This window comes from Saccharopolyspora gloriosae, assembly GCF_014203325.1.
GTDB classification, from domain to species: domain Bacteria; phylum Actinomycetota; class Actinomycetes; order Mycobacteriales; family Pseudonocardiaceae; genus Saccharopolyspora_C; species Saccharopolyspora_C gloriosae.
Map to the genome: position 1 here is coordinate 4589343 of NZ_JACHIV010000001.1, position 230686 is coordinate 4820028.

Here is a 230686-nt window from a genome sequence, read left to right on the forward strand (position 1 = left end):
CTCGTGCTGGCCGAGGAGATGTCCCGGCGGGGCGTGCCGGACCTGCACTTCGCCACCGACGACAACCGGGCCGACGAGGTCGCGGCGCTGAAGGCCGACAGTCCCGTCGAGTTCGTCTCCCTCGGCCCGGTGGTGCCGGAGATGTCGGCGGTGACCTGGGACGACGAGACCTACGCGGACGTCACCCAGCGCTCCCGGTTCAAGGCGCACCGCGCGGTCATCCGGCACACCTTCTCCCCCGAGGCGCGCATCGACAAGTACCGCGCGCTGGAAGCCGCGGTCGAGGAGATCCGGCCCGCGCTGATGGTCGTGGAGAGCATGTGCTCCTACGGCTACGAACTCGCCATCACCAAGAACATCCCGTTCGTGCTCGGCGTGCCGTTCATGCCGAGCAACGTGCTCACCTCGCACGTGCCGTTCGGCAAGTCCTACACCGGGCCGAACTTCCCCGTCCCGCACTCGGGGCTGCCCTACGAGATGAACTTCCTGCAGCGGCTGACCAACAGACTGTTCAAGTGGCGCACCCTGGGCATGTTCATGACCGCGGAGCTGCGCGAGCGCGCCGCGCGGGACCAGCGGATCCGCGACGACCTCGGCGTGTCGAAGGAAGCGGGCGGGTTCATGTCCCGCATCGACCACGCGGCGATGGTGCTGTGCTACTCGGTGCGCGAGCTCGACTACCCGTTCACCCCGCCGGACACCATGCGCCTGGTGGGCACGATGGTGCCGCCGCTGCCGCAGGCACCGGACGACGACGGGCTGACCGAGTGGCTGTGCACGCGCGATTCCGTGGTGTACATGGGATTCGGCACCATCACCCGGCTCACCGCCGAGCAGGTCGAGGCGTTGCTGGAAGTCACCCGCAGGCTCGGTGAGCGCGGCACCCACGTGCTGTGGAAGCTGCCCGGCGAGCAGCAGCACCTGCTGCCGGACGAACTGCCCGCGAACCTGCGGGTGGAGAAGTGGGTGCCCTCGCAGCTCGACGTGCTCGCCCACCCCAACGTGAAGTTGTTCTTCACCCACGCCGGCGGCAACGCGTTCCACGAGGGCCTGCACTTCGGCAAGCCGCTCGTCGTCCGTCCACTGTGGGTGGACTGCGACGACCAGGCGGTGCGCGGCGCGGACTTCGGCGTCAGCCTCACCCTGGACCGGCCGGAGACGATCGACGTCGAGGACGCGCTGGACAAGCTCGTCCGGGTGCTCGACGACCGGTCGTTCCGCGACAACGCCCAGAAGTTCGGCCAGCTGCTCAACGACGCGGGCGGCCGGGAAGCCGCCGCCGACCTGCTGCAGGCGCTGCCCGCGCTCTCGGCGGAGAAGGCGAGCCTCTGATGCGCTACCCCGTTTCGAAGCCGTGGCTGCACGGGCGCGAGCTGGAGTACACCAGCGAAGCGATCAGCGAGAACTGGATCTCCTCGCAGGGGCCGTTCGTGCGGCGGTTCGAGGAGGAGTTCGCCCGCTACAACGGATCCGCGCACGGAGTGGCCTGCTCGTCCGGGACGACGGCGCTGACGCTGGCGCTGCGGGCGCTCGGCGTCGGCGAGGGCGACGAGGTGATCGTCCCCGAGTTCACCATGATCGCCTCGGCGTGGGCGGTGACCTACACCGGCGCCACTCCGGTGTTCGTGGACTGCGGCGACGACCTCAACATCGACGTCGCGCGGATCGAGGAGAAGATCACCCCGCGCACCAAGGTGATCATGCCGGTGCACATCTACGGCAGGCGCTGCGACATGGATCCGATCATGGAGCTCGCCTACGAGTACAACCTGCGCGTGGTGGAGGACTCCGCGGAGGCGCACGGCGTCGCGCCGGTCGCCGACATCGCGTGCTTCTCGCTGTTCGCCAACAAGATCATCACCGCGGGCGAGGGCGGGATCTGCGTCACCGACGACCCGCGGCTGGCCGAGCAGATGGCGCACCTGCGCGGCATGGCGTTCTCCCGCGACCACAGCTTCCTGCACAAGAAGCTCGCCTACAACTTCCGGATGACCGCGATGCAGGCCGCGGTCGCGCTCGCCCAGACCGAGCAGCTCGACCACATCCTCGCGGTGCGCCGGGACATCGAGAAGCGCTACGACGACGGGCTGCGCGACGTCGACGGCATCACCCTGATGCCGCCGCGCGACGTGTTGTGGATGTACGACCTGCGCGCCCGCGACCGCGAGGGCCTGCGCGCCTTCCTCGCCGAGCACGGCGTGGAGACCCGGCTGTTCTTCAAACCGATGAGCCGCCAGCCCGGCTACCTCGACCCGGACTGGCCGTCGCTCAACGCCACCCGGTTCAGCGAGGACGGGCTCTACCTGCCCACCCACACCGGTCTGACCGCCGACGACCAGGACTACGTCGTCGGCAAGGTGCGCGAGTTCTACGCCGCGAACTGACCGCAGCAGCACCCGACGATGGAGAGCGGATCATGGCCGACGTGGTCGACTTCCCGTTGCGCCGCCCCGGCGCGTCGTTCCCGCCCGCCGAGTACGCGGGCTTCCGGGAACAACCCGGCCTGGTGCGTTCCAGGCTGCCCACCGGCGCCGTCGTGTGGCTGGTGACGCGGCACGAGGACGTGCGCGCCGTGCTCACCGACCGGCGAGTCAGCTCGAACCCGACACACGTTGGATTCCCCAGCCTGCTCGGCAAGACCGGCGGCGTGCCCTCCCCCGACACCATGCCCGGCTGGTTCGTCGCGCTCGACCCGCCGGACCACGACCGGTTCCGCAAGACGCTGATCTCCGAGTTCTCGGTGCGCCGGATCAGGGAGATGCGCCCCGCCATCGAGCAGGTCGTGCACGACCGCATCGACGCGATGCTCGCCGCGGGCGACACCGCGGACCTGGTGGCGGACTTCGCGCTGCCGGTGCCGTCGCTGGTGATCTCCAGCCTGCTCGGCGTGCCGAAGGCGGACCGGGACTTCTTCGAGGCCAAGACCCGGACCCTGGTCAGCACCACCGCCACCGACCAGGAGCGCGAAACGGCCACCAAGGAGCTGCTGCGCTACCTCAACCGGCTCATCTCGCTCAAGCAGAAGCGCCCCGCCGACGACCTCATCAGCCGGCTGCTGGCGGCGGGCACCATGTCCGCCGCGGAGCTGTCCGGGGTGTCCATGCTGCTGCTGATCGCGGGGCACGAGACGACGGCGAACAACATCGCGCTCGGCGTGCTCACGCTGCTGATGCACCCGGAGTGGATCGGCACCGAGGGCATCGTGGAGGAGCTGCTGCGGCTGCACTCCGTCGCCGACATCGTGGCGCTGCGGGTGGCCGTGGAGGACCTGGAGATCAGCGGGCAGACGATCAAGGCAGGCGAGGGGATCGTGCCGCTGGTCGCCGCGGCCAACCACGACGAGGAGGCCTTCGGCTGCCCGCACCGGTTCGATCCGTCCCGCTCGGCGCGGCACCACGTGGCGTTCGGCTACGGCGTGCACCAGTGCCTCGGGCAGAACCTGGTGCGCGGCGAGATGGACCTCGCCTACCAGGTGCTGTTCGACCGCATCCCTAAGCTGGAGTTGGCGAAACCGGTGGACGAGCTGCCGTTCAAGTACGACGGCGTGCTGTTCGGGCTGCACTCGCTGCCGGTTCGCTGGTGACCACGCACCGTTCCCGAAGGAGACCCATCACATGCTCAAGATCATCGCGGACACCGAGCGCTGCGTCGGCGCCGGACAGTGCGTGCTGTCCGCGCCCGACGTGTTCGACCAGGACGACGACGGCGTGGTGACGCTGCTCGACGAGACCCCCGGCGCGGAGCACGCCGACGACGTGCGCCAAGCGGCCCTGATCTGCCCCTCCCAGGCGATCACCGTCCAGGAGGCCTGACCGGCTCGCGCATACCCGACCAGTGCGGGGCGTCCTGACGGGGCGCCCCGCACTCGTGTTTCCGGCGGTGGCACGCCCGCCTGCGGTGCAGGTCACTTTGTTGTGGAGCGGGTGCTCCATTACGGTGACGGCATGCCCAGGCCCCGCGTGCACGATCTCGACCAGGTCCTCGACGTCGCTGAGCGGCTCGCCGTGGAGGTCGGGCCGGAGCGGTTGACGGCGCGGCTGCTGTCGGCGGAGACCGGGGTGCCCAACGGGGCGATCTACCACGCCTTCGGCTCGTTGGCGGCGCTGCGCGGGCGGATGTGGCTGCGGGCCGCGACGGACTTCCTCGACCTGCAGACGACGCTCATCGATCAGGCACTCGGCGACGCTCCCGGATTCGAGGCGGCGGCGAACGCGGTGGTCGCCGCCGCCGACGCGCCCGCGCGGTTCGCGGAGCAGCGCCCGGCCGCCGCCCGGATGCTCCTGACGGTGCGCCGGGAGCAGCTGCTCGGCCCCGACCTGCCCGGCGAGCTCGCGGACGCGCTGCTCGGGCTGGACCGGAGGCTGGTCGCCGAAGTGCTGTGCCGGTTGGCGTCGGCGCTGTGGTCGCGGCGCGACGGGCGCAGCGTCGAGGTGGTCACGACGTGCGTCGTGGACCTGCCGACGGCGCTGCTGCGCCGGGACCTCATCCAGGTCGGCGCGGACGGCGCGCCGCGGATCTCCGACGACGTGCGGGCCCGCCTCGACGCCGCGGTGCGCGCGATCCTCGCGCTGGACCCGCCCGCCCCGGCGAACCGGGGCTCCCACCCCGCGTAGCGGCGAAGCCGCCGAACACCGCCCAAGCTGGTCGCACGACCCGGAAACCCCTGCGAGAGAGGATCACCATGCCCGCGCTGCACGAGGACGACGGCGTTTTCACCCTGGACCTCGGAGACGACGAGAACAGGTTCTCCCCGGACTGGCTGCAGGCCGTGAACACGTCGCTGGACACCGTCGTCGAAGCCTCCGGCGCGCTGGTCACCACCGGCCACGGCAAGTGCTACTCCAACGGCCTCGACCTGGAGTGGATCGTGCGGCACCCCGAGGAGCTGCCGTCCTACCGCACCGAGGTGCAGGAACTGCTGGCCCGCGTGCTCACCCTGCCGGTCCCGACGGTCGCGGCGGTCAACGGCCACGCGTTCGGCGCGGGCGCGATGCTGGCCGTGGCCCACGACTTCCGGGTGATGCGCGCCGACCGCGGCTTCTTCTGCTTCCCCGAAGTGGACATCGACGTTCCGTTCACGCCGGGCATGGCCGCGCTGATCCAGCACAAGCTCACCCCGGCCGCCGCGATCGCGTCGATGACGACGGGACGGCGCTTCGGCGGGACGCAGGCCCGCGAGCTCGGGCTAGTGGACGAGACGGCCGCCGAGGGCGCGGTGGCGAGCAACGCCGCGGAGCTCGTGCGCCCGCTGGCGGGCAAGAACCGCGACACCCTCGGGACGATCAAGACCACCGTGTTCGGCGCGACGGCCGCCCTGCTCCGCGCCGCCGAACCGGCCGCGCAGCCCTGATCCCCACGACGGAAACCGGACTCGGAACGCCCGAGCCGACTTGGAAGGTAGCGATGCCCACCCCCGATTCGACCGCACCGCACTGCCCGCCGGAACTGCTCCAGGGGGCGAAGAAGGTCTCCGTGCGGCCGGGTTTCACCGGTCTGCTGTGGACCGATGTGCGCGCCCGGCTCTCCGAGCCTGCCCGGCAGTACCTGCGCCGCACGTTCCCGGCGGTCGCGGTCCGGACGTTCACCGGTACCGACGAGGCGTACTGGCAGGAGTGGCTGACCGACGAGAAGCTCGATCAGCTCTCCGGACTCGTCATCGCCCTCGACGGCGACGGGGTTCCCGCCGGGTGGGTGGCCGGCAACGACCGGGAGTTCGGCGGGCGCACCTGCTTCTACGCCAATTCCGCTGGAGTGCACCCGGACCACCAGGGCACCGGGATCTCCAGCACCCTCTGGCGCGCGCTGCTGCGCGCGGCGATCGCCAAGGCCGCGCCGCGCAGCCTGCACGCGGTGATGCGCACCGCGAACCCGCTGGTCTACAGCGGGTGGTCGGCCGCCACGGGTCGCGACGACACGACCTGGCCCGCGCCGGGCAGGGAGATCCCGGAGCACGTCCGGCGCATCGCGGCGGACGCCGCGGCCGACCTCGGCCAGGCCGACCGGCTGGACCCGGCCACTTCGGTCATCACCGACGCCTACGAATCCGAGCTGTGGACGGAACGTCCGACCTCGCACCGCGCGGAGCTCGACGAGTGGTTCGCGGAACTGCTCGGCCCGCGCGACGCGGTGCTGCTCGTCGTCGCGTTCCACCCGGTCAGCCTGATGACCCACTTGGTGCTGCACCAGGTCCGCCGCAGCCTCGGCCTGCGCAAGAGCACCTCATCCCGCAGCGCCCGCACCTGACCGGCCAGGACTCGATCCCCAACGGCATATCTCCGCAGAGTGCGATGTCGCCGTGCGAGACACGGACGACAGCGCGAAACCGCCCCGAGGTGAACCGAGCTCCCGATCAGCACCACAGGAACGGCGAAGCCGAATCCCTAGCGGCCGAAGGCCGTGCCTGTATTCGCGAAGCGAATAGCCCACGTCCAAAAGCCGACCACCGGCGGGTTCTCAGTCGGTCTCTCGCGAGGACAGCTTTTTCCCTCGTGGCGGAGCCACTAGGGAAAAAGATCCCGCAGCGAGAGACCGACTGAGGTTCCGCTACCCGACCCCCAAAGCAGAACGAGCCCCCCTCAAAACCACCTCACCAAGTGACAGGGAGTTCTAGGAGGCCTCCGGAGAGCTGGCCGCTTTCCAGCTTCAGGTCCTCCGGAGCGACCGCCACCTGCAGGTCGGGGATCTTCCGGAACAGCGTGCTGAACGCGGTCTGCAGTTCGACCCGCGCGAGCGGGGCGCCGATGCAGTGCCACATGCCGTGCCCGAAGGTCAGGTGCGGGTTGGGCGCGCGGGTCACGTCGAACGTGTCCGGGGCGTCGAAGGCGCGGGTGTCGAAGTTCGACAGGGTGAAGTCGAGCAGCACCAGCTCGCCCGCCTTGATCGTGACGTCGCCGATCTCGACGTCCCCGGCGGCCCAGCGCGGCAGCATGGAGCTGCCCGCCTTGGCCGCGCGCAGCACCTCCTCCACCGCGATGGCCATGGTGCCCGCGTCGCGCATCGCGAGGTCCCGCTTGTCGGGGTTGTTCGCGAGCACCAGCACGCCCACGTCGATGTGGCTGATCACGCTGTCCAGGCCGGCGAACAGCACGCCCGCCGCGAGGGTGCCGATGCGCTCGTCCTCGACGCCCGCCTCGCACAGCCGCGAGATCACGTCGTCGCCGGGCTGCCCGCGCTTGCGGCCCACCAGCGCGGAGATGTACGCGAACAGCTCCTCGGCGCCCTTCTCCGCGGAGACCGGGTCGTGCAGCACCGCCATCCGGCCCATCAGCTGCAGGATCATCATGCGGTCCTCGACGGGGATGCCGATCAGCTCGTAGAGGACCTGCAGGGCGAAGGGCTGCGAGAAGTCGTTGTGCAGGTCCGCGGGCGGTCCCTTGTCCACCAGCGCCTGCACCATGTCCTCGGCCAGCGCCTCGACCTTGTGGCGCAGCCGGGCGAGCCTGCGCGCGGAGAAGCTCGGCGTCAGCAGCGCGCGCATCGACTTGTGCAGCCGGGTCGCCTCGTCGGGGTCCGAGTCGGTGATCAGCAGGTTGAAGAACGGGGTGTCGACGTAGCGCGGCGCGGACGGCGGATCCGGGTGCGACCGGTTGATCCGCTCGTCCTTGAGCAGCTCCTTGACCTCTTCGTGCCGGGTGACCAGCCAGGCTTCGTCGCCCGCCGGGGTGATCACCTTGCAGATGGGCGCCTGCTCCTGGAGATTCCGCAGCATCTCCGGAGGCCGGAGCATGGCGGACGGGCCGGTGCCCAGCTTCGGCAGGTCGAGCGATTGACTCATGGGCGATTCCTCCGCGGTGTGGGTGGATTCCGGTCGGACGAACGGGACCGGGCCGCCGCGCCGGACGCGGCGACCCGGCGAGCGGTCAGGTGCTCGCGGGCACGAGGCTCGCCAGCCAGTCGTGCATGACCTGCGCGGTGAGCTCGGAGTGCTCCTTGGCCAGCGACAGGTGGTCGGCCTCGATGGTGCGCACCGCGTCGGTGTCGATGGCGGGCGGCGCTTTCGTGCCGCGGCTGCCGGGAACGGGGACCGAGCAGCGCACCAGCAGGGTCGGCGCGGTGGTCACCGGGGCGTCGGTGATCGCGGCGACCTTGTTGTACCAGTGCACCATCGCCGACAGCCGGGAGCTGTTGAGGTTCACCGACGGGGAGTCGATGTCGGCGAGGTAGTAGCTCGCGACCTCGTCGTAGTCGATGTCGTCGTTGCCGTCGTAGCGCAGGCTCAGCGTGTCCAGCAGGATCACCGCGTCCGGCCGCACGCCCCAGGTGTCCTCCAGCACGCCCGCCGCGTGGTAGGCGATGGTGCCGCCGGTGGAGTGCCCGACCAGCACGAACGGGTCGCCGTCGCTGCCGTGCAGCGCGCTCTCGGCGACCGAGCGGATGGCGGCCGTGCCGTGCTCGGGCAGGTCCTCCCCCGATTCGAAGCCGACGAGCGGCAGCGCGGACACGTGCCGGGTGCCGCGCAGGTGCGCGGCGATGCGGGCGTACTGGTGCACGCCGCCGGTGGCGCCGGGCGAGCTCACGCAGATCAGCCGGGGGTCGGTGGGGCCGTCGGCCAGCGTCACCGGTTCGGGCAGTTCGGCGAGCTCGGCGGGGGTCTCGAAGGTCGGGCGGGTCGCGGCGACCGCGCCGAGCATCCGCATGGACTCCTTCTGCTTGCCGGAGTGCACGCCGGTGAGGAACAGGTTCACCAGGGTGTCGTGCGGGTTGCCCTGCGACCGGCCGCCGGCGACACCGATGCGGTCGCCCAGTTCGCCGTCGATCCGGTCGGCGAGCGCGGCCGGGGTCTTCGTGTCGAACACGACCGATGCCGCAAGCCGCAGGTCGAGCTCTTCGCCGAGCCGGTTGCGCAGTTCCACCGCGATCAGCGAGTCGAAGCCCAGTTCCAGGAAGTCCCGTTCCGCGTCGACGGCGGACGCGTCGCGGTGGCCGAGCACGGCGGCGGCGTGCTCGATGACGAGTCCGGTGAGCAGCTTGCGGCGGTCGGCCGCGTCGGCGTCGGCGAGCCGGTCGCGCAGCGTTCCGCCGGATCGCGCCGCGGCGGCGGTGCGGCGGGCGGCGGGGATCAACCCGCGCAGCACGGAGGGCACGTGGCCCTGGGCCCGCATCCCGGAGGCCTTCGCGCGGATCGGCACCACCAGCGCCTCGTCGCGGGCGAGGGCGGCGTCGAACAGCGCCAGTCCCTGTTCCAGCGACAGCGGCGGCAACCCGGAGTTCGCCATCCGCTCCAGTTCGGCTTCGGTGAGCTCGCCGGTCATGCCGGTCGTCGGCGCCCACGGACCCCACGCCAGCGACTGCGCGGGCAGACCCGCGCCGCGGCGGTGCTGGGCCAGGGCGTCGAGGAAGGCGTTGGCCGCGGCGTAGTTGCCCTGGCCGGGTCCGCCCATCACACCGGAAACCGAGGAGTACAGCAGGAACGCGGTGAGCCCGAGGTCGCGGGTGGCTTCGTGCAGGCGCCAGGCGGCGTCCACCTTGGGCCGCAGCACGCCGTCCAGGCGTTGCGGGGTGAGCGAGCCGATCGCCCCGTCGTCGAGCGCCCCGGCGGTGTGCACGACGGCCGTGAGCGGGTGCTGCACCGGGATCTCGGCGAGCAGGCCGTCCAGCGCGGCGCCGTCGGCGGCGTCGCAGGCCGCGATCCGCACGTCGGCGCCGTGCGCGGTGAGTTCCGCGCGCAGCTCCACCGCTCCCGGCGCCTGCGGTCCGCGGCGGCTCGCCAGCACCAGGTGCCGGGTGCCGTGCTCGGCGACCAGGTGCCGGGCCAGTTCGGCGCCGAGCCCACCGGTGCCGCCGGTGATGAGCACGGTCCCTTCGGGGTCCCAGCTCGCGGTGTCCACGGCTCCCTCGCCGTCGAGCGGCAGCAGCCGCGCCACGCGGATCTCCCGCTGCCGCACGGCGATCTGCTGCTCGTCGGCGTCGAGCAGTCCGGGCAGCACCGCCGCGGAGGTGAAGGCGTCGTCGAGGTCGACGAGCAGCAACCGGCCGGGGTCCTCGGCCTGCGCGGAGCGCACCAGGCCCCACACGGCCGCCGCGGCCACGTCGGCGGGCGTCTCGCCGTCCACCGCGACCGCGCCTCGGGTCACGAAGACCAGGTGGGATCGGGCGAAGCGCTGGTCGGACTGCCATTCCTGGAGCACGGCCAGCGCCCGGTGGGTGAGGTCGTGCACGGCCTGCGGGCCGGCGGCGGCGTCACCGGTGACGGGGATGAGGAACACGTCGGGCACCGCGCTGCCGCTCGCCGTGCTCGCCAGGGTCTCGCCGTAGCCGACGACGGCTTCGTCGGCGCGGTGCAGCGCGTAGGCGAGGTCGAACTCGTCGCCGCCGATGATCGCCCAGCGCTTGCCGCCGACGGGCTCCGGCGCGGGCCCGGGGACCCAGCGCAGCCCGAACAGGGAGTCCTGGCCGGATTCGCGGGCCACCGGCGCCTGTCCGCTGGTGTCGAGGGTCAGGGATTCCACCACCAGCACGGGGTTTCCGCGGCCGTCGACGGCGACGACCTCGATGCCCGGACCGTCCGCGTGGCGGCTCGCGCGCAGGCTCAGCGCGGTGGCTCCGGTGGCGTGCAGGGACATCCCGTCCCAGCGGACCGCCCGCGCGGAGTCCGAAGTGGACTCGACGTGCGCGGCGGCGCGCACGACCGCGTCCAGCAGCGCCGGGTGCAGGTCGTGGCCGGGGCCGGTGTCGTCCGCGGGCAACGCCACCTCGGCGAAGACCTCCCCGGCGTGGCGCCACACCGCGAACGACGCGTCGTCGGCCAGCTGCTCGGCACCGCCGGGCACTTCGCCGGAGAAGTCGATCTCGACCGGGTCGGCGGTGAGCACGCCGGTGGCGTGCTCGGTCCAGCCATGCTCGGAGTCCGCCGGGCGGGCGTGCACGGTCAGCGCGCGCCGCCCCTCTTCGTCGGCCTCCCCGATCTTGACCTGCACGGCGACCGGTTCACCCGCGGGCAGCACGAGACCGGTGCCGACGGTCAGCGTCTCGACCCGCGCGCACCCGGCCTCGTCCGCGGCCCGCAGCGCGAGCTCGGCGAACACCGACTCCGGCACGGCCCGCCCGGTGGGCAGCCACGGTTGCGCGCTCGCCGACAGGCTCCCGGTCAGCACGACCGCGCCCGTGTCGGCCAGTCCCATCGCCGCGCCGAGCACCGGGTGGTGCACCGAGCGCAGCCCGAGCCCGGTGGCGTCCACGGCACCGGCGGCGGCCTTCGGCCAGAACCGCTCGTGCTGGAACGCGTAGGTGGGCAGGTCGACGCGCCGCGCGCCGGTCCCGGCGAGCAGCTCGGACCAGTCCACCCGCAGGCCGCGGACGTGCAACCGGCCGAGCGCGGTCACCAACGCCGCCTCCTCCGGGCGGTCCTTGCGCAGCGCCGGAGCCGCCACGGCGTTGTCGGGCAGCGATTCCTGGGCCATCGCGCAGAGCGTGCCGTCCGGGCCCAGCTCCAGGAAGGTCTTCGCGCCCTCGGCGGCGAGCGCGCGGACGCCGTCGGCGAACCGCACCGCCTCCCGCACGTGGCGCACCCAGTACTCCGGCGAGCCGAGCTCCTCGGAGCGCGCGCGCTCCCCGGTCAGGTTCGACACGATCGGGATCGCGGCGGGGCCGAAGGACAGCTCCCGCACCACGGCGCGGAACTCGTCGAGCATCGGGTCCATCAGCGGCGAGTGGAACGCGTGGCTGACGCCGAGCGGTTTGGTCTTGCGGCCGTCGGCCGCCAGCCGCTCCGCGACGGCCCGCACGCCCGCCTCGTCACCGGAGACGACGACCGAGCGCGGCCCGTTGATCGCGGCGATGGACGTGGTGCCGTTGAGCAGCGGCACGACCTCGGCCTCGGTGGCCTGGACCGCGGTCATCGCGCCGCCCGCGGGCAACGCGCTCATCAGGCGGGCGCGGGCGGCGACGAGCTTCGCGGCGTCCGCGAGCGACAGCACTCCGGAGACGTGCGCCGCCGCGATCTCGCCGATGGAGTGGCCGCCGAGCAGGTCCGCCGTGACGCCGAGGGATTCGACGAGCCGGTACAGCGCGACCTCGACGGCGAACAGCGCGGGCTGGGTGTTGCCGGTGTCCTCCAGCGCGGCCTCGTCCGCGCCCCAGATCACGTCGCGCAGCGAGCCGTCCCGGTGCCGGTCGAGTTCGGCGAGCGCCGCGTCGAACGCCGCCGCGAACACCGGGAACCGGGCGTGCAGCTCGCGGCCCATGCCGAGCCGCTGCGAACCCTGGCCGGAGAACAGCACCGCGAGCCTGCCCGGTTCGGCGCCGACCGCGCCGCGCGCGACCTCGTCGACACCGGACTCGGTGGCCAACAGCACCGCGCGGTGCTCGAACGTGGACCGGCCGGTCACCAGCGAGTGCGCCACGTCGGCGGCGGCGGTCTCGGGGTGCCCGGCGTGGAAGGCGGTGATCCGGTCCAGCTGCGCGGCCAGCGCCTGCGGGGTCCGGCCGGAAACGGGCCACGGCACCGCGGCCGGGCGAATCCGCTGCTCGGGCTCGGCGGTCTCGGGCTGGGCGGATTCGGGCTGGGCGGGTTCCGGAGCCTGCTCCAAGATCACGTGCGCGTTGGTGCCGCTGATGCCGAAGGAGGAGACACCGGCCCGGCGGGGATGGTTCGCCTCGGGCCACGCCGTGCTCGCGGTCGCCAGCTCGACGGACCCCGTGTCCCAGTCCACGTGCTCGGACGGGCTGCTCACGTGCAGCGTCGGCGGCAGCGCGCCGTGGCGCATCGCCTGCACCACCTTGATCACGCCGGCGGCGCCGGCGGCGGCCTGGGTGTGGCCGAGGTTCGACTTCACCGACCCCAGCAGCAGCGGCCGGTCCCGGTCGCGGCCGTAGGTCGCCAGCAGCGCCTGCGCCTCGATCGGGTCGCCCAGCTTCGTGCCCGTCCCGTGCGCCTCCACCACGTCGACGTCCGAAGTGGACAGTCCGGCACCGGCGAGCGCCTGCCGGATGACGCGCTGCTGCGCCGGGCCGTTCGGCGCGGTCAGGCCGTTCGACGCGCCGTCCTGGTTCACCGCGCTGCCCCGCAGCACCGCCAGCACCTCGTGGCCGTGGCGCTGCGCGTCGGAGAGCTTCTCCACCACGAGCAGCCCGACGCCCTCGGACCACGCGGTGCCGTCGGCGTCGGACGAGAACGCCTTGCAGCGCCCGTCGGGGGCGAGCCCGCCCTGCCTGCTGAACGAGGAGAAGTTCGCCGACGTCGTCATCACCGTGACGCCCCCGGCCAGGGCCATCGAGCACTCGCCGGACCGCAGCGCCTGCGCGGCCAGGTGCAGCGCCACCAACGACGACGAGCACGCGGTGTCCACGGTCAGCGACGGGCCTTCCAGCCCGAGTGCGAACGACAACCTGCCGGAGAGCACGCTCGCCGCCATCCCCGTGGAGGCGTGGCCTTCGAGGTCCTCGCTGGAAGCGAGCATCAGGTGGATGTAGTCCTGGCCGGTGGTGCCGACGAACACGCCGGTCCGGCTGCCGCGCAACGCTTTCGGGTCGATCCCGGCGCGTTCCAGCGCCTCCCAGGACACCTCCAGCGCCTGGCGCTGCTGCGGGTCCATCGCGACGGCCTCGCGCGGGGAGATGTCGAAGAAGCCGGGGTCGAAATCGGCCGCGCCGGGCAGGAATCCGCCTTCGGCGGTGGCGCTGCGCCCGTCGCCGAGCGCGTCGAGGTCCCAGCCGCGGTCGGCCGGGAAGCCGGTGATCGCGTCCTCGCCCGCCGAGAGCAGGTCCCAGAGCCGCTCCGGCGAATCGGCGCCGGGGAACCGGCAGGCCATGCCGACGATCGCCACCGGCTCGTGCTTGCCGGACTCCGCGTCCTGGAGCCGTTGCCGCGTCTCGTGCAGATCCGCGGTGACCCACTTCAGGTAGTCGACGAGTGTGCTTTCGTCAGGCATCGCCGGTCCTTCTTTCGATCGAGTTCCTGTTGTGGGTGGCAGGGCGGGCAGGTGCTCCCCGGAAGGCGGTGCGAGAGGTTTCCGAGCAGTTCCTCGTCAGCGGCGAAGCCGCTGAGCAGCGACCACCCGAGCACAACGACCACCGGCGGGTTCTCAGCGGCTTCCTCCCGAGGACAGCGATTTCGTGGTGTAGGGAGCTACATGAGAAATCGATCCCGCAGCGAGGAAGCCGCTGAGGTTCCGCCACCCGGACACCTGCGCAAACCATTCCGTGAGAGCTCCTAAGCCTGGGTTCGTCTGCCGAGTTCGTTGTCGATGAAGGTGAGCAGGTCATCGGCGGTGGCGTCCTGGATGCGTTCCTCCACGGCGTGCTCGTCGGCGTGGGCGGCTCCGTCGCCGTAGCGCTCCAGCAGGCCGCGCAGCCGGACGGTGAGCTCGTCGCGGACTTCGGCGGCGGTCTCCTCGTCGGCGAGGACGTGCTCGATCCGGTCCAGTTCGGCGAGCGGGGACGCCCCGGGGCCGTCCGTGCCGCCGAAGTCCTCGGCCAGCAGGCGGGCCACCGCCAGCGGCGTCGGGTGGTCGAAGATCAGCGTCGAGGGAAGCCGCACGCCGGTCGCCCCGGTCAGCCGGTTGCGCAGTTCGACCGCGGTCAGCGAGTCGAAGCCGATCTGGCGGAATTCGCGCTCCGCGCCGATCGCCTCGGCCGAGCCGTGGCCGAGCACCGTCGCGGAGGCGTCCCGGACCAGCTGCACCAGGGTCTGCTCGCGTTCCGCGCCGCCCATCGCGGCGAGCTTGTCGGCGAGCCCGGCCTGGTCCGCTCCGGTGCCGCCACCGGCGGCGGTGCGCCGCGCCGAGCGGACCAGGCCGCGCAGCATCGCGGGCACCTCGGCCTGCGCGCGAGCGGCCCCGGAGCCCATGCCCAGCGGCACGACGAGGGGTTCGTCGGCGCCGATCGCGGTGTCGAACAGGGCGAGGCCGCGCTCGATCGGCAGCGGCGGCATCCCGTTGTCGCCGATGCGGCGCAGGTCCCGGTCGTCGAGCCCGGCGGTCATGCCGACGCCCTGCTCCCACGCTCCCCACGCCAGCGACACCGCGGGCAGCCCGCGGGACCGGCGGTGCCGGGCGAGCGCGTCGAGGAACACGTTGCCCGCCGCGTAGTTGGCCTGCCCCGCGCTGCCCAGCACCCCGGAGACCGAGGAGTAGACGGCGAACGCGGCCAGGTCCAGGTTGGCGGTGAGCTCGTGCAGGTTCCAGGCGCCGTCCACCTTGGGCCGCAGCACGGCGTCCAGCCGTTCCGGGGTGAGCGAGCCGACGACGCCGTCGTCGAGGGTGCCCGCGGTGTGCACCACGGCCGTGAGCGGGCGCGGCGCCGAGTCCAGCAGCGCGCGGGCGGCGGCGCGGTCGGCGACGTCGCAGGCCGCGATGGTGACCTCGGCGCCGCGCGCGGTGAGTTCGGCGCGCAGCTCGGCCGCGCCGGGCGCGTCGGCGCCGCGCCTGCTGGCGAGCAGCAGGTGCCGGGCGCGGCCGTCGGCGACCAGGTGGCGGGCCAGTTCGGCGCCGAGCCCGCCGGTGCCGCCGGTGATGAGCACCGTGCCGTCCGGGTCCCACCGCCGGGGCATCGTGAGGACGATCTTGCCGATGTGCCGGGCGAGGCTCATGTGCCGGAACGCCTCGGGCGCCCGCCGCACGTCCCAGGACCGCACCGGCAGCGGGTGCAGCGCACCGGCCGCGAACAGCGCGGTCAGCTCTCCCAGCATCTCCTGGATGCGGTCCGGGTCGACGAGTCCGAGGTCGAAGGAGCGGTAGTCGACGCCCGCCACGTCGTCGCGCACGTCGGTCTTGCCCATCTCGATGAACCGCCCGCCCCGGGGCAGCAGCCGCAGCGAGGCGTCGACGAACTCGCCGGACAGCGCGTTGAGCACCACGTCGATGCCGCCGTCGCCCGCGACCGCCGCGAACTCGCGCTCGAAGTCGGTGGTGCGGGAGGAGGCGATGTGGTCGTCGGCCACGCCGAGCGAGCGCAGGGTGTCCTGCTTGCCCTCGCCGGCGGTGGCGAACACCTCGGCGCCGAGGTGCCGGGCGAGCTGGATCGCGGCCATGCCGACACCACCGGCACCGGCGTGCACCAGCACCTTCTCGCCGGGCCGCACGGCCGCCAGGTCGAGGAGACCGTGGTAGGCGGTGAGGAACACCAGCGGCACCGAGGCCGCCGCGTCCCAGGACCAGCCCTCCGGAACGCGGGTGAGGAACCGCTCGTCGACCGTCCCCTGTGGACCGAATCCGCCGAACAGCATGCCCATCACCCGGTCGCCGGGCCGCAGATCGACCGCCTCGGGTCCGGCCTCGACGACCACCCCGGCGGCTTCCGAGCCGAACGGGCCCGCCTCGCCGGGGTACATGCCGAGCGCGTTGAGCACGTCGCGGAAGTTCACCCCGGCCGCCTCGATCCGCACCCGCACGTCCCGGCCGGTCAGCGGCTCGGCGGCCTGCGGGAACGGGGTCAGCGCGAGGTCGTCCAGGCTGCCCTTGCGCACGCTGTCGAGGTGCCACGGCACGCCCGCGGGCGGCACCAGGGACTCGGCGGTGGCCAGCTGCGCCAGCCGCGCCACGCGCGGCGCGCCGTCGCGCACGAGCGCCTGCGGCTCGTCCTGCTCGAACAGCCCGGGGGCCAGCGCGAGCGCTTCGGCCGGGTCCGAGTCGACGTCGAGCAGCAGGAACCGGCCGGGGTTCTCGGATTGCGCGGACCGCACCAGGCCCCACGCGGAGTGCGCCGCCAGGTCGGTGCCGTCGACCGCGCCGCGCGTGACGAACACCAGCCGCGAGGCCGCGAAGCGGTCCTCGGCGAGCCACCGCTGCACCAGCTCCAGCACCCGCCGGTTCAGCGCGCGCACCGCGCCGGGCACGTCGTCCCCGCCGCCGCTCAGCGGCACGGCCACGAACTCCGGCACCGGCTCGGGCAGCTCGTCGGCGGAGTCCGCGACCGCGCCGACGCCCAGGCCGAACGGGTCCGGGCCCAGCACCGCCCACTGCCGCGCGGCGGGCTCGACCTGGTGGGCGACCCATTCGACGTGGAACAGCGAGTTCAGCTCGTCCGCGCCGGCGGGTGCGGCCGGGGCCGGTCCCGCTTCGGCCAGCACCAACGAGTCGACCGACAGCACCGGGATGCCCTGCGGATCGGCGGCGACGAGCTCGACGGAATCCTTGCCGTTCTTGGTGATCCGCACCCGCAGCGCCGATCCGCCGGAGGCGTGCAGCGAGGCACCGCTCCAGGAGAACGGCAGCAGGCCGCGCCCGTCCCCTTCGGAGACGGCGAACACGGTGGCGTGCAGCACCGAGTCCAGCAGCGCGGGGTGCAGTCCGTAGGACTCGGCGTCGCGCACCTGCTGCGGCAGCCGGACCTCCGCGAAGTACTCGTCGTCGCGGCGCCACACCGCGCGCAGCCCGCGGAACACCGGGCCGTAGGTGAGTCCCGTGGCGGCGTAGTCGTCGTAGAGGCTCTCGATGTCCACTTCGGACGATCCGGCGGGCGGCCAGACGGCGGCGTCGAAGTCCAGGACGCGCTCGGGTTCGGCCAGCGTGCCCGCGGCGTGCTGGGTCCACGGCGCGGCCGGGTCGTCGGCGGGGCCGGGCTGGTCGGGGCGCCCGGGCTGGTCGAGGCGCCCGGGCTGGTCGAGGCGGGAGTACAGGCGCAGCGCGCGGCGCCCGGAGTCGTCGGCGGCGTCGACCCGCAGCTGCACCTGAACTGCACCGTCGGCGGGCAGCACCAGCGGCGCGGCCAGCGTCAGCTCCTCCACCTGGTCGCAGCCGACCTGGTCGGCGGCGCGCACGGCGAGTTCGAGGAACCCGGTGCCGGGGAAGAACACCTGGCCGCTGACCACGTGGTCGGCCAGCCAGGCGTGCGTGGCCACGGACAACCTGCTGGTGAACAGCACCCCGGCGCCGTCGGCGAGTTCCACGGAGGCGCCCAGCAGCGGGTGCTCGGCCCCGGTGAGCCCGAGGCCCGTCGCGTCCCCGGCCTGCTGCGCCGTCTCCGGCCAGAAGCGCTCGTGCTGGAAGGCGTAGGTCGGCAGGTCGATCCGGCGGGCGTCGGTGGCGGCGAAGAACGCGGCCCAGTCGACCTTGATCCCGGCGGTGTGCAGCCGGGTGAGCGCGGTGGTGGCGGCGGTGCGGTCGTCCCGGTCGCGGCGCAGCATCGGGATCACCGGCGTGCCCGGCTCCAGCGAGTCCTGCGCCATCGAGCACAGCGCGCTGTCGGGCCCCAGTTCCAGGAACACCGAGGCGCCGTCGGCGGCGAGCGCGCGCACCCCGTCGGCGAACCGCACCGGTTCCCGCACGTGGCGCACCCAGTACTCCGGCGCGGCCAGCTCCTCGGCGGCGGCCAGGCGCCCGGTCAGGTTCGACACCAGCGGAAGCTGCGGCCTGCCGAACGCGGATTTCCGCACCACCGCGCGGAAATCGTCGAGCATCGGGTCCATCAGCGGCGAGTGGAAGGCGTGGCTCACGGCGAGCCGGGTGGTCTTGCGGCCCTGCTCGGCCAGCCACCGGGAGATCTCGTCGACCTCGTCCTCCGCACCGGAGATCACCAGCGAGCCGGGCGCGTTCACGGCGGCCACCGCGACCCGCTCGGTCAGCAGCGGCGCGACCTCGGCTTCGGTGGCGCGCACCGCGGCCATCGCCCCGCCCGCGGGCAGCGCCTGCATCAGGCGTCCCCTGGCGGCGACGAGCGCGGCGGCGTCCGGCAGCGAGAGCACTCCCGCGACGTGCGCGGCGGTGATCTCGCCGACGGAGTGGCCCGCGACGAATCCGGGGGTGACGCCCCAGGATTCGAGCAGCCGGTACAGCGCGACCTCGACGGCGAACAGCGCGGGCTGGGTGGTGCCGGTCTGGTCCAGCAGGGCCGCGTCGGCGCTGCCGGGTTCGGCGAACAGCAGCTCGCGCAGCGGGCGGTCCAGGTGCGGGTCCAGTTCGGCGAGCACCGCGTCCAGCGCTTCGGCGAACGCCGGGAACGCGGCGGCCAGCTCACGTCCGGCACCGGCGCGCTGCGCGCCCTGGCCGGAGAACAGCACGCCGAGCTTCGCGGGGCGCTCCACCGTGTGGCGCACCAGTCCCGGCGCGTCGCCGTCGGCGACCCACCCGGCCAGCGCGTCGCGCAGCCCGCCCCGGTCCGCGCCGACGGCGGCCAGCCGGTGCTCGAAGGCGGCGCGGGAGGTGGCCAGCGAGAACGCCACGTCGTCCGGGCGGGCGGCGGGGTCGGCGTCGACGTGGGCGAGCAGCCCGACGACCTGGTCCCGCAGGGCCTGCTCGGTGCGGCCGGTGAGGATCCACGGCACCGCACCGGATTCCGGCCCGCGCTCGGCGGTCTCCTCGGCGGGGGCCTGTTCGAGGATGGTGTGCGCGTTGGTGCCGCTCACGCCGAACGAGGACACCGCGGCGCGGCGCGGGCGGCCGGTCTCGGGCCAGGCCTCAGTCTCGGCCAGCAGTGAGACCGCTCCGGAGGACCAGTCCACGTGCGAGGACGGCGGGTCGCAGTACAAGCTGCGGGGCAGCACGCCGTGGCGCATCGCCTGCACCATCTTGATCACGCCCGCGACCCCGGCGGCGGCCTGCGTGTGGCCGAGGTTGGACTTGACGGAGCCGAGCCGCAGCGGCTCCTCCCGGTCCTTGCCGTAGGTCGCCAGCAGGCTGCTCGCCTCGATCGGGTCGCCCAGCGAGGTCCCGGTGCCGTGCGCCTCCACCACGTCGATGTCCGAAGTGGACAGATCAGCGCTGGACAGCGCCTGGCGGATCACCCGCTGCTGCGCGCGCCCGCTGGGCGCGGTGAACCCGTTGGAGGCGCCGTCGGAGTTCACCGCGGAGCCGCGCACCACCGCGAGCACCGGGTGCCCGTTGCGCCGCGCGTCGGAGAGCCGCTCCAGCACGAGCACGCCGACGCCCTCGGACCAGCCGGTGCCGTCGGCGGCGTCGGAGAACGGCTTGCACCGGCCGTCGGTGGCGAGCCCGCCCTGCCTGCTGAACTCCAGCAGCGAACCGGGCGTGCACATCACGTTGACGCCCCCGGCCAGCGCGAGCGAGCACTCCCCCGCGCGAAGCGCGTGCGCCGCCTGGTGCAGCGCCACCAGCGAGGACGAGCACGCCGTGTCCACGGTGACCGCGGGCCCTTCCAGGCCCAGCTCGTAGGACAGCCGCCCGGAGGTGGCGCTGGCGGCGATGCCGGTGCCCACGTTGCCGTCGGCGTCCGACAGCGACCGCACCAGCAGGTAGGCGTAGTCCTGCCCGTTGGTGCCGACGAACACGCCGGTGCGGCTGCCGCGCAGCCCGGTGGCGTCGATCCCGGCGCGTTCGATCGCCTCCCAGGACACCTCCAGCAGCAACCGCTGCTGCGGGTCCATGGACATGGCCTCGCGCGGCGAGATCCCGAAGAACCCGGGGTCGAACTCCGCCAGCCCGTCGAGGAACCCGCCGCGCCGGGACACGGCGTTGCCGCGTTCGTCGACGCCCGCGTCCCGCAGCGCGCCCAGGTCCCAGCCGCGGTCGGTGGGGAACTCGCCGATCGCGTCGCCGCCCGCGGCGACCAGGTCCCACAGGTCCTCCGGCGAGGAGACCCCACCGGGGAACCGGCAGCCCATCGACACGATCGCCACCGGCTCGGAGCGCTGCTCGGTGAGCCGCTGGTTCTGCTTGCGCAGCCGCTCCGTCTCCTTCATCGACGCGCGGAGTGCCTTCTCGACCTGCGCCTGCCGGTCCGCCGGGTCACGCTCCCCAGAGGTCATCATCAACTCCGTCAGTCGGTCTCGACGTCCGGTCTGGTGGCGCCGTCCAGCGCCGCCTGCACCAGGTCGTCCAGGGCCATGTCATCGATCGAGTCGTCGGTGTCGTCGCCGTCCGAGCCCTGCTGCTCGTCGGTGAGGCTCAGCAGCGAATCGAGCACTCCGGAGTCCCGCAGCCGCGACAGCGGGAGTTCCGCCAGCAGCCGCCGGATCCGCGCGTCCTCGTCGCCGGCTTCGGCCGAGTCGTTCCCGTCCACGCCGAGTTCGGCGAGCAGGTGCTCGGCGAGGTCGGCGGGAGTCGGGTGGTCGAACACGAGCGTCGCCGCCAGGCCCAGCCCGCTCGCGGTGCCGAGCCGGTTGCGCAGCTCCACCGCGGCCAGCGAGTCGAACCCGAGGTCGCGGAACGCCCGGTCCGGGCCGACGGCGTCGACCCCGGCGTGGCCGAGGATCTCCGCGCTGTGCTCCCGCACCAGGTCCAGCAGCACGTCCCGGCGCCGGGCCGGGGGCAGTTCGGCGAGCTCGTCGCGCAACGACCCGGCGGCGACCGCGGCCACCGCGGGTGCGGCGGTCTCGGCGTGGCCGGGCAGTTCGCGCAGCAGCGGGCTCGGCCGGGTCGCGGTGAACGTCCGGGCGAACCGGTCGCTCACGGCCGCGACCAGCGGTGCCGGTTCGGCACCGGCGGCCAGTTCGGTGAACGCCCGCAGCGCCAGGTCGGGGCGCATGACGTCCACGCCGCCGCGCTGGGCGCCGCTCTCGGCGTCCTGCCCGGCGGCCATGCCTTCGCCACCCCAGGCGCCCCACGCGATGGAGGTCGCGGGCAGGCCGTGGGCCTGGCGCTGCTCGGCGAGCGCGTCGAGCACCGCGTTGGCCGCCGCGTAGTTGGCCTGCCCGGCGTTGCCCACCGCGGCCGACGCCGAGGAGAACAGCACGAACGCCGCCAGGTCGTGCTCGCGGGTGAGCTCGTCGAGCAGCAGCGCGGCGCGCACCTTGGTGCGCAGCACCGCGTCGAACCGGTCCGGGGTGAGCCCGTCGAGCACGCCGTCGTCGAGCACGCCCGCCGCGTGCACCACGCCGGTCAGCGGGTGGTCGGCGGGGACGTCGGAGAGCACCGCTTCGAGCTGGTCGCGGTCGGCGACGTCGCAGGCCTCGATCGCCGCGGTGGCACCGAGTTCGGCGAGGTCGTCGCGCAGTTCCTTGGCACCGGGGGCGTCGATCCCGCTGCGGCTGAGCAGCACCAGGTGCTGCGCGCCGGTTTCGGCGAGCCGGCGGGCGACCTGCGCGCCGAGCGCGCCGGTGCCACCGGTGATCAGCACCGTGCCGGTCGGTTCCCACGGCCGCTCGGGGCGTTCCGGCGCGGGCAGCAGCCGCCGCCCGAACGCGGCGCCGGAGCGCACCGCCACCTGGTCTTCGCCGTCGTGCCCGGCGAGCACGGCGCCGAACCGGGCGGTGATCGCGTCGTCGAGCTCGGCGGGCAGGTCGACCAGCCCGCCCCAGCGGGCCGGGAGTTCGAGCGCGGCAACGCGGCCGAGGCCCCACACCCCCGCCTGCGCGGGGTTGGCAGGCGCCTCGGAGCGGCCGGTGGCGACGGCACCGCAGGTGACCGTCCACAGTGGTGCGTCGATGCCCGCGTCACCGAGGGCTTGCAGCAGGGTCGCGGTGCGTCCGGGGCCGTCGGGCACGGTGTTGCCGGTGTCGGCGGTCGCGAGCAGCGACACGACGCCGGAGACCCGCAGGCCGCGGAACCGCTCGGCCCAACCGGCCCGGTCCGCGCCCGCGACCTCGACGCGGGTCACGTCACCGAGCGGGTCGAGCAGCGCGTCCGCCCAGGCCCCGGCGCCGCCTTCGGGCAGCACCGCCAGCCACGTGCCGGACGGCCGCCCGGACAGCCCGGTCAGCGGCTTCCAGCCGAACCGGTGCCGCCACGAGTCCACGGTCGCCTGGTCCTGGTGCTGCCGGCGCCAGCCGGACAGCGCGGGCAGCACCTCGGAGAGGGCGTCGCCGGGCACGTCCAGCTTCTCGGCCAGCGAGGCGAAGTCGGCGTCGGCCACGGCGTTCCAGAACTCCTCGTCCCGGCCCGCCGAAGCGCTCGCGACCGCGGGGGCCTCGGGCTCCGGCCAGAACCGGTCGTGCTGGAACGCGTAGGTGGGCAGGTCGATCCGGCGCGCGCCGGTGCCGTCGAAGAACTCCCGCCGCAGCGGCACCGTCCCGCCGACGTGCAGCCGGGCGAGCGCCGCGACGAGCGATTCCTCCTCCGAGCGGTCCTTGCGCTGTGCGGGAACCACCTCGGCCGCACCGTCGAGCGTGCCCGTGACCAGCGCGGACAGCACCGAGTCGGGGCCGATCTCGCAGTAGGTCCGGACGCCGCGGCCTTCGAGCGCGCGCACCCCGTCGGCGAACCGCACGGCCTGGCGCACGTGGTCCACCCAGTAGGCGGGGTCGCACAGCTGCTCGGTGGTGGCGAGCTCGCCGGTCAGGTTGGACACGACGGGGATCGCCGGGGCGTCGTAGTCGACGTCCCTGGCGATGCGGCCGAAGTCCTCCAGCATGGCGTCCATCAGTGGTGAGTGAAACGCATGACTGACCCGCAAACGCCTAGTCTTGCGACCGTCGGCGGTGAAGCGCTCCGCGATCTCCCGCACACCGCCCTCGTCCCCGGCGAGCACCACCGAGTCGGGACCGTTGATCGCGGCGAGCGAGACGCGGTCGGTCAGCAGCGGCGCGACCTCGTCCTCGGTGGCCTGCACCGAGATCATCGCGCCACCCGCGGGCAGCGCCTGCATCAGGCTCGCCCGCGCCGCGACCAGCTTCACCGCGTCCGGCAACGAGAACACGCCCGCCACGTGCGCGGCGGCCAGCTCACCGATGGAGTGGCCGGTGAGGAAGTCCGGCCGCACGCCCCAGGATTCCACGAGGCGGAACAGCGCGACCTCGAACGCGAACAGCGCGGGCTGGGTGCAGCCGGTCTCGTCGAGCAGCGCGGCTTCGGCCGTGCCCGGCTCGGCGAACATGACCTCCCGCAGCGGGCGGTCCAGCACCAGGTCGAAGTGCGCCAGCACCTCGTCGAGCGCGGCGGCGAACACCGGGAACCGGGCGTGCAGCTCGCGGCCCATCCCGGCGCGCTGGCTGCCCTGCCCGGAGAACAGCAGTGCCAGCTTGCCCGGCTTGGCCCCGGTGCCCCGCAGGACGTTCCCGGCGGTGCCGCCGTCGGCGAGCGCGGTGAGCCCGGCCAGCAGTTCGGCGCGGTCCCCCGCGAGCACCGCGGCCCGGTGCTCGAAGTGGGAGCGGGTCGTGGCCAGCGAGAACGCCAGGTCCGGCAGGTCCGCAGCGGTGCCGACGAGGCGTTTCGCCTGCGCCCGCAACGCTTCCGGGGTGCGCCCGGAGAGCACCACGGGCAATGCGGCCGGTGTCGCGGTCGGCTCCGGGTTCCGCTGCTCGACGGCGGGGGCCTGTTCGAGCACCACGTGGGCGTTGGTGCCGCTGGCGCCGAACGACGACACCGCGGCGCGGCGCGGGCGGCCGGTGTCCGGCCACTCGGTGGCCGCGGTGAGCAGCTCGACCGCGCCCGCCGACCAGTCCACGTGCGTGGAGGGCCGGTCCACGTGCAGCGTCTTCGGCAGCACGCCGTGCCGCATCGCCAGCACCGTCTTGATCACTCCGGCGACGCCGGAGGCGGATTGGCTGTGGCCGATGTTGGACTTCACCGATCCCAGCAGCAGCGGGTGTTCCCGCTCCCGCCCGTAGGTCGCCAGCAGGGCCTGCGCCTCGATCGGGTCGCCCAGCGAGGTGCCGGTGCCGTGCGCCTCGACAGCGTCCACATCGGACGTTCCCAGGCCGGAACCGGCGAGCGCCTTGCGGATCACCCGCTGCTGGGACAGCCCGTTCGGCGCGGTGAGCCCGTTGGAGGCGCCGTCGGAGTTGATCGCCGAACCGCGCAGCACCGCGAGCACCTCGTGCCCGTTGCGCTGTGCGTCGGAGAGCCGCTCCACCACGAGCATGCCGACGCCCTCGGACCAGCCGGTGCCGTCGGCGGCCTCGGCGAACGCGCGGCAGCGCCCGTCCGGGGACAGCGCGCCCATCTCGCCGAACTCGACGAAGCCCACCGGGGTGGACATCACCGTCACACCGCCCGCGAGCGCCACCGAGCACTCCCCGGAGCGCAGCGCCTGCACCGCCTGGTGCAGCGCCACCAGCGAGGACGAGCACGCCGTGTCCACGGTGACCGCCGGTCCTTCCAGACCGAGGGTGTAGGCGAGGCGGCCGGAGATGAGGCTCGCGGACTGCGCGGTCTGCGCGTGCCCGACCTGGCCTGCCGGGGGCCGGTAGTCGCCGGTGCCACCGCCGACGAACACGCCGGCGTCGGTGCCGCGCAGCTCGGCCGGATCGATGCCCGCGCGCTCCCACGCCTCCCAGGCCGCTTCGAGCACGATGCGCTGCTGCGGGTCCATCACCATGGCCTCGCGCGGCGAGATGCCGAAGAAGCCGGGGTCGAAGTCGGCGACGTCGTAGAGGAATCCGCCTTCCTTCGTGGCCATCGACGCGAGGTCCCAGCCGCGGTCGGTGGGCGCGGCGCCGATGGCGTCGGTCTCCTCGACGAGCAGCCGCCACAGGTCTTCCGGCGAGCGGACGCCACCCGGGTAGCGGCAGCTCATGCCGACGATCGCGATCGGATCGTCCGCGGCGCCCACCCGCGCCGGTGCGTCGGCCACGGCCTGCTCGCCGGTGAGCTCGGCGAGCAGGTGCGCGGCGAGCGCGGTCGGCGTGGGGTGGTCGAACACGAGCGTCGCGGGCAGCGTCAGCCCGGTCCGGGCGCTGAGCGAGTTGCGCAGGTCCACGGCCGTCAGCGAGTCGAAGCCGAGGTCGCGGAACGCGAGGTCCGCCTCCACCGCGTCGGCGTCGGCGTAGCCGAGCACTTCGGCGGCGGCGGAGCGCACGAGCGCGAGGACGTGCTCGGCGCGGTCCGCCTCCCGCAGCGCGAGCAGCTCGTCGCGCAGCGAGGAGGTGTCGGCGGCACCGCTGGTCTCCAGGGCCCGCGCGGCGGCGGGGATCTCGTCGAACAGCGCGCTGCGCCTGCCGGCGGTGGCCGCGGGGGCGAACTTCTCCCAGAGCACGTCGGCGACGACCAGCGAGCTCTCCGCGCCGCCGAGGGCGTGACCGAGCGCGGTGACGGCCAGGTCCGGGGCGAGCGCGGGCAGCCCGTTGGCGCGGCGGTGCGCCGCACCGGAGTCCTCAGCGGACTCCCAGGCGCTCCACGAGATCACGAGCGCGGGCAGCCCCTGCGTCCGCCACTGCGCGGCGAGCGCTTCGAGCCGGGCTCCGTCGGCGGCGGCGTCCCGCTGGCCGCGCACTCCCCACGTGGTGGCGATCGAGGACATCAGCGCGAACGCGTCCACGTCCCGGTCGGCCAGCAGCGCGGCCAGGCCCTCGGCCTCCTCGACCGGACCGGTGTGGATCACGGCGGTGAGCGGCACCTCGCCGAGCGCCGCGGCCAGCGCGTCGCCGTCGGCGAGGTCGCCGTCCAGGACGGTCGCGGCCGGGTCCTCGGTGGTGCGGATCAGGTGTTCGGCGCCGTTGTCGGTGAGCCAGCGGCAGATCCGGTCGGCGGGTTCGCCTGCACCGGTGACCAACACCGCGCCGTGCGGGCGCCACGGCGCGCCGGTGGCCGGTGCGGGCACCAGCCTGCGCCCGTAGGCGCCGGAGGCGCGGACCGCGACCTGGTCCTCCGGCCCGGCGAGCACTCCCGCCAGCCGGTCGGCGGCGCGCGGATCGACCGCCGCAGGCAGGTCGATCAGCCCGCCCCAGCGCTCGGCTTCCTCCAGCGCGATGACCCGGCCCCGGCCCCACAGCGCGGCGGCCTCGGCGTCGGGGACCTCGGCGCGGCCGACGGCCACGGCGCCCCGGGTGAGGCACCACAGCGGCGCGGTCACGCCCGCGTCGGCGAGCGCGCTCAGCAGCGCCTCCGGGTCGGTGCCGGGCAGCGCCACGGCCGCCGCGTACCGGTCGTCGAGCTCGTGGAGGTCGTCGCCGACCTCCACGACGTCGGCGCCGGGCAGCGCGGCGAGCACGGCGGTGTTCCAGTCGGTGCCGCGCTCCCCCGCCGGGACCAGCACCAGCCACGGGCCGGTGCCCGCGCGGGCGGGTCCGATCGGCTTCCAGGTGATCGCGTGGCGCCACCCGTCCACGACGGACTGCTCGCGCCGGTTGCGGCGCCAGGTCGACAGCGCGGGCACCAGTTCGGAGAGCGCTTCGCCGTCCAGCGCCAAGGTGCCCGACAGCGATTCCAGGTCCTCCCGCTCGACGGCGGCCCAGAACTCGGCGTCCACCGGGTCCTCGGCCGTCCGGCGCGTGGCAGGCTCCGGCCAGAACCGCTCCCGCTGGAACGGGTAGGTCGGCAGCCCGACGCGCCGGGCCTCGGTCCCGGCGAAGAACGCCTCCCAGTCGATCGGCGCGCCGTGGACGTGCAGCCGGGCCAGCGCGGTGGTGAGCGCGACCTCCTCGCCGCGGTCCTTGCGCAGCACGGCCACCACCGGTTCGTCGGTGAGGACCTGCTGCGCCATCGCGGCGAGCACCCCGTCCGGGCCGAGTTCCACGAACCGGTTCACCCCGGCATCGCGCAGGGCGCGCACGCCGTCGGCGAAGCGGACGGGGCGGCGCACGTGGCGCACCCAGTACTCGGGCGAGCAGAGCTCCGCCGCGTCGGCGACGGCGCCCGTCAGGTTCGACACCACGGGGATCGTGGGCGCGGAGTAGGTGATCTCGGCGGCGACCCGGTAGAAGTCGTCGAGCATCGGGTCCATCAGCGGTGAGTGGAACGCGTGGCTCACGGTGAGCTCGCGGACCTTGCGGCCCAGCTCGGCGAAGTGCTCGCCGATGCGGCGGGCGGCGTCGGCGCCACCGGAGACGACGACCGCCTCCGGTCCGTTGATGGCGGCGATCGCCACGTCACCGGTCAGCAGCGGGGCGACCTCGTCCTCGGTGGCCTGCACCGAGACCATCGCGCCGCCTTCCGGCAGCGCCTGCATCAGTCCGGCCCGCGCGGCGACGAGCTTCACGGCGTCCGGCAACGAGAACACGCCCGCCACGTGCGCGGCGGCGAGCTCACCGATGGAGTGGCCCGCGACGTGGTCCGGGGTGAGGCCCCAGGATTCGACGAGGCGGTAGAGCGCCACCTCGATCGCGAACAGCGCCGGCTGGGTGCGGCCGGTCCGGTCCAGCAGGGCCGCGTCGGCGCTGCCGGGTTCGGCGAACAGGACTTCCCGCAGCGGGTGCTCCAGTTCGAGGTCCAGGTGCGCGAGCACCTCGTCGAGCGCGGCGGCGAACACCGGGAACCGGTCGTAGAGCTCGCGGCCCATCGCGGCGCGCTGGCTGCCCTGGCCGGAGAACAGGAACGCGGTGCGCCCGCCGGGGCCCTGGTCGACGCCCCTGGCCACTTCGGCGGCCCCGGCCGGGCCCGCCAGCAGCACGGCGCGGTGGCGCAGCGCGGCGCGGCCGGTGGCCAGCGAGTAGCCGACGTCCACTGTGGACAGATCGGAGTCCAGCGCGGTGAGCCGCCGGACCTGCTCGTCCAGCGCGGTCTTCGACCGGGCGGACACCGGCCACGGCACCACCTGCGGGCGCACCCGCGGCGCCGCGCGCTCGGTGTCGAGCTCCGGGGCCTGTTCGAGGATGACGTGCGCGTTGGTGCCGCTGACGCCGAACGCGGACACCCCGGCCCGGCGCGGACGGCCCGGCTCCGGCCACTGCTGCGCCTCGGCGAGCAGTTCGACTCCGCCGGAGCTCCAGTCCACGTGGGTGGTGGCGGTCTCGGCGTGCAGCGTCTTGGGCAGCAGCCCGTGGCGCATCGCCAGCAGCACCTTGACCACTCCGGCGACGCCCGCGGCGGCCTGGGTGTGGCCCAGGTTCGACTTGATCGCGCCGAGCCGCAGCGGCTCCTGCCGGTCGCGGCCGTAGGTCGCCAGCAGCGCCCCGGCCTCGATCGGGTCGCCGAGGGTGGTGCCGGTGCCGTGCGCTTCGACGGCGTCCACGTCGGCGGCGGTGAGGCCCGCGTCGGCGAGCGCCTGGCGGATCACCCGCTGCTGCGACGGCCCGTTCGGCGCGGTGAGCCCGTTGGAGGCGCCGTCCTGGTTGATCGCGCCGCCGCGCACCACGCCCCACACCTCGTGGCCGTGGCGGACGGCGTCGGAAAGCCGTTCCAGCACGAGGATTCCCACGCCCTCGGCCCAGGCGGTGCCGTCGGCGTCCGCGGAGAACGCCTTGCACCGGCCGTCGGGGGCCAGGCCGCTCTGGGTGCTGAACTCCACGAAGGAGTCCGGCCCGGACATCACCGACACGCCACCGGCCAGCGCCAGCGAGCACTCGCCGGAGCGCAGCGCGCCCGCCGCCCAGTGCAGCGCGACCAGCGAGGACGAGCAGGCGGTGTCCACGGTGACGGCGGGGCCTTCCAGCCCGAGCGTGTAGGAGAGCCTGCCGGACATGACGCTGGCGGTGTTGCCGGTCGCGACGTGGCCGGCCACGTCGGCGGCGGCGTCGCGCAGCAGCTGCGGGTAGTCCTGGCCGTTGGTGCCGACGAACACGCCGGTGTCGCTGCCGCGCAGCCGGTCCGGGTTGATCCCGGCGCGTTCCAGGGATTCCCAGGTGGTCTCCAGCAGCAGCCGCTGCTGCGGGTCCATCGCCAGCGCCTCCCGCGGGGAGATCCCGAAGAACGGGGCGTCGAAATCGGCCACGCCGTCGAGGAACCCGCCTTCGCGGGTGGCCGAGTCACCGGCGGCGAGCGCGTCGAGGTCCCAGCCGCGGTCGGTGGGGAACGACGTGATCGCGTCGGTGCCGTCGGCCAGCAGCGCCCACAGGTCCTCCGGCGAGCGCACACCGCCGGGGAACCGGCAGCCGATGCCGACCACGGCGATCGGGTCGTCGTCGGCCGCGCGGGCGGCCACCGCCGGACCGGCGGCGGGCAACGAGCCCAGCAGCTCCGCGAGCAGGAAGTCCCGCAGCGCCAACGGAGTCGGGTGGTCGTAGACCAGCGTCGAGGGCAGCGCCAGCCCGGTCGCCGCGGTGATCGCGTTGCGTAGTTCCACCGTGGTCAGCGAGTCGAAACCGAGGTCCTGGAACGCGCGGTCGGCGGCCACCTCGGTGGCGTCGGAGTGGCCGAGCACGGCGGCGACCTGCCCGAGCAGCAGGTCGAGCACGACCTGGCCGCGTTCGGCGTCGGGCAGCTCCACGAGCCGCGAGCGCAGCCCCTGCTCATCGGGCGCGGCGGCGGGTTCGGCCTGCGCGAGCGCGCGGACCTGCGGGATCTCGGAGATCAGCGCGCGGGCCGAGGTGAACGCGGCGGCGAACCGCTCCCAGTCGATGTCGGCGACGGCGAGCGTCGTGTCGTCCTGCTCCAGCGCCCGGCGCAGCGCGGTGATCGCCCGCTCCGGCGCCATCGGGTCGAACCCGCCCCGGCGCACCCTGCTCTGCACGGCGGCGTCGGCCATCCCGCCCTCCGCCCACGGGCCCCAGGCGATCGAGGTGGCGGTGCGGCCCGCCGCGCGCCGGGTCTCGGCGAGCGCGTCGAGCGCGGCGTTGGCGGCGGCGTAGTTGCCCTGCCCGGCGGCGCCGAAGGTGCCCGCCGTGGAGGAGAACAGCACGAACGCGTCGAGCTCCGCCTCGGCGGTGAGCTCGTCGAGGTGCCGCGCGGCGACGACCTTCGAGCGCCACACGGCGGTGAACCGCTCGGGGGTCAGCGCGTCGAGCACGCCGTCCTCGACGACCCCGGCGGTGTGGATCACCGCGCGCAGCGGGTGCTCGGCGGGGACGTCGTCGAGCACGGCGACGAGCGCGTCCCGATCGGCGGCGTCGCAGGCCGCGATCGTGACCTCCGCGCCCAGGTCGGCGAGTTCCGCGCGCAGCTCCGCCGCGCCGGGCGCGTCCGGTCCGCGTCGGCTCAGCAGCACCAGGTGCTCGGCACCGGACCGCGCGTAGAGCCGCGCGACCCGCCCGCCGAGACCACCGGTGCCGCCGGTGATGAGCACGGTTCCCCGTGCGGTGAAGGGCTTTTCGTCCTCGGCGGCGATGGGTGCGGGCAGCAGCCTGCGGGCGAACGCGCCCGACGGCCGCACCGCCACCTGGTCCTCGGGGCCGCCGAGGACCGCGGGGAGCCGGTCGAGCGCGTCGAGGTCGACGTCGATGAGGCCGCCCCAGCGGGCGGGCCGTTCGAGCGCGACGACGCGGCCGAAGCCCCACAGCGCGGCCTGCGCCGGGTCGGCGGGAACCTCGGAACGGCCGATGGCGACGGCGCCGCTGGTGAGGGTCCACAGCGGGGCGTCGATCTCGGCGTCGGCAAGCGCCTGCACGGCGGTGGCGGTCAGCAGCAGGCCCGCGGGCACCTCCGGCTCGTGCGGCTCGGTGTCCCACGCCAGCAGCGAGACCACTCCGGCGAATCCCGCCCCGGAGTCCGGGAATCCGGCGTCGACGGCCTCGGTGCGCAGCCGCCAGGCCAGCTCGGCGCGGTCTGCGCGGTGCACCTCGACGCGCACCGCGTCCGCTCCGAGCGCGGCCAGCACCCGGGCGGTCGGTTCCGCGTCGCAGGCCTGCGGGGTCAGCACCAGCCACGGTCCTGCGGGCGCGGCGTGCTCGGCGCGCACGGGGCGCCACGCGGTCCGGTACCGCCAGGAGTCGGCGGTGGCGGACTCGTGGCGCTTGCGCCGCCACGCCGACAGCGCGGGCACCATCGCCTGCACGGTGTCGCCGTCCAGGTCCAGCGTGGAGCTCAGCGCGCCGGTGTCGGCGCGTTCGACGGCGGACCAGAACTCGGCGTCCACCGGGTCGGTCGCGGCCTCGGCGGCGACGGGTTCGGGCCAGAAGCGCTTGTGCTGGAAGGCGTAGGTCGGCAGGTCCACCCGGCGCGCGCCGGTGCCCGCGAAGTACCCGTCCCAGTCGACCCGCACACCCGCGACGTGCAGGCGGGCCAGCGCGGTGGTGACGGCCTCGGTCTCGTCGCGGTCCCGGCGCAGCGCCGGTTGCAGCACCGCGTCCTCGGCGACGCTGCCGCGCGCCATGCCGCAGAGCACGCCGTCGGGCCCGAGTTCGAGGAACGTGCGCACCCCGGCGTCGGCCAGCCACCGGGCGCCGTCGGCGAAGCGCACCGCGCCGCGCACGTGCGCCACCCAGTGCTCGGCGCTGCCCAGCTGCTCGGCGGTGGCGAGCTCACCGGTCAGGGTGGACACGATCGGGATGGCCGGGTGGTGGTAGGTGAGCGATTCGGCGACGCGGCGGAAGTCGTCGAGCATCGGGTCCATCAGCGGCGAGTGGAACGCGTGGCTCACCGTGAGCCGCTTCGCCTTGCGCCCCGACTGCTCGAAGTGCTCCGCGACCGCCACCGCCTCATCGGCGTCGCCGGAGACGACGACGGACTCCGGGCCGTTGATCGCGGCGAGCGAGACCCGTTCGGTCAGCAGTGGTGCGACCTCGTCCTCGGTGGCCTGCACCGAGATCATCGCGCCGCCCTCGGGCAGCGCCTGCATCAGCCTGCCGCGCGCGGCGACCAGCGCGCACGCGTCGGGCAGCGACAGCACCCCGGCGACGTGCGCGGCGGCGAGCTCGCCGATGGAATGCCCGGCCAGGTAGTCCGGACGCCGGCCCCACGACTCGACGAGCCGGAACAGCGCCACTTCCAGCGCGAACAGCGCGGGCTGGGTGCAGGCGGTGGAGTCGAGCAGGGCGGCGTCGGCGCTGTCCGCCGCCGCGAACAGGACGTCGCGCAGCGGGGTGTCGAGCTCGGCGTCCAAGTGCGCCAGCACGTCGTCGAGCGCGTCGGCGAACACGGGGAAGCGGGCGTAGAGCTCGCGGCCCATGCCGGGGCGCTGGCTGCCCTGGCCGGTGAACAGGAAGGCGACCCGCAGGTCCCCGGATGCCTTGCCGCGCACCAGGTTCCCGGCCGGGGTGCCGTCGCGCAGGGCCGCGAGCCCGCGCCGCAGCTCCGCCGGGTCCTCGGCGATCACCGCGGCCCGGTGCTCGAACCGCCCGCGCCCGTCGGCCAACGAGAACGCGAGGTCGGTCAGCGCGAGCTCGGAACCGTCCACGTGGGACAGCAGCCGCTCGGCCTGGGCGCGCAGCGCGGCTTCGCTGCGGCCGGAGAGCACGGCGGGCACGATGCCCGCCTCCGGAGTCGGCTCCGGTTCCTCCACCGGCGGCGCCTGCTCCAGGATGGTGTGCGCGTTGGTGCCGCTGAGCCCGAACGAGGACACCGCGGCCCGGCGCGGGCGGCCCGCCTCCGGCCACGGCACCTGCTCGCCCAGCAGCTCGATCGCGCCGGAACCCCAGTCCACGTGCGAGGACGGCTCGTCGACGTGCAGCGTCTTCGGGACGGTGCCGTGCCGCAGCGCCTGCACCATCTTGATCACGCTGGCGACGCCGGAGGCCATCTGCGCGTGCCCGATGTTGGACTTGATCGACCCCAGCAGCAGCGGGTTGTCCCGCTCCTGGCCGTAGGTCGCCAGCAGCGCCTGCGCCTCGATCGGGTCGCCCAGCGCGGTGCCGGTGCCGTGGCCTTCGAGCACGTCGACCTCGGCGGGCGCGATGCCCGCGTTGGCGAGCGCCGCGCGGATGACGCGCTGCTGCGACGGCCCGTTCGGCGCGGTCAGCCCGTTGGAGGCGCCGTCCTGGTTGATCGCCGACCCGCGCACCACCGCCAGCACCGGGTGCCCGTTGCGGCGCGCGTCGGACAGGCGCTCCACCAGCACCAGGCCGATGCCCTCGGCGAGGCTCATGCCGTCGGCGGCCTCGGAGTACGCCTTGCACCGGCCGTCGACGGCCATCGCGCGCTGGCGGCTGAAGCCGATGAACGCGCTCGGCGTGGACATCACCGACACGCCGCCGGCCAGCGCCAGCGAACTCTCCCCGTTGCGCAGCGACTGGCACGCCAGGTGCAGCGCCACCAGCGAGGACGAGCACGCGGTGTCCAGCGTGACCGCCGGTCCCTCCAGGCCGAACAGGTACGACACCCGCCCGGACAGGATGCTGGAGAGCGCCCCGGTGATCATGTGGCCTTCGGAGCCGTCCGAGGCGTGGGCGTTGTAGTCCTGGTAGCTCGCGCCGATGAACGCCCCGGTGAGGCTGCCGCGCAGCGATGCCGGGTCGATGCCGGCGCGCTCGAAGGACTCCCACGCGGTTTCCAGCAGCAACCGCTGCTGCGGGTCCATCGCGAGCGCTTCGCGCGGGGAGATGCCGAAGAACTCCGCGTCGAAGTCGGCCACGTCGTGCAGGAACCCGCCCTGCGTGGAGTACGTCTTGCCCTGCCGGTCCGGGTCGGGGTCGTAGATCCCCTCGGCGTCCCAGCCGCGGTCGGCGGGGAACCCGGAGATCACGTCCGCGCCGCGCAGCACCAGGTCCCACAGCCGCTCCGGCGAGTCGACCCCGCCCGGGTAGCGGCAGCTCATGCCGACGATGGCGATGGGCTCGTCGTCGACGGGCCGCACCGCGGTCGTCGTGGCGGTGACGGTGGCACCGGCGATCTCGGCCCGCAGGAACTCCACCAGCGCCAGCGGGTTCGGGTGGTCGAAGACCATCGTGCTCGGCAGCGTGAGCCCGGTAGCGGCGGCGATCCGGTTGCGCAGGTCGACGGCGGTAACCGAGTCGAACCCGACGTCGCGGAACGCGCGCTGCTCGCCGAGCGCGTCGGAGGAGGTGTGCCCGAGCGCGGTCGCCGCCTCGGAGCGCACCAGGTCCAGCAGCATCCTGCTCTGCTCGGTGGCGGGCAGCGCGCGGATCCGGGCGGCGAACTCGCCGCCCGCGACGGTGCCGGTCTGCTCGGCCTGCTGCTGCTCGATGCGGCGGACCTCGGGGATCTCGCCGAACAGCGCGGTGGGCCGGGCCGCGGCGAACACCGGGTAGTAGCGCTCCCAGTCCACGTCGGCGACCGCGAGCGCGGTGTCGTCGTGGTCGAGGGCGCCGCGCAACCCGGCGAGCGCGAGCTCCGGGTTCATGAACACGAGGCCGCTGCGGCGGATAGCGTCCGGGTCGACGCGGCCGAGCTTCTGGTCGTCGGCCCAGATGCCCCACGACACGGAGGTGGCGGGCAGGCCGCGCGCCCGGCGGTTCTCGGCGAGCGCGGCCAGGTAGGCGTTGCCCGCGACGTAGGCGGCGTGCTGCCCGCTGCCCCACATCCCGGCGGTGGAGGAGAACAGCACGAACGCGTCGAGCTCAGCGGGGAGCAGTTCGTCGAGGTGCTGCGCGCCGACGACCTTCGCCCGGAGGACGTCGGCGAAGGACTCCGGGGTTACCTCGTCGATGGCCTGCAGGCCGATGAACGCCGCGGTGTGCAGCACGGTGCGCACGGTGCGACCGTCGGATTCCAGCCGTGCCAGCAGGTTCCGCACCGATCCCCGGTCGCCGAGGTCGCAGGGCAGCATCTCCGCGGAGGCGCCCAGTTCGGCGAGCTCGTCGAGCAGCTCGGTCGCGCCGGGCGCGTCGGCGCCGCGGCGGCTGGTGAGCACCAGGTGCTCGGCGCCCTGCTCCGCCAGCCAGCGCGCCAGGTGCGGGGCGAGGGTGCCGGTGCCGCCGGTGATCAGGGTGGTGCCGCGCGGGCTCCAGTCCTTCGCGGGCGCGCGGTCCCCGATGGGGGCGCGCACGACGCGGCGCGCGAACACGCCGGAGGCGCGCAGGGCGAGCTGGTCCTCGGTCGAGGAGGCCAGTGCGGACGCGAGCCGCTGCCCGGCGCGCTCGTCGAGCTCGGCGGGCAGGTCCAGCACGCCGCCCCAGCGCTGCGGGTGCTCCAGCGCGGCGGTCCAGCCGAGGCCGTGCACCTGCGCCTGGACGGGGTTGGTGACCTGCTCGGAGCGGGTGGTGGCGACGGCGCCGCGGGTGAGCGCCCACAGCGGGGCGTCGATCCCGTCGAGCGCTTGGACCAGGCTCACGCTCAACGCGAGGCCGAGCGCGAGTTCGGGGTGCGCGGTGCTGGGCCGCTCGGCGAGCGCGAGCAGCGACACCACCCCGGCCGGTTCCTCGTCGTCGCCGGTGAGGCGCTCGGCGAGAACGGCCCGGTCGAGGCAGGACTCGTCGAGTTCGACGCGGCGCACCGCCGCGCCGTTCGCGGTGAGCGCCGCGACGACGTCGGTGTCGTCCACGCCGTCGGCGGTGACCACGAGCCAGGTCCCGGCGATCGAACCGTTTCCGTTGCCGCTCAACGGCTTCCAGGTGACCCGGTACCGCCACGAGTCCACGGTGGAGGACTCGGTGCGGCTGCGGCGCCAGGACGACAGCGCGGGCAGCACCGCGGCCAGCGAGTCCTCGTCCACGTCGAGACGGTCGGTCAGCGAACCGAGGTCCTGCTGCTCGACCGCCTCCCAGAACTCGGCCTCCGCGGCGTCGGCGGTCGCGGCGAGCTGCGGGGCGGCGGGCAGCGCCCACAGGTGCTCGTGCTGGAAGGCGTAGGTCGGCAGGTCCACCCGCCGCGCGCCGGTGCCGTCGAGCACCGGCGACCAGTCCACCGCGACTCCGTGCGCGAACAGCTCACCGGCGGAGAGCAGGAACCGGTCCAGGCCGCCCTGGTCGCGGCGCAGCGTGGCACCGGTGATGGCGGGCGCCCCCGCCTGCTCCACCGTCTCCTGCACGCTGAAGCTCAGCACCGGGTGCGAGCTGACCTCGACGAACACGCCGTGCTGCTGCTCGGCCAGCGCCCGCACGGCCGGTTCGAACTCGACGGTGCGGCGCAGGTTGCGGTACCAGTAGGCGGCGTCCATGCCGGAGGTGTCGAGCCAGTCCCCGGTGACGGTGGAGAAGAACGGCACCGCGGATTCGACGGGTTGCACCGGCGCGAGCACGTCGAGCAGTTCCGCTTCGATGGCTTCGACGTGCGCGGAGTGCGAGGCGTAGTCCACCGCGACCCGGCGGGCCCGGACCTCCTCGGCGGTGAGCTGCTCGTGCAGGACGTCCAGGGCCGCCGGGTCGCCGGAGACGACGACGGAGCGCGGCCCGTTGATCGCCGCGATCGAGACGCCCGCGCCGAGGCGGTCCTCGACCTCGGCGGCGGGCAGCGCGATCGACATCATGCCGCCCGCTCCGGCGAGGCCGCGGGCGATGGCCTGGCTGCGCAGCGCCACGACCCGCGCGGCGTCCGGCAGCGACAGCGCGCCGGAGACGCAGGCCGCGGCGATCTCGCCCTGGGAGTGGCCGACGACGGCGTCCGGGCGCACGCCGTGGTGCTCCCACAGCGCGGCCAGCGACACCATCACGGCGAACGAGGCGGGCTGCACCACGTCGACGCGTTCCAGCGAGGGAGCGCCGTCGGCTTCGCGCAGCACGTCGAGCAGCGACCAGTCGACGAACTCGGCCAGCGCGGCGGCGCACTCGGCGAGCCGCGCGGCGAACACCGGCGACTCGTCGAGCAGCCGGGCGCCCATGCCCGCCCACTGCGAGCCCTGGCCGGGGAACACGAAGACGGTGCGCCCGCTCTCGGCGGCGGTCGCCTGCGCGACGCCGGTGGCCGGGCGGCCCGCGGCGAACTCGGCGAGGCCGTCGCGCAGCACGGCGTCGTCGCCGACGAACACGGCGCGGTGCTCGAACAGCGCGCGCGAGGTGAGCAGCGAGTGCGCGACGTCCACCGCGCGAAGACCGTCCACTTCGGACGCGAGTCGGGCGGCTTGGGCACGCAGCGCGGGTTCGGTGCGCGCGGACAGCACCCACGGCACCGGACCGGCCGCGGCGGAGTCGACCACCGGCGCCTGGACGGGTTCGGGTTCCGGCGCCTGTTCCAGCACGGTGTGCACGTTGGTGCCGCTGATGCCGAACGAGGACACCCCGGCCCGGCGCGGTCCGCCGGTCTCCGGCCACGCGGTGTTCTCGTGCAGCAGCGAGACGGTGCCCGCGGACCAGTCGATGTGCGAGGACGGCGTCTCGGCGTGCAGCGTGCGCGGCAGCACGCCGTGGCGCATCGCCAGCACCATCTTGATCACGCTGACCACGCCGGAGGCGGACTGGGTGTGGCCCAGGTTGGACTTCACCGAGCCCAGCAGCAGCGGAGTCGCCGGGTCGCGGTCGCGGCCGTAGGTGTTCTGCAGCGCCTGCGCCTCGATCGGGTCGCCGAGCGAGGTGCCGGTGCCGTGCGCCTCCACCACCTGGACGTCCGATGTGGACAGATCGGCGTTCGCCAGCGCCTGCTGGATGACGCGCTGCTGCGACGGGCCGTTCGGCGCGCTCAGGCCGTTCGAGGCGCCGTCCTGGTTCACCGCGCTGCCGCGCACCACGGCGAGCACCTCGTGGCCGTGGCGACGGGCGTCGGAGAGCCGTTCCACCAGCAGCAGGCCCACGCCTTCGGACAGCGTCATGCCGTCGGCCTCGTCGGAGAACGCCTTGCAGCGCCCGTCCTGGGCCAGCGCGCGCTGACTGCTGAACGCGATGAACGCCGCCGGGTCCGCCATCACGGTCGCGCCACCGGCCAGCGCGAGGTCGCTCTCGCCGTTGCGCAGCGACTGGCACGCCAGGTGCAGCGCCACCAGCGAGGACGAGCAGGCGGTGTCCACGGTGACCGCCGGGCCTTCCAGCCCGAACAGGTAGGAGAGCCGACCGGACAGCACGCTCGGGCTGGTCCCGGTGACCATGTGGCCCTCGGAGCCCTCGGCGGAACCGCTGCCGTAGTCCTGGAAGCTCGATCCGATGTAGGTGCCGGTGCGGCTGCCGTGCAGCGTGCCGGGGTCGATGCCGGCGCGCTCGAAGGACTCCCACGCCGTCTCCAGCAGCAGCCGCTGCTGCGGGTCCATGGACAGCGCTTCGCGCGGGGAGATGCCGAAGAACGCCGGGTCGAATTCGCCCGCGTCGTGCAAGAATCCGCCCTGCGTGGAGTAGGTGGTGCCGGGCCGGTCCGGGTCCGGGTCGTAGAGCCGGTCGCCGTCCCAGCCGCGGTCCACGGGGAAGTCGGAGATCGCGTCGACGCCCTCGGAGATCAGCTCCCAGAACCGCTCCGGGGTGTCCGCGCCGCCGGGGAAGCGGCAGGCCATGCCGACGATCGCGATGGCCTCTCCGCTGTCGGCGGACGCGGCCGACACGCGCGCGGCGCCGCCGGAGGCGCCGAGCAGTTCGGTGCGCAGGTGCGCGGCGAGCGCCTGCGCGCTCGGGTAGTCGAAGGCCATCGTGCTGGGCAGCGCGAGGCCGGTGGCGCCCGCGATGCGCTTGCGCAGTTCGACGGCGGTGAGCGAGTCGAAGCCGATGTCGCGGAACGCGCGGCGTTCCGGCACCGCGTCGGCACCGGAGTGCCCGAGCACGGCGGCGGCCTCCGCCCGCACCAGGTCCAGCAGCAGCCGCAGCTGCCCGTCCTCGTCGAGCCCGCGCAGCCGGGCGGCGAACTCGCCGTCCGCTTCGGCGGCGGGCTGCTCCAGCGCGCGCACCTCGGTGAGCTCGGACAGCAGCGCGCTGGGGCGGCCCGCGGTGAAGATCGGGTGGTACCGCGCCCAGTCCACGTCGGCGACGGTCACGGCGACGTCGCGGTGCGCGATGGCGCGGCGGAGTTCGGCGAGCGCGGCACCGGGAGCCAGCATGCCGAGCCCGGTGCGGCGCAGGTTCTCCGCCATGGCCTCGTCGGTGGCCATGCCGGCTTCGGCCCACGGGCCCCAGGCGAGGGCGGTGGCGGCGAGGCCGCGCGCCCTGCGGTGCTCGGCGAGCGCGTCGAGCTGCGCGTTCGCCGCCGCGTAGGCGCTCTGCCCGCCGCTGCCCCAGCTCCCGGCGACCGAGGACAGCAGCACGAAGAAGTCGAGCGCGCGGTCCCCGAGCAGCGCGTCCAGGTTCGCCGCGCCCGCGACCTTCGCGGACACCACGGTCGCGAACTCGTCGAGATCGGTGGTGTGCAAGGGATTCGCCTGGCCGATGCCCGCCGCGTGCACCACGCCGGTCAGCGGGTGCGCGTCGGGAATCTCGGCCAGCAGCGCCGCGAGCGCGTCGCGGTCGGCGACGTCGCAGGCGGCCAGGTGCACGTCGGTGCCGAGTTCGCGGAGTTCTTCGGCGAGTTCCGCGGCGCCCGGGGCGTCCGGGCCGCGGCGGCTGGTCAGCACCAGCCGGTCCGCCCCGGCCGCCGCGAACGAGCGCGCGATCTCGGCGCCGAGCGCGCCGGTGCCGCCGGTGATGAGCACGGTGCCGGACGGCGCGAACTCGCCCGCCGACTCCGCGATCGGGTGGTGCAGCAGCCTGCGCCCGGACACCCCGGAGGCCCGCACGGCGATCTGGTCCTCGTCGCCGATGCCGGCGAGCGCGCAGGCCAGCCGGGCGGCGGACTGCCGGTCCAGCTCCGCGGGCAGGTCGACGAGACCGCCCCACGCGCGGGGCCGCTCCAGCGCGACCACGCGCCCGAGACCCCAGGTCGCGGCCTGCGCCGGGTTCGCGAGCGGGTCGTCCGACCCGGTCGACACCGCCCCCCTAGTGATCATCCACAGTGGAGCGTTCAGGTCGAGATCGCCCAACGCCTGCGCCAGCACGGCGTTGTGCGCCAGTCCGGTGGTGAGCGCCAGTCCGGTGGTGAGCGCAGCGCCGTGCGGTCGCTCGTCGGCGGCCAGCAGCGACACCACGCCCGCGACGTCCTCGACGCCGCCGAGCCGCGCCGCCAGCACCTCCCGGTCCGCGCAGTCGTCGTCGAGCACCAGCTCGCGGACCTGCGCGCCGTGCGCCTGCACCGCGTCGGCCACGTCGTCGGAGGCGACCTCGGCGGTGCTCACCAGCAACCACGTGCCGGTCAGCACGGCGGGTGCGGGCGTGCTCAGCGGACGCCAGTCCACGCGGTAGCGCCACGAGTCCAGCAGCGCCTTCTCGTGCCTGCCTTGGCGCCACGAGGCCAGCGCGGGCAGCAGCGCGTACAGCGAGGCGTGCTGGGAGTCCTCCAGGCCGAGCAGGTCGGCGAGCTCGTCGGCGGCCCCGCGGTCCACGGCCGCCCACAGCCGGTCGTCGGCCGGGTCGCTCGCGGGTGCTGCGGACGCGTGCTCCGGCCAGTACCGCTCGCGCTGGAACGCGTAGGTGGGCAGGTCGACGCGACGCGCGTCCGGGTGCAGCGCGGCCCAGTCCACCGGGACGCCGCGCACGTGCAGCCGGGCCAGCGCCGTGGTCGCGGCGAGCTCCTCGGCGCGGTCGGCGCGCAGCGCGGGCACGAACTCGGCCTCGTCGCCCAGGACGTCCTGGGCCATCGCGCTGAGCACGCCGTCCGGGCCCAGCTCCAGGAAGGTGCGGGCGCCCGCGTCGGCCATGGCGCGCACGCCGTCGGCGAAGCGGACGGTGGCGCGGACGTGCTCGACCCAGTACTCCGGCGTGCGCACCTCGTCTCCCGCGAAGGCGCCGGTCACGTTGGACACCAGCGGGATCGCCGGGGCGTGGTAGGTGAGCCCGGCCGCGACCTCGCGGAACTCGTCGAGCATCCCGTCCATCAGCGGGGAGTGGAACGCGTGGCTCACGGTGAGCCGCTTGGTCTTGCGGTCGGCGAACCGGGCGGCGAGCGCGGTGACCTCGTCGTCGGCGCCGGAGAGCACGACCGAGCTCGGGCCGTTGACCGCCGCGATCGAGACCTGCTCGGTCAGCAGCGGCGCGACCTCGTCCTCGGTGGCCTGCACGGCGATCATCGCGCCCCCGGCGGGCAGCGCCTGCATCAGCCGGGCGCGGGCGGCGACCAGGGCGCACGCGTCGGGCAGCGACAGCACGCCCGCCACGTGGGCGGCGGCGAGCTCGCCGATGGAGTGCCCGGCGAGCTGCGCGGGCACCGCGCCGTGCGATTCGACGAGCCGGTACAGCGCCACTTCCAGGGCGAACAGCGCGGGCTGGGCGTAGCCGGTCTCGTCCAGCAGCGCGGCCTCGGCGGTGTCCGGTTCGGCGAACAGCACCTCCCGCACCGGGCGCTCGAACTCGGCGTCGAAGTGCGCGAGCACCGCGTCCAGCGCGGCGGCGAACACCGGGTACCGGGCGTGCAGCTCGCGGCCCATCCCGGCGCGCTGGCTGCCCTGGCCGGTGAACAGCACCACCAGGCGGCCCGCGTCACCGGTCTCCCCCGCCACCACGGCGGGGTCCGGCCGGTCGGCGGCCAGCGACCGCAGCGAGGCCAGCAGGTCCGCCCGGTCCGAGCCGAGCACGGCGGCCCGCTGCTCGAACGCGGGGCGGGTGGTGGCCAGCGAGAACCCGACGTCCACCGGCGAGCGCTCGGGGTCGGCCTCCAGCGCGGAGACCAGGCGCGCGGCCTGCGAGCGCAGGGCGGCGCGGGTCTTGCCGGACAGCGGCCACGCGACCACGGAGTCCGGCGCGGTGCGCGGCTCGGGCTGCTCCACGGGTCCCGGCTGTTCGAGGATCAGGTGCGCGTTGGTGCCGCTGATGCCGAACGACGACACGCCCGCGCGGCGCGGGTGGTCGGACTCCGGCCAGGAGGTCTCGGCGGTGAGCAGTTCCACCGCTCCCGAGTCCCAGTCCACGTGCCCGGACGGGGTGTCGGCGTGCAGGGTGCGGGGCAGCACGCCGTGCCGCATCGCCTGCACCATCTTGATCACGCCGGCGACGCCCGCGGCGGCCTGGGTGTGGCCGATGTTGGACTTGATCGCGCCCAGCAGCAGCGGGTTCTCCCGCTCCTGCCCGTAGGTCGCCAGCAGCGCCTGGGCTTCGATCGGATCGCCGAGCGAAGTGCCGGTGCCGTGCGCCTCCACCACGTCGACGTCCGAAGCAGCCAGATCGGCGGCGGCGAGCGCCTGCCGGATGACGCGCTGCTGCGACGGGCCGTTCGGCGCCGTCAGGCCGTTGGAGGCGCCGTCCTGGTTGACCGCGCTGCCGCGCACCACCGCGAGGACTTCGTGCCCGTTGCGACGCGCGTCGGAAAGCCGCTCCAGCAGCAGCATCCCGACGCCCTCGGCCCAGCCGACGCCGTCGGCGTCGTCCGAGAACGCCTTGCAGCGCCCGTCGGTGGACAGGCCGCGCTGCCGGGAGAACTCGATCAGCGACGCGGGGGTGGACATGACGGTGACACCACCGGCGAGCGCCAGCGAGCACTCCCCGGCCCGCAGCGCCTGCATCGCCCAGTGCATCGCCACCAGCGAGGACGAGCACGCGGTGTCCACGGTGACCGCCGGGCCTTCCAGCCCCAGCGTGTAGGACACCCGCCCGGAGGCGATGCTCGGCGAGGTGCCGCTGCCCTGGTGGCCTTCGAAGTCACCGCCCGCCAGGACCGCGCTGTAGTCGTTGTACATCACCCCGGCGAACACGCCGGTCCGGCTGCCGCGCAACGAGTTCGGGTCGATCCCGGCGCGCTCCACGGCCTCCCAGGACGACTCCAGCAGCAACCGCTGCTGCGGGTCCGTGGACAGCGCCTCGCGGGGGCTCATGCCGAAGAACGCCGGGTCGAACTCCGCCGCGTCGTGCAGGAAACCGCCGGAACGGGTGTAGGAGGTGCCGGGCGCGTCCGGGTCCGCGTCGTAGAGCGCGTCCAGGTCCCAGCCCCGGTTCACGGGGAACCCGGTGATCGCGTCGGTGCCCTCGGACACCAGCCGCCACAGGTCTTCCGGCGAGGACACCCCGCCCGGATACCGGCAGGCCATGCCCACGATCACGATCGGATCGCCGGACACCGCCACCCCGGCGGTGTCGTCGGTTTCGGACTCCGCGCCGAGCAGTTCGTCGCGCACGTGCGCGGCCAGCGCCCGCGCCGTCGGGTAGTCGAACACCACGGTCGCCGAGGTGCGCAGGCCGGTGGCCGTGGCCAGCCGGTTGCGCAGCTCCACCGCCGTCAGCGAGTCGAAACCGAGGTCCTGGAACGCGCGCTCCGGGTCGATGTCGGCGGCGCCACCGTGCCCGAGCACCGCGGCGACCTGGCTGCGCACCAGTTCCAGCACCGCCTCGGCGCGTTCCGCCGCGCCCAGGCCGCTGAGCCGCTGCACCAGTCCCGCCGCCTTGCCGGAGGCGGTGCGCGCCGCGCGCCGCCCCGGGGTGCGGATCAGGCCGCGCAGGAACGCGGGGGTGGCGCCGCGCGAACGCAGCACCGGCAGGTCCAGCCGCACCGGCAGCAGCACCGCGTCGCCGGTGCGCAGCGCCGCGTCGAACAGGGCGATGCCCTGCTCCGGGTCCAGCGGCGGGGTGCCCGCGGTGGTGAGGCGGCGCAGGTCGGTCTCGCTGAGCGCGCCCGTCATGCCACCGGTCGAGGCCCACGGCCCCCAGGCCAGCGACACGGCCGGGAGTCCCTGCGCACGCCGGTGCTCGGCGAGCGCGTCGAGGAACGCGTTGGCCGCGGAGTAGTTCGCCTGCCCGGCGGCGCCGACGGCACCGGCCAGCGAGGAGAACGTGATGAACGCGGCGAGGTCGTGCTCGCGGGTGAGTTCGTGCAGGTGCCAGGCGGCATCGACCTTCGGGCGCAGCACCGCGTCGAGCCGTTGCGCCGTCAGCGATCCCAGCACCCCGTCGTCGAGCACCCCGGCGGTGTGGATCACCGCGGTGAGCGGGTGTTCGGCGGGCACGTCGGCCAGCAACGCGGCCAGCGCATCCCGGTCGGCGGCGTCGCAGGCGGCGACCCGCACGTCGGCGCCGTGCTCGGCGAGCTCGGCCACGAGCGCGTCGATGCCGTCGGAGGCGGGGCCGCGGCGGCTGCTCAGCACCAGGTGCCGCACGCCCCGCTCGGTGACCAGGTGGCGGGCGAACAGCGCGCCGAGCCCGCTGGTGCCACCGGTGATGAGCACCGTCCCGGCCGGGTCCCACGACGCGGTATCGGTGTCGGGCGCCGCGGCGCGGGCGACGCGCGCGGCGAGCAGCCGACCGTCCTGAACGGACAGCTGCGGTTCGTCGGCGAAGCCGAGCGCCTGCTCCAGCTGCGCCTCGGCCTCGGTGCCGGCGAGGTCGACCAGGCCGAAGCGGCCGGGAGTCTCGGCCTGCGCCGTGCGGATCAGGCCCCACACCGCCGCCGCGGCCAGGTCGGTTCCCGCGCGAGCGCCGCGCGTGACGAAGACCAGCCGCGCGTCGTGCTCCTGGTCGAGCCAGGTCTGGGCGAGTTCCAGCGCCCGCGCCGACAGCGCGTGCACCGCCTCCGGCGTCGAGTCGTCCGGGGAACCGAGGTGCGCCACGACGACCTCGGTGTCCTCCGGAACCGAAGCGAGGTCCGCGACCGGAACCCCGAGCGCACCGGCGTCCGCGGCCGAGCCCAGCACGGCGATCGAGCCGGGCGCCGCGGCGCGCGTCGAGATCGGCGTCCAGTCCAGCCGGAACAGCGCGTCCCGCTCCGGGGCGTCCAGGCGCTGATCGGCGACGGGCCGCAGCACCAGCGACTCCACCGAGGCGACGGGCGCCCCGGACGGGTCGGCGACCGCCAGCGACACCGCGTCGTCCGCGGCGCGAGCCAGCCGCACCCGCACGGTGGACGCACCGGTGGCGTGCAGCGTCACGCCCTCCCAGGAGAACGGCAGCCCGCCCCGGTTCTGCTCGCCGAGCCCGGTGAACGCGGCGGCGTGCAGCGTCGCGTCGAGCAGCGCCGGGTGCACCCCGAACGCGCCCGCCTCGGAACGCGCCGAGTCCGGCAGCTCCACCTCGGCGAACACCTCGTCGCCGCGCCGCCAGGCGGCGCGCAGGCCCTGGAACACCGGCCCGTAGCCGAATCCGTCGGCGGCGAGCCGTTCGTAGTGCCCGTCGAGCTCCACCCGCTGCGCACCGGCGGGCGGCCACTCCGGGCCGAAGTCGGCGGGCTCGTCCTGCTCGGCGGCGGTGAGCACACCGGTGGCGTGCCGCGTCCACGGCTGCTCGTCCGCGCCGTCCGGGCGCGAGTAGAGGCTCAGCTCGCGGCGCCCGGTCTCGTCGGGGCCGCCGAGCCACACCTGCACCTGCACCGCGCCCTGCTCGGGCAGGACCAGCGGCGCGGCCAGCGTCAGCTCCTCGACGCGGTCGCAGCCGGTCTCGTCCCCGGCGCGCAGCGCGAGCTCCACGAAAGCGGTGCCCGGCAGCAGGATCGTGCCGCCGACGGCGTGCTCGGCCAGCCACGGGTGCGACCGCACCGAGAGCCTGCCGGTGAGCAGCACCCCGTCCGAGTTCGCCAGCGCCACCGCCGCCGCCAGCAGCGGGTGGTGCGCGGCGCCGAGCCCGGCGGAGCGGACGTCGCCGTCCGCGCGCGGGCCCTTCGGCCAGAAGCGGCGGCGCTGGAACGCGTAGGTGGGCAGCTGCACCCGGCTCGCGCCGGTGGCGGCGAAGAACTCCGCCCAGTCCGGTGCCGTGCCGGTGACGTGCAGCTCCGCGAGCGCGCGCGTGACGGCCGCGACCTCCGGCCGGTCGCCGCGCAGCAGCGGGCTGATCACCGCGTCCGGCCGCGCGTCGAGGTTGCCCGGCACCATGGCGCTGAGCACCCCGTCCGGGCCCAGTTCCAGGAACGAGCGCACGCCGTGCTCGTCGAGCCAGCGCACGGCGTCGCCGAACCGCACGGCGCGGCGCGCGTGCGCCACCCAGTGGTCGGGGTCGGCCAGTTCCTGCACGGTGGCGGGCTCGCCGGTGAGCGTGGACACCAGCGGCAGCAGCGGTTCCTGCGGTGCCAGCCCGGCCACGACGGCGCGGAACTCGTCGAGCATCGGGTCCATCAGCGGCGAGTGGAACGCGTGGCTCACCGTGAGCCGCTTCGCCTTGCGCCCCGACTGCTCGAAGTGCTCCGCGACCGCCACCGCCTCATCGGCGTCGCCCGAGATCACGACGGCACGCGGACCGTTGACCGCCGCCAGCGAGACCTGATCGGTCAGCAGCGGCGCGACCTCGTCCTCGGTCGCCTCCAGCGCGATCATCGCGCCGCCGCGCGGCAACGCCTGCATCAGGCGTCCGCGCGCGGCGACCAGCGCGGACGCGTCCGCGAGCGAGAACACCCCGGCCACGTGCGCGGCGGTGATCTCACCGATGGAGTGCCCCGCCACGTGGTCCGGGCGCAGGCCCCACGACTCGGCGAGGCGGAACAGCGCCACCTCGATCGCGAACAGCGCGGGCTGCGCGTAGCCGGTCTCGTCCAGCAGCGCGGCCTCGGCGGTGCCCGGTTCGGCGAACAGGACCTCCCGCAGCGGGCGGTCCAGGTGGGCGTCGAGCTCGGCGAGCGCCGCGTCCAGCGCCTCGGCGAAAACCGGGAACCGGGCGTGCAGCTCGCGGCCCATGCCGAGGCGTTGCGCGCCCTGCCCGGTGAACAGGAACGCCAGCTTGCCCGCGGATCGCGCCGAACCCCGGACCACTCCGGCCGGTTCGGCGTCCTCGGTGAGCGCGCGCAGTCCCGCGCGCAGCTCCGCGCGGTCGGCGGCGGTGACGACGGCGCGGTGCTCCAGCCCGGCGCGGGTGGCCGCCGACAGCGCCACGTCCAGCGGCTCGGGCTCGGCGGAGTCCACGAAGGACAGCAGCCGCCGGGCCTGCTCGCGCAGCGCCTCGCCGGACTTCGCCGACAGCGCGACCGGAACGGCACCCGCGGGCACCACGGGTGCCGCCTCGACCGGTTCCGGCTCGGGCGCCTGCTCGATGATGGTGTGCGCGTTGGTACCGCTGATGCCGAACGAGGAGATTCCCGCGCGGCGCGGGCGGTCCGACTCCGGCCACGACGTGTGCTCGGTGAGCAGCCGCACCGCCCCCGAGTTCCAGTCCACGTGCGAGGAGGGTTCGTCGACGTGCAGCGTCTTCGGCAGCAGCCCGTGGCGCATCGCCAGCACCATCTTGATGACGCCGGCGACACCGGCGGCGGCCTGGGTGTGGCTGATGTTGGACTTCACCGATCCCAGCCACAGCGGCCGGTCCGCCTCGCGGTCCTTGCCGTAGGTGGCCAGCAGCGCCTGCGCCTCCACCGGGTCGCCGAGCACCGTCCCGGTGCCGTGCGCCTCGACGACGTCCACTTCGGACGCCGACAGCCGCGCGTTCACCAGCGCCTGCTGGATGACGCGCTGCTGCGACGGGCCGTTCGGCGCCGTCAGGCCGTTGGACGCGCCGTCCTGGTTCACCGCGCTGCCGCGCACCACCGCGAGGACTTCGTGCCCGTTGCGACGCGCGTCGGAGAGCCGCTCCAGCACCAGCACACCGGCGCCCTCGGCCCAGCCGGTCCCGGCGGCCGAGTCGGCGAAGGAGCGGCAGCGGCCGTCGACGGACAACCCGCCCTGCCGGGAGAACTCCAGGAAAGTCGCCGGGCTGGACATGACGGTGACGCCGCCCGCCAGCGCCAGCGAGCACTCCCCCGAGCGCAGCGAGTGCGCGGCCAAGTGCAGCGCCACCAGCGAGGACGAGCACGCGGTGTCGACGGTGACCGCCGGGCCGACGGCGCCGAAGGTGTAGGAGAGCCTGCCGGACAGGACGCTGCCGCTGTTGCCGGTGAGCTGGAAGCCGTCCACGTCGTCGGCCGGGCCGACGCGGTAGTCCTGCGCCATCGCGCCCATGAACACGCCGGTGCGGCTGCCCCGGATCGACGCCGGGTCGACGCCCGCGCGCTCGAAGGCCTCCCAGGTGGCCTCCAGCAGCACCCGCTGCTGCGGGTCCATCGCCAGCGCCTCGCGCGGGGAGATGCCGAAGAAGTCCGCGTCGAATTCGCTCGCGCCGTGCAGGAATCCGCCGGAGCGGGTGGAGGTGTCGAGCTCGTCGAGGTCCCAGCCGCGGTCGGCCGGGAAACCGGAGATGCCGTCGCGCCCCTCGGCGACCATCCGCCACAGGTCCTCCGGGCCGGCGACGTCACCGGGGTACCGGCAGCTCATCCCGACGATGGCGATGGGTTCGCGGGCGGCGTCCTCCAGCTCCTGCACGCGCGCGCGGGACCGCTTCAGGTCCGCGCTGGCCCGCTTCAGGTAGTCCCGGAGCTTCTGTTCGTTGTCCATGTCCACCCAACCCATCTCAGGCGGCCCCCTCAGGGGCTCCCACGGCCGAATCCGGCCGGCCCATTGCCCGGCACATCTGCGGAGTTCCAGGAACCGTGCGCTCGCCCGGTGCCGCGCCACGGCACCGGGCGTCCCGCTCAACCCGGCCGCGCACCACCGGACGCGCCCGCGGTCCGCCGCACGGCGACCGGACGCGCGCACACTTCCGCCCACCAAGACATGCGCCCAGTCTCACCACTGCCAGGCAGGAAAATCCTTAGGAGTGCTCTCCTCGTGACCTGCGTAGGGGGCGGGTGGCGGAACCTCAGCGTTCTTCTCGCTGCGGGATCTTTTTCCCAAGTGGCTCCGCCACGAGGGAAAAAGCCGTCCTCGCGAAAAGAACGCTGAGAACCCGCGGGTCGTCCGGTTGCTCAAGCTGGTCACTGCTCAGCGGCTTCGCCGCTGACAGGACAAAGACCACAAGATCCGCGCGGGCTCCTGAGTCTCGGGCCCGGGCAACGCTTTCATCGCCTCGCAGGGCAGGAACGCAGACCGGCCCCCGGTCGCGTCGGGACGCGAGTTCGGGGGCCGGTTGTCGGCGGTGGTGCGGGGGAAGTTCTTCCGGTGGTGGGGCCGGGCGGTCACCAGCTCGCGGCGGAAAGGACTTCGGCGTAGTCGCGTTCGCGGGAGGCCTGGCGGATGTCGGACTCGACCATCATCGTCATCAGCTCGGTGAAGTCCACCTTCGGTTCCCAGCCGAGTTCGCGGCGGGCGTGGGAGGAATCTGCGCACAGCGTCTCCACCTCCGCCGGGCGCACCAGCGTCGGATCGATCGCGACGTAGTCCTCCCAGTTCAGGTCGGCCGCCTCGAACGCGATCCGCACCGCGTCGCGCACCGAGTGCATCCGCCCGGTGCCCACCACGTAGTCCGCGGGCTGCTCCTGCTGCAGCATCAGGTGCATCGCGCGCACGTAGTCGCCGGCGAAACCCCAGTCCCGGACCGCGTCCAGGTTGCCCAGGTACAGCTTGTCCTGCAGCCCCAGCTTGATCTGCGCCACGGCCAGCGAGATCTTGCGGGTGACGAATTCCGCGCCACGGCGCGGGGATTCGTGGTTGAACAGGATGCCGGACACGCCCCACACGCCGTAGGACTCCCGGTAGTTCTGGGTGATGTAGTGCCCGTAGGTCTTCGCCACGCCGTACGGGCTGCGCGGGTGGAACGTGGTGGTCTCGCTCTGCGGCGTCTCGGCGACCTTGCCGAACATCTCCGAGGACGACGCCTGGTAGAAGCGGATGCCGTCCGACCCGGCGGCGCTGGAACCGTGCAGGCCGCTGACGATGCGGATCGCCTCCAGCATGCGCAGCACGCCCATGCCGTTGACCTCGGTGACCAGCTCGGCCTGCTGCCAGGACATCGGCACGAACGAGATGGCGCCCAGGTTGTAGACCTCGTGCGGCTGGACCAGGTCCACCGCCGAGACCAGGCTGCCCTGGTCCATCAGGTCACCGTCCACGAAGGACAGATCGGACGCCAGCCTGCTGACGCGGGACTTGCGGGGGTTCGCCTGACCTCGGTTCAGGCCCCACACCTGGTATCCCTGGGCGAGCAGGTGCTCGGCCAGATAGGAGCCGTCCTGCCCGGTGATCCCGGTGATCAGCGCTCGCCTGGACATGTGCTTCCCCTTCCACCACCTGACAACGAACCACCCGTGCCGACCGCGTGGACGGCCGCGGGAAGGCGCGCGGCGGCGCGCCGGGTACCAGCACAGGTCGAAAGGCAACCGCCGGGAACGCCCGGCTCGGCCCGGTCCTGACGCTGGCAGCCGATCACGCGAAGTGTCAAAGAAATCAAGCACACCCTAGGGATTCGCTCAGTACTTCGTTTCCGGTTCTCTAGGGTGGCCTGCGCAGCGGGTCGGGTAGCGGAACCTCAGCACTTCGTTTCTCGACGTCGGCGAGGGAGGTCTTTGATCACCGTCTTGTCAGCGGCGAAGCCGCTGAGCAGTGACCGGCTTGAGCACGACGACCACCGGCGGGTTCTCAGCGGTCTTCTCGCGAGGACAGCGATTTCGCTGTGTACGGCATACCTGAGAAATCGCGGCCACACCAGGAAAGCGGGCAGCGAGAAGGCCGCTGAGGTTCCGCTACCCGACCCGCTGATCAAGCCGCCAGAAGGTGGCCGTTGCGCGGACTAGGAATTCTCTTGGTCGTGGATTGGTGTACTGGGGTGTGGCAGGAGGTGTGCGATGACTTCGTCCGTCACGGAACCAGCCGGGCTCGACCAGGCTCCGGCCGATCCGCGCGACCCGGTCCACCGGATGTCGCGGCTGCTCGACGAGGGCAGCCTGGAGGTGACCTGGCGCGAGGGCGGCGTGGCGGTCGTCGTCGGGCAGGGCCGGATCGGCGGCGCCGAGGTCGTCGTCTACTGCACCGACGCCACCCGCAAGGGCGGTGCGATCGGCGTCGACGAGTGCCCGCCGATCGTCGAGGCCATCGACAGCGCGGTGCGGCGTCGCCTCCCGGTGATCGGGATTTGGCACTCCGGCGGCGCGAAGCTCGCCGAGGGCGTCGCCGCGATGGACGGCATCGGGCTGATGTTCGCCGCGATGGTGCGGGCCTCCGGCGTGGTTCCGCAGCTGTCGGTGGTGCTCGGACCGGCCGCGGGCGGTGCCGCCTACGGGCCTGCGCTGACCGACCTCGTGATCATGTCCGAGGGCGGCCGGGTGTTCGTGACCGGACCCGACGTGGTGCGGTCGGTGACCGGCGAGCAGATCGACATGGCCGGGCTCGGCGGCCCGGAGGCGCACGGGGCGAAGTCCGGCGTCGCGCACCTCACCACCGCCTCCGACGAGGAGGCGTTCCGGCAGGCCCGCCGGGTCACCGCCTTGCTGAGCTCCCCCGGCTCGTTCGACCTGGACGCGCTCGGCGAGCGGCAGGACCTGCGGGCGCTGCTGCCGGAATCGCCCAAGCGCGCCTACGACGTGCGCCCGCTGGTGCGCGCGATCCTCGACGACGGCCCGGAGGGATTCGCGGAGCTGCAACCGAAGTGGGCGCCGAACATGGTCACCGGCCTCGGCAGGCTCGGCGGCCGGACCATCGGCGTGCTCGCGAACAACCCGCTGCGCAAGGGCGGCTGCCTGGACTCGCTGTCGGCGGAGAAGGCGTCGAGGTTCGTGCGGTTCTGCGACTCGTTCGGCGTCCCGCTGGTCGTGCTGGTCGACGTGCCCGGCTACCTGCCGGGCGTCGGGCAGGAATGGGGCGGCGTGGTGCGCCGGGGCGCGAAGCTGCTGCACGCCTTCGCCGAGGCGGTGGTGCCGCGGGTGACGCTGGTGACCCGCAAGTCCTACGGCGGCGCGTACATCGCGATGAACTCCCGTTCGCTGGGCGCTTCCGCCGTGTTCGCCTGGCCGGACGCGGAGGTCGCGGTGATGAGCGCGAAGGCCGCCGTCGGCGTGCTGCACCGCAAGCGGCTCGCCGCCGCCACCGACGACGACCGCCCGGCGCTGGAGCAGGCGCTGATCGCCGAGCACGAACGCGTCGCGGGCGGCGTCGGGCGCGCGATGAGCATCGGCGTCGTCGACGAGCTCATCGACCCCGCCGACACCCGCCACCGCCTCGCCGACGCCCTCGCCACCACCCCGCCCGGACGCGGCGCGCACGGCAACATCCCGCTGTGACCAGGCCGATCCGAGCCGCCGCAGCAGACCCCTTCGCAGAGGAGACCCCGTGACCGATCTGGATCCCGGCAAGTGGTTGCGCCGCTACCACCCGGCACCCGGCGCCGAGGTGCGCCTGGTGTGCTTCCCGCACGCGGGCGGCTCGGCGAGCTTCTACCGACCGGTCGCGACCGCGCACTCCCCCGCCGCCGACGTCGTGGTGCTGCAGTACCCGGGCAGGCAGGACCGGCACCGGGAGCCGCTTATCACGAACATCGACGAGTACGCCGAGGCGATCACGGCGGTGCTGGCCGCCGAACCGGAGCTGCCGACGGTGTTCTTCGGCCACAGCATGGGCGCGCTGCTCGGCTTCGAGGTGGCGCACCGGCTGGAGCACGGCGCCGGCGCACCGCCGCGCGCGCTGGTCGCGTCCGGCCGCCGCGCGCCGGGCACCGCCCGCGACGAGCGGGTGCACCTGCTCGACGACGACGGGCTGCTAGCCGACGTGCGCACCCTCAACGGCGCCGCGGCGGCGCTGGAGGACGAGGAGATCGTGCGCATGTCGCTGCCCGCGATCCGCAACGACTACCGCGCGGTGGAGACCTACCCGCCGCGCCGGGACCGGGTGGTGGACTGCCCGATCGCCGTGCTCATCGGCGACGAGGACCCGAAGTCCACAGTGGACGAATCGCTGCGCTGGAAGGAGCACACCACCGGCGCGTTCCGCCTGCGCACCTTCCGCGGCGGCCACTTCTACCTGGTCCAGCAGGCCGCAGCCGTCAACGCCGAACTCACCGAGGAGCTCAGCACCCTGCACCGAACACCCTCGGCACACTGACCCGCGACCCGGCAGCCGGCCGCACGACCGTGATCAAACCGATGGGTCGCCCGGCCGAAACGATCCTTAGAACCGCCACTAGAAGGATCTTTTGATCTTGTCAGTGGCGGAGCCGCTGAGCAGTGACCAGCTTGAGCAAGTCGACCACCGGCGGGTTCTCAGCGGTTTCCTCGCGAGGACGGCTTTTTTCCTCGTGGCGGAGCCACTTGGAAAAAAGATCCCGCAGCGAGGAAACCGCTGAGGTTCCGCTGAACGACCACTTACGCAGGTCACTCCGAAAGGACCGTTCACCCCGCGTCAAGAGAGTCCGCGAGGTCGGCGAGGCCGGCTCGGCCTGCTACGCCGAGCTTGCGGTAGACCTTGGTGAGGTGCTTCTCGACCGCGCGGGAGCTGACGCCGAGTTCGGTGGCGATCTGCTGGTTGCCCAGGCCACCGGCCACCAGCTTCGCGATGCGCAGTTCCGCGCGGGTCAGCTCGGCCTGCGTGCCGGGGCCGTCGCCCGCGATCTCGTCCACCGAGCGCAACCTCGGCACCCCGCAGGACGCGGCCAGCTCGTCGCCCTCGTTGAGGTGCGCGGCGGCATCGAGGCGGTCCGAGCCGAGCAGCCTGCGCCCCAGCATCAGGTGCGCCTTGGCCAGTTCCAACGTGCACGCCGGTCCGCCGCCGCCCAGCACCTCGACGGCCCGCCGGAACAGCTCCGATCCCGCGTCGCCCTCGGTGACCGCGCCCCACACGCGCAACGCGCGCCCGACGCCGCTGGGGGCGCCCCAGGCCACCGCCCGCCGGTACTCCTCGGAGATCAGTTCGACGGCCGGTTCGGTGCGCTGCAAGCGGTGGTAGAGCAGCGCGGCCCAGCTCCGCCACGGCAGCAGGCACGGGTTGGTCCAGCCGAGCCGTTCCCGTTCGCGCCCGCACTCCAGCAGGTGCTCCAGCGCCGAACCGAAGTCCTGCAGGCTCACCGCCAGCGCGGCGTCGCGCAGTTCCCGCACCCACACCTGCACGGCCTGGTCCCAGTCCCGGTGCCGGGCCAGGACCCGAGCCGCCGCGCCGGTGTCCACCGCGTCGAGGACGACAGTCGCCAGCGTCTCGAAGCACCGCGACACCACCGAGACCAGCGCCGGGTCGCAGCGGCGCAGCGTGCTCTCCGCCAGCGCCACCGCCTCCGCGTACCGGCACGCCCGCACCAGCGCGGCGGCCCGCTCGGCGTCGATGATGAGGCGTTCGGCGGCGCGCTCGCCGCGGTCGCCCAGCGCGGCGGTCACCTCCGCCATCCACGCGTCGGCCTCGCCGACCTCGTCGGCCAGCGACAGTGCCCGCGCCGCGAGCGTCACCGTGCCGAACGCCTGGCGCGGTTCGGTTCCGCTCGCCAGCGCCCGGCGCGCCCACGGCAGCACCGCCTTCACGTCGGAACCGGTGAGGGTGGCCGCGTAGAGCAGCACCGCGGCGCGCTCCGGATCCACCTGGTCGTCGGGGTTCAAGGCGTCGAACCGTTCGCGGGTGTCGGCGCACCAGCTGGGGTCGCCGAACCGGGCCGCGCGCATCCGGGTGTCGATGGCCAGCGCCACCGCGGGTTCCAGCTCCTCGTGCGCGCGATACTCCTCGAAGGCCGCGTGCATCGACAGCGGCGCCACCGCCAGCAGCATCGGCGGCACCTCCGCCAGCGCCGCCGCGCGCTGCCCGGTGGAGGCGAACCGGGGCAGCGCCTGGGACAGGTGGCGCATCGCGGCGACCGGCGCGCTGGAGCGCTCCGCCTCCGCCAAGTCCGCCAGCAGCACCGAGCGCTCCGCGCCCGCCGTGGGGCAGGCCAGCAGCGCGCGCCGCAGGCAGCGGATCGCCGCGGGCACGTCGCCCCGGTCCAGCGCGCGCCGCCCGGCGGCGTGCAGCACGCCGGTGGCCCACTCGCCCTGCGAGGCGTCCGAGGCCAACAGGTGCTCGGCCACGACCTCCACCGGCCGCTGGTCGGTCTGCAGCAGCCGGGCCGCCCTGCGGTGCCACTCGCTGAGTTCCGCGGGCGTCAACCCGCCCTCCGCCACGTCGCTGATCACCGGGTGCGCGAAGCGGGGGCGCTGCGGGTCCGTGAGCACGCCCAGCGCGACGAGCGCGTCGATGGCGGCAGCGCACGCCTCCGGGGCGAGCTCGGCCAGTTCCGCGAGGCGTTCCGGTTCCGCGGCGTCGAGCAGCGCCACCGCGCGCGCGGTGGCCAGCACCGGTTCGGGCTGCGCGCGCAGCGCCGCCCTGGCCCGCTCCGCCACCACCGACGGCCGCAACGACCACACCGCGTCCACATCGGACTCGTCGGAGCGCTTGCCGCTGTCGCGCAGACCGCACGCGATGGCCTGCAGCAGCAGCGGCCTGCCGTGCGACATCCGGTGACAGGCGGCGACGAACCGGGCGTCGCCGGGCACGCCGAACACGTCCCGCACGACGGCGCCGGCCCCTTCGGCGCTCAGCGGGGCCAGCGCGCGGCGGTGCGCGGCGCGGTCGAGCACGCGGGCGAACACCGCCGGGTCGGTGGCGGCCTGCCCGTCGCGGTGCGCCACGACCACCAGCACGCGCGAGTCCGCCACCGCACGGCACAACCGGTCGATCCAGCGCAGCGATTCCACGTCCGCGCACTGCAGGTCGTCCACGAGCAGCAGCACGGGTTCGCTCGAGGTGAGCAACCCGTTGCGCATCGTGGTGAAGTCCGGTCCCACCTCGGATTCGGTGGTGCAGCAGGAGAACTGCGTCAGCACGCCGAACGGGATGTCGCGCTCCGGGGTGGTGGCCACGGCCCGCAGCACCCGCACGCCCTGCTCCCGCGCGGTCGACGCGGCCTCGGCCAGCAGCGCCGAGCGACCGATGCCGAACGGGCCGGAGAACGCCAGCAGACCACCGTCGCCGTGGCGCGCCCGCTCCAAGGACGCGCGCAGCAACGTGGTCTCGTTCTCCCGTTCCCGCAGCACTTCGCCGCTCCCTTCCCGTCAACGCCGAAGACCCGCGGTCCGGATCACCGGAACCGCGGGCCCTGGGCACGCGATCACTGCTCGATGGTCACCTTGATCGCCGCGCCGGTGCTGACGGTGTGGATCGCGTCCAGCACGCCGTCCAGCGGCAGCCGGTGGGTGATGAGGTCGTGCACCGGGACCTCGCCGGAAGCGATCAACCGCAACGCCCGCCGGTTGTGCTCCGGGGTGGACCCGTTGGCTCCGACGATCGTGAGCTCACGGTAGTGCACGGCGTTGGAATCGCAGTCGATGATCGGTGAATCCTTGGGCAAACCACCGAAAAAACTGATGCGGCCGCGTCGCGCCGCCATCTGCAGCGCCTGTTCCTGGGCCTCGCCGGAGGCCGCCGCGGTGATGACCACGTCGGCGCCGATGCCGTCGGTCAACCGCAGCACCTCGGCGACCGGGTCGGTCTCCGCGGCGTGGATCGTCGCGTCCGGGCGGACCAGTCCGGCCGCCTGCTCCAGGCGTTGCGCGTTGAGCTCCACGAGGTAGACCGCCGCGGCGCCGCGGGCCCGCGCCAGCCGGGTGTGCAGGCAGCCGATCGGGCCGGAGCCGACGACGACCACCACGTCGCCCGGCCCCACCCCGGCGAGCTCCTGCCCGTTGAGGACGCAGGCGAGGGGTTCGGCCACCGAGGCGTCGGCGAAGTCGAGCCCGTCGGGCAGCACGTTCACCCCGTCCACTCGCAGCACCTGCTCCGGAACCGTGAGGTATTCGGCGAAACCGCCGTCGTAGTGGTAGCCCATCGAGCGCTGGTTCGGGCACACCGTCTGCCTGCCGCGCTTGCAGTACCCGCACTCGCCGCACGGGATCGCCGCGATCACCTGCACCCGGTCGCCCGGCGCGAAGCCCTGCGCGCCCTCGCCCACCGCGACCACCTCACCGGCGATCTCGTGGCCGATCACCCGCGGCGGATCGATGTGGTGGTGCCCGTGGCGCATGATCTTCAGGTCGGTGCCGCAAGTGGAGCAGTTGCGCACCCGCAGCTTCAGCTCACCCGGCCCGGCCTCCGGTTCCGGCGCCTGCTCGATCCGGATGTCGCCGGGGGCGTAGAAACGTGCGACCTTCACCTGTCCTCCTCAGTGGACCGCAACAGCCGATCGACCGTCGCCTCGTCCGGCGCCTCGCGCAGTTCGCGCGCCCGCACCGGATCCATCAGGACCGTCGCGAGCGCCGCCAGCACGCCCAGGTGCTGCGCGCCCGCCGGATCAGGGGACCCGTCGGCCGGCGACGCACCCGCCGCGATGGCCACGCACAGCCGGACCGTCGCCCCGTCGCTCCAGCGCACGCCGCCGGGGAACTGGACCACGACCAGCGCGGTGCGCCGCACGAAGCGGCGGGACTCGGTGGTGCCGTGCGGGATCGCCACGCCTTCGCCGAGGTGGGTGGTCATGGAGCGTTCCCGCTCGTGCATCGCCGCGACGTACGGCCCGTCCACCGCGCCCGTCTCGACCAGCAGCCTGCCGCACTGGTCGATGGCGTCGGCGCAGCCCGCGGCGGTCCGGCCCAGCCGTACCGCGAGCGGGCGGGGCGGACGGGCCTCAACGACCACGGTTGCCGCCCTCCCCGAGGGGTCCGCCTTCGCGCACGGCCTGCTCGACCTCGTCGAAGACCGGGTCGCCGAGGAAGCTGCGGAAACCGAGGATGACCGCGGAACCGGTGTCCTCCCGCCGCGCCCGCTCCAGCAGCGTCTCCTGGCAGAGGATCAGGTCGGCGTCGGCCGGGATGTCACCGACGGAGGCGTGCGAGACCTTCACGTCGTAGGGCTTGAGCCTGCCCGCGAGCTGCGCGGCGACCATGGCGCTGCTGCCCATCCCCGCGTCGCAGGCGATGACCACCTTGTGCACCGCAGAACCTTCGATCGTGCCCATCGAGCGCTCCTCTCCTTCCCGCCGGGCGTCTTCGACCTCGCTCGGCGGCACGGGCTCCTCCCGCAGCTCGTCGTGCGATCCGCGAACCCGGCGCTGGGCGAAGCCGATCGCGCGCAACCAGCGCGACGCCGCCGACCCGGCGCTCATCGGACCGCTCCACCGGTCGAGACGCCGTCCTCGCGCCTGCCGAGCTTCAGCACGACCGAGGCCACCAGGAACGACACCACCGCCGAGACCGCGATCCCGGCGATCACGCCCAGATAGCCGCCCTTCGGCGTCACCGCCAGCAGCGCCACCACGCTGCCCGGTGAGGGCGTGGCGACCAGACCGGCTCCGGTCACGCTGAACACGAACAGCCCGGCCGCGCTGCCGGAAATGGTCGCCAGCAGCAACTTCGGCGCGGCCAGCACGTAGGGGAAGTAGATCTCGTGGATGCCGCCCAGGAACTGGATGACCAGCGCCCCCGGCGCGGTCGCGCGCATCGCGGCCGGCCCGAACACGGTGATCGCCAGCAGCACGCCGAAGCCCGGCCCCGGGTTGGGCTCGACGAGGAACTCGATGGCCTTGCCGTGCGCCAGCGACTCCGAGACGCCCAGCGGGCCGAGCACGCCGTGGTTGACGGCGTTGTTGAGGAACAGCACCTTCGCCGGTTCCACGATGATCGCCACCAGCGGCAGCAGGTGCATGTGCAGCAACGCCTGCACGCCGTGGCCGAGCGCCACGGTGACGCTCTCGATCAGCGGCCCGATGGCCAGCAACCCCAGCACCGCGAAGATGCCGCCGATGATCCCGGAGGCGAAGTTGTCCACCAGCATCTTGAACGCCGGTGCCACCCGCTTGCCGACGGTGCCGTCGAACCGGCGCAGCACCCAGCCCGCCAGCGGCCCGACGATCATCGCGCCCAGGAACATCGGGATCTCGGCGCCGATCGCGATGCCGATAGTGGCGACCGCGCCGACCACCGCGCCGCGCTGCCCGTGCACCTGGCGGCCACCGGTGTAACCGATCAGCACCGGCAGCAGCAGCGTGATCATCGGCTCTTTGAGCTGCGCCAGGTGGGCGTTCGGCCACCAGCCGGACGGGATGAACAGCGCGCTGATCAGCCCCCAGGCGATGAACGCGCCGATGTTGGGCATGACCATGCCGGCCAGCTGCCCGCCGAAACGCTGCACTACGACGCGAGCCCGCTGCGCCTGCGCCTTCGATCTCGAATCTTCGGTGACCGTCCCTGACATGGTTGTCACTTCCCGTACCTCGCCGACGCCGTTGTCCTCTGCCTCGCCGACCGCCTCCCCGCGCTCAGGGGTCCCGGTGCAGCCGACGGTCCCAGGGCACCCGGGACGCGACGCGCACCAGGTCCGGGCGCAGGTCGTGCGGTTGCGGCATGGCGCTACCCGGCAGCGAGGCCGCTGCCGCGCCCCAGGCCACCGCGGTGACCAGCGCGGGCAGACCACCGCAGCCTTCGGAAAGATATCCGGCGAGTAAAGCGTCCCCGGCGCCGACGGTGTTCTGCGCGGTCACGGGCGCTTCGGCGTAGCAGTTCCCGTCGTGGCCGCGCAGCAGGGCTCCATCGGCTCCCAGGCTGGCCAGGACGGTGCCCGCACCGAGCTCCAACAGCTCATCGGCGGCGTCGGCCACGTCACCGATCGTTGTAATGGGGTGACCTACGGTCTCCTCCAGCTCCCGCAGGTTGGGCTTCACCAGGGCCGGTCCCGCCTGCACCGCTTCGCGCAGCGCGGGCCCGCTGGTGTCGACGACCACCGGCACCCCGAGCGAGCCGACCATCCGGATCAGCCCGGCGTAGTAGGCGCTGTCCACTCCGGGCGGCAGGCTGCCCGCGATGACGACCCAGTGCGCGCCTTCGGCCCCGCTCAGCACCGCTTCGGCCAAGGCGCGGGCGTCACCGTCGTCCAGCAGCGCACCGGGCTCGTTGAACTTGGTGACGGTGGCGTCCGGTTCGACGACGCTCATGTTGATGCGGACGGGTCCGACGGCGGGCACCCGCACGACGTCGATGCTGATGCCCGCGAGCAGCGCGACGAGCTGTTCGCCCTCGATGCCGCCGGCCGCGACGACCGCCCGCACGTCGACGCCGTGCAGGGCCAGCGCGCGAGCGACGTTGATGCCCTTGCCACCGGGGTCGACCCGGATGGACGAGGCCCGGTTCAGGCCGCCTCGGACGAGTTTGCGCACCTGCACGGTGCGGTCGAGGCTGGGGTTCGCCGTGACGGTGACGATCACGCGCACAGCCCTCCCCTGGTTCGACTAGCACCCGGTGCGGCTGCTCAGCGCGGAGCGCGAGCGGCCGGCACCGGAAAGTTGACCTTGCAGCTCGATCACCCCGCGGGCAACCGATGCACAGCGGATCTCAGGTTTTCCCGAAAGATCTCCGGCCGGACCGGGTCCGTCCGATCGCGCCGTATCCGGCGCGGGCGAGCCCCCGACGGGGCCGCCGATCACTTCACGTACTCCGGGAGCACGCGCGGCGGCCACTGGCCGACCCCGAGGATGCCCATCGAGTAGCCCTTCGAGACCAGGGCGGGACGGTTGGTGACCTTGAGCTTCCGCAGCAGCGTCGTCACGTGGTACTCGACGCCGCCCCGGCTCAGGTAGAGCTTCGCGGCCAGCTGCACCGTGGACTCGCCCGCCGCGACCCCTTCCAGGATCCGGGCGTCGACCTCGCTGAGCAGCTTCTCCTTGCCACCGACCATGGCGGAGCGCTGGGCCTCGTCGGGCTGCAGCAGGACCATCACGCCCTCGACGCGACCGGACTTGCCGGGCACCGCGATGCCGGTGAGCTCGCCGCCGAACAGCGCGTCCTTCGCCCCGATGGCGACCGCGTGCTCGACGAACCGCGGGTTGCGCCCCTCGGTGAGCCGGCCGAACTGGTACTGGAACTTGCCGCGCACGCTGGGGTGCAGGAAGTCGTAGAAGCTGCGCCCGCGCACGTCGGCGGCGCCGCGGCCGAACTGCTTGAAGAAGTACCGGTTCGCCTCCAGCACCCGCATGCCCGAGTCGAGGTTGGCCATGCACATCCCGGATTGCTCGAACAACGACCGGAAGATGTCCCGGTAATCGTCACCGGAATCGTCTGTCGCTCCGGCAGGCGTGGCTCGCGCTCGCATGGTGCCGCTGGATGTCATAGGAAATCGACCATTCCTCTCTGGCTGGCGAGAAACGCAGATCCATCATTTATTCGAATTCATTACCAGAATTCAACGACATCATCAGACTATGGATCTAAAACCAAGCAAGTCAACAGCGCGCCTCCGCCGTCCTTAAGCCTGCGGTCAAGTCCGGTCCTGGTTCGGTTCGGTGCGGCCCCCTTCGGTTCGGTGGCCGATGAGCAGGCATTTCGCAACTCCGGTACCGAACCGTACCGCACCTCGGAGGGGGGTTCGGGTACGGTGCGGAGCCATGTGGGCCGCCACAGGGGCGGACACGAACCAACATCACGTGACCGCTCCGCTACATTTCCCGGCCGACGCTCCCACTTCTCGCGACCACCTGTGATCACCATGATCACCCAGCGCGCACGGCGTTGCCGCCGCCGCGGACGCGAACCGGGCTCAACCGTCCCGGTGATCCGCGCTCAACGCATTCGCCAAATCCGCGCGGCCATCGATGCCCAATTTTCGGTACGCGGCGGTGAGGTGCTTTTCCACCGCGCGCCTGCTCACCCGGAGTTCGTCCGCGATCTCCTGGTTCGTGCGGCCCAGCGCGGCCGATTTCGCCACCGCCTCCTCACCTCGGGTCAGCACGCCGGAGAGCTCCACGGGGCCGGTCGCGCGATCGGAATGCGCGGCGGGCGGAATCCCCGGCTGCCACGGCGCCCCGCAACGCGCCGCGAGCTGACCGCCCTCGGCCAGCAGCAGCTCGGACTCCACCGGGTCCCGTTCCTGCAGCGCCTCGCCGAGGGCGACCAGCGCGCTCGCCAGCTCCAGCCGGTCCGCGGCGGGCCGCAGCACCTGCACGGCCTCCCGCAGCATCTCCACGCCGCGCCCGCCGCCGGTCACCACCGCCCGCACCCGCAACGCCCGGCCCAGCGGGGCCGCCGCGCCCCAGTCCCGAGCGCGCGCGTGCTCCTCCTCCGCGAGCTCCACCGCGGCACGGATGTCACCGAGCCGGTGGCGCAGCAGCGCCGCCGTCGGCCGCCACGAGTACGGCGCCGGGCCGTACCACCCGGCCTGCTCCAAGCGCCTGCCGCAGTCCAGCAGGTGCGTCAACGCCGAATGCGGATCTCCGTCCTCCAGGGCCATGCCGCTCTGCACCAGCCGCCGGGTCGCCATCGCCCGCAGATCGTCCGGTGAGTGCGGCAACCGCAGCACCCGCTCGGAGAGCTCGCGGTCCCGCAGCCTGCGCGCCACGCCGCCCATCACGAACACCGGCGCCGCCATCGACTCGGGCAGGTCCGGTTCGGCGAGGTCCAGCGCCGTCATCGCGCTGCGCCGCGCCTGCGCGACCTGCCCCGCGTCCAGCAGCACCAGGCTGCGCTGCGCCGCCACCAGCGCCTCCATGCCGGTGGCCCGCTGGCGGCGGGCGTGGTCGGCGGCCAGCGCCAGCCACGACTCCAGCCCCTCCGGCGCCCCCGCCGACAGCAGGATGGCCGGCAGGTAGCGCAGCACCGAATGCGTCTCCGCGCTGGAGTTCGCCGGTTCCTGCGCCAGCAGTTCCCGCGCCATCGCCGCCACTTCGGCCGCCCGCGGCGAGCCGGTCAGCGCCATCGACGACAGCAGCACCACCCGCAGTTCCCGCTCCGCCGCTCCGGGGGCGCGCTGCCGGGCGTCCAGTTCGGCCATCCGAGCGGCCACCCCGGCGTGCGACGCGGGATCGTCGAGCACCGTGTAGCGGGCCCGCGCCTCCAGCCGCAGCGCCAGTTCCCGGTCCGGGCCCTCCAGCTGCTCCGCCGGGCCGTGCTCGGCCGCGACGGTGCGGATCATCTCCGCCACCTGCGGCACCGCGCCCGCCACCGTCAGCGGGAGCCGCCCCAGCACCCCGGCCCGATCGCGGGTGTCCCGCAGCTGCGGCACCGACTGCGTGATGTGCCGGATCGCGGCGGGCAGGTCGAAGCCCAGCTCGACGGAGCCGAGCTCCGCCAGCAGCCGCGCCCGGCCCATCCCGCCGGAGTCGAGGTCCAGCAGTGCCCGCCGCAGGTAGCGGGCGGCGGCCTCCGGTGAGCGGGGCAGCACGGTGTAGGCGGCCTCCCGCAACCGCTGCACCCCCCAGCTCGACAACGTGGAGTTCACCAGCAGCAGCTGGTCCCCCACCGGTTCCGGCGGGTAGCCGTGCCCATGCAGCAGCGCCGCCGCGCGCAGGTGCAGCCGGGTGTTGTCGTTCTCGGCCATCGACTCGTCGACGGCGGCGATCACGTCGTCGACCAGCATCTCCGCCGCGAGCCCGCCGCGGTCGTCGGGCACCGCGACCTCGATCCGGTCCGGGCGCACCCGGAACCACGGTTCCAGCGCGCGCAGGGCCTGCTCGTAGCCGCCCGGCGTGAGCCCGGACAGGCGCTGCACCAACGTGGGGTCGGCGTGCTCGCCGAGCACCACGACGGCGCGGGCCACGTCGGCGGCGAGCTCCGTCGTGGACAGCGCCCGCACCAACCGGCGCCTGCGGTCGCCTTCGGCGAGCGCGCGCAGCAGCGGCAACGATCCCGGTCCGGCCCGCAGGCCTCGCGCGGCGGCCTGGTCGAGCAGGCTCACCAGGTCGCGCGGGTGGCCGCCGGTGAGTTCGTGGCACACGGCGGCGAACCCGTCGGCGTCCGCGGCGGGTTCGGCGGCCAGCCGGTCCCGCACGAGGGTGCCGGTCGCCGCCACCGACAGCGGTCCCGGCCGCACCCGGTGATCGGCCGCCGCGATGATCTCGCGGGTCAGCGCGGCCCGATCGCGCCCGGTGTCGGGGTCGAGCACCACCGCGATCAGCACCCGCATGCCGCGCAGCCGTGCGATGAGGTACGCCAGGCAGCGCAGCGACGCGTCGTCGGCCCAGTGCAGGTCGTCGACCGCCAGCACCACCGCGTGCCGCGAGCTGGTGCTGACCAGCAACGCGTGCAGGGCGTGCAGCACCGAGACGGGAACGGTGGCCGGGTCGGCGCCGGGATCTTCGTCCGCGGGCGGCAGCGCCGCGTCCGGCGCCGGAGCGGAGTGCGCCGGGTGCTCGTCGGTTCCGGGCTCCCTGGCGAATTCGGACAGGCCGTGCAGCAACCGCCGCGCGAGCCCGAACCGGAACGAGCGCTCGCTGGCGGCACCGCTGGCGCCGAGCACGTGCGCGCCTTCGGCGGCGGCAAGTTCCCGCAGCCGGTGCAGCAGGACCGATCGGCCGCTGCCCGCGTCGCCGCTGATGAGCACGAGCGAGCCGGCACCGCGCCGGACGGTCCGCACGGCGGAGTCCAGGACCGCGAGTTCCGCCTCGCGTTCGACGAGCATCCGCGCCGACCTCACTCGCCCAGGTCGGCGGGCAGTTGCGACCGGCCGTCGATGCCGAGCTTGCGGTAGGACTTCGTCAGCCTCAGCTCCACGGTCCGCACCGTCACGCCCAGCTCCTCGGCGATGTCCTTGTTGGACAGTCCGCGGGCGGCGAGGCTCGCGGCGCGGCGCTCCGGCACCGACAGGGCCGCGGGCAGTGCCGCTCCCATCGCGGGAACACCGGCCGCCCCGGGACCGGACGAGCCGGACCCGGCCACGGCCAGCGCGGACAACGCGGTGCGGTGCACCGGTTCCAGCAGGCCCGGCATGCCCCAGCGCTCGGCGAGTTCGAGCTCCTCGCCGACGAGCCGGGTCGCGGCGCGCGCTTCGCCGAGGCGGCCTTGCGCGATGGCGGCGGGCATCCGCCAGGACAGCACCGCCGGGTTCAGCCACTCCTTGGCGCGCATGATGCGGCCGCACTCCTGGAAGTAGCCCAGCGCGGTCGCCGGATCACCGGTGGCCAGCTTCAGCTCACCGCGGGCGTGCAGCAGGTAGGCGAACGCCATGCCGCGTTCGGCGCCCAGCGGCAGCTCGATCTCGGCGACCCGCTCGGCGTCCGCGACCTGCTCCCGCCGCAGCAGCGCGGCGATCTTGGTGGCCAGGTGCTGCGGCAGCATCGCCGGATGCAGGCAGTGCAGCGGGAGTTCCCGCTCCGCCGCGGCCAGGTCGGCCGCGGCAGCGGGACAGCGGCCGTCCTTGACGCCGAGCATCGCGCGCTGCACCAGCGCGTGCGCCGCCGCGGCGCGCGCACCGCGACGGCCCGCGTCGAAGATGACCGCGGTGAGCCCGGCGGCGGCCTCTTCCAGGTCGTCGCGGGAGGCCAGCGCGCGGCACGCGGCGATCCGCGGTCCCAGCGGGGAATCGTTGCCCCTGCCGGACAACGCTTCCCGCGCCAGCGTGCGCACGAGGTCCGGGCGGCGGCCGAGCCGGGCGTAGCGCCAGGCCAGCACTCCGGCCTGCGCGGCGTCGGCGGGTTCGTCAGGCAGCGGCGGCAGCGGGGTGGCGAGCAGTTCCTGCTCCGGCCCGCACTCCTCGTCGGCCAGCCAGCCCAGCGCGTCCAGCGCCGGGTGCCGGGTGCGGGCGCAGACCGCGGCGAGTTCGCGCCGCGCGGTCTCCGCGTCGCCGCGGCTGACCAGCAGGTCCGCCGCGCGCACCAGCAGTCCGGTGTCCCCGGTTCCCGCGGCGTCGGCCAGCACTTGGCGCAGCCTGCCGTCGCTGGCGACGGGCGCCTGCGCGACCTCGATCGCGGCGAGCTGCGCCAGCAACCGCTGCCTGCTCGCGGTCGGCACGGGTTCGCGCAGGGCGCGCCGCAGCAGTTCGGTGGCGCGTTCGTAGCGCCCTTCCCTGCGGTGCTGCTCGCTGGCCTCGACGAGCGTGTCCACCACCCACCGCTTGCGCATCTGCGGGGCGCTGAGCAGGAGTTCGGCCAGCGCCGCGGGTTCGATGGCGGCCCGGTGCCCGATTTCCGCGGCCCGCGCGTGCAGTTCTTCGCGCTCGGCGGGGTCCATCTCGGCGAACACGCCCGCTGCCACCGCCGCGGTGGACACCCGCGGGCCGTCGGCCCCCTCTTCGCACAGCAGGCCCAGGTGCCACAGCGCGGTGCGGGCCTCCTGCGCCGCGTGCCCGTGCAGACCGGCGAGCGCGCAGGCGAGGTCGAAGTCGAATTCGCCGCCGCAGAAGGTGATCGCGCGCAGCAGCGCGACGTGGTCGGCGGGCAGCCCGCGCAGGGTCCGCCCGACCAGTCCGGCGACGGCGTCGGCGGCGTGCACCCGCAGCCGCGGCACGTGCCGGGCCTCGAACCCCAGCCCGGCCTGCTCGAACTCGGTGAGCACCGTCCGCAGCACGGCCGGGTTCCCCGCGGTGGCGGCCGTCGCGGCGGTGCTGAACTCCTCGTCGACGGGGCCGTGCCGGGACAGCAGCTCCGCGACGTCCGAAGTGGACAGAGCGGAGAGCCGGACCCGGCTCGGGGTCAGCGGCACGGCCTCGTCCCAGCGCGCGCCGCCCGGCGTCTCGGGCGCGGTGTCGCGCACCGTGCGGACCATCAGGATGGGCGCCTGGTCCAGGTGGCGGACCATGGCGTGGCACCAGGCCAGCGACCACGGGTCGATCCACTGGTGGTCGTCGACGGCGAACAGCAGCGGGCGGTCCCGCGCCAGGCCGAGGAAGTGCTTGCGCAGGTAGGGGATCGGCGCGTTGTTGGCGGCGCCCTCGGCCCACGCGGAGCTGATCCGGGTGAGCTGGTCGGGCGGGCAGAGCAGCGCGATCAGCTGGGCCACCGTGCTGTAGGGCACGTCGGTCTCCAGCGGCGAGGTCTGCGCGGCGGCGGTGTTGAGCCCGGCCGCGCGGGCGTCGGCGAGCATCGACTCCAGCAGCGCGCTGCGCCCGGTTCCGGGGGCACCGCTGATGGTGAGCAATCCTGATCGACCGCGGCGCAGGTCGTCGACGAGTTCCCCCACCACGTGGAGTTCGGCGTCGCGCCCCACCAAGTGGTGGCCGCCGGGGAACGCGGAACGGGCTTCAGGGGCGTCGTGGACGGCGACCATCAGCACGCTCCGACCGGCTCGGCGTGGGTCCCGGATCGCGATCCGGTTCCGTTTCGGACAACGAACGACCGAACATGAAAGACATTCGGAAACAACCCCAAGTGAAATCCGGGAAGGACCTCATCACGGTGCGTGATAACAACATCAGGAATGCTGTCACCAGGGATTCGTAAACCGATACAACGCTCAATCCGATTCGCGGCGAGCTGCGGGAGATCGACCACACCAACCTCCCGTAGCTCGAAAAGATGCAGCCAGGGCCGAATCGGCACTGAGCGTATCACCCGTTGGAGTGACAACCTGGCTTTCTCGTGCACGAACCAAAGTGATTCCCACATGAGAGGACAGCACTGCGATGGTCGTGTGTTTCGCGACCGATTCAGCGAAACGCACACCTCGGGGATTCCCCTCGGCGGCACCGGCCGCGAGCGGATCGCTCAAGGAACCGAAACCGCCGAATCATCCTCCAACGCCCCCGCGAGCTCCGCCCGGCCCCGCACGCCGAGCTTGCGATAGGCACTGGTCAAATGCAGTTCCACCGTCCGCACGGTGAGGAACAGCGACTCCGCGATCTCCCGGTTCGTCGCCCCCTCCGCGGCCCGCGCCGCGACCCGGCGCTCGCTGCCGCTGAGCGCGTGCACCGGTGAATCCGTGCCCTGCCGCAGCCGTCCGCCCGCCGCCAGCAGCGCCGCCGACGACGCCGCGACCTGCGCGTGATCACGGCGCAGCACCGACAGGTCCAGCGCCGAGCGCAGGTGCTCCCGCGCGCCCTCCGGCTCCCCCACCCGCAGCAGCGCGCGACCGAGCAGGTGCTCGGCCTTCGCGTGCTCCAGCTTCCCCGGCGAGTCGGCGAGCACCCGCACCGCTTCCGAGAGCAACGGCACCGCCGCCCGGCCCTCGGTCACCGCGCCGCGCGCCGCCAGCGCCATGCCCTGCGCGCGCCGGGTTCCCCACTGCTGCGCCAGAACGGCGCCGTGCTCCGCGGCCTGCATGCCCTCGTCGAGCCTGCCCAGGTCACCGAGGATGCGCGCCGCGTCGAACCACCACGGTGCGAAGACCGGGTTCGCGATGCCCGCTTCCCGCAGGCTCTGCGCGCACCGGAACAACCGCTCCAGCGCGCCCTCCGCGTCGCCCGCGCCTTCCCGCGCGCGAGCGCTCGCCATCAGGAACTGGTGGTACTCCATCGAGAAGTCCTCGAAGCGGCTGCGCGTGATCCCGTTGAGCAGCTCCTCCGCGCGGGCCGGCTCGCCCTGCGCGGTCAACGCCCCGGCCAGCGCGATCTGCGGCATCGTCATCGCCTCGGCCCAGGACTCCTGCACCAGCACCTCGTGGCAGGTCTGCGCGTCGGCCAGCGCCTCGGTGAGGTCGCCCGTCCAGTGGTGCACCATCGCGCGGGTGCTGATGGCCAGGCAGTACGTCCACGCTTGGCCGGAGCGCTGGGCGTGCTCGACGAGCTTGCCGAGCGCCGCCAGCGCGGACTCGTTGTCGTCGGCGAGGTACAGCGGCAGCGCCGCGCCCATGAACGCCCAGCCGCCGCCCTCCATGTCGTCGATCCTGAGCACCTGCCGCGCCTGCTCGGCGACCTCCGCCGCCGGCCGGTTGAACAAGGTGCCCAGCGCGGCCAGCATGCTCAGCAGCTGGCGTTCCGCCGACGTGTCCCCCGGCGGCGGGACCACGTTGCGGAACCGCGTCTCGATGCGCGACAGCGTGGACTTCTCGTCCATCCCGGAGATCAGCAGCACCGACTCGGCCAGCGTGCGCAGCGTCCGGTCCACGTCGCCCGGGTCCGTGCCGAGCACCGCGTCGAGCTCGTCCAGCGCCGCCGAGACGACCTCGAACGCGCGCACCGAGTTCTGCGCCGTCAACGAGGACACCGCGTACTGCACCGCGATCGGCACCCGCGCCCGCGGATCGTCGATCAGCTCCAGCGCCCGCTCCAGGTAGCGCAGCCCCGTCACCGGCTCCGACACCCGCGCGGCCTGGGTCAGCACCGCGACGTCCGACCCGTGCACCAGCAGCACCCGTTCCAGGCAGCGCGCCGCCACGCCGGGAGCTCCGCGCTGCTCGGCTCGCGTCGCGGCGTCGCGCAGCACCCCCGCCATCCACGGGCTCGGTTCGCCGGGCAGCGCCAGCAGCAGCACCGCCACTTCCTCCGCCGGGCGCCCGACGTCGTTGAGCAGCATCGCGGCCCGTTCCCGCAGCCGGTCCAGCTCGGCGGGCGGGGTGCGCTCCAGCACCTCCTGGCGGACGAAGTCGTGCACGAACCCGGCGCCGCTCGCCGACACGGCCAGGTCGTGCTCGCGCATCTCGCGCAGCGCCGTCGCCGTCATCCGCCGGTGGATGCCCGCCAGCGAGGCGATCAGCTCCAGTTGCTCGCCCGGCAGGATCGCGACCGCGCGGGCCACCGCCATGGCGCGGTCGGACAACCGGTCCAGCAGCGAGCGCAGCACCACGGTGCGGCCCAGCTCGTCGAGCCGTTCCACGTCGGTGCGCGCGCCCGCGGGGTCCTCCCGCAACCGCCGCAGCACCCTGTTGATCAGGAACGGGTTGCCGCCGGTCACCTGCGCGCAGCGCGCGGCGAAGTCCGCGCCGGGCGGCTCGCGCAGCGCGCCGGTGAGCAGTTCCGCGACCGCGTCCGGTTCCAGCGCGGGCAGGTCCGCGGTGTCGCACAACGGCATCGCGGCGATCTCGCCGAGCGCGTCGGCCTGCGCGACCCCGTCGACGCGCTGCGTCAGCAGCACCAGCAGCGGCAGGTTCTCCGCGCGGCGCAGCAGGAAGGCGAGGAAGCGCAGGGAGTTCTCGTCGCACCACTGCACGTCGTCGACGGCCAGCACCAGCAGTCCTTCGGCGGTGAGGTCGGCCGCCAGCCAGTGCAGGCCGTGCAGCACCGCGTAGGTGCCGGAGGCGGTGTCGCCCGCGGCCTGCTCCGCGGCCAGCGCGGGCAGCGCGAGCCGGGCGCTGCCCTCGAACTCGGTGCCCTGCAACGAGGCGAACAGGGCGCGGACGGTGCCGTAGGCACCGGAGCCCGTCTCCGGGCAGTGCGCGGTGAGCGTCCGGGTGGCGCTGTCGCCGAGCCGTTCCAGCGCGCTCAGCAGCACGCCGGTCTTGCCGATGCCCGCGGGTCCGCGCAGCAGCACGGCCCGTCCTCGCCCGGTGGCCGCGAGCCGCGCGGCCTCGGCGATCCGGTCGAGCTCGTCGTCCCTGCCGACGAGGTCGCCCGGCGGGCCTGCCTGCACGAGCTGATCAGCCACCATGCGGGGCTCCTTCCGATCTGCCCCCAGGCGGACGGACTGCTTCGACTTCGTGGCACGCGCACCGGGCCGTCCCGGTGCCGCGCGGTTCAGACCGTTTCGACACGCGGCCCGGCCCGGCGGATCTCGTCGGCGACCTGCTCGTCGAGGCCGTCGTCGGTGATGAGCGTGTCGACGTCGGCCAGCTCGCCGAACCGCGCGAAGTGGTCGTTGCCGACCTTGGTGTGATCCGCCAGCACGATGGTGCGCCGGGCAGCCGAGATCGCCGCCCGCTTGACCATCGATTCCGCCGAATCCGGCGTGGTGAGCCCGCGTTCCAGGGACAGCCCGTTGGTGGCCATGAACGCGACGTCCACGTAGATGTCGCCGAGCGCGTGCAGCGCCCAGCCGTCGACCGCCGCGAGCGTGCGCCCGCGCAGCCTGCCGCCGACGAGCATCAGCGTGATGTTGCCGCGGCCGGACAGCGTCAGCGCCGTCGTCGGCGAGTGCGTGACCACGGTCAGCTCCCGGTCCGTCGGCAGGATGTTCGCCATCCGGGCCACCGTGGTGCCCGCGTCGAGCAGGATGGCGCCTTCCTCCGGCACGAGTTCCAGCGCCGCCTTGGCGATGCGGTTCTTCTCCGCGGTCATCACCGAGTCCCTGGCGGGCACGTTCGGCTCGAAACCCAAGCGCTCCACCGGGATCGCGCCACCGTGCACCCGGCGCAGCACGCCGCGGCGTTCGAGCACGGTGAGGTCGCGGCGCACGGTTTCGGTGGTCATGTCGAAGCGGGTCGCGAGCGCTGCGACGTCGACCCGGCCTTCCTTGCGGGCCAGCTCCAGAATCGCCCAATGCCGTTCTTCGGCGTACATGACCGCTTCGCTCTCCCGCCGTGAGATCCCCCGGTCCGGCGGAGATTACCGGCGCCGAGCACGCGGGCACAATGCTCGGATGTGGTTTCTTGTTGCTTTGCTTGGCGTTCGCCGGGGCGCTGCGGGGTTGCGAAGCGCGGGAGATCCGATCCGGTGATCTTTTTACTCTCCGAATTCGGATGATCACATTCAGTATAGGGTGGCCCGGTGCCAACTGAGGACATCCCGTCGGCGGTCTGGCGGTGCGCCGAGGTCCGCGACGCCCTCGCAGTGCGCGACATCGGCACCGTCTACCGCGCGTTGCGCGCGCACGGCGTCTCGCAGAGCCGCATCGCCCAGCTCACCGGGCAGGCGCAGAGCGAGGTCAGCGATGTGCTCAACGGGCGCGCGGTGCGCAGCTACGAACTGCTGTCCCGGATCGCCACCGGGCTCGGCATCCCGCGCGGCTGGATGGGACTCGCCGGCGAGCAGCGGCCCGCGACCACCGAGCGCGGCGCCTCCGACGTCGCACCGGACGAGGAGGACGAGCAGACCAAGCGCCGCAAGTTCTTGTCCTACGCCGGTTCCCTCGTGCTCGGCTCCCACTCGGAACCGGCCGAATCCGCGCTCCGGCTGCCCGCCGAGCTGCGGTACCCCGACCTCCTGCGCACCCCGCCCGGCCGGGTCGGCGCGTCGGACGTGGCGGCGCTGGACGAGCTGATCGGCTCGCTGCGCAGGATCGACCAGCGCTACGGCGGGGTCGGGCAGTACGGCACCGTCGCCGCCGCGACCCGGCACGCGGAGCTGATGCTGGAGTCCTCGATGTGCGAGGACGTCCGCTCCGAGCTGCTGGCGACCTTGTGCAAGCTGCACGCCACCGCGGGCTGGACCGCCGTGGAGAACGGGCTGCTGGCCAGCGGGCACGAGCACTTCGGGCGGGCGCTGGACTTCGGCCGCGACGGCGCCGACCCGCTGGCGATCGCCCGGACGCTCTACGCCGCGGGCCGCGCCGAGCTGCACTTCGGAGATGCGAACTCGGCGTTGAAGCTGTTCCAGCTCGGGTCGATCCGCGCCGAATCCTCGACGCTGGTGAGTTCGGTGCTGCAGCTCAACTCCGCGTGGGCCGCCGCGCAAGGAGAACGCGGCGACTCGGTGCGCCGCCTGCTCGACCACGGCCGCGGGCTGCACGCGGCGGCGAAGATCGACGCGGACTACCCGCTGTTCCGCTGGTTCGGCGAGGCGGACCTGCTGGGCATGACCGGGTCGATACAGCTCGCGATGGGCGAGTTCGAATCCGCCGCGCTGCACCTGTCCCGCGCCGTGGCCGCGCGCGCACCGGGCGAGGTGCGCTCGGCGGTGTTCGAGCTGGCGAGCCTCGCCGAGGCGAAGTTCGCCCTCGGCGACCACGGTGCCGCGATCCGCCACGGCCGCCGTTCGGTGCTGCTCGCGGGCGGCGTGCGCAGCGCGCGGCTGCACGGCCGCCTCGCCGGGCTGCGGGCCAGGTGCGCGGAGATCGCGAACTCCCGGCACCCCTGGCACGACTGCGCGGAGGAACTCGCGCAGGGCATAGATTCGGTGATCGCGCCCCGCGCCGTGCGCCGGTGACGTCAGTCCGTCGCGGTGATCCGGTCCGGTGCCGGTGGGACGACGCCGGGGTGGGCGGCGAAGTAGCCGAGCAGGGCGTCGAGGTCCACGGGACCACCGGTGACGTCGGTGCCGTCGGCGAAACCGGTGAAGCCGTCGCCGCCCGCCGCCAGGAAGTTGTTCACCGCTACCCGGTACGGGGCGTCGGGAGCGACCGGTTCGCCGTGCAGCGTCAGCCCGGACACCTTCGAGCCGATGGGGGCGGACTCGGAGTACTCGTAGTGCACTCCTGCCGAGACCTGCAGGATCGTGGCGCCCTCCGGTGTCCACTGCTGTTCCAGCACGTTCTTGAGCTGCGCGCCGGTGAGCGTGATCGTCTGCATGATGTTGCCGAACGGCTGCACCGCGAACGCCTCGCCGTAGGTGACCACGCCGTCGCCCTCGCCCGCCGGGGAGGAGGCGTGCGGCAGGTCGGCGCGGACGCCGCCGGGGTTGGTGAGGGCCAGCTGCGCGCCACTCGCTGCGGTCGACTCCAGCTGGGCGTCCGCGATCACGCTGCCGAGCGCGGATTCCCCGGACGGCGCGGCGGCTTTGAGCAGGTCACCGGTGATCGTCCCGACGGCGCGGTTCGCGATCGGCGCGGCCTTCTCCCGCGCTTCCTCCACCAGCGCGACGGTCTCCGCGTCGGGTGCGATGTCGCGGGTGACGATCTCGTTGCGCGCCGAGCTCCGCTCCCGCACCACGTCGCGGGTGGCGCGGTCGATGCTCAGGTCGAGCACCGAGAGCAACCGGCCGAACGAGGCTCCTTGCACGACGGGGCGCGGCGCCCCGGCCGGGTCGGTGGCGGTGCAGTTGTACTGCTGGTGGCTGTGCGCGCTGAACACGGCGTCGACCTTCGGCGAGGCTTCGGTGGCGATGCGCGTCGCCGGGCCGCCCGGTTCGAGCTCGCAGGAGTCCGGTCCGCCGCCGGTGGCCTCGTCGCCCTGGTGCAGCAGCACGACCTGCGCCTTGATGCCGAAGCGGTCGAGCGCGTCGGCGGTGCGGTCGATGGCGGCGACCTCCTCGCCGAACCGCAGTCCTTCGACGGCCTCCGGGCTCACCACGCTCGGCAGGTCCTCCAAGGTGGCCCCGATGACGCCGATCGGCACGCCGCCGGAGACCTGCACGGTGAACGGCAGCAGCGCCGGGGAACCGTCCTCGAAGGACACGTTCGCGCCGAGGTACGGGAAGTGCGCGCCCTCGAAGGAATCCCGGAACCGGCAGCCGTCCTCCGGGTGGCAGCCACCGCTCTGCAACCGCTGCAGTTCCGCGTAGCCCTCGTCGAACTCGTGGTTGCCGACGACGTGCGCGCGCACGTCCTGCGAGTTGAGGAATTCGACGGTGGGTTCGTCGTGGAACAGCGCGGAGTTCACCGGGGAGGCGCCGACGCTGTCGCCCGCCGAGAGCACCAGCGAGTTCGGCGCCTGCGCGCGCAGCCGGTCGAGGTGCGCGGCGAGGTAGGCCGCTCCCCCGGCTTCGACGACGGAGCCGTCGGGCAGCTCGACCTCGCCGGAGGAGCCGGTGGGCGGTTCGAGGTTGCCGTGCAGGTCGTTGAAGGTGATCAGCCGCACGTCGGTGGTGTCCGGTCGCGGCGGCGCCTGCCCGGCGGCGGCGCCGGGGACCATCGCGGCGGTGGCCAGGGCGGTGGCGACGACGGCGAGTCCGCGTCGCACGCGGGAGGCGCGCATGATCGGAGTTCCTTCCGGACCGGTGATCTCGGAACAGGAGTCTGCCCGAACGACGGCCGCGACCACCAGCGAATCCGCATCACACACCGCTTCGGACTTGGTCCCGCACGAACCTCGCGTTCCCCGTCCGGGTGATGCGTGCGACATCAACAAGTCTTCCGCCACGCCGACGATGATGGGGTCCGGATCAGCGCCGAACGCTAGATGTAGTGTGGCGCCCGCTGATGGTTCACCGGGATCGCCCGGTGTGACAACAGGGAACCCGGTGCGAGTCCGGGACTGCCCCGCAGCGGTGAACGGGAACGACCGCCGTCACCACCTCCAGAGGTGGTGCAGCACTGAGCGCGATGCTCGGGAAGCGACGGCCAGTAGGTCCGGCGTCGAGGACGCCGGGTGCCCGTGAGTCCGAAGACCTGCCATCGGTGCGCGCACGAGGGGTGCGCGCCGTCCGGGACCTCGCGGGAGGGTCGCGGGACGAGCGGTGCCGTGCGCGCCGCGGTCCTCGCACGCTCCGAGCCGTCCCGGGCAGGTGTCCGAGCTTGCGAGGGAGAGAGCCAGTGACCGAGTCCACGACCCGGCCGTCAGCAGCCACCGCGGTACCCGCGGGAGTGCGGGTGCTGCGGCGCGACGGGACCGTTTCCGGTTGGGACGAAACGAAGATCTCCGTGGCGCTGACCAAGGCGTTCCTGGCGGCCGAGGGGGATTCGGCCGCCTCGTCGTCGAGGCTGCACCAGGTCGTCGCGGAGTTGTCGGAGCAGGCCGCGCGCGGAGTGCTGCGCCACGCCGGCCCCGAGGGCCTGGTGCACATCGAGCAGATCCAGGACGCGGTGGAGCTCGCGCTGATGCGCGGCGGCCACCACGGCGTCGCCCGCGCCTACGTGCTCTACCGGGAGCAGCACGCCCAGGCCCGCGAGACCCCGGAGCAGGCCGCGGACACCGCGCCGGAGCTGGCGATGACGCGCCCGGACGGCATCCGCGTGCCGCTGGACTGGGCCCGGGTGTCGACCGTCGTCGAGCAGGCCTGCTCCGGGTTGTCCGATGTGGACGCGGATCGGGTGCTGCGGGAGGTCCGGCGCAACGTCTACGACGGCATCGGCTCCGCCGAGCTCGCCGAGTCGCTGACGATGGCCGCCCGCACCTTCGTCGAGGGCGAACCGAACTACTCGCTGGTCACGGCGCGGCTGCTGCTGGACAAGCTGCGCCGGGAGGCGTTGAGCTTCGTCGCGGACGAGCCCGCCGAGGCCGACCAGGTGCAGATGCGGGACCGCTACGCCGGTTACTTCGCCGACTACGTGCGCCGCGGCATCGAGCTGGAGCAGCTGGACCCGGAGCTGGCGCGGTTCGACCTGGCCCGGCTGGGCGCCGCGCTGGACGCGGACCGCGACATCGCGTTCGGCTTCCTCGGCCTGCAGACCCTCTACGACCGCTACCTGCTGCACGAGCAGGGCGTGCGGTTCGAGCTGCCGCAGGCGTTCCTGATGCGGGTCGCGATGGGCCTGTCGCTGCGCGAGGACGACCGCGAGGCGCGCGCCGTCGAGTTCTACGACCTGCTGTCGTCGTTCGACTTCATGTGCTCGACGCCGACCTTGTTCAACTCGGGCACGACGCGCCCGCAGCTGTCGTCCTGCTTCCTGACCACGGTGGACGACGACCTGCACGGGATCTTCCACGGCATCAGCAACAACGCGCTGCTGTCGAAGTACGCGGGCGGTCTCGGCAACGACTGGACCCCGGTCCGGGGCACCGGCGCGCACATCAAGGGCACCAACGGTTCCTCGCAGGGCGTGGTGCCGTTCCTGAAGATCGCCAACGACACGGCGGTCGCGGTGAACCAGGGCGGCAAGCGCAAGGGCGCGGTGTGCGCGTACCTGGAGACCTGGCACGTGGACATCGAGGAGTTCCTCGACCTGCGCAAGAACACCGGCGACGACCGGCGGCGCACCCACGACATGAACACGGCGAACTGGGTCCCGGACGAGTTCCTGCGCCGCGTGGAGGCCGACGAGCAGTGGACGTTGTTCTCCCCGGACGAGGTCCCCGACCTGCACGACCTCTACGGCACCGCGTTCGCCGAGCGCTACCGCGAGTACGAGGCCGCCGCCGAGCGCGGTGAGCTGGCGGTGTTCCGCCAGGTCCGCGCGGTGGACCTGTGGCGGCGGATGCTCACGATGCTGTTCGAGACCGGTCACCCGTGGATCACCTTCAAGGACCCGTGCAACCTGCGTTCGCCGCAGCAGCACACCGGCGTGGTGCACTCCTCGAACCTGTGCACCGAGATCACGCTGAACACCGGTGGCGACGAGGTCGCGGTGTGCAACCTCGGTTCGATCAACCTGGCCCGGCACGTCACGCCCGACGGCCTGGACGTGGAGCGCCTGCGCCGCACGACCCGCACGGCGGTGCGGATGCTGGACAACGTGATCGACGTGAACTTCTACACGATCCCGGAGGCGCGGACCTCGAACATGCGCCACCGCCCCGTGGGCCTGGGCCTGATGGGCTTCTCGGACGCGTTGTTCGCGCAGCGCATCCCGATGTCCTCGCAGGCCGCGGTGGAGTTCGCGGACCTGAGCATGGAGCACATCAGCTTCCACGCCATCGGCGCGTCCTCGGACCTGGCGGCCGAGCGCGGCCGGTACGAGTCCTTCGAGGGTTCGCTGTGGAGCCGGGGCGTGCTGCCGATCGATTCGCTGCGGCTGCTGGAGCAGGCCCGCGAAACCGGCGTCGACCTGGACCACTCGTCCACTTTGGACTGGGACGGACTGCGGGAGCGGGTGCGCGCCAACGGGATGCGCAACTCGAACGTGCTGGCCATCGCGCCGACGGCGACGATCTCGAACATCTGCGGCGTCGGCCAGTCCATCGAGCCGCTGTACCGGAACCTGTACGTGAAGTCGAACATGTCCGGCGACTTCACCGTCCTCAACGCCGACCTGGTGCGCGATCTCAAGGCCGCCGGGGTGTGGGACGAGGCGATGGTGCAGGACCTGAAGTACTTCGACGGCGACCTGGCCCCGATCGACCGGGTGCCCGGCGAGCTGAAGTCGTTGTACGCCACCGCGTTCGAGATCGAGCCGCGGTGGCTGGTGGAGGCCGCGTCGCGCCGCCAGAAGTGGATCGACCAGGCGCAGTCGCTGAACCTGTACATGGCCGCGCCCAGCGGCCGCAAGCTCGACGAGCTGTACCGGCTCGCGTGGCGCAAGGGCCTCAAGACCACCTACTACCTGCGGTCGAGCAGCGCGACGCACGTGGAGAAGTCCACGTTGCGCGGCACCGACGGCAAGCTCAACGCCGTCTCCCCCGTCGCGCCCGCCGCGTCCCCGCAGGCCTGCGCCATCGACGACCCCGAGTGCGAAGCCTGCCAGTGACCACCACGACTCCTGGAGTGCCGATGACCTCCCTGCACACCCCCGACGCCACCGGCCTCGGCGAGATCGACCGCGGCGCCGGCCGGATCAACGTCGACGACAAGGCGATGATCAACGCGCAGGCCGACGTGAACCAGCTGCTGCCGCTGAAGTACGGCTGGGCCTGGGAGAAGTACCTCGCGGGCTGCAACAACCACTGGATGCCCACCGAGGTCTCCATGCACGCCGACATCGCCCTGTGGCGCTCCCGCGACGGGCTCACCGACGACGAGCGGCTGATGCTCAAGCGCAACCTGGGCTTCTTCGCGACCGCGGAGTCCTTGGTGGCCAACAACATCGTGCTCGCCGTGTACCGGCACATCACCAACCCCGAGTGCCGCCAGTACCTGCTGCGCCAGGCCTTCGAGGAGGCGGTGCACACCCACACGTTCCAGTACATCTGCGAGAGCCTGGGCCTCGACGAGGGCGAGCTGTTCAACGCCTACCGCGAGATCCCCTCCATCTCGGAGAAGGACGAGTGGGCGCTGCGCCACACCCAGAACCTGGAGAACCCCGAGTTCGCCACCGGCGGCCCGGACCGCGACCAGGCGTTCCTGCGCGACCTGATCGCCTTCTACGTGATCTTCGAAGGCATGTGGTTCTACACCGGTTTCGCGCAGATCCTGTCGCTGGGCAGGCGGAACAAGATGGTCGGCATCGCCGAGCAGTACCAGTACATCCTGCGCGACGAGTCGATCCACCTGAACTTCGGCATCGACTGCATCAACCAGATCAAGCTGGAGAACCCGCACCTGTGGAGCGAGGAGTTCCAGCAGGAGGTGCGCGGCATGCTCACCGACGCGTGCCGCCTGGAGGTCGCCTACGGCCGCGACACGATGCCGCGCGGCATCCTCGGCATCAACGCCGAGCTGTGCGAGCAGTACATGCACTTCATCACCAACCGCCGCTGCGCCCAACTCGGCCTGGCGCCGGTGTTCGCCGAGGTCGACAACCCGTTCCCGTGGATGTCGGAGGCGATGGACTTGAAGAAGGAGAAGAACTTCTTCGAAACCCGAGTGACGGAGTACCAGTCCGGCTCATCCCTCACCTGGGACTGAGCGAAACCGACGGGCCGCCCATCCAACCGGTGGGCGGCCCGTCGGCTTCCAGGTCGGACCGAACATCGCGGTGCGGATGCGGGTCAGTCGCGTTCGGCGCCTTCCGGCCACACGACGGTCACCGGCAGGCCGCGTTCCCGTGCCGCGTCCACGACGTCGGCGGTGCCACCTTGGCCGGGGGCCGGTCGTCCGTCCCACACTGCGAAGACCGCGTCGGCGGAGTCGAGGATGTGCTCGCTGGCGGCCATGTAGGCAGCGCTGTTCGACTCGGCGAACGGCATGGTGCGCACGGTGCTCGCCTCGGCGATGAGCTCGTCGAAGGTGGCGAGGTTGTCCGGCTGCACCTTCCGTTCGCGGTAGTCGGCCGCGGGCAGCGCGACCTCCAGCGTCCCGCCGCCGTCGAGCACGACGCGGGCGAAGATCTGATCGGCGCCGCGCGCGAGGCAGCTCATGCCGACCACATCGGCACGTCCGGCGAGCTCGGCTTCGAGCGCCTTGCGCACCAGACGACTCGTCTCCGCGGTCAGATTCGTGTGCCCGGTGATCCCGATGCGCACCTGTTCCCCTTCCGTTCCATCGTGCTCAAGTGATGACCACATCGCGCACGGCGTCGCGTGTGGCACGCACCCGGGGCGATCGACCGAACCGTTGTGATTCCTGGTAAAAGTCCCGCAGCTTCGCCCCGACGCGGCCGGATGCCCAGTCGGCCGCGATGGGAAGAGCCGTCTCGATCAGTTCGCACGCATAGTCGGGTTCCGCAGTGACGAGGTGCGTGCGAGCGAGGCCGATCAAGTCGAACGCGCGGTTCCGCACGCTGGCGGGATCTCGAAGCGCAAGCGCTCGGCCGATGTAGTCCTGTGCGTGACGCGCCTGCTTCGCTTGTTCACTGGATACCGCGAGATCTCTCCAGCGGGCGCCAAGCACGCCGAAAAGCTCGGCTTGGTCGAGTCCCCCTATCGGCTCGTCCGTGCCGTTCGGCTCCTCTGCGAAGTGGTCTTCGGCGAGTCCGGCAGCCCGGCGGAACGGTTGGACTTCGCCTGTTTGCGCGTACGACCATGCTTCGCGCGTCGCCAAGAGGGAGCGAAGTCTCGGCCCGGCGGATTTGCGCGCCCCGTACTGCGCCAGCTGTACGAGTTCAAGACCGTCGTCCGGTTGCCGGACGTCGAAGCACTGGCGGGCGAACGACGCGAGGGTGAGTGCGGCGAAGGTGTCATCACCGGCGACTTTCGCGAACTTGACCGACAGCGAGTAGTACCGCTGAGCGGCGCGGTGAAGTCCGGCATCCCAGGACATTGACGCGGCGATCTCCGCGAGGTCCGCCCCCACGAGGTACGCGGGCCGCGTGGTCGGAGCCTCCGACACGTCCTTGAGCCGATCGCTGAGCTCATTGAGCTGCGCGAGCACAGCTTTGCGGGCGAGTCCACCCGTCGGAGTCTTGTTCCAGTCGTGGAACTGGCGGGCGATCTGCTGCCAGCCGACGAGCTCAGTTCCACTGATCGCCGATGCGCCCGGAAAACGGCCATGTGCAGGCGCAAGCCAGCGCTGGAGCGGTTCGGTGATGGCCGCTCCCGCGGTGGCCGATGCAGCACCGAGCGCTTGACGCCGAGACAGTGCCACATCCTCCCCCGTCATCTCCTCAGCAGTAGCCAGGACCTCCGCAGGATGCCATCCCGATGGGACTTCACCAACGCCGTTGAGAACCGTCCGCCCGACTGCTCGCTTACGGGGAGTGAAACCGAGCTCGTCATCGGTTTTCGCACCGAGCACTGCCCGCAGACCGGCACGATAGGCCGCGCCCGGCCAACGAACTTCACCGCGCTCGTACCGGGCAATTTGGTGTCGATCGAGCTCATAGCGCTTGTGCGTGGTCGAGAACAGGTACCGGTTGACCTCATCCGCGAGCTCGGACCGCGCCATGCACTCACCCGGAACACGCCGTGACTCGACCGCCTCACGAGCGTTTCGCAGCAACGAATTCGGCGCAGCCACGGCAACTCCCTCCGGTTGAACACCGAGTGTAACCACACCTGTCCTGCGGGTCAGATAGCAATCTGACCCGCGATGACCCGCGATCCGTATCGGTCGGAGTCCGCTACGCGCAGACAGTGGAGCCATGACTCGGCAAGAGCGCGACAGCCGCTTCAGCACCTCGAAGCGGCGCGCGCGACGTGTCCGACCTGCACCGCAGGCCGCACGCAACTCGGTTCCGACCCGGGAGCCGGCCGAAGAACACCGAGCACTGCCCGAAAAACCAAGAGTGAGGTATTTCGATGTCGATCACCGAGGGCACGCCGCAGCACCAGGGATCGCGACCGCATCCGTTGGACGCGTTCGTGACCGATCCGACCGGGATGCGGCCGTTGTGCGACGAGCGGACGTTCTCCGAGATCATGGCGGGCATCGTGGCCGATTCGGTGCCGCGCGTGTTCGCCGTCGTGCAGGAGTACGGCGAACGGGTCGACGGGTGCATCGCGGCCTGGGGCCTCGCGCTCGACGACCACGTGCAGGTCGTCTCCGTGCAGGAACGGGCGCACAGCACCGCCGCAACCGCCGAGGCATGCCTGCGCGAATACCGGTTCGGCACGCACATCCGGCCGCACATCGTCTGGTACGACCCCGACAAGGCCACCCCCACCGAAGCGGATGAGGACGACTGAAGGGGCGACCGCGCGGCGGTGCTGATGGACACCGGGGTTCAGGCCGGGATCGGCACCGCTGCGCGGAGTTTTTCCAGGTCGAAGGTGGCGGTGCCGTCCGGGGCTCGCACTAGGGTGTCGGACTGCGGGAGGAAGCGGACTCCCGCCTGCTCCAGCAGGGCCCGGTTCGTGGCGTACGCGGGATGGCGGCGCAGAACCGACTTCACGCACGGGGCGGCGACGATCGGCACTCCGAGGCAGAGCAGTTCGTTGAGCACGCCCAGCGCCGCCGTGTCGTTCACGCCCATCGCCCACTGGTTGAGGGTGTTGAACGTCAGCGGCGCCACCAGGACCGCGTCCGCCGCGGGGAACGGGTCGGGTTCGCCGAGGCGGCGCGCGGCGATCCGGGCCGGGATGCGGGCCGCGCGTTCCAGCGCGGGCACGTCGATCCAGGAAGCGGCCGTCTCCGACAGCACCGGGCACACCGTCCACCCGGCGGAGCCCAGCATGCGCACCAGTTCCGGCAGTTGCCGGACCGGTGGAGCCGCCGTACCGACCAGGTGCAGCACCTGCCCGCTCACCACCGCACTCCCGCGTCCGGGCCGGACATCGCCGACCTCCGCTCCTCGTCCAGCAACCCGATCGGCGTCTCCAGCACGATCACGTTGTACCCCAACACCTCCGGCGCGGTCTGCCGCTCATCCGGCGAAACCGCACCTCCCACCGGGCGAGGACGGGCACAGCGCTGGTGCGGATGCACCAGCCGCGGCGTCCGTTCGGCGTCATCCGACAGGGGTGTGCTCCTCCAGCTGCTCGGCGAGCTTGGTCATGATGTCCGCGTAGCTCGCGTAGCTGAACGGGGCGACGGCGTCCCACTCGACGAAGCGGTCCCGCGCCACCGATTCCTGCGCGGCGAAGACGGGGTTCTGCTTCATCCGCTCCGGCGGCAGCGAGGCCTCGCGGGTGTCCCACATCAGGACGTCCCCGGTGTAGGCGCCGGCGTTCTCCCAGGCGAGCCGCTCGAAGTAACCACCGCCCGCCGTGTCGGGATGCGCCGGGGTCTGGATCGGCAGCCCCAGTTCCCGCACGTAGTAGTCCAGGTCCGGGTTGCGGGCGGGGACGACGACGAAGAACTCCTGCTTCGTGCCGCCGACCGCGAGGATGCTGCGCCCCTGCGCGCGCATCCGCTCGCCGATGCCGCGCAACCGCTCCGCCGCCGCGTCGAACCGGGCCTGGTCCGCGCGGATCCGCTCGGAGTCCACATCGGACCCGAGCGAGCGGGCGAGCTCCTTGTAGGCGGTGATGGTCTCCGGCAGCGAGCGGCCGGACTGCTCGACACCGGCCGTCGGCACGAACTCCCGCACCCGGTCCTCCTGCTCGACGGTGAGGTGCCAGAGGCCGTCGAACTCGGCGTACTTGCCGCTGACCAGCAGGTCCGGGCGCAGGGCCGCCGCGCGCTCCAGGTTCAGCTCGCCGTAGCCGGGGCCGGTCACGTCGGCGACCGCCGCCGGGTCGATGCTGCCCGCCTCCGGCTCGGTGGTGCCGTCGTCGCGCACCAGCGGGCCGAACGTGGCGGTGACCGGCACGCCGAAGTCGTGCAGCGCACCCGCGGCCGAGACCTGCGCGATGATCCGGTGCGGCACCTCGTCGCTGCGCACCTCGACGCCGCGGTCGTCGACGTAGGTCCAGCCACCCGCCGAATCCTGCGGCGCGGGCGCGGAACAGCCCGCCAGCGCGGCCACCGCCAACGCCAATCCGGCCACGCGTGTTGTCCTCACCATCATCCACCCTCCTCGCGGTGAGGTTAGGCTAGCCTACGAACCGGCGGAGTCGATGCGGCGAAGAGGTGTGACGATGGTCCAGCGGCCCGAGGTGCTGCGCCCCGAGTACGTGATGTTCCAGGCGCGGGTGGCGCGCACCGAGCGCCTCGGCCCCAGCTTCGTGCGGATCACGTTCACCGGCGACGAGCTGCACCGCTTCGGCATCGGCGGCGGCGACCAGCGCGTGAAGCTGATCCTGCCGCTGCCCGGCCGCACCCTCGTGGACATGCCCGGCGGCGACGGCTGGTACACCCGCTGGCAGGCCATGCCCGACGAGACCCGCCCCACGCTGCGCACCTACACGGTCCGCGCGTACCGGGAACGGCCCGCCGAGCTCGACATCGACTTCGTGCTGCACGGCGTGGACTCCGGGCACGGCGGCCCCGCCTCCACCTGGGCCGCGACGGCCGAACCGGGCGACGAGGTGGCGCTGCTCGGACCGGATCGGCCGGGCACCGGCCGGATGTGGGGCTGCGAGTGGTCGCCCCCGCGCACCGCGCGACGCCTCGTGCTGGCCGGGGACGAGACCGCGGTCCCGGCGATGGCGGCGATCGTGGAATCGCTGCCCGCCGACTCGCGCGGCGTCGTGTGCGCCGAAGTGCCGACGGCCGAGGACGTGCAGGACTGGCGCGCACCGCGCGGCGTGGAGGTCCGCTGGCTGGTGCGGCAACGGCCGAACGGCTCGCTGCCGCACGGGGCGCTGCTGGAGGAGTCGGTGACCGGAGCGCTCGGCGAGCTCGGACCGCGCCGCGCCGAACCCGCGGGCTTGGACGACGTGGACGTCGACGCGGTCACCCTGTGGGAGGTCCCGGAGGCCGGTTCCACCGACGGCGAGCTCTACGGCTGGCTGGCGGGCGAGGCCGCGGTGATCAAACGGCTGCGGCGGCTCCTGGTCCAGGAGCACAGCGTGCCGCGCGCCTCGGTGGCGTTCATGGGCTACTGGCGCGAAGGCCGCAGCTGATCATCCACAAAGGACTGATCGACCTTTCGGAATGATCTTTTGATCGGTGCCTCGTCAGCGGCGGAGCCACTGAGCAGCGACCGGCTTGAGCAAGGTGACCACCGGCGGGTTCTCAGCGGCTTCCTCGCGAGGACAGCGATTTCGTGGCGTAGGGAGCTGATCCCGCAGCGAGGAAGCCGCTGAGGTTCCGCCGAGCGACCAGCTGCGCAGGTCGCCCTGAAAGGACTCCTTGTCAACGGCCGCGGGCGACCCTTGGCAGCCACCCCCTCCCCGTGTCACGATCTCCGAGTTAAGTAAGGCTTACCTAACTGTCGGAGGTTCGAGTGTCCTCGCCAGCGCAGCAACCGGTACGCAGCGACTTCGCCGCCCGCCTCAGGTCCGACACCCGCGCCGACCACGCCCACGTCCAATCCCTGCCGTTCCTGCGGACCCTGCTCGCCGGCGAGCTCGAAGCCGACGCCTATGCCGTGATGCTCGGGCAGCACTACTTCGTCTACGAAGTGCTCGAACAGGCCGCGGAGGCGATGCGCAGCGACGTCGTCGCGGGCCCGTTCATCAGCGACCGGCTGCTCAGGTCGGCACACCTGGCGACCGACCTGCACCACTACCTAGGCCCCGACTGGCGCGAGGTGATCAAGCCGAGCGCGGCCACCGAGCGCTACCGCGAGCGGCTGCAGGAGGCGTGCTTCACCTGGCCCGGCGGGTTCGTCGCGCACCACTACACGCGCTGCCTGGCCGACCTCTCCGGCGGCCAGCTGATCCGCTCCGCGATGCGGCGCAGCCTGAACCCGCCCGACGACCGGGGATTCGCCTTCCTCACCTTCGACGACGTCCCCAGCAGCGCGGGCGTGCGCAACGCCTACCGGTTGCTGCTGGACACCGCGGGCTGGGACGAGCCCGAACAGCGGCGCATCATCGCCGAGGTGCGGCTCGCGTACCGCCTCAACGAGGCGGTCTTCGCCGACCTCGGCGAGCGGCTGCCCCCGCGAATTCCGCGCCAGCGCCGCTGAGCGCGGTTTCGGGGCGCGGAAAGGACTCGGACGCACCAATGCAACGTTTCCACTGAATTCCGCACTGATGCGGAATTCAGTGGAAACACTTGCACTACGCTGGATCGCATTGTCCGGACCGATTCAGCGCGGAGCCGCGGCCGGGGACATACCGGCGACAGCCGCCCGCGGCGACCCGGACGGGGCGGCGGAAACGAGATCCGTTTTAGGCCTCCGGACACCTTTCGTCCTCAATCACGCGCATCGGGTGGCGGCTCGATCGAAACCGCACGATCAACGCGCGACATGCCGATATCCCAGCACACAGCCGTTTTCACGAAGATCGCGAGATGCGCCGCGCGGCGCGCCGGACGTCCCGGATCGGGTCGAGTTCGCAATTCGAACGCCACGCGAAGATCAGGACCAGAAGGAAATCAGAATGCCAGAATCCGAGACCTCACGGCAATGACTCCTTCGGATGATCGCCGATGTCGCGGACAATGGATTAGCATTCAGCGACATGACCGCAACTCCACCACGACCGCGGGCCTATGTGCTCGGCGCCGAGCTGCGCGACGCGCGCCGCAAGAAAGGGCTCACGTTGCGGGGCCTCGCCTCGATCCTGGACGTCTCGCACTCCGTTCTGGTGCGCTGGGAGCACGGCGATCGGGTGCCGTCCGCCGAATCCGTGTCCGCCGTGTGCGTGGTGCTCGGTGTCAGCAGCACCGCGCAGGCCCGCATGCACAAGCTCGCGCGCGAGGCCGCCGCCGAACCGGCACCGGCGCTGAGCGTGGGCGCCACCGGCGGCTCGGACCAGCTCGCGACGCTGCTGGAATTCGAACGCACCGCCACGAAGATCACCGACGTCGCGCCGCTGCTCATCCCCGGCCTGCTGCAGGCCGCCGAGTACACCCGCGCGATCATGGAAACCGGCATCCCCGAGCGGGAGGCGAACAAGCGGGTCGCGATGCGGCAGGGACGCCGCGACATCATCACCCGCAAGCGCGCACCGGCGAAGTACACCGCGCTCATCCTCGAATCCGTGCTGCACCAGCCCATCGGCGTGCCCGGCGCCCGGCACGACCAACTGCGGTTCCTCGACGAAGTCGCCGAACGCGACAACGTCGAACTCCGGATCATCCCCGCCACCGCCGGCTGGACGCCCGCGCACGCCGGCCCCTTCGTGCTGCTGGAATTCGCGAAAGCGGACCCGGTCGTGCACCTCGAACACCACCGCTCCTCGGCGTTCCTGCAGGACGAGGACGCCGTCGACGCGTTCCGCTCCGCCCGCGACGAACTGGAACGGGTCGCGCTGAGCAGGGAGGACTCCCGCAAGCTCATCGCCGAGATCGCCGCGCGCGAACAGGTCCCGGCATGAACGTCGCGCCGCGGGGCTGGCGCAAGTCCTCGCACAGCAGCCAGGAGACCAACTGCGTCGAAGTCGGCGGCCTGCCCGGCGGCGGTGCCGCGGTGCGCGACACCAAGAACCGCGCCGCCGGGCACCTGAGCACCACACCGGCGCAGTGGTCCCGCTTCCTGCGCACCGTCCGCTGCCTCTGACGGAGGCCGGGCGGACGGCGCGACCACCGGTGCATCGCGATCAAGACGCACAACGATCGAGAGAGTCCGCCGCGAAAACCCTGCTCACGCGGTCCAGAGAGGAGGATCCGCGGCGGAACTCGCAACGGTTAGGTGATGCCGATCTTCGAGCCCGATGCCGTTGCGAGGTTGCCATGCCGATACCGTCCGACCCCTCGGATGCCATCGACACGAGCAGGCCGAGCTTGGCGCGGGTCTACGACTGCGCGCTCGGCGGCAAGGACAACTTCGAAGTCCACCGCGAACTCAGCAGGCGCATCAACGAAGCGGTCCCGGAAGCGCGGACCATCGCCCTGACCAGCCGCGCGTTCCTCATCCGCGCCGTGCGGTTCCTCGCCCGCGAAGCCGGCGTCGACCAGTACCTGGACTGCGGCTCCGGACTGCCGACCGCCGAGAACACCCACCAGATCGCCCAGCGCGTGAACCCGGAAGCCCAAGTGGTGTACGTGGACAACGATCCGACGGTCGCCGCGCACAGCAGAGCGCTATTGGCCGACAACGATCGCAGCCACTTCCTCGACGCCGACATCTTCGAGCCCAGCCGGGTCCTCGACGACCCGCTGGTGCGCGACAAGCTCGACTTCACGCGCCCTCTCGCGCTGCTGCACGTCGGCACGCTGCACCACTACGACGAAGCGGCACGCGGCAGGCCCGCCGCCGACATCGTGCGGGAATACGTGGCGGCGCTGCCGTCCGGTTCGTTCGTGGCGTTCAACCACTTCCTCGACCCCGAGGACGAGCACAGCGAACACGCGCACCGGGTGCAGAAGCTGCTCGCCACCGGACTCGGATCCGGATTCTTCCGCACCCGCGCCGAAATCGAAGCGATGCTGGCGAGCCTGGACCTGCTCGACCCCGGCCTCGTCGTCACCGACGACTGGTGGCCGGACGGGCCTCGGCTCACACCGCTGCCCGCGGCGGCGCACTGCGTAGCCGCGGCCATCGGCCGGAAGCCTTGAGTGTTGACGGCTTGTCTTGCTCGGGTGTCCGGGTGGCGGAACCTCAGTGCCTTCCTCGCTGCGGGATCTTTTTCCCGAGTGGCTCCGCCACGAGGGAAAAAGCTGTCCTCGCGAGGAAGCAGCTGAGAACCCGCGGGTGAGGACTTTTCGACGTGGGCTATGTGCTTCGCACATACAGGCACGGCCTTCGGCCGCCAGGCACGGCCTTCGGCCGCTGGCAGGGCAAACACCCACGAATTCGCCGGGGCGACTGCGGGCTCAGGACTCCGCTCACCTTGGGGAGATCCAGGTGCGGTTGGTGTCGTTCCTGGGTAGCCGGGGGCATGGGGTCGGATGTCGTGGAGGTGTTCCCGTTCCGGTTCGGGCGGGCGCACCGGGTGCTGGGGTTGCCGTTCGGCGTCGCGCCGCCGACCACGTGGGTGCGGGTCAGCGGCAGCGAGTTCACCGTGCGGTTCGGGCCGTGGTGCCTGCGCACCGGGCGGTCGAACATCATCGGCACCGCCATCACCGGCCCGTACTGCCTGCTGACCACGGCCGGGCCCGCGCGCATGTCGGCGACCGACGGCGGGCTGACCTGCGCCACCAACGGAGAACGCGGCCTGTGCGTCCGGTTCGCCGACCCGATGCCCGGCATCGAACCGCTGGGCCTGCTGCGGCATCCGGCCGTGACCGTCACGGTGGCGGAGTGCGACCGCCTCGCCGAGCTACTGGCTCCGTCAACTCGGCCATCCGGCGGCACGCGCTCCGGATGAACCGCAGCTGGGTGCTCCGGCCGAACAGCGCGAAACCCAAGCGCACCACCGGATTCGGGATCGAGGCCGCTCGGGAGAACGCGTGCACGCGGAACTCCACGTCGCCGCTGACGAGATCCTTGCGCACCAGGAAGTCCATCTGCCCCTGCTCCAGATGCCCCCGCAGCGTGCGGTAGTTCCACCCCCACACCCGCTCCCCGTCGCGCGTCGTGTCGGTGACCGACCCGACCCGGCACGGCAGCATGAACACGAGCCCGTGGAAATCGGTCTCCAACAGCAGTTCCGAGCCCACCAGGTCGTCCGAGGAACGGCAGGCGCGGCGCACCACGGTCGGATCGGCGAACTTGTAGTCCCGCGCCAGGGCGCACGCCCGCTCCCAAGGCCCGCCCGACAACGGCGGCCCCGGCGGCTCCCCCGGCAACGGCTGCCGGAAGTCGTCCACCTTCCACTTCGGACCGGGCTGCTCCGGATCGACGGCGTGCACGTCGAAGTTGACCGGCAACGTCCGCAGCCGTTCGAGTTCCCGGCTCAAGTGCGGGTCGTCGTCGCACCGCAGACCGGTCACGCTCACCTCCGCTCCCCGGCCGGCTCGCCCCGGCCGGTGTAGATCTCCACTCCGTTGCGCAACCGGCCACCGGACGCGGCGCAGACCCGGGTGCAGCACCGCACCCACATGTACGCCTGGATCTGCCGCGACAACCGCAGCCGGTCGTAGAGCAGGTCCGCGACCCAACCGCTGCTGCGCGCCCAGGACTCGATCTCGAACAGCAGCCGCATCCCGTGATCGGTGGCGCGGAACTCGATCTGCCCGGCCTCCAGGTGACCGCGCCGGGTCGCCAGCCGGAACGACGTCGGCGTCACCTCCAGCACCCGGACCGGTCCGTTCCACGGGCCGGGCATCCGCACCACCAGGTCGTCGCCCGCACGCAGGTCCACGTGATCGGCCTCCGGGGCGAAGACCGCCACCTCGCCCGGCACCATCCGGTCCGGGGCGGCGACGAACAGCGCCATCACCTCCTCAGCACCGCGCAGGTGCAGGTCGATGTCGGCGGAGTAGCGGCGGTGGAACAGCGGGCCGCAACCGTCCTCCGGCAGCTGCAGGTCCGCCGCCGGGCTCGGCGGATCCGGCGGGCGAACCTCCTCCTCGCACTCCACGAGGTGCACCGGGACGTCGCTGGTGAACTCGCGCAGCACCGCCAGCAGCAGTCCCGGCGGCCAGCGCCACAGCCACGGGAGGATCACACGTACCCGCCTTCGGTGCGGCGGCGGGCCCGGGCCCGCTCCACCGCGCGGCGCCGAGCCTGGTCGCGCATGACGAGCTGGGTCTGCTCCGGAGTCGGATGCCCCTCACCCATGGCGATCTCCGCGTCCCGGTACTGCTGCTCCTCGGACTCCACGGGCTGGCGCTCGTCGTCGAGCTGCTCCTCCGGGTCCGGGCGGCGGGTGCGCATCGGATGCTCCCGCCGGTACGGGTTGTCCGGCGGCAACCCGCCCGACAACCGCCCGTACAGGCCGGTGCACAGCAAGATCAGCCCGACCACGAGGCTGAACAGCACGTTCGGCATCCGGAACGCCAGCAGGTTCAGCGGCGAGTTCAGGATCGCCAAGTGCACCAGCCCGGACAGCAGGAACAACGCCCCCACGAACGTGGTCACCGTGGACGCCTGCCTGCCGCCCCACGCCGCGCACCCGATCAGCACCGCGCCGGCCACCAGGGAGATCACCGACAGCAGCCCGTTGCTGGACAACCCCAGCACCACGTGCCCCCGGGTGGAGAAGAACTCCAGCCCGCGAGCCAGCCCGAGGATGCCGAACACCCACAACCCCAGTCCCAGCAGCACCGCGCCGATCCGGTGAACCGTGTGCACCGGATGCGGTTGAACCGTTCTCCCGCGTCTCATCACCCACCCCCGGAACCCGTGATTATGCTCTGCGGCTACCCGGTATCCGAACCGGTTACACCGGGCTCCGCGCATCGCCCGGACGCCGGGTACCGCAGCGATGATCACCCGCCATACAGTGGTCGGCGCCGTGACAGCGACCGATGCGGAGTGGCCGGACGATGAGCCGCGACAACAAGATCTTGCTGGCCGCGCTCGCCGCCGGTTCCGCGCTGGTGCCCGCCGTGCTCGTCCTGGCGCTGCGCTGGCCGCTGTGGGCCTGGCTGCTGATCGCCGCCGGGCTGCTCGCCTGCGTCGGCGCCTACGCGCGGCGGCTGGTCCAGCTGCACCGGCAGCAGGAGCTGCGGGAGGCGCTGGTCGTGCAGCAGCAACGGCCCGCCGCACCCGCGGAGCCCGAGCCGGAACCGCCCCGGCAGCGGCTCGTGCGGGACGTCGCGCTGCCCAGCTCCGAGGACGACTACCGGTTCGTGTTCGGCGCGACGGTGTGGTGGCGGCGCCCGGTCGACGCGGTCGGCGTGGCGCACGAGAACCCGGCCGGGCTGGCCGTCGACACCCTGCTGACCCGCGCCCGCGAGATCACCTCCGTCGAACATCCCGGCGGGGCCGACGTGGTGGCGCACAAGCTGGCGGGCGCGCTCGGCGCGGTGCAGCGCGACCAGCACGGGCACGTGGAGACCTGGGCCGCGGAGGTGACGCTGACGCTGCCCGAGGACGACACCGACCGGCTGCGGCGGCTCGCCGAGGTCCGCAAGGACGAGCAGCTGTGGCACCGGGAACGCGACCACGAGCGCAGCAAGCGCGCCTACCTCGGTGACGAAGTGCTGCGCGACACCGGCAGCGCCATCGTGTGGTGGCTGGCGCGCAACGAGAACGACGTGGAACGCGCCGCCGAGCTCATCGGCACCCTCGCCCAGTTGTCGGCGGCGGCCAACGGCACCGAGATCGCCGAGCAGTTCCGGCACCTGGTGCCCTCGTCCCGGCAGGCCCCGTTCCGCGACGGGCTGCCGTTCCAGCGCGACTCGTTGTCGTTCAGCGGCACCTTGGACTCCGGCCAGTTCTTCTCCTACGGGCAGCTCTCCGCCGGTTCCGCCGCAGGCCTGCCCGAGGACGCCGAGCACAGCGCCATCGACCACGTGCACGGACTGATCGACAAGCTCAGCCCGGAATCCGAGGACACCGACCGCACCCAGCTCGCCACCCGCCTGGCGGCCCTGTTCGACGGCGCGGGCCAGCAGGACTTCGCCGACGCCATCCGACGCCGCTACGGCAGGTTCGGCCACCCCGACGACGCCACGATCTCGCCCTGAGGACCCCTCAGCCGAGGCGTTCGTCCCGGTAGCACCAGGCCCAGGACTCGCCCGGTTCGAACGAGCGGATCACCGGGTGGCCGGAGCCGTGGAAGTGGGCCGTCGCGTGCTGCCGCGGACTGGAGTCGCAGCAGCCGACGTGCCCGCATTCGGTGCACAGCCGCAGATGCGCCCACACGTCCAGCCCCAGCCGCGCGCAGTCCTCGCACGCCGTCCGGGAACCCGGTTCGGGATCGCGTCCCGCCGCCCGCTCCAAGTGCTCGCACCCGGCCACCGGCCACCTCCCGCGCTCGTCGCCGGAACTCCTGCGGGAATTGTCCCGTCCCGACGCGCCCCCTGGCGAGCCCGGCGACCGCGCGGCCCGCTATGACCGGGAACACGCCCGCGGAGCCTTGAGCATGCCGCGACGGCCAGGTGTTTCGTCGACTTCGACAGACCACCCGACCCGCCGAGGTGCCACGCCCCCGGCCGGGCAGACCGATCGGAGCACCGCATGACCACGCAGCTGGGCGCCCCGCCGAGGCGCATCGAGGCCGAGGAGTTCTTCGCGGACCCCTCGTTCGCCGGGGCGTCGATCTCGCCGGACGGCACGCGGCTCGCCTACCTGGCGCCGGCGCACGGGCGGATCAACGTGTGGATCCGGGGCATCGACGAGCAGCACGAGGACGCGGTCTGCGTCACGCACGACACCCGGCGCGGCATCCACGCCTACCACTGGACCGACGACCCGCGCTGGCTGCTCTACGAGCAGGACACCGACGGCAACGAGGACTGGCACCTCTACCGCGTGGACCTCGACGCGCCCGGCGAACCCGCGGTCGACCTGACCCCGTTGCCGCCGGGATCGCGGATGCTCGGCGTGGAGCCGATGAAGTCCGCCCCCGGCAGCGTGCTCGTCTCGATGAACCGGCGGCCGTTGTACTTCGACCTGTTCCGGATCGACGTCGCCACCGGCGAGACGACGACGCTGGTGGAGCAGTCCGATCCGCGGGGCGGCTACCTCGTCGACCGCGACGCGCGGCCCGCCTTCTACTCGACGGTGGCCGACGACGGGACCCACGAGTTCCACGCCGTCGACCCCGCCACCGGCGACCTGCGCTTCCTGCGCCGCCTGGGCGGCCCGGAGCACCCGGTGGGCGTGCACCCGCAGCTGGTGACGCCCGACGGGCAGGGCCTGCTCGTGGGCGTCTACCAGGACTCCGACGACCTCCGGCTCGTCCGCATCGACCGGACGACCGGCGAGGAGACCGTGGTCGCGGCCGTGGACGGCCACAGCCTGTGCACCTTGGGGCCGATCAGCGCCGGGCTACCGCCGACCGTGTTCACCAGCAAGCGGACCGGGGAGGTCATCGCGGCCCGCTTCGTCGGCGACCGGCCGATCGTCGAAGTCCTGGACCCGCACTTCGCGGAGGTGCACGCCGCGCTGTCCGAGCTCTCCGACGGCGTGCTGAGCTCGGTGTCCTCGGACGAGTCGGAGCAGCGCTGGGTCGTCTCCTTCATCCACGACCGCGAACCCGGGGCGACCTGGTTCTACGACCACGGCACCGGGCAGAGCAGGCTGCTGTTCCGCCCGTACCCGGAGCTCGACCCGGCCGAGCTGGCCCCGATGACGGCGGTGCGCTTCCCGGCCCGCGACGGGCTGCCGCTGCACGGGTTCCTGACGCTGCCGGTCGGCGTCGCACCCGAGCGGCTGCCGCTGGTGCTGCTCGTGCACGGCGGGCCGTGGGCCCACGACACGTGGAGCTACGACCCGTCGGTGCAGTTCCTGGCCAACCGCGGCTACGCGGTGCTGCAGGTCAACTTCCGCGGCTCCACCGGTTACGGCAAGCGCCACCTCACCAGCGCGATCGGCGAGCTCGGCGGCAAGATGCACGACGACCTGATCGACGCCGCCGACTGGGCGGTGGAGCAGGGCTACGCCGACCGCGACCGCATCGGCGTCTACGGCGGTTCCTACGGCGGCTACGCGGCGCTCGTCGGCGTCACCGTCACCCCCGATCGCTTCGCCGCCGCCGTGGACTACGTGGGCATCTCGGACCTGGCGAACTTCATGCGCACCTTGCCGCCGTTCGTCCGGCCGCACATGGCCAACAACTGGTACCGCTACGTCGGCGACCCTGCGGACCCCGCGCAGGAAGCCGACATGCTGGCCCGCTCCCCCATCACGATGGTCGACCGGATCCGCACGCCGCTGCTGGTCGCCCAGGGCGCCAACGACGTCCGCGTGGTCCAGGAGGAGTCCGACAACATCGTCGAGTCGCTGCGGGCCCGCGGGGTCCCCGTCGAATACCTCGTCGCCGAGGACGAGGGCCACGGCTTCGCCAATCCGGAGAACCAGATCCGCCTGTACCGCGCGATCGAACGGCACTTCGCCGAGCACCTCTGACGAGCGCGGGCACGTCCCGTCGCCGACCCGCCGCGCGGGTGTTCGCGGCGCGGCGGGGTCGGCGAGGCGCAGCGGCGCCGCGGCGTCCCTAGACTTCCGGCGGAACCCAGCCGCCGGGAGGACGGAGACGCATGCACCTGTTCCCGGATCTGATGGTGCTGCTGGCGGTGGCGCTGGCGATCACCGCCCTCGCCCGCCGGTGGGGGCTGTCCGAGCCGCTGGTGCTGGTGCTCGCCGGGCTCGCGCTGTCGTTCGTGCCGGGCGTGCCGGACTACTCGATCAATCCAGAGCTGATCCTCGTCCTGGTGCTGCCGCCGCTGCTGTACTCGGCGGCGCTGACCAGCTCCACGCTCGGGTTCCGCGCCAACGCCCGCCCCATCGGCTCGCTGGCGCTGGGCGCCGTGCTCGTCACGACGCTGGTCACCGGGCTGGTGGCGTGGTGGCTGGTGCCCGCGATGCCGCTGGGCGCGGCGCTCGTGCTGGGCGCGGTGGTGGCGCCGCCGGACGCCGTCGCGGCGACGTCCATCGGCCGCAGGCTCGGGTTGCCGCGCAAGGTGATGACGGTGCTCAGCGGCGAGAGCCTCGTCAACGACGCGACGGCGCTCACCGCCTACCGGGTCGCCGTGGCCACCGTGATCGGCACCGGGTATTCGCTGCCGGCGGGCGTGGGCGTGTTCCTGCTGGCCGCGGTCGGCGGGCTCGTCGTGGGTTTCGCGGTGGGCTGGGTGGTGCACCGGGTTCGGCAGGCGCTCTCGGACGGGGTGCTGGAGAGCGCGGCGGGCCTGCTGGTGCCGTTCGCGGCGTACCTGCTGGCGGAGGAGATCGGGGCGTCCGGGGTGCTCGCCGTGGTCGTCGCCGGTCTCTACCTGGGGCAGCGCTCGCCGACGGGCAGCGCCTCGGTGCGGTTGCAGGACCGGGCGGTGTGGCTGGCGGCCGACACGCTGCTGGAGGCGCTGGTGTTCGCGCTGATCGGGTTGCAGCTGCGCGGCGTCACCGAGGGCGTGGCGGGGCAGCTGGGCCCGCTGGTGCTGGTCGGGCTCGCGCTGACCGCGACGGTCGTGCTGGTGCGCGCGCTGTGGGTGTTCACCACGATGCAGCTGCCGGAACTGCTGCTGCGCCGCGGCAGCGCCCCGCCGTGGCGCTACGGCGCCGTCGTGTCCTGGGCCGGGATGCGCGGCGTGGTGTCGCTGGCCGCGGCGGCGGCGATCCCGCAGTTCACCTCGTCCGGCGCGATGTTCCCGCAGCGGCCCCAAGTGCTGTTCCTGGCGTTCTTCGTGACGCTGGGGACGCTGCTGCTGCACGGGGCCACGCTGCCCTGGGTGATCCGGACGCTCGGGGTCCGCGGCCAGGAGAACTACACGGACGCGCTCGCCGAAGCGGAGGCCGCGCACAACGCGGCCCTCGCGGCGCGGCGCAGGCTGGAGGAGCTGTCCGAGGACGAGGAGCCGCCGGAGGAGGTGACCGAACACCTGCGCCGCGCCGCGGAACGCCGCAGCAACCGGGCCTGGGAACGGCTCGGCCGCTCCGACGCGGAGGTCGGCGAGAGCCCCAGCGCCGCCTACCGCAGGCTGCGCGCGGAGATGCTCGCCGCGGAACGCGACGTGTTCGTGCGCTTCCGCGACGAAGGCCGCATCGACGACGAGGTGCTGCGCCGAGTCCTCCACGAACTCGACCTCGAAGACATGATGTTGCAACGCGAGTGACGACGGCTCGCGGGACTGATCGACGCTCCCGCCGGATGCTGCGAGCTCAGCGGGTGAACGACCGGATGTGGTCGAGGGCGGTGTCGAGCGCGATCTGCATGCTGCTCGCGTCCCGCCGCGCCTGGGCCAGCAGGTAGCCGCCCTGGAGCGCGGCGAGCAGGCCGGTGGCCAGGGCCGCCGGATCCGCCTCCTGCGCCAGTTCGCCGGTCTGCCGCATGTGCCGCAGGCCGGCGTGCAGTTCGCCCTCCCAGCGGTCGAATCCCCGCGCGATCGCCAGCCGGGCGGTCTCGGAGGAGTCGGACAGCGCGCTGGACAGCGAGCCGATGGGGCACCCGTGGGACCCCTTGCGGCTGCGGGTGGCGGTGACGATGGCGTCGCGCCACCGGTCCAGGCCGCTCATGGAGGTCGCGTTGCGCAGCAGGTGCTCCTGCGCGCCGAGCACCTGCCCGATCTGGAACTCCACGACGGCGTCGACGATCTCGGACTTGTCCGCGAAGTAGTGGTAGAGCTGCGACCTGCCGGTTCCGCTGACCGCGATGACGTCGTCGAGGCTCGTGCTCTCGACGCCCTGCTCGTGCATCAGCTCCGCGGCGGAGCGGACGATGCGCTCGCGGGTCGCGGCGCCCTTCGCGGTGAGGCGCTTCGGCTTGGCCGATGCGCGTGCTTCGTCGACCACGCGATCCTCTCTTTGTACCGAACGGTCCACTTGAGTCTACCTCATCGCCACTGGGAAACACTTTCCCTTGTAAAAATGTATCGCTTGGTACATTCTTGGCTCATTCGAACCGGACGAGGGGAAGCGTCGTGGCAGACATCGCCGCAGTCATGCGCCAGTTCCACGCGAACGACGAGGCCGCCTTCGGGGCGAACACCCTCGGCCTGCTGCTCCAGCTCAAGGAGGCGTGAACCATGATCGAATCACAGACCGCCCGGCCGGGACGCTTCACCGGCGCGGCGGAATTCGCGGTGACGGCCGGGGAAGCGGTCGCGAGGTACGGCCTCGTGCTCGTGGTGGGCTGGATCGGGGCGCTGAAGTTCACCGCCTACGAGGCGGAGGCGATCGTCCCGCTCGTCGCGCACCACCCGCTCATGGCCTGGCTCTACGAGATCGTCGGCGTCCGAACGTTCGCCGGGGCGCTGGGAGTGGTGGAAGTGGGAACGGCGCTGCTCATAGCGACCCGGCCGCTGTGGCCCAGGGCGTCCGCGGCGGGCAGCGCCCTGGCCGCACTGCTCTTCCTGGGAACGCTGAGCTTCCTGCTCACCACACCCGCTTCGGCAACCGGCGGATTCCCGTTCCTGTCAGCCGACGTCGGCCAGTTCCTGCTCAAGGACGTAGTACTACTAGGCGCATCACTGTGGACCTTCGGCGAAGCCACCCGAGCAACCCACCACTGACCCCACCGAGCACCAAGCCCGCTTTGCGGCCGAAGGCCGTGCCTGTATGTGCGAAGCACATAGCCCACGTCCAAAAGCCGACCACCCGCGGGTTCTCAGGCGGTCTGTCGCGAGGACGGCTTTTTCCCTCGTGGCGGAGCCACTTGGGAAAAAGATCCCGCAGCGACAGACCGCCTGAGGTTCCGCCACCCGACCACACGAGCAAAACGAGCCGTATAAAGCTCATTCCTCCAGGAAGCCGAGTTGGCCTGATAGTTCCTTGGCCGCGACCTTCATGGCTCCGACGACTTCGCGCATGCGCTTGCGGGAGAAGCGGTACGAGGGGCCGGAGGCGCTGAGGGCGGCGACCACTTCGCCGTCGTGGCGGTGCACGGCGACCGCTGCCGCGTTCAGGCCCAGTTCCAGTTCTTCGTAGCTGGTGGCGTAGCCGTCGCGCACGATGAGCTGGAATCCGCCGCGCAGCTCGGCCGCGTCGGTGACGGTGCGCGGGGTGTACTGCGCGAGGTCGCCGTCGAGCAGCACGTCCTGGTCGTCGACGGGCGCGTGCGCCAGCAGCACTTTGCCGCTGGAGGTCGCGTGCAGCGGGGTGCGCTGGCCGACCCAGTTGTGCGCGGTCACGGAGGCGGTGCCGCGGGCCTGGCTGATGTTGATGGCCACGTCGTCGTCGCGGACCGCGATGTTCACCGTCTCGCCGAGGTCGCCCGCGAGCGACTCGCAGAACGGGCGGCCGAGCCGGGAGAGGTCCATCCGGTCGGTGGCGGCACCGGCGAGCCGGACCACGCCGAAGCCGATGACGTACTTGCCGCGCTCCCCGAGCTGCTCGACGAGGCCGCGCGAGACGAGCACGCTGACCAAGCGGGAGGCGGTGGACTTGTGCACGCCGAGCTCGCCGGCGATTTCGGTGATTCCTGCTTCGCCGTGGCGTGCCAGCAGTTCCAGCACGCTCACCGCCCGGTCCACCGACTGCACTAGTGCGCCGGACCGTTCACCGTTGGGAGATCGTCCTGCGTTGACCACGGGTTCAACCGTATCCGTTGCGGGGAATTTTCCTCTCGAACCCTACACCGAGTTGCTGATTGCGCAACAATCGGACGGGTGTCGGCGCACGCCTTCCACCTGCGAAAATCCCGCACGGCCGACCGCCGCAACGCGCGGGTTCACCCGCGCGAACATCCCGGTGCGCTGGGATTTCAACCCGATTCCCGACGCCGGAAATCAGCGTCGCCGCGAATTCTCGCGAAGTCGCATTCCATTTCGATCGCGCGGCCGGTACTCGGAAGCACCTGCGCAGTACCGGCCCTCCGCGCCACCGCGGCGGGGGCGGACTCCGGCAGGCGGGAGATCAGCTCGGGAGCGCGTCGATCAGGAGGTCCGCCAGGTATCCGGCGAAGGAGCCGCGCACCAGCAGGCGGTAGCCGGGTTCCGGGGTGAGCTGCCAGAGCACGGCCTGGGTGCGGCCGACGAGCGTCTGCGCGCAGCCGCCCGCCGCGAACGCGCGCGGGTGCAGGTCCAGCGAGCACACCTGCTCCAGCACGTCCCGCGCGCGGGGCCCGGCGAGCCGCACGGTGGTGCGGTTCGCCGACACGTCCACCGCCGAACCGGCTCCGGCGGCCACGAGGCCGTCGATGACGCCGCCTGCCGCGCCGTCCGGGGCGATGATCAGCCATTCGTCCGGACCGAGCCCGAGCGCGGCCCGTTCCGGGGTGCCGCGCACCTCGTTCACGCCGCGCGGCAGGGGAATTCCGACGGCCCCGCCGAGCCGGTCCAGCGCGTCCGGCGCGGCGCGCAGGTTCACCTGGGTCAGGAACGGCTCCTCCGCGAGCAGCACGCCGCTGCGGGCGCTGTGCTCCGCGAGCTCGGCGGCGCGGGCCGCCAACGGGCTGCGGCGCAGGTCCGCGGTGGCCGCCCCGGTGGTTCCCGGTTCAGCGGGGCTGGTGACCGTCACGGCGGGCTCCTTCCGGGTCGTAGAAGACGGGATCGGTGACCTCGGCGGCGAGGTCGGCGCCGCCGATGGGCGCGTGCAGCACCTCGCCGACGCGGCGCCTGCCGTCGCGGACCAGCGCCAGCGCGAACGTGCGGCCCAGCGCCGCGCTGCGGTAGCTGGAGGTCACGTGCCCCAGCATCGGCACCGGCGGGGTCCGCGTCGCGTCGGGCTCGACGAGCTGCGCGCCCTCCGGCAGCAGCGCGTCCCGGTCCACCGGCAGCAGCCCGACCAGCTGCTTGCGATCCGAACGGGCGGTGTCGGGGCGGGCGAAGGAGCGGTCGCCGATGAAGCTCTTGCGCTTCGAGACCACCCAGTCCATGCCCAGGTCCAGCGGCGTCACCGTGCCGTCGGTGTCCTGCCCGACGATCACGAAGCCCTTCTCCGCGCGCAGCACGTGCATCGCCTCGGTGCCGTAGGGCGTGATGCCGAGGTCGGCGCCGTCGGCGAACACCGCGTCCCACGCCGCCTGCCCGTACCAGGACGCCACGTTGATCTCGAAGGCGAGCTCCCCGGAGAACGAGATGCGGCTGATCCGCGCGGGAATCCCGTTGCGCAGCACCGCGTCGCGGAACTCCATGAAGCCGAACCCGGCCGCCGAGACGTCCAGCTCCGGCGCCACCCGCGCCAGGACAGTGCGGGAATCCGGCCCGGCGACGGCGATCGTGGCCCACTGCTCGGTCACCGAGGTGCAGTGCACCGACAGCTGCGGCCACTCCGTCTGCAGCCACTCCTCCAGCCGGTCCAGCACGGCCGCCGCGTTGCCGGTGGTGGTGCTCATCAGGTAGTGCTCGGGCGCCAGCCGCATGGTGACGCCGTCGTCGAAGACCATGCCGTCGGCGGTGCACATCATGCCGTAGCGGGCCTTGCCGACGGTGAGCTTCGCGAATCCGTTGGTGTAGACGCGGTTGAGGAACTCCCCCGCGTCCGGCCCGATCACGTCGATCTTGCCGAGGGTGGTCGCGTCCATCATGGCCACTCCGGTGCGGGCGGCGGTGCACTCCCGCAGCACCGCGGCCGCCATGTCCTCGCCCGGCCGCAGGTAGTGGCGGGCGCGCTTCCACTGCCCGACGTCCTCGAACACCGCGCCCGCCCGCACGTGCCAGTCGTGCATCGGGGTGGTGCGCACCGGGTCGTGCAGCGCACCGCGATCCCGCCCGGCCAGCAGCTCGAAGCGCATCGGCCGGACCGGCGGGCGGGACGCCGTGGTGCCCAGGTCGCCCGGCTCGATGCCGAGCAGGGTGGCGAGCACGCCCAGGCCGAGCACGTTCGAGGTGGCGCCCTGGTCGCTGCCGGTTCCGAGGGTCGTGTAGCGCTTGACGTGCTCCGGTGAGCGCAGCCCCGCGTCGACGGCGCGGCGGACGTCGGCGACGGTCACATCCCTTTGCAGGTCGACGAAACTCGACTCCTCATCGCCCTGAATCATCCACAGTGGACGAACGCGGGCCGGCGCCGGATCGGCGTCGACCGGCGGGATCGGGGGCGCCACGACGGGGAAACCGGTCGCGGCGGCCGCGGCGGCACCGGCCGCGAACCCCTGCGCCAGGCAGTCCCGCAGCCCGAAGGAACCGCGCGCCGCGCCCACCGCCGCATCCCCGTCCGGCGCGAACGCGGCGATCTCGGCGTCCCAGACCAGCGGATCGCGACTCAGCTCCACCGCCGGATTCCACCCGCCGCCGACCGCGACCAGATCGCACTCCGGCACGTCCACCGGCCCCACCGGCCGCCCCCGGTCGTCGAGGGCGGACACCCGCGCCGCGGAGACCCACCGCTCGCCGGAGGTGCCGATCACCGCCGCACCCGTCCGCACCGGAACTCCCGCGTCCCGAGCCCGGGCCAGCAGCGCCGCGGGCGGCTCGGGGCGGGCGTCGACCAGCAGCGGGACCGACGCGCCCGCCGCCACCAGGTCCAGCGCCGTCGCGTAAGCGCTGTCCCCGGTCGTGCCCACCACGGCGCGCTCGCCCGGCAGCACCGCGAACCGCCGCAGGTAGCGGCGCACCGCCCCGGCGAGCAGGACGCCGGGGCGATCGTTGCCGGGGAACGCGACGGGCCGCTCACGGGCGCCGGTGGCCAGCACCACCCGCCGGGCGCGCAGGTGCCACAACCGCTGCCACGGCGGCCGCTGCTCCGGCGCGGAGTGCTCTGCGACAAGCAGGTATCCGTGGTCGTAGTGCCCGGTTACCGTCGCGCGGGTCAGCACCCGGGTCTCCGGTCGCGCGGCGAGCTCGCAGGCCGCGCGCGCGACCCACTTCGCGCCCGGCACCCCGTCGATCCGCTCGTCGCCGTCCAGCAGCGCGCCGCCGAGCTCGCGGTGTCGTTCCACCAGGTACACCCGGGCGCCGCTCCGCCCGGCGGCCAGCGCCGCCGCGATCCCGGCGGGCCCCGCCCCGATCACCACCACGTCCGCGTGCCGGTAGCGCTTCTCGCAGCGCGCCGCACCGCCCGGATCGGCGCGGCCCACGCCGGAGAGGCTCAGCGCGGCCAGCCCGTCGCGCAGTTCGACCTCGGTCGCGGGGACCATCGGCTCCGGGTCGTCGAGCACCTGCACCAGCGCGTTCGGCTCACCCGGATCCGCCGTGAGGACACCGCGCGGGCGGCCCAGGTACACCGACGGCGCCACCTCCAGGCGCCCGGCGGCCAGCAAGGCCGAGGCCAGCGTGTCGCCCGGATGTCCGCGCAACGGCACGCCGTCCACCTCGCACTCGACGGTCCGGCCGCGGTCGATGCGCCCGCCGGAGGGCAGCCGGGTCACGGCGCGAACTCGTTCGTGGCGGTGTCGCGGACGACGTCGAACCAGCGGCGGCAGCCGTCCGCGTGCACCCACCGCTCCGCGTAGCTGCCGCAGTGGTTGTCCCGCACGAACAGGTAATCCGCCCAGGCCGCGTCGTCCAGCGAGGTCGGGTCCACCGGGTACGGGACCTGTGCCTGCCCGCCGTAGCGGAACTCGACCTCGTCCCGGTTCCCGCACCAGGGACAGGGGATCAGCAACATCACACCCTCCGATCAGTGCGCGACGGCGGCGGCGCCGTGCTCGTCGATGAGCGCGCCGGTGCGGAACCGCTCCCACCCGTAGGGCTCGGCGAGCGGGTGCGGCGAGCCGGTCGCCACGGTGTGCGCGAACACCCGGCCCGCGGCCGGCGTGGCCTTGAACCCCCCGGTGCCCCAGCCGCAGTTGACGTACAGCCCCTCGAACGGCGTCGGTCCGATGATCGGCGAGGCGTCCGGGGTGACGTCGACGACGCCCGCCCAGGTCCGGATCACGTGCGCCCGCGCGAAGATCGGGAACAGCTCCAGCGCCGCCGCCAGCTGCCGCTCGATCACCTGCACCGAGCCGCGCTGCCCGTAACCGTTGTAGGAGTCGATGCCCGCGCCGAGCACCAGCTCCCCCTTGTGCGCCTGGCTGCAGTAGACGTGCACGTGGTTCGACATCACCACGCACGGGTGCACCGGCTCCAGCAGTTCGGAGACCAGCGCCTGCAACGGGTGGCTCTGCAACGGGATCCGCCAGCCGAGGATGTCGGTGAGCTCGCTGGTGCGGCCCGCGGCGGCCAGCCCGACCCGGCCCGCTGCGATGTCCCCGCGCGAGGTCCGCACCCCGGTGACCCGCTCGCCGTCGGTGACGAACCCGGTGACCTCGCACTGCTCGATCAGGTCCACGCCGAGCTCGCTCGCCCGCGTCGCCAGCGCCCACGCCACGTGGTCGTGCTTCGCGATGCCCGCACGCGCCTGCCACGTCGCGCCCAGCACCGGGTAACGCCGGTCCGGGGACACGTCGAGGATCGGGCACAGCGCGGCGACCTCGTCGGGACCGACGAACTCCGCGTCGATTCCGTTGAGGCCGTTGGCGAACGCGCGGCGCCGCGCGTCGCGCACCTCCTGTTCGGTGTGCACGAGGTTGAGCACTCCGCGCTGGCTTAGCAGGAAGTCGTAGTCCAGTTCGGCGGGCCACCGCTCCCACAGGTCCAGGGCGTGCCCGTAGAGCGCGGCGCTCTCGTCGAGCAGGTAGTTGGAGCGGATGATCGTCGTGTTGCGGGCCATGTTCCCGCCCGCGAGCCAGCCGCGTTCCAGCACCGCCACGTCCCGGATCCCGTGCTCTGCGGCGAGGTAGTACGCGGTCGCCAGCCCGTGCCCGCCGGCACCGACGATCACCACGTCGTAGGAGCGCCCCGGTTCCGCCGAGCGCCACAGCCGGGCGGGCGGATCAGGCAACCGCTCGGCGCGCGGCGCGGTGCCGTCAGGAGTGCGGGAATGGCGGGATCGCATCTGATCACCCACTGGGCGAGGAACGCCTGAAGTCCTGGTGCAGCCGAGGCTAACCACGCACGGTCACGCCGACAACCGGGATCGGCCGCGTCGGCTCGGATCGAGAAAAGCCGATCATTCCAACGAAATTCGCCCTCTCGTGTGCTTGACGCATCCCGGCGCGCAAGCGCACTGTTGCGTTTAACGCAGCCAGTTGTGACTAGCGCAACAACCCTCCAAGGGGCCGCCGCGGGGACTCCGGCCGGGCGCGCGAGGACGACATGCGTGTGATCGAGCCGAATTCTCCGGGGAGCAGCGGACCCGGCAGCAGCGTCGTGAGCCAGGGGGCGGCACATGGACGGCAGGGCACGAATCCTGATCGTGGGAGCGGGCATCGTCGGCTGCTCCACGGCGTACCACCTCGCGCGCGCCGGGATCACCGACGTGCTCGTCGTGGACCAGGGCCCGCTGTTCGCGACCGGCGGCTCCTCCTCGCACGCACCGGGATTGGTCTTCCAGACCAACAATTCCGAGCTGCTGACCCGGTTGGCCTCCTACACGGTGCAGCGGTTCACCACCGACACCCTCGACGGCGCACCGTGCTTCCACCAGGTCGGCGGCATCGAGGTCGCCACCACCGCGCGGCGCTGGGAGGACCTCGAGCGCAAGCGCGGCCTCGCCGCCGCGTGGGGCGTGCCCGCCGAGCTGATCGGCCCGCGCGAGGTCGCCGACCGCATCCCGCAGGTGGAGCACTCCCGCGTCTTCGGCGGCCTGCACGTCGCGAGCGACGGCATCGCCAAACCCGTCCGGGCCGCGGAGGCGATGGCACGGGAGGCGGCCCGGCTCGGCGTGCGGTTCGAAGGGCGCACCGAGGTGACCGGCTTCGACGTCTCCGGGGGCCGGGTCCGCGCGGTCCGCACCAGCGCCGGCACCGTGGAAGTGGAAGAAGTGCTGTGCTGCGCGGGCATCTGGGGGCCGAAGATCGGCGCGCTCGCCGGGGTGTCCATCCCGGTCCAGCCGCTCGCGCACCAGTACGCGGTGACCGGCCCGATCCCCGGACTCGGCGCGGCGAAGGAGCACGGCGGGGACGAGGTGGCGCAGCCGCTGCTGCGGCACCAGGACGCCTCGATGTACTTCCGGCAGATCCACGACCGCTACGGCATCGGCTCCTACCAGCACCGGGTGATCCCGGTGCGCGCCGAGGAGCTGGCCCCGACCGCCGCGGGCGACGGCGCGGAGGCGCCGCCCGGCGGCGGCCGCTGGGCGGGCATGGCCTCGGTGCACCCGTTCACCCCGCACGACTTCAAGCAGCCGTGGGACGACGCGTGCGAACTGCTGCCCGCGCTGGAGCGGGCCGAGATCGCCGAGGGCATGAACGGGCTGTTCCTGTTCACCTCCGACGGGATGCCGGTGCTGGGACCGTCGCGGGAGGTCGCCGGGTTCTGGGTCGCGGAGGCCGTGTGGATCACCCACTCGGCCGGGGTGGGCCGGGCGATGGCCGAGTGGATGGCCGACGGCTCCCCCGGCATCGACCTGCGCGCCGCCGACCTGCGCCGCTTCGAGGACTTCGCGCACAGCCCCGCCTACGTGGCCGAGCGCAGCGCGCAGAGCTTCCGCGAGGTCTACGACGTGGTGCACCCGCAGCAGCCCCCGCTGCACCCGCGACCGCTGCGCACCTCGCCGTTCCACGAGCGGGAGCAACGTCTCGGCGCGCTGTTCCTGGAGGCCAACGGCTGGGAACGGCCGCACTGGTACGAGTCCAACGAATACCTCGTCACCGGGCGGGAAATCGTCGTCCCCGGCGAGTGGGCCGGGCGCTACTTCTCCCCGATCGCCGCCGCCGAGCACCAGGCCGCCCGCGAGGGCGTGGCGATGTTCGACATGACCTCGCTGGCCCGCTGCGAGGTGAGCGGGCGCGGCGCGCTGGGGCTCCTGGACCGGCTCACCACCGGCAAGCTGGACCGGGCGCCGGGCTACGTCACCTACACGCTGATGCTGGAGCACACCGGCGGCATCCGCGGCGACATCACCGTGGCCCGGCTGTCGGAGACCGAGTTCCAGGTCGGGTGCAACGGCCCGCGCGACGTCGCCTGGCTGCGGGCGCACGCCGACGACACCACCTTCGTCCGCGACATCACCGGCGGCACCTGCTGCATCGGCCTGTGGGGGCCGGACGCCCGCGCGGTGCTCGCCCCGCTGGCCGACGTCGACGTGTCGCACGAGGCGTTCCGGTTCTTCCGCGCGAAGCGCCTGTTCGTCGGCGAAGTGCCGGTCGTCGCGCTGCGGCTGTCCTACGTGGGCGAGCTGGGCTGGGAGCTCTACACCTCCGCCGAGTTCGGCGGGCGGCTCTGGGACCTGCTGGCCGCGCAGGGCGCCGAGCAGGGGATCTTTCCCGCCGGCCGCGCGGCGTTCAACGGGATGCGGCTGGAGAAGGGCTACCGCGCGTGGGGCGCGGACATGTGGAGCGAGCACGACCCCGACGAGGCGGGGCTCGCGTTCGCCGTCAAACCCGGCAAGGGAGATTTCGTCGGCCGCGACGCCCTGCTGCGGCGCCGCGAACGACCGGTGCGGCGGCGGTTGTGCTGCCTGCACGTCACCGACGGCACGGTGCTGATGGGCGCCGAGCCGGTGTTCCCCGAGACCGGCCGCGACGCGGTCGGTTTCACCACCAGCGCGGGATACGGCCACAGCGCGGACATGAGCCTCGCCTACGCGTGGCTGCCCGCCGAACTGGCCGAGCCGGGCACTCCGCTGCGGGTGTCCTACTTCGACCGCCGACATCCCGCCGCGGTCGTCGCCGACCCGGTGTTCGACCCCGACATGGCTCGCATGCGGCGCTGAGCGCCCCCGCTCACCCGCATCGCGGTACCCGAAGTCCACACGTCGCCCGGCTCACCGCCGAGGTGCGCCGCCGCGCACCCCGACCGGGCCGGACAGATCGCTCACCGCAAAGGAGAACCCCTGATGGCAGTGAATCCGAACCCCGGAATTCTGCAGTACTCCCGGCTGCGCAAGTCGCCGTTCTTCCACGCCTCCCGGCAGCACGGCGTGAGCCTCTACAGCGTCTACAACCACACCTACCACCCGCGCCACTACGGCGACCCGGTGGCGGAGTACTGGGCGCTGCTGGAGGGGGTGACGCTCTGGGATGTCGGCGTGGAGCGGCAGGTGGAGATCACCGGGCCGGACGCGTTCGAGTTCACCAACATGCTGGTGCCGCGCGACCTCACCAAGTGCAAGGTCGGGCAGTGCAAGTACGTGTTCGTCACCGCCGAGGACGGCGGCATCATCAACGATCCCGTGCTGCTTCGCTTGGGGGAGAACCACTTCTGGCTCTCGCTCGCCGACAGCGACGTGCTGCTGTGGGCGAAGGGACTGGCCCACGGCCTGGGCATGGACGTGCACATCCGCGAACCCGACGTGGGACCGGTGCAGGTGCAGGGGCCGAAGTCGCGGGACGTGATGGTCGACCTGTTCGGCGAGTCCATCTTGGACGTTCCCTACTACTACGCGGTGGACCGCGAGCTCAACGGCATGCAGGTCGTCGTCTCGCGCACCGGCTACACCGCCGAGCTGGGCTACGAGATCTACCTGCACAACGCCACCCGCGACGGCGTGAAGCTGTGGGAGACGATCTGGGAGGCGGGCCGGCCGCACGGCATGCAGGTCATCGGGCCGTGCCACATCCGCCGCATCGAAGCGGGAATCCTGTCGTGGGGCTGCGACATCACCTACGAGACGAACCCGTTCGAAGCGGGCTACGGCTTCGAGAAGACGTGGATGGTGGATCTGGACCAGGACGCCGACTTCCTCGGCAAGGAGGCGCTGACCCGGATCAAGGCCGAAGGGGTGGCGCGCAAGCTCGTCGGCGTGCGCATGGGCGGACCGGGCGTCGGTTCGTTCAACGACGGCAGCATGATCGAACCGTTCGACGTGCACGACCCGCACGGCCTGCGCATCGGCGAGGTCACCTCCGCCTGCCACTCCCCCCGGCTGGACAGCAACATCGGCTTCGCCATGGTGCCGGTCGCCTACCAGGAACCGGGCACCGAGCTGGTGGTGCACACCCAGCACGGCCCGCAGGAGGCGATCGTCGTGGAGAAGCCCTTCCACGACCCCAACAAGGACATCCCCAAGCACCTCGAACGCACGGCCACGGCGTGAGCGAGCGGGGGTCGAGCTGATGGACACCAGCACTCAGCGGCTGCAGGAGATGTTGTGCCGCAGCAGGTTCGAGGTGCTGCCGGTGCGCGGAGCGGCGGAGCGGGCGGCGGTGCTGCCCGCGGGCAGCACCGTCACCGTCACCGCCTCCGCCGCGAAGGGCCTCGACGCGACGATGGACGTCGCGGCCCGGCTGGCGGCGGCCGGGTTCCACGTGGTGCCGCACCTGGCGGCGCGTTCCGTCCCGGACCGGGCGCGGCTGGCCGAACTGCTGGACCGCGCGGCGGCGCTGGGCAGCGACGAGGTCTTCGTCATCGCGGGCGATTCCCCGGTGCCCGCCGGGGAATTCCCGGACGCGCTCGCGCTGCTGCGGGCCATGGCGGAGCTGGACCGCAAGCCGGGCAAGGTCGGCATCACCGGCTACCCGGAGCGGCACGCGTTCCTGTCCGACGAGGTCACGATCCGGGCCATGGCGGACAAGGCGCGCCACGCGGACTACGTGGTCTCGCAGATCTGCTACGACCCGCGCCGCATCGCCGAATGGCTCGGCGAGGTCCGCGCGCGCGGCGTGCTGCTGCCCGTGCACGTCGGCCTGCCCGGCGCGGTGGACGTGACGAAGCTGCTGCGGGTGTCGATGAAGATCGGCCTCGGCGAATCGCTGCGGTTCCTGCGCAAGCAGCACGGCCTGGTCACGAAGCTGCTCGCGCCGTACACGCCGGACGCGCTGCTCGACGGGCTCTGGCCGCACCTGGACGAGCCCGCCCCGGGCATCGCCGGGTGGCACCTGTTCACGTTCAACGAACTCGACCGGACCGTCCAGTGGCGCGACGACGCCCTCGCCCGGATCCAGGAGGTTCCCGCATGACCATCCCGTCCGACCTGGACATCTCCCGAGCCGCGGCGCTCCGCCCGATCGACGAGATCGCCGCGCAGCTCGACATCGGCCCGCACCTGCTGGAACCGTACGGCAGGCAGGTGGCGAAGGTGTCCCTCGACGCGATCGAGGAGCTCGCCGACCGCCCGGCGGCCAAGTACGTCCTCGTCTCCGCCGTGACGCCCACCCCGCTGGGCGAGGGGAAGACGACCACCACCGTCGGGCTCGGGCAGGCGCTGCGGCTGCTGGGGCACCGCTCGGCGGTGGCGATCCGGCAGCCGTCGATGGGCCCGACGTTCGGCATCAAGGGCGGTGCCGCCGGCGGCGGCTACAGCCAGGTGGTGCCGATGGAGGCGCTGAACCTGCACCTGACCGGGGACATGCACGCGGTGACCGCGGCGCACAACCTGCTCTCCGCGATGCTGGACAACCACCTGCACAAGGGCAACGAGCTCGACATCGACCCGCAGCGGATCACGTGGCGGCGGGTGCTCGACGTCAACGACCGGGACCTGCGCTCCATCGTGACCGGCCTGGGCGGGCCCGCCGACGGAGCGCCGCGCCAGACCGGGTTCGACATCACCGCCGCCAGCGAGGTGATGGCGGTGCTGGCGCTGTCGAACTCGCTGCACGACATGCGGCGCAGGCTGGGGCGCATCGTCGTCGGCTACGCCCGCGACGGCTCCCCGGTCAGCGCGGAGCAGCTGCGGGCGGCCGGTGCGATGACGGTGCTGCTGCGGGAGGCGATCAAGCCGAACCTGATGCAGACCACGGAGAACACTCCGGTGTTCGTGCACGCCGGGCCGTTCGGCAACATCGCGCACGGCAACTCCTCGGTGGTGGCCGACCGCATCGCCGGGCGCTGCTCGGACTACGTGGTGACCGAGGCCGGGTTCGGCGCGGACATGGGCGCGGAGCGGTTCTTCAACATCAAGTGCCGCACCTCGGGCCTGCGCCCGGACGCGGCGGTGCTGGTGGCGACGGTGCGCGCGTTGAAGGCGCACTCCGGCAACCACCGGATCGTGGCGGGCCGCCCGCTGCCGCCGGAGCTGCTGGCGGAGAACCCCGACGACGTGCTGGCCGGCGCGGACAACCTGCGCAAGCAGATCGAGAACATCCGGCTGCACGGGGTGTCGCCGGTGGTGGCGGTCAACGCGTTCCCCACCGACCACCCGTCCGAGCACGCGGCGATCCGCGAGGTCGCCGAGGCCGCTGGCGCGCGCGTCGCGGTGAGCAGCCACTTCCTCGACGGCGGCAAGGGCGCGAAGGAACTGGCGGAGGCCGTGGTGGAGGCCGCCTCCGAACCGAGCCGCTTCCAGCTGCTGTACCCGGATTCCGCGGACCTGCGCACGAAGATCGACACGGTGGCCCGGCAGGTGTACGGCGCCGACGGCGTGTCCTACACCCCGGCCGCGGCCCGCTCGCTGCGGGACTACGAGGCGAACGGGTTCGGCACGTTGCCGGTGTGCATCGCGAAGACGCACCTGTCGTTGAGCTCGGATCCGGGGCTGCTGGGCGCTCCGACCGGCTGGACGTTGCCGGTGCGGGAGGTGCGGGCCTCGGTCGGAGCGGGGTTCGTGTACCCGATCTGCGGTGACATGCGCACCATGCCCGGCCTCGGGTCGCATCCGGCGGCGGAGCGCATCGACATCGACGAGCACGGTCAGGTCGTGGGGCTGAGTTGACCGATCTCGGCGTGAGCGTGCGGGACTTCCTGGACGAGGTGGCCGCGCCGACGCCGTCCGCCACCGGCGGTGTCGTCGGCGCGGTCACCGCCGCAGCGGCGGCCGGGCTGCTCGCGATGACGGCCCGGCTGCGCCGGGACCCCACGCGGGCGGCGCAGGCGGAAGCGTTGCGGCAGCGGGCGACGGAGCTGGCGGGCGCGGATTCCGACGCCTACCGAGAGGTGCTCGCGGCGCAGCGCCGCGACCGGGACGATCCCGGCCGGAGCGCGGCGCTGGCGGCGGCGCTGGTCGGGGCGGCGGGACCGCCTGCCGCGCTGGCCGCACTGGCGGAGCAGGTCGCCGCGCTCGCCGCCGAAGTGGCGGCCGAGGCGACGCCCGCGCTGCGGGGCGACGCGCACACCGCCGCCGCGCTGGCGGCGGCCTGCGCTCGCGGCGCGGCGATCCTGGCCCGGATCAACCTCACCGCCGCGGGCGCGGACCCGGGCGCGGCCGACGAGGCCGACGCCCACGCCGCCGCGGCGGCCCGCCACTCCCCTTGATCACCGCCAGGTGACCGGGAGTTCGTGCACCCCGTAGACGATCATGTCGGTGCGCAGCGGCACGTCGCCCGCGGGCACGTCCAGGCTCAACCCGGGCAGGCGGTCGAGCAGTTCGGCGTAACCGATGCGCATCTCGACGCGCGCCAGCTGCTGGCCGAGGCACTGGTGCACGCCGTGGCCGAAGGCCAGGTGCGGGCTGCGCGGCCGGGCCACGTCGAGCCGGTCGGGCTCGGGCCAGTGCTCCGGATCGCGGTCGGCTTCGGGGATGGACAGCAGGACGGTGTCCCCGGCGGCGATGTCGACACCGCCGAGCGTGAGGTCCTCGGTGGCGACCCGGGTGGTGCCGAGGTGCAGCACCGAGAGGTAGCGCAGCAGCTCCTCGACGGCGCCGTCCACCAGCGCGGGGTCGGCGCGCAGCGCGGCCAGCTGCTCGGGGTGTTCGAGCAGCGCGAAGGTGCCGAGGGCGAGCATGTTCGCCGTCGTCTCGTGCCCGGCGGTGAGCAGCGTGGTGGCGATGTCGACCAGTTCCAGATCGGTCAGCGCCGGGTCCGCGTCGCCGTGCACGAGCCCGGACAGCAGGTCGTCGCCCGGTGCTGCGCGCTTGCTCGCGACCAGCTCGCGCATGAACTCCCGCAGCTCCGCCCCGGCCCGCAGCCGCTCCTGCTCCGGGAGCCGGAAGTTCAAGCTGACCGCCGCGGAGCGCTGGAACCGGGCGCGGTCGGCGTAGTCCACGCCGAGCAGCTCGCAGATGACCAGGGACGGCAGCGGCAGGGCGAAGTCCGCGACCAGGTCGGCCCGGTTCCCGGCGGCCCGCATGTCCTCGATGAGCTCGACCGCCAGCTCCGTCACCCGCGATTCCAGCGCCCGCATCCGGCGGACGGTGAACTCGCCGATGAGCAGCCTGCGCAGCCGGGTGTGCTCGGGCGGGTCCATGAAGATGAACAGGCCGTGCCCGCTCGGCGTGGCGCTTTCCGGGGCGTGCGGGCAGGTTCCGGCGGCCACTTCCTCCGGGGTCAGCTGCAGCGCGTCGCGGTGGCGGAACTTGTCGGAGCTGAACCGGGGGTCGCCGAACGCCTCGCGGGCCTCCCGGTAGCCGGTCACCATCCAGGCGCGGGCCCCGTTGAGCAAGGTGATCGGCGCGACGGGCCCTTCGCCGCGCAGCCTGCCCAGCTCGGCGGGCGGGTCGAACGGGCACTCGCCCCGCTCGATCAGTTCCGGGGGCAGCGGCCGCCGCATCGCCGGTCGTGCCGGGACGGCGTTCGGGTCGGTGGTCTCGTCGGCAGTGGTCATGCGCAGTCCGGTTCCCGGGCGGCGTGCGCCGCCCGTGACGAGGGAGGTTCAGGTGGGTGCCGCGGGTCAGCGGGTGGGTGCGAGCAGCAGGCCGGTGAGGCTGTCGGTCAAGGCGACGCCGACCAGGTCCCAGTCCGCGGGTGCGCCGGTCTCGGCGGCGGCGCGCTCCTGCTCGGCGCAGGTGTGCAGGACCGCGAGCCGGGCCGTTTCCCGGCGGATCGCGGCGATCTTCGGCGGCAGCTCGGGCTTGTGCGCGGCCAGCGCCTCGTCGACCGTGCGCAGCAGCGGTTCCATCTCGGGCGCCCGCATCGGGTTGTCGCGCAGCACCGGGTCGGTGGCCAGTTGCGCGGTGAACCGCGCGCACCAGCTCGGATTGCCCAGGCCCGCCAGGTGCTCGACGTAGGGCAGCACCAGGCAGGCCACGTGATCGCGCGGGTCGTCGGAGCCGCTCGCCGCCTCGATCAGTTCCCCGGTGCGCCGGGTGATCGGTTCGCTGTGGGTGTCGCTGAGGGCGCGCAGCAGGTCCTCGCGGGTGCCGACGTGGTAGGCCAGCGCGGAGTTGTTGGCCTGCCCGGCGGCTTCGACGATCTGCCGGTTGGACACCTCGGAGAGCCCGCGCTCGGCGAACAGCCGTTCTGCGGTGCGCAGCAGCAGCTCCCGCGTGGCGTCGGCCTGCTCGCGCCGGACGCCGGCTGCTCGACCGGGCCTGTTCCGCACCGTTTCCGCGTCCACGACGGTCATCGTCTCACCACCGCGGCGGGCTTCCGCCGAGCCCACCGGCGCGCGGCGGCGCGGGTGTCCTCGTCCGTCATCGATCTCCTCCATTAAGAAACCCATCTGACTTAAATGCTAGCGTAGCTTTAAGTCGGCTGCCTGCACAACGCGGCGGTGGACGTGAGCGGACCCAGCACCGGAGGAGGAGCCGTGCGGATCGAGATCGACGAGGACAGGTGCATCGGAGCGGGCCAGTGCGTGCTGGCCGCCGGGGACGTGTTCGACCAGCGCGACGAGGACGGCGTCGTGGTGCTGCTCGACGACTCCCCCGCCCCGGAGCGGCACGAGGGAGCCCGCCAAGCCGCGGCGCTGTGCCCGGCGGCGGCCATCGCGATCCAAGAGGACTGAAGGAATCCACTGAGGACGGAAATCAGTCCTCAGTGGATTCGAGTCGCGCCGCCGGGATCACCCGACGGCGCGGCGCCGAACTAGCCCGAGGTCTCCTCGTCGAGCCAGGACAGGTACGCGGGGTTCCCGCCGACGATCGGGGTGGCGATGACCTCGGGGACCTCGTAGGTGTGGTGCGCCCCGATGTGCGCGATCAGCGCGTCGAGCCGGGACGCCGGGGTCTTGACCTGCAACTGCCACTCGGGGTCGTCCTGCACCGCCCCGTCCCAGCGGTAGAAGCTGCGGATCGGCACCACCTGCACGCAGGCCCCGGCCCGCGCCTCGACGATGCCGCGGGCCAGTTCCGCCGCCGCCGCTTCGGAATCCGTGGTCGTCACGACCTGCACGTAGTCAGCCATGCCCCGAGGCTATCGCCGACGCCCGACCGTTCCGGCGCGAGCGCGACGGCTCAACCCGACAGGCCCAGCCGCAGGTGCTCGATGTGGTAGACGGCTTCGTCGAGCAGCTGGGCGACGTGGTCGTCGTAGAGGCTGTAGACGACGCTGCGGCCGGTGCGACTGCCGCTGACCAGGCCCAGCGAGCGCAGCAACCGCAGCTGGTGGGACACCGCCGACGCCTCCATGCCGACGGCCGCGGCGAGCTCGCCGACGGGCCGCGCGCCTTGGCGCAGTTCGCTGAGGATCAGCAGCCGGGACGGCGTGGCCAGCGCTTGCAGGGTCTCGGCCACCGAAGACGCCGAGACCGCGTCCAGCTTGGCGGCGGGCGCGACGCCCTCGACTCCATGACCCATGCGCGCAGTGTAGCCACGACCCCACCTGAACACCTGCACATCTGAACAGTCATTCATGTATCTTGTGTGGCGCCGCACCCCCGTTCCCGAGGAACCGCGATGACCACGCTCACCGACCGCCCCGCACCCGCCGGACGGGCCGCACCGCGCCGCCGAGGCCTGCTCGCCCTGCCCGAGAGCCGGTGGGCCGGGGCCGCGCTGCTGGCGTTCCTGCTCGGACTCGCGGTCGACCTCGGCGGCGGACCTGCCTGGACCTCCTGGGCGCTCTACCTGCTCTGCTACGCCACCGGCGGCTGGGAACCGGCCTGGGCGGGGCTGCGGGCGCTGCGCGAACGCACGCTGGACGTGGACCTGCTGATGATCGTCGCGGCGATCGGGGCCGCGAGCATCGGCCAGGTGCGCGACGGCGGGCTGCTCATCGTCATCTTCGCGACCTCCGGGGCGCTGGAGGCCTACGCCACCGCGCGCACCGAGGACTCCGTGCGCGGCCTGCTGGACCTCGCCCCGGAGACCGCGGTGCGGGTGCGCGACGGCGCGGAGCGGACCGTGCCCGCCGCCGACCTGGTCGTCGGCGACGAGATCCTGGTGCGCCCCGGCGAACGCGTCGGCGCCGACGGCGAAGTGCTCGACGGCCGCACCGAGATCGACGAGGCCACGATCACCGGTGAGCCGATACCCGCCGCGAAGGCCCCCGGCGACGAGGTGTTCGCCGGAACCCTCAACGGCTCCGGCGCGCTGCGGGTGCGCGTCGCGCGGGACGCCTCGGAATCGGTGATCGCGCGCATCGTGGCGCTGGTGGCGGAGGCGAGCGAGGCGAAGGCCCCGACCCAGCTGTTCATCGAGAAGGTCGAGCAGCGCTACTCGATGGGCATCGTGCTCGCGACGCTCGCCGTGTTCGGCGTCCCGCTGCTGTTCGGGGCGGCCGTGGCGGACGCGCTGCTGCGCGCCATGACGTTCATGATCGTCGCTTCGCCGTGCGCGGTGGTGCTGGCGACGATGCCGCCGCTGCTGTCGGCGATCGCGAACGCGGGCAGGCGCGGAGTGCTGGTGAAGTCGGCGGTGGTGCTGGAACGGCTCGCCGACGTCGAGCGGGTGGCGCTGGACAAGACGGGCACCCTCACCGAGGGGGTGCCGGTCGTCGCCGAGATCCACCCCGAATCCGGGCACGGCGCCGACGAGGTGCTGGCACTGGCCGCCGGAGCGGAACACCGCAGCGAGCACCCGCTGGGCCGGGCCGTGGTCACCGCCGCCCGCGAACGCGGCCTGCCGATCCCGGACGCCGCGGACTTCCGCGCCGAACCGGGGCGGGGCGTGACCGCGCTCGTCGCGGGACGGCGGATCGAGGTGCGCGGCCCCGAGCAGCGCTCGGAGCGCGTGGCCGCCGTGGAGTCCGCCGGGCGCACCGCCGTGGTGGTGCTCGCCGACGGCGTCGTCGCGGGCGTGCTCGGCCTGACCGATCGGATCCGGCCGGACGCCGCCGCGGCCGTGCGGTCGCTGCGGGAGCTGACCGGCGCGGAGCCCGTGCTGCTCACCGGCGACCACGAACTCGCCGCCCGGCGCATCGCGGACGAGGCGGGGATCCGGGAAGTGCGAGCGGGACTGCTGCCGGAGCAGAAGGTCGCCGCCGTGCGGGAGCTCGGCGACCGCACCCTGATGCTCGGCGACGGGATCAACGACGCCCCCGCGCTGGCCGCCGCGCACACCGGTGCGGCGATGGGCCGGGCCGGCGCCGACCTCACCTTGGAGACCGCCGACGTGGTGATCGTGCGCGACGAGCTCGCCGCCGTCGCCAAGCTCGTCGACCTGTCCCGGCGGGCACGGCGCCTGGTCCGGCAGAACCTGGTCATCGCGGCCTCGTTCATCGCGGTCCTCGTGGTGTGGGACCTCGTCGGCGACCTGCCGCTGCCGCTGGGCGTCGCCGGGCACGAGGGGTCGACGGTGCTGGTCGGGCTCAACGGCCTGCGCCTGCTGCGCTCCCGGGCGTGGCGCTGATCCACCCGCGCACGCGCCGGGCTCATCGCGGATGATGTTTGCCGTCATCCCGAGTGGATACTCCAGAGCCGATGTACGAACACGGAGCACAGGAGGAACACCGCGACATGAGCGCCGAGGACGACGGCGGGACCAAGCGTTCCGGCGAGCAGGACGCGCCGAACCCCGCCGAGCAGGTCACGCTCGGCCTGATCACCGACCCGGACCTGCCGGAGCGGGTCGCCCGGCACCTCGCCGACGAACTGCCCGAACACCTCGGCGACGAGCGGGAGTGGACGGTCGAAGTGGACGTCGACCCGGTCACGGCGGGCCTGCACGGAACCCGGGACATCCTGCGCGCGACCCGGGACCGGTTGCAGCAGCGCAACTGGGACTACGCGATCACTTTCACCGACCTGCCGGTGCGGGCCAACGGCAGGCCGGTGGTGGCGGACGCGAACGTCGACGAGCACGTCGCGGTGGTGTCGTTGCCGACGCTCGGCGGCACCCAGCCCTACCGGCGCTCCCGGCAGGTCGTGCTGCAGCTGGCCGACGAGCTCACCGGCCGGGAAGGCGGCGCCGACCACCGGTACGGGCTGGACAGCGGGCTCACCGAGGTGGTCGCGCCGATCCGCCGGGAGGGCGAGCACGACGACGACGGCGAGGTGGACATCCGCTACACCGCCACCCGCACCCGGGGGCGGTTGCGACTGCTCAGCGGGATGGTGCGCACCAACCAGCCGTGGCGGCTGGTGTTCGGGCTGCGCAACGCCCTCGCGGCGGCGGTGGCCACGAGCGCGTTCGGCCTGTCCTCCAGCACCATCTGGCAGATCGGCGACCAGCTCGGCCCGATGCGCCAGATCATCGCCGCGGTGGGCTCGGTGGCCGTCCTGGTGGGCTGGCTGATCGCCGCGCACGGCCTGTGGGAGAAGCGCCGTTCGGACAGCCCGCAGGACCGCGAGCAGGTGCTGCTCTACAACACGTCGACGGTGCTCACGCTGCTCATCGGCGTCGGGGTTATGTACGCGGGGCTGTTCGTGGTCAACGTGCTGATCGCGCTGCTGCTGGTCCCGCCGAACCTGCTGTCGAGCACGCTGGGGCATCCGGCGGACTTCACCCGGTACCTGACGCTGGCGTGGGGGTTCACGACGATGGGCGTGGTCGCCGGCGCGCTGGGCTCCAGCTTGGAATCGGACGCGGCGGTCCGGCAGGCCGCGTACGGCTACCGCGAGGAGCAGCGCCGCCGCGAACGGGAAACCGAATGAGCCGCGTCCGCCGAATTCGCCGGACGGCGGTTCTCCCTCCGTCGAACATCAGGTGACCGCGCGCTTTTCCGCGCTCGACGAGCAGCGCACCCCGAATTGACCTTCGGCTGAACGGGTGACACCGAGCCGGGCCGCGGCGCACCGATCGGAGCAGCACCGAAACCGCCCCTCACCTGCGCATCCGATCGGCCGCCGCTGCCCGCCGGGTGAGCACACTAGGCTGTTCGCCCGAAATGGGCGAAGAGCGAATGAGTCACACATAGTTGTGTGGCGCAACCTTCCAGTTAGCCTCGCAAAGGAACTCGAAGCGGACTGAAAGGTGCTCAGGTGACCAGCACGCACGAGCAATGGGACATCGTTTCCGGAGTCGGGATCACCGCCCTCGCCGTGGCGGAAGGCCGCGCCGCCGAATCGGCCCGCGAGGACCGGCTGATCAACGACCCGTACGCCCGCGCCCTGGTGGACGCCGCCGACGCGCCCCAGCTCGCCAGCGCCGAAGCGCAAGAGCTGATGCGCGGCATGGTGTCGGACTACATGGGCGTGCGGACCCGGTTCTTCGACGAGTTCTTCCTGCGCGCCGCCGCGGGCGGTTGCGGCCAGGCCGTGATCCTCGCGTCCGGCCTGGACACCCGCGCGTTCCGGCTGGCCTGGCCGAGCGGCGTGCGGGTCTTCGAAATCGACCAGCCGAAAGTGCTGGAGTTCAAGGACCGGACCCTCGACGACATCGGCGCGAAGCCCGCCGCCGAACGGCACGCCGTCGCCGTCGACCTGCGGGACGACTGGGCGAGCGCGCTCCAAGACGCCGGGTTCGACACCTCGGTGCCCACGGCCTGGCTCGCCGAAGGCCTGCTGCCCTACCTCCCCGTGGACGCCGAAGCGCAGCTGCTCGACACCATCCACCGGTTCTCCGCGCCGGGCAGCCGCCTGTCCATCGAGCACGTCGCCGGTGACCGCGACCAGATGCTCGGCGACGAGATCCGGAAGGTCTCCGACCAGTGGGGCATCGACCTGCCGTCGCTGTTCAGCGTCGAAGACCGCCCCGACCCCGGCGACGTGCTCACCGGCAAGGGCTGGACCGTGCGCCGCGACCCCAGCACGGAGATCGCCGCCGGCTACGGCCGAACGTTCTCCGGCGTCCAGGAGATGTTCCACGAGCAGAGCCAAATGCTCACCGCCCGCCTGGAAGGCTGATCCCCCTGCCAACACGACATCGCCCGCCGGCCCCTTGAGGACCGGCGGGCGATGTGCATCGCACTACTGGCAAACCCTCACCTGCAGCAATGAAACCGTGCAACTGACAGTTGAAACTCACGCAGCGCTGACAAAGCCAGCCTGCGTCACCGACAACAGCCCCGTCTGTACGCGTAAGTGCTCAAGCGTCATCTGAGGCGAGGTAATCAATGTGTGCAAGGATCACGCCGCGTAGCCGGCATCCACGAGTTTTTGACTATTAAGAAGCCTCGGCACGCAGAGAGCGCTCGCAGGTCGCCCCGGCGGGCGAGGCAGATGCACGCGTTTTGAGGCAGGAACCCACAGGGATCGGCTCCAGACCGTACGTCGCGTTCTGGTCTGCTATCACCGAAGAAACGGTCGATGGCAGACTGGCGAATCAAGATCGACCGAGGTGCGCAGAGCTGCTACTTGAATCGTGGGGAGGCACTCGTCGTGACAGAGAGCGCCAGTGACGCAGGGCCATCAACAGTCGGGCCCTGGAACGCTGGGCGGAATCAGCTGGACGGACGAGTTGGAACGGCGGTGCAGGCAGGAAACGTCGGGGGTGACATTACGCTGAACATCGGCGCCCCGACCTCGCTAACGAGCACTGGGGTCGTGCCGACCCCTCCGAACCGCGTGGTGCCCCGTCCGGAGCTGTCCGACCGCCTGGTGGATAAGTTGCTATCCGACGAAGATGACGACGTGGTCGCGCTGGTCGGTGTCGCCGGAGCAGGAGGTTTCGGGAAGACCACCTTGGCTGCCGCTGTTTGCCGGCAAGAACGTGTCCTGCGGCAGTTCCCGGACGGCGTCCTGTGGGTGACCCTCGGCGAGCAGGTACAAGAAGCTGACCTGGCTGGGAAGATCAACGATCTGACCGTACGAGTCTCAGGACATCGCCCTCTGCTGACAGACCCCGAACAAGCTGGTCAACACCTCGGCGCGATCCTTGACAATGCAGAGTGCCTACTGGTCGTGGACGACGTCTGGCGGGCATCTCAGTTGGCACCGTTCCTACATGGCGGACGATCATGCCGTCGTCTCGTTACCACCCGGATGCGCGACGTGCTACCAACGGGCACGGCTCAAGTAGCGGTCGATGCTATGACACCTCAGCAGGCACGCACCGTACTCAGCGAAGGATTGCCCGCCAGCTCTGACAAGGCTTGGGAGCCACTACTTGCCCGCACTGGAGGGTGGCCGGTTCTCATGACACTGGCCAACCGGGCGGTCAGGAAGTACCTCCAGCGGGGTTTGCCAGTCCCCGAAGCAACAAAAAGGGTCGGAGATCGACTGGCGGCGAAGGGGCCAACTGCCCTGGATATCACCAATGCGAACCAACGCAGCCTTGCGGTAGCCGCCACCGTAGAGGTAAGCCTGTCGTTACTCGCCGAGGAAAACCATCACCTGCTGGAACGTTTCCTGGAATTGGCAGTGTTCCCCGAGGACGCGGTGATACCCCAACGCACGTTGGAAGTATTTTGGGGCCACACCGCCGGGCTCGACGACGACGATGTCGAGCAGCTCTGCATGCAGCTGGATGATCTTTCGCTAGTACAGGGCTACAGCCTTAACGCAACCCCCAGACTGCAGTTGCACGATGTTATTGGAGATTACCTTCGGCACCGAGCCGGCCTCCGCCTCACGTATTACCATCGATCACTCCTCGATGCCCATCGCGCAGAATTGACACGTACGAATGGGACGACGGCATGGTGGGAACTTCCGAGGAGCGAACCTTACCTATGGCGAACCCTCTCTCACCACTTACATCACGCGGATCGAAACGAGGAGCTCGACACCACCGTTTGCAATATTCGCTGGCTCCTCGCCGTCCTACACCGTGACGGCCCCGCCGCCGTGGAAAATGATTTAGCACATGTCAACGCCCCCCTCGGGGCGGCCCTGCGACGCGTCATCACCCAGAACGCACATTTGCTGGCACCAGTGGAACCTGACAATGCGCTCGCAGCCACTTTGCTGTCCCGTTTACATGGATACTCGGATCTAACTGACTACGTTGCCGCAGCGATCACGGCAGTACCTGGCCCCTATTTGTCGTCCGTCTGGCCTTTGCCGGACACACCGCATCCCGCCCTGCAACGAGTTCTCACCGGCCACCCTGAGCCGGTCATCACCACCGCGATCAGTCCCGATGGCACTTGGTTGGCCACTGGAAGCGAGGATGGCACAGTGCGCCTTTGGTCAGCCGAGGGAGCCTCAATCGCCACCCTGCACGGCCACAGCCACTCGGTCATGGCAGTAGTGATCAGCCCCGACGGCACCTGGCTTGCCAGCGCCAGTAGTGATCGCACCATTCGCCTTTGGGAGGGCGATGGGACCCCTATCGGCGCTCTAACTGGTCACACTCGTGGGGTTATGGCGGTGGCAATCAGCCCCGACAGCACCTGGTTGGCCACGGGGAGCGAAGACCGCACAGTGCGCCTCTGGTCGGCCGAGGGAGCCCCAATCGCCACCCTGCACGGCCACAGCCATGCGGTGACAGCTGTGTCGATCAGCCCAGATGGCACCTGGCTCGCCGCCGGAAGTCATTACGGCGCAGTTCGCACTTGGTCTTCTGACGGCAGCCACCTCGCCACCCTTACCGGACACACCGGCAGGGTCACGGCTGTGTCGATCAGCCCGGATGGCACCTGGCTGGCAACAAGCAGCTACGACGGCTCTGTTCGGCGCTGGTCTTCTGACGGCAGCCACCTCGCCACCCTTACCGGACACACCGACTGGGTCACGGCTGTGTCGATCAGCCCGGATGGCACCTGGCTGGCAACAAGCAGCTACGACGGCTCTGTTCGGCGCTGGTCTTCTGACGGCACCCATCTCGCCACCCTTACCGGACACACCGGGAAAGTCACGGCCGTCTCGATCAGCTTCGACGGCACCTGGCTGGTCACCGGAAGCGAGGACTGCACCGTCCGACGATGGACCGTGGGAGGAACAGAAACCGCCACCCTCACAAGTCACACGAGCACGATCACAACTATGGCGATCAGCCCAGACGGCAACTGGCTCGCCACCGGAAGCGACGAAGGAACCGTTTACCGGTGGGCGAATAATGGCAGCCTTGTCGCCACCCTTACCGGACACACCGGGAAAGTCACGGCCGTCTCGATCAGCCTCGACGGCACCTGGCTGGTCACCGGAAGCGAGGACTGCACCGTCCGACGATGGACCGTGGGAGGAACAGAAACCGCCACCCTCACAAGTCACACGAGCACGATCACAACTATGGCGATCAGCCCAGACGGCAACTGGCTCGCCACCGGAAGCGAGGACCGCACCGTACGCCTCTGGTCCTCCGATGGGGCGCCCATCGCCGCTTTGACCGATCACACCGATGCTGTAACGGCAGTGGCGATCAGCCCCGACGGCACCTGGCTGGCCACTGCCAGTCGTGACCGCACCGTGCGCCTCTGGGAATCCGATGGGACCCCTATCGCCATTCTGACTGGTCACTTCAATGGGGTTACATCGGTGGCGATCAGCCCGGACGGCACCTGGCTGGCGAGCGGAAGCAACGATCGATCCGCGCGATTGTGGCACCGAGAAGGAAATCACATCGCCACGCTAACTGGGCACACTAAGAGGGTCACGACTGTGAAAATTAGTCCTGATAGCCGCTGGCTCGCCACAGGAAGCGACGATGGAACTGTGCGACGCTGGGCTTCTGATGGCACACCTATCTCAACAGTGGCCGATCATTCGAGCAGAGTCACAGCTCTGGAAATCAGCCCCGACGACTCCTGGCTAGCCAGCACCGGCCACGACCGCATTGTGCGCCTGTGGAGCCAAAAAAAGGACATGTGCGTGTCTGCACTAAGGGTGGACGCCGATCCAGTGGGAGCCGGATGGCTTCCTGGAAGTTCGGAGTGCGCCGTGGCGGGCACTGCCGGTCCATACGTATTTCGAATCATTACGTAATTTCTCGACACAACAGGTTTTCGAACTATCCTTTTGCGATAATGCGACCTACCCGAAAGCGGAGCCTCAGCAAGACAACCGCTAAGGCTCCGCTAACCCCTAGTCCACCCCACACACCACGTAAAACCGAACCAACCCGGTCAGCGCACGACGAGGACGGGGCAGCGGGCGTGGTGGACGAGTTTGAGGGCTACGGAGCCGACCATCATGCCGGTGAAGGCGCCGTGGCCCTTGTTGCCGACGACCATCATGTCCGCCTGCGGGGAGAGCCCCACCAGTTCGTCGATGACGTGGCCGCGCACGAGGCGGGGGCGGATGTCGACCTTCGGGAACTCGGCCTTGATGGCTTCGGTCGTGTCGTCGAGCAGCTTGCGGGCGCGCTGTTCGAGCTCGGCGTCCGGAGTGGGCAGCCGGTAGCCGAACTGGACGGGCTGGTGCCACACGGTGATGGCGTGCACGAGTCCGCCCACCTTCGTGACGTACTCGGCGGCCCAGCGCAGCGCCCGCTTGGACTCCTCGGACCCGTCGATACCTGCTACCACGGTCTGCGGCATGATCGCGTTCCCCTCCGTCGCGGCCGGAAACCTTGATCGTATGGCACCGGAACGGGCCGTGCCACCGTCCTCGGACTCCTTATTGCTGGTCCACGGCCTGGACCCGGATCACGGCGGCGCCCTCTTCGTCGGAGGCGGCGAGGTCGACCTCGGCGCTGATGCCCCAGTCGTGGTCCCCGGCGGGGTCGGCGAAGATCTGCCGCACCAGCCAGCGCCGCGACTCCTCGGTGATCATCAGCATGGCGGGGCCGCGCGCGTCGGCGTCGGTGCCGATCTCGTCGTATTCGGCGAAGTAGCCGTCCAGGGCTTCCTCCCACGCTTCGGCGCCGAACTCGGGGTCGAGTTCGCCCAGCGGCGTGGTCCAGCGGCGGGCGGCGAGCTCGACGCGGCGGAACAGCGCGTTGCGCACCTGCACCCGGAACGCCCGCTTGTTCTGCGTGACGCGGGCCGGGCCCTCGTCGACCGGGGCGGCGTCGGCTGTGGGTTCGGCGCCGGGGTTGCGCAGCCGTTCCCACTCGTCGAGCAGGCTGGAGTCGACCTGGCGCACGAGTTCGCCGAGCCATTCGATGAGGTCGGTGAGCTCTTCGGTCTTCGCGTCGGCGGGCACCGTGTGGCGCAGCGCCTTGTAGACGTCGGCGAGGTAGCGCAGCACGAGGCCTTCGGAGCGGGCCAGGCCGTAGTGGTTGACGAACTCGACGAAGTTCATCGCCCGCTCGAACATGTCGCGCGCCACGGACTTCGGCGACAGCTCGTGCTCGGCGACCCACGGGTGGCCCTTGCGGTACATCTCGTAGGCCGCTTCGAGGATGTCCTGCAGCGGCTTGGGGTAGGTGACGTCCTCGAGCAGTTCCATCCGCTCGTCGTACTCGATGCCGTCGGCCTTCATCTGCGCCACGGCCTCGCCGCGCGCCTTGAACTGCTGCGCGGACAGCACCTGCCTCGGATTGTCCAATGTGGACTCGATGACGGAGAGCACGTCCAGCGGGTAGCCGGGCGAGTCCACGTCGAGCAGTTCGATCGCGGCCAGCGCGAACGGCGACAGCGGCTGGTTGAGCGCGAAGTCGAACTGCAGGTCCACGGTCAGCCGCACCCGGCGGCCCTGCTCGTCGGGCTCGTCGAGCTGCTCCACCACGTCCGCGGCCAGCAGGGCGCGGTAGATCGCGATGGCGCGCAGGATGTGCCTGCGCTGCGCCGGGCGGTCCTCGTGGTTCTCGGTGAGCAGGTGCTTCATCGCCGCGAACGCGTCGCCGGGCCGGTTGATGACGTTGAGCAGCATGGAGTGACTGACCTGGAAGCTGGAGACCAGCGGTTCCGGTTCGGCCTCGACGAGCTTGTCGAAGGTCTTCTCGCTCCACGACACGAAGCCCTCGGGCGCCTGCTTGCGCACCACCTTGCGCCGCTTCTTCGGGTCCTCCCCCGCCTTGGCCAGCGCCTTCTCGTTCTCGATCACGTGTTCCGGGGCCTGCACGACCACGTAGCCCGCGGTGTCGTAGCCCGCGCGACCGGCGCGACCGGCGATCTGGTGGAACTCGCGCGCCTTCAGGTGCCGGGTGCGCACCCCGTCGTACTTGGTCAGCCCGGTCAGCAGCACGGTGCGGATCGGCACGTTGATGCCGACGCCGAGCGTGTCCGTCCCACAGATGATCTTCAGCAGGCCCGCCTGGGCGAGCTGCTCCACGAGCCGCCGGTACTTCGGCAGCATCCCCGCGTGGTGCACGCCGATGCCGTGGCGCACCAGCCGCGACAAGGTCTTGCCGAACCCGGCGGTGAACCGGAAGTCCCCGATCGCCTCGGCGATCTTGTTCCGCTGCTCGCGGGAGGCGACGTTCACGCTCATCAGGCCCTGCGCCTGCTCCATCGCGGACGCCTGGTTGAAGTACACGACGTAGACGGGAGCCTGGTTGCCGCCCAGGAGCTCCTCGATCGTCTCGTGCAGCGGGGTGAGCGCGTAGCGGAACGTCAGCGGGATGGGCCGTTCCGCGGAGCTCACCACGGCCGTCGACCGGCCGGTGCGCGCCACCAGGTCCTTCTCGAACCGGGCGACGTCGCCCAGCGTCGCCGACATCAGCACGAACTGGGCCTGCGGCAGTTCCAGCAGCGGCACCTGCCACGCCCAGCCGCGCTCCGGCTCGGCGTAGAAGTGGAACTCGTCCATCACGACCTGGCCCACGTCGGCCTGCTCGCCGTCGCGCAGCGCCAGGTTCGCCAGGATCTCGGCGGTGCAGCAGATGATCGGCGCGTCGGCGTTCACGCTGCTGTCGCCGGTCATCATGCCCACGTTCTCGGCACCGAAGACGTCGACCAGCGCGAAGAACTTCTCCGAGACCAGCGCCTTGATCGGCGCGGTGTAGTAGCTGCGCTTGCCGTCGGCCAGCGCGGTGAAGTGCGCGCCGGTGGCGACGAGGCTCTTGCCGGAGCCGGTGGGGGTGCTGAGGATGACGTTCGCCCCGGTCACCACCTCCATCAGCGCTTCTTCCTGCGCCGGGTAGAGCTCGATGCCCTGCCCCGTCGTCCAGGTCGTGAAGGCGTCGAGCAGGACGTCGGGGTCAGGTGCGCTGGGGAGGTGGTCCGTGAGCTTCATGGCCCTCGAATCGTCCCTGGCGCGCTCGTGCGCACCTCAGCCGGGGTCCGGTGCGGGCCGGGGGCCGACGAGCTGGACCGTCCGAGCCACCGGAACTCACTCCATCGAGTGAAAGGCGTCGGGCCGGGGCTGGATCGGCCCGGCGGGGATCATCGACACTGTGCGCATGCCGGAACGACAGGTGCGGTTCGTCGGCGGACCGCTGGACGGGCGCGAACAGGGACTGCGCGATTCCGAGGCGGTGCACGGCCGTCTGCTCCGCCACGTCCACCTGCACGACGGCCCCAAGATCGAAACCTGCTACCGCCTCCACTACGCCCCCGACTCGGGCTGGGAATACCACTTCAACGGCCACTGAGCCGCAAACCCAACCCCTCCCCCGCCTGCTTTGCCGCCGAATGCAGTGCCTTGCGGCGAAGCCGTGCAGTTGGGCTGCGAAGCAAGCCTGCCTGGCGACCGAAGGTCGTGCCTGTATGTGCGAAGCACATAGCCCACGTCGAAAAGCCCTCACCCGCGGGTTCTCAGTGAGCCTCTCGCGAGGACAGCTTTTTCCCTCGTGGCGGAGCCACTCGGGAAAAAGATCCCGCAGCGAGAGGCTCACTGAGGTTCCGCTACCCGGACACCCAAGCCACACGAGCCGCCGAATCCAGTTGGGACGTGAGTCACAAGGAACCCGTCGTTTCGGGGGTGGGCGGGGTCCTACCATCGGTTCCCATGGCGCCCTCCGACAGGCTCTCGACGACGAGCAGCCCCCGGCCCAGCCTCAGCCTGGGCGGCGAATTCCCCGAGCCCACGCACCGGCAGTGGCTCGATCAGGTGGAGAAGGTCCTGCGCAGGACCGGCCGCATCGCGGAAGGTGATGCTGCCCCCGACGATCCGTCGGAGCTGCTCGCGACGCGGACCTACGACGGGGTCGCGGTGCGCCCGCTGTACTCCGCCGAGGACCGCGCCGGCGCGGACGCGTCCGGTTCGGGGCTGCCGGGCTTCGCCCCGTTCGTGCGGGGCAGCCGGCCGCAGGGCTCGGTCGCGGAGGGCTGGGACGTGCGCCAGTCGCACGGGAACCCGGATGCGTCGGTGTCGAACCGGGAGGTCTTGGCCGATCTCCACGGCGGTGTCACGTCGCTGGTGCTGCGGCTCGGCGAGGGCGGGATCGCGGTGGACGCGCTGCCGGACGTGCTCAACGGCGTGCACTTGGACATGATCGGCGTGGTGCTGGACGCGGGTGAGCAGGCCGCGAGCGCCGCCGACGCCTTCCTGGAGGTCGCCGCCGAGCAGGGCGTGGCGCCGAGCGCGCTGCGCGGCAACCTCGGTGCCGATCCGCTGGGCGTGCAGGCGCGCACGGGACGTGAGGTCGGCTCGGAGCAGGCGGTGGAGCTGGCGAAGCGCTGCGCCGCCGAGCACCCGGGTCTGCGGGCGGTCGTGGTGGACGCGCTGCCGTTCCACGACGCGGGCGGTTCGGACGGCGAGGAGCTCGGTGCTTCGCTGGCCGCGGGCGTCACCTACCTGCGCTGGCTGACCGAGGCGGGGTTGGACGTGGACACCGCGTGCGGCCTGCTGGAGTTCCGCTACGCGGCGACCGCCGATCAGTTCTCGACGATCGCGAAGCTGCGCGCCGCGCGGCGCGCGTGGGCTCAGGTGGCGCGCCGGTGCGGTGCGTCGGAATCGGCGCGGGCGCAGCAGCAGCACGCGGTGACGTCCTCGGCGATGCTGACGCGGCGCGACCCGTGGGTGAACATGCTGCGCGCGACGATCGCGACGTTCGCCGCCGGTGTGGGCGGGGCGCAGGCGGTGACGGTGCAGCCGTTCGACGCGGCCATCGGTTCGCCGGACGAGTTCTCCCGCCGGGTCGCGCGCAACACGCAGGCGCTGCTGCTCGACGAGTCGCACTTGGCGCAGGTCATCGACCCGGCCGGGGGTTCCTGGTACGTGGAGGAGCTGACCGACGAGCTGGCGAACGCGGCGTGGGCGTGGTTCCAGGAGATCGAGCGCGCGGGCGGGCTGCCGGAGGCGTTGCGCTCCGGGCTGGTCGCCGACCGGCTCGCGTCGACTTGGCAGAAGCGCAAGGCGGCGGTCGCCGATCGCTCCGACCCGATCACGGGAGTGAGCGAGTTCCCGAACCTCGCCGAGCAGCCGTTGCGGCGCGAACCCGCGCCGGAGCCGCCGTCGGGCGGCTTGCCGAGGGTGCGCTACGCGGAGGAGTTCGAGGCGCTGCGCGACGCCGCCGACGCCCGCCCGGAGCGCCCGGAGGTCTTCCTCGCCACGCTGGGCCCGCTGGCCACCTACACGGCGCGGGCGTCGTTCGCCCGCAACCTGTTCGCCGCCGGTGGCCTGGAGGCTAGCGAGGCCGGGCCGACGGAGTCCACCGCGGACGTCCTCGCCGCCTACGCCGAGCACCCCGCTCCGGTGGTGTGCTTGTGCTCGGCGGACGGGGTCTACGCCGAGCGCGCCGCCGAGACGGCGAGCGCGCTCAAGGAGGCGGGCGCGGAAAGCGTGCTGCTGGCCGGAAAACCCGGCCATGGACTGAACAATGTGGACGGTCACGTGTTCGCCGGGTGCGACGCGATCCAGGTTCTGCGCGCGGCGCACCGCACGTTGGGAGTCGAGTGATGAGCAGCATCCCGAACTTCGCCGACGTTCCGCTGGAGCGGGACGCGGCCGAGGGCGACGCGAACTGGGATTCGGCGGTCTTCTCGGCCACCGGCAAGGAAGCCGACGCCCTGGTGTGGGAAGCACCCGAGGGCATCGGGGTGAAGCCGCTCTACACCGCGGCCGACACCGAGGACTTGGACTTCCTGGGCACCAAGCCGGGCATCGCGCCGTTCCTGCGCGGCCCGTACCCGACGATGTACGTCAACCAGCCGTGGACGGTGCGCCAGTACGCGGGTTTCTCCACGGCCGCCGCGTCGAACGCGTTCTACCGCCGCAACCTCGCCGCCGGGCAGAAGGGCCTGTCGGTGGCGTTCGACCTGGCCACCCACCGCGGCTACGACTCCGACCACCCGCGGGTGTCCGGTGACGTGGGCATGGCCGGGGTGGCGATCGACTCGATCTACGACATGCGCCAGCTGTTCGACGGCATCCCGCTGGACAGGATGAGCGTGTCGATGACCATGAACGGCGCCGTGCTGCCGGTGATGGCGCTCTACATCGTCGCCGCCGAAGAGCAGGGCGTGGCGCCGGAGAAGCTCGCGGGGACCATTCAGAACGACATCCTCAAGGAGTTCATGGTCCGCAACACCTACATCTACCCGCCGCAGCCGTCGATGCGGATCATCTCGGACATCTTCGCCTACACGTCGCAGAAGATGCCGAAGTTCAACTCGATCTCCATCTCCGGCTACCACATCCAGGAGGCCGGGGCGACGGCCGATCTGGAGCTGGCCTACACCCTCGCCGACGGCGTGGAGTACTTGCGCGCGGGCAAGCAGGCCGGGTTGGACATCGACGCGTTCGCGCCCCGGTTGTCGTTCTTCTGGGGCATCGGGATGAACTTCGCGATGGAGGTCGCGAAGCTGCGCGCCGCCCGGTTGCTGTGGGCGAAGCTGGTGAAGGAGTTCGGTCCGCGGAACTCGAAATCGCTGTCGCTGCGCACCCACTCGCAGACCTCCGGCTGGTCGCTGACCGCGCAGGACGTCTACAACAACGTGGCCCGCACCTGCGTGGAGGCGATGGCCGCGACCCAGGGGCACACGCAGTCGCTGCACACCAACGCGCTCGACGAGGCGCTGGCGCTGCCCACGGACTTCTCCGCGCGCATCGCCCGCAACACGCAACTGGTGCTGCAGCAGGAATCGGGCACCACGCGCGTCATCGACCCGTGGGGCGGCAGCCACTACGTCGAGCGGCTCACCCAGGACCTCGCGGAACGCGCGTGGGCGCACATCACCGAGGTCGAGGACGCGGGCGGCATGGCGCAGGCCATCGACGCGGGCATCCCGAAGCTGCGCGTGGAGGAGGCCGCCGCGCGCACCCAGGCGCGCATCGACTCCGGGCGCCAGCCGCTGATCGGCATCAACAAGTACCGCTTCGACGGCGACGAGCAGATCGAGGTCCTCAAGGTCGACAACGCCGAGGTCCGCGCCGAACAGCTGGAGAAGCTGCGGCGGCTGCGGGAGGAGCGCGACGAGGCGGCCTGCCAGGACGCGCTGCGCCGCCTCACCGGTGCCGCCGAGGCGTCGATGTCCGACGAGCGCCCGAACGACCTCGACCACAACCTGCTCACGCTGGCCGTGGACGCGGCGCGGGCGAAGGCGACGGTCGGCGAGATCTCCGACGCGATGGAGAAGGTCTTCGGCCGCCACGCGGGTCAGATCCGTACGATCTCCGGTGTGTACCGGGAGGAATCGGGGCCGTCGGAGTCCTTGGAGCGGGCCCGCGAGGTCGTGGAGCGCTTCGCCGAGGACGAGGGCCGCCGCCCCCGGATCCTGGTCGCGAAGATGGGCCAGGACGGCCACGACCGGGGCCAGAAGGTGATCGCCACGGCGTTCGCCGACCTCGGTTTCGACGTGGACGTGGGCCCGCTGTTCCAGACGCCCGCCGAGGTGGCGCGCCAGGCCGCCGAGTCCGACGTGCACATCGTCGGGGTGTCCTCGCTGGCCGCCGGGCACCTCACCTTGGTGCCCGCGCTGCGCGACGAGCTCGCCGCGGTGGGCCGCGAGGACATCATGGTGGTCGTCGGCGGCGTCATCCCGCCCGCGGACTTCGACGCGCTGCGCGACGCGGGCGCGAGCGCGATCTTCCCGCCCGGCACGGTGATCGCCGAGGCGGCGCTCGGCCTGCTCGACGAGCTCCGGACCCGGCTCGAACTCGACTGATGCGTCCTTTCCGAATGAGCTGCGCAGTGGGTCGGGGGGCGGAACCTCAGTTGCTTCCTCGCTGCGGGATCGATTTCCCGAGTACGAGGGAAATCGCTGTCCCCGCGAGGAAGCAACTGAGAACCCGCCGGTGGCCGCCCTACGCACGTGGTCGCCGCTCAGCGGCTCCGCCGCTGACAGGACAAGCACCCGGCTCACCCCGCAAGGACTCCTGATGCCGCGCGAGATCGACGTCGAGGACTACGCCAAGGGCGTACTGGAGGGTTCCCGCACGAAGCTGGCGCAGGCGATCACGCTGGTCGAGTCGACCAAGCCGGCGCACCGGGCGAAGGCGCAGGAGCTGCTGATCGAGCTGCTCCCGCACAGCGGCGGGGCGCACCGGGTGGGCATCACCGGTGTGCCCGGCGTCGGCAAGTCCACGTTCATCGAGTCGCTGGGCACCTCGCTGACCGCCGCCGGGCACCGGGTGGCGGTGCTGGCGGTGGACCCGTCCTCGACCCGCACCGGCGGCAGCATCCTCGGTGACAAGACGCGGATGGCGACGCTGTCGGCGGATCCGGCCGCGTTCGTGCGCCCGTCCCCGTCGGCGGGCACGCTCGGCGGCGTCGCGCGGGCCACCCGCGAGACGATCGTGCTGATGGAGGCCGCCGGGTTCGACGTGGTGCTGGTGGAGACCGTCGGCGTCGGCCAGTCCGAGGTGACGGTGGCCGGCATGGTCGACTGCTTCCTGCTGCTGACGCTGGCGCGCACCGGGGATCAGCTGCAGGGCATCAAGAAGGGCGTGCTGGAGCTCGCCGACCTGGTCGCGGTCAACAAGGCCGACGGTCCACATGAGACGGACGCGCGCAAGGCGGCCCGCGAGCTGCGCGGGGCGCTGCGGTTGCTCACCCCGGTCAGCGCCTCGTGGACTCCGCCCGTTGTGACGTGCAGCGGGCTCACCGGCGCCGGGCTGGACTCGTTGTGGGAGCAGATCGAGCAGCACCGCGCCACGCTCACCGACACCGGCGAACTCGCCGACAAGCGCAGCCGCCAGCAGGTCGAGTGGACGTGGGCGCTGGTGCGCGACCAGCTGATGGCGGAGCTCGTCGCCCACCCCGAGGTGCGCGGCATCGTCGACGACGTCGAATCCCACGTCCGCGCGGGCGAACTCACCGCGTCCCTGGCGGCGGAGAGGCTGCTGCGCGCCTTCCGCGAGCGGTGACCGCGCGCTGGATCCGCGCGGGCGTCCGAGGATCATGCACCGCATGTCCGCATGGGTCATCGAAGCCGAGCCGGTCGACGACGCGGGGATCGACGCGTTGATCCGGGAGTTCACCGCCGAGGTCGGCCGCCGTCTTCTGGGACGTCCGGCGACCGGCGCGGAGCTGCGCGCGGTGCTCGACCGCGATCCGCACGGCGACCTGGCCCCGCCGCGGGGAACGTTCCTCGTCGCGCGGGACGACGACGGCGATCTCATCGGATGCGTCGGCGCGCGGCTGCTGGACGACCTCCCCGCGACGGCGGAGCTCAAGCGGATGTACGTGCGCCCCGCGCACCGCGGGGCCGGCGTGGGCCGTGCGCTGCTGGTGGCCGCCGAGCAGGCCGCCGCGGCCCTGGGCGCTACCCGGATCGTCCTCGACACCAGGACGGTGCTCGTCGAGGCGCGGACGCTCTACAGCTCCCACGGGTACCGGGAGACGGCGCCGTACAACGACCACGGCGACGCGGAGCACTGGTACGCGAAGACCCTCCGCTGAGCGGGGCGACGGGCCGCGCGCCCACTACTGCCCGCAGGCCGGGCATTCGGGTAGTGCGGCTGCTCCGGATGGCCGTTTTTCCGGACTTTCCGGGAGGTTTCGACCCTGCCGGGGTGCCCGGAGGCGGTACACCGTCCTCGGGCACTCGCTTCGGAGGTCGGGATGGCCGAGGAGATCCGCAACGTCTTCACCGGAACCGCGCGCAACGTCGTGCAGGTGGGCAAGGTCGACGGCGACGTGCACTTCCACCAGCGGACCGCTCCGGAGGTCCCGGTGCCGAAGCAGTTGCCCGCCCGCGTCGCGCACTTCACCGACCGCGAGACCAGCTTGGACGCACTGGATTCCTGGCTGGCCGACCCCGCCGCGCCGACCTGGCTGATCGTCGGTTCCGGGGGCGTCGGGAAGACGTCGCTGGCCGCCTGCTGGGCGCACCGGGTGCGGGACCGGTTCCCCGACGGGGACCTGTACGTGGACCTGCGCGGTCACCACGTCGACCGCAGGCGGGACGCGAGCGAGGCGCTGGACGAGATGCTGCGCGCGCTGGGCGTTCCCAGCGAGCGGTTGCCCGTGGACACCGATGCGAAGTCCTCGATGTACCGGACGCTGCTGACCGGCCGCCATATGCTGATCGTGCTCGACAACGCCGCCACCGCCGAGCAAGTCCGCCCGCTGCTGCCCGGTTCCGCGCCCTGCCGGGTGCTGATCACCAGCCGCAACCGGTTGACGAGCCTGACGGCCAGGGAAGGAGCCACCCGGATGTCGCTGGACGTGCTGTCACCGGACCGCGCGATCGAACTGCTCCGCAGGGCCGCGGGCGCCGACCGGGTCGACGCGGAACCCGACGCCGCCGCCGAACTCGCCCGGTACTGCGGATTCCTGCCGCTGGCGCTGCGCATCGCCGCCGAACGGCTCGTCGCCGGAGCGCACCTGCGGGTCACCGAGCTCGTCGAGGAGCTGGCCGACGAACGCGACCGGCTGGACGCGCTGACCGTCGAGGAGGACGAGTTCACCACGGTGCGGGCGGTCTTCTCCTGGTCCTACCGCTCGCTGCCCGCGGACGCGGCGCGCCTGTTCCGGCTGCTCGGGCTCGCCGAGACCCCCGACGTCGGTTTGGACGCCGCGACGGCGCTGAGCGGGCTCTCGCGCGGCAAGACCCGCCGGTTGCTGGACGTCCTGGTCGGAGCGCACCTGCTCGACGAGCACCGGCCGCAGCGCTACCGCTTCCACGACCTGCTGGGCCTCTACGCCGCCGAATGCGCGCGGCACGACGAGAACGAGGCGGCGCGCGACGCGGCGGCGCGCGGGATGCTGTCCTGGTACCTGCACGCGACGATCGCCGCGTCCTGGCCGGCGGCGCCGAGCTTCACCCGAATCCCGATGGACACGCCCGACTCTCCCGGCTCCATACCGGAATTCGCCGATCGTCCGGCTGCGCTGCACTTCTACGACGAAGAGCGCGAGAACCTGAAGGCCGCGGTCCGGCAGGCCTCGGCGCGCGGGGAGCACGTGTTCGGCTGGCAGCTGCCGGTGGCGATGTTCGCCTTCATGCTGTCGCGGCGGCCGGTGGCCGACTGGCTGGAGACGCACCGCATCGGGCTCGCGTCGGCCCGCGCGCTCGGCGACGAGCTCGCCGAGGCATGGCTGCTGACCAGCGACGCCATCGCGTGGGGAACGGTGCGCGAGCACCAGAAGGCGCTGGTGGAGTTGCAGCGCGCGGTCTCGCTGTGGGAGCGGACCGGCCCGGAGTGGGCGCACGCGTGGGCGCTGCGCGACCTGGGCAGCGTGTACTACGGGCTGGGCCGCGACGCGGAGGCCGACGAGACCTTGGAGCGCGCGTTCGCCATGCACGTCGCGCTGGGCGACGAGTGGGGCGAGGCCACCGCGTTGAGCGCGCTGGCCAAAGCCGAGTGCCGCCTCGGGCAGTTCGACGAGGCGATCCCGCACCTGCAGCGGGCCATCGAGATCCGCCGCTCGCACGGCGACCGCCGCAACGAGGCCAGCTGCTTGAGCGAGATCGGGCTGGTGCTGGGCGCGATGGGCAGCACCGACGAGGCCGCCGAGCACTTGGAGCAGGCGCTGGCGCTGCACCAGGAGACCGAGTACGGCTACGGCGAGGCCATGGATCGCGAGCGGCTCGCCGACCTCTACGAGCGCACCGGACGCCCCGAGCAGGCCGGCGAGCAGCGCCGGGCCGCGGCGCGGCTCTACGACGAACTCGGCGTCCCGCACGAACTCGCCGGGTGAGGCGGCTGCCTCCCGGCGCTCGTCCTGCTCGGGGCGGAGGAACCTCCGTCGCCTGCCACGACGCGTTCGAGGACGTTCGCCGCGGGCCTGGCGGCCTCCGAGCATTCAGTTCGAGCATTGACAGTTAGAGCTCGAACTGTCAGAGTTCTGACCGTGGACGCACCGGACGACATGCTCACCAGCACCCTCGAACTGCTGCGCTGGATCGGATGGGCGCAGCGGAAGGCCGGCGAGGACTGGATCCGGGCCCGCGACATCACCTTCGAACAGGGTTTCGTGCTCCGGCAACTGGTCCGCAATCCCGGCTCGATCCAACGCGACCTCGCGCAGCTGACCCGCACCAGCGCGGCCAGCGTCTCCAGCCTGCTGCAGGGACTGGAGCGCCGGGGCCTCGTCGAGCGGCGCACCGAGCCCGGCAACGAGCGCAGCAAGCGCGTGTACGCGACGGAGGCGGGCGCCGAAGTCGTCTCCGGGTTCGACTCCGCGATGGCCGCCACCGAGGAGTCGGTGCTGGCCCCGCTGGACCAGGCCGAACGAGCGACCCTGCACGACCTGCTCACGAAGGTCACCGCAGAACTCCCGCGCCCGACGCGGCCGTAGCCGCATAACGCCCCGCTACCCGGAACATCCCGCGCCGCGCAGGCCACGCCTGCGCGCGCTAGAACCTGCTCGCACGAAGGAGCCACCCATGCGCACTCCCGTCACGATCATCGGCGCGGGGCTCGGCGGACTCGCACTGGCCCGCGTCCTGCACCTGCGCGGCATCCCGGTGGAAGTCCACGAGGCGGAGCCCTCGCCGACCGCGCGGTCGCAGGGCGGACTGCTCGACATCCACGAGCACGACGGGCAGCTCGCCCTCGAAGCGGCCGGGCTGATCGACGAGTTCCGCGCCCTCGTCCTGGAGGGCCACCAGGCGACGCGGTTCCTCCACCCGGACGGAACCGTCCTGCTCGACCTGCCCGACGACGGCACGGGCGGACGCCCCGAGGTGCACCGCGGCGAGCTGCGGCGGATGCTGCTCGACTCGCTGCCGACAGGCGCCGTCCGGTGGGGCCGCAAGGTCCGCGGCGCCCGCGCGCTCGGCGAGGGGCGCCACGAGGTGACCTTCGCCGACGGCACCACGATCACCACGAGCCTCCTGGTCGGCGCGGACGGCGCCTGGTCCCGGATCCGGCCGCTGCTGTCCGCCGACGTGCCCGAGTACCCCGGCCGGTCGTTCGTCGAGACCTACCTGTTCGACAGCGACGCCCGGCACCCCGCCACCGCGAAGGCCGTCGGTGGCGGATCGATGTTCGCGCTCGCACCGGGCAGCGGGATCCAGACCCACCGGGAGCGCAACGGCACCCTGCACACCTACGTGGCGCTCACCGAACCGCAGGAGTGGTTCGCGGACATCGACTTCACCGACACCGCAGCGGCCACCGCGCGCCTCGCGCGGGAATTCGACGGCTGGGCGCCGGAACTCACCGCGCTGATCACCGACAGCGACACCCCGCCCGTGCTTCGGCCCCTGCACCACCTGCCGGTCGAGCACCGGTGGGAACGGGTGCCGGGCGTGACCCTGCTCGGCGACGCCGCCCACCTCTGCGTCCCGAACGGCGAAGGCGCCAACCTCGCCCTGCACGACGGCGCCGAGCTCGGCAAGGCCATCGCCGCGCACCCCGACGACGTCGAAACCGCGCTCGCCGAGCACGAGCGGGCGATGTTCGCCCGCAGCGCCGAAGCCGCCGCCGACGGCGACCGGCTCCACGAGCTCATGTTCGGCGCGGGCGCGCCCCACGACCTGGTAGCGGAATTCGCCGCCCACGCTCGGACTCCGTGAACGCCCGCCCGGTGCGCGTGACGGACAATGCGGGGATGGATCTCAGCGTGGACCCCGATTCCGGGGTGAGCCCGTTCGAACAGGTGCGGTCCGGGATCGCGGAGCGGATCAACTCCGGTGCGCTGCCGGTGGGCGCGAAGCTGCCGACCGTGCGGGGGCTGGCGGCGGAGGTGGGCATCGCCGCGAACACGGCCGCGAAGGCGTACCGCGAGCTGGAGCAGGCCGGGCTCATCGAGACCCGCGGGCGCGCGGGCACCTTCGTCAGCGCCGCCGGGGACCGCAGCGCCCAGCGCGCCGCCGACGCCGCCGCGGACTACGCCCGCACCACCCACGACCTCGGCATCCCGCCGCAGGAAGCGCTGGCGCTGGCCCGCGCCGCGCTGGGTTTGCCGCAGAGCTGACTCCGCCCCGGCGGGGCCGGACCGGCACCGGCACGAGGTGCCCCGATCGCGGCTCGGGGCGGTCGGCGTGGTGAGGCGGGACTCGTTGCCACCTCCCACCGGGCATGAGACGTTGGAATCGAGCCCGACGACGTGGCTCCCGGACGAGGGGTGCCGTACCCGGTGTGCGACAAGACGGCCCGGAGGAGTCCGTGATGTCGTGGATCGTTCTCGTGCTGTCCGGTGTGCTCGAAGCCGTCTGGGCGACGGCGCTGGGCAAATCCGAAGGCCTCAGCAGGCTCGGCCCGTCGGTGGTCTTCTTCGCCGCGTTGGCCGCGAGCATGGCGGGCCTCGCCTACGCCATGCGCGATCTCCCCGTCGGCACGTCCTACGCGGTGTGGGTGGGCATCGGCGCGGTGCTCACCGTCACCTACGCGATGGCCACCGGGGACGAATCGGTCTCCGCGCTCAAGGTCCTGTTCCTCGCGGCCATCGTCGGCGGCGTCATCGGCCTCAAGCTCCTCCACTGAGCCCCGGCACTGCCGGATGCGGCGCCGGGCAACCCGTCCTGGGAGGACTTCTCAGAGCCGCGCGACGAGGTCGCGCAGCGGGTCGGCGAGGTCGGGGTGGTCGCCCATGTCGACGCGGTGCAGGGCGCGGGACGCGACGTAGCGCAGCGCGGTGCGGCCCTCGCCGGTGTCGAGCACGTCGGCGAACGTCTCGCGCACCTTCGCCGCGACCGGCGGGACGAGCAGGCTGTAGCAGTACAGCGAGGCCGCGTCCGTGCCCGCCGGGCCGCGCCCCCACAGCTCCCAGTCGAGCAGGCCGAAGCGCGGGCGCACCAGGTTCGCCCAGTGCAGGTCGCCGTGCACCGTGTCCCAGTGCTCGATGTCCAGGTCGTGGCCGAGCTTGTCCCGCACGGCCCGCTGGATGTCCGGTTCGTCGTTGCGCAGCCGCAGCGTCGGCACCACCCGGATCGTGTCCAGCGCGGTGCGCAGCTCGGCCCACCAGTCGTCGGAGAGGTCCGGTTCCTCGCGCAGCACGTCGGTGTCCGAGCAGCGCTGCCCCGGTACGAAGGTCATGAGTTCGGCGCGCTGCCGCCGCGTCTCCGCGAGTTCCCACTCCACCAGGCCGAGCACCCGCGGCTTGCGCACGCCGGTGATCGCGTTGGAGTCGGCGTTGCCGGTCCACCAGTCCCCTTCGGCCCACTGGATCTCCTCCGACACGACGCGCAGCCAGCGCGGCCCGTCGGGGCTGAGCACGGCCGCGCCGATGGAGCGCTGCCGCCACCCGAGCACCGGATCGCCGACCACGCGCACCGCGAAGTGCTCGGCCGCCCGGTCCAGGTTCTGCCGCATCCACGCGGCGAACATCTCGTCGGCTTCCTCGTTCGGAATCTCGTTCGGTGCCACCACCCGATCATGTGCCATCGGGTCGCGGCCCGCTCATCTCGGTCCCGGTTTCACCGTCCTCCGGAGTGGCCTTCGCCGGATCCACCCAGACCAGCCGGGGCCGGATGTGCGCACCGAAGCAGAAGTCCACTATGGACTTCTCGGCGGTCGCCGCGCTGCGGCGCACTCCCCGTTCGACCGAGACCACCTCGACCCGATCCGGCAGAGCCATCCCCCACGCGGCCACGCGCCCGTCCACTCGGCACCCGTACTCCTGGACGACGGCGAACAACCGGGGAGCGGAATCGGCCACGACGCCGGCCATGATCTCCACGAACTGCTCCTCGTCGCACAGCGGCGGCATCCCGGTGGGGTCGTTGACGAACTCGTCCAGCGGATGCCCTTCTTCGACCCGGTCGTCGCGTCGTGGATGTGCACCATGCGGTTCGGAGCGCTTGCTGAAATCGCGCTCTCCCAAGGCGACTCCAACGATGCGATCATGAAGGCGCTCAGCAATTACGGGTGATCGCACGAAGGAGCCGACCATGCGGGTGGATCCGTTGGAGAACACCGAGTGGCGGAAGAGCAGCTTTTCCGGCGGTAGCAACGGCGGCGGCGGTCAGTGCGTGGAGGCTGCCGCGCTGGCCGATGGGCGGGTCGCGGTGCGCAACAGCAAGCGTCCCGAGGACGGCGCCGTGCTGTTCACCCGCGCGGAGATGCTCGCGTGGGTGCAGGGGATCAAGGCCGGGGAGTTCGACGACCTCACCTGAGGGAGGCCGGGCCTCAGCCGGCGAGCCCGCGCATCGTGGCGATCTCGTCGGTCTGGGTGACCAGGACGTCCTGGGCCATCTCGTGCAGCCGCTCGTCGCGGCCGGTGGCGAGCACGTCGGTGGCCATCGCGACCGCGCCCTCGTGGTGCGCGGTCATCAGCCGGAGGAAGAGGCGGTCGAACTCCGCTCCCCCGGACGCTTCCAGCGCCGCGAGCTGCTCGGGCGTCGCCATGCCCGGCATCTCGGCTCCGTGACCTGAGTGCCCGTGCCCGGAGTGCCCCTCGTGCCCCGAGCCCTGCGCGTTCTCCGGCAGGTCGTGGGTGGCGAGCCAGCCGCGCATGGCGCCGATCTCGGCCGGTTGCGCGGCGCCGATGCGCGCCGCGAGCGAGCGCACGCTCGGATTCGCGGCCCTGGTCTCGGCCAGGTCCGTCATCAGCACGGCCTGCTCGTGGTGCACGATCATCATCCGCACGTAGTCCGCTTCGGCCTGCACCGGTTCAGCGCTCGCGAGGCGGTCGCGGTCCAGCGACGGCACGACCGACGGCTCGTCACCGGGCTTGCCGGGCAGGACCACGGGAGCACCGGCCGGTTCCTCCGGCGCGGCACCCGGTTCGCCCGTGCACCCAGCCGCCACCAGCAGCGCAGCGACGCAGCAGCCCACCGCGCCCCACCCGGCACGACCTGCCGCGACACGTCCGAACACCGGCATTTCTCCCCCGAACTCTCCTCGACCCGGCACCGAGCAGGGATTTCACATGCTGAAACAACCACTCGGACTATTGGGTCAACCATCCGTGGCCAAGATACTGATCGGAAGCGGTCGGGGTAACCGCTGTTCGACGACGGTCGGTGATCGGCCGGACAAATGGGGTGATGGCGTGGGTATCGGTCAGCGCAGCAGGAGGCGCATCGCGGGAGTGCTCGCCGCGACGGTGCCGTTGGTGCTCGGGGTGGTGTTCGCCGCGCCCTCGTCGGCGACGCCGCCGAACGAGCATCCCGAGGAGACCACCGGTGCCACCGTGCAGGCACGGCCGGCGGACACCGATCACAGCCCGAACATCGAGCACCTGGCGAACCTGCCGAAGCAGGCACCGTTCGACAACCTCGACAGCATCGGCACGGACATCGCGTTCAAGGGCGACCACGCCTACGTCGGCAACTACGACGGCGTCGTCGTCTACGACATCGCGAAGCCGGAGAAGCCGAAGGTCCTCACGCAGATCGTCTGCCCCGGCGGCCAGGGCGACGTGTCGATCTCCGGGAACCTGCTGTTCGTGTCCACGGACTACCCGCGCACGAACGACAGCTGCGACAGCCAGGAGGCCGACTCCGCGGACCCGCAGGCATGGGAGGGCATGAAGGTCTTCGACGTGAGCGACCCGGCGAAGCCGCGCTACGTCTCCGCGATCCGCACCGACTGCGGCTCGCACACGCACACGCTGGTGCCGGACAAGGCCGGCGAGGCCGTGTACCTCTACGTCTCGTCCTACGGACCGTCGGCGGAGTTCCCGAACTGCCAGCCGCCGCACGACAAGATCTCGATCGTCAAGGTGCCGCTGGACAACCCGGCCGCGCCCGAGCTCGTCGACGCCCCGGTGCTGTTCCCGGACGGCGGCAACCCGGGCGTGCCCGACGGCATCCGGGAGACCTCCGGCTGCCACGACATCACCGTGTTCCCGGAGCGCGACCTCGCCGCCGGGGCGTGCATGGGCGACGGCGTGCTGTTCGACATCTCCGACCCGGCGAAGCCGAAGGTGACCGAGCAGGTCCGCGACGACGAGAACTTCGCGTTCTGGCACTCCGCCACGTTCAACAACGACGGCACGAAGGTCGTGTTCACCGACGAGCTCGGCGGTGGCGCCGCCGCCACCTGCAACTCGCGGGTCGGCCCGCACCGGGGAGCCAACGGCGTCTACGACATCACCGGCTCCGGCGCGGACGCGAAGCTGGAGTTCCGCAGCTACTTCAAGCTGCCGCGCGAGCAGGCCGACACCGAGAACTGCGTGGCGCACAACGGGTCCCTGATCCCCGTTCCGGGCCGCGACATCATGGTGCAGGCCTGGTACCAGGGCGGCGTGTCGGTGTGGGACTTCACCGATTCGGCGCAGCCGCAGGAGATCGCGCACTTCGACCGCCCGCCGTTCGATCCGAACGAGCTGCAGCTCGCCGGTTCGTGGTCGGCGTACTACTACAACGGCCACATCTACTCCAGCGGCATCCAGGAAGGCCTCGACGTGCTCGCGTTGAACGACCCGCGCACCGACCCGGCCAAGGACGTCCGCTACGAGGAGTTCAACCCGCAGACCCAGCCCGTCCACGCGGGCTGAGCCGAGCAGCGATTCGGCCCCGCTCGTCCTGACGAGCGGGGCCGAATCGCGTTCACGGCAACGGGATGGGCGAGCTCAGTCGGGCTCGTGGGGTGGTTGGGCGGCGCCGAACTTCCGCAGCAATGCCTGCGCGTCCCACGCGGTCACCGGATCGCCGTACAGCGGGCCCACGGCGAAGTCGCAGCCCGCCTCGGCCCAATGGCGCTGCTGCTTCTCGTCGGCCACGTCCCCGGTGCAGATCTTCACGCCGCTGTCGTGCATCAACGGCAACAGCTGCCGCACCGCGCGCACCGCCGGATCGTTCTGGTCGTCGCAGCCGTGCACCATCTCGACCAGTTCGTCGGCCAAGCGCACGCCTTCCACGGGGATGCGGCGCAGCGCCCGCAGTTCCGGCGCGGAACCGGAGAAGCTGTGCAGCAGCGTGCGCACGCCCAGCGTCCGCAGCACGCGGATGTTCTCCAGCAGCTCCTCGGAGGCATTCATGATCACGCCGGTCGGCATCGCCAGGTGCATCCAGCTCGCGTCGAGGTCGCCGTCGTCGAGGACCGACCGCACCAACGCCACCAGATCCGGGTCGCGGACCTGGTTCTCGCTCAGCTCCACCAGGAAGCACGTCCTGAAACCGGCGCGGTGCCACGTGCCGACCTGCTCCCACGCGACGCGCAACATCCAGTCCCGCAACGACAACGTCACGCCGGAGCGTTCGGCGAGTTCCAGGCATTCGCCGTGCCCGAGCACCCCGTGCCCCGGCGGGCTCCACCGCAGCTGGGCCTCGACGCAGATGAGGTCGCCGGTGTTCAGGCCCACCGTGGGCCGGTAGCAGACCTCGAATTCGCCGAGCTCCAGCGCGCCCGGCATGATCGCCGCCAGCTGCGCCTCGGTCCGCTCGTCCGGGGCCAGGTCCGGGTCGAACAGCTCCCACTGCCGCGCCCCGGCGATCTCCGCCCGGCGCAGCGCCACGTCCGCGGCCCACATCATGTTCGTCGGGTCTCCCTCGGAGACCGGGCGGCGCACCACGCCGATGCTCGCCGAGGTCGCGATGCCGTGCCTGCCGACGTAGATCGGTTCGGACAGCTCCTCGTTGATGAGCGCGGCGAACTCCGGGATGGCGGGCGTGTGCGGGGATTCGCTGATCAGGATGGCGAATTCGGTGCCGCCGAAGCGGGCGACGAGCGCTTCCTCGTTCTCCACCAGCTGTTCCAGCCGGTGCGCGACGGCGCGGATCACCTTGTCCCCGGTTTCGTAACCCAGCCCGTCGTTGATCAGCTCGAAGCCGTCCAGGCCCAGGTGGTAGAGGGTGAGCATGCCGTCCGGCGGGAAGTTGCCCTGCGCGGCCTCCAGCCGGGTCCGGAAGTACTGCCGGTTCGCCAGGCCCGTCATCGCGTCGTGCAGCGCCTGGTACTGGATGCGTTCCTGCAGCAGGTAGAGGTCGCTGATGTCCTCGACCATCGTGACGATGTGCTTCGGTTCCCCCTCCGCACCGCGCAGGAGCGACACCGCCAGGTACGTCCAGGCCTGCTCGCCGTCGGCGCGCAGCAGCCTGCGCCGCTCCCGGAGCCGCTGCCCCGGGCCGCCTTCGGCGAGCTCGGCGTAGGCGGCGTTGAGGTACGCGGCCTCCTCCGGGTGGAACAGGTCGTGGATCGCCATCGTCAGCAGGTCGTCCTCGCGGTGCCGGAGGATCTCGGCCAACGCAGGATTGACCTCCATGAACCGGCCGTCGAGGTCGCAGATGGCGACGCCGATGGGCGTGCTGGTGAAGACTTCGCGGAACCGGGCGTCGCTGGCCTTGAGCTCGCGGTCCGCGCGCATCAGCGCCTGCGTGGTGGTGCGTTCGGCGCGTTCCCGGTCGGCGGCCGAGTAGGCCGCGGCGATCGAGGTGAGCAGTTGCAGCAGGTGCCCGACCGCGCCCACTCCGGACTCGCCGACGACGCAGTCCCGGATGAGTTCCAGCGTGCACGGCAGGCTGCGATCACCGGTGGCGTGCAGCTCGACCAGCCGCTCCCCCACGATGCGGCCGGATTCCTCCGCCCGTTCGGGGTCCTGCAGCGCCTCGGCGAGCTCGTCGACGAGCTTCGCCAGCTCGTGCTCCAGTTCCGCGTCCGACAAGCGGATCTCCGGGGAACACTCGGTGAGGCGCTGCGCCCACCGCAGGACCAGCGTCGCGCGCCACCCGGTTCGTTCCGGCAGCGGCCCGGCCCCGTTCCCCGCGTCGAGGGGGTCACCCATGCTCAGTTCACCTGTCCGTCGACCACACCGGCGGACCTAGCGCCGGCCCAGGTGAGATGACCGGCCACCAGGAGGCGGACGTCGCGCCCGGAGGCTGCCCGGCCTCCGGGTTCGTCGCACCACGTTGGTCCCCGAACGTCTCCCCGTATTCGCAAGACTACTGGGTGATGTCCAGTACGCGGAGCACCGTCCACTCGTCTCATCCGACCACCACCCGTGCCACGTTCGTGATCATCATCCCTCGGACGATGGCTTTTCGATCACTGGGCTTGCTCCAACGCCGTGCCCTCCGGGACGAGGTCGTCGAGTTCGGCCACGTCCGTGTCCGTCAACTCCACCCGATCGGCCGAAGAGTTCACTTCCAGGTGCTCGATCGACGAGGTTCCGGGGATCAGCAGCAGGTTCGGCGACCGGTGCAGCAGCCAGGCCAGTGACACCTGAGCGGGCGTGGCGCCGCGACGCTGCGCGATCGTGCGCACGACCTGGTCGCCGCGCACCCTGCTGTCGGCGACGAACGCCGAACCGAGCGGGAAGAACGGCACGAACGGCACGCCCAGCTCCGCGGTCCGGTCCAGCAGCGCCGCCGCGGTTCGGTCGAAGACGTTGTAGGCGTTCTGCACCGACGCGATCGGCGTGACCGCCTGGGCCTGCTCGAACTGCTCCGGCGTCACGTTCGACAGGCCGATGCCGCGCAGCAGGCCTTCCTCGCGCAGCTCGACGAGGGCGCCGAGCTGGTCCTGCAAGGTGATCCCCGGCCGGTCGACGGTGTGGCGCAGGTACACCACGTCGAGGGTTTCCAGGTGCAGGCGGCGCAGGTTGTCGTGCACCTGGGACTTCAGGGCGTCCGGGTGCCCCAGCGGCGGGAAACCGCCGTGCTGATCGCGGTAGGCGCCGACCTTGGTGGCCAGGACGAGGCCGTCCGGATAGGGCCGCAGGGCCTTCGCGATGAGCTCGTTGACCACCCACGGGCCGTAGAAGTCGGAGGTGTCGATGTGGTCGATGCCCAGCTCCACCGCGCGGCGCAGCACCGCCTCGGCGCGCGCCGGGTCGGCGGGCGGACCGAGGACGCCGGGGCCGGCCAGCTGCATGGCGCCGAATCCGATGCGGTGCACCGGGCGGACACCGGGGAGGTCGAGAACGTTCGTCGTCGTCACCCGGTGATGCTGCGTCACGGGACCGGTTCAGGGCAAGGCTCTCCCGGGGAGGCCACTGTGGACTTCCGGGCGGCATCACTGCTCGTCACAGGTCTGGTCCACTGGTGCGGCATCTGCCCGCCCGGTCCCGGCCGCGAGCGGATCCGCTGGTCAGAGCTGCGGGATGAGCAGCAACCAGCGGCCCCCCACGACGAGCGCGGCGCCGCCGATCAGGAACCAGATGCCGAGCCAGGCCGCCGCCGGGACGCGGACGAGCCGGGCCAGCTGGTCGGCGTCGGAGCTCGGCGCGCGGCCCCTGGTGCGCTTGCCGCGCAGCTCGGCGATCGGGCGCAGGCCGCCGAACAGCAGGAACCAGCTGAACAGCACGCAGCACGCGGCCTGCCACTGCGGGCTGGCGAACCAGGACACGGCGAACAGCAGACCGCCGGTCACGACGATCGAGAGCACGCCGTAGGCGTTGCGGATGGCCAGCAGCATCAGCGCCAGCAGCGCGATCGCCGCCCACAGCGCGGGCCGCGCCTGGTCGAACGAGACCAGCGCCGCCCCGCCCAGCCCCAGCAGCGACACCGCCGGATACCCGGCGAACAGGGTGAACACCATGCCCGGCCCGGTGGGGCGGCCGGTGGAGAGGGTGAGCCCGGAGGTGTCCGAGTGCAGCCGGATGCCGTTGAGCTTGCGACCGCTGAGCAGCGCGACGACGGCGTGCCCGCCTTCGTGCGCGATGGTCACCACGTTGCGCAGCAGCCGCCACGTGCCGCGGTTGACCACGAGGCCGAGCGCGACGAGTCCGAGCAGCAGCGTGAGCGCGGAACCGGAGTCGAGCAGCTGCGCGCTCCACGACCTGACTAATTCGTCCACAGTAGACACACCAGGGGTTTCGGGGTTCTTCCATCGAACGGGTGCCGATCGTACGCAGCGCCCCGCCCCGGACGGGCAGGACCGCCGCGGCCGCCCCACCGGCGCCCGGGGGCGAACCGGCGGAGGGCTCGGCGTCAGTCGAAGAAGCGGGGCACGTCCAGCGGGCCGCCCGCCGCCTCGAACTCCGCGTGCACGGCGTCGCGGAGCCGCTCGTCCGCCAGGTAGTCGACCGCCGTCAGGGCGAGTCCCGCCGCGCCGTCGAGCACCGCGCGGTCGCCCGCCTCCGATCCGGCCGCCGTCGCGAACCCGGCCGTGTGCAAGGACAAACCGGAGTCGCCCAAGCCGATCATCGGGTGCATCGCGGGCATCCGGAAGCTGAGGTTGCCGAGGTCGGTGGAACCGGTGAGGTACTCCGGCACCACCCCGCGCGGCAGCGAGGTGCGGCCCCGGCGGGACTGGTGCTGCGCCCAGCGCGCGGCGAGCGCGTCGTTGTGCCGGATCGGCAGGTACGGGTACTGCCCGTCCCAGACCAGCTCCACACCGCACCCGGTCATCTCGGCGGCACCGCGTGCGATCCGCTCGATGCGCTCCGCCAGGTCCCGCAACGAATCCGGGTCCGCCGAACGCACGTAGAACTGGGCGGCGGCGCGCTCCGGCACCACGTTCGGGCGCTGACCGCCGTCGGTGATGATGCCGTGCACCCGATCGCCCGAGGGCATGTGCTGGCGCAGCGCGGACACGCCCTGGTACGTCGCCACCACCGCGTCCAGCGCGTTGCGGCCCATGAACGGCTGCGCCGACGCGTGCGCCGCGATGCCGTGGAAGACCACGTCCACCTGGCGGCGCCCCAGGAACGGGTGCGTGGCGACGTCGTGCGAGAACGGGTGCAGCATCACCACGGCGTCCACGTCGTCGAACACGCCCGCGCGCGCCAGGATCTCCTTGCCCCCACCGCCTTCTTCCGCCGGCGTGCCGATGAGGCTCAGCCTGCCGCCGACCTCGCCCAGCGCGGCGGCGGCACCGAGGAAACCGCCGGTGCCCGCCGAGCAGATGATGTTGTGCCCGCAGGCGTGCCCCACGCCGGGCAGCGCGTCGTACTCGGCGAGCACCGCCACGTGCGGGCCGCCCGAACCCGCGGTCGCCAGCAGCGCGGTGGGCAGCTCGCCGACCCCGACCTGCGCCTCGAACCCCTGGCCGCGCACCAAGTCCGCGACCGCCGCCACCGAGCGGTTCTCCGCGAAACCCTCCTCCGGGTGCGCGTGCAGGTCGTGGCTGAGCCCGAGCAGCGCGTCCGCCTGCTCGTCGAGCCGGGACTCCACGCGGGCGCGCACCGCCTCGGAGGCACCGTCGAACTCGGAGCGGATCGGTTCGGCGGTGGCCACGGCTCGTTCGGTCGCCGCCGCGACCGCCTTCAGGTACGAGTCATCAGGCGAGGAGGGAACAGTCATTCCCGCACTGTAGGCCCCCGGAATGATCTGCGTAGCTGGTCGCTCGGCGGAACCTCAGCGGCCTTCTCGCTGCGGGATCGATTTCCCAAGTGGCTCCGCCACGAGGGAAATCGCTGTCCTCGCGAGAAGGCCGCTGAGAACCCGCCGGTGGTCGTTTTGCTCGGGTGGTCGCTGCTCAGCGGCTTCGCCGCTGACAGGACGACGATGAACGACCGCTCCGCGGGGTCTTACTGGTCGTCGACGGTGGCGTCCGGGTCGTCGAGGTAGCGGTGGGCGAGGAGGGTGCCGCCGACGACGGCGGCCGGGATCACCACGAGCTGTGCGACCGGGATGAGGCACAGCAGGTAGGCGGGGAGGCTGAAGCCGAGGGTGCGGGCCTTGTTCGCCGTCAACGAACGCTGCCGGTCGCGCATGGTCAGGCCGCGCCGCTGGAACACCAGCCCCACCATCTCCAGCGCCACCACCCAGGCGCCGAACACGGCGGCCAGCACCGGGATCACCGTCTGCCCGATGACCGGGATGAAACCGAGGAAGAACAGCACCACCGCTCCGACCAGCGCCACCAGCACCAGCTTGAGCGCGTCGCGGACGCCCCGGCCGAGCTGCCGGGCCGTCCCGGCGCCGTCGTCGCGGGTGTCGAGCCCGAGCCGCTGCTCGGCCTGCTCGGCGATGTGCTCGTAGAACGGTCCGCCGATCAGCAGCGTCACGGCGATGAACGACACCGAGGCCAGCAGCGCCGCCGCACCGACCAGCGCCGCGCCGAGCACCACCCGGAACGCCTGGCGCAGCCACTCCGTCCAGCCGTCGGCGAACGGCGTCAGCCACGACACCAGGTCACCGCTGAAGTACAGCAACGTCCCCAAGGCTCCCAGCAGCAGGAACATGCTGATCAGCGCGGGAATCGCCCCGATCAGCAGCAGGCGCGGGGACCGCAGGATCAGGCCGAGCCCGGTGCCCAGCGTGCGGACACCGGCGACGAAGTTCTTCATGCTGCTCCAAGAACGGCGGATCTTCCCCAGCAAGGTATACGGCCCGATTTGACCGCCCGTGACCGGATCACTCCGCCAGCAGGCCGATTTTCGTGACATACCGCACTTCGGCGTAACACGGGACGCGGCGCGGAACTCAGAGTGGCCGCGACCGGCGTCGGTGACGACGCAGGGCCGGAGGGGAGAACCGTGTTGACAACGCAGCGAACGTTCGCCGAGCGGCTGTGGCACGCGCAGCCGCGGAATCGGCAGCTGCGCGGCCTGTGGCGGCTCACGAAGAAGACGATCCTCGCCAGCTCCCGGCACCGGCTGACCGGCTTGGCGGGCGAGGCGGCGTTCTTCACCCTCATCTCGATGCCCCCGGTGCTGCTGGGCCTGGTCGGCACCCTCGGCTACCTGGCCGACGTGCTCGGCGGCGGCACCATCGCGGCCGTCCGCGAAGCGCTGGTGACCGGGGCCTCGACGGTGCTGTCCCAGCAGGCGATCGACGAACTGCTGCAGCCGGTGCTGGACGAGGTGCTGAGCTCCGGGCGGGCCGGGGTGATCTCGATCGGTTTCGTGCTGGCGCTGTGGTCCGGTTCGGCGGCGCTGAACGTCTTCATCGACACGATCTCCGTCGTCTACGGCATGGGCGGGCAGCGCAACGTGGTGCGGCAGCGGCTGATGTCGGTGGGTCTCTACACCGCGGCCCTGTTCGGCGGGATCATCCTGCTGCCGATGCTGGCCGTCGGCCCCTCGGTGATCGCCGACTGGTTCCCGCAGGTCGCGGTGATCGTGTACTCGCTGTACTGGCCGGTGATCGTGATCGGGTCGATCGCGTCGCTGTGCACCTTGTACTCGTTGTCGCTGCCGCTGCGCGCGCCGTGGCTGGAGCACCTGCCGGGTGCCGCGCTGGCACTGCTGGTGTGGGTGGGCGGCAGCTTGGCGCTGCGCGTCTACCTGGACGTGACGATCGAGCACTCCCCCGTTTACGGTGCCCTGGCGGCGCCGATGGGCGTGCTGCTGTGGCTCTACGTCACCGCGTTCGCGGTGCTGCTGGGCGCGACGGTGAACGCGGAGCTCGACAGCGTGCAGCCGTCGCGGCGCACCGCGCTGGCCCGCCGGGAGCTCGTCGAGGAGTGATCGGTGCAGCCGCGCAACTCACACCACAACGACGCGCGTGTTTGTTAGGTTAGCCTTCGCTTGATTGCACCGGATGAAGGATGCGCGATGACCACTGCTGACCGAACGCACCCGCAGGACGAAGCCTCCCGAGGCGGAACCCGCCTGGGTAGGCGCGGCTTCCTGGCCGGAGCGACCGGTCTGCTCGCCGCCGGGCTGGCCGGTTGCGCGGGAGGCTCGCCCACCCCCTCCGGTCAGCCCGCGGGCCCCGGATTCCCCGTGCGGATCCCGAACAAGTTCGGCACCGCCGAGATCCCCGCCGCCCCCGGCAAGGTCGTGTCGCTGGGCATCACCGACCACGACGTGCTGCTGCCGCTGGGCGTCGTGCCCGCCGGCCTCACCCCGTGGGGGCCGTGGGAGTCCGGAGTGGGCCCGTGGGTGGAGCCGATGCTGGGCCAGGCGCACCCGAAGCAGCTCGGCACGGACGTCGACGTCGAAGCCGTGATCACGCTGATGCCGGACCTGATCCTCGGCGTGCAGAGCGCGTTGACGCAGGACCAGTACAACCGGCTCGCCGCGTTCAAACCGGTCGTGGCGCAGCCGCCGAAGGCCATCGACTACGGCGTGAACTGGCGGGTGCAGGCCGAGACCATCGGGCAGGCCCTGGGCAAGGGGGCCGAGGTGGACGAGCTGATCGCCGCCACCCAGGCCCGCATCGACCAGACCCGCCAGGCCAACCCGCTGTTCGAGGGCCGCACGCACGTCACGGTGCGCACCGACTCGGCGGGCACCTACGCCGCCTACACCAAGCAGGACGCCCGCACGGCGCTGCTGGAGCAGCTGGGGTTGACGCTGGCGCCGTCGATCGACGGGATGGACAGCGGCGGCAAGTTCAACGTGAAGGTCAGCAAGGAGCAGGTGTCGCTGCTCGACGCGGACGTCGTCATCGTCACCACCGCGAAGCCCACCGATGTGGCGGCGGTGAAAGCGGATCCGCTGCTGAACAACTTGCCTGCGGCCAAGCGCGGTTCGCTGCTGCTGCTCGACGACTACGACCTGACGATGGCGCTGGGCTCGGCGACGGTGTCCAGCATCCCGTTCGCGCTGGACAAGTTGACGCCGCTGCTCAACGGGGCGCTGCAGAAGCTCTGAGACGGAACCGCCCGGCTCACGCGCCGATCACCGGGGCGAGGGCAGCCGGGCCGGGTCCACTTCGAGCAGCGAGCGGTCCCAGTCGCCGTGCTGCGCGGCGGCGGCGTAGCTGGAACGCAGGAATTCCAGCAGCGCGGCGTCCGGATCGTCCGCCGTGCGCACCGCCTCGTAGGGCAGCACGAACTCCCCGAGGTCCGGGAAGTACGCGGCGTCGGCGGGCCGCACCGGGTGCTCGGCGAACCCGGCGGGTTCCGGGTAGGCGTAGGAGTAGAACAGCCCTTCGCCCTCGCCTCCCGGCCAGAACCCGCAGCTGCTGAGCTCGTGCGAGTAGCCCTCCACCATCACGTCGTCCGGGCAGTTCGGCGCGCCGCCGGGGTGCGGTGGCGCGGGCCTGCCGGAGAACCGGGTCACCGCCAGGTCCATCGCGCCCCAGAAGTAGTGCACGGGACTGGCCTTGCCGAGGAATTCCGCGCGGAACTCCCCGAAAACGCGGTTCGCGGCCACCAGCTGCCGCCACCACAGGTGCGCGCTCGCCGCGTCGTAGGAGGCGTGCTCGGTGTCCTCGTCAAACGGGATCGCCCGCACGACCTCGTTCGGCGCGGCGTGGATCGCGGTGGTGAGGTCCAGTTCGTCGAGCGCGGCCATCGTCTCGCGGTAGAACAGCGCCACCGATTTCGGCTCCAGCACCACTTCGCGCTGCTCGCCGTCGGCGGAGCGGATGCGCAGCACGTGGTCGCAGAAGTCGAATTCGGCGTCGAAGCTCCGCTGCCCGTACGGCACCGCCGAGGTCGTCAGGCCACGCGGAGACACGTACAGCGCCGTCTGCCACCAGTGGTTCATCATCGGCGCCAGCGCCAGCCGCACCTTGCCGACGATCTGCGTCCACAGCTGCAAGGTGTCGCGCGTGTCGGCCCACTCGTCGACCCGCAGCCTCGGCCAGCCCACGGCTTCCTGAACCCGTCCTGTCATCACGCCCTCCCCGGTCGCGTCCGGACCCCATGTTGAGCGCCGCCACCGGTGAACGCAGCCGCCGCACGTCCCGAAAACCGCAGGTCACATCGGGGCCGAAGGACTCTTCCAGCGGCGTCCCCGCGCGATCCGGTGAGAGGACCGCGCGGGGACGCCGGCCGGGCGGCGCGGGGCACGGCGCCACCCGGGACCACCGGCGGCCACGCGGGAGAGGACGCGGGCGCCGGTGGAGGCCCCGCCGGGCGCTCGTGGTCGGGGAGGCGCGAGCGGCCCGGCGGGGCGCGGCCCGCCACCGGGGAAGGCACGGCGGCGAACCGGGTTCGGAAAGGTCACGGGGCGAGCAGGGCGACGCAGGACGCGCACTCCCGCCGGTCTTCGTCACCGCGGCGCGGCCGGTCCAGCAACCGGTGGACGCGTCCGGAGATCGGATGCCCGCAGGCACCGACGAGCACCGGGCCCGCGGCGGCGCGGTCCACCACGTGCCAGGTGGAGCACCACTCCGAACTGACCCACGCGGTCATCCCGCTTCGAGCTCCGGCGCGATCGCCTCGCACGCCGTAACCCTGGACCGCAGCGCCATGACCCGAGTGCACGCCATGCACGGCATGCCGAGCAGATCGGAGATCACCTCGGCGTCGGCGGCGGTGAGGCGTTCCTCGCACAACGCCAGGTAATCGCCGTCCCGCAACGGCATCGCCACGTGCACGACCCGCTTCGTCTCCCCCACCGCCCCGGCCCGATACCGCACCCGCACGGGGAAAGCGGCGACGATGGGCCCGCCTGACCGTTCCTGCTCCACGTCAAACCCCCTTGATCAGCTCCACCAGCGAAGCAATGTTCCACATAGTCATCAGTGCTGCATGCATCAAATATCGCTGCACATCACGTGTCGCACAAGATCCACCTTCGGGTGATGACCTTGGGCGCCCTACGTGACCACCTAAGATGTCGCGCATGGCGAGCAATGCAGACACACCACGAGCTCGCGCACTCGGTGCGGAGCTTCGGCAAGCCCGGAGCCACAAGGGCATCAGCACGCGGAAGCTCGCCGAGCTGATCGGGCGCAGCGGCTCACACATCTCCCGATGGGAAACAGGCAAACTCGCGCCCACGGAAGCCGACACCGCGACAGTGCTCGCAGTCCTCGGAGTTCGCGGCTCCCATCGGGAACGCTTGCTGGAACTGGCACGCGACGCATCAGATCCGAACTGGGTCGCACCCGGCGCCGACAAGCAGCTGGCCATGCTGATGGAGTACGAGCGCACCGCGAGCACGATCACCAACGTGGAACCGCTGATGGTTCCCGGTTTGTTGCAGACCTACCAGTACGCGCGCCACATCCTCTCGGCTTTCGGCGCACCCCGTGGCCAGGCCGAAACGAACGCGCACATGCGCATCGGCAGGCAACACGTGCTCACGGACGCCCCGCCGAAGAAGCTGATCGCCTTCATCGGCGAGTCGGCATTACGGTTCCCGCCATGCTCGCACGGCGTGATGATCGAACAACTTCAACGGCTTTCGCAGTCCGCACAGCGGGACACCGTGACGTTGCACGTCCTACCGCACGGCCTCGCGCTCGCGCCACTGCTGTGCGGCTCGTGGCTGCTGATCGAGTTTCCTCAAGCAAAGCCGGTGGTCCATCTGGAGCACTTCGGTTCGTCGACCACCTTGACCGACGGCAAAGCGGTGAACCAGTATCGGGATTCCGTTGCGCTGCTTCAAAAACACGCCATGAGCCCTGCCGAATCAGCGGACTTCATCAGCAAGTTGAGCAAGCAGAAGGAGAAGTCATGAATGCCAGCACGGGGCACAACCACTGGCGGAAGTCGAGCTACAGCGGCGGACAGACCAACTGCGTCGAGGTCGGGCGGGCGCGCAGCGGTGCCGCTGTGCGGGACACGAAAGACCGTGCCGCCGGGTACTTCACGGCCACGCCCGACCAGTGGACCTCGTTCCTCGACGCGATCAAGTCCGGCCGCTACGACGGCTGAGCGCGCTCGCCCGAGTGTTGATCGCGACTGATAACAGCCGCATGCCACCGAGTTCCGCTCCGGCCCGATCAATCCAGGTCGACGTGGACGTGGACCTTGCCGCCTTCGTCGCGGACCGCGCGGGCCTGGCCGGTGCGCCGCTCGCCGCCGACTTCGAGGGCGATCGGGCCGGATTCCAGGAAGTTGCGCCACCAGCGCTTCTGGTCGGGCAGTTCCACCTTGATCGTGGCACCGCTCTCGGTGCGGCGGATGGCGACGACCAGTGAGAACTCCCGGCCGGAGCGACGGCCCTGGTAGGTCACGATCGCCATGCTCGTACCGCCGGCGTCCGGCCATTTCCCGAACCGCGCGACGAGCGGCGCGACGGCCTTGTTGACCCAGCGCCCTACGACGGACACGACTCCCACGGCGACCACCCGATTCCGTTGACGACACCCGTGATCGACTCTACGCCGCCGAATCGTCAGGCGGCTTCCTCCGCGATCGAGCGCAGAACTCCGTCCAGCGCGGTGGAAAAGCGGTCGAACGTGTCCGCGCGCAGCGACACGAAGCAGCGGGTCCCTTCGAAGCGGCAGCGCACCACGCCCGCTTCCCGCAGCACCTTCATGTGGTGGCTGAGCGTCGACGGCCCCACCTCCACGGCGAAGTCGTCCCGCTGGTGCTCGCCGCGGTCCGCGAGGACCGCCAGGATGCGCAGCCGAGCCGGATCGCCCAAGGCCGCGAACACCCGCGCGAGCCGGACGTCCTGCAGGTCGGGGTGCTCCGGAGTGCGTGCCATGACCACATTCTAACCATGTTCGAAGTTCGACGAACTTCGATGTACTGTCGCGGTCCCGGCTGCCGAACCAGCGGCCCGAGTTGAAGGAGCGACCGTGGAATTCCTCGTCCGAGTCGACGTGTCCCACGTCTTCGAGCTGCCCGCCGCCGAACGCGACGACGTCATCCGGCGCGAGCAGGAGCGCGGACGCGACCTGCTCGCCCGCGGAGTGATCAAGCACTTCTGGACCCTGGTGGGCAAGCGGGCCAACGTCGGCGTCTGGGTCGCGGCCGACGCCGAGGAGCTGCACGACGTGCTCTCCGACCTGCCGATCTGGCCCTGGGCCGACATCGAGGTGACCCCGCTGATCACGCACTTCCTGGTCACCGAGGCGAAGTAGCACCGCTCAGCCTGCGGATCAAGGAAGTTCACCGCACCCGATCTTGCGGATTCTTTCACTCGGCCACGCCTCCCGTAGCGCCATTCCGTTCGGCACCCTGGAATTCGATGCACTTCCCAGCGCAGGAGGCGAACGATGGGCAGACGGGACGCCGACCGGGACGGGCAGGGCACCCCGCAACCGGAGAAGTGGGAGACCTGGGGCAGCGAGGACGACGGCAACAAGCACGAAGGCGACGAGGGCAAGGAGTAGGCCGTCGTGACCGCGTGGCGTGCCCGGCTCCCCGTGCCCAGGGAGGCGTTCGTTCCGCCGGTGATCTGGGACGACGACCCGGAATCGGACGGATTCGCTCCGGTCTCCCGCGAGAGCGAGCCCGCGCGGTGGCGTGCCTTGGTCGACGCCGACGAACCGGTCGTGACTCAAGTCGAAGACGGGCGGGACCACGACATCGCGCGAGCACCGACCAGCTCGTGCAGCAGGCCGTCGCTCGTCGCCGACATGCTCGACGCGCTGGAAGTGCGGCCAGGCCAACGGATTCTCGAAATCGGCAGCGGCACCGGGTGGAACGCGGCGCTGCTGCGCGACCGAGTCGGCTCGGCGGGTCACGTCACCACGGTCGAGATCGACGCGGACGTGGCCGAGCAGGCCCGGCGCGCACTCGCCACGACCGGCCACGAAGCCGTGGTCGTCACCGCCGACGGCAGCGGCGGTCACCCGGCGGGAGCGCCGTACGACCGGGTGATCGCCACCGCCTCGGTGCGAGCCGTGCCGCAGGCGTGGATCGACCAGACCCGCAGCGGCGGACTGATCCTGACTCCGTGGGGCACCGACTACGGCGAAGATGCCTTGACACGGCTGGAAGTTCGCCCGGACGGCTCCGCGAGCGGGCGGTGCGGCACCCGCTTGGCGTTCATGCGGATGCGCGGGCAACGCCGCCACCACCTCGATCCCACCGACGCGGAACTGGCCGCCGCCGACCGGACCATCACCTCGCGGCGCGGTCCGGAACTGTTCGACATGGTGGAGTTCTCCCGAGCCGCCTTCACCATCGGCCTGCGCGTACCGCACTGCTACCTCACCGTCGACGATCGCGACGACGAGCACCGCGACGTCGAACTGCACGACCTCCGCTCTCGGTCCTGGGCGAAAGTCGCCATGGTGCGCGGCGAGCACCCGTGGACCGTGCACCAGCTCGGCCCCCGTCACCTGTGGGACGAGGCCGACGCCGCGTACTCGTGGTGGCTGAGCAACGGCGAACCGGCCGCGGACCGCTACGGGCTGACCGTCGCACCCGACGGCTCGCACGCGGTGCGGCTGGACGAACCGGACGGCGAACACCGCTGGACGCTCGACACCTGAAGCGCCGCAAGCGGAAACCTCCGGCGGCCTGAGCACCCGACCGTTCCATGCCGACCGCCCGGCGACGATCCTCTCTCCCTCGCCGAACTCCGGATCCGATCTTGCCGAACCCGGCGCGGAGCGGTCCCCGTCCTCGGTAGCCTCCGCGCCACCGCGGAAAGGAGGCGTCGCAATGCCGGAAGAGCCGGAGCTGGTCGTTGTCGCCGAACGCGCACGCCGGTCCGAGGCCGGATCGCGTGCCGTGTTCAAAGCGCTCGCCCGGTCCTACCTCTACGCCCGCACCAGCGAGGACGCACCGCTGCTGCACGTCGCCGACCTCGGCGAACGTGGCCGGTGGGCGTCGGTGTTCAGCACCCGCGAACGACTGGCCGCCACCATCGGCGAGTGCGACGCGATCGGGATGCCCGGCATGGACTTCCTCGAATTCGTGCCCACCGGAGTCGGCCTCGTCCTCGACCCCCGCGACCCGCACGCCCTGCCCTGCCGCCGCACCTGCTCGACCAGGCGGCCGCAGCCCTCGGCGTGACCAGATCGGCATGAGCGACCACGGCGAAGTCGAAGTCATCCTGACCGCACTGATCAACGCCGCGACGGGCATCGACCAGGTCGTCGAGGACATGAGCACCGTCGGCGCCGAAGACATCTCCGACCTCGGCGACGGCACCGACTACGGCCACGAACCGCTGACACCGGCCGTCCGCGAATTCGCCGACGCCTGGGGATACGGCCTGGACAGGCTGATGCGGGACGCCACCGGGCTGAGCGAATCCCTGCACGACTCCGCGCAGACCTACGCCGAGGCGGAGAACGTCAACATCGACCGGTTCGTGCAGGGACGGTGAGCGTGGCCGAGCTCGGAGATACCACCGACCCGCGCGCGCTCATCCCCGGCGATCCGGGAACGGGTTCGCGGCGAGATCGCGCTGTGCAATCGCTACGCAGCCGGACTCGGCCGCGCCGGGGAGGCACTGCGAACCCTCGACACCGCGGATTGGCGAGGTGAAGCCGCCGACGCGTTCCACGAAGCGTTCGACGGACACCCCGTCGACTGGCTCAAGGCGTCCGACGCGTTCCGCGACGCCGCCGACTCCCTCACCGGATACGTCGAAGTCCTCGAATGGGCGCAGCGCCAAGCCGTGGAGGCCGTCGCCCTGTGGCAGGAAGCCGACGCCGCGACGCAGCAGGCCCGAGCCGACCACGACACCGCGGTCGCCCGCGAGCAGAAGCGGTCCGCCGACGCTGGAACACCCGCCGCGCCGATCCCCTTCGCTGACCCCGGCGCCGAAAAGCGGGCCGCCGCTCAAGACCTGCTGCACCGCACTCGTGCACAACTCGCCGAGACCGGTGACCGCACCCGCACGACGATCCTCGACCTCACCGCCGCAGCACCCGCCCGGCCGGGGTTCTGGGGTCAGGCGGGCCAGCTCGGTGCCGACTTCGCCGCCGGACTCGGCGACTGGGTCAGCGACCTCGGCGACATCCTCGGCAACATCCCCGCCACGCTCTCGGCGGCGGCCACCGATCCCACCGCGTTCGCGAAGCAACTGGTCTCCTGGGACCAGTTCCACACCAACCCCGCACGCTGGGCAGGACACGTCCTCCCGGACGCGGCGCTCACCCTCGTCGGCGGAGCCGGAGCGGCCAAGAAGGGCGGCAGCCTGCTCAAAGGCGTCACCGCGACGGGCCGCGCCAACCGCATCCTCGACAAGGCCAAGCACAACGGCAAAGGCATCACCGACCACGTCGCGAACAAGGGCGCGGACATCGGGCGCAAGCCGGACCGCAACAAGAAGATGCCCATCCGCCTCGTCGACAACGTCGACGACCTCAACACCATTTGGAAAGACCTGTCCCGCGGCGGCCGCCCAACGGAATTGCCGAACTACAACGGGACGAGCGTAGAGATGCCGGACGGCAGCGTGATCTCCTACCGGGAGAAACCAGGACGCGGCCCCACTGGGAACACCATCGACTTGGTGTCCCCCGAAGGCCGTAGCCTCAAGATTCACATCGACACACCCAAAGGGAACTGATGAACCTATCAGCCGATTTCATCGAGGGCGTCCGTGAGGCGGGCGAAGACGACTGGGTTCAGTTCATCGACCTCGGACACCTGCTGATCGAAGAGAGCGGAACGAACGAACGCCTCATCGAGCGAGGTGTCGACGCGGCCGCCGAGCTGATCGAGCGAGGCATCGTCCGCCCCGGGCAGCTGACCGAGCACGGGTTCCAGCCATGGACGTGCAGCAAAAGCGAAGCGATCGATCAAATCCGCGAGATGGCACAGGAAATAAGCAAGACGCAGAGCATCTTCCGGCCCGGAGACATCTGCTGGTTCGACGTCATCACGGATGAATCTTGAAGTGACACTCCGGATTTCAGAACAACTCCTCGACTGGGTGCTCGAATCCGGGGAGTATGACCAGATTCAGCTCGCGGACCTCGCCTACTTCGTCAAGGAAGACACCGGGACCGACGAAGACCTCATCGGTCGCACCGTGGAGGCGACCATCTTGTTGATGCAGGACGGTGTCCTCACCCCCGGCGACATGGTCGACCACGAGTTCCGGCCGTGGACGGTCGACCTGCAGCAGGCCGAACGACGAATCCGCGAAGGAGCGGCGCACGTACGGCAAGAGACCGGGCGGTTCCTCCCCGGCGACATCTGCTGGTTCAGGGCGCGCAGTTACGACGCTTGAGCCCACACGAAGGTCACGCGCCGAAGAGCAGAACGACCCGCCCGCCCCGAATCTCGGGGTGGGCGGGTCGTTCGGTGCTGCTGGGTCAGGCGATGATGCGCAGCGGGTCTTCCAGGAGGGCGGTGAACTGCTGGAGGAACGCCGCGCCCACGGCGCCGTCGATGGCGCGGTGGTCGGCGGAGAGGGTGACGCGCAGGATCTTGCGGGCCACGACCTCGCCGTCGCGGAGCTGGAGCTCGTCCTTCGCCGCGCCGACGGCCAGGATTCCGGCCTCCGGCGGGTTGATCACGGCGGAGAACTGCTCGATGCCGAACATGCCCAGGTTCGAGATGGTGAAGGTGCCGCCGGACATCTCGTCCAGCTTCAGCTTGCCCTCGCGAGCCCGCCCGGCCTTCTCGCGGCCCTCGGCGGCGATCTCCGAGACGCTCTTGCGGTCCGCGTCGGGGATGACCGGCACGATCAGGCCGTCCTCGATGGCGACCGCGACGCCCAGGTTGATGCGCTTGTGCTTGATCAGCTTGTCGCCGCCGAAGGAGACGTTCACCGCCGGGTTCGCTCGCAGCGCCGTGGCGACCGCCTTCACGACCAGGTCGTTGATGCTGACCTTCGGGCCACCCGCCGCCTGCAGCCGCTCGTTGAGCTTCGCGCGGAACTCGACGAGTTCCGTGACGTCGATGGCGCTGGTCAGGTAGAAGTGCGGGGCCTGCTGCTTGCTCTCGGTGAGCCGCTTCGCGGTGACCTTGCGGATGTTGCTCAGCGGCACCTCCTCGGCGTCCGCCGGAGTCGCCACCTGCGGCGCCGGGGCCGGGGCGGCCGGGGCCTGCGCTGCCGGGGCGGCCGGAGCGGGAGCCGACGAGGCGGCGGCCTCGATGTCGGCGCGGATGATCCTGCCACCGGGGCCGGTGCCCTCGACCGAACCGAGATCCACCCCGAGGTCCTTGGCCACGGCCTTCGCCAGCGGCGACGCCTTCGGCTTCGCACCCTCGGCGACCGCGTTGCCGTTGGTGGGGGCGGGAGCGGCGGCGGGCTCGGCCTCCGGGGCCGGTTCCGGCTTCGCCGCCGGCGCGGTGGCCGGAGCCGACTGCGCCGCCGAACCCGAACCGTCGCCGACCAGGGCGATCGGCGTGCCGATCGGCACCGTCTGGCCCTCCTCGACGAGCAGCTGCTCCAGCACGCCGTCGTCGAAGGCCTCCAGCTCCATGATGGCCTTGTCGGTCTCGATGTCCGCGACGACCTCGCCGCGCTCGATCGAATCGCCCACCTTCTTGCGCCAGGCGGCGATGACGCCTTCCTCCATGGTGTCGGACAGGCGGGGCATCTGGATCTCAGTCATCTGCACATTCCTCGGGAACTCTCAAAGTCTCGTGGTGAACCGGTTCGTCGTGGCTCCCGGGGTCCGGCCCGAACGCACGACTCGGGTCGGGCTCAGCGGCGACGGCCGACGGCGTCGAGCGTCTCACGCACCGCGGTCGTGAGGGACTCGGCGGAGGGCAGCGCGGCCGTCTCCAGCGGCTTCGCGTACGGCAGCGGGACCTCGGCGGAGGCGACCCGGCGCACCGGGGCGTCCAAGTAGTCGAACGCGCCGTCCGAAATGGACGCGGCGATCTCCGCGCCGATGCCGTAGGTCAGCCAGTCGTCCTCGGCCACGACAGCGCAACCGGTCTTGCGGACCGAGTTCACGAACGTCTCGCGGTCCAGCGGGCGCAGGCTGCGCAGGTCCACGACCTCGGCGTTGATGCCTTCCTCGGCGGCCAGCTTCTCCGCGACCTGCGTCGCCACGCCCGCCATCCGGGAGTAGCCGATGATCGTGATGTCGGTGCCCTCGCGGGTCACCGCGGCCTTGCCGATCTCGGCGGGCTCCACGTGATCCGGGACCTCGCCCTTGGTGTTGTAGAGCGCCAGGTTCTCCAAGAACAGCACCGGGTCGTCGTCCCGGATCGCCGCCAGCAGCAGCGCCTTCGCGTCCGCGGGCGTGCTCGGCGCGACGACCTTCAGGCCCGGCACGAACGCGTAGTACAGCTCGATGTTCTGCGAATGCGTCGCGCCCAGCTGCTGACCGCCGCCACCGGGCGTGCGCAGCACCATCGGCACGTTGGTCTGACCGCCGAACATGCCGTAGATCTTGGCCGCGTGGTTGACGATCTGGTCCAGCGCCACCAGCGAGAAGTTGATCGTCATGAGCTCGACGACGGGCCGCAGCCCCAGCATCGCGGCGCCGACCGCAGCACCGACGAAGCCCTCCTCGGCGATCGGGGTGTCGCGCACCCGCTTCTCGCCGAACTCGTCCAGCAGCCCAGCGGTGATCTTGTACGAGCCCTCGAAGACGCCGATCTCCTCACCGATGAGGAACACGTCGTCGTCGCGGTGCATCTCGTCGCGCAGGGTGTCGTGCAGCGCCTGGCGGTAAGTGATGACGGCCAAGAGTCGTTCTCCTGAAGACATGCCGCGCGCGGCACCCGGCGAAGCACACCGGGCACCGCGCGACGACGAGAGATGAGAGTGCGGTCAGAACACCGGGTCGGCGGGCAGCCGACGCGAGTCGTTGGCGACCGGAGTGGCGTAGGTGTAGTCGAACAGCGTCGAGACCTCGGGGTGCGGGCTGTCGTCGGCGAAGGCCACCGCGGCGTCCGCGTCGGCCTGCGCCAGCCGCTCGATCTCCTTGGCACCGTCCTCGTCGAGCACGCCGGCCTCGATCAGCCGCGCACGGAAGTTCACCACCGGGTCGTGGTCGCGGGCGTCCTGCACCGACTCCTCGCTGCGGTACTTCGCGGGGTCCACGACCGAGTGGCCCTTGAGGCGGTGGCTGACCGCCTCCAGCAGCGCCGGGCCGCCCGACTCGCGGGCGCGCTGCACCAGCCGCGTCGCGGCGTCGCGGACGGCCAGCACGTCGTTGCCGTCGACCCGCTCGCCGTGCATCCGGTACGCCGAAGCCCGCTTGTAGAGCTCCGACTCCGCGGAGGACTTCTCGACCGTGGTGCCCATGCCGAGGAAGTTGTTCACCACCACGAACACCACCGGCAGGTTCCACAGCGCCGCGATGTTCAGCGCCTCGTGGAACGCGCCGATGTTCGTGGTGCCGTCACCCATCTGGCACATCACGACCTGGTCGCCGTCGCGGTAGTCGATGGCCAGCGCGGCACCCGTGGCCAGCGGGATCTGGCCGCCGACGATGCCGTAGCCGCCGAGCAGCCCGGCCTCCACGTCGAACATGTGCATCGAACCGCCCCAGCCCTTGGAGGTGCCGGTGGTGCGGCCGTAGAGCTCCGCCATCACGCGGCCGGGCTCGATGCCCTTGGCCAGCGCGTAGCCGTGCTCGCGGTAGTTCGTGAACAGCAGGTCCGTCTTGCGCAGCGCCGACATCAGGCCGACGACGGTGGCCTCCTCGCCCAGGTTCAGGTGGCAGTAGCCACCGATCTTGGCCTGGGTGTAGCCCTGCGCCGCGCGCTCCTCGAAGCGGCGGATCAGCGTCATCTGCTGGAAGTAGCCGCGCAGCAGCTCGGCGGACTCCCCGGAGAACGGGCCGCTCTTGGCGGCGCTCGCCGTGCCGCGGCGGGACTTCGCGCGGGTGGCGGGCTTGGTGCGGGTCGCGGTCTCAGCCATCACGGAACCCTTTCGATGCGTCGAGCGGAACGGGTGGATCAACGCTTCTTCGGCGGCGCGGTGTGCACCGGCAGTCCGAGCGCGGACATCGCCGCCTCCATGCCGATCTCACCGAGCGTCGGGTGCGCGTGGATCGTCTCGGCGAGCTCGTCGAGCGTCGCCTCCAAGGTGATCGCCAACGCGCCCTCGGTGATCAGGTCGCTGGCGGACGGGCCGAACACGTGCACGCCGAGCACCTCGCCGTACTGCTTGCCCGCCACGATCTTCATGAATCCCTCGGTGTCGCCGAAGGTCTGGGCGCGGCCCAGCGCGGCGAACGGGAACTTCGCGGCGACGACCTCGTGGCCGGCGTCGGTGGCCTGCTTCTCGGTGAGCCCGACGCTGGCGATCTCCGGGTGGGTGAACGTCGCCGCCGGGATGACGTTGTAGTCGATCGCCGCGTGGTGGCCCGCGATGGTCTCGGCCGCCACGACGCCCTGGTGCGAGGCGACGTGCGCGAGCAGCGCCTTGCCGGTGACGTCGCCGATCGCGTAGACGTGCTCGACGTTGGTGCGCAGCTTGTCGTCGACCTGCACGAAACCGCGGCCGTCGACCTCGACTCCGGCGGCGGAGAGGTCCAGCGAAGCGGTGTTGGGCTTGCGGCCCACGCCGACCAGCACCACGTCCGCGTCGACCTCGGAGACCTTCGCGCCGTCGACCGCGACCTTCAGCGCCGCGTTCTTGCCGCGACCGGAACTCTCGATCTTCGAGACGGTGGCGCCGGTGAGCACCTGCACGCCGCGCTTGCCGAAGGAACGGCCGAGCGCCTTGCCGACCTCGGCGTCCTCGGCGGGCACCAGCGTCGGCTGCATCTCGATGATGGTGACCTCGCTGCCCAGCGAGGAGAACAGGCTGGCCCACTCCGCGCCGACGGCGCTGCCGCCGATGACGGCGAGCTTGCCGGGCACCTCGGTGAGGCCGAACGCGCCGTCGGAGGTGATCACGCCGGGCAGTTCCGCGCCGGGCAGCGGCAGCTGCACGGGGACCGAGCCGGTCGCGATGATCACGTCGGTCGCGCTGATCTTGTCGATGGGCTCCGCACCGGCCGGTTCGGCGGCGTAGCGCGGGCCGTTCGCGCCGAGCGCGGACTCGCCGACGGCGAACACGTCGACCGTGGTCGGGCCGGTGAAGCGGGCGTGACCGTTGACGACGGTGACGCCGTTGGCCTTGAGCAGGCCCGCCACCCCGTCGGTGAGGCCCTTGACCACGCTGTCCTTGCGGCGGGTCACCGTGTCGTAGTCCAGGCCGATGTTCTCGGCGCGCACACCGAAGTCCGCGGCGTGCAGCACCGTCTCGTAGACCTCGGCCGAACGCAGCATCGCCTTCGTCGGGATGCAGCCCCAGTTCAGGCACACGCCGCCGGGGCGTTCCTTCTCGACCACGGCCACGTTCAGACCGCGCTGCGCGGCCCGGATCGCCGCGACATATCCGCCGGGGCCGCCGCCCACTACGAGGAGGTCGTATTCCTGCACTTCGATGTGCTCCTTCGAGCCGCACCAGCCCTCACGAGACCGCGCCAACGGGCGGGTTCGCAGCCGGGTGAATATCGGGTGATTCTCACTGTGAGTGTCGTGAGCGCGGCCACTTCCGCGCTATGCGCGACCGCCCAGACTTCGCCGACGGTCGCTGTGCACAACGCACAATTCCGACCTTGATCAACACCTTCGGTGATCACATCTCACTTTCCGTGAGATCCTACCGTCGATGCCCCCAGGAAAACGCGGCCGCCTCACGGCGCGGAGAAAAACGGGAAAATTTCGCCGCCGGACTCAGTCGCGCAGTCCGTCGCGCAGGTGTAGTGCCGACAGCGCCAGCGACAGCGACACGTACGCCGCCCGCCCGTGCAGCGGCTGCCCGATCAACGTGCCGATCCGGTGCAGCCGGTTCAGCACCGTGTTGCGGTGGCAGTGCAACCGCACCGCCGCGTTCGCGGTGGAGCAGTTCTCCTCCAGCCACGCCGTGAGCGTGTCCAGCAGCATGTCCCGCTCCTTGACCGGCAGGTCCAGCAACGGCCCCAGCTGCGAATCCAGCAGGCGTTGTGCCAGGTCAGGGGACTGCACCAGCAGCGCCTCCGGATAGCGCTGGTCCAGCGACACCAGCTGCGCGGAACCGTAGGAGGCGGTGCCCATCGCCGTCACCGCGAGCTGGTGCGCCAGCCCGACCTCGGCCAGGCCGCGCACCACCGGCGACGCCGCCACCCGGCCGCGGGCCAACGGGCGCAGCACCTCCAGCGCACCCGCCGCCTTCCGCTGCTCCAGCGCGACCAGGCCCACGAGTGTGTCCGCGCGCACTTGCCACACCGATCTGATGTGCACCCCGCCCAACGCGTCGTGCTGCCCGCTGAGCGCGAAGCTGCCGTCCGACCGCATCTCCGCCACCACGACCAGGTAACGACCGGCGGCGGGCAGGTCCAGTTCCTTCGCCGTCCGCTGCGCGAAGGCGGTGTCCCGCGCCCGGCCGCTGAGCAGGTCCTCCACCAGTGCGTGCCTGCGCTGGTCGTCGCGGCGCAACCGCTCCAGCTCGGTGTTGCGGTACGAGGTGGACAGCGTCGAGGACAGCCCGTCGATCACCGTCCACATCGACGTCGCCGCCCCCAGCACCACGTCCGGATCGGCGCGATCCGCGTGCGCCTGCTCGACGATGGCCTCCCACACGATGCGCCCGCCGAGGCGGAAGGTGCGCAGCATGACCTCCAGCGGCACGCCCTGCTCCGCGCGGCGGCGGCCGATCGCCGCGGCCACGTCGTCGCCGTCCGGGTCGCCCGCGGCGCCGCTGAGGATCTCCAGCACCCGCTGCAGGTAGCGGCGGCAGCCCTCGTAGAGGTCCTCGCGGGGCACCGGGCGGTAGTCGGTCCACTCCGGGTTGTCGGTGAAGATCGCCGCCATCAACCGCCCGGCCAGCGCCTCGGCATCACCCAGCCGAGCCGCGGCCAGCGAATGCGTGATCGCGTGCCCGGGATCGGGCACCGGACGAGCGGGATCGGCGGCCACGTCCTGCGACGATACCCGTGGAGGAACGATCAGCGATCGTGTCGCGCCGCACGCCTGGTATCAAGTTCGCAGCATCACCCTTCGCCGTGACCGGCGGCGCACCCCACCACGATCGACCAGGGACGATCGAAATCAGGCGATGATCGAGAGAGCGATGCCCGGAGCAGGACTGCCCCAACGACGACCCCGCGCCCAGCTCTCCGACGAGGTGGCCGCCCGCATCCGCGACCGGATAGTGACCGGACGGCTGCGCAAGGGCGAACACCTGCACCTGGAGCGCCTGGCCGAGCAGATCGGCGTCAGCGTCACCCCGGTGCGCGAAGCCCTGCTGGCGCTGCGCGGCGAGGGGTTCGTCGAACTGGAGCCCCGCCGCGGCTTCACCGTCCTGCCGCTGAACCGCCAGGACATCGAGGACACCAGCCGGGTGCAGGCGACGCTGGCCGGTGAGCTCGCCGCGCGCACCGCCGAGCTGATCAGCGTCGCGCAGCTGGCCGGTTTGGAAGAGGTGCAGGCGGAGCTGGAGCACGCCGGCCGGTTCGGCATCGGCGACGCCGCGGAGCTCGACCTCCGGTTCCACCACGTCATCTACGACATCGCCGACTCGGCGAAGCTGGCGTGGTTCGTGCAACTGGCCTCGCGGTACGTGCCGCGGCGGCAGCTGGCCGCCGCGTCGGACTTCACCGAGTCGACCGGGCCGGAGCACCGCGCGATCCTGCGCGCCCTGCACAACCGCGACCCGGAGGCCGCTCGGCAGGCGATGCACGAGCACCTCACGCACAGCGGGCAGGTCCTGATCAGGCAGCTTGACCAGCAGGGGTTCTGGGAGCAGTGATCGCACGTTCCAGTGAACTCCGGTCTGTTCGATAGCGCTTCGCAGCCGGAGTCGGCGACCATTCCCTCACGTGGGCGAGATGGACGCCACCAGGGAATATTTCGGGTACGTAACGTATTCTTCCAGTGCGGCGACATGCTCTGTGGCACTCGAGTTCGCGGCGACGTCACCCCCTCCGAACCCTCGGATCGGCCCCGGCCGATTCACGGGTCTCCCAGGGGTGTTCGGCGGCCCTCGGACGCACCGGAAGACCACGCCACCCGAGCTCGAACGCCACCACCAAGCAGCTTTCACCTCCTCCCAGGAATGCGGGGCACGAACCATGCAGATCAGCAGCCGCACTGCCGTGTCGGTTGTCGGAACGGTGATGATGGTCCTGGTGACCGTCGTACTCGCCGCATGGTCGTCACCGCAGTCCCCGGTGCAGCAACCCACCGGTGCACCCAACGGCGCCATGGTCAGCGTCCTGCGCTGACCGGGGTGCGGTGGTCCGGGCCGCTCAGTCCTCGCGCACCACGTCGGTGGCCGGTTTGTCGTTGCGCAGCCCCAGGAACCTCGGGTGCCGCAACCTGCCGTCCCGGGTCCACTCGGTGAAGCCGACCTCCGCGACGAGCTCCGGCTCGGCCCACCGCACCTCCCGCTCCGGGATGCGGTCCGCGAACGGCGACTCCCGCCGGGACAGCTCGTCGAGCCTGCCGCCGATGTCCCGCAACGCCGCCTCGTCGTAGCCCGTGCCGACCTTGCCCGCGTACCGCAGCGCGCCGCCGTCGAAGTAGCCGACGAGCAACGCCCCGAACCCGGACCGGGACCCCTTCGGCTCGGTCCTGCCGCCGATGACGAACTCCTGGCCGGACAGGCACGGGAACTTCAGCCAGTCCCGGCTGCGACCGCTGCGGTAGGGGCGGTCCGCGCGCTTCGCGATCAGCCCCTCCCAGCCGCTGGCGCAGGCCTGCCGGAAGAACTCCGCGCCGTCCCCGCTGCGGTGCTCGCTCAGCAGCAGCGGGCCGGTGAACTCGAAGCACTCCGCCAGCAGCCGCTTGCGGACGCGCAGCGGCAGCCGGGTCAGGTCGACGCCGCCGAACGCCGGCAGGTCGAACACGCAGTAGTGCACCGCCACCCCGGTGCGGCGGGCGGCACGCGGATCGGTCAGGTGCATCCGGCGCTGCAGCCTGGCGAAGCTGGTGCGGTCACCGTCGAAGGCAACCACCTCGCCGTCCAGCAGGAACCGGTCCGCCTGCCCGGCCAGCGCCTCGACGACCTCGGGATAGGCGGAGTCGACCCGGTTGTGGTTGCGCGACCACAGCACCGGCGCTCCCCCGTCGCGCCCCGCGATCACCCGCACCCCGTCGAGCTTGCGCTCGAACACCCAGTCCGGGTCGGAGAAGCGGGCGTCGGTCCGGGTCACCAGCTCCGGCTCCAGCCAGTCCCCCGACCAGCCCCGCAGCAGCGGGCGAAGATCGGCGTCGAGCAGGTCGAGCGGATCGGTTCCGGTCACGCATGCGGTATACCCGTAGTGGGCAGGGCGACCCCCTGACCACCCGCTCTCTCACACTTTCGTGATGGTGCGGGAAACTGGAGTTGATCTGCCGCAGGTGCGGGTACGCCCCGCCCGAGCCGACCGCTGAAGGTGCACCGAGCGATGCCGAAGACCAAGAACCCGCTGCTGAAGAAGAGCGGCCCCTCCACCAACATGATCTTAAGCATCGTGGTGGTCGTGGGCGCGATCCTGATCGTGGGCGGAATCCTGCTGTTCACCGCCTCCCGGAAGGGCGACGACCAGGCCGGGGGCGGCGGCCCCGCCCCGGCGCCCGGTGCCGACGTCAGCGCCGTCGTGGCGCACCCGGACAGCAACAAGCTGATCGAAGCGCCCGACGGCAAGGTCACCGTCTCGGAGTTCCTCGACTTCCAGTGCCCGTCCTGCTGGCAGTACTACAGCGGCGTCACCCAGACGATCGAGAAGGAGTTCGCGGGCCGCATCACCTTCGTGAACCGGAACTTCCCCATCGCCAAGGCGCACCCGCTGGCCGAAACCGCCGCGCAGGCCGCCGAAGCGGGCGCCGCCCAGGGCAAGTACAAGGAGATGTACCACGCCCTCTACGACAACTACCGCGCCTGGGCGGTCAGCGACGACGGGCAGAGCGTCAGCGACGACACGGCCCGCGCCGACAAGCTGTTCACCCAGTACGCGCAGCAGAACGGGCTGGACGTGGACAAGTTCCGCGCGGACATGAAATCGCCCGCGGTGGCCGAGCGGATCAAGAAGGACCAGGCGGACGGCGAGAAGGCCGGGGTCGAGGGCACGCCCACGTTCTTCATCAACGGTCAGAAGTGGGAAGCCGGCCAGGACGCCAAGACCTACGGCGACGTGCTCAACCAGCTGCGGGACCGGCTGAACCAGGAGCTGGCGAAGTGACCGCCACCCAGCAGGCCCGCGCCGCCGAGCCCGCGCCCGCGAGCTCGGCGGCGCCGCCCCGCGGGCTGGGCTGGCTGTACCTGATCGGCGGCGCGATCGGCCTCGTCGCCGCCGCCGCGCTGCTCATCGAGAAGATCAACAAGCTGGGCAATCCGGCGTACGTCCCGTCGTGCAGCTTCAACCCGATCGTGTCGTGCGGTTCCGTCATGGACAGCACGCAGGCCGCGCTGTTCGGGTTCCCGAACCCCCTGATCGGCGTCGCCGCGTTCCCCGTGCTGATCACCGTCGGCGCCGTGCTGCTGGCCGGGTTCGCCGCCCCGCGCTGGTTCTGGCTCGGCCTCCAGCTCGGCACCGCGCTCGGCGTGGTGTTCGTGCACTGGCTGATCGCGCAGAGCCTGTACGAGATCGGCGCGCTGTGCCCGTACTGCATGGTCGTGTGGGTCGTGACGATCCCGATCTTCTGGTACACGACCCTGCACACCCTGAGCTCCGGGCACCTCGGCGGCGGCGTCGCCGCGGGCACCGCGCTGAGCCGGTTCCACAGCCTCGGGCTGGTGGTGTGGTACTTGGTGATCGTGGTACTCGTGCTGCAGGCCTTCTGGAGCTACTGGACCAGTCTGATCTAGAAAGTCGCACACCGGGCTGGAACACCCGTTTGTTCGGCCACCACGCCGGGTACCAGGTGACTGTGAGTAATGGTATTCGCATTCCCCCGGCTCCCCGGCCGACGACATTCGCGACGCGGATGCCGCGCGCGGCACCGCGGACCGGACCCGATCGAGGTGGCGCGTGATGCGGTCAGAACCCGGTGCGCGATCGGGTCCCGGAGTCCGCCCGGCGAGGCCGGGCTCCGGGCCCGGAACGAGGTTCCCCAGCGCAAAGCGAGGTGTACCAGTGTCAGCACCCCAGCCCGCACGCGGTGAGCAGACCGCTCCCGCTCCCCGTCCGAGCGCGGACTCCGCCTCGGGGGCGTCCGTCGTGGAGGTCCGGGTCGCCGCGGAGGCGTCCCAGTTGTCGGTCCTGCGGGCCGTGACCGGAGACCTCGCGATGCGGGCCGATTTCGACGTGGACTCGATCGCCGACGTGCGACTGGCGGTGGACGAGGCGTGCTCCTCGCTGATCCGGCTCGCCGCGAGCGGACAGACCCTGACCTGCCGGTTCCAGGGCGACGAGCAGGGCCTGAGCGTCTCCGCCTCGGTCGTCAGCGACCATCCGCAGGAGGCCAGGCAGGACACGTTCAGCTGGCGCGTGCTCAGCGCGCTCACCGACGATGTGTCAACCTCGGTGGAATCGGACGCGGACACCGGCAGTGGCCATGTGGTTCGCATCGACTTGACCAAGGGACGGGCACACGAGTGAAGCAGGCGGATTCCGATCACGCTGCGCACTCGCGACATCAACGCTACGACGAACTGGCGCCCCTGTTCGCCGAACTCGCGGGTGTGGATGAACAAGATCCCCGCCATGCGCGGCTCCGGGACCGGCTGGTCACGGCGCACCTGCCGGTGGCGGAGCACATCGCGCGGCGGTTCAGCCACCGCGGCGAAGCGCAGGAGGACCTCACCCAGGTCGCCACCCTCGGGCTGATCAACGCGGTGGACCGGTTCGACCCGGACCGCGGGGTGGACTTCCTGTCCTACGCCGTTCCCACGATCATGGGCGAGGTGCGCAGGCACTTCCGGGACACGGGCTGGGCGGTGCGGATGCCCCGCAGGCTCCAGGAGCTGCACCTGGCGGTGTCCTCGGCCATCGCCCGGCTCTCGCAGGAGCTCGGCCGCGCGCCCACTCCCAGCGAGCTGGCCGAGCACCTCGACATCAGCCGGGACGACGTCTTCCGCGGGCTGGAGGCGGGCAACGCCTACCGCAGCGCCTCGCTGGACGAACTGCTCACCGCCACCGACGAGATCCCGCTGGGCGCGGCGATCGGTTCCGACGACGCCGAACTGCTCGAAGTGGAGAACCGGGAGACGATCCGCCCGCTGCTGGCCGAACTCGACGAGCGGGAACGGCGGATCCTCGTGATGCGGTTCTTCAGGTCCATGACGCAGACCCAGATCGCCGAGCAGATCGGCATCTCCCAGATGCACGTGTCGAGACTGCTGTCCCGGACCTTGACCTGGCTCCGCGACCGCCTCGAAACCGCCGAGTCACCAACGGAGTCGGCCACTACCGACTGACCGGCCACCGCACCACACCTCCTACGGCGAGGACGTGCTTTGCGGCGAAGCCGTGCAGTGGACGAGCGAAGCGAGTCTGCCTTGCGGCCGAAGGCCGTGCCTGTATTCGCGCAGCGAATAGCCCACGCAAGCAAGGCGACCACCGGCGGGTTCTCAGTCGGTCTCTCGCGAGGACGGCTTTTTCCCTCGTGGCGGAGCCACTCGGGAAAAAGATCCCGCAGCGAGAGACCGACTGAGGTTCCGCTACCCGACCACACGAGCAAAACGAGCCCGGCCCCCAAAAACGTGGAAGACCGCCCGAGGTTCGGTCGGGGGTGACTCCGAACCTCGGGCGGCCGGTCTGGGGGGGGGCGCCGAAACGCCGGTACACCCGGGAGAGCGGGCGGCGGTGCGCCGTCGCCCGGCTCACCGGGTGTCGTGGCATCACTTCACGGAGATGCCGTGCTCCTGCAGCCAGGGCAGCGGGTTGGTCTTGCTGCCGCCTTCGATGACCTCGAAGTGCAGGTGCGGGCCGGTGGACTGGCCCTTGTTGCCGATGGTGGCGATCTTGTCGCCGGCGCTGACCTTGTCGCCCACGTTCACGTCGATGGTGTTGACGTGGCCGTAGACGGTGATCGTGCCGTCGTTGTGCTGCACGCGGACCCACTGGCCGAAGCCGCTGGCCGGTCCGGCGCTGATGACCTCGCCACCGCTGACGCTGACGATCGGGGTGCCGATGCTGTTGGCGATGTCGATGCCCTTGTGGGTGCTGCCCCAGCGGGAACCGAATCCGGAGGTGAAGGTGCCTTCGGCGGGCTTGACGTAGCCGTTGCTCGCCTTGGCGGGCTGGGCGGACGCGGCCTGCTTGGTCTCGGCCTGCTTGGCTTCGGCGGCCTTCTTCTCCGCGGCCTGCTTGTCGGCCGCTTCTTTGTCGGCGGCCTCCTTCGCGGCCTTCTGGTCCGCGACGGCCTTGGCCTTCTGCTGGGCGATCGCTTCGCCCTTGGCCACCTTCTGGGCTTCCTGGTGCGCGCCCTGCGCCGGCTGGGCGTCGAGCAGCTGCACCGAGGCGGGCGTCCCGTGGACGCCGTTGACCGAGGCGGCGAGCTGCTGCTGCGCGGCCACGTGCTGGTCGGCCACCGGGCGGACGGCCTGGTTCTCGGTGCTCTTGTCCGCGTTGGCGGCCAACGGCTGGCCGACGGCGGCGAACGCGCCGGCCGCGACGACGGCCGCGGCGATCTTGTTCCGGGTGGACACCCGGGAGGTCTTGCTCTCGGAACGAGGGCGGAAGGAGTTCAACAAGGACTCCCGGAGAGCGGTCTTCGGGGTGTGGCCGCTCTCCTCGCGGTGCTTGGCCATGGTCGCCTTTCCGTCTTCGGGGGTGGCTCGGTCACTCCCGCCGGGGGATGCGGGCGAACTCTTCGGGGGCGAGTCCTGTTCGTGACTGAACCGTGACGTTCTCAGCGAAAAAGGTAGCTAAGGGTCATCCGGACCATCAAGTGCTCATCCTTTAGGTGCAGCTTTGCCTGTCGTTCAGCCGCCAGCCGCACACTTTCAGTGACTAAATAAGATGACCTTTCGGTAACGGTCGTGATCTAGCGAGGGCGATCTTCGGTGCCCTCCGCGAGGACGACCGGAAGATCGGCGACTCGATGCGATCAACTCCGCGCGATCAGTGATTCCCCCTGGGCACGGAGCTCGCGATCACGCGCGGCGACCGGCCGGACACGGCGCCGAACGGATCGCCGCACCGCCGCGCCCGACCGCACGATCGGCGCCGACCTGCACGATCGATCAGATTCGGGCGCACCTCGCGTGGGTCGGCGACCAAGACCCCATCCGCCGGAAAGTGGTCTTGGGCACAAACTCGACCACTCGCCCCCACCACCCGTCGGATGGCCTCAAGTGACTCGCGAGTAACCGCCTGCGATCGATCTCCCGCACTCTGAGATGCGCGTGCCACTCGAAGAGTTGATCTGATTCACTGACCGACATGACGCGTGGTGACCAGTGGGGCCTGCTCGTGCGGCGCCTGCACGTCGACCTGCTCCGCGTCAGCTCCGCCGGGTGTCGACCTTCCCGCTGACCCTCCCGGCCGCGCACCGCGCGATCCCGCCGCGGCCGGTGGCCGCCTTCGCGGGCGCGCGCGTCACCACCCCTCGCGCAGGCGCCGCGGCACGTTCCGCCGCCCGAGGCCGCCCTCCCGAACCGACCACCCGAACCGCCCCGGCACGCACCGCGCACGACCGGAGCGCCCTCGAACGCCACCCCACGGAGAGATCGTGCAGACCTTCCTGATCTTCGCGCTCGGCGGTTTCATCGCCCAGCTCGTCGATGGTTCCCTCGGCATGGCCTACGGGGTGACTTCCACGACCATCCTGCTCACCGCGGGGCTCACGCCCGCCGTGGCCTCCGCATCGGTGCACCTGGCCGAGATCGGCACCTCCGCCGCCTCCGGCATCTCGCACTGGAAGTTCGGCAACGTCGACTGGCGCGTCGTGCTCATCCTGGGCGTGCCCGGTGCCGTCGGCGCCTTCCTCGGCGCGACCGCGCTGAGCAACCTCTCCACCGAGGCCGCCGAACCGTGGATGTCGGCGATCCTGCTGACGCTGGGCCTGTACGTGCTGCTGCGCTTCGCCCTGCGCCCGCTGCGCCGCAGGCAGCTCACCGGGGTCAGCTCGAAGCTGCTCGCCCCGCTCGGCCTGGTCGCGGGCTTCGTCGACGCGACCGGTGGCGGCGGCTGGGGCCCGGTGGCGACCCCGACGCTGCTGAGCACCGGCAAGGTGGAGCCGCGCAAGGTCGTGGGCTCGGTGGACACCAGCGAGTTCCTGATCGCGGTCGCGGCCAGCCTCGGCTTCATCATCTCGCTGGCCGACGAGCCGCTGTCCTGGGCGACGGTGGCCGCGCTGTTGATCGGCGGCGTGATCGCCGCGCCGCTGGCGGCGTACCTGGTGCGGATCGTGCCGATGCGGCTGATCGGCGTCGGTGCGGGCGGGCTCATCGTGCTCACCAACACCCGCACCCTGATCAAGGCGTTCGACCTGCCCGCTCCGGGCGTGTTCTACGCCGTCATCGTGCTCGCCTGGGTCGCCGCGCTGGCCTACACCGTCCGGCAGATCGTGCGCGACCGCCGCGAGGAGCTCCCGGAGGACGCGAGCGAGCCGGTGCGCAGCTGACCGGCCGCCCCGAAACGACGAAACGCCCGTCCGCGACGCTGTCGCGGGCGGGCGTTGTGGTCGGCGCGGTCGAGCTCGACCGGTTGTTGCGTGGCTACAGCTAACACACGGAGCGTCAGGCATTACCCACGTGCCGTATCGCGCTAGTCATACGAAAGGGCTACGGTTCGATAGGCCGTGTGGAAGCCCCCCGACACGCGGTAGGCGCCCCGGGTGCGAACTTCGTGCTCGCGCCCGGGACGCCGCTCCCCGTACCTGCGGCCACCGACTGGCCACTTCGTTCTCCGCCCGGGACACCGGGCGAACGCCACCGGATCCCCATCGGCAGGCGACCCGCACCGTCCGTGCGGAGTCCAGCGACGCGTGGCACTCAGTGTGCACGTCAATCGTGGAATATTCCAGGCCTCTGGGTGCACAGTTCGGGCACGGCCGGACATCGATCCGGACCGCCGCCCGTGCGCAGGGATGACGGATGCCGTCGCCGGGCATCCGTCACCGCGACGACCGCGCCGCTCAGCCGTCCGCGCGCATCGGGCTGGAACCGGAACGCCACTGCACCGTCGGACGCATCGCGCCCAGGTCGACCCGGTCCACGTGCGCCTTCGCGACGCCGAACAGCGAATCGATGAGGGTGTTCGACAGCAGGTGCGGCTCCAGGCCCAGCTCGACCAGCCCGGTGTGCACCACGTTGTAGTGGTGCTCGGCCTGCTCGACGCGCGGGTTGTCCAGGTACTCGACGTCGACGGTGCCGTCGAAGCCGTTGGCCACGACCTTCGCGATCTCCTCCACGGAGAAGCTCTCGGTCATCTGGTTGAACACCCGGAACTCGCCGGCGTCGGCCGGGTTCTCCGCAGCCAACCGGATGCACTCCACGGTGTCCCGGATGTCGATGAGCCCGCGGGTCTGCCCGCCCGTGCCGTACACCGTCAGCGGGTGGCCCAGCACGGCCTGGATGACGAAGCGGTTCAGCACCGTGCCGAAGATCGCGTCGTAGTCGAAGCGGGTGGCCAGGCGCGGGTCCAGCGCGGTCTGCGCCGTCTCCTGCCCGTACACGACGCCCTGGTTGAGGTCGGTGGCGCGCAAGCCCCAGATGCGGCAGGCGAACTCGATGTTGTGGCTGTCGTGCACCTTGCTCAGGTGGTAGAAGGAGCCCGGCTTCTTCGGGAAGAGCATCCGGTCGGTCCGCCCCTTGTGCGAGACCTCCAGCCAGCCTTCCTCGATGTCGATGTTCGGCGTGCCGTACTCACCCATCGTGCCCAGCTTCACCAGGTGGATCGACGGGTCGATCTCCTGGATCGCGAACAGCACGTTGAGGTTGCCGACCACGTTGTTCTGCTGGGTGTAGACCGCGTGCTTGCGGTCGATCATCGAGTAGGGCGCCGCGCGCTGCTCGGCGAAGTGCACGATGGTGTCCGGGCGGAAGTCCCGCACCATCTCGTAGGTGAAGTCCGCGTCGACGAGGTCGCCGTAGTAGGACTTGATGCTCTTGCCCGACACTTCGCGCCACGCGTCGACGCGGGTCTGCATCGGCTCGATCGGCACCAGGCTCTGCACGCCCATCTCGTGGTCGTAGCCGCGCCGGGCGAAGTTGTCGGCCACCGCCACCTCGTGGCCACGGTCGGACAGGTGCAGAGCGGTCGGCCAGCCAAGGTAGCCGTCGCCCCCGAGGACGAGGATTCGCACGCCTTCTTCTCCCTCTAGATCATTGCGGGTGCCACCGGCGGCCGGGAAGGGCGCCGCGGCGGCGGATCCTCCGGGCACCGAGGTGCTCCGGAGCCAGTCGGCACGGTAGGAAAAGCGCTGCCGGGCCGAGGTGAAGCGGACGCCGACGGCTCCCGGCGCCACCTCGCTCCCGCCAACATCGGGAATGCTCTCATTGTTCGGCGCGGGAGCGAAGAGCCGAAAGCAAGCGGGGGCCGAGAGGAAAGGCACGCGTTCGCGCCCCGGTATCGTGCTACCGCGACGTGGCCCGTTCCGGGCTCGGCGCAGCGCGAAAGGACCGATCAGTGCAGCAGGCCACCGAGACCGCGACCGCGCGGTCGACCGGCCGCCGCGGCCACTACTGGCGGCTCATCAGCAGGTTCGCCGCCGCCTCCGTGGTCGCCACCGGGATCAGCCAGCTCGTGTTCGTCGGCTCCTACGCGCTGGGAGCGCTGCCGGTGGTCTCGACCGTGCTGGCGTGGCTGGCGGGCGCCGTGCCGAACTTCGTGCTCAACCGCCGGACCTGGGGCGGCGGCGGCAGATCGGCGCTGCGCGGCGAGATCGTGCGCTACGCGGCGCTGTCGGTGGGCACCGCGCTGCTGGCGGCGCTGGCCACCAGCGGTGCCGAGCAGCTGGCGCTGGACGCGTTCCCGCACGACCGCCTCCCGCAGGTGGCGATCGTGTGGGGCGCCTTCCTCGCGACCTACCTGGTGATGTTCGTGGTGAAGTTCTTCGTCATCGACCGGTTCATCTTCACCGCTCGGGAACGGCCACCGCGGGCTCGTTGATCCGCTCGGTCGCGGGCCGGTGCTGCGGCTGCGGCGCGGAACGCCGTTCCCGCAGCCAGGTGCCTAAGACGACCTTGGCGTAGCGGTAGCCGTAGAGCACGTTGTTGCCCTTCTTGCTCTGCCCCGCGGTGCGCGCCAGCATCGTCATCGGCTGCTCCAGGACCCGGTAGCCGCGGGCGAGCAGGCCGACGAGCAGCTCCGAGGACTGGTACTGCTTCTGCTCCAGCCGCACCGAGTTCGGCACCTCGATCTTCATGGCGCGGAAGCCGAACGAGGTGTCGGTGATCTTCTGCCTGGTCAGGGCGCTGACCAGCCACGCGAACACGTGGGTCCCGGCCCGGCGCACCAGGTCGGTGCTCTCGGTGCGGCCGAGAGTGCGGGAACCGGTGACGAAGTCGGCCTCGTCGTCGATCAACGGCTGCAGCAACCGGGGCAGCTCGGCGATGTCGTACTGGCCGTCCGCGTCGGTGGTGACGAGGTAGCGGGCGCCGCGCTCGGCGGCGAGCCGGTACCCGAGCCGCAGCGCCGCCCCCTGGCCGCGGTTCGTCGGCGCGACGCAGGTCTGCGCGCCGTGGCGCAGCGCGACCTCGGCGGTGTCGTCGGTGGCGCCGTCGACGACGACGAGCGCGTCCACGTCCAGCCCGCAGCTCTGCGCGGGAATGCCGTCGAGCACCGCGCCCAGCGCGTCCTGCTCGTTGTAGGCCGCGATGAGCACGACCACCGAGGCGAACCCGCGGTCGCCGTAGCGTTCGGCGTAGCCGTCGAGGGCCGCCCGGTCGACCTCGTCGGGGTAGGTCGTGGACATGGTGGTCTCCTTCGGGGTGTTCGGTCGTTCGGGTAAGCGGGCCCGGCGCGGTCCGATGATCGCGGTCAGGGCGAGCCCGCCGGCCAGCGGCAGCAGCACGAGGCCGGGCAGCTGGTATCGCCAGGAGAATTCCATCGCCGCCGCGGTGGCCAGCACCGTGGTGGCCAGCCCCGCGGGCAGCAGCGTCACGGCGCGCAGCCCGCTGCGGCGGGCGCGGCCGACGCCGAGCACGGCGAGGCCGGACAGGACGAGCATGCCGCCGAGCGCGGTGCCCGGCGTGTAACCGCCGCCGAGCTGGTAGGCCCGCAGGAACCCGCCGATCTCGGGGTCGGCGCGCAGCGGCCCGTCGCCGTGCAGCTCGGCCCATTCGGCGACGTACCAGGGGTCGGCGTACATCGGGTACTCGGTCTTGAACTGCCACCGGTCCAGCGGCACGTCGCCCGGTGTCTGGGTGCGGGTGGGCGCGAAGCCCTTCAGGAAGTCGGTGACGAACCCGCCCGCGACGTCGAGCGGCTGCTGGGCGAGGACCTTGGCCGCCATGCCGCTCTGCGCGGCGTTGAGGTCGAAGTCGTCCGGCAGCCTGTCGGTGTTGACCGAGACGTGCCAGAAGTGGATGTAGAAGTCGATGCCCTGCTTCTCCCGGGCCTCGACCGGTTCCTTCGGGCACACCAGCTGCTCTTCTGGGGTGAGCCCTAGCCGATCGCAGTCCGCGACGACGGCGGTGCGGCCGTAGACGACGCTGCCGGTGGAGCCGCCCAGCGCGGGCGTTCCGGTCCACGCCAGGTGGTACATCGCGTAGCAGAACAGGACCCCGGCGAACGCCCCGGCGAGGGCTCCGGCGGCGCGCAACCGGGGCTTCCACCCGTCGCTCGGGCGCAGCCCGGCCGCGAGCAGCACGAACACCACCGCGGGCACCACCAGCGTCAAGCCGACGATGCGCACCAGCACCGAGACCGCCAGCAGCAGCCCGGCGATCGCCGCGGTGCGCGGGCCGGGAATGCCGCGCCAGGTCAGCACGAAGATCGCGGCCAGCAGCAGGACCTGGAACAGCAGGTCCGACATGATGTTGTGCTCGATCTGCACCTGGTAGGCGTCGAGCAGCACCGGCGCGGTGGCGAGCGCCGCGATCCAGCGCCGCGCGCCGAAGCGCAGCAGCAGCACGTAGATCGCGACGCCGAGCGCGAGCCCGATCAGGTGCTGCACGGCCGCCACGAACGCCAGGTTCCCCACCAGCAGCAACGGGCCGAGCAGCAGGATCTCGTAGCCGATGGGGTTGATACCGCCGGGGAAGAACACCCCGAGGTCGTCGAGGTAGCGGAACGAGTCGATGTAGAGCAGCGCCGGCCGGTACGCGAGCTGCGCGAGCACGCGCAGCACGACGCCACCGAGCAACAGCAGCGCGAGCAGCCAGTGCGCGCGGAGGTGCCGCGCCGGCGCGGCGATCACGGCGTCCCGGCGGTGATCGCGCGGAAGTCCTCCCACACGGTCCGCAGGCCGTCGGTGAGCTCCACCGACGGGCTGTAGGCGAGTTCGCGCCCGGCCTTGGCGACGTCGACGATCACCGCGGGCATCTCGCCGTTCTTCGCGGGCACGTGCGTCACCGGCAGCGGCGCGCCGGTGGCGGCGCGGACCGCGTCGATGAGTTCCAGCACGGAGATGGACCGCCCGGAGCCGATGATCGCGGTGCCGGTGTACTGCTTGTCGCAGGCGGCGAGGATGCCCGTCACCACGTCGTCGACGTGCACGAAGTCGCGGCTCTGCGCGCCGTCGCCGTAGACCTCGACGCCGTCGCCCGCCAGCGCCGCGCGCATCAGCCGCGGGATGAAGCTGTCCTTGCGCCCCATGCCGGGCCCGTAGATGTTGGTGAACCGCAGCGCGGTGGTGGCGATGCCGTAGGACCCCGCGTAGCCGGACAGCAGCATCTCGCAGGCGGCCTTCGTCGCGCCGTACGGCGTGAGCGGCCGCAGCGGGAGGTCCTCGGAGATGGTGCCGTGGCCGATGTCGCCGACGACGGCGTTGGTGGACGCGAGCACGAAGCGGCCGACGCCCCGCTGCCGCGCGAGTTCCAGCAGTCCCTGGGTGACCTCGACGTTGGCGCGGTAGGTCTCGGCGGGCTGGTCCACCGAGCGCAGCACCGAGGTGATCGCGGCGAGATGCACGATGGCCGACGTGCCGGTGATGACGGCGGCTTCGCGCACGGCCGGTTCGGTGAGATCGCCGGCGACGTGGGTGACGAGCTCGCCGCGCACCGATTCCGGCGGTTCCTGGGCGTCGACGATGGTGACCGGGGTGCCGCGTTCGGTCAGCGCTCGGACGACGGCGCGGCCGACGAACCCGGAGCCGCCGGTGACGACCACGCCACCCGGCAGGCCGCCGCTACGCAGAGTTTCGGACGACTCGGTTGCCGTCGCTCGTTCGGGGGAAGTCTCACTGCTTGGCACGGCTGAACTCTAACGGGCCGCCGCCCAGAGCTGTCGCCTAACCCACACCGGTCGTCCACCGAATGGCAGCTTGCGCACCGCCCGCCGACGCACCGCGGCAGGGCCGCCGAGGGTACGGAGCCGGGCGGCCGCCGCGACCGCCCGGCGGACGCGCTCAACTCGCGTAGTGATCGCCCAGCGCTCGCAGGCCGGTGCCGAACACGCCGGTCGCGAACACCTCGTCCAGGTTCGGTTCGTCGCCCGCGTCGGCGTCGTAGTCGCTGTACCACTCGACGAACGCCTGCCCCGTCGCCGTGATCGGCAGGACCCGGATCGTGCTGCGGTACGAGCGCACCGGGAACGGGCCCTCGGTGATGTCGTAGGTGTAGGCGCGGGCGGCGTCGTCGAGCGCCACCAGCCGTTCCCGCACCACACCGCCGTCGGCGAGGGTCAACCGCCGCACCGCGCCGACCTCCGCCGGGGACGCGCCGCCCTCCACTTCGCTGGTCTTGATCGCCGGGTGCCACCGCGGCAGCCCGTTGAAGTCCCGCACCAGCTCCCACACCGCGTCCGCCGTCGCCGGAACCACCGCGCTCGCATAGGACCGTGCCATCACGTGCTCCTCACCGTCGTGTTCCACCGCACCGGGCGGTGCGGCTCACCGCTTGAGGTTCTTGAACTCCCTGGTCCGCTCGGTCAGCGCCTGCTCCACCGGGAGCCGTTCCATGCTGCTGGCGCCGTAGAAGCCGTGGCAGCGCTTGGTGCGGCCCAGCACGTAGGCCGCGTCCTCCGGGGTGGCGATGGGGCCGCCGTGGCAGAGGACCAGCACGTCCTCGCGCACCTCGGCCGCCGCCGCGGACCACTCGTCGATCAGCGCCACGCAGTCGTCGAGGTCCTTCGAGGTCTCCGCGCCGATGGAGCCCCCGGTGGTGAGCCCGAGGTGGCACACGACGATGTCGGCTCCGGCGGTGGTCATGGCGCGGGCGTCGGCGGCGGAGAAGACGTAGGGCGTGGTGAACAGGTCCGCTTCCCGCGCGGCGGCGATGAGCTCGACCTCCTGCCGGTAGCTCATGCCGGTCTCCTCCAGGTTGGCCCGGAAGGTGCCGTCGATGAGCCCGACGGTCGGGAAGTTCTGGACCCCGGCGAAGCCCAGTTCCCGCAGCCGCGCCAGGAACGGCCCGGTGAGCAGGAACGGATCGGTGCCGTTGACGCCCGCGAGCACCGGCGTGCGGCGCACCACGGGCAGCACTTCGCTCGCCATCTCCACGACGATCTCGTTGGCGTTGCCGTAGGCCAGCAGCCCGGCCAGCGAACCGCGCCCGGCCATCCGGTAGCGGCCCGAGTTGTACAGCACGATCAGGTCGATGCCGCCGGATTCCTCGCACTTCGCCGACAGCCCGGTTCCTGCGCCACCGCCGATGATCGGCTCGCCCCGATCGGCCATGCCCCGGAACCGGCGCACCAGGGTCTCCCGGTCGAACCGCGTCATGCCCGTTCTCCTTCCGCGCCGGGGCGCACTTCGCTCAACGCCGCGAGCAGCGCCGCCACGAAACCGTCGTCGTTGATGCCGTGCGGGACCCGCCGCACCTGCCGCTGCTCGGTCCGGTGCACCTCGGCTTCGAGGGTTTCGAACAGCACCTCGTCGGCGGCCGGGTCGTGGAAGGGCTGCCCGGGCGCGTCGAGCAGCGAGACGCCGCCCTCCGGCAGCAGGAACCGCACCGGGCCGGTGCAGGCGTTGAGCTTCGCGGCCAGGAACCGGGCGATCTCCCGGCATTCGTCCGGGGTGGTGCGCATCAGCGTGACCTGCGGGTTGTGCTCGTAGAACAGCCGTCCCCGGTAGCGCTCCGGCACGGTGTCCGGCGCACCGAAGTTGACCATGTCGAGGGCGCCGCAGGACCCCACGTAGGGCACGCCGCCGCGCGCGATGGCGTCGAGCCGCGTGTCACCGGCGCTCATCACTCCCCCGGCGATCAGGTCGCACACCTCGGTGGTGGTGATGTCCAGGACGGCCTCGATCAGGCCGTCGGCGACGAGCTTCTCCATGGCCCGGCCGCCGGTGCCGGTCGCGTGGAACACCAGCGGGTCGTGCTCGGCGGCCAGCCGGTCCGCGGTCTTGGTGACGCACGGCGTGGTCACCCCGAACATCGTCAGCGCCACCGCGGGACGCTGCTCGGCGGCCGGGACGGTGTTGCGCACGGCCCCCGCGAGCGCGTGCGCGGCGTTGCCGAGCACCTGGCGGGAGATCCGGTTGAGCCCGGCGACGTCGGTCACCGCCGGGAACATCGCGACGTCGGAGGCGTCCACGTAGGACGAGACGTCACCGGAGGCGACGGTGGAGACCATCAGCTTCGGCACGCCCACCGGCAAACCCCGCAGCGCCGGAGTGACCAGCGCCGTGCCCCCGGAACCGCCGAGCCCCAGCACGCCGCCGACACCGGGTCGCGCGGTCAGCCAGCGCTCGAACGCCAGCGCCATCGCCGCCACCGCCGAACCGCGATCACCGGTGAACACCGCCTCCGCGCCCCGCGGGTGCTCCGCCGCGACCTCGGCGGCGGGCACGTCGGGGGCGTCGGCGGACTCCGCGCCGGAGGTGCTCACGTCGACGGTGGTCACCTCCACGCCCGCGTCGGCGACCAGCCCGGCGACGTAGCGCAGCTCCGCCGCCTTCGTGTCGAACGTGCCCACGACGTAAGCCCGGCCCATCGCACCATCCCCGCAACTAGGAATCAGCCCGCGAGAACCCTACTGCCGATCACACCGGGACACAGCTCGTTGATCACCGTGTCGCGCTCAGGAGGCGCGCGCTGATCCGGGGTGACGCGTCAGGAACCCAAGCGCCGCCGTGCCGCGTCGATGTCCGCGGCGACCTTGTCCATCGCTCGCTCGAACCCCTCGGTGACGCGGCCGAGTTCCGCATCGAGCCCGGGCAACGCCCCTGCGGCGGCGACCTTCGCGGCCATGTCGTCCAACGCCGCGTTGACCGCTTCCCGCACGGCCGCCTCCGCCGCTGCGCGCGGCGTTCGCTCCCACTGGCGCGGGTCGAAGGCGACATCGCCGACCCGCCCCCGCGGATCGACCCGCGCTCGGACGAGACCGTCCGCCGAGCCACCGGAGCCCATGAGTTCGTCGTCCACCGGTGCGGGGTCGGGAACGCTCCCGCGACCACGGTGGTGATCAGCCGGATCTTCCAGGAACGAGCTCACGAAATCCCCTCACGCTGTTGTGACCCGCAGCACCCGGTCGCCTGTTGCGAACGATCCCACTCGATCCGCCGGGATCGCTGGCCTCCACGGCAAGATCACACAACGGTCGGCGGGCGGAGTGCATGGCAGCGTCGTTCTTCATCCACACCGAGCAGTTGCGCCGATCAGGCAACCGGTTCGGTTCGGCCGCGGATGGGCTGGACGCCGAACGCCGCACGCTGCGGACAGCGGTGGCGGGAGACGCCGCCGCGTGGGGAGCGGACGAGCCTGGAGCGGCCTTCGGCCAAGCGCACCTGGAAGTGGCCGAGCTGGCGGAGCGAGCCTTGGAAGTCCTGGCACGCGCCACGGCCGACGTCGGTACCTCGCTGGTCGCCACGGCGGCCGACCTCGAAGACATCGACCGGACCCACGCCGACGAGTTGAACGAGCTCCTCGCCGAACTGGGGGCCAGGCCGTGAGCATCATCCTCCCGCCTGAGCTCGCGCAGTTGCTGGCGGAGTGCGGCGGGACCTTCCCCGAGGCCGACGAAGACCGGCTGCACGAACTGGCCGCAGGCTGGCGCAGAACAGGCAGGACGCTGGAACGGCTCCGCCGAGAAGGCTCGGACACTGCCCGGTCAGTCGCTGCGACACATCACGGCGCGACCATCGACGCGTTCGACGGCCGCTGGGCCAGGATCGACGCGCACTTCGCGCTCGGCTCCGTCGCGACCGAGCAGGCAGCAGCGGCCGTCGATGCGATGGCGCTCGCCACCATCGAGACCAAAAGCGCCATCATCTCGGTACTGGCGGCAGGACACGCACAACGGCAGGAAATGCAGAGCCAAGTCGCCGTGGCGTTCTGGGGACCGCTCATCCGGTTCCTCCTGCAACTCCTCAAAAACCACATCGGCCCCCTGCTGGCCCGACTCGGACAGCTGATCAGGAGCGGCCTGGCGGCACTGTTCCGCGGCATCAAAAAGGCTTTTCAGGCCATCGTCGACTTCGCCGAGTCGCTCTTCGAAGGCGCGAGCACACCGGAACCAGCACCACTACCACCCCCGACGCCGCCGGTTTACCGACGCGACCAGCCACTACCGCACGCACGGGAGCTGATCGAGAACGGCACTCAGTGGACTGGAACTGGACGAGGCGGCGGCAAAGTTCCCCTGACCGCCGAGCCGAACCAAGTCTACTATCGAACAGATCCACAAACGGGCGTCACTACCAGTTACAGCGTTTACGATGAGCAGGGCTACATCATCAAGCGCGTCGACCTGGCAGGAAGGCCACACGGAGAAGTTCCCACACCGCACGTTCTGCACTACCAGCTCAACGTAGATACCCGAACAGGAACAACGAGAGTCGGACCAAGCAAAGAACAACCGGTCCGCGCCGCCACGCCCTGGGAGATACCGTGACCACCGAAGAGAACCAAAATCAACGCGAGCATCCCGGGTTCCTCGCGGACTGGCGCACCCCCGCAGGCGATCCGCTGACGCCCATCAGCTACCTCAGCACCCTCACCTCAGGAATCGAGGCGATACTCGCCATTCAGTGGCTGTTTCGGCCGAACTTCCTTGAATATCGTGGAATCGTATTTGCCACCGACGAACCCACCGAGCCCAATCCGGCACAAAAAAAGACGCTGGACGACTGGCTGTCACACTTCAACGGCGACATAAGCAAGGTTGAGTTCAAGAGCAATCTCACAATCCTTCCAGATGTGTTCACGAATTTGACGCTGGACGAACACATCGAAGACATTTCCATCTTCGCGGAGAGCATCGCAGACTGCTGGCGAGGCCTCTTGAAACTTCACTTCCCGGACCGGGATTTCGTCGTGGAAGTATTCGATGACCCCGAAGAACCTTACGACCCGCAGATCACCTTCTACAGCAAGCCGGAGGAGTCGTCGAACGCTCCGGTCGTGGTCTACGGCGTAGCCGCGGGACAGTTCGCCCAGCTCGACGGGGTCCACGCCGCGCTACACCTCGATCTGCCTCCGTCCGCCCGGACCGGGTTCGCGGGACTCGCGCTCCCTCCGCAGCAGGCGTTGGAGATCAACGCTCGGGACGCCGCCGACCGGAAGACGCTGCTCGACCGAATCGCGCCCGGCTCGACCACGCTCACCGACGCACTGCGGGCCTCCGGGCGGAGCGCGGTGCTGCTGTCCGGGTTCGAACAGCTCTGGGTGAAGAACCGCGCGGTCGCCGAAGAGCTGATCAGACAAGCACCGGACGCGCTCGCCACGGCCCGAGCCGAAGGGCGAACGCTGCACCTGGCGTTCGCCGACCTCACCTCGGACACCGCCGAATCCGCGCTGGAGCTGCTGCGCGACCTCACCGCCGGACATGCCGAACCGGTGCCCGTCTTCCACTACGCCCCATCCGCATGACGATGCCCCCGGCTGCACGCCGGGGGCATCGTGGAAGCGGGAGGTCAGTGGCTGCTGTTGCCCTTGCCGCCGCCGGTGAAGCGGTTCTTCACCTGCTCGATCTTGGCCTTGTTCTTCGGGTCGCTCGCGTATCGCTTCGCCTGGTCGATCGCCTTCTTGCCCTGCGGGCTCTTGGCGAAGTCGGTCAGCTTCTTGAACAACGACATAGCAGCTCCCAGTCGGGCCGGTCGGTCATGCCTGCCACCAGGCTACCGGCAATTCGGACACGGAATCGAGGGCCCACCGATCATCCGAGCACACCGCTGACCGAGGCGTGGCCCTTGAGCAGGTTGCGGGCGATGGTGCGGCGCTGGATCTCGTCGGTCCCCTCGAAGATCCGCAGCAGCCGGATGTCGCGGTACCAGCGTTCGATGGGTAGCTCGCGGGTGTAGCCCATGCCACCGTGGATCTGCAGCATCCGGTCCACGATCTCGTTGGCGCGGGTGCCGCCGTAGAGCTTCGCGATGGACTGGGCGTGCCGGGAGTCGGCACCCTGGTCGGCCTGCCACGCCGCCTGCAGCACCAGCCAGCGCAGCGCTTCGATCTCGACCGCGGAGTCCGCGATCATCCACTGGATGGCCTGGCGATCCGCGATGGGCGCACCGAACGTCTGCCGGTTGCGGGCGTAGTCCATCGACATCTCCATCATGCGCTCGCACCCGCCGAGGGCGCGGGCGGGCAGCAGGTAGCGGCCGCGGCCGATCCACTGCATGGCCAGCTTGAACCCGCCGCCGACCTCGCCGAGCACGTTCTCCTCCGGCACCCGCACGCCGTCGAAGACCAGGGAGGCGGGCTGGCGGTCCCACTCGCCCATGATCTCGATCGGCTCCGAGCGCCAGCCGGCGTCGCGGTCGGCGAGGAAGCAGGTGACGCCGCCGTCAGCGCCCTTCTCCTTGTCGGTGACGGCGAAGACCATCGTGAAGTCGGCGTCGATGCCGCCGGTGATGAACGTCTTCTCCCCGTCGATCACCCACTCCGAGCCCTCCTTGCGGGCCGTGGTGCGCAGGTTCTTCGCGTCCGAACCCGCGCCGGGCTCGGTGATCGCGAAGCAGGACTTGCGGTCGCCCTCGATGGTGGGCACCAGGTAGCGCTGCTTCTGGTCCTCGTTGGCGTGGTAGAGGATGTTGTCGGCGTAGCCGCCGAAGCTGAACGGCACGAACGTGCGGCCCAGCTCGATCTCGATGAGCGCCGTGAGCACCGCGGAGAGGTTCATCCCGCCGTACTCCTCCGGGGTCTGCACGCCCCAGAACCCGGCGTCACGGGCCTTCTGCCTGAGGTCCTTGAGCTCCTCGCGGGTCAGGCCGCGCTCGTGGTTGCGCTCGCGGCGCAGCACCTCCTGCTCCAGCGGCACGAGTTCGCGCTGCACGAAGGTGCGCACCCAATCCCGAATGTCGCGTTCGGTCTCGGTGAGGGAGAAGTCGACCATCGGTGGCGTTTCCTTTCGGCGAGGTCGAGGGAGTGAGACGTCCGTGCACGATGAGTCTTCGATCGTTGTCCTGTCAGCGGCGAAGCCGCTGAGCAGTGACCAGCTTGAGCAACAGAACCACCGGCGGGTTCTCAGCGGCTTCCTCGCGAGGACAGCGATTTCGTGGTGTAGGGAGCTACATGAGAAATCGATCCCGCAGCGAGGAAGCCGCTGAGGTTCCGCTGAGCGACCACCTCAGCCAGCCGTTCCAATCCGGGAGCGGAGTTCGCGTTTGAGGACCTTGTGGCTGGGGCCCAGCGGCAGCTCGTCGACGAACACCACGCGCCGCGGGTACTTGTGGTGCGCGGTCTGCTCCGCCGCCCAGGCGGTGATCGCCTTGCCCAGCGCCTCGTCGGGTTCCTCGCCGCGTTCGGGCACGACCACGGCGCAGACCTCCTCGCCGCGCCCCGGGTCGGGCAGGCCGATCACGGCGCACTGGGCCACCGCGGGGTGCCGGATCAGCAGCTCCTCCACCTCGCGCGGGTAGATGTTGTAGCCGTTGCGGATGATCAGGTCCTTCTTGCGGTCGACGATGGACACGTAGCCCTCGGCGTCCTTGGTGCCCATGTCGCCGGTGCGGAACCAGCCGTCGACGACGGCCGCCGCGGTCGCCTCCGGGTCGTCCAGGTAGCCCGCGAACACGTTGTGGCCGCGCACCACGATCTCGCCGACCTCGCCCGCGGGCAGCAGCTCGATGCGGTCCTCCACGGACGGTTCGGCGACCTCGACGTCGATGCCCCACAGCGCGTGCCCGACGGTGCCCGCGCGCGGGCCGAACGCCGGTTGGTTCACCGTCGCCGTCGGCGAGGTCTCCGACAGGCCGTAGCCCTCGTGGATCGGGGCGCCGAAGCGGCGCTGGAACCGCTCCAGCACCGCGACCGGCAGCGCGGCGCCACCGGAAACGCACATCCGCAGGCTCGGCACCTCGGCGTCGTCGCCCGCGGCCTCCAGCATCCGGATGTACATCGTGGGCACGCCGTTGAGCTGCGTGATCCGGTGGTCGCGGATGAGCCGCAGCGCCTCCGCCGGGTCGAACTTCGGTTGCAGCACCAGCGTGGCGCCCGCGCGGAACGTGGTGTTCAGCGACACCGTCTGGCCGAACACGTGGAACAGCGGCAGGCAGCCCAGCACCAGGTCCTCGGACCGGGTGTCGTTGGCGTCGAACGCGTTCACCGTCGCGTTCATGACCAGGTTGAGGTGGGTCAGCACCGCGCCCTTGGGGCGGCCGGTGGTGCCGCTGGTGTAGAAGATCACCGCCGGGTCCTCCGGGGAACGCGTCTCGAACGCGCGCACCGGTTCGGCGTCCGCAGCCTCCGCCGACAGCGACGGCGGCGCGTCCTGGCTCGGTCCGCCGGAACCGACCGACACCAGCGGGATGCCGGCCCGGCGCGCGGATTCGGCGGCCAGGGCGAGCTGGCTCGTGTGGCCGATGACGAGCTTCGCGCCCGAGTTGCGCAGCAGGTACGCCGCCTCGTCGGGAACCAGCAGCAGCGGCACCGGAACGACGACGGCGCCCGCGGTGAGCACCGCGTAGTAGGCGCGCACGAAGTCGATGACGTTGGGCGCGACGATCGCCACCCGGTCGCCCGGTTCGACGCCGCGAGCGCGCAGCGCGGCGGCGTGCGCGCGGACCTGTTCCCACAGCTCGCCGTAGTCGACCTGCTCGGCGCCTTCGACGACCGCGGTCGCCCGTGGCGTGATCCTGGCCGGTTCGGCGAGCACCGACACCAGCGACAGCGTGGTCTGCGGCTTGATCGGCGCCGAGGACTCGTCGTCGTTGACCATCGTCCACCTCCGTGAGGACGTCGCCCGACGCCGATCGGGGGCCCGCACCGCGCCCGCCGATGGACACCTGGCGACTAACGTCGTTAGTTTTGGACTCTAGGACCACCCCGCGGACCGCGGCAAGACCACCGCCCCGGACACTGTGCGGAGTCGCCGCAGGGCAACCGGCCGAACACGGTGCGGCATCGGAACGCCACGGCGCAGGGCCGGATGGCAGGCAGGAGCGCGGCATGGGCAGACCGAAGAGTCCCCAGCTCACACCGGAACGCATCCGCGAGCACGCGTTGGTGATCATCGACACGTCCGGGCTCGAAGCGCTGTCCATGCGCAAGCTCGCCGAAGCGCTCGGAGTCCGCGCCGCCTCGCTGTACAACCACGTCGCGACCAAGGAAGCCCTGCTGCACGACGTCGCCAACGACGTGATGGCCACCGTGGACACCACCGGCTTCGCCGCCGGCTGGACCACCGGCCTGCTGCGCTGGGCCCGCTCCTACCGGGCGGCGCTGGCCGCCCACCCGAACCTGGTGCCGTTCATGGCCTCCGGCCCGGCCCGCCGCGAAACCTCGCTGAGCCGCGCCGACGCGGTGCACGGCGGCCTGACCAGCGCGGGCTGGCCGCCCCGGTACGCCACGATGATCGGCGCCTCCACCAAGTACCTCGTCGTCGGCGCCGCGATGGGATCGTTCGCAGGCGGGTTCGTCGACGACGCCGAGATCTACGACGACCGGTTCCCGCACCTGCGCAACGCGCACCTGCTGCGCGAGCACGCGGCGGAGATCGACGACGCCAGCTTCGAGGTCGCGCTGCAAGCCCTGGTCGACGGCCTGCGAGTGCAGTACGAGCAGGTCACGGCCCATGCGGACGACTTCGGAGGGTAACGGGATCACGCTCACGTTCGGTTGACTGCGATGTGTGATCTCCGTAGCGTTTCTGAACACAACAGAAGACGAGACGAACACGCCGACGACGTCGAGCGGGAGAGTCTGCGCCCCGCCAGGAGCCCCTGGTCCGTGCAGGATGCGATTCCTGGGTGCAGCGCCGAAGGAGCAATCCTCCCCAACAAACTCTCAGGCCCCGCACCGCACGACACCAGGCGATCACGGAGAAAAGCAGGGACACGCGTCCCTCGCCCAAGGTGCAAGCCGCCGACGCGCGGTGAAACTCTCAGGCCAATGACTCCGGGGAGACCGGCCAGCGCACGCCCGCGCCCGTCGCCGTCGAGGGACCCCGGATATGGTTTCTGCTGGAAGTGGCCGCAACCGGTCCCCTCGGACGTGATCGGTGCCCACGAGGAGGAGTTCCGCACCATGACGTCGTCTTCCCCCTCCCTGAGAGAGACACCGCTAGGGGAGATCCATGCGTCCTCGGGCGCACATTTCACCGAATTCGCCGGGTGGCGGATGCCGGTGCGCTACACCGGCGACACCGCCGAACACCAGGCCGTGCGCACCGCCGCCGGCCTGTTCGACCTCTCGCACATGGGCGAGATCAAGATCAGCGGCCCGCAGGCCGCCGAGGCGCTGGACTACGCGCTCGTCGCGAAGGCCTCGACGATCACCGAGGGTCGCGCCCGCTACACCATGCTGTGCAACGCCGACGGCGGAGTGCTCGACGACCTGATCGTCTACCGGCTCGGCGAGTCGGAGTACCTGGTGGTCGCCAACGCCGCGAACGCGGCCGTGGTCTCCGCCGAGCTCGCCGACCGCGTCGCCGGGTTCGACGCGACGCACGAGGACGTCTCCGACGACTACGCGCTGATCGCCGTGCAGGGCCCGAAGTCCGTGGAGATCCTGGCGCCGCTGACCGGCACCGACCTCTCCGGCGTCAAGTACTACGCCGGGTACCCGAGCGTGGTAGCGGGCGCCGACGTGCTGCTGGCGCGCACCGGCTACACCGGCGAGGACGGCTTCGAACTGTTCACCTCGCCCGCCGACGCCCCCGCCGTGTGGCGGGCGCTGACCGACTCCGGCGCCGCGCACGGCCTCATCCCCGCCGGGCTGTCCTGCCGGGACACGCTGCGGCTCGAAGCGGGCATGCCGCTGTACGGCAACGAGCTCTCCGCGTCCCTGACCCCGTTCCACGCGAACCTGGGCCGGGTCGTGAAGCTCGACAAGCCCGGCGACTTCGTCGGCAAGGAAGCGCTGGCGAAGGTCGCGGAAGCGCCGACGGAGCGCACGCTGGTCGGCCTGCGCACCGATGCCCGCCGCGCTCCGCGGCACGGCTACCGGGTGCTCGACACCGACGGCGCCGAGATCGGCGAGGTCACCAGCGGTGCACCGTCACCGACGCTGGGCCACCCGATCGCAATGGCGTACGTGGACCGCGCGCACAGCGCCCCCGGCACCGCCCTGCAGGTGGACATCCGCGGCAAGTCGATCGACGTGGAAGTCGTCGAGCTGCCGTTCTACCGCCGGTCCGCCTGAGACCGCACCGCCCTCGGGGCACCACGAACCTCGAAAGGACCGCCCGGAACTTCCGGCGCAGCCCAGATCGAACACAGGAGGCAATTGCTCATGTCAACACCGGACCTGTTCAACGACCAGCTCTCGGCGGTGGATCCGGAGGTGGCCGAGGCCGTCGGTGCTGAACTCGGCCGTCAGCAGAACACGCTGGAGATGATCGCGTCGGAGAACTTCGCGCCGCAGGCCGTGCTGCAGGCGCAGGGTTCGGTGTTGACGAACAAGTACGCCGAGGGCTACCCGGGCAAGCGCTACTACGGCGGCTGCGAACACGTCGACGTCGTCGAGCAACTCGCGATCGACCGCGTCAAAGAACTCTTCGGCGCCTCCTTCGCCAACGTCCAGCCCCACTCCGGCGCGCAGGCCAACGCCGCGGCGATGCACGCCCTGCTCAAGCCCGGCGACACCATCATGGGCCTCGACCTCGCCCACGGCGGGCACCTGACCCACGGCATGCGCATCAACTTCTCCGGCAAGCTCTACAACGTCGTGCCCTACCACGTCCGCGACCACGACCACCGCGTCGACATGGACGAAGTCGCCCGCCTCGCCCGCGAGAACAAACCCCAGCTCATCATCGCCGGCTGGTCGGCCTACCCCCGCCAACTCGACTTCGCCCGCTTCCGCGAGATCGCCGACGAAGTCGGCGCCTACCTCATGGTCGACATGGCCCACTTCGCCGGACTCGTCGCCGCCGGACTCCACCCCAGCCCCCTGCCCCACGCCCACGTGGTCACCACCACCACCCACAAAACCCTCGGCGGCCCCCGCGGCGGCGTCATCCTGTCCACCAGCGACGACTTCGCCAAAAAGTTCAACTCCGCGGTCTTCCCCGGCCAACAGGGCGGCCCCCTCGAACACGTCATCGCCGGCAAAGCCGTCCTGTTCAAAATCGCCCAAACCCCCGAGTTCGCCGACCGCCAACGCCGCACCATCGAAGGCGCCCGCATCCTCGCCGAACGCCTCCTCGCCGACGACACCACCCGAGCCGGCGTCTCCCTCGTCTCCGGCGGCACCGACGTCCACCTCGTCCTCGTCGACCTCCGCAACAGCGAACTCGACGGCAAACAAGCCGAAGACCGCCTCCACCAGATCGGCATCACCGTCAACCGCAACGCCGTCCCCAACGACCCCCGACCCCCCATGGTCACCAGCGGCCTGCGCATCGGCACCCCCGCCCTGGCCACCCGCGGCTTCGGCACCGAAGAATTCACCGAAGTCGCCGACATCATCGCCCACGCACTCCAACCCACCCTCACCCCCGACACCACCACCCAACTCCGCAACCGCGTCGAAACACTCGCGAAAAAACACCCGCTGTACCCGAACCTGTGATGATCCGGTGAGGGGAACCCCCTGACCAGATCCACAATTGCGCCGGACGCCGCATTCCCCCTCGATTCAGGTGGGAATGCGGCGTCCGTGTTTTCGCCGCAGCGGCCGACTTTGTCCCGTGCAACAATTCCTCGGGCCGTAGCAGCAGGTCAGCGGATCATGACCGGGCCACAACGGCACATTGGCGACATTTCACCCAAGAATCGAGATCGAGTCACGCCCACCCTGCCGAGACGGTCTCACTCGGGCGTGGCACAGTACCGGTCCACAACGAGTCCTTCTTCTCTCCGCAGGAGCACGGCGATGAGCGAACCCGTCCCCGAGGAATACCGCAAAGAACTGAGCAACCGGCACATCAACATGATCGCCATCGGCGGGGCGATCGGCGTGGGCCTGTTCCTCGGGTCCGGCAAGGCCCTGAACCAGGTCGGCCCCGGCCTGATGCTGATCTACGCCATCGCCGGTTTGATGATCTTCTTCGTGATGCGCGCCCTCGGCGAACTGCTGATGTACCGCCCCGTCAGCGGCTCCTTCGCGGAGTACGCGGGCGAATTCATCGGCCCCTGGGCCAAGTTCGCCACCGGCTGGGGCTACTGGCTCGTGTGGATCGTGACCGGCATGGCCGAGATCACCGCCGTCGGCGAGTACTTCCAGTTCTGGTTCCCCGAACTGCCGCAGTGGATCCCGGCGCTCGGCGCGCTGATCGTGCTCAGCGGCGTCAACCTGATCGCGGTGAAGCTGTTCGGCGAGTTCGAGTTCTGGTTCGCGCTGATCAAGGTCGTCGCCATCGTGTCGATGATCGCCATCGTGGTGCTCATCCTGATCTTCGGGTTCAGCGACGCCGGTGACACCGCCGCCGTGAGCAACATCTGGTCGCACGGCGGCTTCTTCCCCAACGGTCCCACCTCGGCGCTGCTGGCGTTCCAGATCGTCATGTTCGCGTTCATCGGCGTGGAGATGGTCGGGCAGACCGCCAGCGAGAGCAAGAACCCGCAGCAAGTGCTGCCGAAGGCCATCAACGCCGTCATGTGGCGAATCCTGATCTTCTACGTCGGCGCCCTGGCCGCGCTGACCGCGCTGGTGCCGTGGACCAGCTTCAACGCCGACGGCAGCCCGTTCGTGCAGGCCTTCGCCCTGATCGGCATCCCCGCCGCGGCCGGGATCATCAACTTCGTGGTGATCACCGCCGCGCTGTCGTCCTGCAACAGCGGCATCTTCTCCACCGGCCGCATGCTGCGCACCCTGTCCGAGGACGGACACGCCCCGAACGCCGTCGGCAAGCTCTCCTCCCGCGCGGTGCCCTCCCGCGCCATCGCCGTCACCTTCGGCGCGATGCTGCTCGGCGTGCTGCTCAACTACGTGGCACCGGAAGAGGCGTTCACCTACATCACCAGCGCCAGCACCATCGGAGCCCTGTTCACCTGGGGCATGATCGTGATCGCGCACCTCGGATTCCGCCGCAAGGTCGCGCGCGGCGAGATCCAGGCGAACACGTTCCGGATGCCGTGGGCGCCGTACTCCAACTACGTGGTGCTCGCGTTCCTCGCGATGGTCGTGGTGCTGCTGGCGTTCGACTCCGACACGATCATCGCGCTCTACATCACCCCGGTGCTCGTGATCGCGCTCGGCATCGGCTACGTCGTATCCCGGCGGCGTTCGGCCCAACGGGAGACCGCGCGCACCTGATCCCCGCGGAAACCGTGAATTTCCCGCAGCACGGGCGGACCTGGTGCGGGAGACGTGCGAAAACCGGATCTCGGGCGAACGCCCGAGCCCGGTTGCGCCGAGTGCCGGGTTCTGTCCGCCCGCCGACCGGGGCAAGATCGTCGGCATGCACCCGGCCTCCCGCGTGCTGGTGATCAGCCGGAGCACGCAGCAAGAACGCAGCATCCAGCGGGACGGCCTGCTCGTCGTGCTCACCCAGATCGCCAACGCGGTGGCCTGCGCCGCGGCGGCGGTGCTCTGGTGGTCGTGGACGGACGGGGCGTCCCGCTGGTTCGTGCTGATCCCCGTGATCGCCGCCGCCTACAGCTGCTACGTCGCCCGCGCGCAGCTGCGCTGGCGGCGCATCCACCGGAACATGCTGAACCTGCAACTGGCGCTGACCGACCTCGGCGTCACCTACGCCTCCGCCGCGGGCACCTACTCGGCGCCCTGGTCGGCGGTGCGGCAAGTGCGGTTGCGCAGCCACCGGGCCGGTTCGCCGTACCTGGTGATCGACGTGGAGGGCTGGGGCGGGCCGCTCGGCGAATGCCCCGGCGCCGACCGGCTCGCGCTCACCCTCACCGGCACCGGTCTCCGGCCCCGCGAGGTGAGCCGGGCCGTGCACCAACTCAGCAGCGGCCAGGTGACCACCCGGAACTGAACAGCCCGTCCTTGCCTGCCTTTGATCTTGTCTTCCCAGGTGAGCGGCGTTCGCGGCCGCTGTCTTGTCAGCGGCGAAAGCCGCTGAGGTTCCGCCACCTGACCCGCTGCTCAAGCCAAGTTCAAAGCATCTGGTCAGGCGCGTTCGAGTTCTACCACTGGGATGGACCGGTCGGTGTTGCGCTGGTATTCGGCGAACTGGGGGGCCACGGCGACCTGCCTGGCGTAGACCTCGTCGCGTTCCTCGCCGGTGAGCACCCGTGCGACGACGTCGACGGTCTCCGTTCCGGTCTCCACCCGCGTCCGCGGATTCGCCACCAAGTTGTGGTACCAGGCGGGGTTCTCGGCGGAGCCGCCCTTGCTGGCGAAGATGAAGATCCGCTCGCCCTCCAGCAGCGGGACCAGCGGCGAGATCCGCTCGGTGCCCGACTTGGCGCCCACGTGGTGCACCAGCACCAGCGGGAAGCCGTCGAACGCGCCGCCGACCCGCCCGTCCCGCTCGCGGAACTCGGCGATGACCTTCCGGTTCATCTCGTCGAAGTCGATCGATTCGCTCACTGGTCGCTCCTCCCTCGCGGGAACACCGGCTCCGGCGCCGCCCGCCCCCGACACGTCGTCGAAGCCAGCGTATGCCGCGAGCGACGATCCCGACGATGCTCAGCAGGCGCACATCGATGTCCGTCCGTCGCACAGGAGGGCGCCCGGCGCACCGAACGGTCGCCGTACCGGAGGGCCGCGTCGGCGCGGTGGATATCGTTGCCGACATGGACCTGCTCGCCGACGTGCTCTCCCGGACCGGGGTCCGCGGCAGCCTGGGAGCGCGGATCGCCGCCGGGCAGGACTGGGGCCTGACATGGGGCGGCGGCACCGCCGCCGGCTTCTACGCGATCACCGCGGGCGACGCGTGGCTCGGACTCCCCGGCCACGCCCCGCGGCAGCTGGTGCCCGGCGACGTCGTGCTGCTGCCCACCGGAACCGAGCACACCCTCGGCAGCTCACCCGGAGCCGCGATCGACCGCCGCGCCTGCGCCGACGCCGAACGAGCCCAAGCCGCAGGTGAAGTGCTGCACCTCGGCGGCGGCGCGCCCCGCACGCACATCCTCGGCGCCTCCTTCTCCTCCGACGCCGCCGCATCCACCCAGGTCCTCGCCGCGCTGCCGGAGATCGTCCACGTGCACGCCGAGCACGGCAGCGAACTGGAGGACACGATCCGGCTGCTCTCGCGCGAACTGGCCCGGCCCCGGATCGCCACGGCCGTCGTGCTCGACCGCCTCGTCGACATCCTGCTCATCCAGCTGCTGCGGAGCTGGCTCGACGACAACCCCGGGCAGGTCGCGGGCACCTGGCTCGGCGTGCTCTGCGACCCGGTCGTGCGGGAGGCGATGACCGCACTACACCAGGACCCGGCGCACCCGTGGACGACCGAAGGCCTCGCCGCCAAGGTCGCGGTCTCCCGCGCCACGCTCACCCGGAGGTTCCTGCTGACGGCGGGGGAAGCGCCGGGCGGCTACCTCACGCGGTGGCGGATGGACCTCGCCGCGACCCGGCTGCGGGACACCGACGACACCCTCGACGCGATCGCGCGCTCCGTCGGCTACACCTCGGTGCACGCGTTCAGCCGCGCTTTCAGCCGCACCCGCGGTCGCGCGCCCGGCCGGTACCGGATCGACAGCCGCGCCGCCCCAGCGCGCTGAGCGAGGGTTCAGGCCGCCCGCTCGGTCTCCACCGACTCCGGCTCCACGACCGGCTCGACCTCGTCCTGGTCCTGCGCGGTCTTGCGGGAACGCCGCCACAACCACACGCCGATGCCGATGAGCACCAGCGCTCCCAGCACGATGCCGCCCGCGCGGCCGAGCACGTGCTCGATGTACTTCGCGGACGTGCCCGCCGCCCAGCCGATACCGACGTGCAGCATCGACCAGGTCGTCGCGCCGACGATCGACGTCACCAGGAAGCGCCAGTAGCCGAGCCCGCTGGTGCCCGCCGAGACCGGCACCAGCGTGCGCACCACCGGCAGGAAACGGGCGACGAAGACCGCCCCGATGCCGTACTTGCGCAACATCCGGCACGCCCGATCCCAATGCCGGACGCCGAGCTTCGCCACCATTCGTGTTTCCCGGACTCGCGCGCCATAACGTCGTCCCAGGAAAAAGCCGATGTTGTCACCGATGACCGCGCACAAGGCCACGGTCAGTGACAATCCAAAGAAAAAGCCGATATCGGTCACCGCCGCCGAAGCGACGAGCAGACCGCTCTCGCCCGGCACCAGGAAACCCAGGCCGATCGTGCACTCGCCGAGCACAAGAGCACCGGTGACCAGGATCAGCAGCGGGCGAGGAAGCCCGGCGACCATGGCCAGGAAATCGCTGACGAAGGACACGTGGAACTCCCCAGTTCACCTGTGTGTACGGGATGGTCGACCAACGGATGCCACGTTAGCTCCCACGACCCTACGGCAACCCCGGCATGACCCCCGCCACCCCCTGAGCCCACCCCGGCGCCGAATCGGGAAATCCCCCATTCCACGATCTTTGCCGCACAGCACCGCTTTCCACGGTTATCCGCGCATATCCGGCAATGCGATCAGGGTCAGCAGGACTTCGTCCAAGAACACTCCAGATCCGATTCCCCGCCGACTTCCGCGGTGTTCTGCCTGGGCACGGCCGGAATGCCGCTCGGCCGTTCGCCGGGGCCCGAGTACTCCGCCAGGCGCACCGCGATCGCGTCCTCCAGATCGTTCGGCGAATCGCCCAGGAAATCGTTGAACATCACCGCGAACACCAGCGGACGCCCGTTCGCGGCCGTGACGTACCCGGACAACGTGGTGACCCCGCTGATCGAGCCCGTCTTCGCGTGCACGTTGCCCGCCGCGGCCGTTCCCGCCATCCGGTTGCGCAGCGTGCCGCCGACGAAGCGGTCCGGTTGCGCCGCCACCGGCAGCGCCGCGTGGAAATCGGCGAACCACGGCCGCTGCCGCACGGCGTCCAGCAGCAGCGCCAGCCTGCCCGGCGACACGGCGTCCATCGACGACAACCCGGAGCCGTCGACGAGCCGCAACGCGGCCGGATCCACGCCGAGCCCCGCGAGCCGTTCGGTCAGCACCTCGATGCCCGCCGGCCAGGAACCCTCATCGCGGGCCTGCCTGCCCATGGCCTTCGTCAGCACCTCCGCGTGGCCGTTGTTGCTCAGCTTCAGGAACGGCACCAGCAGCTCCCGCAGCGGCATCGACTCGTGCTCCGCGATCGTGCGCGCACCCGCGGGAACCGTCCCCTCGGCGGTGCCCGCGACGTGGACGCCGTGGGCGCGCAACGCGCGGGCGAACACGTCCGCCGCGTAGGCGCTGGGGTCGCGCACGGAGGTGAACTCCTCCGCCGGTTCGGCGTCGGCGGGCACCGAACCGGACACGATCACCCGGTCACCGCCGTGCTCCCTGGTCACCGACAAGGTCGACTCTGAACCCGGCTCGCCCGTGGTGGCCCGCACGTCGAGCCGCACCGCATCCGTCGCGGGCTCCGGGTCGACCCGCACCGGCGCACCCGCCGCGGTGGGCGAGACGCGCAGCAGGACGTTGCCCGCGTCGAAGTCCTCGTTCGGCGCGACCGTCAGCGCCGAGACCGGGGCCGCGTAGTAGTACGGCTCGTCGTCCCAGGCCCAGCCGGTGCCCAGGGGCACGTCGTCGAACCAGGTGTCGTCGGTGAGCAACCTGCCCTGCACCACGCGCACCCCGGACGCCGCGACCTGCTCGGCCAGCCGGTCGTAGTCGGCGGCGAGCATCGTCGGGTCACCGGTGCCGCGCAGGTACAGGTCGCCGAGCAGCAACGGCCCGGCCGAGGGCGCCGCGGCGCGCACCTCCGTCCGGAACCGGTGGTCCGGGCCGAGCTCCTCCAGGGCCGCCGCGGCGGTGAACAGCTTCGCCGTCGAGGCCGGGGTGGCCCGCGCCTCCGGCTGCCTGCTGTAGAGCACCTCGTCGGTCTCCGGATCCCGCACCACGACACCCGCGTGAGAACCGGCCAGCCGAGGATCGGCGAGGATCTCGTCCAGGTCGACGCGCAGCGCGTCGGAGCCGGTCGGGGCCGCCACGACCGGCGCGGACGCCACGGGGCCCGCGACGACGCCGAGCAGGATCAGGGCGAAGACCGGTACCCAGCGACGCATCGCGCCCCCTCGTGGCGGGAAGAATCGTCCGAGCGGGTGGGTGCGCCGCCCGTGTCGGGGGGTCCTTTCGGAATGACCTTCGTAGGTGGTCGCTCAGCGAAAACCCGCCGGTGGCCGGCCCGCTCAAGCTGGTCGCTGCTCAGCGGCTTCGCCGCTGACAAGAAACCCGATCAAAAGATCATTCTGCAAGGACTTCCTGGGCGAAACCTAGACAACCTCTCGTGCCCGGTCAACGATCGAACGGTCAGCGGCCCGCGCTCCCGGCGCCGCGGTCCGCGAGCGCCGCCGCGCCCGCGCCGTCGGCGTCGAAGTCCCGCATCACCGCGTGCATGCGGTGCAGGAAGCGGTGGATCACGACGATCTCCGCCGGGTCGAACTCCGTCAGCACCTCCCGGCCGCGGTCGGCCAGCGCGCCGAAGTACTCCGCCGCCACCGAGCGCGCCGAGTCCGTCGGCCGCAGCTGCACTTGGCGGCGATCGGCGCTCTCCCTGCTGCGCTGCACGTGCCGCTTGGCTTCGAGCCGGTCGACGATCGCCGTGATCGCGCCCGAGGTGAGCACCAGGTCCTGGCGCAGCGCGCGCGGCGTCGCGGGCGCGCCCCGCCGGTCCGCGTCCATGATCAGGATCAGGGCGCGCATGTCCGTCGGGTGCATGCCGTGCCTGGCCGCGAAGGCCTGCGAGATCCGCTCGCCCTCGATGCCCTGCTCGCGCAAGAGCTCCAACACCTGCTGCTCGATCGGTGCCTCCACCGGCCGCCTCCCCTGGCTTCGCGAAACCGGGATCATAACAACGACGACTATCTCAACGATTGACATTCTTGGCAACCGTCATTATCTTGGCCGCAGAGACATCCATCCGCGGGACGACGACGCCGTGCCCGCTCCGATCACCGCACCTCCGCGACCACCGAGACGAGGTGAAACCCGTGCCCGACGAGACCGGACGGCACCGCGCGCAGCACTGCGCGATCGTCGGCGGCGGGCCGGGCGGCATGGTGCTCGCGTACCTGCTCGCCCGCGCCGGTGTGCGGGTGACGCTGCTCGAATCGCGGCCGGACTTCCGGCGGGACTTCCGCGGCGACTCGCTGCACCCGTACACGCTGGAACTGATGCAGCGGCTCGGGCTTGCCGAACGGCTGCTGCGGATCGAGCACGCGCGGGCCACCACCTTCCGGTTCCACACCACCTCCGGGACCGTCACGACCGCCGAGTACGGCGGCCTGCGCGGCCCGTTCCCCTACGTCGCGCTGATGCCGCAGGCCCGGTTCCTGGACTTCCTGGCGGCCGAGGCCGCGGCGCTACCCGGATTCCGGTTGCTGCTCGGGGCGAAGGTGACCGGAGTGGTCGACGACGGCGACCGGATCACCGGCGTGCGCTACCGGGACGACGACGGCGAGCACCGGCTGGACGTCGACCTCGTCGTGGGCGCCGACGGGAGGTTCTCCCGGATGCGGCGCCTGCTCGACCTCCCCGCCCGGTCGCTGGGGGCGAGCTCGGACATCCTGTGGTTCCGCCTGCCCCGGCGGCCCCACGACCCGCCGACGGCCGACGCGGACCTCTACTTCGGGCCGGGGCACTACGTCTCCACCCTCGGGCAGGAGGACGGCTGGCAGGTCGGCTACACCGTGCCGAAGGGCGGCTACCCGGCGGCGAAACGCGCCGGGGTCGGGCCGATCCGCGACTTCCTCGCCGCACGGGTCCCGTGGCTGGCCGACCGGGTCGACCAGCTGGCCGGCTTCGACCAGATCACCCTGCTGTCCGTGGAGATCTCCCGCGTCGAGCGGTGGCACCGCCCCGGCGCGCTGCTCATCGGCGACGCGGCGCACGTGATCTCACCGGTGGGCGGCAACGGGATTCTGATGGCGATCCAGGACGCCGTCACCGCCGCCAACGTGCTGATCCCCGCGCTCCGGCAGGACGACCCTCCCGGTGAGGACGTGCTCGCCGAGGTGCGGCGGCTCCGCGAACCCGCCGTCGAACAGGTGCAGCGGCAGCAGGTCCGCACCGAGTACCGGGTGGCCGCCGTCCTCGCCGGCGACGGCGACTTCCGGCCGAACCCGCTGCTGCGCGCGGCGCTGCGGCTGCGGTCGGTGCGGCGCCGAGCCGCTCGCGCCAACGCCTACGGCCCCTTCCCGCCCGCGCTCGACACGACCCTGCTGGACCCGAACCCCGACCCGGCCGGTGGGCCGACGCGAAGGAGCCGATGACCATGCTCGTGACCGTGCTGGGAGCCACCGGGAAGACCGGCGCGCTGATCGTGGCGGAACTGCTCGCGCGCGGGCTGCCGGTCCGCGGGGTGGTGCGCAGGCCGGAGGCCGCGGACGTCGTGCGGTCGCAGGGCGCCGAACCGGTGCTGGCGGATCTGCGGTCGGCGACGGAACCGCTGGCCGACGCGCTCGCCGGCTCGGACGTCGTGATCAACGCGGCCGCCGCGAGCGACCCGCAACCCGGCCTGGCCGAAGCGGTGGACCGCGACGGAGCGATCAACGCCGTCAACGCCGCGCGGAAGGCCGACGTGCCTCGGTTCCTCCAGGTGTCGTCGCTGTTCGCGGACCGCCCCGATCAGGGCCCGGAATTCCTGCACCGGGTGCTGCGCGCCAAGGAGGTCTCGGACCGGGCGCTGGCCGACTCCGACCTGTCGTGGACGATCGTGCGCCCCGGCGGCCTCACCGACGATCCCGGTACCGGCCTGGTCCGGATCGCCGACCGGCTCGACATCGCGCCGGGAGTCCCGCGCACCATCCCCCGCGCCGACGTCGCGGCGGTCACCGTCGCCGCCATCGACGCACCGTCCAGCCGGTGCCGCGCCTTCGACCTCACCAGCGGGGACACCTCGATCCCCACGGCGCTGAGCGGCGCATGACCACCGCGCGCCGCTGAAACGAGCAGCACGCCCGGCGGGGCGCACCGGCCGTTCCGCCGGGGGTCGGCGGGGAACCCCGCCGCACGCGAAACGGGGCTCCCCGGCAACCGCCGGAGAGCCCCGTCGTTCGTCGTGATCAGTCCAGGACGCGCAGCAGGCCTTCCTGCACGACGGTCGCCACCAACCGCCCGTCCTGCGAGAAGAACCGCCCCGTCGCCAGCCCACGAGCACCGGACGCGCTCGGCGAGGCGCAATCGTAGAGCAGCCACTCGTCGGCGCGGAACGGGCGGTGGAACCACATGGCGTGATCCAGGCTCGCCCCGGAGACCTTGTCCAGCATCCAGTACACGCCGTGGCGCACCAGCACCGAATCCAGCAGCGTCAGGTCGGAGGCGAACGCCGCCATGCACACGTGCAGCAGCTTGTCGTCCGGCAGCCCGCCGTCGGCCCGCATCCAGACCTGGCTGCGCGCCTCCCGCTCGGAGTCGTCCTTGCGCACCCACGGCGGGTCGGTGACGTAGCGGACGTCGATCGGGCGGGGCTGGTACGGCGTGCCGCCCAGCTCCCCCAGCAGGCTGCCGACCTGCTCGCCGTACGTCGGCAGCGACTCCGGGTCGGGCACGTCGGGCATGGTCTCGGCGTGGTCGATGCCGTCCTCGACCAGCTGGAACGACGCCGACAGCGAGAAGATCGGCTTGCCGTGCTGCACCGCCACGACCCGGCGGGTCGTGAACGACCGGCCATCCCGGGTGCGATCCACCTCGTAGACGATCGGGACGCTCGGGTCACCGGGCCGGATGAAGTAGGCGTGCAGCGAATGCACCGGCCGGTCCTCCGGCACGGTGCGCCCGGCGGCGACGAGCGCCTGCCCGGCGACCTGGCCGCCGAAGACGCGCACCGGTGATTCGGCGGGGCTGACCCCGCGGAAGATGTTCTCCTCGATCCGTTCCAGATCGAGCAGGGCGATCAGCCGGTCCAGCACGGGCTGGCCGTGCGGCACACCGTTGACGTCCAACGGGACCGAGCTGTCGATGTGCAGGCCTGCCGGGTCGGCGGCAGCCGCTCGTGCCGCTTCGGTCACTTCTGCTCCTCGGGCGAATCGGGGTGGATCACCGGGCGGGAACGACGGTGTTCCCGCCCTTGCCGGTCAGTGCGACCGACCCACTCCGCGCGCGAACACGGATCAGACGTGGTCTTCCTCGCCGAGCCGGTGCACCCGGATCAGGTTCGTCGAACCCACGGTGCCAGGCGGGGAACCCGCGACCACGACGACCATGTCGCCGCGCTGCGAACGTCCGAGCGAGAGCATCGCCTGATCCACCTGACGGACCATCTGGTCGGTCGTGTCCACTTTAGGCACGAGGAACGTCTCAGTCCCCCAAGTGAGAGCGAGCTGACTGCGGACCGACTCCTCCGGCGTGAACGCGAGCAGCGGCAGCCGGGTGTGCAGGCGGGCGAGCCGCCGCACGGTGTCGCCGGACTGGCTGAACGCGACCAACGCCTTCGCGCTGAGCCGCTCCCCGATGTCGCGCGCCGCGTAGGAGATGACGCCCCGCTTGGTGCGCGGCACGTGGCTCAGCGGCGGCGGCGTGGGCGATCCGTCCTCCACGGCCTCGACGATGCGGGCCATCGTCTGCACGGTCTCGATCGGGTAGTCCCCGACGCTCGTCTCGCCGGAGAGCATCACCGCGTCGGTGCCGTCGAGCACGGCGTTGGCCACGTCCGAGGTCTCGGCGCGGGTCGGCCGCGAGTTGTGGATCATCGAGTCGAGCATCTGGGTGGCGACGATGACCGGCTTCGCGTTCTCCCGCGCGATCCGGATCGCCTTCTTCTGCACCAACGGGACGTGCTCGAGCGGGAGTTCCACGCCGAGGTCACCGCGGGCGACCATGACGCCGTCGAAGGCCAGCACGATGGCCTCCAGGTTGTCCACCGCCTCTGGCTTCTCCAGCTTCGCGATCACCGGAAGCCGGCGCCCGACGCGGTCCATCACCTGGTGGACCAGGTCGATGTCTGCGGGGCTGCGCACGAACGACAGCGCGATGAAGTCCACGCCGAGTTGCAGGGCGAACTCCAGGTCCGCGATGTCCTTCTCGGACAGCGCGGGCACCGAGACGTCCATGCCGGGCATGGACAGGCCCTTGTTGTCGGAAACAGGTCCGCCTTCGACGACGTCGAGGACGACGTCGTTGCCTTCGACGGCGGAGACGGTCAGGCCGACCTTGCCGTCGTCGACCAGCACCCGGTCGCCGACCTTGGCGTCGGCGGCCAGGCCCTTGTAGGTGGTGGAAACGCGATCATGAGTGCCTTGCACGTCGTCGATCGTGATTCGCACGACGTCGCCGGTGTTCCACTCGACCGGACCGTCCGCGAACTTGCCGAGGCGGATCTTCGGTCCCTGCAGGTCGCCGAGGATGCCCACGGCACGGCCACTTTCCTTCGCGGCCGTCCGCACCAGGTCGTAGACCTGCTGGTGGTCGCCATGGCTGCCGTGGCTGAAGTTCAACCGGGCGACGTCCATTCCGCTGCTGACGAGCTCGGCCACCTTCTCCGGTGAGGCGGTGGCGGGGCCCATGGTACAAACGATCTTGGCTCGTCGACTCACGTTGTGTCAGCCTAGTCTCCTTGGACGCGCGTCGAATACGCAGCCACCTGGAAACGAACCGATCGGGATCTTGCGGTGCTGAATCATTACAGGCCACGGCCCGGTCAGCTGCTCTTCGGTGTGATCTTCGCGATCAGCCTGATCATCTTGTTCACCCCGGCGTCGGGCGTCCCGTCCGCGCCGCCGGGCACCGACAAGGTCGTGCACTTCGTGCTGTTCGCCGCCTTGGCCGCGAGCGGGACCGCCGCCCGCGTCCCCGCCGCCCCGCTCGTGGTGGGGCTCGTCGGGTACGCGGCGCTGTCCGAAGTGCTGCAGGCGGTGCTACCGCTGGGCCGCAGCGGAGACCTGCGGGACGCGCTGGTCGACGTGCTCGGCGCGCTGGTGGCCCTGCTGCTCACCGCCGCCGCTCGGTCGGTCCGACGTGGTCGGCGCACCACTGGTTGAGCTCGCGCAGCTCCCGCCAGCCCTTGCGGACGCGGCTCGCGCACCCCCGCTCGTGCAGCAGGTCGTCCGGTTCCCAGCGGCGCGCCGCGTAGAGCGTGCGGTGCCGCAGCAGTTCCAGCCGCGGATGGTCGGCGGGCACGCCGCGCGGGCGGGTGGCGAGGGTGTCGCCGGTGATCTCCCAGCGCGCCCCCAACGCGGCCAGGACCTCGCGCAACCGCTCCCCGTGGACCGGCTCGTCCACCGCCGTGCGGTAGCGCGCCAGCTGGTCGGATTCGGTGTGGAAGCAGCCGCCGGCGATCAGCATGCCCGCAACGCTGACCTCCACGTAGTAGGCCCCGCCGCCGCGCCCCGCTTCGATCACGGCGCCGCAGTGGGTCTTGTACGGCGACTTGTCGGGGCTGAACCGCACGTCCCGGTGCGGCCGGAACACCTTGCCCTTGCCGCTCGCGCCGCCGGAGCCGACCCCGGCGGCGAACTCCGGTTCCAGCTCGGCGAGCAGCGCCTCCATCGGAGCCCGCACGTGCTCGCGGTACACCGCGAGCTGATCGCCCCAGTAAGCCTTGGAGTTGTCGGCTTCGAGCCCCTCGTAGAACTCGACGGCACCGTCCCCGAACCCTTCGAAACGCACCCGATCAGCCTATATCGACCGCGATCAGGCACGGGTCGCGCGGGCGACCCGGTCGAGGCGGTCGTGGTGGTCGCGCCACCACTGCTCGTCGCGCGCGGGAAGGTTGCCGTTGTCGGCTCGCCGGCCCGCGGAACCGTCGACGAGTTCGCGGACGATGTCGGCGTGGCCCGCGTGCCGAGCCAGCTCGGCGAGCACGTGGCACAGGATCCGGTGCAGGGTCATGCCGCCGCGCTCCGCAGGCCACCACGGCACCCGGCCCGGCGCGTCCAGCGGCAACGCCGCGATCGTCGCGTCCGCGTGCGCCCAAGCCCGGTGGTAGAGCCCGATGATCTGCTCCCGCGTCTCCTCCGCGGTCGCCCACATGTCGTCGTTGTCTGCCCCGTTCTCGATCCACGGCATCGGCTCCGGGAAAGGGCGGTCGAAGACGATGCCGAAGTAGCCCACCGCGACGGTCGCGACGTGCTTGACCAGGCCCAGCAGGTTGGTGCCGGTGGGCGTCAGCGGGCGCCGGACGTCGTACTCGGAGAGCCCGTCGAGCTTCCACAGCAGGGCGTCTCGCTCCTCGCGCAGGTACTGGTGCAGGTCGTCCTTGGCATCGGTTCCGGTCTTGCGCGCAGCCTGGCACCGGGCACCGACATCGCGCTCTCCCTTTTCCCGGCTCGCACCACGGCGGAGGGCTCAGCCGACGTGCACGTCGAGCTCCATTCCGACGTGCCGGTGGTTCCCGACGGGGCACCAGAAATCGTAGGTGCCGCGGGTCAAGGTGACGGTCAGATCCGCGGACTGCCCCGTCTTCACCGTGATGGTGCGCTTGTTCTCCACACCCGGTCCTTTGACCTCCAAGGCGTGCGGCGCGATTCCCCGGTTCACCGCCCGGAACGTGTAGCGACCGGGTGGGAGGTGCGACGGCATCAGCAGCCGGTAATCGACCATCGTCACCGTCACCTTCCGCGGGGAATCGCCCTCGGCCGGTTTCGCGGCGGCACCGGCGGCGACCGCGCCGCCGCAGAGGGCCACGATCATCGTGAACGCGCTGAGCAGCACGATCAGCGTTCGCGACCTCCGCCGGGCCCGGTGGCCGGGGAACTCGTCCTCGGGCAAGTGGAATGGCATCGCACACCCCCGGAGCACGTGGAAATGGGGATCCGATGCGCGCGGAGGAACGCCTCCGCGCGATCACCGGGCCCGTTCTACGACCGTTCCAGCGTAATTCCGCGGGCACGCCGGGTCGTGCCCGCGCGAAGGCCGCTGTGACACCCGGGAACCGCCGGGGGAATTGTGGCGCCACCGCACCCGGAAACGGTCCGAAAGTCCCGCAATTTCCGATGACACCGCTCGCCGCCGCCCGTTAACGTGCCGACATGATCACCGACGTGGCCCGCACGCACGGACTGGACGTGCGCGTCGACGAGGTGAACGAGACCGGCTGGGACTTCCGCGTGCACCTCGCGACCGCCCGCGACGGGACGCGGTGGGTCCTGCGGGAACCGCGCCGGGCGGGCGTCGCGGCGCGCCTACCCGCCGAGGGCAGGCTGCTGGAGGTGCTGCGGCCACGGCTGCCGGTGGAACTGCCGCGCTGGGAGATCCGCGCTCCCGACCTGGTCGCCTACCGGCGGTTGAGCGGCGAGCCGCTGGCGGCCGAGGACCCGCTCACGCTCGACGTGGATTTCGGAACGGCCGACGAGGACTACCTGGTGCGGCTCGGCGAGGTCATCGCGGCGCTGCACGGCACGCCACCGCACCTGCTGGCGTCCACCGGCGTCGAAGCCGGCGGACCGCGGGCGCTGCGGGCGGAGATCGACGCCGAACTCGCCGAAGGGGTCGCCCTGCTGCCCGTTCCGGAGCACCGGGCGCGGCGGTGGCGCAACTGGCTCGCCGACGACCGGTACTGGCTCGGCGCGGGCGTTCCCGTGCACCGGGACCTGAGCCCGAACCACACCCTGGTCGACGGGGCGGGGAGGCTCGTCGGGCTGCTGGACTGGGCGGACGCGGCCATCGACGACCCAGCGCAGGACTTCGCCGCCCCCTGCGCCGCCTTCGGGCCGGACGGGCTGCGACGCCTGCTGACCGCCTACACCGCCGCCGGCGGGAACGCGCGGGAATCGCTGCACGAGCACGTCGTGGAACTCGCCGAGTTCCGGCGCACCGTCTCGCTCGGACTGCACGGGCTACGCGCCGGACAGGCCCGCTTCGTCGATCTCGCGCGCTCCAGGTTGACCTTGGCAAGCCGTTGACCTGCAAGATCGCCCCGACCGACAGGGCGAAGCCGGGTTAGGCTCGGGGCGTGGTCTCCAGTGCGCGGTCGGCCCGCGTCCGCGAGTCGGCGGGCAACCTACCGGTCGACGTCACCAGCTTCGTCGGCCGGCGACATGAGATCACCCGGACCAAACGCCTGCTCGCCGAATCCCGGCTGGTCACCCTCACCGGCCAGGGCGGGGTCGGCAAGACCCGGCTGGCGTTGCGGGTGGCCTCCAGCATGCGGCGGATCTTCCGGGACAAGGCGTGGTGCGTGGGCCTGGAGGAGCTCCGCGACGGCACCCTGCTCGCCGAAGCCGCCATCGAACAGCTCAGCCTCGGCGGACCGTCCTCGGGCACCGACGTGGACGCCGTCGTCGAACACCTGCGGCACCGGGAGATGCTGCTGGTGCTGGACAACTGCGAGCACGTCATCGAGGACGCCGCGCTGTTCGTGGACTCGGTGCTGCGCTGGTGCCCAGGCGTGCGCATCCTCGCCACCAGCAGGCAGTCGCTGGGCGTGGCCGGGGAGGCGACGCTGGTGGTGCCGCCGATGCAGATCCCCGACCTCGACGACCCGCCACCACCGGAGTCCTACGAGCAGTTCTCCTCGGTGCGGCTGTTCCTGGACCGGGCGCGCTCGACCGTGCCGGAGTTCGAGGTCACCGCCGAGGACGGCGCCGTGCTGATGCGGCTGTGCGCGCGGCTCGACGGCAACCCGCTGGCGATCGAGCTCGCCGCGGTGCGGCTGCGGTCGCTGTCGCTGCAGCAGCTGGAGGAGCGGCTCGTCGAGCGCTACAACCTGCTCAGCGAGGGGCGCCGCGGCGCGCCGCCGCGGCAGCAGAGCCTGCGGGCGCTGATCGACTGGAGCTACGAGCTGTGCTCCGAGCAGGACCGGATCGCGTGGGCGCGGGTGTCGGTGTTCGCCGGGAGCTTCGGGCTGGCCGCCGCCGAGCACGTGGCCAGCAACGGGCTCAGCCGCGTCGACGTGCTGGGCTCGATGCACTCGCTGGTGGACCAGTCGATCCTGGTGCGCGAGGAAGAAGCCGGTGAGGTGCGGTTCCGGTTGCTGCACGCGCTGCGCGACTACGGCCAGGAACGACTCGACGCCTCCGGGGAGCGGCAGCGGGTGCTGGCCCGCCACCACGAGTGGTACGCGGAGCTCGCCGACCGGTTCGCGGCGGACTGGCTCGGCCCGCACCAGACGGCGTGGGTGCGAGAACTGCGGCTGGACCTGGACAACCTGCGGCTCGCGCTGGACACGGCGGCGCACGAGCGGCGCACCGCGGCGGGCGCGCTGCGGCTGGCGTCGCGGCTCACGCCGTTCTGGAGCATCCGCGGGCTCAACGGGGAGGCGCGGCACTGGCTGGAGACGGCGCTCGAACACGTCCCGCCGGACACCCCGGAGCGGCCCGCGGGCCTGCGGGCCACCGCGTGGTTCGCGCTGCTGCAGGGCGACACCTCGACCGCCCTGCCGCTGCTGGAAGAGGCGGCGGCGCTGGCCGCCGAGCACGACGACGAGTACGAGGTGGCGCACGTGACGCAGATCCGGGGCATGGCGGCGTTCTTCCGCGACGACCTCGCCGAGGCCGAGGAGCTGCTCGCGGACGCGCTCGGCCGGTTCCGGGACCTGGAGGCGGTCTACGGGGAATGGTTCGGGTTGTTCGCGCTGGGCCTGGTCAAAGGGCTCCGCGGCGATCGGGACGGCGGGATCGCGCTGCTGCGGGAATGCATCGAGGCGGCGACCGGGCGCGGTGAACTGCTGTGGCGGTCGGCGGCACTGTGGGCGAGCGCGCACATCGAGATCCTGCGCGGGGCCTCGGCGCGCGCGGAGACGGCCGCGAAGGAGGCGCTGCGGTTGCAGCGCACGCTGGACAACCGGCTCTCCAGCGCGTTCACCATCGACATCCTGGCGTGGATCGCGCACGGGCTGGGTCGCGACGAGCGGGCGGCCCGCCTGTTCGGGGCGGCGTCGGCGGTGTGGGACGCGGTGCGCGCCGCACCCGAGTACTACGGGCGGTTCCAGTCCTCGCACGACGAGAACGAGCAGGGCGCGCGCCGCGCGCTGGGCGACCGCGCCTACCGGGAGGCCTTCGACCGCGGCTACGAGATGTCGCCGGAGTCGGCGGTGGACTACGCGCTGGAGCTCAAGCGGACGACGCGCAGCGTCGCCCCGGACGAGCTGACCGCGACGACGCTGACCAAGCGGGAGCGGGAGATCGCCGAACTCGTCGCGCAGGGCAGGACGAACAAGGAGATCGCGGAGACGCTGGTCATCGCGCAGCGCACCGTGGAAGGCCACGTGCAGCACATCCTGACCAAGCTCGACTTCTCCTCCCGCGCCCAGATCGCCGGCTGGCTGGCGGGACGACGTTCTTCTTGACGTGAGCACCCGGCGGCGGGAAGGCTCGGCCACCGACGCCGGGCCCTCGCCGCACCGGTCGTCGCCGCGTGCCGAGCGGCTCGGAGATCGCCGCACCCGTCCGCCTCCGACTCCCGGTCACCGGTGTACTCCGCGTGACGGGAAACGGGTTTCCCACCACGCGGATCTACGAAAGTAGGTACCTGCACACGTGGAAACCGCGATGTAGGCATACGGGCGGTGAGGGACTGTTGGTCCTCGTGAGTTCCCCCGACCACACCTTCCCCGAGGCCCTGACCACCCCCGACAGCACCACCGGCCCCAAGTCCCCGACCGCGCTGCTGCACCGGCTCCACGACAAAGCGGTCCCCGCGCTGCGGGAGCTGTGGAGCACCAGCGAAGCCATCGGCGCGCACCGCCTCACCCCGAAGATGCGGACCGCCCAGATCGCCGCCTCCGTCGTCGCCACCGGCGTGCTCAGCGCCGTGCTCGGCGGAGCCCCCGCGGCGGAACACACCCCCGAACCCCGCGCCGCCGCCCCGGTGGCCGGGCACGTCCAGCCCGGACCGGTGAGTCCCCCGAACACCGGTCCGGCGCTGGGCGGTGCGCCCGCCGACCCCGTGGGCGGCTGGATCAGCCAGGCCACGGCGGTGCTGGAAGCGCACGGCGTGCCCCGCGACCAGATCGACCCGGCGGCGCTGCGCACGATCATCGAGCACGAGTCCGGCGGCGACCCGATGGCCGCGAACGACTGGGACTCGAACGCGTCGGCGGGCACTCCGTCGAAGGGCCTGATGCAGACGATCGACCCGACGTTCCACTCGTTCGCGGTGCCCGGTCACCAGGACATCTGGAACCCGGTGGACAACATCGTGGCCGCGACCCGGTACTCCATCGACCGCTACGGCTCGGTCTCGAACGTGCCCGGCGTCGTCGGCGTCGGCTCCGGCGGTGGCTACGAGGGCTACTGATCGCCCTGCTGCTCGGTGGTGAGGCGTTCGAGGGTCCCCTCGAACGCCTCCTGCACCAGTTCCCGCATCGCCGACTCGGCGCGTTCGTGATCGCCGCCGCGGATGCATTCGGCGATCTCGCAGTGCAGCCGGACCGCGAGCGGCTTCGGGTGCTCCGGCATCAGGCCGTGCCCGGTGCGCCAGCGCAGCACCTCGCCGAACACGTCGCGCAGCTGCGCGAACATCTCGTTGCCGGACGCGGCCAGCACCAGGCCGTGGAAGTCGACGTCGGCCTCCAGGAAGGTCTCCAGGTCGCCGGAGCGGGCGGTGGCCACCATCCGCTCGGCCAGGCCGACGAGGCGGGCGGCCTGCTCGTGGTCGGCGTGCCTGGCCGCCGCCGCGGCGGCGACGGGTTCGACGGCGGTGCGCAGCTCCACCAGGGTCCGGACCTGCGCGGACCGGTCCACCGCGAGCAGCCAGCGGATCAGCGCCGGGTCGAAGGTGTTCCACTCGGCGCGCGGACGCACCACGACGCCGACGCGCTTGCGGCTGACCACCAGCCTGATCGACGCGAGCGTGCGCACCACCTCGCGGGCGACGCTGCGGGAGATGCCGAAGCGCTGCTCCAGCCCGTCGATGCGCAGCACGGTGCCGGGCGGGTGCTCGCCCGCGCTGATCTCGTGGCCGAGCACGTCGACCACCTGCCCGTGCAGTCCGCCGCTCACCAGGCTCCCCTCGTCCGTTCGCTTCAACTTAGGAGTCCTTTCAGCATGACCTTCGTGGCGGGTCGCTCTGCGGAACCTCAGTGGCTTCCTCGCTGCGGGATCTTTTTCCCAAGTGGCTCCGCCACGAGGGAAAAAGCCGTCCTCGCGAGGAAGCCACTGAGAACCCGCCGGTGGTCGTTGTGCTCAAGCCGGTCACTGCTCAGCGGCTTCGCCGCTGACAAGAAAAGACCAAAAGATCATTCCGCAAGGGCTCCTCATCTGGTCTCCGGACCGCTCGGCCCGCGGGGTGGCTGCGGCCGAGTGGCGGCAGGACGCGGGCCGTTCGGAGCCGGTCGTCGCCCGCACTATGCCTCGTGACTCGGTTAACAGAGCAGACTTAATCGGTTCATGAGCCGGAAAAGTCATACTTTTCAGCGATCTGCTCTTAAGGTGGGCCGCGCACCGAGCTCAGCGAGGAGCCCCTCATGCCTCTGATGTCCCTGCCCGTCGCGGGCACCCTGCTCGCGCAGGCACCACCCGGCGCCTGGAGCGGCCACGACACCCGGCTGCTGGCCGCCGCGGTCAGCGGCATCGCCGTGATCGTCGTGCTGATCAGCTGGGTGAAGATGCACCCGTTCCTGGCGCTGGCGCTGGGCGCCACCACGCTCGGCGTGGTCGCCGGGATGCCGTTCGAAGACCTCGTCGAGACGTTCACCGACGGGCTCGGCAAGACCGTCGGCGACGTCGGTCTGCTGGTCGCGCTGGGCGCGATGCTGGGCAGGCTGCTCACCGACACCGGCGGCGCCCAGCAGATCGTGGAGACGGTGCTCGAACGCACCACCCGGCGCACCCTGCCGTGGGCGATGGTGTTCATCGCCGCGCTGCTCGGGCTGCCGATGTTCTTCGAGGTCGGCGTGGTGCTGCTGGTGCCGATCGTGGTGATGGTCGCCGCCCGCTCCGAACAGCCGATGCTGCGGATCGGGATTCCCGCGCTGGCGGGGCTGTCCATCCTGCACGGCCTGGTGCCGCCGCACCCCGGCCCGCTGGCCGCGGTGGACGCGCTCGGCGTGGACCTCGGCACCACCCTCGCGCTGGGCATCGTCGTGGCCATCCCGACGGCCGTGGTGGCCGGCCCCGTGTTCGGCTCGTTCATCGCCAAGCGCGTGGAGCTGCCCCCGGCCTCGACGCTGCTGGGCAAGACGCCCGGCCCGGACGACGAAGGCAGGCGGCCCGGTTTCGCCCTGTCCGTGGTGATGCTGCTGCTGCCGGTCGTGCTGATGCTCGGCAAGTCCGTCGCCGACCTCGCCCTGACCGAAGGCAGCCTCGGCTACGTCGCGCTGGACACGCTGGGCACCCCCGTGGTCGCGCTGACGCTGACCGTGCTGATCGCGATGGCCACGCTCGGGCCGCGCTCCGGGCTGGGGCGCACCGCGCTGTCCGGCATCGTCGGCGGTTCGCTGCCGCCGGTCGCGGGCATCATCCTCATCGTCGGCGCCGGCGGCGGGTTCAAGGAGACCCTGGTCGAATCCGGGGTCAACACCATGATCACCGACGTGGCGGCGGGCGCGCACCTGTCGCCGCTGCTGCTGGCCTGGCTGATCGCGGTCGGCATCCGGGTCGCGACGGGCTCGGCGACGGTGGCGACCATCTCCGCGGCCGGGATGGTGGCGCCGCTGGTCGTGGGGCTGGACCCGGTGCACGGGGCGCTCGTGGCGCTGGCCATCGGCTCCGGTTCGCTGTTCCTGTCGCACGTCAACGACGCCGGGTTCTGGCTGGTCAAGGAATACTTCGGGATGACCGTCGGGCAGACGCTCAAGACCTGGTCGGCGATGGAGACGATCCTGTCGGTCGTGTCGTTCGTGGTCATCGTCCTACTGGACCTGCTGCTGTAGAGCGGCGAAGGGCCGGTTGAGGTGCCGCCGCGGCGACTCCGGTCGCTGCGGCGGCACAGTGCCGTCCGGTTGCCGCAGCGACCTTGGTCCGTCTTGGGTGCCTCCGGAGCAGCACGGGCGTCTTTGATCTTGTCGTTCCAGGTGAGCGGCGTTGTTGGTCGTTGTCTTGTCAGTGGCGGAGCCGCTGAGCAGTGATCAGCCTGAGCAGGACGACCACCGGCGGGTTCTCAGCGGCTTCCTCGCGAGGACAGCGATTTCGTGGTGTAGGGCTGCTACATGAGAAATCGATCCCGCAACGAGGAAGCCGCTGAGGTTCCGCTGAGCGACCCACTACTCAAGCCTCAAAGACAGGTTCCGGGGTGCCGTCGCAGCGGGACGGGGTGGTCATCGAGTGCCGGTATGATGGTTGGTCGGACTCTCGCCGGGGACGCATTCACGGCCCGTCGGCACCTCCGGTCCGACACATCATGTGAGCACAAGGTGGAGCCAAGTTGTCCAACGCCCGAGCAGATCGGGGACCCGACCGCACCGACGACCTGACCGCCGAGCAGCAGTACGTCTCGACGCTCTACGACAAACTCGACGAACTCCGCCGGGACGCCACGAAACGGCTCACCGACACGCTGCGCCAGACCGGCGGCACGCCGCAGGCGCGCACCGAACGCGACATCTCCACCACCATGTACACCGACAAGCTGACCCAGCTCAGCGCGGTGGAGCACGGGTTGTGCTTCGGGCGGCTCGACCTCGACAGCGACGAGGTGTTCCACATCGGACGCCTCGGCCTGTTCGACGAGGAACGCGAGTACGAACCGCTGCTGATCGACTGGCGCGCGCCGGCGGCCCGGCCGTTCTACCTGGCCACCGCCGCCGCCCGCGACGGCGTGTGGCGGCGCCGCCACCTGCGCAGCAAGTGGCGCACCGTGGTCGACCTGGAAGACGAGATCCTCGACCTCGACGCCGGTGAGCAGGGCAGCGACCTCGGCCTCGCCGGGGAGGCGACGCTGCTGGCGGCGCTGGACGCGCGGCGCACCGGGCAGATGGGCGACATCGTCGCCACCATCCAGGCCGAGCAGGACCGCATCATCCGCGCCCCCATGAACGGGGTGCTGGTCGTGCAGGGCGGTCCCGGCACCGGCAAGACGGCGGTGGCGCTGCACCGCGCGGCGTACCTGCTCTACACCTACCGCGAGCAGCTCACCAAGCGCGGCGTGCTCGTCGTCGGGCCGAACTCGACGTTCCTTCGCTACATCGGCCAGGTGCTGCCGTCGCTCGGCGAGACGGGCGTGCTGCTTTCCACCGCCGGAGAACTGTTCCCCGGCGTCTCCGCCACCGCCCCCGAATCCGCGGAGGCCGCGGAGATCAAGGGCCGCGGCGTGATGGTGAACGTGCTCAACTCGGCCGTGCGCGACCGCCAGCGGGTCCCGAAGGAACCCATCGAGGTCCTGTTCGACCGGGAACCGCTGTCGGTGGGCAAGAACCTCGTCTCGAACGCCCGCAGCCGCGCCCGCCGGTCCCGCAAGCCGCACAACCACGCGCGCAAGATCTTCCGCAAGGAGATGATCTCGGGCCTGACCAACCAGGTCGCCGACCGGCTCGGCCGGGACCTGCTGGACCGGCGCGACCTCGACGACATCGGCGCCGAACTGCGCGCCGACGACGCGGTCACCGAGGTCCTCGACTCGCTGTGGCCGCAGCTGACGCCGCAGCAGCTGCTCGACGACCTGCTCAGCACGCCGAAGCGGCTCACCACCGCCGCCCGCAAGCACCTCACCGACCAGGAACGCCAGGCGCTGCTGCGCGCGCCCGGTTCGGACTGGACGCCCGCCGACGCGTCGCTGCTGGACGAACTGGCCGAACTGCTCGGCGAGGACGACACCAAGGCCCGCGAGGAGCAGGCCCGCCAGGAACGCGAGGAGCTCGCCTACGCCCAGGGCGTGCTGCACCTGATGGAGCAGGACGAGGAGATCGCCGACGAGGAACGGCTGCGGGTCTCCGACGTGCTCGACGCCGAACTGCTCGCGCAGCGCCACCGCACCCGCAGCGACCTCACCGCCGCCGAACGCGCCGCCGAGGACCGCACCTGGACGTTCGGGCACGTCATCGTCGACGAGGCGCAGGAGCTCTCGACGATGGCGTGGCGGGTGCTGATGCGCCGCTGCCCGAGCCGGTCGATGACGCTGGTCGGCGACATCGCGCAGACCGGTGCGCTCGGCGGCGCGGCCTCCTGGCACGAGGTGCTCTCGCCATACGTGATGGACCGGTGGCAGCTCGCCGAGCTGACGGTGAACTACCGGACCCCCGCGGAGATCATGTCGGTGGCCGCCGACGTGCTCGCGGCTATGGACACCGACCTGGAACCGCCGGCGTCGGTGCGCACCAGCGGGCACGCGCCGTGGACCCGGCAGGTGCCGGAGTCGGACCTGCCCGCGGTGCTGCCGGAACTGGTGCGCGCCGAACTCGACGCCGTCGACGGCACGCTCGCCGTGCTGCTGCCGCCGGAACACCTCGACGAAGTCGGCGCTCGGATCGCCGAGCAGGTGCCGGAAGCGGAAGTCGGCGACCAGCAGGACGAGCTGGAAGCGCGGGTCGTGGTGCTCACCGTGGACCAGGTCAAGGGCCTGGAGTTCGACTCGGTGCTGGTGGCCGACCCGGACCGGATACTGGGCGAGTCCGCGCGCGGGCTCAACGACCTGTACGTGGCGCTCACCCGATCCACCCAGCGCCTCGGGGTCGTGCACACCTCGGGGGTGCCGTCGGTGCTCGGGGGACTCGCGTAGGGGGCCCGCGGTCTCGGTGTTCTTCTCGCACGGGCGGCTCCGCCGCGCCCGGCGGTGCCGTCCTCGCGAGAAGAACGCCGAGCACCCGCCTGCTCGGGCGCGGGCTCAGGCCGTGACCACTCGGCTCGTGAGCTCGCCGATGCCGTCGATCTCGGCGACCAGCGCGTCGCCCGGTTCGATCGGGCTGATCGTGCCGGGAGCGCCGGTGAGGACCACGTCCCCCTTGTTCAGCTCGACCAGCGTGGACAGGTGGGACAGGGTTTCCGGGATGCCGCGGACCAGGTCCGCGGTGGAGCCCGCCGCGACCCGCTCACCGTTGCGGCGCAACGTGATCGCCGCGTCCGCGGGGTCGAACCGCGTCTCGATCCACGGGCCCAGCGGCGTGAACCCGCGCCTGCTCTTCGCCGCCGTCGACAGCGGATCGCGGCGCTGCTCGTCGCGGGCCGTGACGTCGAGCGCGATCGTGTAGCCGAGCACGCGGGTCAGCACCAGCTCCGGATCGGCCTGCCAGATCGGCGATCCCACGACCACCGCCAGTTCGGCCGCGGCCTCCACCAGGCCGATCCCGGACGGCAGCGGAATCGCACCGCCCGGCCCCACCACGCTGCCCACCGCCTTCAGGAACGTCGCCGGTGGCAGCACCTCGCCCGTCTCGTCGACCCGGCTCGCCACGCCGAACACCGTGCCCGGCAGCACCGGCGCCAGCAACGACTCGGGGCTGCGGAACGGGTCGCCGATCGGCACCTCCGCGGTGGGTTCCGGCAGCGGGTGCAGCACCCCGCCCACCAGCGCCCCGGACTGGGGGCCGGACGCGGCCTGGTAGCGCACCAGTCTCATGCGACGCACTCCACGAGTAGTAGGGATTCCGTTCGGTCCGGAACGCGGCGCGCCGAGCCCGTGCGGTGCCGTGCGGCCATCCCATCAGGTAGGTGCCACCGCAACCAACGGTCCACGGAGGAATCGGCGAGACCGTGAACTCCCTCACGCGCCCGGCGGTGGCGGAGATCTCGGCCGCGCGGAGAACGGGTCGCTCGCCGGGCCCCGCCGCACGACCTCGTGAGATTCTCGGGCCCCGCCGGATATCCGGTGGGTGGCCGCGAGATGAGCGATCATCGTCCGGCGGTCGGCGACGAGAGAGGTGAGCGCGGTGGCGGTGCCGGCGGAGTCGGCGGCGGACGTGCGGACGTTGTGGGACTACCACGACCTCCGGCAGGAACCGCGCCGCTGCGACGTGGGCGTGGGCCTCGGCAGCCACGACCTCGGCGTCGCGACGCGCACCGCCGAGCTCTACCACCAGGGCTGGTTCCCGCGGATCGTGTTCACCGGCGCCAACGCGCCCACCACCGTCGAGCGGTTCCCGCGCGGCGAGGCGGTGCACTTCCGGGAGCACGCGCTGGAACTCGGCGTCCCGGAGGCGGCCATCGAGGTCGAGACCGCGGCCACGAACACCGGGGAGAACATCGAGTTCACCCGCGCGCTGCTGGCAGAGCAGGGCCTGCTGCACGCCCGGATCATGTTGATCTCACGCCCCTACCAGCAGCGCCGCGCCCTCGCGACGGCCCGGAAGCGCTGGCCCGAAGCCGAATTCCGCTGCGCCGCGACCGCGCAGTCGCTGGAGGAGCACGTCGAGAGCATCGGCGACGCGGACCGGGTGATCGCCATGCTGGTGGGCGACACGCAACGCATCACCCGCTACGCCGAGCTCGGCTTCGCCGTGGCGCAACCCGTGCCCGCGGAGGTGCACGCCGCCTACCTGCGGCTCGTCGACGCCGGATACACGGCGCGCCTCGTCCGGGACTGACCGGTCGCACCGCCCCGCCGGGCGGGGCGGTGCGACGGGGTCGGCTACACCACCGCCAGCGGCAGCGCCGTCGGGTGCACCGGGGACGGCAGGTCGGAGGCACCGGTGAGGTGCGCGTCCACCGCGTTCGCCACCGACCGGCCCTCCGCGATCGCCCACACCACCAGCGACGCCCCGCGGTGCGCGTCACCGCAGACGAACACGCCCGGCGCGGAGGTCTCCCAGTCGGAGCCGCAGCCGATGGTGCCGCGACCGGACAGCTCGATGCCGAGGCCGTCGAGCAGCGGCATGTGCTCCACGCCCTCGAAACCGATCGCCAGCAGCGCCAGGTCGCACGGCAGCTCCTGCGGGGCGTCGGAGACGGGCACGACCTGCCGCTTGCCGTCGGCGTCGCGCTCCACGCGCACCTCGCGCAGCCGCACCGCGCGCACGTGGCCCTCGTCGTCGCCGACGAACTCCTCCACGGCGACGGCGAACTTCCGCTCCCCCGCCTCCTCGTGCGCCGGGTAGGTGCGCAGCACGTACGGCCACGTCGGCCACGGCGACAGGTCGTCGTCGCGCCGCGTCGGCGGCTGCGGGTACTGGTCGAGCTGCGTCACGCTCAGCGCGCCCTGGCGGGTCGCGGTGCCGTAGCAGTCGGCACCGGTGTCGCCGCCGCCGATGACGACGACGTGCTTGCCGCGCGCGGAGATCGGCGTCGGGCCGTCGCCCTCGACCTCCTTGTTCGCCGGCACCAGGTGCTCCATCGCCAAGTGCACGCCGTCGAGGTCCCGGCCGGGCACCGCGCGGTCGTCCCGGCCGCGCAGCGCGCCCACCGCGAGGACCACCGCGTCGTGGTCCGCCCGCAGCTGCGGCACCGTCACGTCGGCGCCGACCTCGCAGCCGGTGACGAACCTGGTGCCCTCGGCGCGCATCTGCCCCAACCGGCGGTCCAGGACGGACTTCTCCATCTTGAACTCGGGAATCCCGTAGCGGAGCAGGCCGCCGAGGCGGTCGTCGCGCTCGTAGACGGTCACCTCGTGCCCGGCGCGGGTGAGCTGCTGGGCCGCGGCGAGCCCCGCGGGCCCGGAACCGACGACGGCCACCCGGTGGCCGGTGCCGACCTCGGCGGGCTGCGGCTGCACCTGGTCGTGCTCCCAGCCGACCTCCGCGATGGTCTCCTCGACCCGCTTGATCGTCACCGCTCCCCCGGCGTCCGGGGAGATCGCCAGCACGCACGCCGCCTCGCAGGGGGCCGGGCAGAGCTTGCCGGTGAACTCGGGGAAGTTGTTCGTCGCGTGCAGCCGCTCGCTCGCCTGGTCCCAGTGGCCGCGGCGGACCTGGTCGTTCCACTCCGGGATGAGGTTGCCCAGCGGGCAGCCCGCGGAACCGGAGTGGCAGAACGGGATGCCGCAGTCCATGCAGCGCGCGGCCTGCGTGGACACCTCCGCCTTTCGGTCCGATGTGGACAGTGCCGCGTAGACCTCGCGCCAGTCGCCGAGCCGCTCGTCGTAGGAGCGCTTCGGGGCCTCGGCCCGGGAGAACTTCAGGAAACCCTTCGGGTCAGCCACGGGACGCCTCCATGATCGCCTCTTCGACGTCGCGGCCCTCGGAACGGGCCAGCCGCATCGCCTCCAGCACCCGCGCGTAGTCGCGCGGCATGATCTTCGCGAACGCGGCCGAGCGCCGCGTCCAATCGCCCAGCAGCGACGCCGCCACCGTGGAACCGGTGCACTCGTGGTGGCGCCGCACGACGTCGTGCAGCCAGCGCAGGTCCTTCGCCGTCGGCTGCTGCACGTCCACCATCGCCGTGTTCACCCGCACCGGATCCAGGTCCAGCACGTAGGCGATGCCACCGGACATGCCCGCCGCGACGTTGCGCCCGGTACCGCCGAGCACCACGGCGCGACCGCCCGTCATGTACTCGAAGGCGTGGTCCCCGGCGCCCTCGGCGACGGCCGTGGCACCCGAGTTGCGCACGCAGAACCGCTCACCGACCTGCCCGCGCAGGAAGAGCTCGCCCGCCGTGGCGCCGTAGCCGATCACGTTGCCCGCGATCACCTGGTCCTCCGCGGCGAACGCCGAAGCCGGATCGGGACGCACCACCACGCGCCCCCCGGACAGGCCCTTGCCGACGTAGTCGTTGGCGTCGCCGATCATCTCCAGCGTCACGCCCGGCGGCAGGAACGCGCCCAGCGACTGGCCCGCCGAACCCTCCAGCTCCACGTGGATCGTGTCGTCGGGAAGGCCGTCGCCGCCGAAGCGGCGGGTGACCTCCGCGCCCAGCAAGGTGCCGACGGTCCGGTTCACGTTGCGCACCGGCAGCCGCAGCCGCACCGGGTGCGCGTCCTCCAGCGCCGCCTCCGCCAGCTGGATCACCGTGCGGTCCAGGGCGTGCTCCAGCCCGTGGTCCTGCTCGCGCACCCGCCGGCGCACCGGCGAATGCGGCGCCTCCGGCTCCGCGAACACCGGCGTCAGGTCCAGGCCCGTCGTCTTCCAGTGCTCCACGGCCTCATCGGTGCGCAGCGCGCCGACCTGGCCGATCGCCTCGTCCAAGGTGCGGAAGCCGAGCCGCGCCAAGTGCTCGCGGACCTCCTCGGCGACGAACTCGAAGAAGTTCACCACGTGCTCGACCTGGCCCGTGTAGCGCTGGCGCAGCTCCGGGTTCTGGGTGGCCACGCCCACCGGGCAGGTGTCGAGGTGGCAGACGCGCATCATCACGCAGCCCTCGACGACCAGCGGGGCGGTCGCGAAGCCGTACTCCTCGGCGCCCAGCAGCGCCGCGATCACCACGTCGCGGCCGGTCTTCATGCCCCCGTCGACCTGCACCGTGATCCGGTCCCGCAGGCCGTTGAGCAGCAACGTCTGCTGCGTCTCGGCCAGCCCGATCTCCCACGGCGTGCCCGCGTGCTTGAGCGAGGTCAGCGCCGCCGCACCGGTCCCGCCGTCGTGGCCGGAGATGAGCACCACGTCGGCGTGCGCCTTGCTGACACCCGCCGCGACCGTGCCCACGCCGACCGAGCTGACCAGCTTCACGTGCACCCGCGCCCGGTCGTTGGCGTTCTTCAGGTCGTGGATGAGCTGCGCGAGGTCCTCGATCGAATAGATGTCGTGGTGCGGCGGCGGCGAGATCAACCCGACGCCCGGCGTGGAGTGCCGCGTCTTCGCGATCCACGGGTACACCTTGTGCGCGGGCAGCTGACCGCCCTCGCCCGGCTTCGCGCCCTGCGCCATCTTGATCTGCACATCGGTGGCGTTGACCAGGTATTCGCTGGTCACGCCGAACCGGCCGGAGGCGACCTGCTTGATGCCGGAGCGGCGCTCGTCGTCGTAGAGCCGGTCGGCGTCCTCCCCGCCCTCACCGGAGTTGGAGCGGCCTCCGATGCGGTTCATCGCGATGGCGAGCGTCTCGTGGGCCTCCGCGGAGATCGCGCCGTAGCTCATGCCGCCGGTCGCGAACCGCTTCATGATCTCCGAGATCGGTTCGACCTCGTCGATCGAAATCGGCTCCCGGCCGCTGCTGAGCTCGAACATGCCGCGCAACGTGCCGCCCTGGCGGGCCAGCCGGTCGCACTCGGCGGTGTAGGACCGGTACGCCTCGACCTTTCGGGTCTTCGTGGCGTGCTGGAGCAGGAACACCATCTCCGGCGAGAACAGGTGCAACTCACCCTCGCGGCGGTAGGAGTACTCGCCGCCGACCTCCAACCTGCGGTGCGCCCGCTCGGTCGGGTTCTCCGGGTAGGCGCGGCGGTGCCGCTGCGCGACCTCCTCGGCCAGCACCTCCAGCTCGACCCCGCCGAGCTGGGTGCCGGTGCCGGTGAAGTACTCCGCGACGAGCTCCTTCGACAAGCCCACCGACTCGAAGATCTGCGCGGCCGTGTAAGCGCCGACGGTGGAGATGCCCATCTTCGACATCACCTTCAGCACGCCCTTGACCAGCGCCTGCACGTAGTTGCGGATCGCCACCCGCGGCCGGATACCGGTGATCTGGCTCGTCGAGATCATGTCCTCGATCGTCTCGAAGGCCAGGTACGGGTTGACCGCGGCGGCGCCGAACCCGAGCAGCGCGGCGATGTGGTGCACCTCGCGGGCGTCGCCGCTCTCCACCACCAGCGCGACCTTCAACCGCTCCTTGGTCCGCACCAAGTGGTGGTGCACGGCGGAGACCAGCAGCAACGACGGGATCGGCGCCATCCGGTGATCGGAATCCCGATCGGAGAGCACTAGTACCCGTGCGCCCGCGCTGATCGCCTCGGAAGCCTCCTGGCGCACCCGTTCGACGGCCTCGGCCAACGCCTCGCCACCACCGCCGGCCTCGTACAGGCCGGAGAGCACGGTGCAGGCGAAACCGGGCAGGTCCCCGTCGGAGTTGATGTGGATGAGCTTCGCCAGCTCATCGTTGTCGATCACCGGGGTGGGCAGCACGACATGCCGGCAGGACGCCGCGACGGGCTCCAGCAGGTTCTGCTCCGGCCCCATCACACGCGCCACCGACGTGACGATCTCCTCCCGGATCGCATCCAGCGGCGGGTTCGTGACCTGCGCGAAGTGCTGCACGAAGTAGTCGTAGAGCAGCCGGGAGCGCTGCGAGAGCGCGGCCTGCGGCGTGTCCGAACCCATCGAGCCCAGCGGCTCGGCGCCACCGGAGGCCATCGGCGCCAGCAGCAGCGCCAGCTCCTCCTCGGTGTAGCCGAACGTGAGCTGGCGGCGCACCACCGACTCGTGGCTCTGCACCACGTGCTCGCGATCCGCGAGCTGCCCCAGGTTCAACTGGCCCGCGTGCAGCCACTCCTCGTAGGCGTGCTGCTCGGCCAGCGCCGTCTTGATCTCGTCGTCGTCGACGACGCGGCCCTGCTCGGTGTCGATCAGGAACATCCGGCCCGGTTGCAACCGGCCCTTCGCGACGACCTCCTCCGGCTTCAGGTTCAGCACACCCGACTCGCTGGCCAGCACCACGCGGTCGTCGGCGGTGCGCCACCACCGCGCCGGGCGCAGCCCGTTGCGGTCCAGCACCGCGCCCACCAGCGAACCATCGGTGAACGTGACGCAGGCGGGCCCGTCCCACGGCTCCATCAGGCCCGCGTGGAACCGGTAGAACGACTTGCGCTTCGGATCCATCTCGGCGTGGTTCTCCCACGCCTCCGGGATCATCATCAGCACCGCGTGCGGCAGGCTCCGCCCGCCCAGGTGCAGCAGCTCCAGCACCTCGTCGAACGAGGCCGAGTCCGAACCGTCGTCGGCGCAGATCGGGTACAGCCGGGACAGGTCGCCGGGGATCACGTCGGAGGCCAGCAGCGCCTCCCGCGACCGCATCCGGTTCCGGTTCCCGCGGATCGTGTTGATCTCGCCGTTGTGCGCCATGTAGCGGAACGGGTGCGCCAGCGGCCACGACGGGAAGGTGTTCGTGGAGAAGCGGCTGTGCACCACCGCGATCGCCGACGCCAGCCGCTCATCGGTGAGGTCCGGGAAGAACAGCGGCAGCTGCTCGGTGGTGAGCATCCCCTTGTAGACCAAGGTGCGCGCCGACAGCGACGCGAAGTACAGCTCGGCGCCCGACCGAGCCGACTCCCGCTCGGCGCGCTTGCGCAGGCAGAACGCCAAGCGGTCCAGCTCCAGCCCGGCCTCGCCCGCGAGGCCCTCGACCAGCAGCATCGAGAAGTGCGGCATGCACTCCAGCGCGGTCGTGCCGACCCCCGCGCGCTCCGGCGTGATCGGCACATCCCGCCAGCCCAGCACGCGCAGCCCCTCCTCGGCGGCGAGGCGTTCCACGAGGGACACCGCCGCCGCGCGGCGCTGCGGATCCACCGGCAGGAACCCGATGCCCGCGGCGTAGCGCGCCCGGCCCGCCCCGTCCGGCTCCGGCAGGTCGAAACCCGGACATGAGCGCAGCAGCTCGTCCGGCAGCTGCACCAGCAGCCCCGCACCGTCACCGCTGGTCGGTTCCGCCCCAGCGGCCCCGCGGTGATCGAGATTCGCCAGTGCGGTCAACGCGTCGGCCACGATGCCGTGCGAACGACGGCCCTGGACGTCGGCCACCATGGCGACACCGCAGGAATCGTGCTCGGCAGCGGGGTCGTACAGACCCTGCGTGGCGGGAAAGGCAGAGAAGACCACTGCGCAAACCTCCCTCGTCGGTTCTCGTGCTGGGAGAACACCGCGAAGCGCGCGATGATCTCTTCCGGGCACGGGACGACGCTGGCCCGCGTGGGCGTCCGGCGCTGGACGGATGATCGGCCGAGCCGGGCAAGGGCACCGCACTCGGCGAAAGCAGGTCCGGTCGGCGAGCCGGAACGCTGCGGTGGACCGCGTCGGCTCCAGCGGAGAGCACCGCCGTTCCGGCGGGCGGAGCGGTCGGATTCTTCAAGCACCAGGCCACGACGGGCACCCTTGCCACGACCGGAGTTCGTCGAACCTTAACAAGCACGATACCCGGAAGCAGCACCGCAAGTCAGCTCTCCGCCGACGTGAATATTCCGACTTCCCGGCGAACGGCGCCACCCCGCGCAGGTCGACGGCCGGGGTGCGCACCCGGCGTCCGCGAGCGACGATCAGTTCCTGGTATCTTTCCAGCTCGGGGCGCTCGTGGCAGCGAATTCCGGTGCGTTCGCGCGCGGCGTCGCCGCCAGCCACCGCACCCGGCGCGCACACGTGGCGCACCGGCCCGACCACGAGGACGTCATGCTCGGGTTCCGCCGCATTCCCGCCCTGCTGCTGGCCGTGCTGGCCCTGCTGTTCGCCGGCACCTCGTGCGCCACGCGCACACCGTCGCCCGCACCGGAAGCCCCGGTCGAAGACCCGGCCGCCGCGTTCCCCGCGCAGATCACCATCGAAGGCCAGGAACCGGTCACGCTGCCCCAGCAGCCCAAGAGCATCGTGTCGCTGAGCCCCACCGCCACCGAATCGCTCTACGCCATCGGCGCCGGCGAGCAGGTCAAGGCCACCGACCAGTTCTCCGACTTCCCGCAGCACGCGCCGCGCACCGACCTCAACGGCCTCACCAGTGACGCCGCGGCCGTCGCCGGCCACGACCCGGACCTCGTCATCGCCCCCGAAGGCGCCGGCAAGCTCGTCGAAGGACTGCACGAGCTGGAGATCCCCGTGCTGGTCACGCCGTCCGCGGCGTCCCTCGACGAGGCGTACGCGCAGATCGAGACCCTCGGCCAGGCCACCGGGCACAGCAGGCAGGCCCACGACGTGACGCGGCGGATGCGCGACGACATCGCCAAGATCGTCGCCGACACCCCGAAGCCGCCGGAGCCGCTGAGCTACTTCCACGAAGTCAGCCCGGACTTCTACACCACCACCTCGCACAGCTTCATCGGCGGCGTGTACCGGCTGTTCGGCCTCACCAACATCGCCGACGAAGCGGGCGGCGCGGGCAACGACTTCCCGCAGCTCGCCCAGGAACGCATCGTGCAGGCCGACCCCGACCTGATCTTCCTGGCCGACGCGAAGTGCTGCGGCGCCACCCCGCAGTCCGCCGCCACCCGGCCCGGCTGGGACACGCTCACCGCCGTGCGGGAGAACCGCGTCATCGCCCTCGACGACGACATCGCCGGCCGGTGGGGACCGCGCGTGGTCGACCTGGTGCGTTCGGTCAGCGACACCGTGGCCCGCACCCAGCGTCCTTGAGCTCGCGGCTGCGGCCGGGCCCGCTGCTGGCGGGAGTCGCGGCGCTGCTGCTGGCACTGCTCGGCTCGGTGCTGCTGGGGGCCGCCGACCTCGGGTGGACGCGGGTACTCGGGGAGATCTGGGCGCAGCTCACCGGCGGGCACTCGCCGCTGTCCGAGCGGGAAGCCGCGATCCTCTGGCGGCTGCGAGTGCCGCGCGCCGTGCTCGGAGCCCTGGTCGGGGCCGCGCTCGGGGTGTCCGGCGCCGCCTTCCAAGGCGTGTTCCGCAACCCGCTGGCCGACCCGTACCTGCTCGGCGCGGCCGGCGGCGCCGGGCTCGGGGTGACGCTCGTGATCACCATGCTGCCGCAGGCCGGATCGGCGCCCGGCGCGGCGCAAGCAGCCGCGTTCGCCGGAGCGCTCGGCGGCGTGGCGCTGACCTGGCTGCTGGGGCGCTCCGCGGGCAACGACGCGGCGACGCTGGTGCTCGCCGGAGTCGCCGTCGGCGCCTTCCTCGCCGCCGGGCAGACCTTCCTGCAGCAGCTGCGGCTGGAGAGCCTGCAACAGGTCTACCTCTGGATCTTGGGCCGGTTGAGCACCGCGGGCTGGTCGGACGTGCTGCTGGTGCTGCCGCTGCTGCTCGTCTCCGGAGCCGTGCTGTGCGCCTGCGGGCGGCTGCTGGACCTGCTCGGCACCGGCGACGAAGAGGCCGCCTCGCTCGGCGTGCACCCCGGCCGGGCCCGCGCCGTGGTGCTGGTGGCCGCATCGCTGGCCACCGCCGCCGCCGTGTCCGTGGCCGGGCTGATCGGATTCGTCGGGCTCGTCGTACCGCACCTCGTGCGGCTGGCCTTCGGCGGGACCTACCGCATCATCGTGCCGCTGTCGCTGCTGTTCGGCGGCGCCTTCCTGGTGCTGGCCGACGTGCTCGCGCGAACCGCGCTCGCCCCCGCCGAACTGCCCCTCGGCGTGATCACCGCGTTCACCGGAGCACCGTTCTTCGCGGTGCTGCTGCAGCGGAGCAGGCGCGCGTGAACGATCTGCGGATCAGCGACCTCACCGCCGGATACCGGCGGCGCACCGTGCTGACCGAGATCTCCGCGCACGTCCCCGGCGGCGGCTGGCTCGGCATCATCGGCCCCAACGGCTCCGGCAAGTCCACCCTGCTCAAAGCCATCGCCGGCCTGCTGCGCCACGAAGGCACCGTGCTCATCGGCGGACGCCCGCTGCACGACACCGGACGCCGGGAACGGGCCCGGCTGCTCGGCTACGCCCCGCAGATCCCGCAGCTGCCACCAGGACTCACCGTCACCGACTACGTGCTGCTGGGCCGCACCCCGCACCTCGGGCCGCTCGGCCGCGAAGGACGCACCGACCGGGAAGTGGTGGGGCGAATCCTGGAACGCCTCGACCTGACCCGGCTCGCCACCCGCCCGCTCACCGAGCTCTCCGGCGGGGAACGGCAACGAGCCGTGCTCGGGCGGGCGCTGGCGCAGCGCGCCGGAGTGCTGCTGCTCGACGAACCCACCACCGGCCTCGACATCGGCCACGCCCAAGCGCTGCTGGACCTCGTCGACGAACTGCGCCGCGAACTCGGCACCACCGTCGTCACGACCCTGCACGACCTGACGATCTCCGCGCAGTACGCCGAGAACCTGCTGCTGCTCGCCGACGGCCGCGTCGCCGTGCACGGCACACCCGCCGAAGTGCTCACCCCCGCCGTGCTCACCGACCACTACGACGCCCGAGCCACCGTCCTCACTGGTCCCGACGGTTCCCCGGTTGTCGCTCCTGTTCGGGGTGGGGGAGCCGGTCGTTCGTCTGAGGTGGGCGGGTAGCGGAACCTCAGTCGGTCTCTCGCTGCGGGATCTTTTTCCCAAGTGGCTCCGCCACGAGGGAAAAAGCTGTCCTCGCGAGAGACCGACTGAGAACCCGCCGGTGGTCGGCTTCTCGACGTGGGCTATTCGCTTCGCGAATCAGGCACGGCCTTCGGCCGCCAGGCAGACGTGGCTTCGCCCGTCCCGCTGCGCTGCCTTCGGCCGCTCGCGTCTAGGTCGTAGCGCGCAAAACGGCCGTGCCGCCGGGGTTCGGTGGCACGGCCGTTCTTCGGCTCGGCGGAGGGCTACTTGTCCTCGGTCTCGTCCGGCTTCTTGTCGGTGACCGCCGTGGCCGAGGCCTGCTTCGGGCGCTCGTCCGCAGCGGAGTCCTCCCGCTCCGGCGGGTCCGGGTCGGCTTCGGCCTTCGACGCGCCGGACCCCGAGGGGCGGTCGTCCTCGGTGGCGGAAGCCGTCCCGCCGGACTCGCCGTCGGCGGGCGGCTCCACGCCGTAGTCGTCGTCGCCGGGCAGGGGTTTGCCGCGCAGCGACGCCGGGTCTTCCCTCTTGCCGCGCACCACCAGCAGGTAGATCACGGCCAGCGCGAACACGATCAACGAGGTGAACACGTTGATGCGGATGCCCAGCAGGTGCGTGGCCTCGTCGGTGCGCATCATCTCGATCCACACCCGGCCCGCCGTGTAGCCCGCGACGTAGAGCGCGAACACCCGGCCACGGCCCATCCGGAACTTCCGGTCCGCCCACACGATCAGCACGGCCACCAGCAGGTTCCACAGCAGCTCGTACAGGAACGTTGGATGCACCACCGCGAGCGGCGCGGCCTGGTCGATGGCGTGCCCGTAGATCTGGTCCGCCATGCCCGTCTCCGGGTCGATGCGCCGGTAGATCTCCAAGCCCCACGGCACCGTCGTCGGGCTGCCGTAGAGCTCCTGGTTGAACCAGTTCCCCAACCGGCCCATGGCCTGCGCCGTGACCAGCGCCGGAGCGATCGCGTCGGCGAACGCCGCCAGCGGCACCCCGCGCCTGCGGCAGCCGATCCAGGCGCCGACCGCGCCCAGCGCGACCGCGCCCCAGATGCCGAGGCCGCCCTCCCAGACCTTCAGCGCGTCCAGCGGATCGCGCCCCGGACCGAAGTACTTGTACCAGTCCGTCGCGACGTGGTAGAGCCGTCCGCCGACCAGGCCGAACGGCACGGCGAACACCGCGATGTCGGTGACCAGGCCCTTGCGGCCACCGCGCGCCTGCCAGCGCCGATCACCCCACAGGATCGCCACGACGATCCCGGCGATGATGCACAGCGCGTACGCGCGCAACGGCACCGGGCCGATCTGCCAGACCCCTTGCGGAGGGCTGGGAATGTTCGCCAGGAACGAGGTCGCCGAGGCAGCGAGGTTGTGCGCGCTCACGCGCCCACCGTATCGGTCCCCATCGGACGTTCCGAGTGCTGGGGCTTTCCCGGGGAGATCTGCGCTGGTGGTCGGGTGGCGGAACCTCAGTCGTCTTCTCGCTGCGGGATCTTTTTCCCAAGTGGCTCCGCCACGAGGGAAAAAGCCGTCCTCGCGAGAAGACGACCGAGAACCCGCTGCTGGTCGGCTTGCGTGCGTGGTCGCTGCTCAGCGGCTTCGCCGCTGACAGGACAACCGCCTACCGCCGTGGTCAGCGGGAGCGGACGCCTCGGCCCAGCTCGGCGGCGAGCTCGCGGACGCCGTCGACGCCCTCTCGTTCGGCGCGGTCGATGAAGGCCGAGCCGACGATGACGCCGTCGGCGAACTTCGCGACCTCCGCGGCCTGCTCGCCGGAACGGACCCCGAGGCCAACGCCGATCGGCAGGTCCGTGTGCGCGCGCGTGCGCCGGACCAGGCTCTCCGCCTTGTCGCCGACGGTGGCGCGAGCACCCGTCACGCCCATCACCGAGGTGGCGTAGACGAAACCGGAACTGGCCTTCGCCGTCATCGCCAGCCGCTGCTCCGTGGACGACGGGGCGACCAGGAAGATCCGGTCCACGCCGTGCGCGTCGGAGGCGGCCATCCAGTCGTCGGCCTCGTCCGGGACGAGGTCCGGGGTGATCACCCCGAGGCCGCCCGCCGCCTTCAGGTCGCGGGCGAACGCGTCCGGGCCGTACTGGTGCACCGGGTTCCAGTAGGTCATCACGACCGCGTGCCTGCCCGCCTCGGCGACCGAGGACACCACGTCGAACAGGTCCCGGATGCGGAACCCCGCGCGCAGCGCCACGTCCCCCGCGGCCTGGATGGTCGGACCGTCGATGACCGGGTCGGAGTAAGGGACGCCGACCTCGACGATGTCGCAGCCCGGCGCGTCGTCGGTGCCGCCGAGCATCCCCGCCAGCAGCTCCTGCGAACCCGCCACCGTGGGATACCCCGCGGGCAGGTAGCCGACCAGCGCGGCGCGGTCCTCGTCGCGGCAGGCCGCGAACACCTCGTGCAGGCTCACCGGGCCGCCTCCCCCACTGCGTCGTCCGCGACGGTCTCGCCGGACTCGTCGACGAGGCCGAAGTACTTCGCGGCCGTGTCCATGTCCTTGTCGCCCCGGCCCGACAGGCTCACCAGCAACGTGGCGTCCGGGCCGAGTTCCTTGCCGAGCTCCAGCGCGCCCGCGAGGGCATGCGCGGACTCGATGGCCGGGATGATGCCCTCGGTGCGGGAGAGCAGCTTGAACGCCTGCATCGCCTCGTCGTCGGTGACGGCGCGGTACTCGGCGCGGCCGGCGTCCTTGAGGTACGAGTGCTCCGGCCCCACGCCGGGATAGTCCAGGCCCGCCGAGATCGAATAGGCCTCGGTGATCTGCCCGTCGTCGTCCTGCAGCAGGTACGAGCGGGCGCCGTGCAGCGTGCCGGGCGTGCCCTTGCTCAAGGTCGCGCCGTGCTCACCGCTGTCGAGGCCGTGCCCCGCGGGCTCGTAGCCGACCAGGCGCACGCCCGGGTCGTCGATGAAGCCGTGGAAGATGCCGATGGCGTTGGAGCCGCCGCCGACGCAGGCGACCACCGCGTCCGGCAGGCCGCCGAACTTCTCGAGGGACTGCTCGCGCGCCTCCTCGCCGATGATCTTGTGGAAGTTGCGCACCATCACCGGGAACGGGTGCGCCCCGGCGGCCGTGCCCAGCAGGTAATGGGTGTCCTCGACGCTGGCGACCCAGTCCCGCAGCGCCTCGTTGATCGCGTCCTTGAGCGTCGCCGAACCGTTCGCGACGGGGCGGACCTCCGCGCCGAGCAACCGCATCCGCGCCACGTTCAACGCCTGGCGCTCGGTGTCGACCTTGCCCATGTAGATCACGCAGTCGAGGTCGAGCAGCGCGCAGGCCGTCGCGGTCGCCACGCCGTGCTGACCGGCACCGGTCTCGGCGATGACGCGCTTCTTGCCCATCCGCTTGACCAGCAGCGCCTGCCCCAGCACGTTGTTGATCTTGTGTGAGCCGGTGTGGTTCAAATCCTCGCGCTTGAGCAGAATCCGCGCCCCGCCCGCGTGCTCGCCGAACCGCTTCGCCTCCGTGAGCAGCGACGGGCGCCCCGCGTAGTCCCGCAGCAGCCGCGCCAGCTCGTCGGTGAACTCCGGGTCGAGCTGCGCCTTCTCGTACTCAGCGGTCAGCTCGTCCTGCGCCGCGATCAACGCCTCCGGCATGAACCGGCCGCCGTAAGGACCGAAATGGCCCCGCTCATCCGGATCATGCCCTTCGGGCACCGGACGGCCCGGCCGATGCGCGCGATCGTGCTGCGCGTCGTGCACCGTCGCCATCAGGGTCACCTCTCCAATCGTCCTCAGAACCCGGAACACCGGCCGAATCGCCGGTACCAGGTGACACCCGCACCCCCCGCAACGCCGGGCAGGCACGTACACCACCGCGCACCTCGGGTTCCCGAAACCGGCGCCCCGACACCGGCGGAACCGGGATCGGGGCGCGGAACGGAACTCAGCGGCTGGGGCGCGGGCACGCCGGGTGCGACCCGGCGGTCACCAGCTGAGTCACCGCGACCCGCGGGTTCTCACTGGTCACCAAGCCCTCACCGACGAGCACGGCGTCCGCACCGGAACCCGCGTACGCCATCAGGTCGCTCGGGCCGCGCACACCGGACTCGGCCACCTTGAGCACGTCCGG

Annotated in this window: 171 protein-coding genes, 1 pseudogene and 4 riboswitches (2 of these 176 only partly in view); of the genes and pseudogenes, 86 read left to right on the top strand and 86 right to left on the bottom strand. The window is 71.7% G+C overall.

The window, feature by feature from the left end; genetic code table 11:
• The 7 genes from BJ969_RS20070 to BJ969_RS20100 all read left to right on the top strand — a co-directional run.
• Window positions 1–1332: the 3' portion of a glycosyltransferase gene (locus BJ969_RS20070; protein ID WP_184480931.1), read on the top strand. Its footprint begins 66 nt before the window's first position; only the last 1332 of its 1398 coding nucleotides appear in the window; its start codon lies beyond the left edge, outside the window; its stop codon occupies window positions 1330–1332.
• Window positions 1332–2384, top strand: coding sequence for a DegT/DnrJ/EryC1/StrS family aminotransferase (locus BJ969_RS20075; RefSeq protein ID WP_184480933.1), 1053 nt, complete (start codon window positions 1332–1334; stop codon window positions 2382–2384). The genes BJ969_RS20070 and BJ969_RS20075 overlap by 1 nt, the downstream gene beginning before the upstream one ends.
• 32 nt (window positions 2385–2416) lie before the next feature.
• A complete protein-coding gene (locus BJ969_RS20080; protein ID WP_184480935.1) occupies window positions 2417–3583 on the top strand; it encodes a cytochrome P450 in 1167 nt (388 codons plus the stop codon).
• Between the two features lie 31 nt (window positions 3584–3614).
• The gene (locus BJ969_RS20085; protein WP_184480937.1) at window positions 3615–3812 is read left to right on the top strand and encodes a ferredoxin; all 198 of its coding nucleotides are present in this window, start codon (window positions 3615–3617) and stop codon (window positions 3810–3812) included.
• 132 nt (window positions 3813–3944) lie between these two features.
• Entirely contained in the window at window positions 3945–4613 is a 669-nt protein-coding gene (locus BJ969_RS20090; protein WP_184480939.1) for a helix-turn-helix domain-containing protein, read from the top strand.
• A 68-nt stretch (window positions 4614–4681) separates the two neighbouring features.
• A complete protein-coding gene (locus tag BJ969_RS20095) occupies window positions 4682–5350 on the top strand; it encodes an enoyl-CoA hydratase-related protein (protein WP_184480941.1) in 669 nt (222 codons plus the stop codon).
• A 53-nt stretch (window positions 5351–5403) separates the two neighbouring features.
• Window positions 5404–6243, top strand: a complete 840-nt coding sequence (locus tag BJ969_RS20100) for a GNAT family N-acetyltransferase (RefSeq protein ID WP_184480943.1) — start codon at window positions 5404–5406, stop codon at window positions 6241–6243.
• Window positions 6244–6586: 343 nt separating this feature from the next.
• Here BJ969_RS20100 and BJ969_RS20105 read toward each other — a convergent pair whose 3' ends face one another.
• From BJ969_RS20105 to BJ969_RS20125, 5 genes and pseudogenes are all read right to left on the bottom strand, one after another.
• Window positions 6587–7774, bottom strand: a complete 1188-nt coding sequence (locus BJ969_RS20105; RefSeq protein ID WP_184480945.1) for a cytochrome P450 — start codon at window positions 7772–7774, stop codon at window positions 6587–6589.
• Window positions 7775–7859: 85 nt separating this feature from the next.
• Window positions 7860–13868 (bottom strand): annotated as a pseudogene (locus BJ969_RS20110) (SDR family NAD(P)-dependent oxidoreductase); the annotation flags it as partial.
• Window positions 13869–14149: 281 nt separating this feature from the next.
• Window positions 14150–20638, bottom strand: a complete 6489-nt coding sequence (locus BJ969_RS20115) for a type I polyketide synthase (RefSeq protein WP_221315885.1) — start codon at window positions 20636–20638, stop codon at window positions 14150–14152.
• Window positions 20639–20649: 11 nt separating this feature from the next.
• Window positions 20650–48396, bottom strand: coding sequence for a type I polyketide synthase (locus BJ969_RS20120; protein ID WP_184480951.1), 27747 nt, complete (start codon window positions 48394–48396; stop codon window positions 20650–20652).
• 620 nt (window positions 48397–49016) lie between these two features.
• Window positions 49017–50048 carry a GDP-mannose 4,6-dehydratase gene (locus BJ969_RS20125; protein WP_184480953.1) on the bottom strand — a complete coding sequence of 344 codons (1032 nt, stop codon included), beginning with the start codon at window positions 50046–50048 and terminating at the stop codon, window positions 49017–49019.
• Between the two features lie 573 nt (window positions 50049–50621).
• Between BJ969_RS20125 and BJ969_RS20130 the strand changes: the two genes are divergently transcribed.
• Window positions 50622–52052 (top strand): acyl-CoA carboxylase subunit beta, encoded by a 1431-nt coding sequence (locus BJ969_RS20130; RefSeq protein WP_184480955.1) that lies wholly within the window; start codon window positions 50622–50624, stop codon window positions 52050–52052.
• A 49-nt stretch (window positions 52053–52101) separates the two neighbouring features.
• On the top strand, window positions 52102–52869 hold the full coding sequence (locus tag BJ969_RS20135; RefSeq protein ID WP_184480957.1) for an alpha/beta fold hydrolase: 768 nt from the start codon (window positions 52102–52104) through the stop codon (window positions 52867–52869).
• A gap of 287 nt (window positions 52870–53156) precedes the next feature.
• On the opposite strand, the gene BJ969_RS20140 is transcribed toward BJ969_RS20135, so the two are convergent.
• The 11 genes from BJ969_RS20140 to BJ969_RS20190 form a co-directional block, all read right to left on the bottom strand.
• Window positions 53157–55814 (bottom strand): LuxR C-terminal-related transcriptional regulator, encoded by a 2658-nt coding sequence (locus tag BJ969_RS20140; protein WP_184480959.1) that lies wholly within the window; start codon window positions 55812–55814, stop codon window positions 53157–53159.
• Between the two features lie 74 nt (window positions 55815–55888).
• Window positions 55889–56929 carry an alcohol dehydrogenase catalytic domain-containing protein gene (locus BJ969_RS20145; RefSeq protein ID WP_184480962.1) on the bottom strand — a complete coding sequence of 347 codons (1041 nt, stop codon included), beginning with the start codon at window positions 56927–56929 and terminating at the stop codon, window positions 55889–55891.
• Complete coding sequence (locus BJ969_RS20150; protein WP_184480964.1) at window positions 56926–57411, bottom strand: PTS sugar transporter subunit IIA; 486 nt, start codon at window positions 57409–57411, stop codon at window positions 56926–56928. The genes BJ969_RS20145 and BJ969_RS20150 overlap by 4 nt, the downstream gene beginning before the upstream one ends.
• Window positions 57401–57877 carry a PTS sugar transporter subunit IIBC family protein gene (locus tag BJ969_RS20155; RefSeq protein WP_246457018.1) on the bottom strand — a complete coding sequence of 159 codons (477 nt, stop codon included), beginning with the start codon at window positions 57875–57877 and terminating at the stop codon, window positions 57401–57403. The genes BJ969_RS20150 and BJ969_RS20155 overlap by 11 nt, the downstream gene beginning before the upstream one ends.
• Window positions 57874–58965, bottom strand: coding sequence for a PTS transporter subunit EIIC (locus BJ969_RS20160; protein WP_184485554.1), 1092 nt, complete (start codon window positions 58963–58965; stop codon window positions 57874–57876). The genes BJ969_RS20155 and BJ969_RS20160 overlap by 4 nt, the downstream gene beginning before the upstream one ends.
• 64 nt (window positions 58966–59029) lie before the next feature.
• On the bottom strand, window positions 59030–59971 hold the full coding sequence (locus tag BJ969_RS20165; RefSeq protein WP_184480965.1) for a hexose kinase: 942 nt from the start codon (window positions 59969–59971) through the stop codon (window positions 59030–59032).
• A gap of 215 nt (window positions 59972–60186) precedes the next feature.
• On the bottom strand, window positions 60187–60873 hold the full coding sequence (locus BJ969_RS20170) for a LuxR C-terminal-related transcriptional regulator (RefSeq protein ID WP_343071506.1): 687 nt from the start codon (window positions 60871–60873) through the stop codon (window positions 60187–60189).
• 426 nt (window positions 60874–61299) lie between these two features.
• Complete coding sequence (locus BJ969_RS20175) at window positions 61300–64155, bottom strand: AAA family ATPase (protein WP_184480968.1); 2856 nt, start codon at window positions 64153–64155, stop codon at window positions 61300–61302.
• A gap of 11 nt (window positions 64156–64166) precedes the next feature.
• Window positions 64167–66737, bottom strand: a complete 2571-nt coding sequence (locus BJ969_RS20180) for a helix-turn-helix transcriptional regulator (RefSeq protein ID WP_184480970.1) — start codon at window positions 66735–66737, stop codon at window positions 64167–64169.
• 437 nt (window positions 66738–67174) lie between these two features.
• Window positions 67175–69991, bottom strand: a complete 2817-nt coding sequence (locus tag BJ969_RS30650) for an ATP-binding protein (protein WP_184480972.1) — start codon at window positions 69989–69991, stop codon at window positions 67175–67177.
• 86 nt (window positions 69992–70077) lie between these two features.
• Window positions 70078–70839, bottom strand: a complete 762-nt coding sequence (locus tag BJ969_RS20190; RefSeq protein ID WP_184480974.1) for a DeoR/GlpR family DNA-binding transcription regulator — start codon at window positions 70837–70839, stop codon at window positions 70078–70080.
• 207 nt (window positions 70840–71046) lie between these two features.
• On the opposite strand from BJ969_RS20190, the gene BJ969_RS20195 reads away from it, so the two are divergent.
• On the top strand, window positions 71047–72423 hold the full coding sequence (locus BJ969_RS20195) for a helix-turn-helix domain-containing protein (RefSeq protein ID WP_184480977.1): 1377 nt from the start codon (window positions 71047–71049) through the stop codon (window positions 72421–72423).
• 2 nt (window positions 72424–72425) lie between these two features.
• Here BJ969_RS20195 and BJ969_RS20200 read toward each other — a convergent pair whose 3' ends face one another.
• The gene (locus tag BJ969_RS20200; protein WP_184480979.1) at window positions 72426–74129 is read right to left on the bottom strand and encodes a bifunctional metallophosphatase/5'-nucleotidase; all 1704 of its coding nucleotides are present in this window, start codon (window positions 74127–74129) and stop codon (window positions 72426–72428) included.
• A gap of 208 nt (window positions 74130–74337) precedes the next feature.
• A riboswitch (cobalamin riboswitch) is annotated at window positions 74338–74564 on the top strand.
• A gap of 122 nt (window positions 74565–74686) precedes the next feature.
• Between BJ969_RS20200 and BJ969_RS20205 the strand changes: the two genes are divergently transcribed.
• Both BJ969_RS20205 and BJ969_RS20210 read left to right on the top strand, forming a co-directional pair.
• The gene (locus tag BJ969_RS20205; RefSeq protein WP_184480981.1) at window positions 74687–77497 is read left to right on the top strand and encodes a ribonucleoside-diphosphate reductase subunit alpha; all 2811 of its coding nucleotides are present in this window, start codon (window positions 74687–74689) and stop codon (window positions 77495–77497) included.
• A gap of 23 nt (window positions 77498–77520) precedes the next feature.
• Window positions 77521–78594: a ribonucleotide-diphosphate reductase subunit beta gene (locus tag BJ969_RS20210; RefSeq protein ID WP_184480983.1), complete on the top strand. Its 1074-nt coding sequence runs from the start codon at window positions 77521–77523 to the stop codon at window positions 78592–78594.
• A gap of 83 nt (window positions 78595–78677) precedes the next feature.
• Here BJ969_RS20210 and BJ969_RS20215 read toward each other — a convergent pair whose 3' ends face one another.
• Together BJ969_RS20215 and BJ969_RS20220 are read right to left on the bottom strand one after the other, a co-directional pair.
• Window positions 78678–79193: a hypothetical protein gene (locus BJ969_RS20215; protein ID WP_184480985.1), complete on the bottom strand. Its 516-nt coding sequence runs from the start codon at window positions 79191–79193 to the stop codon at window positions 78678–78680.
• A complete protein-coding gene (locus BJ969_RS20220; RefSeq protein WP_184480987.1) occupies window positions 79177–80511 on the bottom strand; it encodes an NsdA family TPR-like regulatory protein in 1335 nt (444 codons plus the stop codon). The genes BJ969_RS20215 and BJ969_RS20220 overlap by 17 nt, the downstream gene beginning before the upstream one ends.
• A gap of 353 nt (window positions 80512–80864) precedes the next feature.
• On the opposite strand from BJ969_RS20220, the gene BJ969_RS20225 reads away from it, so the two are divergent.
• Window positions 80865–81251, top strand: a complete 387-nt coding sequence (locus BJ969_RS20225; RefSeq protein ID WP_246457022.1) for a hypothetical protein — start codon at window positions 80865–80867, stop codon at window positions 81249–81251.
• Window positions 81252–81289: 38 nt separating this feature from the next.
• Here the strand turns inward: BJ969_RS20225 and BJ969_RS20230 are convergent, their stop codons facing one another.
• The 3 genes from BJ969_RS20230 to BJ969_RS20240 are packed head-to-tail and all read right to left on the bottom strand — an operon-like array spanning window position 81290 to window position 83011.
• Entirely contained in the window at window positions 81290–81811 is a 522-nt protein-coding gene (locus BJ969_RS20230) for a flavoprotein (protein ID WP_343071507.1), read from the bottom strand.
• Window positions 81808–81954: a hypothetical protein gene (locus BJ969_RS20235; protein WP_184480989.1), complete on the bottom strand. Its 147-nt coding sequence runs from the start codon at window positions 81952–81954 to the stop codon at window positions 81808–81810. The genes BJ969_RS20230 and BJ969_RS20235 overlap by 4 nt, the downstream gene beginning before the upstream one ends.
• A 58-nt stretch (window positions 81955–82012) precedes the next feature.
• Window positions 82013–83011 (bottom strand): ABC transporter substrate-binding protein, encoded by a 999-nt coding sequence (locus tag BJ969_RS20240; RefSeq protein ID WP_246457024.1) that lies wholly within the window; start codon window positions 83009–83011, stop codon window positions 82013–82015.
• Between the two features lie 73 nt (window positions 83012–83084).
• Between BJ969_RS20240 and BJ969_RS20245 the strand changes: the two genes are divergently transcribed.
• Window positions 83085–84011, top strand: coding sequence for a siderophore-interacting protein (locus BJ969_RS20245; protein ID WP_184480993.1), 927 nt, complete (start codon window positions 83085–83087; stop codon window positions 84009–84011).
• Between the two features lie 323 nt (window positions 84012–84334).
• Entirely contained in the window at window positions 84335–85021 is a 687-nt protein-coding gene (locus BJ969_RS20250) for a biliverdin-producing heme oxygenase (RefSeq protein ID WP_184480996.1), read from the top strand.
• 230 nt (window positions 85022–85251) lie between these two features.
• Here BJ969_RS20250 and BJ969_RS20255 read toward each other — a convergent pair whose 3' ends face one another.
• Entirely contained in the window at window positions 85252–85410 is a 159-nt protein-coding gene (locus BJ969_RS20255) for a hypothetical protein (protein WP_184480998.1), read from the bottom strand.
• Between the two features lie 110 nt (window positions 85411–85520).
• On the opposite strand from BJ969_RS20255, the gene BJ969_RS20260 reads away from it, so the two are divergent.
• The 4 genes from BJ969_RS20260 (at window position 85521) to BJ969_RS20275 (ending at window position 88310) form a co-directional block, all read left to right on the top strand.
• On the top strand, window positions 85521–86378 hold the full coding sequence (locus tag BJ969_RS20260; RefSeq protein ID WP_184481001.1) for a helix-turn-helix domain-containing protein: 858 nt from the start codon (window positions 85521–85523) through the stop codon (window positions 86376–86378).
• Window positions 86375–86560, top strand: a complete 186-nt coding sequence (locus BJ969_RS20265; protein WP_184481003.1) for a DUF397 domain-containing protein — start codon at window positions 86375–86377, stop codon at window positions 86558–86560. The genes BJ969_RS20260 and BJ969_RS20265 overlap by 4 nt, the downstream gene beginning before the upstream one ends.
• A 173-nt stretch (window positions 86561–86733) precedes the next feature.
• Window positions 86734–87558: an SAM-dependent methyltransferase gene (locus BJ969_RS20270; protein ID WP_184481005.1), complete on the top strand. Its 825-nt coding sequence runs from the start codon at window positions 86734–86736 to the stop codon at window positions 87556–87558.
• A 323-nt stretch (window positions 87559–87881) separates the two neighbouring features.
• Window positions 87882–88310: a hypothetical protein gene (locus tag BJ969_RS20275; RefSeq protein WP_184481007.1), complete on the top strand. Its 429-nt coding sequence runs from the start codon at window positions 87882–87884 to the stop codon at window positions 88308–88310.
• Here BJ969_RS20275 and BJ969_RS30875 read toward each other — a convergent pair.
• Genes BJ969_RS30875 through BJ969_RS20290 form a run of 3 tightly spaced genes read right to left on the bottom strand, consistent with a single transcriptional unit; the run spans window position 88231 to window position 90178 of the window.
• Window positions 88231–88881 carry a DUF1990 family protein gene (locus BJ969_RS30875; protein WP_184481009.1) on the bottom strand — a complete coding sequence of 217 codons (651 nt, stop codon included), beginning with the start codon at window positions 88879–88881 and terminating at the stop codon, window positions 88231–88233. The genes BJ969_RS20275 and BJ969_RS30875 overlap by 80 nt on opposite strands.
• On the bottom strand, window positions 88878–89552 hold the full coding sequence (locus BJ969_RS30880) for a DUF1990 family protein (RefSeq protein ID WP_184481011.1): 675 nt from the start codon (window positions 89550–89552) through the stop codon (window positions 88878–88880). Before BJ969_RS30880 ends, BJ969_RS30875 begins: the two co-directional genes overlap by 4 nt.
• Window positions 89549–90178 carry a DUF4383 domain-containing protein gene (locus BJ969_RS20290; RefSeq protein ID WP_221315887.1) on the bottom strand — a complete coding sequence of 210 codons (630 nt, stop codon included), beginning with the start codon at window positions 90176–90178 and terminating at the stop codon, window positions 89549–89551. Before BJ969_RS20290 ends, BJ969_RS30880 begins: the two co-directional genes overlap by 4 nt.
• A 194-nt stretch (window positions 90179–90372) precedes the next feature.
• On the opposite strand from BJ969_RS20290, the gene BJ969_RS20295 reads away from it, so the two are divergent.
• On the top strand, window positions 90373–91518 hold the full coding sequence (locus BJ969_RS20295) for a hypothetical protein (RefSeq protein WP_184481015.1): 1146 nt from the start codon (window positions 90373–90375) through the stop codon (window positions 91516–91518).
• Between the two features lie 7 nt (window positions 91519–91525).
• Here the strand turns inward: BJ969_RS20295 and BJ969_RS20300 are convergent, their stop codons facing one another.
• A complete protein-coding gene (locus tag BJ969_RS20300) occupies window positions 91526–91792 on the bottom strand; it encodes a UBP-type zinc finger domain-containing protein (RefSeq protein WP_184481017.1) in 267 nt (88 codons plus the stop codon).
• 219 nt (window positions 91793–92011) lie between these two features.
• Between BJ969_RS20300 and BJ969_RS20305 the strand changes: the two genes are divergently transcribed.
• On the top strand, window positions 92012–93904 hold the full coding sequence (locus tag BJ969_RS20305) for a S9 family peptidase (protein WP_221315888.1): 1893 nt from the start codon (window positions 92012–92014) through the stop codon (window positions 93902–93904).
• Window positions 93905–94035: 131 nt separating this feature from the next.
• Window positions 94036–95607 (top strand): Na+/H+ antiporter, encoded by a 1572-nt coding sequence (locus BJ969_RS20310; RefSeq protein ID WP_184481019.1) that lies wholly within the window; start codon window positions 94036–94038, stop codon window positions 95605–95607.
• Window positions 95608–95653: 46 nt separating this feature from the next.
• On the opposite strand, the gene BJ969_RS30885 is transcribed toward BJ969_RS20310, so the two are convergent.
• The gene (locus BJ969_RS30885) at window positions 95654–96283 is read right to left on the bottom strand and encodes a TetR/AcrR family transcriptional regulator (protein ID WP_343071508.1); all 630 of its coding nucleotides are present in this window, start codon (window positions 96281–96283) and stop codon (window positions 95654–95656) included.
• Between the two features lie 233 nt (window positions 96284–96516).
• Between BJ969_RS30885 and BJ969_RS20320 the strand changes: the two genes are divergently transcribed.
• Window positions 96517–97002 (top strand): YkgB family protein, encoded by a 486-nt coding sequence (locus BJ969_RS20320; RefSeq protein WP_184481021.1) that lies wholly within the window; start codon window positions 96517–96519, stop codon window positions 97000–97002.
• Between the two features lie 222 nt (window positions 97003–97224).
• On the opposite strand, the gene BJ969_RS20325 is transcribed toward BJ969_RS20320, so the two are convergent.
• The 5 genes from BJ969_RS20325 to BJ969_RS20345 all read right to left on the bottom strand — a co-directional run bounded on the left by BJ969_RS20325 (window position 97225) and on the right by BJ969_RS20345 (window position 103246).
• The gene (locus BJ969_RS20325) at window positions 97225–97971 is read right to left on the bottom strand and encodes an IclR family transcriptional regulator domain-containing protein (RefSeq protein WP_184485564.1); all 747 of its coding nucleotides are present in this window, start codon (window positions 97969–97971) and stop codon (window positions 97225–97227) included.
• A gap of 373 nt (window positions 97972–98344) precedes the next feature.
• Window positions 98345–98947, bottom strand: a complete 603-nt coding sequence (locus BJ969_RS20330) for a sarcosine oxidase subunit gamma family protein (RefSeq protein ID WP_184481023.1) — start codon at window positions 98945–98947, stop codon at window positions 98345–98347.
• Window positions 98925–101735, bottom strand: coding sequence for a glycine cleavage T C-terminal barrel domain-containing protein (locus tag BJ969_RS20335; RefSeq protein ID WP_184481025.1), 2811 nt, complete (start codon window positions 101733–101735; stop codon window positions 98925–98927). The genes BJ969_RS20330 and BJ969_RS20335 overlap by 23 nt, the downstream gene beginning before the upstream one ends.
• Window positions 101732–101974, bottom strand: a complete 243-nt coding sequence (locus tag BJ969_RS20340; protein ID WP_184481028.1) for a sarcosine oxidase subunit delta — start codon at window positions 101972–101974, stop codon at window positions 101732–101734. Before BJ969_RS20340 ends, BJ969_RS20335 begins: the two co-directional genes overlap by 4 nt.
• Window positions 101975–101986: 12 nt before the next feature.
• Window positions 101987–103246, bottom strand: a complete 1260-nt coding sequence (locus BJ969_RS20345) for a sarcosine oxidase subunit beta family protein (RefSeq protein ID WP_184481030.1) — start codon at window positions 103244–103246, stop codon at window positions 101987–101989.
• A gap of 333 nt (window positions 103247–103579) precedes the next feature.
• Here BJ969_RS20345 and BJ969_RS20350 point away from each other — a divergent pair, with 333 nt between their 5' ends.
• The 5 genes from BJ969_RS20350 to BJ969_RS20370 all read left to right on the top strand — a co-directional run bounded on the left by BJ969_RS20350 (window position 103580) and on the right by BJ969_RS20370 (window position 110484).
• Window positions 103580–106066 carry a GcvT family protein gene (locus tag BJ969_RS20350; protein WP_184481032.1) on the top strand — a complete coding sequence of 829 codons (2487 nt, stop codon included), beginning with the start codon at window positions 103580–103582 and terminating at the stop codon, window positions 106064–106066.
• 123 nt (window positions 106067–106189) lie between these two features.
• Window positions 106190–107389, top strand: a complete 1200-nt coding sequence (locus BJ969_RS20355; RefSeq protein WP_184481034.1) for a glycine cleavage T C-terminal barrel domain-containing protein — start codon at window positions 106190–106192, stop codon at window positions 107387–107389.
• Between the two features lie 19 nt (window positions 107390–107408).
• On the top strand, window positions 107409–108251 hold the full coding sequence (locus BJ969_RS20360) for a methylenetetrahydrofolate reductase (RefSeq protein ID WP_184481036.1): 843 nt from the start codon (window positions 107409–107411) through the stop codon (window positions 108249–108251).
• Window positions 108248–109945: a formate--tetrahydrofolate ligase gene (locus BJ969_RS20365; protein WP_184481038.1), complete on the top strand. Its 1698-nt coding sequence runs from the start codon at window positions 108248–108250 to the stop codon at window positions 109943–109945. The genes BJ969_RS20360 and BJ969_RS20365 overlap by 4 nt, the downstream gene beginning before the upstream one ends.
• Window positions 109946–109956: 11 nt before the next feature.
• Window positions 109957–110484 (top strand): cyclodeaminase/cyclohydrolase family protein, encoded by a 528-nt coding sequence (locus BJ969_RS20370; RefSeq protein WP_184481040.1) that lies wholly within the window; start codon window positions 109957–109959, stop codon window positions 110482–110484.
• Here BJ969_RS20370 and BJ969_RS20375 read toward each other — a convergent pair whose 3' ends face one another.
• Entirely contained in the window at window positions 110485–111774 is a 1290-nt protein-coding gene (locus BJ969_RS20375) for a cytochrome P450 (protein WP_184481043.1), read from the bottom strand. It lies immediately after the preceding gene.
• Between the two features lie 66 nt (window positions 111775–111840).
• The gene (locus BJ969_RS20380; protein WP_246457028.1) at window positions 111841–112599 is read right to left on the bottom strand and encodes a TetR/AcrR family transcriptional regulator; all 759 of its coding nucleotides are present in this window, start codon (window positions 112597–112599) and stop codon (window positions 111841–111843) included.
• 99 nt (window positions 112600–112698) lie between these two features.
• On the opposite strand from BJ969_RS20380, the gene BJ969_RS20385 reads away from it, so the two are divergent.
• Window positions 112699–112896 carry a 4Fe-4S domain-containing protein gene (locus tag BJ969_RS20385; protein WP_184481045.1) on the top strand — a complete coding sequence of 66 codons (198 nt, stop codon included), beginning with the start codon at window positions 112699–112701 and terminating at the stop codon, window positions 112894–112896.
• Between the two features lie 80 nt (window positions 112897–112976).
• Here the strand turns inward: BJ969_RS20385 and cutA are convergent, their stop codons facing one another.
• A complete protein-coding gene (gene cutA / locus BJ969_RS20390; protein ID WP_184481047.1) occupies window positions 112977–113294 on the bottom strand; it encodes a divalent-cation tolerance protein CutA in 318 nt (105 codons plus the stop codon).
• A gap of 50 nt (window positions 113295–113344) precedes the next feature.
• Window positions 113345–113686, bottom strand: coding sequence for an ArsR/SmtB family transcription factor (locus tag BJ969_RS20395; protein WP_184481049.1), 342 nt, complete (start codon window positions 113684–113686; stop codon window positions 113345–113347).
• A 99-nt stretch (window positions 113687–113785) separates the two neighbouring features.
• Between BJ969_RS20395 and BJ969_RS20400 the strand changes: the two genes are divergently transcribed.
• The 4 genes from BJ969_RS20400 to BJ969_RS20415 all read left to right on the top strand — a co-directional run bounded on the left by BJ969_RS20400 (window position 113786) and on the right by BJ969_RS20415 (window position 122073).
• Window positions 113786–115678, top strand: a complete 1893-nt coding sequence (locus BJ969_RS20400; RefSeq protein ID WP_184481051.1) for a heavy metal translocating P-type ATPase — start codon at window positions 113786–113788, stop codon at window positions 115676–115678.
• Between the two features lie 107 nt (window positions 115679–115785).
• Window positions 115786–116922 carry a hypothetical protein gene (locus tag BJ969_RS20405; RefSeq protein WP_221315889.1) on the top strand — a complete coding sequence of 379 codons (1137 nt, stop codon included), beginning with the start codon at window positions 115786–115788 and terminating at the stop codon, window positions 116920–116922.
• 327 nt (window positions 116923–117249) lie between these two features.
• Window positions 117250–118113, top strand: a complete 864-nt coding sequence (locus BJ969_RS20410; RefSeq protein ID WP_184481054.1) for an SAM-dependent methyltransferase — start codon at window positions 117250–117252, stop codon at window positions 118111–118113.
• Window positions 118114–118677: 564 nt separating this feature from the next.
• Window positions 118678–122073 (top strand): NB-ARC domain-containing protein, encoded by a 3396-nt coding sequence (locus BJ969_RS20415; RefSeq protein ID WP_184481057.1) that lies wholly within the window; start codon window positions 118678–118680, stop codon window positions 122071–122073.
• A gap of 140 nt (window positions 122074–122213) precedes the next feature.
• On the opposite strand, the gene BJ969_RS20420 is transcribed toward BJ969_RS20415, so the two are convergent.
• Complete coding sequence (locus BJ969_RS20420) at window positions 122214–122627, bottom strand: universal stress protein (RefSeq protein WP_184481059.1); 414 nt, start codon at window positions 122625–122627, stop codon at window positions 122214–122216.
• A 79-nt stretch (window positions 122628–122706) separates the two neighbouring features.
• Complete coding sequence (locus tag BJ969_RS20425; RefSeq protein ID WP_184481061.1) at window positions 122707–125208, bottom strand: DEAD/DEAH box helicase; 2502 nt, start codon at window positions 125206–125208, stop codon at window positions 122707–122709.
• Between the two features lie 166 nt (window positions 125209–125374).
• Here BJ969_RS20425 and BJ969_RS20430 point away from each other — a divergent pair, with 166 nt between their 5' ends.
• The 10 genes from BJ969_RS20430 to BJ969_RS20475 all read left to right on the top strand — a co-directional run bounded on the left by BJ969_RS20430 (window position 125375) and on the right by BJ969_RS20475 (window position 136734).
• Entirely contained in the window at window positions 125375–125566 is a 192-nt protein-coding gene (locus tag BJ969_RS20430; RefSeq protein ID WP_184481063.1) for a hypothetical protein, read from the top strand.
• 356 nt (window positions 125567–125922) lie between these two features.
• Window positions 125923–127815 (top strand): methylmalonyl-CoA mutase family protein, encoded by a 1893-nt coding sequence (locus BJ969_RS20435; RefSeq protein ID WP_184481066.1) that lies wholly within the window; start codon window positions 125923–125925, stop codon window positions 127813–127815.
• Entirely contained in the window at window positions 127815–130022 is a 2208-nt protein-coding gene (gene scpA / locus BJ969_RS20440) for a methylmalonyl-CoA mutase (protein ID WP_184481068.1), read from the top strand. The genes BJ969_RS20435 and scpA overlap by 1 nt, the downstream gene beginning before the upstream one ends.
• A 214-nt stretch (window positions 130023–130236) precedes the next feature.
• Window positions 130237–131223, top strand: a complete 987-nt coding sequence (gene meaB, locus BJ969_RS20445; protein ID WP_184481071.1) for a methylmalonyl Co-A mutase-associated GTPase MeaB — start codon at window positions 130237–130239, stop codon at window positions 131221–131223.
• Between the two features lie 43 nt (window positions 131224–131266).
• Entirely contained in the window at window positions 131267–131758 is a 492-nt protein-coding gene (locus BJ969_RS20450; RefSeq protein WP_184481073.1) for a GNAT family N-acetyltransferase, read from the top strand.
• Between the two features lie 162 nt (window positions 131759–131920).
• Window positions 131921–134002, top strand: a complete 2082-nt coding sequence (locus BJ969_RS20455) for an ATP-binding protein (protein ID WP_184481075.1) — start codon at window positions 131921–131923, stop codon at window positions 134000–134002.
• Between the two features lie 153 nt (window positions 134003–134155).
• Window positions 134156–134602: a MarR family winged helix-turn-helix transcriptional regulator gene (locus BJ969_RS20460; RefSeq protein WP_343071509.1), complete on the top strand. Its 447-nt coding sequence runs from the start codon at window positions 134156–134158 to the stop codon at window positions 134600–134602.
• Window positions 134603–134690: 88 nt separating this feature from the next.
• On the top strand, window positions 134691–135824 hold the full coding sequence (locus BJ969_RS20465; RefSeq protein WP_184481077.1) for an FAD-dependent oxidoreductase: 1134 nt from the start codon (window positions 134691–134693) through the stop codon (window positions 135822–135824).
• 35 nt (window positions 135825–135859) lie between these two features.
• Complete coding sequence (locus BJ969_RS20470) at window positions 135860–136225, top strand: GntR family transcriptional regulator (RefSeq protein ID WP_184481079.1); 366 nt, start codon at window positions 135860–135862, stop codon at window positions 136223–136225.
• 117 nt (window positions 136226–136342) lie between these two features.
• A riboswitch (guanidine-III (ykkC-III) riboswitch) is annotated at window positions 136343–136409 on the top strand.
• A gap of 10 nt (window positions 136410–136419) precedes the next feature.
• A complete protein-coding gene (locus BJ969_RS20475; RefSeq protein WP_184481081.1) occupies window positions 136420–136734 on the top strand; it encodes a DMT family transporter in 315 nt (104 codons plus the stop codon).
• 51 nt (window positions 136735–136785) lie between these two features.
• Here the strand turns inward: BJ969_RS20475 and BJ969_RS20480 are convergent, their stop codons facing one another.
• Window positions 136786–137616, bottom strand: a complete 831-nt coding sequence (locus tag BJ969_RS20480; protein WP_343071510.1) for a protein kinase family protein — start codon at window positions 137614–137616, stop codon at window positions 136786–136788.
• 7 nt (window positions 137617–137623) lie between these two features.
• Window positions 137624–138073, bottom strand: coding sequence for a hypothetical protein (locus BJ969_RS20485; protein WP_246457032.1), 450 nt, complete (start codon window positions 138071–138073; stop codon window positions 137624–137626).
• Between the two features lie 67 nt (window positions 138074–138140).
• Between BJ969_RS20485 and BJ969_RS20490 the strand changes: the two genes are divergently transcribed.
• The gene (locus BJ969_RS20490; RefSeq protein ID WP_184481083.1) at window positions 138141–138365 is read left to right on the top strand and encodes a DUF397 domain-containing protein; all 225 of its coding nucleotides are present in this window, start codon (window positions 138141–138143) and stop codon (window positions 138363–138365) included.
• Between the two features lie 13 nt (window positions 138366–138378).
• On the opposite strand, the gene BJ969_RS20495 is transcribed toward BJ969_RS20490, so the two are convergent.
• Window positions 138379–139068 carry a DUF305 domain-containing protein gene (locus BJ969_RS20495; RefSeq protein ID WP_343071511.1) on the bottom strand — a complete coding sequence of 230 codons (690 nt, stop codon included), beginning with the start codon at window positions 139066–139068 and terminating at the stop codon, window positions 138379–138381.
• Between the two features lie 175 nt (window positions 139069–139243).
• On the opposite strand from BJ969_RS20495, the gene BJ969_RS20500 reads away from it, so the two are divergent.
• A complete protein-coding gene (locus tag BJ969_RS20500) occupies window positions 139244–140692 on the top strand; it encodes an LVIVD repeat-containing protein (protein ID WP_343071512.1) in 1449 nt (482 codons plus the stop codon).
• A 75-nt stretch (window positions 140693–140767) separates the two neighbouring features.
• On the opposite strand, the gene BJ969_RS20505 is transcribed toward BJ969_RS20500, so the two are convergent.
• From BJ969_RS20505 to BJ969_RS20525, 5 genes are all read right to left on the bottom strand, one after another.
• On the bottom strand, window positions 140768–142918 hold the full coding sequence (locus tag BJ969_RS20505) for a putative bifunctional diguanylate cyclase/phosphodiesterase (RefSeq protein WP_184481087.1): 2151 nt from the start codon (window positions 142916–142918) through the stop codon (window positions 140768–140770).
• A gap of 260 nt (window positions 142919–143178) precedes the next feature.
• Window positions 143179–144072 (bottom strand): oxidoreductase, encoded by an 894-nt coding sequence (locus BJ969_RS20510; protein WP_184481090.1) that lies wholly within the window; start codon window positions 144070–144072, stop codon window positions 143179–143181.
• A 150-nt stretch (window positions 144073–144222) separates the two neighbouring features.
• On the bottom strand, window positions 144223–144930 hold the full coding sequence (locus BJ969_RS20515) for a M50 family metallopeptidase (RefSeq protein WP_184481092.1): 708 nt from the start codon (window positions 144928–144930) through the stop codon (window positions 144223–144225).
• A gap of 134 nt (window positions 144931–145064) precedes the next feature.
• The gene (locus BJ969_RS20520) at window positions 145065–146378 is read right to left on the bottom strand and encodes a M20 family metallopeptidase (protein WP_184481094.1); all 1314 of its coding nucleotides are present in this window, start codon (window positions 146376–146378) and stop codon (window positions 145065–145067) included.
• 227 nt (window positions 146379–146605) lie between these two features.
• Window positions 146606–147367, bottom strand: a complete 762-nt coding sequence (locus BJ969_RS20525) for an EI24 domain-containing protein (protein ID WP_184481096.1) — start codon at window positions 147365–147367, stop codon at window positions 146606–146608.
• Window positions 147368–147559: 192 nt separating this feature from the next.
• On the opposite strand from BJ969_RS20525, the gene BJ969_RS20530 reads away from it, so the two are divergent.
• A complete protein-coding gene (locus tag BJ969_RS20530; RefSeq protein WP_184481098.1) occupies window positions 147560–148489 on the top strand; it encodes a YihY/virulence factor BrkB family protein in 930 nt (309 codons plus the stop codon).
• An 87-nt stretch (window positions 148490–148576) separates the two neighbouring features.
• Complete coding sequence (locus tag BJ969_RS20535; RefSeq protein ID WP_184481102.1) at window positions 148577–149620, top strand: ABC transporter substrate-binding protein; 1044 nt, start codon at window positions 148577–148579, stop codon at window positions 149618–149620.
• A 27-nt stretch (window positions 149621–149647) separates the two neighbouring features.
• Here the strand turns inward: BJ969_RS20535 and BJ969_RS20540 are convergent, their stop codons facing one another.
• The 3 genes from BJ969_RS20540 to BJ969_RS20550 form a co-directional block, all read right to left on the bottom strand.
• Window positions 149648–150589, bottom strand: a complete 942-nt coding sequence (locus tag BJ969_RS20540; protein WP_184481104.1) for a DUF5996 family protein — start codon at window positions 150587–150589, stop codon at window positions 149648–149650.
• Window positions 150590–150918: 329 nt separating this feature from the next.
• Complete coding sequence (locus tag BJ969_RS20545) at window positions 150919–151110, bottom strand: hypothetical protein (RefSeq protein WP_184481106.1); 192 nt, start codon at window positions 151108–151110, stop codon at window positions 150919–150921.
• Entirely contained in the window at window positions 151107–151388 is a 282-nt protein-coding gene (locus BJ969_RS20550) for a hypothetical protein (protein ID WP_184481109.1), read from the bottom strand. The genes BJ969_RS20545 and BJ969_RS20550 overlap by 4 nt, the downstream gene beginning before the upstream one ends.
• 155 nt (window positions 151389–151543) lie before the next feature.
• Between BJ969_RS20550 and BJ969_RS20555 the strand changes: the two genes are divergently transcribed.
• Together BJ969_RS20555 and BJ969_RS20560 are read left to right on the top strand one after the other, a co-directional pair.
• The gene (locus BJ969_RS20555) at window positions 151544–152383 is read left to right on the top strand and encodes a helix-turn-helix domain-containing protein (RefSeq protein ID WP_184481111.1); all 840 of its coding nucleotides are present in this window, start codon (window positions 151544–151546) and stop codon (window positions 152381–152383) included.
• Entirely contained in the window at window positions 152380–152580 is a 201-nt protein-coding gene (locus BJ969_RS20560; RefSeq protein ID WP_184481113.1) for a DUF397 domain-containing protein, read from the top strand. Before BJ969_RS20555 ends, BJ969_RS20560 begins: the two co-directional genes overlap by 4 nt.
• Window positions 152581–152648: 68 nt before the next feature.
• Here the strand turns inward: BJ969_RS20560 and BJ969_RS20565 are convergent, their stop codons facing one another.
• Entirely contained in the window at window positions 152649–152987 is a 339-nt protein-coding gene (locus BJ969_RS20565; RefSeq protein WP_221315891.1) for a hypothetical protein, read from the bottom strand.
• Between the two features lie 56 nt (window positions 152988–153043).
• Window positions 153044–153358: an ArsR/SmtB family transcription factor gene (locus BJ969_RS20570; protein ID WP_184481117.1), complete on the bottom strand. Its 315-nt coding sequence runs from the start codon at window positions 153356–153358 to the stop codon at window positions 153044–153046.
• A 94-nt stretch (window positions 153359–153452) separates the two neighbouring features.
• Between BJ969_RS20570 and BJ969_RS20575 the strand changes: the two genes are divergently transcribed.
• The 7 genes from BJ969_RS20575 to BJ969_RS20610 all read left to right on the top strand — a co-directional run bounded on the left by BJ969_RS20575 (window position 153453) and on the right by BJ969_RS20610 (window position 157795).
• Window positions 153453–153737, top strand: a complete 285-nt coding sequence (locus tag BJ969_RS20575; protein WP_184481119.1) for a muconolactone Delta-isomerase family protein — start codon at window positions 153453–153455, stop codon at window positions 153735–153737.
• 258 nt (window positions 153738–153995) lie between these two features.
• Window positions 153996–155096, top strand: coding sequence for a methyltransferase domain-containing protein (locus BJ969_RS20580; RefSeq protein WP_184481121.1), 1101 nt, complete (start codon window positions 153996–153998; stop codon window positions 155094–155096).
• Window positions 155097–155268: 172 nt separating this feature from the next.
• The gene (locus BJ969_RS20585) at window positions 155269–155622 is read left to right on the top strand and encodes an SseB family protein (RefSeq protein ID WP_184481123.1); all 354 of its coding nucleotides are present in this window, start codon (window positions 155269–155271) and stop codon (window positions 155620–155622) included.
• Between the two features lie 10 nt (window positions 155623–155632).
• Window positions 155633–155938: a type VII secretion target gene (locus tag BJ969_RS20590; RefSeq protein ID WP_184481125.1), complete on the top strand. Its 306-nt coding sequence runs from the start codon at window positions 155633–155635 to the stop codon at window positions 155936–155938.
• A 126-nt stretch (window positions 155939–156064) separates the two neighbouring features.
• Window positions 156065–157129 carry a putative T7SS-secreted protein gene (locus BJ969_RS20600; RefSeq protein WP_343071718.1) on the top strand — a complete coding sequence of 355 codons (1065 nt, stop codon included), beginning with the start codon at window positions 156065–156067 and terminating at the stop codon, window positions 157127–157129.
• Window positions 157129–157458 carry a hypothetical protein gene (locus BJ969_RS20605; RefSeq protein ID WP_184481131.1) on the top strand — a complete coding sequence of 110 codons (330 nt, stop codon included), beginning with the start codon at window positions 157129–157131 and terminating at the stop codon, window positions 157456–157458. Before BJ969_RS20600 ends, BJ969_RS20605 begins: the two co-directional genes overlap by 1 nt.
• A gap of 1 nt (window position 157459) precedes the next feature.
• Window positions 157460–157795: a beta/alpha barrel domain-containing protein gene (locus BJ969_RS20610; RefSeq protein WP_184481133.1), complete on the top strand. Its 336-nt coding sequence runs from the start codon at window positions 157460–157462 to the stop codon at window positions 157793–157795.
• Window positions 157796–157880: 85 nt separating this feature from the next.
• On the opposite strand, the gene BJ969_RS20615 is transcribed toward BJ969_RS20610, so the two are convergent.
• The 5 genes from BJ969_RS20615 to BJ969_RS20635 form a co-directional block, all read right to left on the bottom strand.
• Window positions 157881–159128 (bottom strand): dihydrolipoamide acetyltransferase family protein, encoded by a 1248-nt coding sequence (locus BJ969_RS20615; protein ID WP_184481135.1) that lies wholly within the window; start codon window positions 159126–159128, stop codon window positions 157881–157883.
• Window positions 159129–159220: 92 nt separating this feature from the next.
• Window positions 159221–160216, bottom strand: a complete 996-nt coding sequence (locus BJ969_RS20620) for an alpha-ketoacid dehydrogenase subunit beta (RefSeq protein ID WP_184481136.1) — start codon at window positions 160214–160216, stop codon at window positions 159221–159223.
• 84 nt (window positions 160217–160300) lie between these two features.
• Window positions 160301–161395 (bottom strand): pyruvate dehydrogenase (acetyl-transferring) E1 component subunit alpha, encoded by a 1095-nt coding sequence (gene pdhA, locus BJ969_RS20625; RefSeq protein ID WP_184481138.1) that lies wholly within the window; start codon window positions 161393–161395, stop codon window positions 160301–160303.
• A gap of 38 nt (window positions 161396–161433) precedes the next feature.
• A complete protein-coding gene (gene lpdA, locus BJ969_RS20630) occupies window positions 161434–162906 on the bottom strand; it encodes a dihydrolipoyl dehydrogenase (RefSeq protein ID WP_184481140.1) in 1473 nt (490 codons plus the stop codon).
• 297 nt (window positions 162907–163203) lie between these two features.
• Window positions 163204–164424 carry a PucR family transcriptional regulator gene (locus BJ969_RS20635; protein ID WP_266089121.1) on the bottom strand — a complete coding sequence of 407 codons (1221 nt, stop codon included), beginning with the start codon at window positions 164422–164424 and terminating at the stop codon, window positions 163204–163206.
• A 139-nt stretch (window positions 164425–164563) separates the two neighbouring features.
• On the opposite strand from BJ969_RS20635, the gene BJ969_RS20640 reads away from it, so the two are divergent.
• Window positions 164564–165256, top strand: a complete 693-nt coding sequence (locus BJ969_RS20640; protein WP_246457034.1) for a GntR family transcriptional regulator — start codon at window positions 164564–164566, stop codon at window positions 165254–165256.
• Window positions 165257–165578: 322 nt separating this feature from the next.
• Window positions 165579–165731, top strand: a complete 153-nt coding sequence (locus BJ969_RS20645) for an archaellin/type IV pilin N-terminal domain-containing protein (RefSeq protein ID WP_184481142.1) — start codon at window positions 165579–165581, stop codon at window positions 165729–165731.
• A gap of 24 nt (window positions 165732–165755) precedes the next feature.
• On the opposite strand, the gene ligD is transcribed toward BJ969_RS20645, so the two are convergent.
• The gene (gene ligD / locus BJ969_RS20650; protein WP_184481144.1) at window positions 165756–166751 is read right to left on the bottom strand and encodes a non-homologous end-joining DNA ligase; all 996 of its coding nucleotides are present in this window, start codon (window positions 166749–166751) and stop codon (window positions 165756–165758) included.
• Window positions 166752–166895: 144 nt separating this feature from the next.
• Between ligD and BJ969_RS20655 the strand changes: the two genes are divergently transcribed.
• The 4 genes from BJ969_RS20655 to BJ969_RS20670 all read left to right on the top strand — a co-directional run bounded on the left by BJ969_RS20655 (window position 166896) and on the right by BJ969_RS20670 (window position 169846).
• Window positions 166896–167669 carry a DsbA family protein gene (locus BJ969_RS20655; RefSeq protein WP_184481146.1) on the top strand — a complete coding sequence of 258 codons (774 nt, stop codon included), beginning with the start codon at window positions 166896–166898 and terminating at the stop codon, window positions 167667–167669.
• A complete protein-coding gene (locus tag BJ969_RS20660; protein ID WP_184481148.1) occupies window positions 167666–168295 on the top strand; it encodes a vitamin K epoxide reductase family protein in 630 nt (209 codons plus the stop codon). The genes BJ969_RS20655 and BJ969_RS20660 overlap by 4 nt, the downstream gene beginning before the upstream one ends.
• Before the next feature lie 268 nt (window positions 168296–168563).
• Window positions 168564–169028, top strand: a complete 465-nt coding sequence (locus BJ969_RS30660; protein WP_343071513.1) for an ATP-binding protein — start codon at window positions 168564–168566, stop codon at window positions 169026–169028.
• Window positions 169025–169846 carry a SigB/SigF/SigG family RNA polymerase sigma factor gene (locus tag BJ969_RS20670; RefSeq protein WP_184481152.1) on the top strand — a complete coding sequence of 274 codons (822 nt, stop codon included), beginning with the start codon at window positions 169025–169027 and terminating at the stop codon, window positions 169844–169846. The genes BJ969_RS30660 and BJ969_RS20670 overlap by 4 nt, the downstream gene beginning before the upstream one ends.
• Before the next feature lie 423 nt (window positions 169847–170269).
• On the opposite strand, the gene BJ969_RS20675 is transcribed toward BJ969_RS20670, so the two are convergent.
• Window positions 170270–171181, bottom strand: a complete 912-nt coding sequence (locus BJ969_RS20675; RefSeq protein WP_184481155.1) for a M23 family metallopeptidase — start codon at window positions 171179–171181, stop codon at window positions 170270–170272.
• A gap of 634 nt (window positions 171182–171815) precedes the next feature.
• On the opposite strand from BJ969_RS20675, the gene BJ969_RS31055 reads away from it, so the two are divergent.
• Both BJ969_RS31055 and BJ969_RS20680 read left to right on the top strand, forming a co-directional pair.
• Complete coding sequence (locus BJ969_RS31055; protein ID WP_425503569.1) at window positions 171816–171908, top strand: putative leader peptide; 93 nt, start codon at window positions 171816–171818, stop codon at window positions 171906–171908.
• 196 nt (window positions 171909–172104) lie between these two features.
• Window positions 172105–172998 (top strand): TSUP family transporter, encoded by an 894-nt coding sequence (locus BJ969_RS20680; protein WP_184481157.1) that lies wholly within the window; start codon window positions 172105–172107, stop codon window positions 172996–172998.
• Window positions 172999–173511: 513 nt separating this feature from the next.
• Here the strand turns inward: BJ969_RS20680 and BJ969_RS20685 are convergent.
• Window positions 173512–174681 (bottom strand): NAD-dependent epimerase/dehydratase family protein, encoded by a 1170-nt coding sequence (locus tag BJ969_RS20685; protein WP_184481159.1) that lies wholly within the window; start codon window positions 174679–174681, stop codon window positions 173512–173514.
• 323 nt (window positions 174682–175004) lie between these two features.
• On the opposite strand from BJ969_RS20685, the gene BJ969_RS20690 reads away from it, so the two are divergent.
• On the top strand, window positions 175005–175487 hold the full coding sequence (locus tag BJ969_RS20690) for a GtrA family protein (protein WP_184481161.1): 483 nt from the start codon (window positions 175005–175007) through the stop codon (window positions 175485–175487).
• Here BJ969_RS20690 and BJ969_RS20695 read toward each other — a convergent pair.
• The 6 genes from BJ969_RS20695 to BJ969_RS20720 form a co-directional block, all read right to left on the bottom strand.
• Window positions 175453–177738, bottom strand: coding sequence for a glycosyltransferase family 2 protein (locus BJ969_RS20695; RefSeq protein ID WP_343071514.1), 2286 nt, complete (start codon window positions 177736–177738; stop codon window positions 175453–175455). The two genes, BJ969_RS20690 and BJ969_RS20695, sit on opposite strands and share 35 nt — an antisense overlap.
• A complete protein-coding gene (locus BJ969_RS20700) occupies window positions 177735–178649 on the bottom strand; it encodes an NAD-dependent epimerase/dehydratase family protein (protein ID WP_184481163.1) in 915 nt (304 codons plus the stop codon). The genes BJ969_RS20695 and BJ969_RS20700 overlap by 4 nt, the downstream gene beginning before the upstream one ends.
• A gap of 238 nt (window positions 178650–178887) precedes the next feature.
• Complete coding sequence (locus BJ969_RS20705; RefSeq protein ID WP_184481165.1) at window positions 178888–179325, bottom strand: SRPBCC family protein; 438 nt, start codon at window positions 179323–179325, stop codon at window positions 178888–178890.
• A 45-nt stretch (window positions 179326–179370) separates the two neighbouring features.
• Window positions 179371–180201 (bottom strand): phosphoenolpyruvate hydrolase family protein, encoded by an 831-nt coding sequence (locus tag BJ969_RS20710; protein WP_184481167.1) that lies wholly within the window; start codon window positions 180199–180201, stop codon window positions 179371–179373.
• The gene (locus BJ969_RS20715; protein ID WP_184481169.1) at window positions 180198–181415 is read right to left on the bottom strand and encodes a Tm-1-like ATP-binding domain-containing protein; all 1218 of its coding nucleotides are present in this window, start codon (window positions 181413–181415) and stop codon (window positions 180198–180200) included. Before BJ969_RS20715 ends, BJ969_RS20710 begins: the two co-directional genes overlap by 4 nt.
• A gap of 119 nt (window positions 181416–181534) precedes the next feature.
• The gene (locus BJ969_RS20720; RefSeq protein ID WP_184481171.1) at window positions 181535–181846 is read right to left on the bottom strand and encodes a YbaB/EbfC family nucleoid-associated protein; all 312 of its coding nucleotides are present in this window, start codon (window positions 181844–181846) and stop codon (window positions 181535–181537) included.
• 191 nt (window positions 181847–182037) lie between these two features.
• Between BJ969_RS20720 and BJ969_RS20725 the strand changes: the two genes are divergently transcribed.
• The 3 genes from BJ969_RS20725 to BJ969_RS20735 are packed head-to-tail and all read left to right on the top strand — an operon-like array spanning window position 182038 to window position 184291.
• Complete coding sequence (locus BJ969_RS20725; RefSeq protein WP_184481173.1) at window positions 182038–182373, top strand: hypothetical protein; 336 nt, start codon at window positions 182038–182040, stop codon at window positions 182371–182373.
• A complete protein-coding gene (locus tag BJ969_RS30890) occupies window positions 182370–183314 on the top strand; it encodes a polymorphic toxin type 24 domain-containing protein (protein ID WP_184481175.1) in 945 nt (314 codons plus the stop codon). Before BJ969_RS20725 ends, BJ969_RS30890 begins: the two co-directional genes overlap by 4 nt.
• Window positions 183311–184291: a hypothetical protein gene (locus BJ969_RS20735; RefSeq protein WP_184481177.1), complete on the top strand. Its 981-nt coding sequence runs from the start codon at window positions 183311–183313 to the stop codon at window positions 184289–184291. The genes BJ969_RS30890 and BJ969_RS20735 overlap by 4 nt, the downstream gene beginning before the upstream one ends.
• Window positions 184292–184335: 44 nt before the next feature.
• On the opposite strand, the gene BJ969_RS20740 is transcribed toward BJ969_RS20735, so the two are convergent.
• The 3 genes from BJ969_RS20740 to BJ969_RS20750 form a co-directional block, all read right to left on the bottom strand.
• Window positions 184336–184497, bottom strand: a complete 162-nt coding sequence (locus BJ969_RS20740) for a hypothetical protein (RefSeq protein ID WP_184481179.1) — start codon at window positions 184495–184497, stop codon at window positions 184336–184338.
• A gap of 80 nt (window positions 184498–184577) precedes the next feature.
• Complete coding sequence (locus BJ969_RS20745) at window positions 184578–185756, bottom strand: acyl-CoA dehydrogenase family protein (RefSeq protein WP_184481181.1); 1179 nt, start codon at window positions 185754–185756, stop codon at window positions 184578–184580.
• A 234-nt stretch (window positions 185757–185990) separates the two neighbouring features.
• Window positions 185991–187580 carry a long-chain-fatty-acid--CoA ligase gene (locus tag BJ969_RS20750; protein WP_184481183.1) on the bottom strand — a complete coding sequence of 530 codons (1590 nt, stop codon included), beginning with the start codon at window positions 187578–187580 and terminating at the stop codon, window positions 185991–185993.
• 230 nt (window positions 187581–187810) lie between these two features.
• Between BJ969_RS20750 and BJ969_RS20755 the strand changes: the two genes are divergently transcribed.
• The 5 genes from BJ969_RS20755 (at window position 187811) to BJ969_RS20775 (ending at window position 193739) form a co-directional block, all read left to right on the top strand.
• Complete coding sequence (locus tag BJ969_RS20755; protein WP_184481186.1) at window positions 187811–188458, top strand: TetR/AcrR family transcriptional regulator; 648 nt, start codon at window positions 187811–187813, stop codon at window positions 188456–188458.
• A gap of 86 nt (window positions 188459–188544) precedes the next feature.
• A riboswitch (glycine riboswitch) is annotated at window positions 188545–188672 on the top strand.
• Window positions 188673–188769, top strand: a riboswitch (glycine riboswitch).
• Window positions 188770–188887: 118 nt separating this feature from the next.
• Window positions 188888–190003: a glycine cleavage system aminomethyltransferase GcvT gene (gene gcvT / locus BJ969_RS20760; protein WP_184481189.1), complete on the top strand. Its 1116-nt coding sequence runs from the start codon at window positions 188888–188890 to the stop codon at window positions 190001–190003.
• A 90-nt stretch (window positions 190004–190093) separates the two neighbouring features.
• Window positions 190094–191374 (top strand): serine hydroxymethyltransferase, encoded by a 1281-nt coding sequence (gene glyA, locus BJ969_RS20765; protein WP_184481191.1) that lies wholly within the window; start codon window positions 190094–190096, stop codon window positions 191372–191374.
• A 303-nt stretch (window positions 191375–191677) separates the two neighbouring features.
• Entirely contained in the window at window positions 191678–193060 is a 1383-nt protein-coding gene (locus BJ969_RS20770) for an amino acid permease (protein ID WP_184481193.1), read from the top strand.
• Between the two features lie 145 nt (window positions 193061–193205).
• Entirely contained in the window at window positions 193206–193739 is a 534-nt protein-coding gene (locus BJ969_RS20775; RefSeq protein WP_184481195.1) for a hypothetical protein, read from the top strand.
• 134 nt (window positions 193740–193873) lie between these two features.
• On the opposite strand, the gene BJ969_RS20780 is transcribed toward BJ969_RS20775, so the two are convergent.
• Window positions 193874–194296 carry a nitroreductase family deazaflavin-dependent oxidoreductase gene (locus BJ969_RS20780; RefSeq protein WP_343071515.1) on the bottom strand — a complete coding sequence of 141 codons (423 nt, stop codon included), beginning with the start codon at window positions 194294–194296 and terminating at the stop codon, window positions 193874–193876.
• Window positions 194297–194502: 206 nt separating this feature from the next.
• Between BJ969_RS20780 and BJ969_RS20785 the strand changes: the two genes are divergently transcribed.
• Window positions 194503–195432, top strand: a complete 930-nt coding sequence (locus BJ969_RS20785; protein ID WP_184481197.1) for an AraC family transcriptional regulator — start codon at window positions 194503–194505, stop codon at window positions 195430–195432.
• 8 nt (window positions 195433–195440) lie between these two features.
• Here the strand turns inward: BJ969_RS20785 and BJ969_RS20790 are convergent, their stop codons facing one another.
• From BJ969_RS20790 to BJ969_RS20800, 3 genes are all read right to left on the bottom strand, one after another.
• Window positions 195441–196118 (bottom strand): VTT domain-containing protein, encoded by a 678-nt coding sequence (locus BJ969_RS20790; RefSeq protein WP_184481199.1) that lies wholly within the window; start codon window positions 196116–196118, stop codon window positions 195441–195443.
• 209 nt (window positions 196119–196327) lie between these two features.
• Window positions 196328–197893: a D-alanyl-D-alanine carboxypeptidase/D-alanyl-D-alanine endopeptidase gene (gene dacB, locus BJ969_RS20795; protein ID WP_184481201.1), complete on the bottom strand. Its 1566-nt coding sequence runs from the start codon at window positions 197891–197893 to the stop codon at window positions 196328–196330.
• Window positions 197894–198137: 244 nt separating this feature from the next.
• Window positions 198138–198641, bottom strand: a complete 504-nt coding sequence (locus BJ969_RS20800; RefSeq protein WP_184481203.1) for a MarR family transcriptional regulator — start codon at window positions 198639–198641, stop codon at window positions 198138–198140.
• Window positions 198642–198817: 176 nt separating this feature from the next.
• Between BJ969_RS20800 and BJ969_RS20805 the strand changes: the two genes are divergently transcribed.
• The gene (locus tag BJ969_RS20805) at window positions 198818–200098 is read left to right on the top strand and encodes an FAD-dependent monooxygenase (RefSeq protein WP_184481205.1); all 1281 of its coding nucleotides are present in this window, start codon (window positions 198818–198820) and stop codon (window positions 200096–200098) included.
• Window positions 200095–200754, top strand: a complete 660-nt coding sequence (locus BJ969_RS20810; protein WP_246457035.1) for an SDR family oxidoreductase — start codon at window positions 200095–200097, stop codon at window positions 200752–200754. The genes BJ969_RS20805 and BJ969_RS20810 overlap by 4 nt, the downstream gene beginning before the upstream one ends.
• A 136-nt stretch (window positions 200755–200890) precedes the next feature.
• Here the strand turns inward: BJ969_RS20810 and tesB are convergent, their stop codons facing one another.
• Window positions 200891–201835 (bottom strand): acyl-CoA thioesterase II, encoded by a 945-nt coding sequence (gene tesB, locus BJ969_RS20815; protein WP_184481207.1) that lies wholly within the window; start codon window positions 201833–201835, stop codon window positions 200891–200893.
• Window positions 201836–201937: 102 nt separating this feature from the next.
• Window positions 201938–203359, bottom strand: a complete 1422-nt coding sequence (gene pyk / locus BJ969_RS20820) for a pyruvate kinase (RefSeq protein WP_184481209.1) — start codon at window positions 203357–203359, stop codon at window positions 201938–201940.
• A 120-nt stretch (window positions 203360–203479) separates the two neighbouring features.
• Here pyk and BJ969_RS20825 point away from each other — a divergent pair, with 120 nt between their 5' ends.
• Complete coding sequence (locus BJ969_RS20825; RefSeq protein WP_343071516.1) at window positions 203480–203803, top strand: VanZ family protein; 324 nt, start codon at window positions 203480–203482, stop codon at window positions 203801–203803.
• Here BJ969_RS20825 and BJ969_RS20830 read toward each other — a convergent pair.
• From BJ969_RS20830 to BJ969_RS20840, 3 genes are all read right to left on the bottom strand, one after another.
• Complete coding sequence (locus BJ969_RS20830; RefSeq protein WP_184481213.1) at window positions 203754–204431, bottom strand: TIGR02453 family protein; 678 nt, start codon at window positions 204429–204431, stop codon at window positions 203754–203756. The genes BJ969_RS20825 and BJ969_RS20830 overlap by 50 nt on opposite strands.
• 24 nt (window positions 204432–204455) lie before the next feature.
• Complete coding sequence (locus BJ969_RS20835; RefSeq protein ID WP_184485586.1) at window positions 204456–205013, bottom strand: DinB family protein; 558 nt, start codon at window positions 205011–205013, stop codon at window positions 204456–204458.
• A gap of 96 nt (window positions 205014–205109) precedes the next feature.
• Window positions 205110–205544, bottom strand: a complete 435-nt coding sequence (locus BJ969_RS20840; RefSeq protein WP_246457037.1) for a hypothetical protein — start codon at window positions 205542–205544, stop codon at window positions 205110–205112.
• A gap of 248 nt (window positions 205545–205792) precedes the next feature.
• Here BJ969_RS20840 and BJ969_RS20845 point away from each other — a divergent pair, with 248 nt between their 5' ends.
• The 3 genes from BJ969_RS20845 to BJ969_RS20855 all read left to right on the top strand — a co-directional run bounded on the left by BJ969_RS20845 (window position 205793) and on the right by BJ969_RS20855 (window position 209999).
• The gene (locus BJ969_RS20845; protein ID WP_184481215.1) at window positions 205793–206665 is read left to right on the top strand and encodes a macrolide 2'-phosphotransferase; all 873 of its coding nucleotides are present in this window, start codon (window positions 205793–205795) and stop codon (window positions 206663–206665) included.
• Window positions 206666–206715: 50 nt separating this feature from the next.
• The gene (locus BJ969_RS20850) at window positions 206716–209049 is read left to right on the top strand and encodes a LuxR C-terminal-related transcriptional regulator (protein WP_184481217.1); all 2334 of its coding nucleotides are present in this window, start codon (window positions 206716–206718) and stop codon (window positions 209047–209049) included.
• A gap of 239 nt (window positions 209050–209288) precedes the next feature.
• Window positions 209289–209999, top strand: a complete 711-nt coding sequence (locus tag BJ969_RS20855; RefSeq protein ID WP_343071517.1) for a transglycosylase SLT domain-containing protein — start codon at window positions 209289–209291, stop codon at window positions 209997–209999.
• Here the strand turns inward: BJ969_RS20855 and BJ969_RS20860 are convergent.
• Window positions 209993–210730 (bottom strand): FadR/GntR family transcriptional regulator, encoded by a 738-nt coding sequence (locus tag BJ969_RS20860; protein WP_246457039.1) that lies wholly within the window; start codon window positions 210728–210730, stop codon window positions 209993–209995. The genes BJ969_RS20855 and BJ969_RS20860 overlap by 7 nt on opposite strands.
• 437 nt (window positions 210731–211167) lie before the next feature.
• Here BJ969_RS20860 and BJ969_RS20865 point away from each other — a divergent pair, with 437 nt between their 5' ends.
• Together BJ969_RS20865 and BJ969_RS20870 are read left to right on the top strand one after the other, a co-directional pair.
• Window positions 211168–212574, top strand: a complete 1407-nt coding sequence (locus BJ969_RS20865) for a GntT/GntP/DsdX family permease (RefSeq protein ID WP_246457041.1) — start codon at window positions 211168–211170, stop codon at window positions 212572–212574.
• A gap of 491 nt (window positions 212575–213065) precedes the next feature.
• A complete protein-coding gene (locus BJ969_RS20870) occupies window positions 213066–215354 on the top strand; it encodes a HelD family protein (protein WP_184481219.1) in 2289 nt (762 codons plus the stop codon).
• 105 nt (window positions 215355–215459) lie between these two features.
• Here the strand turns inward: BJ969_RS20870 and BJ969_RS20875 are convergent, their stop codons facing one another.
• The gene (locus BJ969_RS20875; RefSeq protein WP_184481221.1) at window positions 215460–216191 is read right to left on the bottom strand and encodes a fumarylacetoacetate hydrolase family protein; all 732 of its coding nucleotides are present in this window, start codon (window positions 216189–216191) and stop codon (window positions 215460–215462) included.
• 310 nt (window positions 216192–216501) lie between these two features.
• Here BJ969_RS20875 and BJ969_RS20880 point away from each other — a divergent pair, with 310 nt between their 5' ends.
• A complete protein-coding gene (locus BJ969_RS20880) occupies window positions 216502–217155 on the top strand; it encodes a YdcF family protein (protein WP_425503570.1) in 654 nt (217 codons plus the stop codon).
• 44 nt (window positions 217156–217199) lie between these two features.
• Here the strand turns inward: BJ969_RS20880 and BJ969_RS20885 are convergent, their stop codons facing one another.
• Together BJ969_RS20885 and gltB are read right to left on the bottom strand one after the other, a co-directional pair.
• On the bottom strand, window positions 217200–218705 hold the full coding sequence (locus BJ969_RS20885; RefSeq protein ID WP_184481225.1) for a glutamate synthase small subunit: 1506 nt from the start codon (window positions 218703–218705) through the stop codon (window positions 217200–217202).
• Entirely contained in the window at window positions 218698–223248 is a 4551-nt protein-coding gene (gene gltB / locus BJ969_RS20890; protein WP_184481227.1) for a glutamate synthase large subunit, read from the bottom strand. The genes BJ969_RS20885 and gltB overlap by 8 nt, the downstream gene beginning before the upstream one ends.
• Before the next feature lie 468 nt (window positions 223249–223716).
• On the opposite strand from gltB, the gene BJ969_RS20895 reads away from it, so the two are divergent.
• Genes BJ969_RS20895 through BJ969_RS20905 form a run of 3 tightly spaced genes read left to right on the top strand, consistent with a single transcriptional unit; the run spans window position 223717 to window position 226579 of the window.
• Complete coding sequence (locus tag BJ969_RS20895) at window positions 223717–224766, top strand: ABC transporter substrate-binding protein (RefSeq protein ID WP_343071518.1); 1050 nt, start codon at window positions 223717–223719, stop codon at window positions 224764–224766.
• Complete coding sequence (locus BJ969_RS20900) at window positions 224763–225776, top strand: FecCD family ABC transporter permease (protein WP_184481229.1); 1014 nt, start codon at window positions 224763–224765, stop codon at window positions 225774–225776. The genes BJ969_RS20895 and BJ969_RS20900 overlap by 4 nt, the downstream gene beginning before the upstream one ends.
• Entirely contained in the window at window positions 225773–226579 is an 807-nt protein-coding gene (locus BJ969_RS20905) for an ATP-binding cassette domain-containing protein (RefSeq protein ID WP_184481231.1), read from the top strand. The genes BJ969_RS20900 and BJ969_RS20905 overlap by 4 nt, the downstream gene beginning before the upstream one ends.
• Before the next feature lie 284 nt (window positions 226580–226863).
• Here the strand turns inward: BJ969_RS20905 and lgt are convergent, their stop codons facing one another.
• The 4 genes from lgt to trpC form a co-directional block, all read right to left on the bottom strand.
• Window positions 226864–227982, bottom strand: a complete 1119-nt coding sequence (lgt, locus tag BJ969_RS20910) for a prolipoprotein diacylglyceryl transferase (protein WP_184481233.1) — start codon at window positions 227980–227982, stop codon at window positions 226864–226866.
• Window positions 227983–228232: 250 nt separating this feature from the next.
• Window positions 228233–229027: a tryptophan synthase subunit alpha gene (gene trpA, locus BJ969_RS20915; protein WP_184481235.1), complete on the bottom strand. Its 795-nt coding sequence runs from the start codon at window positions 229025–229027 to the stop codon at window positions 228233–228235.
• Window positions 229024–230325, bottom strand: a complete 1302-nt coding sequence (trpB, locus tag BJ969_RS20920) for a tryptophan synthase subunit beta (protein ID WP_221315895.1) — start codon at window positions 230323–230325, stop codon at window positions 229024–229026. Before trpB ends, trpA begins: the two co-directional genes overlap by 4 nt.
• A gap of 175 nt (window positions 230326–230500) precedes the next feature.
• Window positions 230501–230686, bottom strand: the 3' portion of a protein-coding gene (trpC, locus tag BJ969_RS20925; protein WP_184481237.1) for an indole-3-glycerol phosphate synthase TrpC. 627 nt of this gene lie beyond the right edge of the window; only the last 186 of its 813 coding nucleotides appear in the window; its start codon lies off the right edge, out of view — the gene reads right to left on this strand; it ends in the stop codon at window positions 230501–230503.

What these genes read in the sequence shown, in the direction of transcription:
- BJ969_RS20075 (WP_184480933.1), top strand. Translation starts at nt 1,332, where the DNA reads ATGCGCTACCCCGTTTCGAAGCCGTGGCTGCACGGGCGCGAGCTGGAG.
- BJ969_RS20080 (WP_184480935.1), top strand. Translation starts at nt 2,417, where the DNA reads ATGGCCGACGTGGTCGACTTCCCGTTGCGCCGCCCCGGCGCGTCGTTC.
- BJ969_RS20085 (WP_184480937.1), top strand. Translation starts at nt 3,615, where the DNA reads ATGCTCAAGATCATCGCGGACACCGAGCGCTGCGTCGGCGCCGGACAG.
- BJ969_RS20090 (WP_184480939.1), top strand. Translation starts at nt 3,945, where the DNA reads ATGCCCAGGCCCCGCGTGCACGATCTCGACCAGGTCCTCGACGTCGCT.
- BJ969_RS20095 (WP_184480941.1), top strand. Translation starts at nt 4,682, where the DNA reads ATGCCCGCGCTGCACGAGGACGACGGCGTTTTCACCCTGGACCTCGGA.
- BJ969_RS20100 (WP_184480943.1), top strand. Translation starts at nt 5,404, where the DNA reads ATGCCCACCCCCGATTCGACCGCACCGCACTGCCCGCCGGAACTGCTC.
- BJ969_RS20105 (WP_184480945.1), bottom strand. Translation starts at nt 7,774, where the DNA reads ATGAGTCAATCGCTCGACCTGCCGAAGCTGGGCACCGGCCCGTCCGCC.
- BJ969_RS20115 (WP_221315885.1), bottom strand. Translation starts at nt 20,638, where the DNA reads ATGACCTCTGGGGAGCGTGACCCGGCGGACCGGCAGGCGCAGGTCGAG.
- BJ969_RS20120 (WP_184480951.1), bottom strand. Translation starts at nt 48,396, where the DNA reads ATGGACAACGAACAGAAGCTCCGGGACTACCTGAAGCGGGCCAGCGCG.
- BJ969_RS20125 (WP_184480953.1), bottom strand. Translation starts at nt 50,048, where the DNA reads ATGTCCAGGCGAGCGCTGATCACCGGGATCACCGGGCAGGACGGCTCC.
- BJ969_RS20130 (WP_184480955.1), top strand. Translation starts at nt 50,622, where the DNA reads ATGACTTCGTCCGTCACGGAACCAGCCGGGCTCGACCAGGCTCCGGCC.
- BJ969_RS20155 (WP_246457018.1), bottom strand. Translation starts at nt 57,877, where the DNA reads ATGAGCGCCGGGTCGGCGGCGTCGCGCTGGTTGCGCGCGATCGGCTTC.
- BJ969_RS20160 (WP_184485554.1), bottom strand. Translation starts at nt 58,965, where the DNA reads ATGTCAGGGACGGTCACCGAAGATTCGAGATCGAAGGCGCAGGCGCAG.
- BJ969_RS20170 (WP_343071506.1), bottom strand. Translation starts at nt 60,873, where the DNA reads ATGACATCCAGCGGCACCATGCGAGCGCGAGCCACGCCTGCCGGAGCG.
- BJ969_RS20175 (WP_184480968.1), bottom strand. Translation starts at nt 64,155, where the DNA reads ATGCTCGTCGAACGCGAGGCGGAACTCGCGGTCCTGGACTCCGCCGTG.
- BJ969_RS20180 (WP_184480970.1), bottom strand. Translation starts at nt 66,737, where the DNA reads ATGGTCGCCGTCCACGACGCCCCTGAAGCCCGTTCCGCGTTCCCCGGC.
- BJ969_RS30650 (WP_184480972.1), bottom strand. Translation starts at nt 69,991, where the DNA reads ATGGTGGCTGATCAGCTCGTGCAGGCAGGCCCGCCGGGCGACCTCGTC.
- BJ969_RS20190 (WP_184480974.1), bottom strand. Translation starts at nt 70,839, where the DNA reads ATGTACGCCGAAGAACGGCATTGGGCGATTCTGGAGCTGGCCCGCAAG.
- BJ969_RS20200 (WP_184480979.1), bottom strand. Translation starts at nt 74,129, where the DNA reads ATGCGCGCCTCCCGCGTGCGACGCGGACTCGCCGTCGTCGCCACCGCC.
- BJ969_RS20210 (WP_184480983.1), top strand. Translation starts at nt 77,521, where the DNA reads ATGACCTCCCTGCACACCCCCGACGCCACCGGCCTCGGCGAGATCGAC.
- BJ969_RS20215 (WP_184480985.1), bottom strand. Translation starts at nt 79,193, where the DNA reads ATGTGGTCATCACTTGAGCACGATGGAACGGAAGGGGAACAGGTGCGC.
- BJ969_RS20220 (WP_184480987.1), bottom strand. Translation starts at nt 80,511, where the DNA reads ATGGCGCGGTCCGAGCTCGCGGATGAGGTCAACCGGTACCTGTTCTCG.
- BJ969_RS20225 (WP_246457022.1), top strand. Translation starts at nt 80,865, where the DNA reads ATGTCGATCACCGAGGGCACGCCGCAGCACCAGGGATCGCGACCGCAT.
- BJ969_RS20240 (WP_246457024.1), bottom strand. Translation starts at nt 83,011, where the DNA reads ATGGTGAGGACAACACGCGTGGCCGGATTGGCGTTGGCGGTGGCCGCG.
- BJ969_RS20245 (WP_184480993.1), top strand. Translation starts at nt 83,085, where the DNA reads ATGGTCCAGCGGCCCGAGGTGCTGCGCCCCGAGTACGTGATGTTCCAG.
- BJ969_RS20260 (WP_184481001.1), top strand. Translation starts at nt 85,521, where the DNA reads ATGACCGCAACTCCACCACGACCGCGGGCCTATGTGCTCGGCGCCGAG.
- BJ969_RS20265 (WP_184481003.1), top strand. Translation starts at nt 86,375, where the DNA reads ATGAACGTCGCGCCGCGGGGCTGGCGCAAGTCCTCGCACAGCAGCCAG.
- BJ969_RS20270 (WP_184481005.1), top strand. Translation starts at nt 86,734, where the DNA reads ATGCCGATACCGTCCGACCCCTCGGATGCCATCGACACGAGCAGGCCG.
- BJ969_RS20275 (WP_184481007.1), top strand. Translation starts at nt 87,882, where the DNA reads ATGGGGTCGGATGTCGTGGAGGTGTTCCCGTTCCGGTTCGGGCGGGCG.
- BJ969_RS20295 (WP_184481015.1), top strand. Translation starts at nt 90,373, where the DNA reads ATGAGCCGCGACAACAAGATCTTGCTGGCCGCGCTCGCCGCCGGTTCC.
- BJ969_RS20305 (WP_221315888.1), top strand. Translation starts at nt 92,012, where the DNA reads ATGACCACGCAGCTGGGCGCCCCGCCGAGGCGCATCGAGGCCGAGGAG.
- BJ969_RS20310 (WP_184481019.1), top strand. Translation starts at nt 94,036, where the DNA reads ATGCACCTGTTCCCGGATCTGATGGTGCTGCTGGCGGTGGCGCTGGCG.
- BJ969_RS20320 (WP_184481021.1), top strand. Translation starts at nt 96,517, where the DNA reads ATGATCGAATCACAGACCGCCCGGCCGGGACGCTTCACCGGCGCGGCG.
- BJ969_RS20340 (WP_184481028.1), bottom strand. Translation starts at nt 101,974, where the DNA reads ATGTTGCTGATCCCCTGTCCCTGGTGCGGGAACCGGGACGAGGTCGAG.
- BJ969_RS20345 (WP_184481030.1), bottom strand. Translation starts at nt 103,246, where the DNA reads ATGCGATCCCGCCATTCCCGCACTCCTGACGGCACCGCGCCGCGCGCC.
- BJ969_RS20350 (WP_184481032.1), top strand. Translation starts at nt 103,580, where the DNA reads ATGGACGGCAGGGCACGAATCCTGATCGTGGGAGCGGGCATCGTCGGC.
- BJ969_RS20355 (WP_184481034.1), top strand. Translation starts at nt 106,190, where the DNA reads ATGGCAGTGAATCCGAACCCCGGAATTCTGCAGTACTCCCGGCTGCGC.
- BJ969_RS20360 (WP_184481036.1), top strand. Translation starts at nt 107,409, where the DNA reads ATGGACACCAGCACTCAGCGGCTGCAGGAGATGTTGTGCCGCAGCAGG.
- BJ969_RS20365 (WP_184481038.1), top strand. Translation starts at nt 108,248, where the DNA reads ATGACCATCCCGTCCGACCTGGACATCTCCCGAGCCGCGGCGCTCCGC.
- BJ969_RS20375 (WP_184481043.1), bottom strand. Translation starts at nt 111,774, where the DNA reads ATGACCACTGCCGACGAGACCACCGACCCGAACGCCGTCCCGGCACGA.
- BJ969_RS20380 (WP_246457028.1), bottom strand. Translation starts at nt 112,599, where the DNA reads ATGGAGGAGATCGATGACGGACGAGGACACCCGCGCCGCCGCGCGCCG.
- cutA (WP_184481047.1), bottom strand. Translation starts at nt 113,294, where the DNA reads ATGGCTGACTACGTGCAGGTCGTGACGACCACGGATTCCGAAGCGGCG.
- BJ969_RS20395 (WP_184481049.1), bottom strand. Translation starts at nt 113,686, where the DNA reads ATGGGTCATGGAGTCGAGGGCGTCGCGCCCGCCGCCAAGCTGGACGCG.
- BJ969_RS20400 (WP_184481051.1), top strand. Translation starts at nt 113,786, where the DNA reads ATGACCACGCTCACCGACCGCCCCGCACCCGCCGGACGGGCCGCACCG.
- BJ969_RS20405 (WP_221315889.1), top strand. Translation starts at nt 115,786, where the DNA reads ATGAGCGCCGAGGACGACGGCGGGACCAAGCGTTCCGGCGAGCAGGAC.
- BJ969_RS20420 (WP_184481059.1), bottom strand. Translation starts at nt 122,627, where the DNA reads ATGCCGCAGACCGTGGTAGCAGGTATCGACGGGTCCGAGGAGTCCAAG.
- BJ969_RS20425 (WP_184481061.1), bottom strand. Translation starts at nt 125,208, where the DNA reads ATGAAGCTCACGGACCACCTCCCCAGCGCACCTGACCCCGACGTCCTG.
- BJ969_RS20430 (WP_184481063.1), top strand. Translation starts at nt 125,375, where the DNA reads ATGCCGGAACGACAGGTGCGGTTCGTCGGCGGACCGCTGGACGGGCGC.
- BJ969_RS20435 (WP_184481066.1), top strand. Translation starts at nt 125,923, where the DNA reads ATGGCGCCCTCCGACAGGCTCTCGACGACGAGCAGCCCCCGGCCCAGC.
- scpA (WP_184481068.1), top strand. Translation starts at nt 127,815, where the DNA reads ATGAGCAGCATCCCGAACTTCGCCGACGTTCCGCTGGAGCGGGACGCG.
- meaB (WP_184481071.1), top strand. Translation starts at nt 130,237, where the DNA reads ATGCCGCGCGAGATCGACGTCGAGGACTACGCCAAGGGCGTACTGGAG.
- BJ969_RS20450 (WP_184481073.1), top strand. Translation starts at nt 131,267, where the DNA reads ATGTCCGCATGGGTCATCGAAGCCGAGCCGGTCGACGACGCGGGGATC.
- BJ969_RS20455 (WP_184481075.1), top strand. Translation starts at nt 131,921, where the DNA reads ATGGCCGAGGAGATCCGCAACGTCTTCACCGGAACCGCGCGCAACGTC.
- BJ969_RS20465 (WP_184481077.1), top strand. Translation starts at nt 134,691, where the DNA reads ATGCGCACTCCCGTCACGATCATCGGCGCGGGGCTCGGCGGACTCGCA.
- BJ969_RS20470 (WP_184481079.1), top strand. Translation starts at nt 135,860, where the DNA reads ATGGATCTCAGCGTGGACCCCGATTCCGGGGTGAGCCCGTTCGAACAG.
- BJ969_RS20475 (WP_184481081.1), top strand. Translation starts at nt 136,420, where the DNA reads ATGTCGTGGATCGTTCTCGTGCTGTCCGGTGTGCTCGAAGCCGTCTGG.
- BJ969_RS20490 (WP_184481083.1), top strand. Translation starts at nt 138,141, where the DNA reads ATGCGGGTGGATCCGTTGGAGAACACCGAGTGGCGGAAGAGCAGCTTT.
- BJ969_RS20505 (WP_184481087.1), bottom strand. Translation starts at nt 142,918, where the DNA reads ATGGGTGACCCCCTCGACGCGGGGAACGGGGCCGGGCCGCTGCCGGAA.
- BJ969_RS20520 (WP_184481094.1), bottom strand. Translation starts at nt 146,378, where the DNA reads ATGACTGTTCCCTCCTCGCCTGATGACTCGTACCTGAAGGCGGTCGCG.
- BJ969_RS20525 (WP_184481096.1), bottom strand. Translation starts at nt 147,367, where the DNA reads ATGAAGAACTTCGTCGCCGGTGTCCGCACGCTGGGCACCGGGCTCGGC.
- BJ969_RS20535 (WP_184481102.1), top strand. Translation starts at nt 148,577, where the DNA reads ATGACCACTGCTGACCGAACGCACCCGCAGGACGAAGCCTCCCGAGGC.
- BJ969_RS20540 (WP_184481104.1), bottom strand. Translation starts at nt 150,589, where the DNA reads ATGACAGGACGGGTTCAGGAAGCCGTGGGCTGGCCGAGGCTGCGGGTC.
- BJ969_RS20545 (WP_184481106.1), bottom strand. Translation starts at nt 151,110, where the DNA reads ATGACCGCGTGGGTCAGTTCGGAGTGGTGCTCCACCTGGCACGTGGTG.
- BJ969_RS20555 (WP_184481111.1), top strand. Translation starts at nt 151,544, where the DNA reads ATGGCGAGCAATGCAGACACACCACGAGCTCGCGCACTCGGTGCGGAG.
- BJ969_RS20560 (WP_184481113.1), top strand. Translation starts at nt 152,380, where the DNA reads ATGAATGCCAGCACGGGGCACAACCACTGGCGGAAGTCGAGCTACAGC.
- BJ969_RS20570 (WP_184481117.1), bottom strand. Translation starts at nt 153,358, where the DNA reads ATGGCACGCACTCCGGAGCACCCCGACCTGCAGGACGTCCGGCTCGCG.
- BJ969_RS20585 (WP_184481123.1), top strand. Translation starts at nt 155,269, where the DNA reads ATGCCGGAAGAGCCGGAGCTGGTCGTTGTCGCCGAACGCGCACGCCGG.
- BJ969_RS20590 (WP_184481125.1), top strand. Translation starts at nt 155,633, where the DNA reads ATGAGCGACCACGGCGAAGTCGAAGTCATCCTGACCGCACTGATCAAC.
- BJ969_RS20605 (WP_184481131.1), top strand. Translation starts at nt 157,129, where the DNA reads ATGAACCTATCAGCCGATTTCATCGAGGGCGTCCGTGAGGCGGGCGAA.
- BJ969_RS20615 (WP_184481135.1), bottom strand. Translation starts at nt 159,128, where the DNA reads ATGACTGAGATCCAGATGCCCCGCCTGTCCGACACCATGGAGGAAGGC.
- pdhA (WP_184481138.1), bottom strand. Translation starts at nt 161,395, where the DNA reads ATGGCTGAGACCGCGACCCGCACCAAGCCCGCCACCCGCGCGAAGTCC.
- BJ969_RS20640 (WP_246457034.1), top strand. Translation starts at nt 164,564, where the DNA reads ATGATCGAGAGAGCGATGCCCGGAGCAGGACTGCCCCAACGACGACCC.
- BJ969_RS20645 (WP_184481142.1), top strand. Translation starts at nt 165,579, where the DNA reads ATGCAGATCAGCAGCCGCACTGCCGTGTCGGTTGTCGGAACGGTGATG.
- BJ969_RS20655 (WP_184481146.1), top strand. Translation starts at nt 166,896, where the DNA reads ATGCCGAAGACCAAGAACCCGCTGCTGAAGAAGAGCGGCCCCTCCACC.
- BJ969_RS20675 (WP_184481155.1), bottom strand. Translation starts at nt 171,181, where the DNA reads ATGGCCAAGCACCGCGAGGAGAGCGGCCACACCCCGAAGACCGCTCTC.
- BJ969_RS31055 (WP_425503569.1), top strand. Translation starts at nt 171,816, where the DNA reads ATGACGCGTGGTGACCAGTGGGGCCTGCTCGTGCGGCGCCTGCACGTC.
- BJ969_RS20705 (WP_184481165.1), bottom strand. Translation starts at nt 179,325, where the DNA reads ATGGCACGGTCCTATGCGAGCGCGGTGGTTCCGGCGACGGCGGACGCG.
- BJ969_RS20710 (WP_184481167.1), bottom strand. Translation starts at nt 180,201, where the DNA reads ATGACGCGGTTCGACCGGGAGACCCTGGTGCGCCGGTTCCGGGGCATG.
- BJ969_RS20715 (WP_184481169.1), bottom strand. Translation starts at nt 181,415, where the DNA reads ATGGGCCGGGCTTACGTCGTGGGCACGTTCGACACGAAGGCGGCGGAG.
- BJ969_RS20725 (WP_184481173.1), top strand. Translation starts at nt 182,038, where the DNA reads ATGGCAGCGTCGTTCTTCATCCACACCGAGCAGTTGCGCCGATCAGGC.
- BJ969_RS20740 (WP_184481179.1), bottom strand. Translation starts at nt 184,497, where the DNA reads ATGTCGTTGTTCAAGAAGCTGACCGACTTCGCCAAGAGCCCGCAGGGC.
- BJ969_RS20745 (WP_184481181.1), bottom strand. Translation starts at nt 185,756, where the DNA reads ATGGTCGACTTCTCCCTCACCGAGACCGAACGCGACATTCGGGATTGG.
- BJ969_RS20750 (WP_184481183.1), bottom strand. Translation starts at nt 187,580, where the DNA reads ATGGTCAACGACGACGAGTCCTCGGCGCCGATCAAGCCGCAGACCACG.
- BJ969_RS20755 (WP_184481186.1), top strand. Translation starts at nt 187,811, where the DNA reads ATGGGCAGACCGAAGAGTCCCCAGCTCACACCGGAACGCATCCGCGAG.
- gcvT (WP_184481189.1), top strand. Translation starts at nt 188,888, where the DNA reads ATGACGTCGTCTTCCCCCTCCCTGAGAGAGACACCGCTAGGGGAGATC.
- glyA (WP_184481191.1), top strand. Translation starts at nt 190,094, where the DNA reads ATGTCAACACCGGACCTGTTCAACGACCAGCTCTCGGCGGTGGATCCG.
- BJ969_RS20770 (WP_184481193.1), top strand. Translation starts at nt 191,678, where the DNA reads ATGAGCGAACCCGTCCCCGAGGAATACCGCAAAGAACTGAGCAACCGG.
- BJ969_RS20775 (WP_184481195.1), top strand. Translation starts at nt 193,206, where the DNA reads ATGCACCCGGCCTCCCGCGTGCTGGTGATCAGCCGGAGCACGCAGCAA.
- BJ969_RS20785 (WP_184481197.1), top strand. Translation starts at nt 194,503, where the DNA reads ATGGACCTGCTCGCCGACGTGCTCTCCCGGACCGGGGTCCGCGGCAGC.
- dacB (WP_184481201.1), bottom strand. Translation starts at nt 197,893, where the DNA reads ATGCGTCGCTGGGTACCGGTCTTCGCCCTGATCCTGCTCGGCGTCGTC.
- BJ969_RS20810 (WP_246457035.1), top strand. Translation starts at nt 200,095, where the DNA reads ATGACCATGCTCGTGACCGTGCTGGGAGCCACCGGGAAGACCGGCGCG.
- BJ969_RS20840 (WP_246457037.1), bottom strand. Translation starts at nt 205,544, where the DNA reads ATGCCATTCCACTTGCCCGAGGACGAGTTCCCCGGCCACCGGGCCCGG.
- BJ969_RS20845 (WP_184481215.1), top strand. Translation starts at nt 205,793, where the DNA reads ATGATCACCGACGTGGCCCGCACGCACGGACTGGACGTGCGCGTCGAC.
- BJ969_RS20865 (WP_246457041.1), top strand. Translation starts at nt 211,168, where the DNA reads ATGCCTCTGATGTCCCTGCCCGTCGCGGGCACCCTGCTCGCGCAGGCA.
- BJ969_RS20875 (WP_184481221.1), bottom strand. Translation starts at nt 216,191, where the DNA reads ATGAGACTGGTGCGCTACCAGGCCGCGTCCGGCCCCCAGTCCGGGGCG.
- trpB (WP_221315895.1), bottom strand. Translation starts at nt 230,325, where the DNA reads ATGGCGACGGTGCACGACGCGCAGCACGATCGCGCGCATCGGCCGGGC.